Consider the following 230,686-nt stretch of genomic DNA (forward strand, 5'->3'; position numbering starts at 1 on the left):
GAGCGCACGGGATCAGCATCGCGTGTTCGAGAAGGGCCGCGCGCCAGGGGTGCGCCGGCGCGTCGTGCTCGCGACGAACGTCGCGGAGACCTCGCTGACAGTGCCCGGCATCGCATACGTGATCGACACCGGTGAGGCGCGCATCTCGCGGTACTCGACTCGCGCGAAGGTGCAGCGGCTGCCGATCGAGCCGATCTCGCAGGCATCGGCGAACCAGCGCTCGGGTCGGTCGGGTCGTACTCGCGACGGCATCGCGATTCGGCTGTACGGCGAGGATGATTTCAACTCGCGTCCCGAATTCACCGACCCGGAAATTCTGCGCACGAACCTCGCGAGCGTACTGCTGCAGATGCTCGAGCTCGGCCTCGGCGCGATCGAGGACTTCCCATTCCTCACTCCGCCCGACAGCCGGGGTGTGAAGGATGGCGTGGACCTCCTTCGCGAGCTCGGCGCGATTCGTGGCGGCACTCGGGCTTCGCGCGCCGTCCCCAAGCTCACCCGCATCGGCCGCGACCTCGCCCGCCTGCCGATCGACCCGCGCTACGGCCGCATGGTGCTCGCCTCCAAAGAACTCGATGTCGCACGCGAGATTCTCATCATCGTCTCTGGCCTCACGATTCAGGACATCCGCGAGCGCCCGCTCGAGCATCGTCAGCAGGCCGACCAACTCCACGCGCGCTTCCGCGATCCGACGAGCGACTTCTTCACACTGCTGAACCTCTGGAACTACCTCGAGGCGCAGTCGCACGCCCTCGGCTCAAGCGCCTTCCGCCGCCTGTGCAAAAAGGAATTCCTCAACTTCGTGCGCTTCCGCGAGTGGCAGGACCTCTTCCGGCAGCTGCGCGAGGCGACCCGGGGACTCGGGTTGCGCATCCAGAGGCCGAAGCACGAAACCGCCCCCGGCGCCGAGATCGCGCCGAACGCCGAGCCCGGCGCGAACGCAGATGCGGTGCATAAGGCGATGCTGACGGGCCTCCTCAGCCACATTGGTGTCTACGACCAGGTCAAGCGCGACTACAAGGGCGCGCGCAACACGCGCTTCCGCATCTTCCCCGGCTCGGGCCTCGCGAAGTCGAACCCGGATGCGGTCATGGCGGCCGAGCTCGTCGAGACCTCGGCGCTGTTCGCGCGAACGGTCGCAAAGATCGACCCGGCGTGGGCCGAGGAGTTCGCGGGCGATCTCGTAAAGCGCCAGCACGCCGAACCGCACTGGGAGCGAAAGCAGGGCCAGGCCGTCGCGCTCGAGACCGTGACGCTGTACGGCGTACCGCTGGTGAAGGGTCGCCGCGTTGGATTCGCGAAGATCGACCCGGTCTGGAGCCGCGACCTGTTCATCCGCCACGCGCTCGTCGAGGGTGACTGGACCGGACACTATCCGTTCGAGCGGAAGAACCGGCAGCTGCGGCGGGAGCTCGAGGAACTTGAGGAACGGACTCGCCAGCGCGGGCTCATCGAGGACGACGAGGTGCTCATGGAGTTCTTCTCCGAGCGCATCCCCGATGACGTCGTCTCGCAGGCGACGTTCGATAAGTGGTGGCGCGAAGCGCAAAAAACGCAGCCGGACCTGCTCACCCTCACCCGCGCGGACCTCCTCGGCGAGGACGTCGACGAGGCCGACGACGCGCAGTTCCCGCGCGTGTGGAAGCAGGGCGAGCAGCAGCTCAAGCTCCGGTACAAGTTCGACCCGAACTCCGCCGACGACGGCGTGACGGCGACGATTCCCTTGCCGCTACTCGCCATGTTGCAGCCGGATGGCTTCGACTGGCTCGTGCCGGGTTTGCGCGCCGAGCTCGTGACCGCGCTGTTGCGGTCGCTGCCGAAGGTCATCCGCCGCAACTTCGTGGCCGCCGCCGACTGGGCCGCGAAGCTCCTCGAGGAGTCCGCGAACGAACGCTCCCTGAGTGCGGGCGGAGCCCGTGTATCGAAGGGTGCGGACGCATCCAACCGCACGTTGAGTAGTCGCGATAGCGACGTATCGAAACGCACCATCGCGACCGCCCGCCCAGACCTCGCCGAACCTGTCGACGGCACCCTCACCGAGGTCCTGCGTGTTCACATGCAGCGCGCGGCGGGCATCCGCTTCGACGTCGAGGAGTTCGATCTCGCGAAGATCCCCTCGCACCTGCTCATGCGGTTCCGCGTGGTGGATGATTCGGGTCGCGAACTCGGCGCCGGTAGCGACCTCATCGCGCTGCAGCAGCGACTCAAGCGCGCCTCCGAGGCCGCGCTCATCCACGCGACGACCGCGGACGCGGCCCGCTCCCCTCGCCACACCGCCGAGGGTGGTCTTCGAGTAGGTGCCGACGGCACCGTATCGAGAAGCGGCACTCGGGAATCCGACACCGGCCGATCCCCGCGTGCCGGCGAAGCCGGTGTATCGAGGGGAGCAGCCGAAGCCAACTTCGACCAGCGCGAAATCACCGCTTGGCCCGTCGATGAGATTCCCGAGTCCTTCGAGATCCGCCGCAAGCACGGGGTGATCCGCGCGTGGCCAACGCTGCAGCTGCGCAAACCGGCGACCCCCGCATCCTCGCCGATTGACCTGGTGCTCGCGACCACGGCGGACGACCAGCAGCGCGAGCACCAGCGCGCGGTCGCGGCCCTCCTCGCCCGCTCGGTGCCCACACCCGCGAGCTACGTGCAGTCGCACCTGACCTCGCACGAGAAGCTGTCGCTCGCATCCAGCCCGTACCAATCGACGGATGCGCTGCTCGCCGATGTACTGATCGCGCTCGCGAATGCGGCAATGCCCGAAGAGCCAGTAAGTACTCGGGCTCAGTTCGAGGCGCTGCGGGATGCGTTCAACGCGACACTCGTCGACGCGATGTTCGCCGCGGTCAAGCTCGTCGCCGAGATCCTCAAGGCACACCGAGAGGCGCTGGCCGCGATCAAGAATGTGAACGCCCTCGCCTATCTCGGCTCGCTGACCGATGCCAAGGCGCAGCTCGAGGGCCTCATCTTCGACGGCTTTGTGTCGCGCACCGGGATGGATCAGCTGCGTCATCTCCCCCGCTATTTGCGCGCGGTGACGTATCGCCTCGAGCGGCTGCAGTCGGGCGCCGCGACCGAGCGCTCCGGGATGCTCGAAATCGAAAAGGCCACCGAGCTCTACAAGGCTGCTGGCGGCGAGATTCCGACCGGCCCGAACGCGCCGGCAGGTTTCGTGCAGGTTCGCTGGATGCTCGAGGAGTTTCGCGTGAGCCTCTTCGCGCAGCAGCTCGGCACGGCCCAGACCGTGTCACTGAAGCGCATCCGCGCGGCGCTCAGCGCTTAGTGATCGTTGTCGGCCACGTTGGGCACGGCAGCTTCACCGAGACCTTGAATGAACTCATTTAATTCTTCGAGCCTGGCGTCGACGTATCGACCGGCCCTCGCATCTGCCCAGCCTTCATCTGCAGCGCTTCGAAGCGCGGTGAGCGAGTCGCGCAATCGGGCGTAGTGGTCGTCGGCGTCAACCAACTCGACCGAACCATCACGCACCTCGGTAAGGCGTCGGTTGACCTCTTCGTGCCAAGCCTCATCGATTTCACCCGTGTCTGGACCTTCGTGGAGGCTTTCGATCAAGACATTCGCGACCACCGCACGCTGGTCAGCGTCGAGAGTGAGAGCCTCTCGAATGAAGTTTGCGGTGTCTGGTGTCATGCCCCAAGTTTACGACGTGCGACCGACAAACACCGAAGGCAAAAAGTCTCCGCGTGACTTCAGCAGAACTGAGGTCACGCGGAGACGTGATTCCCTATTTAGTTAGGCGGCAACGGAAGCTGCCACCGCGGATCGGAGCTCGAAGCCGCGATAGTCGTTATCGGCGATGTCCTTGAGGATGTCGCGATAGTTCTTCAACCCTCCAACGTAGAACAGCACCGACCGGGTCTTCCCGGCAACATTGGCACCGAAGATCCACGAGTCAACCTTGCCGAAGACGGTCATGTCCGCGATTTCGCTGCAGGTCTTAGTCCACTCGTCGACCGACTCCTGGCTCGGCTCGATCGAAGCAAGGCCGTTGTCCTCGGCGTGCTTGATGAAGTCGGTGAACCACTCGACCTGGGTTTCGATGCTGGGCACCAGGTTGGTGAACGGCCCGTTCGGGCCGAGCACCATGAACCAGTTCGGGAAGTTCGCGGTCGCGACGCCCAGGAAGCTGGTCGGCTGCCCGTCCCAGTACTCGTTGATATGGATCCCGTTCCGACCGCGGATGTTCATCCGACGGTAGTTGCCGTCCACCGCGTCGAACCCGGTGGCGAAGATGATCACGTCAAGCTCGTGCACGGTTCCGTCAGCGGTGCGGATGCCGTTCGGCACGATTTCCTCAATCGGCGTCTCCTTCAGGGCGACGACGTCAACGTTGTCGCGGTTGAAGGTCTCGAAGAATCCTCCGTCGCAGAGCGGGCGGCGGGCGTAAAGGTCGGTCGGAGTGAGCTTGCGGGCCTTTTCCTCATCCTTCACGGTCTCGCGGATTTTCGAGCGGATGAACGCGGCGGCAGTCTCGTTCGCCTCAAGGTCGGTCGCGATGTCACCAAACGTGCCAAACATGAAGCGGAACCCGCCGCCTCGCTCCCAGGCCTCCTGGTACACGCGCTGGCGTTCCTCCTCCGACACCGAGAGCGCGGGGGTCGTCGACTCGTCGAACCCGAACGCAACGGCCGAGTTCTTCACCTGATCCCAAATCGCGTCAAAGTTCTCCCGCGTCTCGAGCACCTCGGCCTCATCGACCGGGCGGAAGCCCGAGGGCACCGAGTACTGCGGGGTGCGGATGAAGTGCGTCAGGTGCTTCACCTTCGGACCGAGCGCGGTGACCACCTGGGTGCCGGTAGAACCGGAACCGATTACGCCGACGCGGAGCCCGGTGAGGTCCTTCCCCTCCGGGTACGCACCGGTATGCAGGATCTCGCCCTCGAAGGTGTCCATACCCTTAATATCGGGCAGGTTCACGGCCGAAAGCAGGCCGAGCGCGTTCACGACGTACTTGGCGCGATACACGTCTCCCTTGCTCGTGGTTACTTCCCACAGCTCGGCGTCTTCGAGGTAGATCGCCGAAGTCACCTCGGTGTTGAACTCGAAGTATTGCCAGAGGTCGTAGCGGTCCATCACGCGCTCGATGTTGGCCAGGATGTCCGCCTGCATGAGGTAGGTGTTCGACCAGGTATCCTCCTGCAGCATCTCCTTGTCGAACGAGAATCGGTAGATGTGGCTTTCCGTGTCCGACATGGCGCCCGGGTAGCGGTTCCAGTACCAGGTACCGCCGGGGCCGGCGGCCTTATCGAAGGCCTTGACGGTCATCCCGAACTCGTTTCCGAGTCGGTGAGTGGCCTGAATGCCGCCGAATCCGGCGCCAATGACGATTGCGTCAACAGTCTGTGTCGTCGTTGTGGTGCTCATTGCATGTCCCATAAATCCAGAAATCGAATGTCGGCTATCGTGCCGAGCCGTACCAGTCGCGGATGCGGGCCAGTTCTTCCGTGACCACGTCCGAGCGACCCGCGAGGAACGGGAAGACATGCTGCTGCCCCTCCGCGATGTTGACGGTGATGTCCACGCCCGCAGCTTCAGTGCGTTCCTGCAGTCGCGTGGCGTTGTCGACGAGCGACTCGACGCTTCCCGCGTTGACGTAGAGGCGGGGGAACCCGGTGAAGTCGGCGTAGAGCGGGTTCGCGAGCGGCGTGCGCGGATCGATCTTGTCGCCGAGCACACCCGCGATCATGCCGGCAAGGAGCTCGGGCGTAATGAGCGCATCCGTGTCGTTGTTCGTCTTGAGGGTCTCGCCCTCGTTCTCCATGTCGAGCCACGGCGAGAAGACGATTACCTGGCCGGGAGTCGGCTTGCCCTGCTCCTTGAGCGCGAGGGGGATCGCGATGGCCAGGTTTCCGCCGGCGGAGTCACCGATGGTCGTGATGTTGTTCGGGTCGATGCCGCGTTCCACCAGCGCATCGAAGACAGCGACGCCGTCTTCGATCTGCGCGGGGTGCGGATGCTCCGGGGCACGGCGGTAGTCGAGGACAAAGCTGGTGACGCCGAGCGTCTTCGCGACGTGTGCCGCGACCTTACGGTGGCTCGAGGCCGAGCCGACCGCGAACCCGCCGCCGTGAGTGAAGAGCATCACCTGCGACTCATCGGCGCCCGCGGGGAGGCACCAGATTCCGGGAACGCCACCCACGACTTCCTCGCGGTAGGTGACGTCTTCCGGCTCGACGGTCGGCTGGTGCCACTCATCGAAGATCGAACGGAAGAGGCGCATCCCCATCGTGGGGTTGTCAGTCATGAGCGTCGTCCACTCGGCGTAGAGATCCCGTAGTGCGTCCGACTTGATAGCAATGTTGCTGGTCATCGCAAACTCCTTTGTTGTCTTCGTTGTCAGCGTGAGTTCGGCGTTCCGTGTTCGCGACTTCGATGTCTGCGATACGGATGGCAACGCCGTGATGACAACACTAGGAATTCGTAGGCGTGTTCCGGTGTTCCGAAACGGAACAGGGCACCTACCAACCACCAATACGTCTCGAGCATCAATCGGCGCAGCATTGGTCTCACCCGGGCCCCGTATCTGGCGCATAATGGCTGATACCAATCTTCACGGTGACAATGAGGTGACCTCGTGCGAAATGGTGATTCACACCCTGCTCAATTGCTGCGATCCGTTCGCGAGCAGCTCCTGACAGTGGGGGTCGAGGTCGCCTCGATCAGTGACGCCAACCTGGATCCCGTCATCGAACGCAGCTGGCGCCGCACCGTCTCGTCAGGCGATGTGGTGCCGGATGCGCATCCCAAGTTTCGGCTCGACGACGTGCGTCAGTCTTCGCCGGAGCGCCTGATGAAGGCCAGCGGCGAGGTCTTTTCGCGATGGCACAGCAGCCTCGTCGGGCAGCCCGTTTCCATCCTGTTGAGCGACCCTGCGGGTCGGATCATTGCTCGCCAGACCGAGGAGTCGAGCGTGCTTCGCCGCCTCGATCGCGCCTACGCCAGCGAGGGCTATGACTTCTCCGAGTCGTCCATCGGCACAAACGGTCTGGGGACCGCGCTGGAAGAGCGAAACGCGATTCTGATCAACGGTGCGGAGCACTTCAGCGACGCGCTGTCCGGCCTCACGTGCGCGGGGATGTCGATCCGCCATCCCGGCACTGGCCGACTACTGGGCTCGATCGCACTTGCCGCTCCCGAGCGGGCCGCGCATCCGATGATGCTGGCGATCGTCAAGCAGGTTGCGAGTGAGCTGGAATCCGCGATCGCGAATCAAGGCATCCCTGAACATATTCGGGCGATGTTGGCGCTTTTCCTTGGCACTTCACCCACGAAGACGGTGCTCGCGCTGAGTCGAGATGGCGTCTACAGCACCACCGGCGGATTGTCGCTCCTGTCTGCCGAGACCCACGTGAAAGTGTGGGAGCACTTGCAGTCGCTCGACTGGAGCAGTAATTCCATTCAACCCGTCACGATCGGCTATTCGACCGGCACCGCGCGTCGGTTGTATGACGCCCGAGAAGACACCGTGTACGGCATCGAACTCGATAACCGCACTCTGGTATCGGGACACTCGAACAACTGGCACGCTCAGCGAATCGCGGAGCTCAACGAGGCGACGGATCTTTCTGCCACAATCGCGGTCACGGGCCCCAACGGTGTGGGCAAAGTACACCTCACGAGGGAGTGGCTCTCGCAGCGACACGGGGTGACCCCCACCGTCGTGAGCCACGCCACCGATCAGGATGCCGACCGGCTGCAACGCGAGCTGGCCTCGGGCAGTTCGATCATTCTTTCCGAACCGGAGCTCCGCTTCGAGCGCGCTGAGGGCTCAGAGCTCCTCAACCTCTTCCGTCACCAGAACAGGCCCGGCCGCGGACACCTCATCATCACCACGAGCGATAGCGCAATGCCTCGGATGCTCGAAAAGCGCAGTGGCCTGCGCATCCCGAACATTGCGCTCCAGCCGCTGATGGGCGACGTCGATCGGATCACGGAAATCGTTGCGGAATACGGCGAGCGTGAGGGACTCGTACTGTCCGCTGCCGCAACGCAGGCCCTATTGCGGTGGAATTGGCCGGGAAACGTCCGCGAGCTCACGTCGCTGCTGACTCACCTCAAGCGGACGCACGGTGGCAACGTCGTTGATGCCGAGGCCCTTCCTGCCGAGATGCGGATGCGCGCTCGATCGCTCTACGGCCTGGCCGCATCCGAGTACCGAAGCATCGAAGAGGCGCTCGAACGCACCGGCGGAAACCGCAGTCGTGCGGCCGAACTGCTCGGGATCGGCCGGACCACGCTCTATCGCAAGATGCGGGAATACGGCATCGGCGCCACCCAGCGTCTCGCCGAGTAGGCGCCACAGCGAACGGCGACTCCCCGGAACGAACGGCGACTCCCCGGAACGAACGGCCGCTCCCCCAGACGCGATTTAGGGCGAACGCGATTGCGGCGAACGCGTATGAGGCGGACGCCACCGGCGTCCGCCTCATACGCGGGATGCGAACCTAGTTCAGGCGTTCGCGCCGCTAGGAACCGGCGCTTCCTGCGTGGCCGAGGACTGCCCTGCCCACGCGAGGATCGCATCCCGGTGCTCGTCGAGCTGCGGCGGGGCGAGCCGATACTGCAGGTCGTATTCGCTGTAGTTTACCGGGTTCCGGACGGTCGCGAACCGACGCTCCCCCTCGCCGACCTGCGTGACCGGATCGAGCCCCAGAGACTCGGCGAATTTCAAACCACCCAGGACGTCATTGATGGGCCCGCACGGAATGCCGGCCGGGCTCAGGAGGTCGAACCACTCTTGCGTGGTTCGCTGCTGCAGGATTTCGGTGAGCAGCGGCTCCAGCTGCGCGCGGTTGTTGCTTCGATCTTTCGCTGCCGCAAACCGCCGATCCGTTGCCAGGTCCGGTCGTTCGAGGAGGTCGCACAGGAGGACGTACTGCCGGTCGTTACCGACCGCCAGAACGATTCGCCCGTCCGAAGTCTCGAACGGTGCGTACGGATAGATGCTCGGATGCTCGTTGCCCATGCGCATGGGCGAGGCACCGGTGAGCGCGGCCGCTCCAGTCTGATTGGCCATGCAGGACAGCGCCGTGGCCATCAGGTTCGTGCTGATGCGTTGCCCATTGCCGTGCCGTTCCCGATCCAGCAGTGCGGAAACGATACCGATCGTCAGGTGAAGTCCCGTCATGACATCGAACATCGCGATGCCCGCGCGGTACGGCTCGGTATCGACGTCACCCGTGATGTGCATGTGGCCGGATGCGGCCTGCACGAGCAAGTCATACCCCGGCAGGTCTTTCCCGCCGGTTTCCCCGAATCCAGTCACCGAAGCCACGATGAGATGCGGAAACTCGCGTCGAACGTCGTCGTGCCCGAGACCGAGTTTCTCCAGCCCACCCGGCTTGAAGTTGTCCACCATGACGTCGGCGCGCGCGAGGATCGCTCGGGCTGTCGCCAGATCCGCGGGATCGCGCAGGTCGAGCTGGATGTTGAACTTATTTCGATTAATCGAAAGGTAGTACGTGGACTCACCCTGATACACCGGGGGTTGCCACCAGCGAGTCTCGTCGCCAGACGGCGCCTCGATCTTGATGATGGTTGCGCCGAGGTCGCCAAGCAGCATGGTCGAGTACGGCGCGGCGAGGACCCGGCCGAAATCGGCGACCACGAATCCGGCAAGCGGTCCGGTCGACGAGGCGATGTATTCATCAATAACGGAGTTCAGTTCGCCTGCGTTGCGCATCATGGCGAGTCCTTTCAAAACAGTTCAACGTGCGCCGACTTCATTGACGTTGCGCATCGAGATCATTTACCTGGCCAGTGGCCTAGCGAACGAGTACCGTTCGCCCGCGGCTACGGCCATCTTCCATTGCGGTTAGTACGCCGTTCAAGGAGTCGAGCGACAGTTCCGCGGTCGCGATCGGGCTCCGCGGCAGCTTTCCTTCCTTGGCGAGATCGACGACGGCACGCAGGTCGTTGAGACCACCGACGTAGCTGCCGATGATGCTCACCTGCTGGATGACGGTGAGCGCGGTTGGCACGCGCAGCTCTCCGCCGAAGAGCCCGACCTGCACGATCGTTCCCGCACGCCGAATCGAATCGAAGGCGAGCTTCGAGGTCTGCGTGCTGTTGACGAAATCGATGATCGCGGCGGGCTTCTCGCCGACGATTTCCCCGATGTCGGAACCGTTGGTCTCATCACCGATGACGGCCGTCTTCGTAGCGCCGAGTTCCTTGGCGTACTGGAAGGTGCCGTCATGACGGTCCACGACAACGATGTTTTCGTGCCCGAGGGCGTGCAGCGTCGCGATGGCGGTGAGTCCAACGCCACCGGCGCCAATCACGAGAATCGGGTGGTCTGCCGGGATGTTCGACACCTTGCGTGCCGCCGAGTACGCGGTGACTCCGGAGCACGCGAGCGTTGCGCCCCACTCGGGATCGATACCGTCCAACGATACGCAGTACTTCGCATCCGGCACCCACACGGCATCCGCGTATCCACCGTGCAGCGCGACACCAAGCCCGCGATTCTTGACGGGGCACTGGTTCTCATTGCCGGTAAGGCAGGTCGCGCATTCTCCGCATCCGAGCCACGGGTAGACGACGACCTGCTGGCCGACTTGCAGGTCGGTCACCTCGTCCCCGACCGCCCGGACGGTCCCGGCGATCTCGTGCCCCATAATGAGTGGGTACTGCACACCTCGGTCAAGCAACGACAGGAACCCCGCGCTCCCCAAGTCGTAGCCACCGCTTCGAAGGTGCAGGTCGGTGTGGCAGACCCCCGCATGGGTGACGTCCACTAGGACTTCCCGGCCGGAAAGCTCCGGCTCTGCGATTTCGATTTCCGAGAGTTCCGGACCATCCGGACTCGTGACGGCGAATGCCTTCATCATTTCTTCTTTCTGTTCCGTCCTAGTTTGCGTCTTCGAAAACCCGGACAAGCTTCTGATTCGCGAATTGCGTGAGCCCAACCTCGCCGAGTTCACGGCCAACCCCGGAACGCTTTACGCCGCCGAAGGGCAGTTCTGCCGAGCTCTTGCTCACCGAGTTCACCCAGACCATCCCGGCCTCAAGCTCTGCGCTAATGCGCTCGGCGCGATCAACATCCGACGTATAGACCGAGCTGGAGAGACCAAAAGGCGAGTCATTTGCGAGCTCGATCGCGGTCTGCTCGTCGGGCACGCGATACACGACTGCCACTGGACCGAAGAGTTCCTCGCGGTATGCGCGGGCCGTCTCCGTCACACCGGTGAGCACAGTCGCCGGGTAGTAGCTGCCCGGGCCTTCGAGTCGCTCGCCACCCGTTTCGACATTCGCACCGTTCGCGACGGCATCGGCGACGAACTCCTCGAGGTCTTTCACGGCCGACTCGCTCGAGAGTGGGCCAAGGACGGTGGCGGGATCGGTCGGGTCGCCGGTCGGCACCTGCGACATGCCACCGACGAACTTCTCGACGAATTCGTCGTACACGTCATCGACCACGATGAAGCGCTTCGAGGCAGTGCAGGTCTGGCCATTGTTCACGAGCCGACCAGCGACCGCATCCTTTGCAGCCTTCTCGATGTCCGCATCCTCGAGGACGATGAATGGGTCCGAGCCCCCGAGCTCCAGCACAACGGGCTTGAGGTGACGACCCGCGAGCTCGCCAGTGCGTGCGCCAGCACCCTCCGAGCCGGTGAGCGACACGCCACGCACGCGATCATCCGCGATCATCTGGGCGACCTGGTCGTGTGAGGCGAAGACGTTGATATACGCGTCCTCGGGTAGCCCCGCGTCGCGCAAAAGCGACTCGAACATGACCGCACTTTGCGGGCAGTTGGATGCGTGCTTGAGGATGATCACGTTACCGAGGAGCAGGTTCGGTGCCGCGAAGCGCGCGACCTGGTAGTACGGGAAGTTCCACGGCATGATGCCGACGAGCGGACCAATCGGGTCGAGTCGAAGACGCGCGCGTCCGGGCCCGGCGACGTCGAGTTCCTCGCCGTCGAGTTGCTTCACCGCCGTCGTGGAGTAGTACCGGAAGATGCCGATCACGGTCTTGATCTCACCCCGCGCTGCCGCGAGGGTCTTTCCGATCTCCTCGGTCAAGACCGCAGCGAGTTCTTCCGTGCGTTCCTCAAAGAGTTCGGCGGCTCGGGCGAGAACGGATGCGCGGCGCTCGACGCTCTCTCGACGCCACCGGTTGTACGCCTGCCCCGACCTGGCAAGGACGCCTTCGACCTCGGAGTCGGCCAGAGCGCCGAACTCGCGAATCAATTCGCCCGTGGCTGGGTTAATCGTTTTGTAGTTACTCATCGAAGAATTGTCCTTTCAAGGATGCGATGGAGAAGTTAGTTGGCGAGCGAGGTGTCGAAACGGATGTTCCGCCCACCGGCGAGGCTCGCATCGGTGACTTTCTGACCGGGCAGCGGCTTGAAGGCGGTTTCCTTGAACCCAAAGAGCGCGGCGACGAACGACAGACCGGAGGCGAGCATCACGAAGAATGCCGGTGACTCGGCGATGCCCGTATTGGCAATGAGCCACTGCGAAATATAGGGAGCCGGACCGCCAGCAAGGATCGAGGACAAGTTGTACCCGATCGCGACGCCGCTGACTCGCAGCGACGCCTTGAACAGCTCCGTGTAGGCGGCGAGCAGGACGCCGAGGTAGGCGCCCTCGATGATTCCGAAGGAGACCTGACCGAGAACTGCGAAGACGAGACCCTGCTTCATCATCACGAAGAGCGGGTATGCCAAGACCACGAGGGCACCGGTGGCAGCCAGGAACACGGGCTTGCGACCGATCTTGTCAGAAAGGCGCCCGGCAAGCGGAATGGTGATGCCCGCAATGAGCAGCGACAGAACCGACGACCACGAGGCCATCGACTGGCTCATGATGTCCTGCGTCACGAAGTACGTGCTCATGTAGGTAAACGCGATGTAGTAGGCCGCGAATGATCCCAGGTTCATCAGCGTCACAAGGAAGACTTCCTTCGGCTGCTCTTTGAAGGTGGTCACCAGAGGCGACTTCTTCACCTGTGCTTGCGACTTCATGCTCTCGAATTCGTTCGACTCTTCCATGTGTCGACGAATAAGGAGAGCAACGACCCCGAGCACAACCGAGATTAGGAACGGAACACGCCAGCCCCATGTCATCATCTGCTCGTCCGAAAGCGCGGCGTAGAGGACACCAACCACGATGGCACCCAGACCGGTACCGATGACGAGGCCGAGATTGACGAAGCTCACGTCAAACCCGCGGCGACCTGTGGTGGACGACTCCGCGGTGTAGGTGGCCGCGCTGGCCATCTCGCCACCTGCAGCCAGTCCCTGCACGGCGCGAAGCAGCACGAGCAGAATCGGCGCAAGGATTCCCACTGCCACGTAGGTGGGCAGCAGACCGATCAGCGTGCTCGTTGCCGCCATGCCGACGACCGATATGACGAGCGACGGACGGCGACCGAACTTGTCGGCAATGTGCCCGAAGATGATGCCACCGAGGGGCCGGAAAAGGAAAGAGACACCGAAGACCGCGAGTGCGGACAGAAGCCCAATTCCAGGGTTGTCTGCGGCGAAGAAGATTGCCGCAATCGTGGTCGCCAGGAATGCGTAGACCATGTAGTCGTACCACTCGATGACGGTGCCCACGCTCGAGGCCAGCACCGCGAGACGTCGCTGCTTCTTCGACGGCGTAGCAATTGTTGATTCAGAAACCATGAGGAGAACTCCTTTGTTCGGGACGAGGTCAATCCTGCTCCTGACATCGATGCCTGTCCAATGCCTATAAAGTGATTATTGATGCTCGTCAATTATCAATAGTCAAACGGTTGGGTTGAGGCCCCGCCGAGAGGCGCGACTCGGCTGAAACTCGGCCGGGATCGCGCCCTTTCACACTTGACTCCGCCGCAGCACACTTCATTGTGCTGCCAGGACTGCCCGTCGTCGATGTTCCGTTGTGGAACAGTCGGACGAGCCATTGCGCATCCCAGCCACGGGTCTTACACTTTCGACTAGCGAAGCTCTTTTCGCTTTACGAAAACACAACGAGTCAGCGCGGACCCCACTTCTCCGTGGCTCGACCGACCTCCGCAGGAGCAGCATTTTGACCAGCACGTTCATTTACGACGCCGTCCGCACCCCGTTCGGGAAGGCCGCGGGCGGGCTCTCCGACGTCCGCCCCGACGACCTCGCCGCCACCGTCATGCGCGCAATCGTCGAGCGCACGCAGCTCGACCCGGCCCGCATCGAAGACGTCATCTTCGGCGACGCGAACCAGGCCGGCGAAGATAACCGAAACGTGGCCCGCTTCGGCGCGCTGCTCGCCGGCTTCCCGACCTCCGTGACCGGCACCACCGTGAACCGCCTGTGCGCATCCTCGGTCGAAGCCGTCATTCAGGGCTCGCGAGCGATCGAGTCGGGTGACGCCGAGATCATCCTCGCCGGTGGCGTCGAGTCGATGAGCCGCGCGCCGTTCGTCGTCGAAAAGTCGAAGAAGCCGTGGCCCGCCGTCGGCAACCAGACCCTGTGGAACACCTCGATCGGCTGGCGCATGACCAACCCCGCGCTCCCCACCCACTGGACGATCTCAAACGGCGAATCGGCCGAAAAGATCGCCGGTGACTGGAACCTCAGCCGCGAGGCACAGGATGAGTTCGCGGTGCGCTCGCACACCCTCGCCGCGAAGGCATGGGCTGACGGCCGCTACGACGCAGAGATCGTTCAGGTCGAGGGCCACGAGCTCGCGCGCGACGAGGGCATCCGCGACACCACGACCGTCGAGAAGCTCGGTGGCCTCAAGGCGCTCTTCGCGAAGGAGGGCACGGTCACGGCCGGTAACTCGTCCTCGATCAACGACGGCGCATCCGCCGTGCTGCTCGGCCGTGAGGGCCTCGACATCGGCGAGCCTCTCGCCCGCGTCATCGGTCGCGGCGTGCACGGCGTCGACCCCGACCAGTTCCCCATTGCCCCGATCGAGGCCGCGAACAAGGCGCTCGCCCGCGCCGGCAAGACCTGGGCGGACGTCGACTTCGTCGAGCTCAACGAGGCCTTCGCCTCGCAGAGCCTCGCGTGCATCGCGGGCTGGCCCGACCTCGACCCCGAGAAGGTCAACATCCACGGCGGCGCGCTCGCGATCGGTCACCCGCTCGGCGCATCCGGCGGCCGCATCATCGGCCACGCCGCCCACGAGCTGAAGCGCCGCGGCGGCGGTGTCGCGGTCGCCGCGATCTGCATCGGCGTCGGCCAGGGTCTCGCGGTCGTCCTCGAGCGCTAAGCCCGAGCGCGCATCCCGAAACCGTAACAAGAAAACCGCAACAAGAAAACCGCGTAGCCTCGATTCAATGAGTGATTCCACCGAGCCCCGTGCGAGCGACTTCGTCCAGTCGCTCGCACGGGGCTTCGCCGTCATCCGCGCATTCGACGCCGAGCATCCAGCCCTTAACCTCAGCGAGGTGGCCAAGCGCGCCGAAATTTCCCCCGCATCCGCCCGGCGTTTCCTCTACACGCTCGAGCAGATGGGATACGTCCGCGCCGACGGCCGGCAGTTCACGCTCGCCCCGCGCGTGCTTGAGCTCGGGTTCAGCTATCTCTCGGCGCTGAGCCTGCCCGAGGTCATGCAGCCGCACCTCGAGCGCCTCTCGCGCGCGGTCGGCGAATCGGTCTCCGGCGCGGTGCTCACCGACGGCGACATCGTCTATATCGCGCGCGTCCCCACACGCCGCATCATGTCGATCGGCATCACGATCGGCACGAGCTTCCCCGCGCACGCGACGAGCATGGGTCGCGTGCTGCTCGCTTCGCTCGACGAGCAGGATGCGCGGGCCCGGGTCGGCGAGGGCCCGTTACGTTCGTTCACCAACGACACGGTGACCGAAGTGGATGCGCTGCTCACGCAGCTCGCACAGGTCCGGCAGCAGGGCTGGGCGATCGTCGACGGCGAGCTCGAGACGGAGCTTAGATCGCTCGCGGTACCCGTCAACGACAAGGACGGCACGGTCGCCGCCGCGATTAACATCTCGACCACGGTCACCCGCCACTCGGTCGAGCGGATGCGCGAGGTGCTCCTCCCCCAGGCGCTCGACACCGCGCGCGACATCGAGGCCGAACTCAAGCTGCTGTAGCTGGGCGGTATCGATCACGGCGGGAGCGATCCCGGCTACGCGGTCACCGCCTCGAAGGTCATCGCGAAGCCGAAGACTCGGCCCTGGGATTCGATATGTCCCAGCCGGGACTCTCTACGCTGGAAGCATGATTGCTGCCAGCACCGACCAGCCCCGCCGCGCATGAACCGCCTCCAGCAGTTCGTGCTGAGCCTGTTCGCCGCGCCCCGGCTCAACATGCGCGAGGACTACGGCAAGGTGCGCCGCGCCCAGCGCTGGGTCGCCTCAATCTCGATGCCGTGGCGCCGCACCCCGTACCGGCAGACCTTGGTTCGGCTCGGCGACCGCTCGATCTCGGTGCGGGTCTTCCAGCCGCAGCAGCGCACCCGCGACGACGTCCTCGTCTTCTTCCACGGCGGCGGCTGGGTCACGGGCGACATCGAGACCTACACGCCCGCGTGCGCGAACATGGCCGAGCTCACCGGATGCGCGGTCGCATCGGTGAACTACCGGCTCGCCCCGGAGCATCCATTCCCCGCCGGACTCAACGACTGTTACGGCGTCGCACAGCAGGTCCTCGCGAACCCCCTCGCGGCCGGTATCGATCGCGCCGAAAACATCGTGCTCATCGGCGACTCGGCCGGCGGCAACTTGGCCGCGGCAACCTCGCTGCTGCTCAAGGAGCGGGGGCAACGGGCATTCAGCCGACAGATCCTCCTCTACCCGGTCACGCACTGGGATCACGATCCGGAGACCTCGCCGTTCGACTCCGTCCGCGAATACGGTGAGGGGCTGCGGCTGACCAATACCGAGATCGACGACTACTTCGACCTCTACGTTCCCGAACCGATGGAGCAGCGCGGGCCGCTCGTCTCGCCGCTCATGGCCGATGACCTGAGCGGCCAACCCACCACGCTCATCCTCACCGCCGAGCAGGACCTACTGCGCGACGAGGGTGAAGCATACGGGCAGGCCATCGCGGCGGCCGACGGCACCGCGGAAGTGCACCGCATCCCGTCGGCCCTCCACGGATTCATCCAGCTGCCGAAGTTCTCGAAGCCGATGCGCGAGGCCTACGAGCACATCAACGCATTCTTGGATGCGCATCCCGCACCGAAAGTCGGGGCATGACGCGGGAAACCCCGACCCGCGACACCTGGGTGCGCCTCGATAACGCATCCAATATCTTCCTGGCCGCGCGGACCGAATCCGACCCGAAGGTCTTCCGGGTCGTAGCCGAGACCGATCATGAGGTCGACCCGCTGATCCTCCAGGATGCGCTCGACCACACTTACGACCGCTACCCGCTCTATCACGCGGTGCTTCGGCGCGGTATTTTTTGGTATTACCTGCAGGACAGCGACCTGCGCCCCGCCGTCTCCCCCGAGAATCAGCACACTTGCGCGCCGATCTATCAGTCCGATCGGCGAAACCTGCTCTTTCGCGTCGTCTATCACCGGCGGCGCATCACGCTCGAGATCTTCCACGCGCTGTCCGATGGCACCGGCGCGCTCTGGTTCCTCACCGATCTCGTGGGCGCGTACATCCGGTTGCGCGAGGCTGGCGAGCAACAGGATGCGCCGACCCAGGTCGATCTCCCGAGCGCGCATCCGACCGACGACGTCGCCGATGCCGCGCTCGGCCTGGTGCCCGACAGCTTCGCGCACTACTTTCGCCGCCGAAATCGCGGCGAGGCGATTCCGGATGAGGTTGAGGCGGCGCGAGAACTCGGCGCCTCGCGGCCGGAAGCTGCCGAGCCACGGCTGCCCGGCGAGCGGCCCGCGGGGCTCGGCAGGCTCCTGCGTCCCCTCGAAAAGCGGGTGTATCGCGTTCAAGGCACGCGCACGCCCGATAACCGCACGCGCGCCGTCGAGCTGACGATGCCCGCGAGCGAGGTGCTCGCCCTCGCCCGAGCCGAGGGCGTCGCTGTCACGATGTACCTGACCGCGATGTTTTTCGAGGCCATCCGCCGATCCGCGGGCGACCTCGGCACCGCCCGGACGCTCTCGGCCTCGGTGCCGGTGAATCTCCGGCAGTTCTTCCCCTCGATGTCACCGCGGAACTTCTTCGCGACGGTTCGCGTCGAGCACACGTACGGCGAAGGCACGGATGATCTCGGCTCGATCAGCAGGGCGCTCGAGGCACAGTTCCGGCCGCTCGCGAGCGCGCCATCACTCGCCCGGAAGCTCGGCCGACTGATCAAGCTCGAGACCATGCCGCTGTTGCGGATCATCCCGCGGCCGCTGAAGGACAGCATCCTGCGGCTCATGAATTGGGGCAACAACCGCGGCCTCACCGTCGCGGTGTCAAACCTCGGACGGGTCGTGTTGCCGGAGCCAGCCGAGTCGCGGGTCGGCCGGATGCTGTTCCACGTGTCCGCTGCCCGCCCGCAGTTTTGCGCGATGAGTCACGGTGGGCTCCTCACTGTGAGCTTCACGTCACCCTTCAGCGAGACCGGACACATCCGGGAGTTCGCACGGCAGCTCACCGAGCGTGGGGTTGACGTTTCCGTCGCTGCGGCGCGGGTGACCGAGGCTGAGCTCACCGAGGCCGCACTCGCGGGGGCCGCCTAATGGCACGGTGCGAGGCCTGCAACGTCGAGATCGAGGGCAGCTGGGCGCACTGCCCGCTCTGCGGCAACGTGGTGACGGGCTCCCCCGCACCGAGCCCGCTCCCCGCGATTCCCCTGAGCTTCTCGCGCCGACGCATCCTGCGCGCGCTCTTTCTCATTTCGCTCGCGATCATCCTCGCGTCGTTCGCCGCGCAGCTGTTCTTCAGCCACGAGTTCGCCAACATCGGCGTGGCTCGTTCCATCTGGCTCGGCCTCACCGCGCTGTGGCTCGTGGTGCTCACGGCGGCGCGCAAGCGTCGCAATCTCGCGAAAAGCACCGTGTACCTCGTGATCCTCGTCAGCCTGATCTGCGTCTACTGGGACTTCCTCACCGGCTGGCACGGCTGGGCGCTGACCTACACCGTGCCGATCCTCTGCGCGTCCGCGATCGTGGCGCTGCTCGTCACGGTGCGGCTCATGCGCATCGAGTCGGGCGAGCACATCGTCTACTCGGGGCTCACCGTCCTGCTCGGCCTGCTTCCAATCGGCTTCGTCGCCTTTGGCTGGGTCACAACGCCCTGGCCCTCGATTATCTGCGGCGCGCTCAGCCTCGTTGCGCTCGTGATCATCCAGGTATTCGGCGGGCGGGCGGTGCGCCGCGAGCTCGGCAAACGGCTGCACCTCTAGCGGCAAGCGTTATTCGTCCTGCGCTACTCGTCCTGTTCAGGCGGCACCGGAATGGCGCCCAGGACGGCGACCATGAAGTCATCGGCGGGTGGATGCAGCTGCCACGTCGAGTAGTGCTGCTCGAGTTCGAGCCCGGCGCGGTACGCATCCGCCGCGAAATCGACGAACTCGTAGCCGCGGCCGGCACCGAAGCCGACGACGAGGCGACCGAACGGGGCGAGGTGGCCGCGCATCCGCTGCAGGGCCGGGAGCCGTTCGCTCTCCGCGAGGAAGGTCAGGACGTTACCCGCGCTGACAATGATGTCGAACTCGCGCAGGTCGCCGGTCTCGTCGTCGAGCGCGAGCCGGGCGAGGTTGCCCACCTCCCACTCAGCCTGCGGGTGGTCCTCGCGCGCCACCGAGATCAGGTGCTCGTCGAGGTCCACGCCGACGACCTGATGCCCGCGCTCGGCGAGCCAGCCGCCGATGCGTCCGGTGCCGCATCCGGCATCCAGGATGCGGCTGCCGCGGTCGGCCATCGCGTCAATGAGGCGCGCCTCGCCGTAGATATCGCGCCCCTGCGCCTCGAAGTTGCGCCAGCGCTGGGCGTAGTTCTTCGCGTGGTCGGGGTTATTGCGAACGGCGGCGAGCCACACGTTTTCCTGCGGTGCTGGAGTGGTCATCCGACCAGTATCGCAGTTCGGCGCGTCAGTTTTCGAAGCTCGGATCGGGATCGGTGATGTCGAGCCGCACCGCGCCGAAGTGGTCGAGCAGATCGCTGCCATTGAGGTAGAACGCCACCGAGTGCGCCCCGCCGCCGATCGAGATCGGGCCTTCCGGGATGCGCTCATCGGCGATGATCGGCAGCGCCGACTTCGTGCCGAACGGGGTGATCGTGCCGCGTGCGAAGCCGGTTATCTCCTCCGCCTCGCCCTGCGGCGGCATCGCCGCCTTGTTGACGCTGAGGAGCTTTCGCAGCTTCGCCCACGCGATCACGCGATCGCCGGGCACGAGTACGACCGAGTACACGCCCCGCGAGTCCTTAATCACCATCGACTTGATGAGCTCGCGCGGGGTGATGCCACGCTGTTCGGCCGCCTCGCGCAGCGAGCTCGCGCGGCCGTGTTCGCGGATGCTGTGCGGGAGCCCCGAGGCCTGGATCGCTGCGACTGCCGGATTGTTATTTGGATCGAGGTCTGGGTTCGTGCTCATTGCTGGATGTAACTCCCCTGGTCGGCAGGATATTCCGCGGTTCTCGGACAGCTTTTCGTTGCCGCGTGTTTGGTCAGATGCAGAAAATGACCCTATGTCCCCGCCTGAGCGGACATAGGGTCATTTCTCGCATTTCTAGCAACCGGTCTTTTCGATACGGCGGGCTCCGCCCGCCTACTCAAAGACCTTGGTGGATTACTCGGCGCTGCGGCGGCGGAGAGTCAGTACGGTTCCGCCAGCGATCGCCGCGGCTGCGACGAGCCCGCCGATCAGCAGGAGCGAACCGTTCGCACCGGTCTGTGCCAGACCATCCTCCGACTTGCCAGCCTCAGACTTGCCGTCTTCATCCGACGCACCCGAAGTCGGACCAGCAGTCTCGGTCGGCGCAGCAGTCTCGGTCGGACCAGCGGTCTCGGTCGGACCAGCAGTCTCGGTCGGTGCCGGGGTCTCGCCAGCCAGGTCGAAGACATCCTTCGCGTCACCGAGACGCAGGAACACGGTCTCACCGGTAGCGTCGTCGAGGCCGTCGTTGTCGGTCACTGCGTAGAGCTGACCGTCAGCAGCGATGGTGAACCCTTCGAGCTTCTCCTGCGTCCAACCGTGGGTCGCCTGCAGCTCGGGCAGGACGTCGATCGCGAGTTCCTTCTCAACCGGGATGACCTCGCCCGCGGCGGCCTCGATGGTCGCGGCATCGGGGATGGTCACGCTGTAGATGCGCTTGATGGCTGCGTTCGGACCGTTCAGCTTGTCGCGCTCGATCACCGCGAGGGTGTTCTCGTCAACGACGGTGACCTCCGAAAGGCCCATCCAGTCGCCAGCAACGTCGGTGGACTCGAGCTCGTAGCCGAACCAAGCCCACTCGCCGGTTTCGACGTTGAGCTGACCAATGCGGGTGGTGTTCGCGCCCTCGAGTGCTTCGAGCGGCTTGGCGTCGGGGTCGACCCACAGCGGACGCTGGATCGCGACGTAGACGATCTCGTTGCCCGAAGCATCCTTCGTCGCCGAGATACCCTCGAGGCCCCACTTGCCGATGTGTGCGGAGACGTCCTCCGGCAGCGCGGTCTCCGAGACGACGTTGTAGTCGGCGTCGACCTCGACGAGGAGGTTTTCGGCGCCAGTCGCACCCTCAGATGCGAGCCAGTAGCCGCCGTCTTCGCGGGCGTAGATGCCCTCGATGTCGTAGCTGGTGACGACGCCGTCCTTCAGCACCGGGTTCGACGCGGTGATCATGGCCGGGGCCGACGAGACGTCGATCGTATAGATGCTGTTCTCGACGAGCGCAGCGTCGGTCGCGGAGTACAGGATGCTCGCATCGGCCGGGTCCGCCGTGAGGGCTCCCAGCGCGCTCCAGCCGATGGGCATGCCGTCGACCGCGTCCGAGATGATGCTCGGCTGGGCGGGCTGCTCGCTACCGAGCTGGAAGATGTTGATCGCCGAGCGAACGCCGGCATCCGCCTCGTCAACCTCGCTCGAGACCAGCAGCAGGCCACGCTCGGTGACGGGGAGGACGCCCTCGGGACCGTTGGTGGTGAAGAGCACCTGCACGAATGCGGGGTTCGAGGGGTCGGTGAGGTCGTAGACTGCGACGAAGTTCGAGCGCTCCGACGCGATGAAGGCGTAGTTCACGCCGTCGAATTCGGCGACCGCGAGGCCCTCGGGCTCCGGGCCCTTGTTGTCGGCACGGTTACTGTTGTGCAGGCCGTGCTGGATTGCGAGGTTCTCGAAGCTGTTACCCGCGTCCCAGACGATTTCGCCCGAGGCCGAGAAGATGGTCCAGCCGCGAGAGCCGCCCTTCCAGTCACCCTCGTTCGCCGTCGCGAGCGTGTTGTTGTCGACCCAGCCGATTGCATCCGGCTCACGCGGGACGGTGACTGACGCGGTCGGGTTGATGATCGAGTCGTCCTCGACGTCAACGTTGTCGACCGTCGTGGTGCCGGTGCTCCACGCGTCGGTGATCTCGCGCGTAGCGAGGTCGATGATCGCGACGCCGTTGTTCTCCTGGAGCGTCACGGCCGCGACGTTGTTGTCGTTGATCGTGATGTACTCGGGCTCCGGGTCTTCGGGGGTGTCGAACCCTGCATCCGCGACGACCGGCAGCGGGGCGCCGGTGCCGTCAACGAAGTCGATGCTCTCGGCGGTCCACATACCCGGGTCACCGGCGAGGTCAATCACCGACACGAAGCCGGCCGGCAGCTGCGGCAGGCCGCCGTCGCCGAGTTCCTCGTCACGCTGGTTCTCGATCGCGATGGCCGCATACTGACCGTCGGCCGAGATGTCGATCGAGTCCGGCTGACCGCCGAGGTCGATGGATGCGACACGCTCGCGGTCGCTCAGGCGCAGCACGTCGACGCGGCCCTTGGGCTCGGTGAAGTTGCCACCGGTCTCGTCAATGACGACGAGCACGTAGTCGCCGTATGCGGCAACCGAGGTCGGCTGGTCGTCCGCGTTGCCGAGGGTCGTCAGCGAGACGGTGCCGAGGCCATTCGGGGCCGACGGGTCGGTGACGTCGACGAAGCCGATGCGCTGACCAGCGGCATCCGTGTAAATCATCGTGTTGCCGTCAGGCGTTATGGTCGAGATTTCGGCGACGGTCTCGGCGAGCGGGTCGACGCCCTCCGGCACGTTCTGGTACACGGGGTAGGTCGCGGTGCGATCAAAGAATGAGTTCGAGTCTGCGGTGGCGGGCCCGGCGGCCACGACACAGCTGAGGGCAAGGCCCGTGGCTGCAAGTGTGGCGACCGGAGCAAAACGACGAGTGCGCATTGTGCTCCTGGGTGAGGGAAACGGGAACCGTTCGTGGTCCGGCCCACAGAGTGCTTGGCGGAAGTTAACAATTGACGCCCAGGAAGTTAACGAAACGTCGTCTGACGGCGCAAAAAAAGTGCCCCCGCGGCTCGCAAATTGCGAGCCGCGGGGGCACTAGTCGGGTAGCCGAGCGCTACAGGACCTTCGAGAGGAAGTCCTGCGTGCGCGATTCCTTGGGGTGGTCGAAGAGGTCGGCAGGTGCCGACGACTCGACGACCTTGCCGCCATCCATGAACACAACGCGGTCGGCGACCTCGCGAGCGAAGCCCATCTCGTGGGTCACGAGCGCCATCGTCATGCCGGATGCGGCAAGGTCACGAATAACCTGCAGCACCTCGCCGACCATCTCGGGGTCGAGCGCCGAGGTCGCCTCGTCGAACAGCATGATCTCCGGGCTCATCGCGAGCGCGCGCGCAATCGCGACACGCTGCTTCTGACCACCGGACAGCTGCGCGGGGCGCTGTTCCTTCTTGTCCCCCAGACCTACCCGGTCGAGGAGCTCCGCGGCGCGCTTGCGCGCATCCGCCTTGCCCAGCTTGCCGGTCTCAACGGGCGCGAGTGCCACGTTCTCGAGCGCGGTCATGTGCGGGAAGAGGTTGAAGTGCTGGAACACCATGCCCACGCGCTGGCGCACCTGGTCGAGTTCCTTGCCCTTCGCGGTGGCGATGTTCTCGCCGAGGATGATCACCTCGCCGCTGGTCACATCCTCGAGCCGGTTAAGGCAACGCAGGAGCGTCGACTTTCCGGAACCCGAGGGGCCGATGATCGCGATCACCTCGCCGTTCTTGACCTTGAGGTCGATCCCCTTGAGCACCTCGTTGCTGCCGAAGCTCTTGTGGAGGTCGTTGACGATGATCGGGTCTTCGTCGCCCACGGTAATGGGCTGGGTGTACACAGGTTCACTGTTCGTCATGAGAATCCCTACTTATTGAACTTGCGGTCGAAATAGTTGGACAGCAGCGTCAGCAGCCAGATCACGATGAAGTAGATCGCACCAACCACGAGCCAGATCTCGAACGAGCGGAACGTGGAGGCGATGACGATGCGGCCCTGGTAGGTGAGCTCGGCGAAACCGAGGACCGACAGGAGCGACGTGTCCTTCAGGGTGATGATGAGCTGGTTGATGAGGTTCGGCGTCATGATCTTGAATGCCTGCGGCATCACGACCTTGCGCATCGACGAACCCCAGCCCATACCGAGCGAGCGTGAGGCTTCCATCTGTCCCGCATCCACCGACTGCACGCCACCGCGAACGATCTCGGTGATGTACGCACCGGCGTTGAGTGACAGCGTGATCACACCGGCCGTCAGCGCATCGAGCGGCTGCCCGGTAATCGCTGGCACACCGAAGTAGAAGAAGAACGCCTGCACCAGGACCGGGGTACCGCGGAAGATGTTGACGTAGGCGCCCGCGAGTCCGCGCAGGAACCAGTTGCCCGAGAGCTTCAGGATGCCGAAGAGGATACCCAGGATCATCGCGAAGATGAGCGAGAGCAGGGTCGCAACCAGCGTCAGCCCGAGACCGTACATCAGCGACGGGAAAGCGTTCGCTACGAGGGCAAAGAACGACGTGCCGCCGGATTCCTGGCTGTCGACCGCGAGGTAGCGGTCAACGATCTGCTGGTAGGCGCCCGAATCCTGCGCATTCTTGAGGCCCTCGTTGAACATCGCGAGGAGCTCGGCGTTTTCGCCCTTGTTCACGGCAAAGCCGTACTCCGAGCCGGGCTCGGGGTCGGTCACCAGCTTAAGCGGAACGTTGCCGGACGCGATGCCGTACTGCAGCACCGGCGAGTCTTCGAACGTCGCGGCCGAGTTGCCCGCCGCGACGTCGTTGTACATGTCGGCCGAGTCCTGGAACGCGTTGATCTCGAAGCCGTATTCCTCCGAGAGTGCCTGCGCGAAGTCGTAGCCGGTCGTTCCGGTCTTCACCGCGACCGTCAGCCCCGCGAGGTCCTCGTAGGAGGTGATGTCGCTATTCTCCGCGACGGCCATCTGCGTGCCCGATTCGAAGTACGGGTTCGAATAATCGAAGACTTGCTTGCGCTCGTCGGTAATACCCATACCGGCGATGACGCCGTCGGCCTGGCCAGACTGAACCGCCTGCAGCGCCGCGTCGAATCCGAGCGACTGAATCTCAATCTCGAAGCCCTGGTTCGCGGCGATCGCGCGGATCAGGTCCATGTCGATGCCGACGTTCTGGCCGCCCTCCTGGAAGACGAATGGTGCGAACGTGGTGTCGGTCGCGATGATGAACGAGCCGTTTTCGACGGGCGTGTCGGTCGCGAAGTTCGGGTTCTCGGGCAGGTCGCCCGGGTTACCGGGGTCAAGCTGTTCGTTACCGAGGGCCGCCTGACCGTTGCCGATCGTTTTGGCGTCCGGCGCATCCCCACCGAGGTAGTCGTCGAGAATGGCCTGGTAGGTGCCGTCCTCGATGAGGTTCTTGAGGCCCTCATTGAACGCCTCGCGAAGCTCGAGGTTCTCGCCCTTCTTGACGCCCATGCCGTAGCTCGACGCCTTCTCCTGCGGAGTGACGATCTGGAGGTCTACGTTGCCGGTGTTGATGCCGTAAGCAAGAATCGGGTAGTCATCGAACACGGCGACGGAACCACCCGACGTGACGTCGCTGTACGCGTCCGACGCATCCTGGAAACCGGTGACCGTGAAGCCGATCTCTTGGCCAAGCGTCTCGGCGTAGGCGTAGCCCTCGGTGCCCGTCTTCGCGGAGACGGTCTTCCCCGCGAGGTCCTCATATGACTTGGTCTCGTTGTCCTTCGTCGACACGGCCATCTGGATACCCGAGTCGAAGTAGGGGTTCGAGAAGTCGAAGATTTCTTTTCGTTCGTCGGTGATCGACATGCCGGCCATGACCGCGTCGGCCTGGCCCGCCTGCACTGCGGCGAGCGCGCCATCGAAGCCAAGGACGTCGATCTCGACGTTGAAGCCTTGGTTCTCGGCGACCGCATTAATCAGGTCAATGTCGATACCGCGCAGTTCACCGTCGCGTTCGAATTCGAACGGCGCCCAGGTCGTGTCGGTTGCGATTGTGAAGGTTTGCCCCTCGACCGCGTTTTGCGAGGCCGGAGACTCACCTGTCGCTGCTTTTGCCATCGAGCTTGCGCCACCAACGGTGAGCAGCAGGATGAGTAAGACGGCGATGCTTGGCAGAATTGTGCCGCGGTTAGCCCGCCACCAATTCGCAGATTGCGTTATATATGCCATTTGATTCCTCTAGTCGTCAGTGACTTCTTTCGGCGTGCAGCTGGGGCACAGACCTCCAACCTACGCGTTCACTGACAATTTCCCGGGGATTTGTCACGAGGGCGCGCAAATTCCCACGCAAATCGTTACTTGGCTAGTTCAGATTGTGAGGTCGGCGGGCGGGAACTCACATGTCGCACGAAGTTCGAAAGTTCTTCACTTTCCCGCACGAAATCCGCATCTGATCGGGCATACCCTCAGATCGTCTCGCGTGATTTCGGTACTAAGTTCACACGCTTGACTTCAATAGGAGTAGATATGAATGCCGTTGACCAGGTTCTAGCAAATCTCGACGACGTGAACTCTTGGCAAGAAGAGCTCTACGTCGCGCTCCACCAGAATCCCGAGCTGTCCATGCAGGAATCGGAAACCGCCGAGGAGATCGCCCGGCGCCTCGAGTCCTTCGGCTACGAGGTTCAGCGCATTGGCGGTGGCGTCGTCGGCCGTCTGCGCAATGGTGAGGGCCCCACCGTCTTGTTCCGCGCCGACATCGACGCACTCCCCGTTGCGGAAGCATCCGGACTGCCGTATGCATCCACGAAGACGATGGTTGACCGCGACGGCGTGACCCAGCCCGTCATGCACGCGTGCGGGCACGACCACCACATCACGGCGGGGCTCGGAGCCGCAGCCCTCCTCGCGCAGTCGCAGGATGCGTGGGCCGGCACCTATATCGCGCTCTTTCAGCCGGGCGAAGAGACTGCCGAGGGCGCGCGCTCGATGGTGAAGGATGGGCTAGTCGAGAAGGTCGGCCCGATCGACGTCGCGTTGGGGCAGCACGTGCTCACCTCCCCCGCGGCGGGCCAGGTCGCGACCCACTCGGGACCGACCCTCTCCGCTGCTGCGTCGCTGCGCATCCACATCGTCGGCAAAGGCTCGCACGGTTCGATGCCACACCTCGGCATTGATCCGGTGCTCATGGCCGCGTCGATCGTCGTGCGACTGCAGGGTATCGTCGCGCGAGAGATCAACCCGAACGACTTCGCCGTCGTCACTGTCGGCTCGATCAAGTCGGGCACGAAGGCAAACGTCATCCCCGGCGACGCCACGATGCTCCTCAATATCCGCGCCTACAGCGAAGACATCAAGGCGAAGCTCATCGATTCGATCACGCGCATCGCGCGCGCCGAGTGCGAGGCTTCGGGTGCCCCGGAAGCGCCCACCATCGAGGTGTTCGACGAGTACCCGCTCACCGATAACGATGCCGGCGCGACCTCGAAGGTCACGGCCGCCTTCACCTCGCACTTCGGCGAAGACCGTGTCCAGCCGCTCGGTCGCGTCACCGCATCCGAAGACTTTTCGGTGATCCCCGACGCCTTTGGCGTGCCCTACAGCTACTGGGGCTTCGGCGGCTTCACGCCCGACCAGGTAGCGCTCCCGAACCACAACCCCGGGTTCGCTCCCGCGATGCAACCAACCCTTCGCACCGGTACCGAAGCGGCAGTTACCGCCATTCTCGCCTTCCTTGGAAAGGGCAACTAAGCATGTCGAACACCACCGACCTCGAAGAACCAACCCCCGCTTCGGGAGAACCAAACGAGCCGATAACCGCCCTCGCGAAAACGGGCTACACCGGCACCGAGAAACTCCTATGGGGTATCGTCCTCGCGGTCGTCACGTTCTGGCTCTTCGCGGGCACGGCTGGCAGCGTCGCCCCCGAGATCATGAACGAGATCAACGCGGGACAAACCTCGCCGCTCATTGATGCCTCGTCGATGAACCTCGCCGTGTCGATCACCGCCCTGTTCTCGGGCCTGTTCATCGTCTTCTTCGGTGGCCTCGCCGACCGCTTCGGACGCGTTCGCCTCGCGCTCATCGGTATCGTGCTCGGCATCATCGGCTCGGCACTCCTCGTGTTCGCGACCGGACCCGCAGCCCTAGCGTTGTTGCTCGCCGGCCGCGCCATTCAGGGGCTTTCTGCCGCGTGCGTCATGCCGTCAACGATGGCGCTGGTGAAGTCGTACTGGGACGGGCCGGCACGCCAGCGCGCGGTCTCGATGTGGTCGATCGGCTCCTGGGGCGGTTCCGGGCTCTCCGCCGTTTTCGGCGGTACCGTGGTGCAGTTCGTGGGCTGGCGAGGAATCTTCGTTGCCTCAATCGTGATCTCGGTCATCGCGTTCTTCATGATTCTCGGCACGCCGGAAGACAAGGCGGCGACGCAAACGAAGCACCGCTTCGACGTCATTGGCTTGCTGCTGTTTGTAGTCGGCACGCTCGGCCTGATGATCGTGCTGCTGTTCGGTTCCTCGCTCGGTTGGCTCTCCATTCCAGTGATCACGTCAGCGGTGATCGCGGTAATCGCGTATGTCATCTTCGTTGTGTGGGAGCGCAGGCAGGCCAACCCATTCATCGACTTCACACTCTTCTCGAACACGACGTTCACCGGCGCGACAATCTCCAACTTCTTGTTGAACGGCACGATCGGCATGCTCATGGTCTCGCAGCAGCTCATCCAGCTCGCGGCGCAAAAGCCGGATGGCACCAACTACACCGCGTTCGAGGCGGGGCTGCTGACAATTGGCTATGCCGTATTCATCATCGCCTTTATCCGAGTCGGCGAGCGGCTGCTGCAGCGGTTCGGCCCACGCAAGCCGATGCTGTGGGGCACGCTGATCGTTTCAGTCGCCGCGATCCTACTGATGGCAACGAACCTGCTCGTGAGCCAGTACTTCGTCTTGGCGGTCATCGCGTACTGCCTCTTTGGCCTCGGCCTCGCGTTCTACGCGACCCCCTCGACGGATGCGGCGCTCTCGAACCTCCCCGCGGACCAGTCTGGTGCAGGATCGGGTATCTACAAGATGGCATCCTCGCTCGGCAGCGCGATCGGCGCCGCCGTGTCGCTCGCGGTGTTCTCGGGTCTCGCAGGTGGCGGAGCGAGTGTGCTCGGAAATGTCATTCAGATGGAGGGCCGCACGGACAATGTGTCGCTTCGCCTCGCCGGGATGATGGGCATCGGCGTAAGCCTCGTGTTCTGTCTTCTTGCCTTGGTCTCGATCGTGACGACCGTCCCGAAGGGTGGTGGTTCGCGCGAACTCGGCAAGTCTGCCGAATCACCGGCCCCGGAGCCGCACGCGACGCTGGATGAGGAGAAGCAGTCGATCCTCGATCGCCTCGCGGATCTACCCCTTGATGAGCTTCGTCAGCTCGAGAAGCAGCACCTTGTCAATGAGCTGGCGGATCTGCCGCCCGAGGTGCTCAAGGACATCGTGGCGAAGCGTCACGACTGACGCGGTCTCCCGAAAAGCACGATGCGGGTACCCGGCCAGACCGGGTACCCGCATCGTGCTTTGGATGCTGTGGTTACGGGCGCAGCGCGCGGCTCGGCACGCGCAGCGCCGCGGTCGCAAGGTCCTCGCGGTGCACGCCCTTCGTGTGGTCGAAGTGGGGGTCCTCACGCAGCTGCTTGATCAGCGAGTAACCGAGCAGCGCGACGATCACCGTGAACGGCAGGGCCGAGAGCATCGCCGCCTGCTGTAGTGCCGCGAGACCGCCGACTACGAGCAGCAGCGCCGCGCAGACACCGGTCAGCACGCCCCAGATCGACAGCACCGTTCGGGTCGGGTTGAGCGTGCCTCGCGTCGAGAGCATTCCGAGCACGAACGTGTTCGCATCGGCGCCCGAGACGAAGAACAACACGACCAGGATGACCGCAATGACCGAAGTGATCTCGACCAGCGGGAGCTGCGCCAGCATCTCAAAGAACGCCGAGTTGATATCGTTCGCGGCCGCCGCACCAATGTTGCTGACGCCCGCCATGTCGAGGCGGATGGCGGTGCCGCCGAAGATCGTGAACCACAGGAAGAACACGATGCTCGGAACGACCATGACGCCGAGCACGAACTCACGGATCGTGCGACCGCGCGAGATCTTCGCGAGGAAGACGCCGACGAAGGCGCCCCAGCTCAGCCACCAGGCCATCATGAAGTAGGTCCACCACTGCATCCACTGGCTGCCCTCATCGGTCAGCGGCGTGATGAGGCTCACCTGCAGGAAGTCGCTCGAGTACTGGCCGATCGAACGCACGAAGAGGTTCGTGATGAAGTTCGACGGGCCGGTAAAGAAGACGTAGATGCCGATACCGATCGACAGCAGCATCGTGAACTGGCTGATGTACTTGATACCGCGGTTCACGCCCGAGAGCGCCGACAGGGTGAAGAGCACCGTGATGACCGCGATAATGACGATCTGCACGAAGAGATCGGTCGGGATGCCCATGATGCGGTTGAGGCCCTCGGAGATCTGCGCGGCACCGAGGCCGAGCGAGGTCGTCGTGCCGAAGAGCGTCGCGATAATCGCGAACACGTCGATGAACTTGCCTACCCAGCCGTCAACGAGCTTGCCGAGCACCGGTCGGAGCATCGGCGAGATGAGGCCGGTGTTGCCCTTGCGGTGCGTCGAGTAGGCGATCGCGAGCCCGAAGACGCCGAAGATCGCCCACGCGTGGGGACCCCAGTCGAAGTACGAGAACTGCATCGCGCGAACCGCGGCTTCGACGGTGCCTGGCTCGGCGAGACCGTGCGGCGGCGCAAAGAAGTGCGTGATCGGCTCGGCCACACCGTAGCTGATGAGGCCGATGCCCATGACCGCCGAGACGATCATCGCGATCCAGGCCCAGGTCGAGTGCTCGGGGCGGTCGTCGTCGCTACCGAGGCGGATGCGTCCGAAGCGGCTCGCGGCGAGATAAATGAGCAGGACGATGCAGCCGAAGCCGACGAGCAGGTAGGCCCAGCCAACCGTCTCGGAGGCCCAGTTCATCGCCGACGTCATGGCTCCGCCGAGAGTCTCGGGCGACAACCCGGCCCACGCGACGAACGCGAGGATGAGCCCGATCGAGATGTAAAACACCGCGCCCGGGCGGTGGCGCAGTGAGTCGGCGAGCTGCTGGGCCTTGCTCGGCCCGCCTTCGCTGGTGAGGCCCGAAATGGCCATAGAGCCGAGCTCGGTGTCGGCGTCGTGGTGATTGTTTTGGGTCATGTTCCGCTCCACTTCATTGTGTTTTGCGAGATTTGGTCGCTAGAGCTCAGCGAGGCCGCGGCCGTCGTAGAACTTCGCAGCCTTGTAAATAATTGGGGCGTCATCGGTCGACTCCGCGTACTGCACGCGGCCGATGAAGATCGTGTGGGTCAAGGCCTGGAAACGTTCCTTGATTTCGACCTCGATTGAGGCCGACGAGCCATCGATGAGCGGGCTGCCGTTCGGGCCCTCGTGCCAGTCGATCTCCGCGAACTTGTCCGCCGACTTCGAGGCGAAGGTCCCGATTGTCTCGCGCTGCTCGCTCGAGAGCGCGTTGATGCCGATGTGTGAGGAGCGGAAGAGCGACGGGTACGTGGACGAAGTCTTCTGCACGCACACGAGCACGAGCGGCGGGTCAAGGGAGACCGAGGAGAACGCGCTGACCGCGAGCCCGCGGGGCTTGCCCTCTTCGTCAGTGGTAGTCACCACGGTGACGCCCGAGATGAACTGTTTGTTGAACGCTTTCAGCCCCTCGCGCGGCGGCAGCGCGTCGCCGATTGGAGTGACCGCGGGCGCCTCCTCGAATGCCGATGCGAGCGACGTGAGGCCGAGGTCGCGCAGCAGCGCGGAATCGTCCCAGGTCACTTCTTCTTCGGCGATCTTGCCGTCGCGGATGCGCGCAAAGTTCGAGCCGTGCGTCTGCAGCTTGGTGCCGGTCGGCGGCACATTGCCGAGCGGCTCGGTAAAGGTACCGTCAGTTCGCCAGAAGATGGCGAGCTCGTCATCGTTCGCCACGATGCGTTCGATCGTCGTGTGCATGTCCGGGAAAGCCGCGCGCATCTCGTCGATCTCATTGATGAAGTCGTCGAGATTCATGACTCGACCCGAGGATGCGCTGGTACGGCGGTAATCACTCGTCACCAGCTCTCGGAGGGCCGTGTACTTGCCCTCGTCCCAGGCCTTCGCCCATGCATGCCTAACAGCATCCTTGATGTCTTGTTGCATGCCAGTAAGCATATGTTCCTCCACTTGCATTCGTCAAATATCAGTCATATCTATGTAATCTACTGGAAACACTCGGGTCGATTGACACGATCTTGTATGCAAGATACGCTCCTTGTATGCAAGCAAAATCCGAGCTTCGCGACGATGCCGTCGCAGCTACCGATCTCCCGCTGCTGGATCGCCTGCGCGATGCCATCATCAGCGGCAAGTACGAGCCTGGCCAGCTCATGCCCGAGCTCGCGCTGGCCGATGAGTTTGAAGTCAGCCGCACCCCCATCCGGGAGGCGTTGAAGCAGCTCCAGAACGAGGGCCTCGTCGAGGTGCGCCCGCGCGTGGGCACCTTCGTGCGCATCCCCACCCGCCGAGAGATCGTCGAGCTGTTCCAGCTCAAGGAGTCGCTCGAGGGGCTTGCCGCCGGGCTCATGGCCCGCCGCGGCCCCACGCCGGAACTCGATATCCTCGAGCGAAACGTGCGCGACGCCGAGCGCCCCGCCGACCGTCACGACAGCGAAGGCTACGCCGGGCTCGTGCACGACTTCCACTGGACGCTCGTGACGGGCGCCGACAACGTGAAGCTCAGCGAGCACTACCGGCTGCTCATGAATCAGCTCGCCTACCACCGCATCGTGCTGCGTACCGTCGCTCGCTCGGGCCGCATCGCCGCATCCAACGACGAGCATCGCGCCGTCGTCGAAGCCATCCGGTCGAAGGATGCGATGGGCGCGGAGCTCGCGATGCGGCACCACGTGCACGCCTCGAGCCAGCTCGCGCTCGCGACGCAGGATTTCCCGCTTACGTTTGACCCCCTTAACGCCGACACCAAGACGCAGGAGCCCCGATGACCACACCTGGAACCGTGCAGCTACCCAAGGCGAGCGAGCTGCACCGCCTCGCGATCGAATGCGGCGTGCGCAAGCTCTACACCGCGGTGGAAGAGACCCGTGCCGAGAACGGCGCCGGCGTCGCGACGCCGATCCTGCAGGCCGCGGCCGTCGCCGTGATCAAGAACCCGTGGGTTGGCACGTCGACCGACACCGACCTCCAGCCCGAGACCAAGCGCATCGCGCCGATCATTTCCAAGCTGCTGAGCGACCGCCTGCTCGCGGCGCTCGGTGGCGAGGATGCATCAGCCGACTCAGTCGAGGCGTTCGGCAAGGCCGCCGTCGTCGGAATCGCGGGCGAGATGGAGCACGCCGGCGCGCTCATCCACACCCCCTACTTCGGGAACCTCCTGCGCGAGTTTCTCGACGGCACGTCGATCATCTGCTTCTCGGATGAGCGTGCCGAGGCTGGCGGCGACCTGCGGGTGCCGATGTGGCACAAGTCGCACGCGTCGACCCGCAGCCACTACCAGAGCATGAGCGTGCACCTGGCGGATGCGCCGCACGCCGACGAGATCGCGATCATTGCGGTCGCTTCCTCCGGCTCCCGACCCTTCCCCCGAATTGGCGACCGCAGCACCGACGGCGTCGTGACCTCCGAAGTCTTGAAAGGACTCCTGTAATGAACCTGCGCAAAGTAGTCACCATCGTTGACGAGACCCTCCTCGAGGGCGGCCGCGAGGTCGACCCAGTCGCCCGCGTCGCCGTGGTCGCCGCAATCATCGACAACCCGTGGGCGGGCCAGGGGTTCGTCGAGAACCTGAACGCCGGCATCGACGAGGTCGCGCCACAGCTCGGCCAGCTCCTCGCACCGCGCGTCATGGAGGCCCTCGGCGTACCGCTCGAGGCGTTCGGCAAGGCCGCGATCGTCGGCCTGAACGGCGAGATCGAACACGGCTCGGGACTCATCCACACCCTCAAGTTCGGCAACTACTTCCGTGACGCGGCGAACGCATCCACCCTGCTGCCGGCCGTCGAGAAGCGCGGCCCCGCGGGCACGACGTTCGACATCCCGCTGAAGCACTTCACCGACGCGACGATCCGCTCGCACCACCAGTCCTACGAGGTTCGCATCGCGGATGCACCGCACCCCGACGAGATCCTCATCGCCCTCGCCGGTGCCTCGCGTGGCCGTCCCCAGCAGCGCCTCGCCGCACTGAACACCGAGCAGTAGGCGCTGATGACTGCATCCCGCGACACCCCCGTCGTGCTGCTGCACGGCGTTGGGCTCGACCGCAGCATGTGGCAGTCGACCACCGCGCGGCTCGCGCAGCGCGGTCGCGACGCCGTGGCCCTAGATCTTCCGGGCCACGGCGCGCAGCCGCCACTCACCTCGAAGACCTCGCTTCGCGAACTGGCGGAGGATGTGCTCGCGCGGATGCCCGAGGGCGAAAGTCACCTGGTCGGCTTCTCCCTTGGCGCATTGATCGCCCAGCACATTGCGCGCTACTTCCCCGAGCGCATCGCTTCGCTCACCTCGGTGAGCAGCGTGTGCCAGCGCACCCCGGAGGAGTCGGCGTCGGTACTCGAGCGCCTCGAGACCGCGCGCTGCGACATCCAGGCGAGCACCGAGCGCTCCATCCACCGCTGGTACCCACAGGGCACCACGGTCAGCGCCGAGGAGATCGCCGAAACCCGCCGCATCCTCGAGGCGAACGACCCGGACTCTTTCCTGTATGCGTACGAGGTCTTCGCGACCGGCGACCAGGAGCTCGCGGACGAGCTGCAGCGCATCCACGCCCCGGCCCTCGCCATCACCGGCGAGCTCGACCCCGGCTCCACGCCGGAGATGACCCGCCGGCTCGCCGCGGCCATCCCCGGCTGCCGCGCGAGCATCGTTCCGGATGCGCGACACATGCTCCCGCTCGAGGCCACCGACACGTTCGTGGCCGAGCTGAACACACTCTTTGACGCCGCCAATTCCGACGACGCCACCACCGACAACTTGGATAAGGAGCTCCGATGACTGAACGACTCGGACACTTCATCAATGGCGAAACGCGTGCCCCCGCGGGTGGCACGTACTTCGAAAGCACGAACCCGGCCACCCTCGAGGTGCTCTACGAGGCCGCGCGCGGCGACGCCGCCGACGTCGAGGCCGCCGTATCTTCCGCGAAGCGTGCGTTCAAGGCACCCTCGTGGGCGGGACTGACCGCGACGCAACGCGGCAAGCTGCTGCGCCGCCTCGGCGACCTCATCGGTCAGAACGCTGAGGAGCTCGCTCACTTCGAGAGCCTCGACAACGGCAAGCTGTTGCGCGAGATGCGCGGCCAGCTCGCGACGCTGCCCGAGTACCTCTACTACTACGGCGGGCTCGCCGACAAGGTGCAGGGGTCGCAGATCCCTACGAACAACCTCGCGGTGCTGAACTACACCCAGCGCGAACCGCTCGGCGTCGTCGGTGCGATCACCCCTTGGAACTCGCCGCTCACGCTCACGACCTCGAAGCTTGCCCCGGCGCTGGCCGCGGGCAACACGATCGTGATCAAGCCGAGCGAGTACACGTCGCGCACCATCCTGCGCTTCGCGGAACTCGCATCCGAGGCAGGCTTCCCCGACGGCGTCGTGAACGTCGTCACGGGTCTCGGTGCCGAGGCTGGCTCCGCGCTCGTCGACCACCCGGACATCGCGAAGATCTCGTTCACCGGCTCGACCGCGACCGGCTCGGCCATCGCATCCAAGACCGCGGCACGCTTCATCGGCTCGACCCTCGAGCTCGGTGGCAAGAGCCCGAACATCGTGTTCGACGACGCCAACGTCGAGAACGCGGCCATGGGCGTCATCGCCGGCATCTACGCTGCGGCGGGTCAGACCTGCATTGCCGGTAGCCGCGTGTTCGCGCAGCGCGGGGTCTACGACGAGCTGCTCGAGCGCGTCGCTGACCGCGCCCGCTCGATCAAGATCGGTGACCCGCTGGATGCCGAGACTGAGCTCGGCCCGCTCGCCTTCGGCAACCAGCTCGAGAAGGTGCAGTACTACGTCGACCTCGGCGTCGACGAGGGCGCGACGCTGTTCGCGGGCGGCAAGCGCCCCGAACTCGAGCTGCCCGGCTACTTCTTCTCGCCGACCGTCCTCACCGACGTCAACAACGACATGCGCGTGGTGCGTGAGGAGATCTTCGGCCCGGTCGCCGCGATCATGCCGTTCGACGACGAAGAAGAGGTCGTCGGCCTCGCGAACGACACCGAGTACGGCCTCGCCGCGGGTGTCTGGACGCGCGACCTCGCACGCGCCCACCGGATGTCACGCCGTCTCGAAGCTGGCACTGTCTGGATCAACATGTACCGCGCGATGTCACCGATGTCGCCGCGCCAGGGCTTCAAGAACTCGGGCGTCGGTATCGAGCACGGCATCGAGTCGATGCACGAGTACACGCGCCTCAAGAGCGTGTGGATCAACACCGACGAGAGCCCGCTCGGCGACCCGTTCGTCATGCGCGGCTAACCGCTAAGGAAAGGTCTGCGACATGCCAATCATCGACATTTCGATTGCCGAGGGCCGCTCCCCCGAGCAGCTCCGCGCCCTGATCGACGGCGTCCACCGTGTCGCCGAAGAGACGGTCGACGCCGCTCCCGAGAACATCACCGTCCTCATCCGCGAGGTCCCGCACGAGCACTGGGCCCGCACCAACGTCACTATCGCCGAACGCAACGCCAGTAAGTAAGCGACCGGTCTAGCAACTGAAGCCTCGGTCACCGGGGCAACGCATCCATCCGGATGCATTAGAGAAAGGAATTGACATGCGCTTCTCGCTCTTCATTCACATGGAACGCTGGGACGACTCGATCAGCCACGAGCAGCACTGGAAGAACCTCGTCGAGCTGACCCTCCTCGCCGAGGCGGGCGGTTTCAAGACCGTCTGGATCGGTGAGCACCACTCGATGGAGTACACCGTTTCGCCGAACCCGATGTCGCAGCTCGCGTACCTCGCGGCACGCACGAGCACGATCCGCCTCGGTGCCGGCACGATCATCGCGCCGTTCTGGAACCCGATCCGCGTCGCCGGCGAGACCGCGCTGCTCGACGTGATTTCGGACGGTCGCGCCGAGGTTGGCCTCGCGCGTGGTGCCTACCAGTTCGAGTTCGACCGCATGATGAACGGGATGCCCGCCGCTGAGGGTGGCGACTACCTCCGCGAGATGGTGCCAGCCGTGCGCGAACTCTGGCAGGGCGACTACGCCCACGACGGCAAGATCTGGCAGTTCCCGACCTCGACGAGCGTGCCGAAGCCAGTGCAGAAGCCGACTCCCCCGATGTGGCTCGCCGCGCGCTCGCCCGAGACGCACGATTTCGCGGTTGCGAACGGCTGCAACGTCATGGTTACCCCGCTCATGAAGGACGACAACGAGGTGGTCGACCTCGTGAACAAGTTCGAGACGGCGATCGCCGCGCACCCCGAGGTCGAGAAGCGCCCCGAGATCATGGTGCTGCGTCACACCTACGTGCACGACGAGTCGGACCCCGAGGGCTGGCGCGTCGGCACCGACGGCATCAACAAGTACTACCGCACGTTCGACGCGGTCTTCGGCAACAAGGAAGAGGCGGTCAACGGCTTCCACGAGCCGAGCCCCGAGTCGAAGTTCGCCGAGCGCGAGGACTTCAAGCCCGAGTCGCTGCACCGCTCCGCGATGGTTGGTACCCCTGACGAGGTAACGGTTCGACTGCGCGAATACGAGAAGCTCGGCGTTGACGAGTTCAGCTACTGGACCGACAACTCGCTCTCGCACGAGGAGAAGAAGCGCTCGCTCGAGCTCTTCATCGAGCACGTCGTGCCGCAGTTCTCGTAGTTTGTGCTGCGTAGGGGGTGCATCCTGGTTTTCAGGATGCACCCCCTACTTGGTGGGCGTCGCTTGAGGTGCAGATTCTGGGGTCATATCGCTCTCAGAAGGGGTATGCGCACATTATCTGCACCTCAAGCAACACGTCTCCGGCTGCACGTGCGGGAAGCATTCGCCACCGCAACGCGTTGCCCAATGCATGAGCGAAGAGCTGCTGGATGTCGTCATCATCGGGGCCGGACAGGCCGGACTCACTGCCGCGTACTGGTTGAAGCACCGCGGCCTCGAGCCGTGGCGCGACTTCGTCGTCCTCGATCGCAATGAGGGCCCCGGCGGGGCATGGCGCCACCGCTGGCCCGAGCTGACGCTGGGCAAGGCCCACGGCATCCACGATCTCCCCGGCATGAAGCTCGGCGAGCCCGACCCCAACGAGCCAGCCGCCGTTGTTGTCACCCGCTACTACGGCGAGTATGAGCAGAAGTTCGGCCTGCCCATCGAACGGCCGGTGAAGGTCGATGAAGTGCGCTCGTTTGACCCGGGTTCGAAGGCAGCGGATGCCGCCAGTTCGAGCGCAGCGGATGCGGCCAGTTCGAACCCGCACACCGCTCAAGACCGCGTGGACTACTCCGCGCCGCTCGAGGTGCGCGCGGGCGATCGCGTCTGGCGCACCAAGCTCGTGATCAACGCGACCGGCACGTGGACGAAGCCGTTCGTGCCCTACGCGCCCGGTGCCGAACAGTTCGAGGGCCTGCAGCTGCGCACCGTCGACTACTGGTGCTCGGACGACTTCACCGGAAAGCACGTGGTCGTCGTCGGCGGCGGCATGTCGGCCGTGCAGTTCATCCTGATGCTCGAGAAGGCGGGCGCGACCACCTCGTGGTCGACGCGCCGCGAGCCCGACTGGGTCGAGGATCCCTTCGACGAGCGCTGGGGCGTCGCGGTCGAAGAGCGGGTGGATGCGCGGGCCAGCCAGGGACTTGTCCCCCACAGCGTGGTGCGCAACACCGGTATCCCGCCATGGCCCGAGTACGTCGCTGCCCGCGACCGCGGTCGGCTCGTCTCGGACGGTCCGATCGATCACATCGAAAAGGATGCGGTTGTGTTCGAGTCGGGTAAGCGCGTCGACACCGACGTCATCCTCTGGGCGACGGGGTTCCGCCCCGATCTCGATCACCTCGCACCGCTCCACCTACGCGAGCCCGGCGGCGGGGTGAAGACCACCGACGTCGTGAAGGTGAATCGCGACCCGCGCATCCTGCTCGTCGGCTACGGAGCATCCGCCTCGACAGTCGGTGCGACGCGGGCCGGGCGCCGCGCCGCCCTCACCGCGATCGAAAGGCTGGAGGCGTAGCGACCTACGAGTCGAAGCCGAGGCCGAGCGCATCCATCAGGTGCAGCCACGCGTTACGCTTCCCGGTGCGATCCTCGGCTGCCATCGACCACCTCGTGAGGTTCACACCGAGCGCCCGAACCGGCTCGGGCGGGAACGGCACCGGCTTCTTCCGAATCATCTCGAGCCGCGTGCGTTCAGTCGCCTCGCCCGCGAGCAGATCGAGCATGACGTCCGCACCAAATCGAGTCGCCGCGACCCCGAGCCCCGTGTACCCGAGCGCGTAGGCGACGCGGCCGCCCCGTGCAAGTCCCGCGGTGAGCGAGAATCGAGTGGATGAGTCAATCATCCCGCCCCATTGATGGGTGAAGCGCACGTCGCGCAGCTGCGGATAGGTCGTTCGGAAGTTGCGTTCGAGCGTCGCGAAAGTGGCCTCCCGCTGGGTCAGCGCCTCGCTGCGTCGGGAGCCATAGTGATAGATCGCGTCGTAGCCTCCCCAGAGGATGCGGCCATCAGCGGTCTTGCGAAAGTAGTGGAACTGGTTGCCGGCATCGGAGAGCCCCTCGTCACCCGTCCAACCGATGGCCGCGAACTGCTCGGCGGTGAGCGGCTCGGTCACGAGCACCATGTCGTAGACGGGAATCGTCAGAAGCGACAGGCGCCGCAGAAGCGTCGGGTAGGCATTGGTCGCGAGCGCGACCTGCGACGCGGTCACAAAGTTTGGCGCGCCGACCGCACCGGGCTGGCTGGTAACGGCCCGGAGCCTGCCGCCGGAGTGATCAGTGGTCGTGCCTGTTCCGCCAGTTCCTGCGCCGCCAGTTCGAGCCCCGCCAGCGCGCGTGCCGCCGGAGCTACCCCCGTCCGGCCTGCCGCCCCCGTCGAGCGCCGCGACCACCGTGCCCTCGTAGATCTCGACGCCGAGCGCGTCACACGCATCCGCCAGGCCGCGGGCAAGTTTCACCGGGTCGATCACGCTCGTGTGCGGCTCGCGCAGCGCGGCCACAAACGCGGGCGACGCAGTCACCTCGTGGATGCGCTCATCACCAAAGAATTCGACGTCGCCTTCCTCGTGTTGCCGCAGAATCTCTGCCATGTCGCGCAGCGCATCCGCCTCCCAGTCGGTACGCGCGAAGGCGATGCCGCCGCCATCGCGCCAGTCGCAGTCGATGCCGTACCGCGCGATGGCCTCGCGCATCCCGCGCACATTTTCGTGGCCGAGGCGCACCAGCTCGGTGATCTCGTTGGGCCAACGGTCGAGCCCGTTGAGCAGCCCGTGGGTGAGGCTCGGCTCGACGAAGCCGCCGTTTCGGCCGCTCGCCGCGTGGCCAACGCGCTTGCCCTCAAGCAGCACGACGCGCCGATCGGGCTCGCGCTCCTTCGCGTGCAGCGCGGTCCACAGCCCCGTGAATCCCCCGCCAATGACGAGCAGGTCGGTCTCTATATCGCGGTCCAGGGCAGGATGCGGCACCCGCCCGGGCGCGTGGTCAAGCCAAAAGGACATCCGAATTCGCTTCGTGGACACCGTTGCCTCCGTCTCGTGGATGCGAGCCTCACTCTCGACAATGCCGCCCCCTGGCCGCAGAATCAAGAATAAGTTCCCGATCAGCACTACTTTTTTACGACATTCGCTCGATCGACCACGACAGCGGGCCTGCAGCAGGGTAACTTCTATGACAAACCGCTTGCCCGAATAGCGGGCATTCCTTCAACGGCGAGGGTCCTCATGAGCGCACCACAAAATGTCACAGACACCGGCCACATCCATGTCGGCAAGGGTCTCAACTCGAACGCGCTCGGCGTCGTGGGCAGCACGGTCATCGGGCTCGCATCCACCGCACCGCTCTATTCGCTCGCGGCGACGCTGGGATACGTGATCCTCGCGATCGGCGCCCAGGCCCCGGTCGCGTTCCTCGCCGCGGCCATCCCGATGGTCTTCGCGGCGCTCGCCTACCAGGAGCTCAACCGCGAGATGCCGGACTGCGGCACGACATTCGTGTGGGGCACAAAAGCGTTCGGGCCCGTCGTCGGCTGGATCGGCGGCTGGGCCGTGGCCGTGTCGGCGGTGATGGTGCTCGCGAATGTGTCGGAGATCGCCGGTAAGTATCTCTGGTACCTCGTCGGCCGAAACGACCTTGCAGATAACCGGGTGGTCGTCGTGATCACCGGCTGTGTGTTCATCGCCGTCATGACCTTCATCTCCACGATCGGCGTGCAGATCGGCGAGAAGCTGCAGATGGTGCTCATGGTGATCCAATACATCGCACTCGCGGCGTTCGGGATCCTCGCGTTCGCCGGCGCGATCAACGGCTCGAGCCCCTCGGCAGTGCCCTTCGACATCGAGTGGTTCAACCCCGCGGCGGTCGAATCCTGGTCTGGGTTTATCGAGGCGGTCCTACTGTGCCTCTTTATCTACTGGGGCTGGGACACGTGCCTCGCGCTCAACGAGGAAACGAAGAACCCACGCAAGACGCCCGGCCGCGCCGCCCTCGCGACCATCGTCATCCTGATCGTCACCTACGTCGGCATCTCGGTTGCCGTGATGATGTACGCGGGTTTCGGCACCACCGGCTTCGGCCTCACGAACGAGGCAAATCTGGATGACGTCTTTACCGTTTTGCGGGATGCGCTCTTCGGCCCCTGGGGTTGGTTCCTGATCCTCGCGATGCTGGTGTCCGGCGCATCCTCGACCCAGACTACGATTCTGCCGACCGCTCGAGGCACGCTCTCAATGGCCGTCTACCGCGCGCTGCCCGCGAAGTTCGCTTCCATTCATCCGAAGTGGAAGACTCCGTGGTTCTCGACCACCGTCATGGGAATCTCCGCAATTGTGTACTACGCGGTGATGTCGCTGATCTCCGAGAACGTCCTCGCCGACTCGCTCACCTCGATGGGTCTCGCCGTCGCGCTCTACTACGCGATCACCGCGTTCGCGTGCGTCTGGTACTACCGCGACACGCTCTTCACGACCACCCGGAACTTCTTCATGCGGGGTCTTCTCCCGTTCCTCGGCGGCGTCATGTTGACGTATGCGTTCGTGCAGTCGGCGATCGACATGATCAGCACCGACTACAGCATGACGGTGCTGCTCGGCATCGGCGGCGCGTTCGTGATCGGCGTCGGCGCGCTCGCCCTCGGGTTCGTGCTCATGGGCATCTGGTGGATGTTCCCAAACTCGAAGCCATTCTTCCGCGGCGAAAGCCTCAACCGGGAGACACCGGTGCTCGTTCCCGACGAGGGATAGTCGCTCGGTCTCGGTAACGCATGTGACGGCCAAATCTGCGGGGCTGCCACGCGAGGGTTCGGCCAATTGTGGCAACGCGCACCCGTTACTGAAAGACTCAAGTAATGACAACTCCGTCTATTTCGACTAAACATCACGTACCCGCTGAAATTTCCCGCTCGTGGCTGCTCTTATCGGCCCGCGAGGAGGACCGCTTCGATAAGGCGCGAGCCTCGCGAAGCGACCAGCTCATCCTCGACCTTGAGGATGGTGTGGATCCTTCCCATAAGGACAGCGCGCGTGCGTCGGTGCTCAAGTGGTTCTCCGACGGCAATGACGCGTGGGTTCGCATCAACGTGCACGGCACGTCGTTCTGGGAGGACGACATCGAACTGCTCCGCGGCAACGAGGGGCTCTCGGGAGTGATGCTCGCGAAGGTCGAGCGGCCCGAGGAAGTCACCGAAACCTTCGAGCGCCTCGGCGGCAAGACGCCGGTGATTCCGCTCATCGAGTCGGCGCTCGGGATCGAGGCTGCCGTCGCGATCGCGCAGGCGAAGGGCGTCTTCCGCCTCGCCTTCGGCAGCGGCGACTACCGCCGCGACACCGGCACGTCTGCTACGGCCCTTGCGATGGCGTACCCGCGCTCCCGCCTCACGGTTGCGAGTGCAATCGCCGGGCTGACCGGCCCGATCGACGGCCCGACGGTGAGCAAGAGCCACCCGATCCTGCGCGAGCAGTCGGAGACCGCGGTGAGCCTCGGGCTAACGGGCAAGCTGTGCCTCGACACGAATCAGCTGCCCGTGATTAACGAGACCTTCAGCCCGCCGGCTTCGGATGTGGGCTGGGCGCGCGACTTTCTCAACGAGTTCAACGAGCGCGGACGCGTCGTGCGCGACGGCAGCGACCTGCCACGTCTGCACCGCGCCGAGCGCATCGACGGCCTCGCCCGCGCCTTCGGCATCGAGCCGGTGTAGGCGGCCTGAGCGGATAGCAGTCGTGGTGCTGCGAAGTGGATCGAGTAGCTACGAAGCGGCGTGTTGAGGTAAATGACCGCCACCGTGGAGAGCCATGGCATCGTTCAAGCTGCTGAGCTAAAATAGTCGAAGCTCGCCCCCGCAGGGGGTTAGAGAAGTGAAGGCCGGGGCCCCGACGTTTAGCGGGACCCGGCCTTCGCGCATCACGCGCCGCCCGGAACCCAGACGATTGTTGAATTGGGCAGGAAAGGATTACCGCCTTCCTCGTGCTGAATAATCGCAGGGCCGAGCGAGCCCAAAACGACATCAGGAATCCACAACAACGGCTCGTTGGCGGGGTCTTCATGTTCGACCCATACATCACGCGGAATTTTCCCTGCCCCTCGAAGAGCATCGATTAGACGTCGATCTCGCTTGTTCAAATTTTCTTCGCGGCGTTCCATCACGAAGTGAGAAACAGTAAGCAAGTTCGCTTCCCAAATGGCGCGTTCAATGCATTTCGCTCGAGCTCGCTCCTGCTTGTTGACGCTTCCGAAGGGCCCAAATGCGACGATCAACTGTTCGAGTCCCAACTGCGCAATCGATTCCGAGACTGCGGTTCTTTCTCTGAAATTGAGATCCCGCCAGTGCAGTTTGATGCCCCGGTGAGGAAGTCGACGAACCAGGGATCTTATACGGTCATCATCTTCGGGACTGATCAAGGTCGCCGCTAGCAAATAGAAGTTCTCACTTGAGTTGTCTCTCGAGGACCGCATACTCTCATCGACCCAAGCATGGAAGTTCGGTTGACGGTCCGCGGTCATTTTGCCCCTTCCATGCACACGTACTCGACAAGGTAGGGCTGGCCTACGACATCGCGAAAAGAACCGCCCCGGCTCGAGACAGAACTAACTGTCTCGAGCCGGGGCGGTCATGGTTTGCGCGGGGGCGCCGCTAGTCGACGACCTTCGCGGCGAGGAGCTCGTCGGTGGTCGTGAGCTCGACCATCGGCGCGAGCATTCCCATGAGGTTCAGCGCCTGGTCGTGCACCTCGGCAGTCGCGCCTGCGCACGCATCCGTCACCACGGTCACGGTACGACCCGCGTCCACTGCCGGGAGTACCGTCGAGAGCACGCAGCAGTCGGTCGCGACGCCGCAGACCACGAGGTCGTGACCCTCGGTGAGTGAGGCGAGCTCGTCGCCCCACTTGCCGAACGTCGGCAAGGTGACCACCGCATCCGACGCCGGGACGGGCAAGGTGATGTCCCAGAGCTCGGAGTCCTCGTCGACGCGGAATTCGCTCCAGCGGTCGTAGTACGGACCCCACGCGCCCTTCTCCTGGGGATCCCGCACGAATTTCGTCCAGATCACATCCCCGGAGTGCGCCTCGGCGAGGCGGGCGACCTGCTCGGCAGCGGCGTCGTAACCCACGCACTGCCAGCCGCCCTCGCGGCGAAACGCCTCCTGCATGTCGATGATGACGAGCTTCACGGTGATGTCCTAACGTCCGGTGGTCTCGTGCAGGCTAACCGCTTCGGTCGCGGTCAGGTGATCCTTCGGCTTCGACAGCGGCGGGAACTGGCGCACGATGAAGTATGCGACTGCCGCACCGATCACACCGGCGACGTATGAGACGTCACCCAACGCCGACGTTGCTTCCGAGAACGGACCAACCCAGAACGACGTGTTCCAGAACAGCGACGAGAAGAGGCAACCGAAGATCCAGGCGAAGAAGCCCCACTCAATCTTGCGGCTCTTGTCGAAGAGCTCGGTCGTCGCCTGTTGCCCGAGGTGTCGCGAGCGCGTGTAGTAGTCGAGCAGCAGCACGGTGCTGAACGGCACGACAAGGTATGCGAGCACGTTGAGGAAGTCGTAGAAGCTGCCGTATGGGTCGCCCGCCATGAGCAGCGCGATGCCGAGGCTGATGACCGCGGTTACGGCAACGCCGACGACTCGGTTAACCGGGATGCCGATCGTCAGCAGCGACAGCGCGCCGCCGTAGAGGTTCATCGCGCTCACGGGCAGGGTCGACAGCACAACGGTGACCATCGCGAGTGGCGCCCACGATCCGGTCAGCTCGCTGAGCGCCTCGATCGCGCCGAGCTCGCCTGCGAAGCTCGACACGAGTACGCCGATGCCGCCGAGCCACATGAGCGAGACGAAGCTACCGCCAGCCGTGTAGGTCGCGACCTTCGTGTGGCTGACCGAGCGCGGCAGGTAGCGCGAGAAGTCGGAGGCGAAGGGCGTCCAGGTCATCACGTACGCGAAGAAGAAGCCGGCGAAGGTGACCCAGCTGCCGAAGCCGCCCTGGAAGATGGTCGCGTCGCGGTTCAGCTCAACGCCGAGGTCGATCTGCGAGAGCGACAGGAAGGTGATGAACGCGAAGAGGATGGCGAGCACGACGCTCGCGATCTTGTTGATGAGGTGGATGAGGTTGTGGCCCCACACCGCGAAGATCGCCTGGACGGCGTAGATCACGACCGCGCCGGTCCAGAAGGGGATGTCGACCAGAGTCTGCAGCGCCAGGACCGCGAAGACGGTGTTGACTGCGGTCCAACCCATCGCGGACACGATCGTGAGCAGGGCGATCGGCACGTAGTTGGCGTAGTAGCCCATCGGGCCACGGCCCTGTACCTGCTGCGGAACACCGAGCTTCGCGCCGATACCGGCGAGCACGCCCATGACGATCGCCCCGAGCAGCGAGCCCGCCGCGACCGCGGTCAGGCCCTCGATCACGGTGAGCCCGAAGGATGCGGAGAAGAAGCCCGAGACCATCACTGCCAGGACCATGTTCGCCGCGAACCACAGCGTGAACTGCTGGCGCGGGTGACCGTGGCGCTCGCTGTCGGGAATCGCTTCGGTTCCGTGTGGCTCGACCTTGGTTAGGGAGCTGCCGTATGCAGACTCGGTGTCTGCAGATGAATTCGACATCAGTGTTGACCTCGCTTGTGCCATGCCACTGCATCGCTGACAGTGGCGTAATGAGACAAGACTAGTCAGCTGTGGCATACATGTCAATCCAGTTACCGGCAGCATCGCACCAATTCACGATAACTAACGAGTGAAAACGGCAATTTCTTGCATACAAGAAAGCGCAACCTCTTGCGTACAAGAAAAGGGCGGAAACTTGCCAGCTCCCGCCCTCGCTCTCGCTCTCGCCTAGGCTACGGCTCGATGATCACCTTGCCGAGGCTGTGGCCACCCTCGACCTCGGCAATCGCCTCGTCCGCGCGCTCGAGACTGAATCGCTTCTCCACGTGCGGATCCACCAGCCCGTATTCGACTACACCGGTAATCTTCTCGAGCGCATCCGCGGTTCGCACGAGCGCGGAACCGCCGAGCTCCTCGACCGTGGCCGCGTCCGACGCCGAAATGACCAATTTCGGGTCTTTCGCGACCGGCGCGACATCGCGCAGCGCCTGACCACCAACAAGGTCGATCACGACATCGGCACCCTCAGGGGCTACGGCCCGGACACGGTCAGCAACGCCCTCTCCACTCAACACAAACGTCGCCCCGGCGGACTCCACAAATTCGCGCTTCGACTCGCTCGCGATGCCGATGACATTGAACTTATGCACCTTGCCGATCTGGGCGGACATATTTCCCACTCCCCCGCCAGCACCGAGAATGACCATCGTCTGCCCCGCCTCGAGTTCGATCTGGTGGGTGGCGATGTACGCGGTTGCTCCGGCGACGGGAAGCGTCGCGGCATCAGCAAACGAAACCTCTTCCGGCTTCAAGACTGATTGCGCCGCATTGAGTAACGTGTGCTGCGCAAACGAGCCGTAGCCGATCGCGGGAGTGCCGAGCACCGCATCCCCCACCGCGAAGCCCGACACGTCGTCGCCGACGGCGGTGACGATTCCCGAGGCTTCCATCCCCATGGGCGAGGGCAACGGATGCGCGTTGCCGAACCAGCCTTCGCGGCGTTTCCAGTCGGCCGGGTTCACGCCCGTTGCCTTCACCGCAATCGCGATCTGCCCCGAACCCGGCTCCGGGATCGGCTGCTCGATGAGCTTTTGAACCTCGGGCCCGCCGTACTCGGTGAACACTAATGTCTGGGTGGTTTCTGACATTTCTGAACCTCTTTCCGAACTGGTGCTGGAGCTTCGACTCCTACACCGCTTACTTACTGAACAATATGATTGGGCGAGTGGCGCATCCTTGACGCGGGTCAAGACGCCACTATTTGCTCTCTATCCGATCGAGATGGGCGCTCAGCGCATCCACCGTCTTGGCCACCCCGGCTAGTTGCTCGGGGGTAAGCGCATCCACGAATAGCTCGCGAATGTCGCGAAGATGCGGGGCCGAACATCGCCGGAATGCATCCGCCCCCTCGGGCGTCAGCAGGATCTCAGAGCCCCGACTGTCGTCGGCACACGCGACCCGCTGGATGAGCCCGCGCTTCTCCATTCGGCCGAGGTGATGCGAGAGCCGACTACGTTCCCAACCCATCTGGCTCGCCAATTCGGAGGAGCGGAAACGCGCCTCCGGAGCCTCAGAGAGCGCCAACATGACCTCATAGTCGGCCACCGATATCGACGACGTGGACTGTAGGCGACTCCCGAGCAACGTCGTCAGCCGCCCCGTCGTTTCCATATACGAGCGCCACACGCGCAGCTCTTCGCGCGTGGGGGTCTTTCGACCCGCCCTGTTTTCCTGCGCCACCACGCGATCACCTCCTAATTGACATGTCAATAATATGGTTACATAATTGACACGTCAACTAAATAGAAAGCGAAGTCTCATGAGCACCAATCCCACTCTCGGAATCCTCGGCGCCGGCAAGGTCGGCACCGCAATCGCTCGTCTCGCAATGGCCGCCGGCTACCCGGTCTTCATCTCCGGCTCCGGCGACCCTGAGCGCATCGCGCTCACGACTCGGGTGCTCACGCCCGGCGCGACGCCGGTTTGGCCGGCGGATGCGCTGCGTGAGGCCGACATCGTCATCCTGGCGCTCCCCCTCGGCAAGTACAAGGCAATCGACCCCGAGGGCGTAGCCGGCAAACTCGTCATTGACACGATGAACTACTGGTGGGAGACCGACGGTATTCGGGATGACCTGAGCGATCCACGTACGACGACCAGCGAACTCGTACGCGAGCACCTCCCCGAGGCTCGACTGGTCAAAGCGCTGAATCACATGGGCTACCACGATCTCGAGGAGGAGGCGCGCCCCGCGGGTGTCGAGGGCCGCAAGGCGATCGCGATTGCTGGCGACGACACCGCGGACGTGGAGTCGGTGGCCGAGTTTGTCGACGACCTCGGCTTCGACGCGCTGAAGATTGGCGGCCTCGCCGAAGGCGGCAGCCTCCAGCCCGGCAACCCCGCGTTCGGTGCCAACCTGCCGAAGGCCGAGCTTGCGGAAGCGATCGAGAACGTCGTCCAGCCGGTCGAGTAGGGCTTCAAGCCCGTATCGAAACGCACGTTGAGTAGGTGCGAAGCACCGTATCGAAACGAGCCAGACCTCGATACGCCTGCGGCTACTCGGCCTACGTAAAGCACACCGAAGCATCGGAGAAGAGAATTGACCAACACCACCATGGAAATCGGGGCATATAGCTTCGGCGACACGCAACGCGGTGCCGACGGCCTGCCCGGCTCGACCGCCGAGGCGATCGCGAACCTGTTCGAGGCAATCAAGCTTGGCGACTCCCTCGGGCTCGACTACTTCGGCATCGGCGAACACCACACCGACACGATGCCCGCATCCTCCCCCGGCGCGCTCATCGCTGCGGCCGCCGCCGCAACGTCACAGATCAAGTTGGGCAGTGCCGCGAGCATCATCAGCACCGATGATCCGGTGCGTGTGTACCAGCAGTTCGCCACGGCGGACGCGATCTCGGGTGGTGGTCGGATCGAAATTACCGCAGGGCGCGGCTCCTCGACCGAGACTTTCCCGCTCTTCGGCTACGACCTCGGCGACTACGACCGCTTGTATGCCGAAAAGCTCGGCCTCCTGATGAAGATCAACGACAGCGATCGCACCAAGGTCTCGTGGTCCGGCAAGACGCGGCCATCGATGAAGAACCTGGATGTGGTGCCGCGTCCCGTAAACGGCTCGCTGCCCATCTGGTTGGCAACCGGCGGCAACCCGGGCTCGTCGGCTCGCGCCGGTCAGCTTGGCCTGCCGATCTCCTACGGCATCATCGGTGGTGCTCCCGCGCGCTTCGCGCCGCTCGCCAACCTCTATCGTGCCGCTGCGGCTGAGGCCGGGGTTAGCGAGGAGCAGACCGCGGTCTCGGTTGCCGCGATCGGCTTCGTCGCGCCGACGAAGCAGGAGGCACTCGACCGCTTTTACCAGGGTTGGTACAACATGAATCTCGAGATGGGACAGCGCCGCGGCTGGCCGGAGCCCGACAAACGGCAGTTTCTCGCCCAGGCCGATTTCCCCGGCGCGTACTACATCGGCGATCCCGATGAGGTCGCCGAGCGGATCGTCGAGCTCCACGGCCACATGGGTCACATGCGCCACTTCCTGCAAATGGATATTGGCGGCATCCCGCAGGAGCATTATCTCGAGTCGGTCTCGCTGCTCGCCACGGAGGTCAAGCCGCGCGTGCAGCGGCTGCTCGCAAAAAAGTAGCTCGCGAATTCCAAATCGTCATGTGTTCCCAATCCGCTCGGCGGTGCGCCCCGTATCGTGCAGACACACGTACCGACAAAGGGGCGCCGCTCGGGCGGTGAACCTCCACGACGGTGCTGGCCCCGCCCATCCCTGGAGGACTGCCATGGCCACCGGTTCCAACAAGATGATTAGCGATTTCGCGAGCAAGCCGAAGACGCAGTCCTTCTACACGGACATTGTCGCGTTCGTCACCAGCTTCGGGCCGGTGACGCAGGATGCGAAAGCACAGGTGAGTTTCTCCGTGAACCGAAAATTCCTCTGGCTCTGGGCGTACGAGAAGACGGCCGACGGCACGCTGTACCTCAATGTCATGTTGGACAAGCGGATCGATGATCCGCACTTCCATGCCGTGAACCAGGTGAGCAAGCACCGCTGGAATCACCACGTCGAGGTCAAATCCCCAGATATGGCCAACAGTGATTGGCTCCGCGACCTCATCCGCGCCGGATACGCGTTCGCGAGTGTCACTTAGTTGCCAGCAGAACCAGAGCGGCCACACGGCCTCGCCGACGGCACGCTTTGCCTCGCGGTCACATTGGGCAAGCGGCTCATTCTTCGATATCGGCGAACACCACACCTACACAGGGCCTGACTAGCGGGAGCGACTGGCGAAGGACTGGGACTATTCGCGGGTGTGTTTCCCGCCGTGGCCCAAATTATTATCGTGATCATGGTGTCCTGGCAGCTCCGGGTCTGCGTCCGGCCCCGATGCCAGCGAGGAGTTCTGCTCGTCTCGCACCCGGTCATTCCGAGCCCGATCGTCTTGCACGCGGTCCGCCTGGATCCGGTCGTCCTGGATCCGGTCGTCCTGCACGCGGTCATCCTGGATCCGGTCGTCTCGCGCCCGGTCCTCCTGCGAATAGGGATCGAGATCTTCGGCTTTGTGGATCGCGGCTTCCTGCTCCGCACGGCTCTGCTGTGCGGCCTCTTCGTAACCGCGAATGTTGTCCTCGGCACGGCGAGCTTCGACATCGGCTTGCGCGGCCTCGGCCCGCGCCTGCTGCGCCGCAGCCTCGGCACCAGCGATATTAGCGCGCTCTTGGGCCGCCTTCGCCTCCTGCTCACGGGCAGCCAGGTCTGACTCTCGCGCTTCGACGCGCAACCGCTCTGCTTGCTCGTGCTGCGCGCGTTTGCGTTCTTCTGTCCGGCGCCGAGAGGTAAGAACCCCGACGAGCACGATGATCGCAACAACGACGACTACTGCGACGATAATCCAAATGAGGAGGGTGGTATCCATGGTGGTTGCTCCTTCTTGGCGGAATAAGGCGCTCCGCGTCTTCTTCGTGAATGCTGTCCGCAGAACTGCGAGCAGATAACGCTCTGCCAATCTCGGTGAGCCCGGCCCGCAGCTGCCCGCAGGATGGTACTTGCGCCCCACATCGCTTGCCACGGAACTGACGCGCCCACCGTGTTTTGGTGGTCAGGCTACCTGACGCGCGTGCGAATCATTCGGCGAACTTCCAGCCTGAACTACGTGAGCAAGCTCCGCTGCAATCACCACGTCGAGGCGAAATCTGTGGAGATCGCCAACAGCGGCTGGCTCCGCGACCTCATCCGCGCCGGATACGCGTTCGCAAGTTTCACTTAGTTGCCAGCAGAACCAAAGCAGCTACACGGCCGCACTGGCCGCATCCCCCGTAAAATTGCCGACAGGATTAACACGACACCCGCAATGAAGGCGGTGATTGAGTTGAACCTGACGCTTCAAATTTCGAGACGCCTGGGTGCGGTCACGCTTTTGGCCTCTGGACTCGTCCACCTCAAGGAATACTTCGACGGCTACGCCGAGCTTCCGGTGATCGGCCTGCTCTTCCTGCTCAATTTTCTCGGGGCCGTGGTTCTCGCGGTCGTCCTCTTATTACCCACCGAGCGCATCCTGCACCGCTACGGTACGATCCTCGTCACGCTTTCCGCAATCGCCGGAATCGGCATGTCGCTCATGTCGTTGGTGATGCTCGCGATCGCCGAGCGGCAGCCCGTCTTCGGGTTCATGGAGCCAGGATTCCATCCCGGGATGATCCTGCTCGCGCGCATTACCGAGGTACTCACCGTCGTTCTGCTTGGCGCGTTCCTCATCACACTTCTCGTTCGGCACCGACGCCGAATCAACGGCCGCGGCACACACGTCGAGACCGCCTAGGGTTCAAAGGAGATCCCATCATGACCCGTATCAATGCGCTGACACGTCGAGTCTTCAGCGCCCTCACGCTCGCAGGCGCCGCGCTCCTGCTCGCCGCCTGTGCCGCCGGCGGAGGTGGTGGCGCCGCACCCACCGACACCACAACATCCAGCAGCGACACCATCTCGGTCGCCGACGTCGGAGGCCAAAGCGTCCTCGTCACTACCGAGGGGCTCCCCGTCTACATCACCGAAGAAGAACAGGCCTCGGGCGACGTGCTGTGTGTCAGCAGCGGCTGCGTCGAGTTCTGGCCACCTGTGGTGGCGCCCAGCGAAGCGCCAACCGGTAACGTCAACGGCCAACTCGGCACCGTGACGAGGCCCGACGGCACCGAGCAGGTCACCCTCGACGGGGTGCCGCTCTATACCTTCGCGAGCGACTCATCCAGCTCGGTCAACGGCGACGGCCTGTCCGACTCATTCGACGGCCAGACCCTCACGTGGCACGTCGTTCCCCAGGATGGGCTGGCCGGCATCGGGAGCGGAGGCGGAGGCACCCAGGACAGTCGCCCCGGCTACTGATTGAAGGGCCAAGTTCGTGAGCAGCGAGGCCTGACCGAGGATCTCGCGCTGTTCATCGAGCAAGTATTCGGCGAGGATGCGCTGCAAGGCTTCTCGCGCGTTCCCCTCGCTGGGTTCCGCGGATTCGACCGCCTTGCTCGCGGTTCGCAGCGCGCCGCCGGCAATTTCTCGCAGGGCGACCAGGGGTGCGAAAGGTTGCACCAGGAAATCCCTCCTCAGCGTTCTTCGCAAGACGGGCCACCACTTCTTCCGTGATTTCAACACCGTCTATCTCTCCGTACGAGCCGTTTACTGGCTGCGCAATCTTGTCGTTCATTCCTCCTCCTCTGTATCTTGGCGATCACCGATTTCCGAACTGGCATCGCATGATTCACGAGATACGCGCGCCGACTTCGCTTGGCCAATTGTCCCTCGTTTAAGTGCGATCGAGGCTGGCGACCCAGATCGTGACCTGTCGACCACTACCCGCACTCTGGGGTCGATGAAGCCGACGACCCCTCCAAGAGCACACAGGGTTTTGTGTGACAAAACTAGTTTTGTGCGACTAAACTGAGACCATGCAGATCCGGTTCTCCCGATCGTCGCGTAAACACAAGGTCGGTCGCGCGTCCGCGATTACGGCAATGACCAACGCCGGTGTGCCACGCGAGATCGACGGACAGAAACTGCTCTGGATAGGTGTCGATGATCGCGATCGCGAACTCGAGATCATCGGGTTTGTCGCCGCCGAAGACCCAAACCTCGTCATCATCATCCACGTCATGCCAATGATCTATCGGAAGGAAGGACACTGGGAATGAACCGCAAGATCAACACCAATCAATACGCCGTCGACGACAATACTGAGTTCGGGCCCGACGTCGACCTCGACGTCGAGTCGTATAGCGACGCCAATGGCGAGCGTATTTCCGAGGCAGCGGCACAGGAATATACGGCCGAACGCGCGGAGGCGGCGCGGCGCGGCGGTCGTCCGCCGCTCGGTAAGAAGGGATCGTCACCGTCCGTGGCATTCCGCATTTCGGCCGAGCTCCGCGAGCGCGCGGAAGAAGTCGCAGCAAAAGAGGGCCGCACGCTCTCGGCGATCGCCCGCGAGCAACTCGAGCGCTACATCAATTCACACGCCGCCTAAAACACGCGTTACGCCCGCTCGCTTCTCGTTGGAAGTAGCGCGGGCGTTTCACTCGAACACCTACCCAATCGCATCCTCGCGGGCCTGACGCGTGCGCTTGTTCGCCGCGAGCTCCCAGGCCAGATCGAGCAGCTCGTCGAGCACCGCCGGGTCGGCGACCAGCGCATCGGCGAGGATGTGCCCCGAGCTCGCGTAGTGCGGTTCGGTGAACAGGCCAGGCTCCCCCGAGGCGAGTCTGGCCTGACGTTCTTCGACAGTCGATTTGAAGACGAGCGCGGTTAGGCCGTTACCGTGACCAGTTCCTCGCGAACGATCCGCGCACCCGCGCTGAGCGCGCTCAGCTTCTCGAGCGCAACATCCCGGGCAAAGGGCGCCATGCCGCAGTTTGTGCTTGGGATGAGCTTGTCGGCGTCGACGAACTGGAGCGCCTTGCGGAGGGTGTCGGCGACCTCTTCCGGGGTCTCGATCGCCTCGTTCGCCACGTCGATAGCCCCGACCATGACCTTCTTGCCGCGGATGAGCTCGATCAGATCCATCGGCACATGGGAGTTGTGGGCTTCCAGCGAGATGATGTCGATCGTGGACTGCTGCAGGAGCGGGAACGATTCTTCGTACTGCCGCCACTCCGACCCGAGGGTCGCCTTCCAATCGTTGTTCGCCTTAATCCCGTAGCCGTAACAAATGTGCACCGCGGTTTCCGCGCGTAGTCCCTCGGCTGCGCGCTCGAGCGCCGCGACGCCCCAGTCCTTGACCTCGTCGAAGAAGACATTGAAGGCCGGCTCATCGAACTGGATGATGTCGACCCCCGCCGCCTCGAGCGCCTTCGCCTCCTGGTTGAGGATCGTCGCGAACTCCCACGCGAGCTTCTCGCGGCTCTTGTAATGACGGTCCGACAGCGTGTCGATCATGGTCATCGGGCCAGGCAGCGCCCACTTGATGGGGCGGTCGGTCTGCTGGCGAAGGAACTTCGCGTCGTCCGCGAACACGGGCCGATCGAGGCTCACTGCGCCCACGACGGTCGGCACGCTCGCGTCATAGCGGTTGCGGATGCGCACCGTCTCGCGGTTCTCGAAATCGACCCCGTTGAGATGCTCGATGAACGTCGTCACGAAGTGCTGGCGAGTCTGCTCCCCGTCGCTGACGATGTCGATGCCCCGCCGAGTCTGCTCGTGCGCCGCGATACGAAGCGCATCCTGCTTACCCTCGGCCAGCGCATCCCCCTCGATGCTCCACGGCGACCAGAGCTGCTCCGGTTCGGCGAGCCAGGATGGTTTGGGCAGGCTCCCGACCGTCGAGGTCGGCAAAAGCGTGTTCATGTTCGAGTGGTCTCCGGTGGTCATTAGGCGAGAACGAGGTCGTTGGCGGCGAATGCTTCGAGCGTCGCCCCGTGGGGGTTCATGAGGTGTTCCTCGGTGTACTTCCCCTGCTTGGTTGCGAGCTCGGTGCGTTCGACGCGGTCGTAGTCAATCAATGTCTTGGAGAAGTTCTGCTCCTCCAGCGAGGGCCGGTACACGCTCGCGGCTTCCGAGTTCGCGTTGTAAATCTCGGGCCGGTAGATCTTCTGGAAGGTCTCCATCGTGCTGATCGTGCCGATGAGTTGCAGCGCGGAATAGTCATTGAGCAAGTCGCCGCGGAAATAGAACGCGAGCGGCGCGACGCTGCCGCGCGGCATAAAATACCGCACCTGCAGCCCCATCTTGCCGAAGTACTCGTCGGTCAGCGAGTAGTCATTCTGCGCATACTCGACGCCGAGAATCGGGTGGTGGTTCTCGGTGCGGCGGTACGTCCGGCTCGTCGAGACGCTAATGCAGATCACCGGCGACGTGCGAAATCGCTCGTGATAGGCCGCCGAGTCGAGGAAGTGCTGGAAGAGCTTGCCGTGCAGGTCGCCGAAGTCCTCGGGGACGGTGAACTCGGTCGCCCCTTCGTTCGCGGCCGGCAGCCGAACGCTGAAGTCGTAGTCGCGGATGAACGAGGAAAAATTGTTCCCCACGATCCCGGGGGTGCGCACGCCGGTAAGCCGGTCGAGGATGCGCACATCGAGGATCTCGAGGAACGGGAACTGCTGCTGCTGGCCGGCCTCGGTGAACTGCAGGTCGGCGGACACGATCTCGAGCTCGACGGTGTAGCGGTCGCGGTTCGGGTTGTCCCAGTGCGCGAGGTCGTTGAAGCGGCGGTCGATCGTCGTCAACGCGTTGCGGAGGTTCTGCTGCCGGTGCTCGCCTCGTGCCAGGTTCGCGAAGTTCGTGGTGATCCGGGAGTTCTCCGACGGCGAGTAGTCCTCATCGAAGGTCGTGGTGGAAAGCCGGAACGTGATTTCGTTCGTCATGTCCGTCCAATCTGGTGGGTGATCGGCCGGGCCCGGCCTTGCGGAAGTCAGTGCATCCATCTTGCGGGCAACGCTTGGCTATCGGGTAACTCGAGGCGTCTATAGCCCTCTATAGTCTTTAGCTATGACCAGTGGCTCGAGAGGCATCACGCTGCAGCAGCTGCAGTACTTCATCGAGGTCGCGGCGGAGGGTTCGATTACCGCCGCCGCCGACCTGCTCTACGTAGCGCAGCCGACCCTGTCCGCCGCAATGAAGGATCTCGAGGGCCGAGTGGGACGTATGCTGCTGCTCCGCTCCCCCCGCGGGGTGACCCTCACGGAGGATGGGGCGGAGTTCCTCGGCTACGCCAAGCAGGTCATGGAGCAGGTCGACCTGCTCGAGCAGCGCTACCTCGGTCGACCCCCGTCGCGACGCCTGCTCGGGGTGTCGACGCAGCACTACTCGTTCGCCGTCGACGCGTTCGTTCGGATGGTCAAGCGCACCGGGGCGCCCGAGTTCGAGTTCTCGCTGCGCGAGACGCGTACCTCGGACATCATCGAGGATGTGCGGACGCTGCGAAGCGAGCTCGGCATCCTGTACCAGAACGACTTCAACCGGAACGTCATCAACAAGCTGCTACGAGACTCGAAGCTCGCATTCCATCCGCTCTTTCTCGCCAAGCCGCACATCTTTATCTCGCGTCGGAACCCGCTCGCATCCCGAGAGCGCGTCACCCTCGCCGATCTCGCCGACCTGCCGCGACTCACCTTCGACCAGGGCGCGAACAACTCGTTCTACTTCGCCGAGGAGATCCTCTCGACACTGTCGAGCAAGCAGGACATCCGCGTCTCCGACCGCGCCACCATCTTCAACCTCATGATCGGCCTCGACGGCTACACGATCTCAACCGGCATCATCAGCGACGACCTCGACCCCGAAATCATCGCCATCCCGCTCGAGAGCGACGAACGCATCGAGATTGGCTGGATCAGCCACTCCGCGATCCCCCTCACCGAGCAGGCGCAGGTTTACTTGGATGAGCTGCGGGCTGTGGTGGCGCAGTTCGGTGTCGAGGTGCTCGGCTAGGCGTTCCGCGGAACCTGCCGCATTATTTCGAGCGGCCTCCGCGTGCAGCGAAGCCGCCACCGCCCATGCCGCCGAAGACGATCGAGAGCCCGAAAAGGAATCCGAAGTCGTACCAGCCGCCGTTGTTGTGGACTTCGTAGATCGAAACATTCGAGTTGAACAGCGACACGATGAACGTGATCGGTGCAATGAGGCCATGCCAGAGCCCGGGCCAGAACCCCGCGACTTCAGTACCGCTCTCGGGTGGGATGCCCGGACCAGCCGTGCACGCGGTCAGCACCAGGAGCATGGCCGCTGCGCCAAGGCCGAGTAGACCAATGCGCAGACGCTGTAGTTGCATAACTTTGTCCCCACTTCGCGCGAGTTGCGTGACAGCAGTGTTTCATGCCAACGGAGCGTTGGTGTTCGCGACAGCGCAAAGTTGCATAAGGCTGGAACGGATGTGAGCGAATCACCAGCCCTCGACCAACGTCGGTAGCGGTCGGCCTTTGAGCCTTGGTGGAACACCACAGACGGGTACGCATCCCGAGCCCGACCGGTGAGACTCGCCACGGGCTCCAGCCCTTCGACGGCGTGGTATCAACCCGAGGCTGCAGTTAGGCGGCCATCTCACGATCGGATTGTTCAAGCGCCTGATATGCCGCTTCGAAACCGCCGCAGACGCCGCGCGGAATCGCATAGTTATTCGTCACCGCACGTAATTCCGCGAATAGTGCAGACGTGCGGGCCGAGTTGTCGGTTTTCTGGAGTTCCTGCGTTATCTCGCGCACACGGGTGAGTTCTGGATGGTGTTCGCCGTGGACGCGCTCGATGATAGGCGCGAGTTGTGCTGCTTTCTTGAGGCTATGGCTGGGCATCTGATATCCCCTTTCATTTGATGTTTTCAAAATATGACTGTTCGGGCGGGATGACCTTGACCCGCATCAATTGCTCTCAAGTTTGATCACCTCGAAGAAACCTCCGCGTCGCGCCAGTTCGCCGATATTGGCAGTGGCGCGCGAAGTCGTTTCCCGTCATGAACGAGACGTTCAGCCTGGCGGCATCGGGGGTGTGACGGGCTTGCCGCTCACCGATTTGGTGGCGCTCACGACCCGAATTCGGGCAGTGCAGCGCTCATCGAATTGCGCCTCGCAGTCGGGTCAGTGAACACAGCACTCGTCGCGGGTCGCGGAATCACGCGGTTCTTGAGTTTGCAGCGGTGCCGTGCCCTCTGCGTGCCACTCTGATCCAGGCTCTGCTTCTGCTGTCTCTCGGACTGTGGCACTTTTTCAAGGGGAATCGCGGGGCGTGGTGGCAGCAATAACAAGCGCCGCTGAACAGTCGGAGTCGGGCTTTAAAGCCATTCAATCCGATCCGCCGACCAGGACTTCCCGTGGACCTCACGCACGAGCGCGGGATCGATGAGCCGAGACGCAAGCGCTGCAGCCAGTGCCACCGTGGGATAGTCGGCGCAATGCTCCACGGGTTTGCTCAGCTTGACGTAGCCGGTTCCCCAAGTCGACGGAACAGCAAATCGTTCGAATGGTTCCATCTTGCGGCGACGACGTTCGGTATCGATCGCGAGACTCAGCGCTGTTCCGTCGATGTCTTGTGTGACAGCGAAGACCACGATGTCGACGAGATCCTTCTCGCGACTAGAGGGTCGTCCGTCATAGTCAGCCATTGTTGCGCAAACCTTATTCGTGTCGAGCGATGAGTCAACTTGCGCCGCTTTCTTCGCGACTTCCTTGATCGCTGCTTCCACACCGCGAGCGGAGGAGTATGGCTCGGGTGACTCCATCACCCTGCCGCTTCTAAGTATTTGGCAACGACGAGCGCACTCAGTTTCGGATCATCCAAGATCCTTCGCGCGACGGAGTCAAGATCGAGGCCAGCAATCTCCATAAGATGCTCTAGCACTGCACCACCGTCATGTCGTTTGAACCCGTTGCGTTCGGCAAGCGGGCTGAACAGGTCTCGCAGGCGATCAAAGTCCAGCGGTTGCTTCCTCACCGCTGAACCCAGCGCATCAGCGACAAGACTCAACTCCCCCATTTCTTCAAGAAGGTCCGCCAGGGTTCGTTCCAATGTCATCACCGGAAGCCCCTTGGCCAGGGTGACGTCGCGGTCTTCGAGGATGCGCTGCCGATAGCGAATCTCAGCGCGTTGTGTCTGACGACGTTGGCGTGTCACAAACTCATGACGATTGGCCCACAGATCTCCGACACCATGCAGCAGCGCCGCCGACGAACTCGCCACCACAACGCCGTCCTTCAGATCACCCAGACGCTCTTCAGCCAGAAGCTTGGGTTCGGCACTGAGCCAGGCTGCTCTAAGATCTTCAAACTCGTCACTAGGGGCACCGGCATCTCGATAGACACCATGCGCGAGCCGCTCCAGATGCCCCGCAGCCGCGAGGCGAGCCAGCGCGAGACGGGGAATCCCGAGCGCGCCCGCCTGCGCCGTCGTCACCATTCCCCACTGCGAGGCGGTGACGTCAGCGATCAATCTCAGCACGTCACTATACTTCATACTTGAATTGTATCTATCTAAGTGAAACAATTCAAGATTTTCCCCGAGGCAGAGGCTCAACGGCCAATCACGCACTGCGCGCCCGGCGGAAAGATTCAACGCAGCTCGCCCACAGCAACTCAAGTTCGCGCAACCGTGGCCAACTAGCCTGATAGGGTAAAAAACACATCCCTCGGCGGAGCAGGATTCGGTCCTGTGAGTCTTGCCTCCGGCCTCATTCGCAGAGTTAGGAGCACTCATGAAAGCTTGGCACTTCACCGGAACCCACCAGCCATTCACCAAGGTCGAGGTCGACCAGCCGACTCCCGGCCCCGGCCAGATCCTGATCCAGACCAAGGCAGCCGGCATCTGCCACTCTGACGTGGGCATCCTTGAAGACGAGAAGTGGCTCGACATCATGGAGCTCCCCGCGATCCCCGGCCACGAGATCGCTGGCACGGTCGTGGCCGTGGGCGACGACAACACCGGCTACGCCGAAGGCGACAATGTCTGCGTCTGGCCGATGGGTACCGCGGGCAAGGCCTACGGATACTCTCGCGGTGGCGGCTGGGGCGAGTACGTCGTCGCCGACATCGAAGACGTCCTGCGCATCCCCGAAGGCGTCTCGTTCGAACTCGCGGCCGCAGCGACCGACGCGGGCATGACCTCGTACGGCGCGGTCGTCGAGGCCGGCAAGCTGCAGAAGGGCGAGAAGGTCGGCATCATCGGCTTCGGTGGTCTCGGACAGATCGGTGCCCGCATCGCGTTCCTCGAGGGCGCCGAGGTCTACGTCGCCGAGGTCAACGAGAACATCTGGGATGCGGCCTACGCCGCCGGTGCGACCAAGGTCGTCAAGGACATCACGGAACTCAGCGACATCGGACTGAATCTGATCGTCGACTTCGCGGGCTTTGGTACGACCACCGCTGGCGCGATCCAGGCGGTCGGTTACGAAGGACGCGTCGTGCAGATCGGCATGGGCAAGCTCGAGTCGACCATCGACACGTACCCGCTGATCATGAAGCACGTGACGCTGGTCGGTAACACGGGCGGCTCGCGCGACGCGATCGCGAATGTGTTGAAGTACATGGCCTCGGGCGATATCACCCCGGCCATCGAGAAGACCGACTTCGACGGCATCGCCGAGGGCGTTGACCGCCTGCACCGAGGCGAGGTCCGCGGCCGCCTCGTCGCGCTCTACTAAACCGATCACCGAATCTCAATAAAGGCGCCGGGCCAGGGCGTGGTACAGCCCTGGCCCGGCGCCCTTACTTTCCCGACAGCAAGCATGCGCTCATAGACTCGGCTCATGACCACGCACTTCTACACCGCCTCTTCCCTCGATGGGTTTATTGCCACCGAAGAGCACTCGCTGCAGTGGCTATTCGAGCAAGACTTCGACAGGGACGGCCCGATGGCCTATCCGAAGTTCATCGAGCGCATCGGTGCACTCGTCATGGGCGCGTCAACCTACGAGTGGCTACTGCGCAACCAGGAGTCGTGGGAGTACACCCAACCCACATGGGTATTCACGCACCGTGACCTCGCCGTCCCGGAGGGCGCCGACGTGCGCTTCACGAGCGGAAAACCGCGCGAGGCGTTTGACGACATCGAAACGTCAGCGCCGGGTAAAGATATTTGGGTAATGGGCGGCGGCGACCTCGCTGGGCAATTCGCCGAAGCGGGACTGCTCGACGAGATCTGGGTGCAGTTCGCATCCGTGACTCTTGGTTCAGGCCAACCGCTGTTCACCCGTCCGCTCAAGCTCGAACTCCTCGAAGTCGCTCGCAACCGCGACTTCGTCTGCGCCCACCATCGCGTGGTGAAGGACCACTAACCAGGCACCGGGACGTGCTACAGTCGCTCCCACGTTCAAGAGTCGTGACGCTAAGTACCTGGCTAGTCACGCGACAACCCGAATCCATCGATTCCCGGGTGTCCCAGGGGAAGAACGGGCTCACGAGTACTCGTGATGCAAGGTTCGATGGGGCGATGCCCCGGAGAGGGGCATTTCTTATGTCCACACAACAGGAATCATTCGGTATCGAGCCTGGATGGTGGAGGCAGCTAGAGCTTCGCCACACAGGCATGATCACGGCCGGTCAACTAGACCCGCGAGCACACCAGGCAGCCCTCGACGTTCTGAGGAGTCATCCGCCAATCGCATTCAGTGGCGACGAGGCGGGCCAGACGTTGAACGCCGAGGACCTAGCGGGGCTTATGGGGCAGGCACGTGAGCAAACTGAGCGCGAGCTCCTCAAAGAGCGGGATGCGGCCGCCAAAGAGCAGCGCAGGCTCGGCTGGCAGCGAGTAGAGGATGCGCTGACCGCGGACGACGCAAACGAAACGATCAGCGAGGGTCGCTGGGCTGGATTCAGCCGAGGCGAAGCGAGAGCGTGGTGCTGGAGCCTCTTCGAGTATGAGCCACACGGCTTCGTGCACCCCGGCTCACAGCTACGCCACGAATCGCTACAGCAGCTACAGTCCGGGGCGTTCCCCGAAGTGTTCGGTTACCCCGAGCGAGCTTGCGCGCTTGCCGATCGGGGGCTCACCCCGCGCGAATATCGCCGCTACAAGGAGTTGTTAGGACGTTCCTGATCTCCTCGGCCGGCACACCAAGCGGGCAGTGCCGCTCGAGCATACTCAGAATGGTTGCCCCGGTGCTCCAAAGCATTCGGGGGCAGCCCCATCGAACGTCACTTGCTAAAGGTCCGAATAGCCGGAACATTTCACGTCCAGTCTTCGTGGCCGTGGCGAGAGTTTGGCCCGGGTCGGGATACCGCAATCTAATTTTCATTGTTCGACTTCTGCTGCGCCATCGCGCGAAGCCTTCGCTGAACTTCAGGTGGCGTCACAGAAACAAGCCTCTGACCATCCAGTTTCGGATAGAGTGGCCGATCCCGACTGAAGATTGTGGAGTGATGCATATCCGGCACACCCTTATTCCAGAGATGCAGCTTCGATTCATGGGTGAACGAGCCCCGAACCGCATCGATTGCGCCACCCGTAATCCATCCAAAATCAGAATGCTCGATGAGCTGATATTCGACCGCCCGGGATACGCAAGCTGCAACCCAATCGGCAAACTGGATATTCGCACTTACGGCACTATCGAGATGCATCGGCGGCTCGACGATCCGCAGCATCTCCTCGAACTCACCCGAACGACTAAACATGTGGGCGTACATCGTGGGCATCCGTTCAATACGCTGTTTCTCGTTTACCTGATCCATCATCACAAGCAGATGATTGTGACGACTCTCAGCGTGGCGCGCAAGACGGTTCAGCGTCTCCTTCATGGCCATGGCCTCACGGGCATCCGTGTCTAGGTGAGTCTGGTTCGGCGTCCCAAGTGGTTTCTCATCGATGTAGTAGAAGAGGTTTCCACCGACCGAGCGGAGCCGCCGCACCAGTGCGCTAAAAACGCGGATCTGCTGAGGATACTTGTCGAGAGTTACCCTACGGAAGATCGCAGAGCCTTTCTTCTCCCATTGTGCGGGTCGGTCGCTGGCGGCGATTTCGGTGGCGTAGACCTTCCGCTTCTCCTCGGCAAACCAACTACCGAAACGTCGAGCTTCGGGAGCTGGCACGACGAATCCCGCATAGCCGAAGGCAGGACTGGTATTAAATCGGGAATGATCCTTCGACACGAACGCGCCGGTCTCGCCAACCTCGTCAAGATACGCCAGAAGCATGCATCCATCTTGTCCGCAGCCTCCGACACGAAAGCCCGCGCTCTCGCGCGGGCTTTCCGAATCGGCGCTCAGAGACCTATTTCATTCTCCGCTACCGGAAACCATGCTAGCCACTTTCGTTGTTAACCGCCAAGCTCCGACAAGACTCACTTCAAGTGCCCGCGAAACACCCTCGATGCCTCACATAAAAAGGCCCGTGAAACGGTGACGCTCAAGGCATGGGAAGTGAGTTGTCAATGGCCGCCCGAATAGAGATCACCCGGAAGTATGCCCGGCAGTACGCCAACGCCTCGAAAAAGGACCGTGGCCGGCTGTTGGACGAGGTCGTCGCGGTCACGGGCTGGTCCCGCGATAACGCCCGACGCCGACTCGCGAAAGCCTCCAAACCAGGACCACGGGCCGTTACGACCGAACGCAAACCACGGCCACGGAAGTATTCCTACGACGCGACCAAGGTACTGCAGCGGGTGTGGGCCGCGACCGGCGGCCAGTGCGGCAAATACCTCGCCGTCTCCATGCCACTACAGCTCGATGCCCTCGAACGCCACCACGAACTCGTTCACGGCCAGCAGCGGTACTCGCCCGACGTACGCGAAGAGTTGCTCGCGATGAGCGCGGCCACGATCGACCGGTACCTCGCCCCGGCCCGCGCCAGCGACCCGCTGCGCGGGATCAGCACCACAAAACCCTCACCCTTGCTGCGTTCCTCGATCCAGATCCGCAAAGCCGGTGACGAAGTCGAGGACGAGCCCGGGTTCTTCGAGGGCGACACCGTCGCGCACTGCGGCCCCACGCTGAAGGGCGAGTTCGCACGGACATTGAACCTGACCGACATGCGCACGGGGTGGGGGTTCACCCGCTCGATCCGGAACAACGCGACTATCCACATCCTCGCCGCGCTCGACGCAGGTGTCACCAGCATCCCGTTCGAAGTCACCGGCTTAGACTTCGATAACGGCAGCGAGTTCATCAACCACGAAGTGATCGGTTGGGCCGCGGACCGGAAGATTTTCTTCACCCGCTCACGCCCGTATAAGAAAAACGATCAGGCCACGATCGAGTCGAAGAACAACCATCTCGTGCGGCACTACGGCTTCTACTGGCGGTATGACACCCCCGAAGCGCTGACGCTACTGAACCAGCTGTGGCCGCTGGTCAATGACCGGTTGAACTATTTCACACCCACGATCAAACCCACCGGCTACAGCACCGACCGCGTCGGCCGCCGCAAACGGGTGTACGACGACCCGCGAACCCCGTTCGATCGGCTCCTGGACGCGGAAGTGCTCGCTCCCGCGCAGATCGCGGAATTGACCGCGTACCGCGACAGCCTGAACCCCGCCGAACTCGCCCGCCGGATCGTGTCCCTCCAACGCCGGTTGACCGGCCTCGCGCAGCGCCCGACGCTGGAGTTGGAAGCCGCGACCGTGAAGCCACTGCCTGACACCAGTCGTGGGGTGCGTCGCAAAGCGAGCTAACCCGTGCCCGCGAAACCCTGGCCCGGGTTGGGCACGATTTCGCGGGCATTCACAAGTGAGGCATGGAGATCATTTCGCGGGCATATTGACATGAGGCATCTCGAGCTCAAGGACCGCCTTTCGACAGACTCAAGGATCGACAGGCTCAAGGATCGAGGCCCCTTAGAAGTCCCAGTTCTCGTCGTTGGTCGCGTGATCATGCGGAATCTCAGGGATTGCAGCGGGGCCGTGCCCTCTGCGTGCCACTTTGAGTTTTCTGAGGTCTTTCCCGCGTGTGGCACGTTTCTAGGGTAGCCATCCACGGCGAGAGCGGCAACGGTGGTGCCCTCACTGCCCATCATCGCCCTCCATTCCCATCGTGAAGGCAACCTCTGCGTTTCCCGGTGCGCCCGCTAGTGGGCCCCGTCGATGCGGAGCACACGGCGTTCGCAACTCGCTACAGGACAGTGGCACCAAAGAGAGAGCCAACCAAGAAGGTCGCGCCGAGCGCCAAAGCGCCACCGATCACCGTGCGAAGTACCGCACGCCACCGTCGTGCGCCGCCGATCCATGCCGCAACATAGCCGGTGATCGCCAACGCGAAAATTGTCGCGGCAAACGTCCAGATGATCCGTTCCGGGTGCGGCAAGAAGAGGATCGTAGCCATTGGCAGTAACGCACCGAGAATGAAGGCGACCGCCGACGCAAGCGCCGCATGCCACGGGCTGACGACGTCGTCCTGATCGATATTCAGCTCGACGGCCAGGTGTGCCGCTAGTGCATCCTTTTCGGTCAGCTCGGATGCCGCGAGCGTCGCCGTCTCCCGACTCAACCCTCGGGCTTCGAACAGACCGACAAGTTCGATGAACTCAGCGTCTGGATCTGTGGCTAACTCTCCGCGTTCCTTCTCGATCAACGCATGCTCAGTATCGCGCTGGCTTGACACAGAGACGTACTCGCCAAGCGCCATCGAGATCGCACCACCCACCAAGGCTGCCGATCCGGCCAGCAAGACCGGGAGTGCTCCCGCCGTCGCGCTAGCGACACCGACGACCACGGCCGCCGTCGAAACGATACCGTCGTTTGCCCCAAGGACACCTGCGCGAAGCCAGTTCAGGCGCTGCGCCAGGCCCGCACGGTGCGGCTCATCCAAATGTTGTGACGAATCGTCGACGGTCATACGGCTACGGTATACGGTGCCTTGAGTCACCTACACCGCGCATCGCGTCGCATGGACGGGGTCCGCCAAGGCGCTCTTGCCGACGCACTGTCGGTAAGATGAGTGCATGGAAATTCTCAAGAATGTTGTCCTTGCAGTGCACATCATCGGTGTCGTCGCACTTCTTGGCGGTGTCGTCTATCAAGTGAAGCCAATGCGGGAGCACACGGCTCGCGTGCTCCCGGCGATGATGCATGGTGCGTGGACGATGCTGGTAACGGGCATCGTGCTTGTCGGATTGCAGTATCCGCTGGGCAACGACGTGAATAACATGAAGATCAGCGCGAAGCTGCTGTTGCTTGTAGCGATCATTGTCATCGCTCTGATGAACAGGAAGAAGGAGTCGGTTGCGGCGTGGGTCTTGCCCACGATCGGCGTGCTCACCGTTGTCAACGTCCTCTTGGCGACGGTTTGGCGGTAGTGAGACCATAGGGCGACTACGCGCCGGATCAGCGTGCAGTCGCGATTCGAACGAAAGAAGATTGGTGACCAATGCCTAAGATCACCGCTCCCACCGTCGCCGAGCACCGCGCCTCGCAACGCGAAGCTCTCATAATTGCCGGCGAAAACATCCTGCGATCCGGTGGCTTGGCGAAGTTCTCGCCGACCAGTGTGAGCGAACGCGCTGGCATCGCACGTTCGAGCTTCTACGACTATTTTCCCTCCAAGGATGACCTCCTGGTCTCGATCGCCATCAGCGCAATGGAGCGCTGGGATGCCGAGATTGAAGAGGAGTTGCATGCCGTTGAGCCCGGGACTGCCAAGCTTCAGGCCTTCGTCGCTGCAACGATGCGCATGACTGCTGACGGCGAGCATGAGATTGCGGCGATCGTGAGAGAGGCCGATCTCACTCCGAGCAAGGTCGACGAGCTCATGGCCCTCCACGACGCGCTATTCAGGCCGGTGATCCGCGTACTCACCGGCCTCGGCATGGACTCCTCGCAAACCTCAATCATCCTCATCCACGGCGTCCTCAACGCTGGGGTCCAACTGGTCGCGCACGGCGTCGACCACGAGCAAGTTGCCGCCGACGTTTTTCGGCTCCTCACACAGGGGCTCATCACCTGAGTTGAGGAACTGCCTGCTGTGTGGTGCCGATTTGGCACAGCGGGATCGAGATGAAATACTTGCGACCGAAAGTTCCGACAGTGTGTCGGTAAAATCCCGATCAAAGGTCTCCCATGTTTCTTGCTCTGCGCGAGCTGCGTTTTGCGCGTGGCCGATTCGCGCTCATGGGTACAGTGATCGCACTGATCTCCGTGCTCGTCGTCCTCCTTTCCGGTCTCTCCTCCGGCCTCGTCAATGACGGTGTTTCCGGCCTCAAGGCCATGCCCGCGACGGCCTTCGCGTTTGACGAAGGCACAATGAAGGACAATGCCTTCAGCCGATCCGTCATCGACGATGAGCAACTCAAAACCTGGCAGAACGCCGACGATGTTGCCGCCGCCGAGCCGATGGGAGTCAACATCGTCAACGGCGTGACTGACGACGGAACTCAGATTGATTTGACGCTGTTCGGTGTCGAACCAGGCGGTTTCCTCTCGCCTGTCGTGTCAACCGGTGAGCAACTTGGTGCAGTGGCGGGGATCATCGTCTCGGAGCCGCTGCGCGATGAGGGTATCGAACTCGGCACGGTGGTGATTCTGGATCGGCTTGATCTTGAATTGACCGTGATCGGATTCACAGAGGGTCAGGCAACCTTCGGGCATGTCGACGTCGCTTACCTCCCGATTGATACCTGGCGCCTCATGGCCGCAGGGCTCGCAGAACCTGGAGCGCCGACTCCGGATCAGATCGACGAGATGGACTTTGGTTACGCGAGTGTCGTCGCGATCCTGGCCGAGGAAGGCGCCAACATCGACTTTGCCACCATCGACGTGACAGCCGAGACGACCACGATGACTCTGACGGAGTCGTTCAATGCCTCCCCGGGGTACGAAGCGGAAACGCTGACATTGAGCATGATTCAGTTCTTCCTGTACGCCATCTGCGCGCTGGTGGTCGGAGCGTTCTTCATGGTCTGGACCATTCAGCGCAGCCACGACATCGCTGTCCTTCGCGCGATGGGGGCCTCCAGCCGCTACCTGGTGCGCGACAGCCTCATCCAGGCGGCGATCCTCCTCGTCGGCTTCACCGTGGCCGGCGTCGCGGCCGGGATCGGAATGGGCGCCGCGATGCCGGATACGATGCCGTTCGATCTCGAGTTCGAGCCCATCGCCATCGCCTCCGGACTGACGATTCTGCTCGGCATGCTCGGTGCAACCATCGCCGTGCTACGCATCACCCGCATCGATCCGCTGCGCGCCCTGGGAGGGCAACGATGAACGACTACACGACTCCGAGCCTAGAAATCACCGACGCCGTCTTGGAACTCGGTGATGGCGAATCTCTGGTCAGGGCACTCGATGAAGTATCCCTCACGGTGATGCCCGGAGAGTTCGCTGCCATCGTCGGCCCCTCCGGCTCGGGCAAGTCCTCGCTGCTGGCGATCGCCGGGGCCATGGCGCGGCCTGACCGCGGCACGGTGCGAGTGCACGGCACCGACGTCAGCAAACTCTCCAAGAGCGCAACGACCCGTTTCCGCCTCCGCAATATCGGCTTCGTCTTCCAGTCCGGAAATCTCATCCCGTCCCTGACCGCAGCAGACCAGTTGCGCCTCGCCGGTCGACTCGCCGGTGACCGGCATGTGGACGTCGAAACACTCCTCGACTCTGTGGGGATGGCCCATCGCGCTAAGCATCGCCCGGGCCAACTGTCCGGCGGTGAGCGTCAGCGGGTCGGCATCGCCCGCGCACTCGTCAACACACCCAGCCTGCTCCTCGTCGACGAACCCACTGCCGCACTTGACCGCCAACGCGGCCACGAGGTCGTGGCGTTACTCGCCGACCGCGCGCACAACGCCAACGTCGCCGTGGTCATGGTCACACACGATCGCGAGGTACTAGAACATTGTGACCGTATCTTCGAGATGGTCGACGGGCGCTTGGGAGCTCACGCTCTCGTGAACTGACGAAGTGACTCCTACGATGGGCTGGAATCCGACCCGATATCCGGGTGTGCGCGGATTCCGTACTTCTGGGTAATCGGGTCGATGAAGACGTCAGGCTCTTGTGGCGGCCGCAAAGTGAACCGAAAAAATGCGGCGATCAGCCCCGCGAGAAACAGCGCTGCCAAAACGATGGTGGCTGACGTCGCCGCCAGTTGCTCGAGCACCAAGACGAAAAGCGTCTGCGCAAGGGCAATGATTACGAAGAACACGCCGATATCCAACCAAAGAACATTGCGCTTCGTGATCATCTTGTAGAGAAACACCAACCCCACCATACTTATCGGCAGTGAATACAGGGCGATAGTCGCTGCCGGAATGAAGGCTGGATACTGATAACCACCGGCCACAAACAAAATCACCTGAAGGAGCATCGTCGGCCAGACCGCAATCTTGATGTGCTCCCAATAGCTTTCATTCACTGCGCTGAAAATCGCAGCCTGAATTGCCCCGGGTTAAATAGAGAGTAGGAAACAGGAAAACGAGGAACTCTCTCTCATGCCCGCGAAATACTCTGACGAGCTGAAGGCCCGCGCGGTCGAACTCGTCCTTCACGCCCAAGCCGATCCCGCGACCGCGTCGGGCGCGGTGCGCCGCATCGCGGAAGAACTCGGGCTCAACAGCGAGACCCTGCGGGGTTGGGTCGGCGCCCACAAACGCTCCGGGAACAAGACTCCCGCCGAAACCGTCGACCTCGCCGCCGAGAACCGTAGGCTTCGGGCAGAGCTTGCGGAAACCAAACGCGCGAACGAGATCCTGAAGAAGGCCTCGGCTTTTTTCGCGGCGGAGCCAGGCCGCCCTTCGAAGTGATCGTCCGTTTCATTGACGAACACCGCCAGGAATATGGTGTCGAGCCAATCGTCCGCGCGCTCCAAACCACGCCCGCACGCATTGCCGCCAGTTCCTACTACGCATTCAAGAAGCGCCCCGAAAGCGCCCGCAAGCACCGTGACGCGCGGTTGAAAGTGATTCTGCGGCGGATCTGGGAAGAGAACTACTCCTGCTACGGCGCCCGCAAGCTCTGGCACGCGATCAATCGCGAACCTGGCGTCGAACCCGTCGCGCGCTGCACCGTGGAACGACTGATGCGCGAGATGGGGATCCGCGGGGTACAGCGGCGCAGGAAACGGCCCGCGACGAAGTCTGCAGACCCGGAAGCGTGTCCCACAGATCTGGTGGAGCGCGAGTTCACGGCGACCGAACCGAATACCCTCTGGGTCGCCGATATTACGTATATTCAGACGAGTGCAGGCTGGGTCTACGCGGCATTCGTTCTGGACGTGTGCACCCGGGAGATCGTGGGCTGGCAAGTCACGAACCACTTACGGGCATCGTTGGCTGCCGATGCGCTGCACATGGCGTTAGCGGCGCGGTTATGTGCCGGAGAATCCGTGACCGGCCTCACCCATCACAGCGATCGTGGAGTGCACTATCGTGCGATTCGCTATGCCGAAACCCTCGCGGAAAACGATGTGGTCGCGTCCGTCGGATCGAAAGGCGATTCCTATCGATAACGCGATGGCCGAGGCACTGAATTCCGAGTTCAAGGCCGAGCTGATCGACCGACAGCAATGGTCGGGTCTGATTGAAGTGATGGCAGCGACCTCGGAATGGGTGGGCTGGTACAACCAGCGCCGCCTCCACTCCGGCATCGGTTATCTCACCCCGAACGAGGTCCACGCACAGCATCAACCAATGGTGCTTGCCGCATAGAAAACCAAGAAAAGGAACTCTCTACCAAACCCGGGGCTTGACAGTCCATCAGTTGGGAATCCCGCTGCGACGTCGACAGTGTCGCTGGGCATCCCAAAGTAGACACCAAATGGTGGTCCAACGACTTGCCGACCTTGTCGATTGGCTGCGTCCATCGTGGCCTCAAAAGCGCGCCCAAAAACGGCTGAAGCGCATTCATTGGCACGTTATCGCGCACAACCGCGCAGTTCAACGCCTCTCGCGAAACCAGCTGGGGAACTGTTGCCGACTCATTCATTCGTGTCCTCCTCGTTGAGAGACCCGCCTCGCTCTCAGTCGAGGCCCTTGGGTCGCGCTCTCTGCATCGTAGTGAGCGACTTCGGGAATGCGCTGCCAAGATTTTTCGGCTCAGCGCTTGACAAGCGATATACCCCGAGGGTATATTTGACACACCAAACGAAATACCCCCTGGGGTATCCATCCGGGGAGCGAAAGAGGTATCAAATGTGTCGAGCGGTTACTTGCCGAACTTGCGGAAAAACGACCTGGGCCGGATGCGGTCAGCACATCGCGTCGGTAAAGGCGAGCGTGCCTTCGTCGCAGTGGTGCAACGGAAAGCACACCCAGGCGGAAATTGACGCAGCAAAGGCCGAAAGCGGCGGTTTTTTCTCACGCCTCTTTGGTCGCTAACCGAAACTCGGAACGGATCGAATTATGGCAACCACGGACTTGAAGCAAGACACGTTCGCAGAGATCGTGAACGCTGAAGGAATCGTCTTCGTCGACTTCTGGGCAGCCTGGTGCGGCCCGTGTCGGGCGTTTGCGCCGATTTTCGAAAGCGCCTCCGAACAGCACCCTGACATTGTCTTCGGCAAAGTGGACACCGAAGCGGAGCGAGGACTCGCGAGCGAGTTCCGCATTACCTCCATCCCGACACTGATGGTATTCCGAGACGGAATCCTGGTGTATGCCCAGCCCGGAGCGCTCGCGCGGCCCCAACTTGATCAGCTCATTCAGGGTGCACGCGACCTCGACATGGATGATGTGCGCATGCAAGTGGCCGAGCGCACGGCAAACCAACCTTCATAAAATCCAACAAATCTCCAGTACATGGCTAGAAATGACCCCCTCATGTGCGCACGAATCACCTGCCCCTCCTGCGGAAAACCAACCTGGGCTGGCTGCGGCCAGCACATTGAAATGGCACTCGAGGGCGTACCCGTTGCTGACCGCTGCAAGTGCCCCTAATCTCGAGGCGCCCAACCCTCTAAATCTCCTCCGACCTTTAAGGAACTGACTATGCTGCTCGAACGCATCTACGATGAAGACCTCGCACACGCGAGCTACTTCATCGGCTGCCAGGCAAAGGGCGAAGCGATTGTCGTGGACCCCCGCCGAGACCTCAAGCCCTACCTCGACCTCGCCGCCAAGAACGGCATGCGGATCGTTGCCGTCACCGAAACCCACATCCACGCCGACTATCTCTCCGGAACCCGGGAGCTCGCAGCCGAGACGGGCGCGCCCATGTACGTCTCGGACGAGGGCGGACCCGACTGGACCTACTCCGACGCATTCGACGGCGCAGTTCGCATGAAGCACGGGCACCAGATCCAGCTCGGCAACATCACCGTCGAGGCTGTCCACACGCCGGGCCACACGCCCGAGCACATGTCGTTCCTCGTCACTGACGGAGCACAGTCGAGCGAACCAGGGTTCATGCTCACGGGTGACTTCGTCTTCGTGGGCGACGTAGGCCGCCCGGACCTGCTCGACGAAGCAGCCGGCTTCGTCGACACCCGATTCCAGGGCGCCAAGGACCTCTTCGCAAGCCTGCGGGACCACTTCCTGACGCTGCCTGACTATGTCCAGGTTCACCCTGCGCACGGTTCCGGGTCCGCCTGCGGTAAGGCACTCGGCGCGATCGCTGCTTCGACAGTCGGCTACGAGCGCAACTTCTCGTGGTGGAGCGCCTACCTCAAGAATGGCGACGAGCAGGGCTTCATTGACGAACTGCTCAGTGGTCAGCCGGATGCTCACGCCTACTTCGGACGCATGAAGCACCAGAACAAGGTCGGCCCCGCCGTTATCGGTGAGGCGCCTGAGCTCGTCGAGTACTCGGCCGAGCAGTTGGCCAGTGAGCTCGCCGACGACCAGGTGATCTTCATCGACACCCGCGGCAACCGCGAGGTCCACGAAGGCACGGTCGAAGACTCGCTCAACGTTCCCGGCGTCGCCAAGGCGGCAAGCTACGGTGCCTGGGTCGTGAACCCGGATGAGGAGCAGCGCCCGCTCGTTCTGCTCGCTGAGTCGCAGGAAGAGGCAGAAGCGTTCCGCGATCACCTCATTCGAGTCGGCATCGACACCGTTCGCGGTTTCATCACGTCGCTCGACGGGCTCGACCTGGTCAAGCCCAAGCTGGTCACGCCTGCGGAACTCGACGGCTTCGAGCGCGTCATGCTGCTGGATGTCCGCAACAAGACCGAGTACTCGGACGGCCACGTTCCCGGTGCCGAGCAGCTCTCCGGCGGCCGCGTGATGTGGCACCTCGACGAGTTGCCGTCGCCCGACGCTGGCACGATCGTGACGTACTGCCAGAGTGGCGTGCGCAACAGCGTTGCCGCGAGCGCGCTGCGTCGCGAAGGCTACGACATCGCCGAGCTCGAGGGCAGCTACCTGGGCTGGCTCTCCCACTCCGGTAACACGCCGGCTCTCGCAACGAAGTAGTCCCCCCCTCACCAACAAATCTAAGGAGTCCGAGTGGAACCTCAGCTGGTCATAATCGCTCTCGCGCTTGCGGCCCTAGTGGGTGTTTCGCTCGGACTTCTTGGCGGTGGGGGCTCGATCCTCACCGTCCCGATCCTCACCTATGTCCTCGGCATGGACCCTCGCGAGGCCATTGCGGCGTCACTCTTCATCGTGGGCGTCACGAGCCTCGTGGGGATGATCAGCCACGCTCGCGCCGGACGAGTCCGGTGGCGAACTGGTCTGATCTTCGGTCTGGCGGGCATGGCCGGGGCGTTTGCCGGCGGTGTCATCGGTGGATACATCCCCGGCGCCATCCTCATGATCCTCTTCGCGGTAATGATGATCGTCACCGCTACGGCGATGATTCGCGGTCGGAAAACGAAGGCCACGCAGCCCGGCGACGAGCCGGCCGAGCACAAGCCTGCGGTCCTGCGAATCCTGCTCGATGGGTTCGGCGTCGGCATCGCCACCGGCCTGGTGGGCGCGGGCGGAGGGTTCCTCGTAGTTCCCGCGCTCAATCTTCTCGGTGGCCTGCCGATGGCCATCGCTATTGGCACATCGCTCCTCGTGATCGCGATGAAATCGTTCGCTGGTCTCGGTGGCTATCTCCTGTCCACCCAAGTCCAGTGGCCGATCGTGCTCGCCTTCACCGGCATCGCCATCCTCGGATCGTTCGTGGGCGTCGCGCTCGCGGGCCGCATTCCAGAGAAGGCCCTCCGCAAGGCATTCGGCATCTTTGTCCTCGTCATGGGCGCGTTCGTCCTCTTCCAAGAACTTCCTCCCCTCATCGCTTCCCTCTTCCCCGCGTAGGCTCCCCTCGCACCGATCGAAAGGTTCGCCGTGCCCGGTCAATCCCCCGTCACCGAGACCGAAACTTCCCCCGAAAGTCCAACGATCGGCCAGTACGTCGCCGGATACGAAATCCCCGTCATCGACGAGAGGGCAGTCCGGGCCGCGGCAGGAATCCTCTTCCTGCTGGGAGGCGCCGCGTTCGCCACGGCGGCGTTCACGGGGTCAACCCAACCCCTGCAGCCATTCGGCATGTTCTTCATGATCGACATGCTCACTCGCGTGGTCGCGGGTGACCGCTGGTCACCGACTATGGCACTCGGGCGGCTCGCCGTGCGTGGACAGCAACCCGAATGGGTCGGGGCGCCGCAGAAGAAATTTGCCTGGTGGCTTGGCTTCGGGCTGGCCGCCGTGTCATGCGGGGGGATGGGCTTCCTCGCGGCTCCACTCGCAGTCACGCTCGCGCTCTGCGGGCTGTGCCTCACCCTCCTCTTCCTCGAAACCGCCTTCGGCATCTGCGTCGGCTGCCTTCTTCAGGCCCGCTTCGGCAAGCAGGCGCCCATGTACTGCCCGGGCGGAAAATGCGCGGTCGGCACCGGCCGCTAATCCCCCACCATCCAACAACCCATCTCATTCACAAGGAATCCACCATGCGCCGAACCATCGCCGCCACCCTTTCCGCTGTCACTCTGTTGTTCGGCCTCGCCGCGTGCGCGACCGCGCCTAATTCGGCCGGTTCCTCCGGCGACGTTGAAGTGGGGCCGGACGCCGTCATCCTCGACGTGCGAACCCCCGAGGAGTACGCGGGCGGTCACCTCGAAGGTGCCCAGCTGCTCGACTTCAACGGTGGCGAGGTTGCCGCGGCCATCCCGAATCTCGACCCTGAAGCCGAGTACTTCGTGTACTGCCGCTCGGGCAACCGCTCCGCCCAGGCTATTGCACTGCTCGAGCAGGCCGGGTTCTCCAACCTGACGAACCTCGGCTCGCTCGACCAGGCCGCGGCAGCGACCGGTATTTCAATCGTTCGATAGTCCAGACTAAAGTCGCGGTGCGTGCGCTCGAGTGTGAGCGAACGCACCGCGATCGCCGTATATCGCAAACTGAATTCTGAACCGGGAAGGCCGAGTCGTGGTCACTTCTGCTCGTCAGGCTCGAGGCGCTGCCGAAAAAGCCGCCGCAACTCCGCGGAATAATCGCGGCGTACTCCTGACTCTCTCGCTCGCGACTGCCGTCTCGGCCCTCGGGACGAGCATCGCGAACGTCGCACTTCCCTCGGTGGCTACCGAGTTCGCCATGTCGATGTCCGCGGTCCAGTGGGCAACGCTCGCGTATCTGCTCAGCACGACCGTTTCGGTCGTCCTGGTCGGCAATGTGTCCGATCGGTACGGCCGCTCCACAGTCTTGGGGCTGGGAATCGCGCTCTTTGTTGCAGCCGCACTCGCATCCGCATTCGCCCCAAATTTCGCCACGCTCGTGATCGCACGCGCCGTGCAGGGTGTCGGCGCCGCGGCAATGGCAGCGCTGCCGATGGCGACGATCCGACAGGTCGTGAGCCCGGAACGCGTGGGACGCGCCATGGGCCTCCTGGGATCGTCGATGGCAACTGGCATGGCACTTGGCCCCGCCGCTGGCGGCTTCATCGTGTCGTTCTTCGGCTGGCGCGGCGTCTTCCTGGTGCTCGCGCTGCTCGGTGGCCTCGTCTTTGTGCTCGCTCGCGCCTTCGTCAGGTTAGAGCCCGTCGTACCGCGCCAGCAAACCCGCTTCGATTACTTCGGCGCGCTGCTACTCGTGTCGGCACTGAGCGTCTTCTCAATAGCGATCACCATGCGCCCAGGTGGCTGGTTGGGCGCGCTCACTCTCGTCGCGTTCGCGGTGCTTCTCTTAGTGCTGTTCGTGGTCGTAGAGCTTCGTCGCACACACCCGCTCGTCAACATCCGGATGCTTCGCGAGGCCCGCGTGCTGCCGTCCTTTGCCGTCGCATTTCTCGCGGCATACATCATGATGACCTTCACGGTCGTTCCCCCGTTCTACCTGACGCGAGACCTCGGTCTCAGCGATGCGTGGATGGGTGTCGCGCTGGCCGTGGGGCCTCTGGCAGCGATCGCGGCTGGCGTTCCCGCCGGGCGAATCGTCGACCGCACGGATGCGAGAGTAGTGACGGTGTTCGGGCTCGCGCTGATGACGGTGTCCGCCGTGTCGTTCGTGCTTCTGCCGGCAGCATTCGGGCTCGTCGGCTTCTTGGTCTCGGCGCTGCTGCTCACCCCGGGCAATCAGCTGTTCATGGCCGGCAACAACACTGCGACGATGATGCGCGCGAAAGAGGGCCAGCAGGGCGTGGTGTCGGGGCTCTTGAACCTCACACGCAACCTGGGATTCGTTACGGGAACCGGCACTGCGGCGCTGCTGTTCGACTCGGCCTCGGTCGTGAACTCAGTCGGAGAAATCGAGATCTCTGGCCTTCAAATGAGCTTCGCCGCCGCCGCTATTGTCGGTCTCACCGCGGTCGCGTTGGCGCTGTCCACGGTGCGAGCAGCGAGAATCGAAACCCCCTCGCGCTAACACGCCCATAGGAGCACTCCGATGACACGACGCACGACCACACCGTCTGCCGCACGGCTCGGGCTGCGTGAGAACGCGGGCCAATTCGCACTGCTGGTCGCCGTGAACGCGCTCGTCGGCGGCATGGTCGGCCAGCAGCAGACGACGCTCCCGCTGCTCGCGACGCAAGAGTTCGGCCTCGACGGCTACGCCTTCATCTTCACGTACATTGCCGCCTTCGGCGTAACCAAGGCGGCCGCAAACTACGTGGCAGGCACCCTGTCGGACCGCATCGGGCGAAAGCGAGTCCTCTTGGCCGGGTGGCTCTTCGCGCTTCCCGTGCCGTTGCTCATCATCTGGGCACCCAACTGGGGCTGGATCATCCTCGCCAACGTGCTGCTGGGCATCAATCAGGGCCTCGCGTGGTCGACGACGGTGACCATGAAGGTCGACCTCGTCGGGCCAAAACAGCGCGGGCTGGCCATGGGGTTCAACGAGGCCGCGGGCTACGGCGCAGTCGCTGTCACGTCGCTTGCCGCGGGGTGGCTCGCGGATCAGTTCGGGCTTCGGCCTGCGCCCTTCTTGCTCGGCGTTGCCTACACCATCCTCGCCCTCGCGCTCGTTCTCTTCTTCGTTCGAGAAACGCGAGGCCACGCGAATCTCGAGGCACAGGCGCATGCAAACCAAGCGGCCGACCTGACCAGTGCGCAGGTCTTCGGCCTCACGACCTGGCGTGACCCGTCGCTCTCCTCCGCGAGCCAGGTTGGCCTCGTCAACAACCTCAATTTCGGTCTCTCATGGGGCGTCTTCCCGCTCCTCTTCGCGAGCCGCGGCCTCGAGATCGCTCAGATCGGCATCCTCATCGCCCTCTACCCGGCCGTGTGGGGTGCCGGGCAGCTCCTCACCGGCTGGCTTTCGGACCGCTGGGGTCGCAAGCGACTCATTACGACCGGGATGCTGACCCAGGCGGTCGGGATGGCCGTGATCGCGCTGTCCGGCGAGTTTCTCGGCTGGGCGTTCGGCGCGATCCTACTCGGCGCGGGCACGGCGATGGTGTATCCCGCGTTGCTTGCGGTGGTCGGGGATGTCGCTCACCCGGCCTGGCGCGGACGGGCAATCGGAATCTATCGGGTGTGGCGCGATCTCGGCTACGCGTTCGGCGCGCTCGTGGGCGGGCTCATCGCGAGCACCCTCGGCCTGACCTTCGCCGTGTGGGGTGCAGCGGCGCTGTCGCTAGTCTCCGCCATCGCCGCCATCGTCAGGCTGCGGGAGACGAATCCTCGCTAGACGGCGGCTAGACCGGGGTTACCCCTGCTCTCCCTGGTACACGTCAGGGATGCCGTCGCGGTTCGCATCCACGCTCTCACGAGCCTGAATGGCGCGGTATTTGCGATTTCGCAAGCTCAGCAGCACGGAGGCGATGATCGCGGCGATGAGCGACGCCGACAGGATCGCGACCTTGGCGATGTCCTGCTCTTCGGCGCCGGGCGCGAAGCTCAGGTCTGCGATGAGCAGCGAGACCGTGAATCCGATGCCTGCGAGCAGGCCGACTCCGATCAGGTCGATCCACTGCAGGCCGGGTGCGAGCCGGGTTCGGGTGACGGTGGTCACGAGCCACGTCGTCGCAACGATGCCGACGGGCTTGCCGAGCACGAGTGCGGCAACAATCGCGAGCGTTAGCGGGTGCGTCGCGGCTTCGACGATGCCCTCGATCCCGCCGATGTTCACCCCTGCCGCGAAGAACGCGAAGATCGGGACCGCGAACCCAGCCGAGAGCGGGCGGAAGCGGTGCTCGAACTCCTGCGCGAGGCCGGCCTTGTCGCGAATTGCCGACGCAGTTTGACTGCTGTGAACGACGGGAATCATGAATCCGAGCAAGACTCCGGCGATCGTCGCGTGCACCCCGGATGCGTGCATGAACGCCCACGCGATGATTCCGATGGGCAGCAGGATCAGCCAGGCCGCGAACGGCTGCAGCCCGAAGAATTTCCGGTAGCGCTGCGCGATGAACCCGTAGACCGCGATGAGCGCGAGCGAAATCAGCAGCGGGATGAAGTCGATCTGGTCGGTGTAGAACACGGCGATGATGGTGATCGCGAGCAGGTCATCGACCACCGCCAGCGTGAGCAGGAAGATGCGCAAGGCTGCGGGCAGGTGGGAGCCGATGATCGCCAGCACGGCGACCGCGAATGCGATGTCGGTCGCGGTGGGAATCGCCCAGCCGTGGCGAAGTTCGGGATGCGACCACGCGACCCACGTGTAGATCAGCGCCGGTACGAGCACGCCGCCGGCAGCGGCCGAGATCGGCACGATTGCGGTGCGGATATTGCGCAGGTCTCCCGCCACGAACTCGCGCTTGAGCTCAAGCCCCACGAGGAAGAAGAAGATCGCCAGCAGGCCGTCTGCAGCCCAGGCGCCGAGGCTCAGCTTGAGGTGCCACGGCTCGTAGCCAATCTCGAAGTCGCGGAGCGCGAAGTAGGAGTCCGACAGCGGCGAGTTCGCCCAGATGATTGCGATTGCGGCGGCGACGACCAGCAGCAAGCCGCCGACCGTCTCTTTGCGAAGCAGCGCACCGACTCGGAGCGCTTCGTTGTAGGTGCCATAACGCGGGAAAATGCGGTTCTTGGACGAGGCCACTGAATTCCTTTGGGGTCGGGTGTGAGGTCTTCGCCGACCAGACTTCCCGGCACACCTTCGCTGGCGGCAAGAATGGCACGCACAGCGGGTATCGAGTCTACAGGGTCATGGCCAACGCACCACGCGCACGCCCTGCCTCTCGCGGCTACGACTCGGATGGACCGAGCCTGGCGTCGTGGGTCGGCTGCGGCGCGGGCTCCTTGAGCTCGACGAAGATCGCGTGTGTCTCGGAGTCACCGGTGTTCTGCCCCGAATGGTCTTGCTCGTCGAGCCACCGAGCCTGAAACGGCTCCAGTTGGACCTCCCGCGCGTTGCCGCCGGAACGGATCGTCCGCCGGAAGGCGCTGAGCGTCACCATGACGCTGTCGGGGCTGCGAACCGTGCGCGCATCTTGTGCGCGTCGCTCTCTTCGCGACACAATGTGAGCGTGAACGACGAAACACGGCAGCAACTGCAGTTGATCGCTTCGACCGGCACCCGGCCGTTTGCTGACACTGCCGATGCGCTTCTGCGTGGCGAACTAGATTGGCCTGCCAAGGAAATCGATCAGTTCATCGACGGGTTCATGAACGACCCCTACCTCACGCGCAACGATTCACCGGAGTGACCGCGAACACGTCGCCGCTAGCCCCGTGACAACGGCGTTAGGCAACGTCGTTAGCTGTACGTCCGTGCCATCATCGTGAACTCTCGAACGACCTCCGGCCGCTCAAGAATTCTGAAGTGTCGGCCGCCCGGCAGCTCGACATTCCGCGCGCCCGGGAGCGCGCTCCCCTCGGGGATATGCGGGTCGAATTTCGAGTAAACCGACACGATTCTGCTGTTCACCGGCAGCTGCCCCGCCAGGGTGATGATCGTGGTGTCGTCGGGAGCGAATATTCGCAGGCTCCGCATCCGCATTGACCGGGCGTACTTCGAGCCGCTGAACGGTGTGGCGATCGCCAGCATCGCCGCGACGCGGTCGCCCGCCTCATCACCCGACATCACGTACTTCCCAACGAGGCCACCTTTGCTGTGGGTGACGAGGAGCACGTTTTTGAGGTCGTGTGCGTTGAGGTACCGCTCGACCTGCGCGCCCACCTCTGGCACGGGTCTGTGGTTGAACCCGAGCGGGTCGAGGACGTGCACGGGATGCCCGCTGGCGTGGATGCTCTCGACCAGCGGGGTCATGAATCGCCAGGGTTCGTAGACCCCGGGCACGATGACGACGGGCGCCTTGGTGCCCTCGAGATACATATCTGACCGGTCTCTGCTCAGCGCGGCTCGAAGCTGCCACCGGGCGGCGTACTCGTAGTCGAGCATCCACCACCTCAGGCGACGAACGAGCTCCCGTTTCATGTCGTCGCGTCCCTGGTGCTGCAACGCGCGACGAAGGCGAGGATGCGCTCGGCGACCTCAACGGGTGCCGTGTGCTGCACGACGTGCGCGTGCCCCGGCACGACCGCGAGCGACCCGTCGTGCGCGTGACCGGTGAGCCGCTGACACCACTGCATGTTGGCGATCGGGTCACGCGCACCGCGCAGGACGAGCACGGGTACGCGCACCTTGGCAAGGCGCTGTTCGATCGGGTAGGACAGCATGTAGCGAGTCTGGCGCAGGTACCAGGGCAGGCCGCAGCGCCAGAAGTCGGTGATGGCGATCCAGTTCGTTTTTGGGGATTCTCGGAGAGCATCCCTGAGCAGCCGGGTCGCTTGGACGAAGAAATTTCGGCGGCGGTCGTTGACGACCGGGCCGATCAACACGAGTGCGGATGCCAGTTCGGGGCGCTTGTTCGCAAGTTCAGTTACCCACTGCGCGCCCATGGAGTGCCCGACGAGTACCACGTTGGTTGCACCCAATTCGTCGATGGTGTCTCCGAGCACCTCGGCCATGTCGCCGATGTTGATCGATCCCTTTGGCTTCGGGGTGCCGCCAAAGCCCGGCAGGTCGACTGTCAGCACGGTTCCCTGGGCGGAGAGGTGCTCGTGCAATCGCTCGACCTGACTTGGACCTCTGTTTAGGAGTCAGGGAGTGACTTCCGCATAAACACGCGGAAGTCACTCCTATTTCTGCGGATTTTGACACACTAAACCGGCGGGTATTCTCGCTGGTATGTCCCCGTTCATCCGGAAAGTGAAGACCGCGTCCGGCGCGACCGCGGTCCAACTCGCTCGCCGCGTGGACGGACGCGACAAAATCATCAAGCACCTCGGGTCCGCTCACACCGACCAAGAACTCGCGGTGCTGTTGGAAATCGCGCGCCAACGACTCGATCCTGGCCAAGGCGAATTCGACCTCGACCTCGCCCCAGAAACCCCACCCGATCAGGGATCTAGTGGATCGCGCGCCGACGGTGCTGTCGTTGCGGGTCATGCCTCACGTTTGCTGTGGGACTGCCTGCAGCAGGCGTACCGGGCCTGCGGATTCGCGCGCATCAAGGACGACGCGTTCGAACAACTCGTCCTCGCCCGGATCGTGGAACCGATGTCGAAAACCGGCACCGGCAGGGTCCTCGACGACCTCGGCATCACCCCAGTACACCTGTCGACGATCAAACGCTGCCTGGCACGGATACAGCAACGTGATTACCGCGACACCGCCTCGGAAGCCTGTTTCGAATACGCTGCAGCCGCCGGTGGGCTCGCGCTAGTGCTCTACGACGTGACGACCTTATATTTTGAAGCGGAATACGAAGACGAGCTGCGCAAAGTCGGGTTCTCCAAAGAACGCCGCGTCGACCCACAAATCGTGGTCGGCCTCCTCGTCGACCAGTACGGGTATCCCCTGGAAATTGGGTGCTTCGAAGGCAATCACGCCGAAACCCGCACCATCGTGCCCATCTTGCGACAGTTCCAAGAACGGCATGAACTCGATGACATTGTCGTGGTCGCCGACGCCGGCATGCTCTCCAACAAGAACCTCCTCGACCTCGAAGACGCCGGCTACAAATTCATCGTCGGATCCCGCTCCGCGAAAGCACCACTCGATCTTGCGGAACGGTTCACCCGTCGTGGTGACGCATTCACCGATGGAGAGATCACTGAAACCATCACCACCCTCGGGCAGCAGCGCACCAAATGGCGGGCGGTGTATCAATGGTCCCGGAAACGGTTCGTGCGCGATAACCAGACCCTGAACCAGCAACGTAACCGTGCCCTTGCGCAGATCGCGGGCGAAAAGCCCGTCCACAAAGCCAGGTTCGTGAAAACCAACGGCGGGAAGAAATCCTTCGATGAGGCCTCGTACGAGCGGGCGCAGCAAGTCGCTGGGCTCAAAGGTTACGTGACGAACATGTCGATCGAACGGCTTGATGGTGCCGGTGTGATCGCTGCTTATCACGATCTCTGGCACGTTGAGCAGTCTTTCCGCATGTCGAAAAGCGACCTACGTGCCCGGCCGATCTTTGCGCACACCCGCGACAGCATCGAAGCGCACCTCACGGTTGTGTATTGTGCCCTCGCGGTCGCTCGGCACATTCAGACCGTGACTGGGGTGTCGATCAAGAAGTTCGTGCAACTGCTACGTCCGCTGCGCGAGGTCACGGTGAATATCAACGGGCATGAGCTCCTCGCGAAACCAGAAATCCCGGCCGAAGTCGCCGAAATACTCGGGGCATTCAAAACACACTAAGAGAGGTCCAAGTCAGGTGGGGCCATTAGTCGCCAGCCTCATCGTTGTGAAAGGCGGGATTCGTGCGGTCCGCAGGCGTTAGGCGTTGGGCTGCTTGGGCAATTCCGACACGTCGGCGGTTGAGCAGAATAGCTGCGGGGGTTGCCCCATCTTCCTCCCCTGTGCCTAGTCCGAATCCACAATCGCCATGTCTGGCTCGTCCTCGCGCCTGACGCCAAACCCGATTCGACCGCGCGGCGCGGACCCGTAGGGCATCGCGAGCGAGATCAGCGTAGCGACGTCCTCGGGTTGGATTTTGTCTGGCCAAGCGGAGCGCTTCAACCGTGACTTTTCGGGACGGCCGTCAGCGGCAGCTTCTTCCTTGGTCACAACCGGGTCAAACGCGAAGGTGAGCAGGAGCGCTCCGCGCGTGCTCGTGGCCGACGCGTCCGCAGCATCACCGGCCTTACGTTCCATGCCTGGCTTACCAGCGACCACTTCAAGGACAGTACGGTGCCTCGGCTCACTACCTGCATAACCCGGCCTATCTTTTCGTCGTTGACGCTCTCCGATCGAGATCTCCGATCCATTAACCGCACGCCGATACGACTCCCCCACTTGGGGAACAATGATCGCCCAATCGTCGAGTGTGCCCTCGCGAATGGCTCTTTCCATCATCGCGACGGTCGGGCTGAGCTGATCCTTCGAAACAAGTTCGATTTGCCGGAGTGCGGTCAATACCTCTTGAGCGCTAGCGACTCGAGTTCGTGCCGTAAAGTCTCTGCCGTTGGCGCCCCAAAAGGTTGCCGGTGCAGAAAGGCCCTGGAGCAGCGGCGCGATAGCTTCCAGGTGCGTCCTGTTGCGCGAACCGTCACCCCTATCGGCAAGCGAATTGAAGTCCTTGGCAACGCCTCCATCCCCTTCATACTGCAGAACAGCGTTATACATCTTGTTAGTTCCCGTCGGCCGAAGCCAGGGGAGCTGTTGAAACACGAGAGGCGGAACATGGATCGGTCTCACAACGGGCCGACCATCTTCCTTCAACTCAGAGAACTTCCGCAGCTGATCCCGAAATTCCTCTTCATCCTCGATGATGGAGGTAAATGCGTCGTAGAGGTCGTACGACTTACCTTTCGAATCCACCACATCTCGAGCGATATACAGCCGCACGAGGTCGCCGTACCCCGGTCGGTAACCGAACCATCGCCCCATCTGCATCAATGTATCTGCTGCCGTCGCACGCCGGCGATAGTACGAAACCGTCAGCCCCTCGACAGTAAAACCCCGGCTCAGCTTCGCACCGCCAACCATCACGCGCCAATACGGACGCAGCTGAAAATCCATTGCGTCATAGTCACTGTCCTTAGTGCCATTGACGACGACCACCGGGTCAGTATCCGCGGTAATGTCGTTTACAGCTTCTCCAATAGCCATCTTCAACTCGTCGAAACGCTCCGGCATTGGAAGGTTCTCCCACTCGGCACGAGAATCGTGCACGCGACGAAAATCACTGTCATACAACGACCTCAACCGAGCCATCCCTGCAGGCGTGCTGTAGCCAGCCTGAGCCCAGACGTCTCGGAAGCGGTCCGCAAGCTCGGAATGTTCCGAAGTCCGGACGGACTCATGGACGAGCATTGTGTGGTGCCGGTATTCAAAGCCCTCGAGGTTCGCTTGTCGCCATTTCTTGATCGCACCACTGAGGACGAACGCATCCAATGCATCTCGAATCTCTTGGTCCTCTGCCTGAGGATCGCTCTCGCCGTCGGCGATCAGATCCCTCACAAATGCGGCTTCGTTAGAACGCCCAGAATCATTCTTTGCATCGTCATCGATAACACCAAGGTCATGGAAATAGCGGCCACCCGCGTACTGGGATGACGGTTCGAGGCTCACGAGGAAGTCCTTCGGGAAGAGGTCTTCCGAGTCGTCCGGAGATATGAACACGTTCGCGAATGGCGTCGCAGTGTATCCGACGTACTGGGCACGAGGGAGCTCTTGCAACAACTGAGCGATGAGCTTATTGATCGTCGAGCGCTTCTTTGCGTCCGCCCGACTCTCCTTCGTCGAGCGCGGATTTACGGTGTTGACGGATGCCTGATCCGCTTCATCGTCGATGATGAGCGCCGGAATCTCCTTGCCATCAGCGCGGATGTTCTTGAGATCGTGGAGGAGGTTCTTCAGCGCGGTCGTGTTCTTCTTCATGACCGCGAGTCGCACATCAACCGAGTGGATGTTCTCTGACGCGTAGACCGGCTTGGCCATGTCCTGGAGTTCGCCGGTTCGGCGGAAATCCAATGTGTCTTTGCCGAGTCTTAGCTTCTTATAGTCCTGCTTCGCGGTCGTTAGCCGCTTAATTGCGGGCACTTCGGGCAGCGAATGTACGTCCTGCCCGTGGCGCAGGAATTTCCCGGAATACCAGTCGGAATCTTGTGTCCCGATGTAGTCAATCTCGCGAATCGAATCCGGATCGTCGACGTCGGCGCCGTCAAGAATGTTTTCTTCACCGACAAGCTCCATATCGAGTCGCCGTTGAGTCTGCCCACGCAACAGCTCGATGGTGCCGGTAAGCACGATGATGAGTCGGTAGCCCGCGTCGATAGCCTTCGCAACGATGCCAGTAAAGTTCGCCGTCTTGCCGCTTTGAACGTGCCCGACGACGAGTCCCTTCGTCTGATAACCGAGGGCTGCGCTTGGGTCCGCCAATCGTTGGACAATCTCAGTGGTCGAGCGATCGAGAGTCGTCAGAGCGTCGACGTCCCAACCCTTTCGCTCAAGGACGCCTCGATACGCACGCCAGTAAAAGTCATGCGAAGCCCTGCGATCTGCGTCATACCACGGCGTCCAGTTGTTCGGGTCGACGATCATCGCATCCATTTGTGAGGCGCTCGGGAATTCCGCATCGAGTCGTTCGCGCACGGTTGGAGAAATCTCGAGAAGGTTGTAAATCAGCTCGCGGCGCTCGGGACTCCCCTGCTTCGTGGAACCGCCCCAATCCGGGTCGGTTGATGCGTCCCAGGCTGCGAGCGCGAGGTGCATGGCACGCCGAGTTGGATCATTGAATTCGGCCACCGTCGTTGAGGCAATGATGTCCGCCTCGGTTGGGTTCACGGAAGACTTGCGTAGATCAAATTCCACAAGTTCGACGAGATTCTCCGGTCCGGTATCGCGGATTTGACCGAGGACTTTCCGGACTGACCTCGAGATCCGATCATCTTCTTCGTGAATCAAGCTGGTGCCTCGCAGAACGTGTCAAGCGGTGAATGAACCGCGCTGTAGTTGAGATTCGAAACATTCACACGGTAAGTCACACCTACGACATTGGCGCGGTTCGGCACGACTTGGTCGAGCCGACCTGACGTGATCGCTGGGAACTGGTCGTCGACGAGATACGCCCTGGGTTCGGAGCGCAGTTGAAATCTTCGCGGATAGAGATCGGCATCGGCTTGTCGCCACCCGATGCATTCCATCGTGGCGTCGAACGAACGTAACCCGAATTCGAGTCGGGATCGAATATCCGCGATCAGCGACGGAAGCGTGATCGCCCTCGATGCGCCGCCAGCCAATGTCAGCTGTATCGATACGAGGAAGAGCGGTCGATCCCTCGACGGTTCGAGCTGTGACTCCGAGCCGATGAGATGTGTACGGGACTCCGACTTTGTCGTTTTTATCTCGGCGTCAAAGTCCGCGAACCCGAAATCGTGCTCCTCGGCACGAGGGCCTAGCCACGACACCAAGGCCTCTTCTTCACCGATTTCTGCGAGCACGTGTTGGAGCACGAGCAGCTCTCCAATGAGCCCGAGCTCCTTCTCATCGGTCAGTCGTTGCCGGTTCGAGAGCAAGTCTTTAAAGGAAGAGAGCGCTTCCGAGACGGAGAGCCGAAATGTCGCGCCCGCCCGCATCTGTTCGACGATGGCTTCGACCAAGACATACGCCTCATAATGCATGCCCGTCGCATCAACAGTGAGCCGAAACCACTCGCGCCCCGATTGGGTGTAACGCCCGATAGTTAGCTTCTCGAAGCGAGTCACCTCAGGTTCAGCCCCCACCGCGGGAACTGTCAGTTCAATCGCTTCCTCGGCCGGAACGATTCGCATTCGAATTTCGGCCGAGGGGAACACCGGAAATGCAGTGCTCTCGCCGAACTTGAAATATTCTTCTATGGTGCTCGGATCAAGGTGAGTTGGGTCTTGGTCAGCGTTCTCCGTCATCCCGCAAGTCTTTCTCTCGACGGCTCGATTCGTCACGCACTGCTGCCAGCAGAAGCTGATCCCATGCCGCAATTTCTGCTTTCTCACGTGGGCCGAGATAAGCGCCTTCAAAATACTTCGAATACACGATGAGGAGAAGCGTCTTGATCACGGATGCGTCGTGATTGTCGCTGGGGTCGACACGCGACAACATTTCCCTGTATACAGTATTCAGCCAAAGCGTTCGCGTTTCGAGGTCTACGCGAACGAGCGATTCGGAATCAGGATCGAATTGCCAGCGAATATCGACCGGACCAGCTTCCGATGGTTCCACCGACTCGGCGAAGGCTTGACGAAGGGATGCGCTCAGTCCTCGGCCTGGGCTCACCAGCGTGACCGGTCGCTTGACGTAGCGTCGGCTCTCGCTTCGCCGCCCTTCAGCCACCGAGAGCATGTCAAAGAATGATGCTCCGTCGGGCCGAATCACCGCATTGCTAAGTGCTTCACGCAGGTCGGAATCGAGCTCGAGCCCCGCCTTTTCCGGGTTGATGGTGATGTGCGGCTGCAGTGCCTCGCCAATATCCATCGCAATCCGCACGTATTCCAGTTCGGGACGTTCTATAGTGAGTGTGTTCCAGCCCCCGATTTGTAGCAATCGATCATTGCGATAAAAATAAAAGCCTTGCGCTCGTGACCCGGGATTACCTCCGAGCCGAAACTCGGGGCGCCCAGATTGATTCGCTGGCCATATGTGCGCCGTGGCAGAACAATCCTTGCCGTCGATCGAAAAACTCATCTCGGCCGGAAACTTGTCATTGGGCAAAGACGTGTACCCGAACGGATCAATTGGTGCCACCTTGCGCGGTGCACCCGACTCTTCATAACCGATGTCAAATACATCGACTGTCACGCGAACTTTCAGTAGTTCGAGGTGCCGGTGGAAGACGATTCCGAGGTGAGTCATCAGTGAGCTGATTCGGTCATCAAGCCAACGCTCACGGTCACTGGTATCGGTGCTGGACAGAAACGTTCGGGGTTTTTTCCATTCCACGACGGTGCCCGTGGAAATTGCGAAATCAACTCGGAGGTTTTTCAGAATCGAGTCGACGTCGGTGTCCGCTAGTGTCCTGATCCGTTAATTCGTTTCAGGTATTTGGCGATGGATTCGAGGATTTCCTCGGCGGTCTTGGTCCAGATGAACGGCTTCGGGTTCTCGTTCCACGCCTTCACCCAACCGCGGAGGTCTCTCTCGAGCGCTTGCACGCTGCGATGATCGGAACGCTGTAAAAGATCACGAGTAACTTCGGCGAAGAGCCGTTCAACCTGGTTGATCCATGACGAGTAAGTCGGCGTGAAGTGCATGTGAAACCGAGGGTGCTTGGCAAGCCACGCCTTAACGGTGGGGTGCTTGTGTGTGGAGTAGTTATCGCAGATCACATGCACGTCGAGGTGTTCGGGGACGTTCTTGTCGATCTTCTGGAGGAACTTCTTGAACTCGATCGAGCGATGCTTACGATGAATTGAGGAGATCACCGTCCCGTCAGCGACGTTCAGCGCGGCAAACAAACTCGTGGTGCCATGCCGGACATAGTCGTGTGAGCGCCGTTCGGGGACTCCCGGCATCATCGGGAACGCCGGTTGCGAGCGGGCCAAAGCCTGCACCTGACTTTTCTCATCCACACTGAGCACCACCGCCGACTCGGGTGGGTTCAGATAGAGGCCAACAATGTCGTAGACCTTCTCAGTAAACAGCGGGTCGTTGGAGAGCTTGAACCCTTCCTCCAGGTGGGGCTTCAACCCGAATGCCTTCCAGATCCGCCCCACTGTCGATTTCGACAGCCCCGACTTTTCCGCCATCTTCGCCCGTGACCAGTGCGTCGCGTTCTGCGGCGTCGATTCCAGCGTGTCGATGACCACCTGTTCCACACGGTCCACACTGATCAGCGCGGGGCGACCCGGCCGCGGATCGTCAACGAGCCCGTCCAGCCGCCGCTCCAGAAACCGCGAACGCCACTTGCGCACCGTCGGTAACGACACCGCCATACGATTGGCCACCTCGGAATTCGAAGCCCCAGTCGCGCATTCCAACACGATCCGAGAACGCAACGCGAGATCCTGCGCTGACTTCCGGCGACGCACCCACCGTTCCAGTTGGTCACGCTCAGTTTCAGAGAGCTTCAGTTCGGGAAGAGAAGGTCCACGTGTTGCCATACTCCATTCTACAAAACTAGCAACGAATTAACGGTGCAACACACTAGTTCATGAATGCTAGTGCGATTTCGATCGTGGATGCTTCGCCCCGCCGGTACCGCTCCGTACCGCTGAGAATAAACATTCAGTATGTTCGCTTGGCTAAGCGATGCTGCTTTCAGGCCGAGCCCAAAGTGACCGAGCTCGGATGCACCGTACTCTCGCTGCCGCGCAAACTCCATCGCGTTGTCGAGGCTCGCACTGTCCATTCCTGATCCGTCATCGATGACCTGCAGCCCGGTTACCGCTCCATCCCGTTGGAGGAATCTGACTAGCACGTGTTCCGCACCCGCATCGATACTGTTGTCAACGATGTCGGCAACAGCAGTTTCGAACGTGTGGTGTCGCCCGACGGCCTCTGCAATTGAGGCGTGGGGCGGCACCTCTCGCGTTCTGACGACTCTCGCAATATTTGACATCAGAGGTCCTCGAACGAATTCGGGTACACGCCGAGTTGGCTACCGTTCTCTCGTACGGTTCGCACCGTGGCGTCGTCAAATCCCGATGACTTGTCTGCATCAATCTCGATACGAATCTCGAGCTTGTCCGGGCCAGCGCGCCGGAGGTGCTCCAGAAGCTCTTCAGCTAGGAGCATCATCTGGTTTCGGAGATCCGTTCCCGGGTTCAGCTCGATCTCACCGTGGTAGCGAGCGTTCTTCACGATTTGACGTTCCCGAACGGAAGTCTCGCCCACCCGAGGTGTTGTCGCGGAGCCAGCGGACGTGCCGCCCGTCGGTCCCGCCGCACCTACAGCGACCGTCGACTGCGCATTCGCTGCAGCGTCGGCGCGTTCACGCGCGACCTGTTCTTCGGCGAGCCGAGGCGCCACGAGCAGCGTTGAGTCGTCAACGGTGCCCGCCGAGCTCGACTCAAACGGGATCCGCAAGCCTATGAAGTCGCCAGTTGCTTCGTCATAGTCGTCCGCGAGCGCAAATCCTCGCTCGGTCCATGTCGCTTCAGCCATGACCGCGTGGATCGCTCCCAGCAGCACGTCTTTGTCTCTGAGCCTCGGCATGTACGGATACTGCAGGTGGTATTGCCACAGCTCACCAACCGAGATGTATCCCCGATTCCATCGGCTGCGAAGGTGTCCGTTCAGCACGAGCCAAAGCGCAAGGGGCGACGTGTTCGTGTAGATAACATCGTCCCGCCCGAGGCGCAGGCCTGCGCGAACCGCGAGCCTGTATTCGTGACCCTCCACCTTCATGGTCGTCAGTGTGGCTGGCTGCGAACCGTCGGCCTGCTCCGGGAACGTCGCCCATATCCACGCAGACGTGAGTCGTTGATCGACAACGGCACGCGTCTCACTTTCGCGCCGCCGAGCATGCTCGGCCTGACTTTGGGTGAGGTCGAGCTCTCGCACGGATGACGCGATGTCGGCCCAGGCGATGTGTTGCCGCAGGGCATCCTCAGCTTCAGCCCAACGGTTTTGATCCGCACCTAGCATGACGATCGTGTTCGCGAATTGTCGCGCCGCACTTCCGCGATGCCGAAGAAGTTCCCCGGCGAATTCTCTCCCCGGGCCGTCCTTACCTTTCGAAGCAAAGCTATGCCTCGGATGCAAGACCACCAGCCGCACGGATTCGGCTTCGGTCACATCAGAGGTCGCTTCGGGAGCAAGGACGACGGATGCGAATTCCGGGGCTGTGCCGGTGGTTCCGCGCAGCAGCGACACGGCTTTGCTATATACATCCTCGACGTCGATTGCCTGAGCACGTTCCGCGACCATCCGGTTCACGGAGGGTTGACGGTCGTACCAATAGCGCGTGCCCTCGGAGTAGAGGTAGGTGGCACGGTCGGCAAGCATCTGCAGTGCGGAGCCAAAGTTGCCAAGGCTGTCACCCGGCATCGCGACGCCCAGGAACACCCGTTGGCGCTCGATGCCCTTGTGCCCACTGTCCAGCGTCGCGGCAGATCCAAGGAACAGTGCTCGCGCGATTCGTCGGGTGAGGGCTCGCCGGCCAAACAATGGCCGCTCTCTATCGATCTGCAGCGGGGCGGCATTCTCCCCATCGATGTCAGTCTCGATAATGCTGCGCCACGCGTCGTCGAGGTAGGCGGTCACCTCGTCGCGCACAGCCAAGTCATCGAGTGGGAGCGATCCCGGCATAATAAGTGGCGAGTCGTCACCGGATGCATGGAGCGAGTGCACCACCGCACTCATCAGCCGCAGCACGCCACGCGTGCGCTGGAATCGCTCAAGCGTCGACCAGTCGCCGTAAAGTCTGTCAAAGAGTTCCGGATGGATCGGGTACGCCGCCCGCAACCGTGCCTCGTATTCCACCTGGCGCGTTTCCGTCGGCAACTCACCGACCTGACCACGGTAGTACTCGGTAAATCGACGCACAGTAGCGTCGATCTTTCTTCTTCCTTCGGCGTCCGGCTCGGTGAACAGTCGACGCCGCACGATTTCGAAAGACTCTCCGCTCGAAGCAGGAGTCCAATTGTGAGCCACTCGAGCAACCACATGCTGCAACCGCTGCAGCGCTGCACGGCCGTTCGCCCCACCAATCTCTAACTCCGAACCCGCTGTCGGTGCATCCGGCTCGTCTAACCGCACGTCGGAAGATGGAATCGAGACGAGCAATAGCGCACCAGGAACAGACTGCACGGCCGCCGTGAGCTGCTGCGCGAACGTGAATTGAGTGTCAAAAGTCCCGCCGACGAGATCATCGCGACCATAGAGCCCACGGGCGTAGGCGACCCATTCGTCGATCAGGATCAGCGCGGGCGAATAGCGCGCAATAAGCGTTCGCAATGCCTCACCCGGGTTCGTACCAGTTCGGTCGGCCTCCGCAACCATCGCAAACCCATCCGTGCCTCCCAGTTGCCAGGCGAGCTCACCCCAAATCGTGTTGACGACGGTGCCATCCGGTTTAATCGTGGGTTGTCCCGGCGCCATCTCGTTGCCGACGATCGCGACGCGATGGACCGCTCGATCGAATGCCGTTGAGTCTTTGTCACTGAACAAATCCTGCAACTGCTGGGGATACGCGTCGAGGCCCTCCTCGCTGAATAGGTGCCACGCTGCGAGCATCGAGTGCGTCTTGCCGCCTCCGAAGGTCGTCTGCAGGTTAACGACCGACTGCGCGTTTGCATCGCCAGCAATACGCTTCGCACTCATCTTGAGCAGTGTCTTCAGTCCCTCAGTGAGGTAGGTGCGTTCGAAGAACTGAATCGGGTCACCGTACTCCGGTGAGGCTTCCCCAACCGCAACCTGGTGAAGGTCGGCCGCGAACTCAGCGCGCGCGAAGTTACCCTCGGCGATGTCGGGATGCGGTGAGAGCACTTCTCGCCACGGAGTCAGCTCGGCGTCTGCGAGCTCGGGCATCGCAGCAGATGCGGCTCGCACGTCGCGCCTTGTCTCCTCGGCGTATGTCGCTCGTTGAGCGTCGACTCGCATGCGTCGCACAACGTCGGCCTGCTTTGGCGCACCGATCGCGCGGAGAAGTCGCTCACACGTGTCGAGCGCTCGATAGGTGTCGTCTGCGCTAAAGGGTCTGTTGTCATGAGCCCAGCGATTGCGCACTTCGCGCATCTCCCCCGCGAGGTTTTGTTCGGCGCGAGACAAGCGATCGTTGAAGACAAACCCAAGCGCCCCGAGGCGTTCCGTCACCGCGCGCAGCTGGATCTGCACGTCGGTGGGGTCGTAGTCACGAGGTGCGCGCGTTTCGCCGTCTTTGACCCGTAGGATCGCAGTCCAGTCAAGCCCTTCGGGAACGTGCGGTCGCAAAGTGTCTTCTACAAAGGGTTCGAGCCCAGCGCTGAGTTGCTCCAGCGCTCGACCCACACGTTCTCTGTTGCTGATGGCCATGGTCAGATCTCCCCGAGCGAGTCAAAATCAAGTTGCGTAGATACCGCGCGGGATGTGCTCGTCTGTTCGTCCGCCCGGGCCGCGGCACGGATTTCCGGCCACGAAGCCGCGACGTCGTTGAAAAGGATCTGCGCGGAAGTGCGACCCTTCTTTTCGCTGATTTGGTGCAGTAAATATGAAAGTTGATGCACTGCTGATCCGTTAATTCCGCGCGCCTCCGCGCGGTTGAGGATGCGCCCGGCAACGTCGAGTCCGCCACTGTCGTCGTTGAGCGCGCGTGCCAGATGCAGCGTGATCTCCCAAAGGCTGATGCGGTAGTCCTTGGCCGGGTCGTATCCCTCGGGCAGCTCGTCCGGGCTGAAGAGCGAAACCTTGCCGCCACCGGACCGCAGAACTCCCGCTCTTCGCAGAGCATCTATCGAGGCATTCTTCGCGTTCGCCAGCGTCTCGGCCTCGCCGTACGGCGCCTCGTCAAAACCGTGCCCTTCGTACCAGGCGATGCACCACCGGGTGTCGGCGTCGAACTCGCCCTCTTGTTCCGACACGACTTCGTCGAGCACCGCGTTAATCTGGCGGAGCGCCTCCCTAACACGCATGCTCGACCCGTCAGACTCGATGACCTCCGAGTACTTCGAAAACACGGCCATGCCCGGGCCAATCGCTGCTTGTGCCAGGTCCACGGGCGCAACACTCCCTTGCTGCAGAGCACGCAATGCGTCCGGCAACGTTGCCCGCAATTCAGCGGAAAAACTCCGTCTATCAATAGGTGGCGCGGTCTCGGGTCGCGGGCGAAGTGCAAGGACGATTGATGAAGCAAGCGCGTTGGTTCCGCTGGCAATCATCCTGTTACCGAGCTCCGATCGAACGGGCCAAGTTGCGGTTATCGACCAGCCAGCACGGATCATGCTTCCGAGTATGGTTTCCCACCCCGTGGAGGCCGTCCCCTCAGCGTCGATCTCCGACTGTTTGAATGCGTAGTAAACGGTGATCGGATAGGCAGAGTTTGCGCTCTCGCGCGCACGTGCGAATACGTCCTCGAATCCGTGTTCGAAAAAATCCCGCGCACCTTCTCTGCCACCGTGGCGGTACGGATTTGCTACAAGCTCTTCTGCCTTCGGAACCAACATAGTGCTAAACAAGTCCTGGTGAATAGCCCGCAGGGATCGGCGGAGCCACACATAGAAATAATCCGAAAGATCCGAATAACCGATGTTGTCGTAATACGGTGGATCTGTCGATAAGACCACATTTTCATAGTCCCTCGAGGCCGCGTCAGCAGATTCCACCACTCCATATCCAGCCGCTGGCAAACGGTCGAGTACCCGAGTAACCCACGCGAGGTCTTCTAAGTAATCTCCACCGGAGCCTCCAAAAGGGTTCGCCTCGGCGAAATCCCAGGCCATCGGGATTGCTTGCCTCGCAAACACTCCCCTCACTGATTCCATTTTCGGACTCGAGTCCCAAGTACATATTGAAGACAGCTTGTTGGTGACTCGACTAATTGCTTGGGCAAGGTAAGTACTAACCGCATCCGCATAAGCCGCAGCACCCGCACCACCTTCTTCGAGTCGCTCGCCTTCTGGTATACCCTTGTCAAGCGCATCATGCATCACCTGTTCCCGCGCTTCACCAACAAGATCACTGAACGTCGTCAATGCCGTCAGCTGCCGGTTCGTGAATAACGACGCGTAGGTTTTCAGTCCATAGGAAGGCGTCCAAATATTCCTAGGGTCTATACCTAGTTTTTGGGTTGGCACGTCTTGCGGCGCTGGTACGGAGGCAGCACTAATGTGCTCAGAATTCGGCTCCATATAAATTCGTTGGCGTCTGCCCTCTGCCACGATGGCAATAAGCGTTGCACCGAGGCCGCCGTGGACTCCTTGATCTTTAATGTAGTCCACAGAGACAGCAGAGGAACAAGACACACAAATTGCCCCCTTCCGTCCTGACATCGTGCCGTCGTTTTCTTTGGTCGGCGCCCCGGCTTTGTCATGCCCAATCGAATACTCAACCCGCCCGTCCACGACCGACGGCACGACGTATGCTTCTTTGCCTTTCTTCTTTCCCAACCACCACGAACGCACAAGCGGCATTTCTATACCACAAGCCGGGTTCGGGCACGTCACGGTGCGAGCCCAGATCCAGGCAATAACGTTCGCCTCGCTGCCGTCCTCAAGCTTCGCTTTCGGGTACAGGTGACCTATCCTGCGTTCCGCCTCATCACGCATCCACGCACCGTAGCGGCGAACATCCTCGGCCAGACCCGTTGCCTTCGGCCAACCAATTCTCTCGCCCGCGGCATCGGGATATACCGGCGGTCGATTCGCAAACTTCGACGGAATCTCGATGAGCGCCTTATTGATCAATACTGCGACGGGGTTGAGGTCAGAAGCATGAGCCTCGAGCCCAAGCCGCTGCGCCTCCAACGGAATCGTGCCGCCACCTGCAAACGGGTCAAGGATTGCGGGCGGTTTGCCGCCCGTCGAATGATCGATTTCCGCGCGCACCTCGTCGAATAGCGCCTCGTCGCCGAGGTTGTCCCAGTCGACCATGCGTGTAATGAGGTCGAAGAGCCGCTCGCGCTCGGATTCCACGCGCTGCTCAGCGAATGCATCCGCATCAGTTTCGCCTCGTGCCGTCCCTTCAGCTCGAAACTCCTCCTCTCGGCAAGATGGGTCGTCCACGAGCTGAGCGAAGAGCACCGCCCTCGCCGTCGCGAGTGGGCGGCGTGCCCACCACAGGTGAAGCGTTGAGGGGTGGCCATGACGAATCGATTTTTCACGCGCCGACTGCGCATTGATCGCGTCGAGCGGCAGAGCCACCTCTATCAGCTTCTTCTTCGACAAGCTCACTCCGTCATACTTTCATCCACCTCACAATCGACGTCTATTCGCCAGTGTGCAGGAAACCTCACCTTGATCGTTGACCCAAGCCTATCGGCCAGCGACATTCTGAACTCGACCCGCAATCGTCGCGGCTGGCGCGCCGACCGCGCATGTCGCTGGCGCCAACTAGGCTTACGACCTATGACCAGCAGCACGATTCGCGTTCTTGATCTCTTTGCGGGCGCGGGAGGGCTGACTGCTGGCTTCCACGAATCATCCGAGCGTTTCGAGACGGTGTCTGCTGTCGAGATGGATCCCGCGGCTGCGGCATCGTTCGAAGCAACGTTTGGACGAGGCATCGTCTATACCGGCTCGATCCAGGACTGGTTGTCTTCAGATCGGATGCCGCGTGACGTCGACGTCGTCGTCGGAGGCCCACCATGCCAGGGCTTTTCGACTCTTGGGAAGCAAGATGTAGAGGATGAGCGCAATTCCCTCTGGGTTCAGTATGCGAAGACGCTCAATCTCGTCAAACCGCGGTACTTCGTGGTGGAGAACGTCGCAGCATTTGCAAAGTCGACGCAGTTCGAGCAATTCGTGGCAGCGACTCAACCTGGTGGTTGGCTTGAGGATTACGCGTTCCGGCACGCTGTCCTGAACGCCGCGGACTACGGGGCTCCGCAAGCTCGGAAGCGGGCCGTACTCATTGGTCATCACAAAGACTTGCCGTTTCCCGGTTTTCCCGGTGCCACGCACTCGGCTACTGGAGAAGATGGCAAGAAGAGGCACAGTACCGTCTCGGAATGGTTTGCCGGTGTTCCCGCGCTTCCAGACCGTGACTCGGTTTTCTCGGCCAGATCTGTAGAGCACCACGGCAAAGTTTTTCCCGGGGAATTTGCACCCCGCGAACTTCACTGGAGCAGAAGCTATCAGGACCTCTCGCTCAAGCGTTTCGCGAGCATCCCTCCCGGCGGGAATCGCTTTGACCTGCCGGACGAGCTGAAAGCACCGTGCTGGCGAAAGCACACATCGGGCTCTGGCGATGTCATGGGCAGGCTTCATGCCGATCGACCATCAGTGACGATTCGGACCGAATTCTTCAAGCCCGAGAAGGGTCGGTACCTCCACCCCACTGAGAACCGAGCGATCACGCACTATGAGGCGGCTCTGCTTCAAGGGTTCCCAGACAACCACCGATTCGTGGGGTCGAAGACTGCGATTGCGCGGCAGATCGGCAACGCCGTACCCATCCCCCTGGGGAAGGCGATAGCGCAGCAGCTCGAACGGCATTTCTAGCGCAATGTGTTTGGCTCAGCTGGAGCCAGCACCTTTTTGAGGCCACGCGAATGGGCCCCAGCGGGCCACTCCCCCAATCGAATACCAAAACGTCAAATTGCCAATCAGACGTTCCTCTCCCTGCTGCGATCAGCAGACCGCAGGGTGTCGGCGTGGAAGAAATATCACCATCGAAAAGCACGGCTCCACTGCTACGGTGAGCCCATGCGCAAAACCTTCTTGGCGTGCCTCGCGGTGATACTCGGAGTGACTGGTTGCAGCACGGTGTCCGTGTCAAACGGCGCTTCGGAGGACGGGGGCCCGCCGGTCGACAGCACGGTCTGTGCGAACGAGGAGATTGCGGTCGGAGAGGACGGGAGCACGGTCGCGGACATCGTGCAGCAGGCGGTGGACGGCTCGGGGCTCACCTCCGCGCTGTATCGCGTGACCCGCGGCGATGAGGTGATCGCCACCGGAGCGATCGGCGACTCGATCCACGGGGTGCCCGCCGAGCTGGACATGCACTTCCGCAACGGGAATGTGGCGTTCGCTTACATGGGGACCCTGCTGCTCTTGATGGCTGAGGATGGCACCCTGACCCTCGACGACACGATCTCGCAATGGCTGCCCGACCTCGACGTTCCCCGCGCGGACGAGGTGACGCTCAAGATGCTTGTGCAGAACACCTCTGGCTACCCCGACTACGTGCGGGACCCCGCCTTCGGCGAGCGCTTCCTGCAGAACCCCTTCCAGCAGTTCGACGCGGACGACCTGCTCGACTACGCGTTCACGACTCCCCCCTTGTACGAACCCGGCACGGCCTGGAACTACGCACACACCAGCTATGTGATCCTGGGCGAGGTGCTCGCGGCCGCTGGCGGGCAACCGCTCGCCGACCTCCTGACGGAACGGGTCATCACCCCGATGGGGCTCGCCTCGACGACGCCGGTGCTCACGAGCGCGGTTCCCGAGCCTGTGCTCCACTCCTTCAGCAGCGAGCGCGAGGTCTTCGAGGACACGACCTACTGGAACCCCTCGTGGCAGACTGCCCCCGGTTCAGTGGTTGCCACGAACATCTGCGACCTCGCCGAGTCCGCGCAGGCCATAGGCACAGGATCGCTGCTCTCGGATGCCTCGTTCGACGCCATGATCGCCCCGGAGACCGCGGAGCTCCCGGCACCTCCGGCATCCTGCACGGCTTGCAGGCAGTTCACCGAGGATCAGTACTACGGAATGGGCGTGATCGTTCGCGCGGGATGGATCCACCAGACCCCGCTCTTCGCGGGCACCGGGGTGGTGCACGCCTATTTGCCTCCAGAGGATCTCACGGTCGCGGTAGTCGCCGTGAGCGGCAAGGAAAGTGATTCGACGCAAAACCATGCGATCGAGATCTGGACTTCGATCGCCGCCGAGCTCTCCCCCGATCACGTGCCCCCGGCCGGGTAGCGGCGCGCGGGTTGACTGGCTACAGGACCCCTAGAAGTCCCAGTCCTCGTCATGGGTGTTCTCGGCGACACCAATCACACACGACGACCCGGACCCCGAGAAAAAGTCGTGGTTCTCGTCTGAGCCCGGCGACAGCGCCGACAGGATCGACGGGTTCACATCCGTCACCGACGACGGGAACATCGGCTCGTAGCCGAGGTTCATCAGCGCCTTGTTCGCGTTGTAGTCGAGGAACTTCTTCACGTCCTCCGATTGGCCATCACAACGACTTACGGATTCCCGGTTTTCCCGGTGCCACGCACTCGGCTACTGGAGAAGATGGCAAGAAGAGGCACAGTACCGTCTCGGAATGGTTTGCCGGTGTTCCCGCGCTTCCAGACCGTGACTCGGTTTTCTCGGCCAGATCTGTAGAGCACCACGGCAAAGTTTTTCCCGGGGAATTTGCACCCCGCGAACTTCACTGGAGCAGAAGCTATCAGGACCTCTCGCTCAAGCGTTTCGCGAGCATCCCTCCCGGCGGGAATCGCTTTGACCTGCCGGACGAGCTGAAAGCACCGTGCTGGCGAAAGCACACATCGGGCTCTGGCGATGTCATGGGCAGGCTTCATGCCGATCGACCATCAGTGACGATTCGGACCGAATTCTTCAAGCCCGAGAAGGGTCGGTACCTCCACCCCACTGAGAACCGAGCGATCACGCACTATGAGGCGGCTCTGCTTCAAGGGTTCCCAGACAACCACCGATTCGTGGGGTCGAAGACTGCGATTGCGCGGCAGATCGGCAACGCCGTACCCATCCCCCTGGGGAAGGCGATAGCGCAGCAGCTCGAACGACAGTTCTAGAGCAATGTGGTGGCGTCAACTGGCGTGTGCAACTTTTTGAAACCGCCAGCTTGTGATCCCGCCAACAGGTTCCCCCTAGAATATCGCGACCTCACATAGCTACTCTGTGCGCTTCGACTTCTGCTGCGCCATCGCGCGAAGCCTTCGCTGAACTTCAGGTGGCGTCACAGAAACAAGCCGCTGACCACCCAGTTTCGGATAGAGCGGCCGATCCCGACTGAAGATTGTGGAGTGATGCATATCCGGCACACCCTTGTTCCAGAGATGCAACTTCGATTCATGGGTGAACGAGCCCCGAACCGCATCGATTGCGCCACCCGTAATCCATCCAAAATCAGAATGCTCGATGAGCTGATATTCGACCGCCCGGGATACGCAAGCTGCAACCCAATCGGCAAACTGGATATTCGCACTTACGGCACTATCTAGATGCATCGGCGGCTCGACGATCCGCCGCATCTCCTCGAACTCACCCGAACGACTAAACATGTGGGCGTACATCGTCGGCATCCGTTCAATGCGCTGTTTCTCGTTTACCTGATCCATCATCACAAGCAGATGATTGTGACGACTCTCAGCGTGGCGCGCAAGACGGTTCAGCGTCTCCTTCATGGCCATGGCCTCGCGGGCATCCGTGTCTAGGTGAGTCTGGTTCGGCGTCCCAAGTGGTTTCTCATCGATGTAGTAGAAGAGGTTTCCACCGACCGAGCGGAGCCGCCGCACCAGTGCGCTAAAAACGCGGATCTGCTGAGGATACTTGTCGAGAGTTACCCTACGGAAGATCGCAGAGCCTTTCTTCTCCCATTGTGCGGGTCGGTCGCTGGCGGCGATTTCGGTGGCGTAGACCTTCCGCTTCTCCTCGGCAAACCAACTACCGAAACGTCGAGCTTCGGGAGCTGGCACGACGAATCCCGCATAGCCGAAGGCAGGACTGGTGTTAAATCGGGAATGATCCTTCGACACGAACGCGCCGGTCTCGCCAACCTCGTCAAGATACGCCAGAAGCATGCATCCATCTTGTCCGCAGCCTCCGACACGAAAGCCCGCGCTCTCGCGCGGGCTTTCCGAATCGGCGCTCAGAGACCTATTTCATTCTCCGCTACCGGAAACCATGCTAGCCACTTTCGTTGTTAACTGCCAAGCTCAAGGACCGCCTTTCGACAAGCTCAAGGACCGCCTTTCGACAAGCTCAAGGACCGCCTTTCGACAGGCTCAAGAACCTTTCGACAGACTCAAGGATCGAGGACCCCTAGAAGTCCCAGTACTCGTCATGGGCCGCGTGATCACGCGGAACTTCGGGGCCCGCAGCGGGGCCGTGCCCTCTGCGTGCCACTCTGAAACAGGCTGTGTGTCCACTGCTGTCCAGCGGTGCGTGGCACACCTCGATTCTACTCGCTGAGCGAAAATCGCGCCGGTCCGCTACTGGTTTGAGAAGCGATCCTTCAGCGCTTGCAGGGAACCTCTCGATGCTGGCACACGCACTGGGTCATAGCAGGTGGTGAAGTTGCCCATGTATCTCGGGTAGAGGTCCTTGCCGCCGCTTTCAGCACGGACTTTGCTGCTGTCACTCGTGACTCGTGCAAGACGATCGCCGAAGTACTTGGGCGCCCACTTGAACTCTTCGAAATCAGGGTCGAACTTGTAGGCAGCGATGCGGCCCAGCAATGCACAGATCCAATCTGCGCACTGCACTGTTTGGTAGAGGTGGCTCTCAACCTCCATCGGGGGCTCCAGCAACCGTGTGGCGTTCTCGTGGGAGAACATGAACGAGGCCGCACCCGCGAACACTTCGAGACGTTCCCGGTCACCCTGCTTATCGAGGATCATCATGAGATTCTCTCCATCGGGGAGATTCCAGTGGATCCGCTGGATGAGCTGCTTCATGGCGTGGTCGTACCGTTTAGCATTGGTCTCTGAGATCGCCTCGGGGCCTCCGCGCGGCTTCTCCTGACCGTAGAAGACGACCTTTGCGTCCAACTGTTCGAGCTTCGTGAGTACACGTCCAATGATGCGGCGTACCTCGCGGTACTTCTCAACGTTCTGCGTGGTGAGGAGGGCCGATCCCTTCTTCTCCCAGTGCTCAACCTTCTTCCCTTGCGAGATCACCTTGACGTCGATCTCTTCTTTGAGTCCGGACTCTTTGATGTATCGGAACGCGCCGGAGAGTTCACGCACGTTGTCCACCGGGATGATGAAGCCCCCGAGACCGAATACTGGATGGGTCTTGTACGACTCGTGCTCCCTGCTGACGTAGAGGCCGTTGTGACCGAACTCGTCGAAGTAGCCGATGTACAATCATTCCTCCAGGAAACACGAAGGCCCGTGTCAGAAACACGGGCCTCGGAAGTGGAGCGCAAATGCGCGTCCAGGCCCAATCCTACGCGTACTCCGCAGACCGAGCAAGCGATCGGAGTTCGAGAAGGTTACGCCCAGGATACTGGGCAGCACCGACATCGAGACGGTCTCGGGGTCAAAGCCTCGGGACCTCAGCCGGTCTGGCGCTTGATCGTGACCCCTCCCACGACGATCGTGCCAGTCCTTCGATCGAGCGAAGCGCACCCTCAGCGCGTGCACGGTCAACCTTCTGGGTTGTGGCATCGGGAGTGGGCCCGAGAGGTGTCGCTGCCGTGACTCCGTACCGATCGCGATAAGCGGCGACCACGCGAGCGTTGCGGCGCCAGACGTTGAGGCTGCGCAGATCGCCAGGCTCGGCGGTGACTGCCGTCAACCATGGCGCTGAATCAGTAATTGCCGCGCTGAGGAGTGCGTCTGCCCGCTCTTCGATCAGCTCCGCACGCTCCGTGAGTGAGCGTTGCATCTCCTCGTTCATCGCACCGGTCGCTTCGGGAATGAGCCCAGCGATGAGCCTCGCGGGCTTCTTGATGCGCCCCGATCCGGCGGGTCGTGTGGTTGCAGTAGCCACACGGTGACGCAGCACCGCGGCGATGTCGTCGGCGTCACCGAAGTCACGCGCAGGCACGAGACGAGGCAGCAGTCGCTCGACGTCGTGGTTGTTAGCCTCAGCCCGGCGTAGCTCAGCGGTAAGCGGCCCGAACGCATCAGAATCGACCACACTCTCCGCTTGCTCGGCGCTCAGCCCGGAGGACCTGATCAGCGACGCCCACCGGTCGCGCTGCGCGGCAGCGGCGATCGTCTCGTACTCGGCGGCGAGCTGGGCGATGGTTCCCCAGAGCTCTTGCTCGGCGGCGAGGGTTTCGTGCGCAGACAGCTCGGCGCCCACGTGCTGGAGCACACCACTCAGAACGCTCTGTGCGGTGGCCTCCCCATGGTCGCCGGGGTGCGGACCTACGTGGGAGTCATCGGGCTTGTCGACTGCGACGTAGGCGATGTTCGCGTCGCGACCCCGGGTCGTTGCGACGTACAGGCTCTCGCGCGTCAGCGAAGCATCCACAAGTACATGCGCTGTGTCAGTGGTCAGGCCTTGGGCGCGGAAGGAGGTGACAGCGTAGCCGAGATCGACGTGCTCGGCGACGTAGTCTGCCGGGAGCAGCAGGTTGGCTCCTCGTGAGCGTCCTTCCCGTCGAATGAGCATCGAACCATCCGTGCGAACATCGAGAACGTGCCACCGGTCACCATTGCGTACCCAGCTTCCAGCTGCCCGAAGTCGCCGATCGTTCTTACGCGTGATCACGACGTCGCCGTTCGCCGCTTGGGTGCCGTCGTGCAGGTCAACTTCGCGCGGGCCGCGCACGACACCATCGAGGATCAGGGCTGTACGTGCACGAGTGTTGAGCGCAGTGACCGATTTGTTCGAGTCAGAGACGAGCACGGTCGCCCGCCCGACGAGTTGGTCGGTCCGCCATGCAGCGTACGCGGCCTCGATCATGGCTTCGGTGTCACCCTCAACGATGCGGCCGCGCTCCGCGTAGGTGTCGAGCACTTCGGCGCGACCGTGGCGGAGGTCGAGGGAGGCGCGCTTCTCCCAGTCGTGTGTGAAACGGTGCACGTCGACGAGTTCGGCGACGTCGTCACGGTCGTGAGCGAGAAGCCCGAACGCACCGCCCGCGTCCACAGCTTGGAGCTGCGCGTAGTCACCAACGAGCAACACCTTCGCTCCAGTGTCCGCCGCGAGCCCGACGATGCGGTCAAGTGACAGCGTTCCGGCAAGGGATGCCTCGTCGATGATGACGAGCTGATTCGCGGTGAACGTCTCACCGGTTTGGAGGTGTGTCTGCCACCACTTCGCGGTGTTCTCAGTCACGATCCCGAGGTCTTCGCCGAGCACCTCGGCCGCGCCCGACGAGGGCGCGAGTCCGACAACAGAGCCTGGGCCGTGCTCCTTCTCCCACGCCCGGCGGAGCGCGCTCATCGCTGTCGTCTTTCCTGCTCCGGCGGGGCCGACCAGCACGTCGACCACGCGTCCAGACACGGCGATCGCCGCCAGCGCGGATGCTTGATCAACGCCGAGCATCCGTCGCTCACCGTCCGGCTTCCGCGAAACTCGTTCGATGGTCGCCAGCGGAATTGTGGGGCCCGACGTCGTCCGTGAGAGCTGCAGCAATCGGTCCTCGGCGTCGAGCAGTTCCCCTGATGAGAAGACGGTGGAATGCTTCGGGCGGAACACCGACGACTCATCGGCACGTCGGAAGACTGCGGGACTGGATGCCAGCTCGGGCGGCGTCAACCGGAATGATGCACTCTCGGCAGCATCCACGACCATGCCGATCACCGCCTCGCGGTCGCGCGTGCTCGCAAAGCGATACCCCATTGTCTGGCGGGCCGCCTCGGCGGTGAGGTTCCAGCGTCGCCAGGTGGAGCGCTTCTCCCCTACAGTCGCGACCACGCTCGAACCGAGGTTCGCGATGACGTCCACTGGCATATCGTCTGTACGTAACAACATTGGCGCATCGTTGGCGACAACCGTTCGCGCCCAGCTCGTCGCGCCTTCCTCCAGGATCGCCCCAGCGCGTTGCCGCCAGCGGTCAGTGAGGTCAGCGAGCGAATGGATCTCCTTCTCCGGCCGCGTCGCGAGTGTCGCCTGAGCACGCAGCTTGATGATCCTCGCACTGGATGGCTGCCTGCCGTGCTTATCGACGTACGCCGCGATGAGACGATCCTTCTCCTCATCAATGTGTCTCGAACGCGATGAAAACGCATCGACCAGGGCCTGCGGAACTGAGGCAATGCTCCACGCCGGGTTTCGGTCGCGACCTCGCTCGCGGGCTTCCCATTCGACGCCCAGTGTGCGTGTGAGGTGGTCGGCGAACACGGCTTCATGAAGCTCGGAGAGCGCGACCGTTGCGGCGTGCATCGGGCGGCTGTCGAGGCTGCGCCATTTGTTGTCGAGCACGGTCTGGACCTTGTTGCTGATGACGACGTGGGTGTGTAGGTGTGGGTCACCAGCCCGTGAGTCGTAGTGGTCGTATGCCGTCGCGATCAACCCGCGTACGTCGACCTGCGCAACGGCACCGTCGCCGGGGGTTGCACCGGCGCGAGTGGCTGCAACTTCGCGCTCCATGAACGCAACCACCTCTGCAACCGCCGCATGGTGGGCATCAACGATGAGCGATTGCGTCCCAGCGTCGGCGACCCCCCAGAGCACGGAGGCGGACTTCGGGATCGAGAACGTGTAGTCATATCCTGCGACCGCTCGACGGGTGCCCCGCGCTGACTCTTCAGCTTCGATCGCAGCCACCTCGCGACCGCGCGCCGCAGCGCTTAGATCGGGCGCGAGCGCAGCGACTCGCTCGGCGATCCGATCGGCTCTGGGCTTGTATTGCGGATACGCCCGCCCGAGTGGTTCGCCCGTGATGGGGTCGCGGCCCATACCGATGAGCAGCTGGAGCTGGGCCTCGGAGACCTCTTCGCCCACGAGGAGTCGTCCGCCTCCAAGCGCAGCCACGCCATCACCCATCCACCTGCCGGGTGGCGTGCCGTCGGCGCCGTAGTAGCGCGTCAGCGGCGTCGAGAGGTCGCGGTCACCGTCCCCGGCTGCGACGGTGCGCAACAGGTACTTGTACCCATCGCCCGCCGACATCAGCCTCATCGACACCGTCATTCGTGCCCACCTATCCTCCGTTACGGAGGAGGTGAACATGTGGCATCTGAGGCGTCACGAACTCGTCGCGGAAGGCGACGTTCCTCGATCTGCCAGACGCGTGGGGCTACAGACGAAGGTCTGGCCTGTGTCAACGACCGGCGTGATCGATCAAGTCCAGGCGACAAGAACCTCCACGGCATACCTTGGTTCAGTGCGCAGGTCAACGCCGCGAGTGCCGACCTCGGGCAGCTGCTCGTTCCGTCCTTTGGCACATGCCACTCAGAAACCACACTCCCGCTGAATACCCCGGGGAGGTATCATGCGGAGTGGTATTGAAATAGAATGGGTGAGGCAATTTGAGTCTTACCGGCCCGGGAGGTGGAGGTATGTCGATAGCGAATACCGCCCCTTCGCGTCCGGTCAGCCCGCACCCACCCCGGTTCCTCGTTGCGCTATTCGCACTCGGCGCTCTCCTCCTGTGCGCCGTACTCATGCACGCCTTCGGGCATGGTGGGCGCCACGAGGCCGCACCTGCAACGGCGTCGGTAATGCACGCTGAAGCCGCGCCCGGAAGCCCCACGACGGCGGTCACCTCCGGGCATGGCGAGCACCCAACGGCCGCGCACGCAGATGGACTTTCGGATCCCGGTGTCGCCTGCGGAGCGGGCTGCGGCGAACATGACATGGTCCAGGTCATCTGCATGCTCGTGTTCCTGACCGCGGGTGTGTTCTTCCTCTTCGTTCTCTCCCGGCGATTGGCCACCGATCGCTGGTTCGGTGCGCACGAATTGAAGATGGCTGTTCATGCCCGGGGTGCGCCCCGTCCGATGACGCCGTCGCCGCAAGAACTCTCCATTAGTCGAACTTGATCGGTCTACCGGGGCCGCGCCATGTGCGCATGGCCTCGCTTTGCCGATCCCAAATTCTTCGACGTATTGGAATAACTCATGAAACTCCGAACCTTGTTTATTGTTCCGGGCATTCTCGCCGCCGGACTGGTCCTTGCCGGTTGCACGACTGGCCCAGCGGAACCCGCACCTGCTACTTCGACAGCACCATCATCAGTGTCGGAGGACTTCAACTCTGCTGACGTGATGTTCGCGCAGATGATGGTCCCTCACCATGTGCAGGCCGTCGATATGTCCGACCTGATTCTCGCGAAGGATGACATCGACCCTCGTGTTGTCACCCTCGCCGAAGAAATCAAAGCCGCACAACAGCCTGAGATCGACACGCTCAACACCATGCTCGAAGCCTGGGGCATGCCCCAGGCCGCAACCGATGGTATGGGCATGGGCCACGGCGGCCACATGGACGGCATGATGACCGAGGAAGACATGCAGGCACTCGAAGCCGCAACTGGACCCGACGCGAGCCGACTGTTCCTGGAGCAGATGATCGTGCATCACGAGGGTGCCGTGGAGATGGCGCAAGCTCAGGTCGATTCCGGGGTGAATCCGGATGCCGTCTCGATGGCACAGTCGATCATCGACACCCAGAACGGTGAGATCGAGACCATGCGCGACATCTTGCTGCGCCTCTAACCACCCATCCCCCTGGGGTCGGCGCGAAACTACTTGCGCGCCGACCCCAGCAACACCAACACACAGCACCGGTTGCGCACCCTTGGCTACCCAGGGCCACAGCCGGGCCTCGACTGAAAGACGACGACGCTATGAAGCGATTCACAACCCTTGCCGCGGCAGCTGCGGCAATCCTCTCCCTTACGCTGGCTGGGTGCTCCGCCCCGGATGCTGCGGTGCCCAACACACCCAGTGCCGACCTGCTCGCCTCTCACAACCTGACCGACATGTCGGCGAGGGAGATCGTCGACACGCTCGACCGGATGAACGTGAGCGACCGGCCTACCGACTTGATCGCATCCGTACAGCCCAATGCCCTCGTCCTGACCGACAACGTCACCGAAGTCTCCCTGGACATGCCGGATGACGTGACCTATGTCTCTGTTGCCCCCTTCGTTTCGCAAACACACGAGTGCTTTTACCACAGCCTCACGACCTGCCGAGGAGAACTCTCTGCGCAGCAAATCGAGGTGCGGTTCATCGACGATGCGACCGGTGACGTGATTCTCGAAGAAACCACGACCACGTTCGACAACGGGTTCGCTGGGTTCTGGCTCCCCCGCAACCTGAGCGGGACGATCGAGGTGACCTACGACGGGAAGACCGGCGAAACCCCGTTCTCGACCGCGAACGACGCGGCGACCTGCATCACCACGCTCCAACTCACGTGATTTTCGGGAGCCGCCCGATGAGACACGGCGACTCCCACCCGACAACAGCGGGGCATCGAGCCCGATGCACCCGCCGATAGAAAGGACTTCACCATGCATCGAGATCCAGCCCATGAGCACCACGACCACTCGGGAGGTCACGGTGATCACCCGCCGGAGGCGCTAACTAGGGACAACGCATCCGGCCACCACAACCATCATCAGGCACAGGCGCATCCTGATCACCACGCGCACGCTGAAACCGCTACCGACGCGCGTCTGGATCAGCCTGCCGCCCACGACGCTCATGCGGGCCATGCCCACGGGGCAGCGAACCACGACGCCCACGCGGATCATGACACGGGTGCGCATGCCGGACACAGCGTCGCGATGTTCCGCAACCGGTTCTGGGTGACGCTTGTGCTGTCGATTCCGGTGGTCATCTTTAGTCCGATGGTCGCGATGATTTTCGGCTACCACATACCTGAAACCGGCTGGACGACATGGATCGCCCCGGTCCTTGGCACGGTTATCTTCTTCTACGGCGGCATGCCGTTCTTGAAGGGCGCGCTCCGGGAGATCCGGCTTCGGCAACCAGGCATGATGCTGCTGATCGCGATGGCCATCACCGTCGCGTTCCTCGCGTCCTGGGCCACGTCGCTGGGCGCTGGGCTTGACCTCGACTTCTGGTGGGAACTCGCCTTGCTCGTGGTCATCATGCTCCTCGGGCACTGGCTGGAAATGCGCGCGCTCGGTGGGGCATCAAGCGCTCTTGATGCCCTTGCTGCATTGCTGCCCGATACCGCCGAGCTGGTCCGCGAAGACGGAACCGTGGAGCAAGTGCCGAGCACCGATGTCGCAACGGGTGACCTCGTCCTCGTGCGAGCCGGAGGGCGCGTGCCAGCCGACGGCACTGTAGAAACAGGGTTCGCCGACATGGATGAGTCCATGGTCACCGGTGAATCAACGACCGTTACCCGCACCGCTGGAGACGCGGTCACAGCGGGCACCATCGCCACTGACTCCGCAATCCAAGTTCGTGTGACCGCCGTTGGCGAGAACACCGCGCTGGCTGGCATTCGTCGACTGGTTGCTGATGCGCAAGCATCGTCCACCCGTGCGCAGGCACTCGCCGACCGTGCAGCGGCCTTGCTGTTCTACTTCGCAGTCACCGCGGCCATCATCACGGTGATCGTGTGGCTCATTGTCGGTAGCCCCGCCGATGCCATCACCCGCGCCGTGACGGTGCTGATCATCGCGTGCCCGCATGCTCTGGGTCTTGCCATCCCGCTCGTGATCTCCATCGCAACCGAGCGCGCCGCTAGCGCTGGCGTTCTCGTCAAGGACCGTCTGGCGCTTGAGCGCATGCGCAGCGTCGACGTCGTCATGTTCGACAAGACCGGAACCCTCACCGAAGGTCGCCACGCGGTCACGGCGGCAACCATCGTCCCGGGCGCCGACCCGGAGCGCGCGTTCCTGCTGGCTGCCGCCGCAGAATCCCCCAGCGAGCACCCGGTCGCCCGCGCCATCGGCGCATGGGCGCAGGAACACGCTGCCGGATCGGCAATGCCATCGGTGGACGCGTTCCGTTCCGAGCCGGGCGTAGGGGTCACAGCAACTGTGGATGGCGTCGAAGTGCGGGTCGGTGGACCGCGCCTGCTCGATTCACTTGGTCTGTCCATCCCCGAGGGCATTCAAGCGAAGGTCTCCGAATGGGAGTCGCTTGGATCGAGCGTCCTCTTCGCGGTTATCGACGGTCGCATCGAAGGTGCATTCGCCCTGCAAGATGTGATTCGTCCCGAGTCTCGGGCTGCCATCGATGAACTGCATCGACGAGGCATACGCGTGGGCATGATCACCGGCGACGCCCAGCAGGTGGCGGACGCGGTTGCAGCTGACCTCGGCATCGATGAGGTCTTCGCTGGGGTTCTGCCCGGTGACAAGTCTGACAAAGTTGCCGCGTTGCAGAACCGCGGTTACAAGGTCGCGATGGTTGGCGACGGCGTGAATGACGCACCTGCTCTTGCCCGCGCGGACGTGGGTATCGCGATCGGTGCGGGTACCGACGTCGCGATCGAGTCGGCAGGCATCGTTCTGGTATCGAGCGACCCGCGCGCCGTGTTGAGTGCGATCGAGCTTTCACATGCCTCCTACCGGAAGATGGTGCAGAACCTGGTGTGGGCAACCGCCTACAACGTGATCTCTGTGCCGCTGGCCGCGGGTGTGCTCGCGCCGATCGGATTCACGCTCCCACCGGCCGCAGCCGCCGTGCTGATGTCGCTCTCCACGATCATGGTCGCTCTGAACGCTCAACTGCTCCGTCGTCATGAGCTGGACCCAGAGAAGCTGGCACCACTCCAACCGACGAAACGCGAATCCGCCCTGACCCATTGAGTCAGAAGACGAATCGAATCAACCCGGGCCGCGCGCGATAACGCGACGGTCCTGTTGCCGCGGCCGAGTACACCCGAACGACGGGCAGATCATCAGTACTCGGTCGCGGCATGAGTAAGTGGATGAACATCGACATACCGAACGGGGCGACGCCGGGTTGTCATCGTTCGTGCTGGATTTCGTCGTGCCACCCGGGCGGATGCTGCCGCGATGCATGGCTGCGACCGAAAGGCCGTACTCATTCCGAGATAACTGGCCTGTAGCGGATAAGATCCGGTTTAGTACCAATACCGTTCAGTTAGGGTTACAGCGGTGTAGTTTGGTGGTATGCCAAGAGCTGGGTGGAAGAAGTCGGAGTCCGAACGTCGGTTGTCGGATTTGGTGTCGGTCGGTGTGCTGACGCGGGTGTTCCCGCCCGGCGTGGTCGATGACGTGATCGCCGAGACAGGTCGTACCGAGCAACGTCATCGCTCGCTACCGGCGCGGGTGATGGCGTATTTCTCCATCGGAATGGCGCTGTACTCGGAGGGGTCGTACGAGGACATCTGGTCGCAATTGACCGATGGCCTGTCCTGGGCCTCTGGCTGGACCGAAACCTACACACCACCGAGCAAGTCTGCGATCTTCCAAGCTCGGGCCCGGTTGGGGTTCGAACCGTTGGCTGCGCTGTTCGAGCGAGTCGCGAACCCGATCGGTGACGCGAGCACGCCGGGTGTCTGGTTGGCGGGCCGTCGGCTGGTCGCGATCGATGGAATGTGCCTCGATGTTGCCGACACTGCGGTGAACCACGCGCACTTCGGTCGACCTGCGACCAGCAAGGGCGAGCAGTCCGCGTTCCCCCAAGCCCGGGTCGTGGCGTTGGCGGAGTGTGGCACCCACGCCATCTTCGCTGCTGAGATCGGCCCCTACCGCGAATCCGAAGCGACCCTCGCTGCGCGGCTTGTGCCGAAGCTGCAACGGGGGATGGTGCTCACCGCCGACCGCGGGTTCTTCTCCTACGCCCTGTGGCGGAAGGCTACCGCGACCGGCGCGGACTTGTTGTGGCGGATCCGCACCGACAAGAGCGCACCGAAGCCGGTCCACGTCGCGGATCTACCCGACGGGTCGTGGCTGGCTGACCTGCGCCAGACGCACTCGGCCGCAGCCCGGCGGGCCGAGCCGATGCGCGTGCGCGTGATCGACTACACGATCGATGACGGCCGCGAACATCCCGAGCGATACCGTCTGTTCACAACCCTGCTTGATCCGGATGAGGTGTCTGCCACGCAGCTGGCCGCCGGTTATTCCCAGCGGTGGGAGATCGAGCTGGCCTTCGACGAGCTCAAGACCCACCAACGAGGGCCGCGTACGGTGCTGCGTTCCAAGTCTCCGGATCTGGTGTTGCAGGAGATCTGGGGACACTTGTGCTGCCACTTCGCGATCCGGTCCTTGATGGGCGAGGCTGCCGCCCATCAAGGGCATGATCCGGACCGGGTGAGTTTTGTTGCTGCGTTGCGGATCACTCGTCAAACCCTCGCCCATCCGGGCGCTTTTTTCCCCTGACCAGCATGACCGCGACGGTCCCGGCTGGCTCGGGTTCCTTCGCCGGCTCCTTGCGCGGCTCAATCCCGTGCGTCGACGCCGTTCTGCTCCCCGGGTGGTGAAACGGAAGTACGTGAAGTGGCACGTCAAACGTGCCGAGCACGCCGACTGGCCCCAGCCTGCTAAGCAGACGACGATCAGCGTCAGTCGCTGCTAACTGAACGGTATTGGGTTTAGTACCGTCTGTTCCACCGAAACGCCGCGGAGGCGATATGACTGAGCCATGGATCTCTGCCGATGAGATTGCCTCCCATCTCGGCGTCTCCAAAGACACAGTGTACGCATGGATCAGCACCCAGAACATGCCCACCCACAAGGTCGGACGCCTCTGGAAGTTTCAGGCAAGCGAAGTTGACGAGTGGGTGCGCCAAGGCGGCGCCTCGACACAGGAGAACGAATAGCCGATGTCACGCCTCACGGATCTACTCCGTCAACTCCGCAGTGCTGACCCCCAGCTTGGGGCGGATCTCGAAAAGGAGATCACCGCTCTGACGAAGCGACGCAGCTTCGGTCTGGTCTTCGAACGCCACCAGCCTGAAGCGGTCGAGCTGCCTGGCCAGCCGGTGCGCCGCGGCTCGAAAGTGCAGGTGCTTCCACCACGCGGCGAGACTGCAAAGGGCGACGCACGGAATCCGGGAACCACAGTCGTTCTGTATTCAAGTTCCCCTGAGAAAGCGGTCCTCGGCACCGTGCGTCTTCGGCGAACGATCAAGGTGAACCCTGATTGCGTGTGGGGATTGCATGGATCGGACATTGGTATTAGCGAGAGCGACCTCAACGCGTACCTCGAAGGCGCCGACGAATCGACGCTCTTGGAGGTTGACTGCCCAGACTCCTGGGAACAACCGGTGCCGCTCAATTCACTCAGGACGGTACTCGGTATCGAACCCTCGCAAAGTTTCCGCTATCTGGCCACCGAGCAGGTCGAGCAGGCGAAGCAGCTCAGCGCTCCGGACGTCTGATTCCGGCCAGTGGCCCCTCGGACAACCAAGTCGAGACAGAAGATTTCCATCGCTGAGAGTCCGAGTTCCAGGCCAGCGTGTGCCCGGCGTCGAATACTTCCAACTGCACCAGGTCCTTACGACGTTCTGCGAGCACCGACGACAATCTGATCGGTACCGAGTCATCGTGACTGCCGTGAAGGATGAGTTTCGGCACGGCGAGTTCCTCGGCGCGGGTCACCCAGTCGAATTCTCGTAGCGGGATGCGAACAGGCAACCCCAGTAGTCGGGCGAGCGTGCCGAGGGTGAGCCACGGAACGGCAAGCAGACCAGCGCCACCCGGGAGCCCAGCGCGCTTGCAGTTTGCCTTGATGACCTCCACCCAGTCGAGCACCGGCGAATCGAGGACAAGTCCCACTACCAGTGGTGCATAGTCAGACCGATGCGCAACCTGCAGTGCGATCGCAGCTCCCATAGACCAGCCGAACAGCACGATCCGTTCTGCTCCACGGCGAACCGCGTATCCGATCGCTGCCTCAATGTCTTCGACTTCGGTGGCGCCAAGTGTGGACCGACCACGTCCCGCGGTGGGCCCTTCCCCATCGTTGTGGTAACTCACCACGAGTGACGTGAGTCCTAGTTCCGTCGCGACCTGTACGCCACGGAGTGTGCCCGCTCGGGGGCTGCCAAGTCCGTGGACGTGAATCGCCCAGGTGGACAGATCACCGTCGACGCGCCATGCAGGCGCCGAGCCCACCGGCGTCACGATCGAGATGTCGCGGGCATCGAGCCCGGCATCGGCGGGTGTGGCGTAGTAGATGCCGCTCCACGAGACTCGATCACCAGCTCGCGGCGTGAGCCCTGGTGACACTCCCACGAGGGCGCGCGCGACTTGGTTCTGACCACGATCCTCGACTTCGTTGCCGAGTTGCGCCCATCCGCCGCGTTCAAACCAGAGATTGTAGGTGCCGGGCGCTTCGGTATCGCAAGTACGGTCGAGCAGAAGAAGTTGGCGATCACCATTGACCTCAACGCTGCGCAAGGTCAGCTTGAAACGGCGTGGCCCGACTGGTGTTGTTAGCTTCCGCGCGATCGTCCATCCCAGGGCTGCACCAGCAGCACCGACCATAGCACCGCCGATCGCGAGCCGCCGCTTCATGCGTGCTCCCTGCTGCTGTCGCCACGATCCGCGCGCAAACCTGTGCGCGCCACGCCCGAGTCGAGCCCCAGAAGTTGCGCCTCAGCCCGCTCTAGGAGACTGCTGATTTATCTTGGCGGTTTAAGGCGCGCCTCTGTCGTTCCTGGCGCCGGTGTTTAAGACTGGATTTATGCAGGGTCGTGATGATGGTCAGCGTCAGTTGTTGGATGTCGGTGCGTTCGCCGGTCACATGTTGCCGGTTGGGTCGGTGTTCGCGTTCCTGGCCGAGCACCGGCACGAGTTGTTCCCCGATGACGCGTTCGCGGACTTGTTTCCCTCGGGCCGTGGACGCCCGTCGACGCCGGCGGACGTGATCGCTTCGGTGATGGTGTTGCAGACGTTGCACTCGTTGTCGGACCGGGAGACAGCGGAAGCAGTGACGTTTGATTTGCGTTGGAAAGCGGCGTGTGGTTTCGGATTGACGGAAACGTCGTTCCATCCGACGGTGTTGACCTATTGGCGCCGCCGCCTGGCCGCGAGCACACGCCCGCACCGTATTTTCGAGGCGGTGGCTGAGGTCATTGCGCGGTCTGGGGCGCTCTCTGGTCGTAAGCGTCGGGCGTTGGACTCGACGATTCTGGATGATGCCGTTGCCCGCCAGGACACGGTGACGCAGTTGGTTGCGCAGATCCGGCGGGTCGGTCGGGAGATCCCGGGAGCCGATACGATCGTGGCCGGTCTGCCTGGCCATGACTATGCCCAGCCGGGGAAACCCGACATCGCTTGGGATGACAAAGCGGCCAGGGACGACCTTGTCTCCCGACTCGTAACCGACGCGCTGGCATTGCTCGCGGCGATCGACACGACCATGCTGACGGAGCCGCAGCAGGAGACGGTCGCGCTCCTCGCTCTCGTCGCAGGTCAAGACGTTGAACCGGCCGAGGGATCGGACGGCACGGACGGGCGCTGGCGGATCGCCCGGAAGGTCGCACCCGACAGGGTGATCTCGACCGTTGACCCCGACACTCGCCACGCACACAAGAGCCGGGAGAAGAAACAAGACGGCTTCAAAGCCCACATTGCGATCGAGCCCGACACCGGCCTGGTGACCGCGGCCGCGTTGACGAAAGCATCGGGGGCGCAGAACAGTGACGCGGTCCGCGGCGTCGAGCTCGTGGCCGCGGACACCAGCATTGGATCTGACATGGTGGAGGTCCTCGGCGATTCTGCTTATGGCAGTGGTGACCTCCTCGCGCAGGTCACCGCTGCTGGGCATGTTCCGATCATCAAGCCGATGCCGTTGAGCAGAGCCGTCCCGGGCGGGTTCACCATTGATGACTTCACCATCGACGAGGCCAACCGCGCCGTCATTTGCCCGGCGGGAATCACTCGATCGATCACCTCAAAACGCACGGTCACTTTCGGGGCGGCTTGCGCGGGTTGCCCGCTGAGAGCCCAGTGCACGACCGCCGCCCGCGGCCGCAAAATGGTGTTGCATCCACAGCAAGAAATTCAACGTGAACACCGGGCGCGCGCCCTGCATCCTGACTTTCAATCCGTCTATCGACAACACAGGCCCATGGTTGAACGCTCGATCGCGTGGATGACACGCGGGGCCCGCCGGGTTCCTTACCGGGGTGTTGTGAAGAACAACGCCTGGTGGCTGAACCGGGCGGCTGGTATCAACCTCAAACGGCTCCTCACTCTCGGCTTGAGTAGTCAGAACGGGGTCTGGGTTCTTGGATAACACCGCGAAGGGAGGGCTGCTGCCTCCCACCGGCCACGGCCGGGCACGGGTGGCCTGGGCGGACCATCGGGCCGGAACCGAGATCCGATTCCGGCAGTTCAGCAGTCGACAAGACGCCCCGTCGCAGAGCAAAAAATCGCCCTCAGCGACTCGCGGGGACTCCTGAACCCCCAATAATCAGCAGCGTCCTAGGAGAGTTTCTTCAGCAGGCGTCACCTCGAATGTCACGCGTGGATCGATCATGGCGTCACGAATCTCAACCACTTCGCGATGCAATCGTCCTTCAGGATCGTCAAGACTGGCGCCGAGGGCATCGGTACTGCTGAGCCCGGGGCGAACGCTCGTGGCCCGCTGCCAGAGCGGTTCCAGCTCCCCCGTGATCTGCGCTATCTGCGCGCGCCGGGTGCGTTCACGCAACGACCTGACCACTGGTTGCCCCGCGAACCCGGCGCACAAGAACAGGAAAGTGAGCAGCGAGAGCGGCCCGTATGCTTCGCCGAACGTGCGCATCAGTTCCAGGTGACCCGCGACGTGTGCGACATCCATTACGAGGACCACGACGGCCAAGCCCACGCCGCACGTCGAGCCAAGGAGTAGGAGAAGTGCGGGGATGCGCTGGATCCCGGTAGCGACGCGGAACTGACGGCTCGCCAACGCGAGCATGGCAGCAAGAACGATGCCGCAGTACGTGAAGCCGATCATTGAGTAGGCAGCCGTCACCGGTTGCTCACCGAGGTCAAGCATGAATGTCGCGGTCGACGCGCCTCGGTCAATGAAGAAGAACAACACCGTCGTCGTGACCAGGGCAAGGATCAGCGCGGGGCGCCCAACGGCGGCTCGCACCAGCCGGGGACGATACTCACCTGCCTTCATTGCCGCGCGGCCCAGGAAGAACAGCCCAATCATCAAGAGCGCATCGGAAAGCAGAGTCGTGATGTTCGTTCCTCCGAAGACCGGATCGACGGCCAGGTAGATCGCATCCACGTTGAGCGTCATTGCGATCGCGATCGTCAGGGATGCGTAGGTAATACTGCGATCAGGGCGCCCGCGTCGCAAGACCAGCAGGCTCGCTACGAGAACCCACATGAGGATCGCAACGAGCGTCTGGATCATCCGAAGACCTCGAAGTAGCGCGACTCCGCAGAAGCGGACCCTCGGATCCCTGCGGCAAGCCGGTCCGCGAGGGACTCCGCAGCGATCTCGGTGTCGGAATCAAGATCCTGCCGCCTGAGCAGGCGGGCGCGAGTGTGCGGAGGGATGTCCCCTACGTGCCAGGGTTGAGTGAGTCCACCGGTTCATAGCAAATCCGCCTCGTAGGGCGTGTTGAAGGATCCACCAACCTGATGAGTAGCAATGCCCCAATCACCACGATCGATGTGGACAATGGAAGAGTGTCCGCTCCCTCGAATCCAACTGGCCCGACCCGTCGTCGGTCGTTCACCCCTGCCCAGAAACTCCAGTACCTGTCCGAGTACGAGACCGCTTGCGAAACCGGGCAAGGCGGCGCGTTCCTGCGTCGGCATGGCCTCTACTCGTCATTGATGTCGGAATGGCGACGTCAACGTGACGCGGGCCTCCTCGAGGGCAAACAGCCCGGCGACACGGTCGGGGCACCCTCGCGGGAGCAAGCCGAGATCGCGCGGTTACGGCGAGAACTCGCCAAAGCCGAGCGGAAGCTTGCGACCACGGAAACGGCGTTAGACATCATGGGAAAAGCACACGCGCTCTTGGAACAACTCTCCGAGAGCGCGGACCCCGACCCGAAGCACAAGAAGCGCTCATGAACACCTACCTCGAACTCACCGATGCCGGGATCCCGACCCGGCAGGCTGCGACCTTGACTGGTGTGTCGCGGGCGACCGCGGCGCGGGCGATCGCCCGCGCGAGGCGTCCTGACCCGGCGCCTGCTGGCCCGCGCCCGGTCCCGGTGAACAAGCTCTCGCTCGCGGAACGAGCCCGGATCTTGGCGGTGTTGAATAGCGAGGAGTTCGTGGATAAGCCGCCGTTACAGGTGTACGCGATCCTGCTGGAGCGGGGCGAGTATGTCGGGTCGGTGTCCACGATGTATCGCGTGCTGGGCGAGAACTCCTTGGTGCGGGAACGTCGCCGGCTTGCGACGCATCCGCCACGGAAGGTGCCGGAGTTGATCGCGACCGCGCCTGGGGAAGTTTTCTCGTGGGATATTACGAAGCTCCCGGGGCCGGTGAAGGGCACGTATTACGACGCGTACGTGATGATCGATATTTTCTCCCGCTATATCGTGGGCGCGATCGTGCATTCCTGCGAGGACGGGGTCCTCGCCAAAGAGATGATGCTGGACGCGTTCGGGATCCACGGCACCCCGCAGGTCGTGCATTCTGATGGTGGCCCATCGATGACTTCGAAAACGGTGCAGACGCTGCTGGCCGATCTTGGGGTGGTGCGGTCGCGTTCCCGCCCGCACGTGTCGAATGATAATCCGTATTCGGAAGCGCTCTTCAAGACGATGAAATACCTGCCGGAGTTCCCTGACCGGTTCTCGTCACTGGTCCATGCGCGGCAGTTCCTGGACGAGTTCGTGCATGCCTATAACCATCATCACCGGCATTCCGGGATCGGGATGCATACGCCTGCGGATGTGCATTACGGGCTTGCTGACATGGTTGATCGAGACCGTGACGCGACCCTGGACGCTGCTCGTCGAGCGCATCCGGAACGCTTCGGTACCCGAGCACAGGCCCGTCCGAAGATTCTTGAGCGGGAACCGGCGGCGTGGATCAACCCGCCATCTGTCGACGAGATCGAATTAGCTGCCTAACACCCACCGGCCTCATTCACCTTGACAAATACCGGGGAGCCCGCGCCTGGAAACACGACCGCGTAGCCGCTGAACTCGCCACGTTCGCTGCCGAGAAATACGCCGCGCTCGCTCGCAAACACGGCCTCGACCCGTGGGAGGCCGCGTCCGCAGCCTTCGACGTGATGCGAACTCGTTCGGCGCGCGAGGCTGACGACCCCTGGGCCGTCGTCACTCGCGGCGTGCAGATCACGTGCATCGCCGAAGAGCGCGGGCAGGGGCTGCTGTGCGCGACGCACCAAGCTCGCCGCCCGCACGTCTCCGCCTTCCATGACCCTGAACGATTCGCCGACCGCGAGAATCCACTGGCCGACTACCATCCCGCGTTCCATGTGGTCGACAAGTACCTCGAAACTGAGGCTGACGCCGTCGACAAGAATGACGAGGTAGGCACCGCGGAACAGGCGATCGAGGTCTCAATCGCGTTGTTCGCGACGTTGGGTTGGCCGGAGAGCACAACCCGCGCAGCGGTCGAGCACGTGTGTGGCGCGATCGCACGGGCAGGGTCTCGGCAGAGCGCCTACGAAGTGTTGCGCCGCGACAAGCATGCTCGCGCTCTGCTCGATCTGCCCGGCGATGCGTGGTCGGCCCTGCTGCACGCACTTCTCGGACACCCAAACCCCGCGTATCGCGCAACGAGCACCGGCCGCGGCATCCTCCTTCGCATCCTTGTCGGCGAGACTCTTCCTGACCTGCTGCTCGATGACGACCTCGTGTCGATCATCGTGACGTCTGCGCCCAAACACGGGAGCGGACGATGAGTACGCACGACGGGCACATTGAGCTGGAGCGAGCTGTCGACTCAATCCACGTTGGCCATCGTCACCGCAGAGATCTCGGGGAACTCGCTCTCCTCGCCGCGTCGATCGAACGGGATGGATTGCTGCAACCGATCACTGTGACGCCGGAGGGCAATCTCGTGTGCGGTGCCCGTCGTCTGGCCGCGATCAAGCGACTGGGGTGGATGCACGTCAAGGTCTGGGTGCGCTCGGGGATCTCGGGAGAACTTGCGCACCTGCTTGCTGAGCAGGATGACAACGCGCTGCACAAGTCGCTCACCCAACTGGAGAATGCCGCGCTGTACCGGGAGATCAAGACGTTGATGGCTGAGGATGCCGCCCGTCGCCAAGAAGCAACCCGATTCAGCACCGAGAATCAGCCGGGAAATGACGGTGCCGCAAATTTTGCGGCACCGTCAGACTCTGTCGGAGACACACGCGAGCAGGCTGCCGCCATGATCCCGGAGGGCGCCTCTCACACGACGCTGGAGAAGATCAACTACCTGCAGCAGATGGCGGACGACGAAAGTCAGCCCGACTCCGTGCGAGAAGGCATCGGAGCCGAGCTGGAACTCATCGGATCGGGCGCTCCCGTGCACCCGGGCTTCCAGCGTGCTCGGCAGCTCGTGACCGCGGCACAACCCGATGGTGACGCTGTGGATGTGGCGAAGCTGGCTGAAGAAGCACTCGCGCGCATCAAGAACGCTCCGAAGCCCAAACGCCGACCTTCGCCAAGCGCGCTGACCTCGCGCGTCGACGGCGACGAGCCGTGGCCGATTCGCGCATTCGTCGTCACGTGGACGGAACTCGACGGCTGGTGGCGCCACTTCGACGTCGACGAACTGGCTCGCCAACTGAGTGACGCCGAGATCGAGATGTTCCTGCACGTTGTTGAAGCCACCGTTCAGGTTGCGGAGCGACTCCGTGCCGCGCGAGACATTGATCGGGCGGACGCCGAGTCCCCGACCCAGGTGGGGAACCTTCGCGCCCTCTGATCCGAGACTAATGCGGCGCACCTGTCCCGCATGAAGCTTCCTACCGCTCCCCGCGCACGCCGCACTCTGATCGTCCTCATCGCGGCTCTGTCGCTGGCGATCCTTGTCGCCGGAATCGGCGTCTACGGACTCGTCATCGGATCCGAGCAACCCACCGAGTCAACTGATCCTCCATTGTCGAGTGCTGCTCCGAGCGCAGAACCCTCTCGTGAGCCGACCTCACCACCTCGGATCCCGTCGATCCCACCGACCACCGACGCCGAGGCGTTCGCGCGCAGCGTCGCCGCGGCACTGTTCACCTGGGACACCGGCAGTGGGTTCCTGCCGCTCGACTACACCGCAGTCATGCTCGACGTCGCCGACCCGACCGGCTTCGAACAGTCGGGACTCGCAGCCGACATCGCCACTTACCTGCCCACGTCGAGCGCGTGGGCGCAGCTGCGACCGTACGCAACGACGCAGCGGTTGGAGATCACCTCAGTGTTCGTGCCGGATGCCTGGGCTGATGCGCTCGCGCAGGCTCGCCCGGGGCAGCTCCCCGACGGCGCCGCGGCATACACGATCGAGGGCATCCGCCAGCGATCCGGCGTGTGGAACGGCGACCCGGTCGCCGCAGAGCATCCGGTCGCGTTCACGATCTTCATCGCGTGCCCAGCCGAGGACCCTTGCTACGTCCTGCGGCTCTCGCAATTGAACAATCCGCTGCGTTAGGACGACTGGCTCATGATGAAGAAACTCGCCATCGCAGTGGTCGCCTTGATGTTGCTCGCACCGACCCTCGGACTCGTCACTGTCGGACTGGTGGTGAACCCCACCGCCGTCGCGTGCCTTGCCTCGTCGGGACTCACCGTCGGAAACGTGCCGGACTCTCTCGTGGTCACGACCGCAAACGGTGAGACATTCACCCTGAACAAGCAACAGCTCACGCACGCTGCGACGATCATCACCGTCGGATCGAGCATCGACGGTGTGACGAGGGACGCCATCCAGATTGCACTGATGGCAGCGCTGACCGAGTCAACGCTTCGACAGCTCGCGAACACCGGCACCTACCCCGAGTCCGGCAGCTATCCGAACGATGGGAACGGCTCCGATCACGACTCACTCGGCCTGTTCCAGATGCGACCACAATCGGGCTGGGGCTCGGTCGCCGAGCTGATGGATCCCGAATACCAAGCCAAAGCATTTTTCGGCGGCCCGACCGGCCCCAACTACCCCTCGCCCCGTGGTCTTCTGGACATCCCCGGCTGGCAGAGCATGGGCAAGGGCGAAGTCGCGCAAGCCGTCGAAGTGTCGGCGTATCCCGACCGATACAACAACTACGAGCCCGTCGCCGCGACGATCCTCGCGACGCTCACTCGCGGCACATCGGCCGCAACAGCACCGACGACGACCCCTGCATCGCCTGTCGTCGACGTTGCGGAGGCCTCGCGCGTCGTGTTCCCGTTGCCGGAGGGAACCTGGGTGCACACCAGTGACTTCGGCCCACGAACCGATCCCCTCACCGGCGAGAGCGCCTTCCACAGCGGCACAGACTTCGCAGCGCCGGATGGGACGCCGATCCTCGCCGCGGCTGACGGTGTCGTGACGGTTGCCGAGTTCTCTGGAGGCTACGGCGGCCTAATCGTAATCGAGCACCGCCTCGGTGGCGTGACGGTCGCGACCGGCTATGCGCACATGTGGCAGCACGGCATCCACGTCATCGTCGGCGAGCGCGTTGTCGCCGGGCAACACATCGGCGATGTGGGGTCATCCGGGCGCTCAACGGGCCCACATCTGCACTTCGAGGTTCGACCAGGTGGAACGAACGGCGAAGCAGTGGATGCTGCGAAATGGCTCAATGATCACAATGCAGCAGATCTCCCCGAAGCCACGGCAGCAGCCGGATGTTCCGCGCTTGGAGGCGGCCTCTGATGAACGTGTTTCCTGACTTCGGCAGCCTCAGCGGTATCGGTGACCTCAGAGTCGTGATCGGCGCGATGCTCACCATCATCCTAATCGTCGCGGTACTCATGATCATCATCAGCGCGATCACCTGGGCCATCGCCACGTCGACGGGCAACCCTGGTGTCGCCGCGAAGGCGCGCGCCGGGGTCTTCGTCGCACTCGGCGCCGCGATCCTCGCCGGTGGTGGCGTTACCTGGGTGAACTGGCTCATCGACGTCGGTGGGCAGCTGTAGCAGTGCTGCTGGCCTTGACCATGACATGGTGTTGTCGCGATCTTTTCGCTTTGGCCGTTTGCGTTTGAGTTGTTGATGCGAAGTCCATCAAGACGTTTTGGCAGCCGAGACCAGCGTCAAGTTACCGGGTACGCTGAAGTACATCAGATGATGTATAGTCATTGGATGCTGACTCTTACGGATCGAATCGACGTGATGAACCGGCTCGGTCGGGCGATGGCCGACCCGACCCGCTCTCGCATCCTCCTGACCCTCCTGGCTGGCCCGAGCTACCCGGCGGTGCTGTCTCGCGATTTGGGGCTTTCACGCTCGAACGTGTCAAACCACCTGACGTGTCTGCGCGGGTGCGGGATCGTGGTGGCCGAGCCCGAGGGTCGGCAGACCCGCTACGAGGTCGCAGACCCGCACCTCGCCCGTGCGCTGACAGCGCTGGTGGACGTGACGCTTGCGGTCGACGAGAGCGTGCCGTGCATGGACCCCGACTGCGGAGTCGAGGGCTGCGTGGCGGGGGAGGCTCGGGCGTGAGCGCCTTCACGGGTTCGCAGGTCGAGCACGTCGACCTCGACGACGATGATGACGATGATCGGCCGTGGTATCGGAGCCCCAGCGTTCTGATCCCGATCGCTTCGGGTGTCGCGTTCGCCGCCGGTCTGGTGTGCGAGTGGACCGGCGCCGAGACCGCGGGTCTGGTGCTGTTTTGGATTGGCTTGCTGCTGGGCGCGTCCACGTTTGTACCGGGTGCGCTGCGCAAGCTGTTCACGAAGGGCAAGCTCGGCATCGGGCTGCTGATGACGATCAGCGCCACCGGTGCGGTGATCCTCGGCTACGTCGAGGAGGCCGCCGCGCTGGCGTTCTTGTACTCCATCGCGGAGGCGCTGGAAGACAAGGCGATGGACCGTGCCCGCGCCGGGTTGCGGGCACTGTTGAAGCTCGTGCCCGACACCGCACTCGTCAAACGCGGCGACGCCACGGCCGAGGTCGAGGCGAAGGAGCTGCGCGTCGGGGATTTCCTCGTGGTCCGGCCGGGCGAACGGATCGCCACCGACGGCACCGTGCGCGCCGGGCGGAGCAGCCTGGACACGTCCGCGATCACGGGCGAGTCGATCCCGGTCGAGGTCGAACCGGGCACCGACGTGTCGGCCGGGTCGATCAACACCACCGGCGTTCTCGAGGTCGAGGCTACCGCCGCAGGCACCGACAACTCGCTCACCACCATCGTGGAGCTGGTCGAACAGGCGCAGGCTGAGAAGGGCGACCGTGCCCGCCTGGCCGACCGGATCGCCCGACCGCTGGTGCCCGGCGTGATGATCCTCGCCGTGCTAGTCGGCGTGCTCGGGTCGCTGCTGACCGGCGACTGGGAGCTGTGGATCACCCGCGCCCTGGTGGTGCTGGTCGCCGCGTCGCCGTGCGCGTTGGCGATCGCCGTCCCGGTTACGGTCGTCTCTGCGATCGGCGCTGCTTCGAAGTTCGGGGTGGTCGTGAAGTCCGGGGCTGCGTTCGAACGGTTCGGCGGCATACGTCACCTTGCCGTCGACAAGACTGGCACCCTGACCCGCAACGAGCCCACCGTGACTCGCGTCGTGACCGCCGCGGGCGTGACCGAAGAAGACGCGCTAGCTTGGGCGGCGAGCCTGGAAGGCAACAGTACGCATCCGCTGGCCGCCGCAATCACGAATGCCGTATTCGATGCCCCGATCGCTGAAGGCGTCACCGAGACCGCCGGACATGGCATCACCGGCACCCTCGACGGTGCCCGTCTCGCCGTGGGGAGCCCCCGCTGGCTCGACGCGGGCACGCTGACCGACCAGGCGCAAGCGATGGAATCCGAGGGGATGACCGTCGTCATCGTCCACCGCAACGATCAGCCAGCCGGGGCGATCGGGGTGCGGGACGAGCTACGCCCCGAGGTTCCCGAGGTCATCGCCACGCTGAACCGCCGCGGGATCGGGGTGACGATGCTCACCGGCGATAACGCGCGGACCGCCGCTGCCTTGGCCGACCAGTCCGGCATCAAGGACGTGCGCGCCGAGCTGCGCCCCGAGGACAAGGCCACGGCCGTGGCGGAGTTGTCGAAGTCTCAGCCCACGGCCATGATCGGCGACGGCATCAACGATGCTCCCGCTCTCGCGGCCGCGGATGTTGGGATCGCGATGGGGGCCAAGGGCGCGGATGCCGCGATCGAGTCGGCCGACGTCGCATTTACCGGCCACGACCTGCGCCTCATCCCGCAGGCCCTTGCCCACGCCCGCCGCGGCCGCAACATCATCAACCAGAACGTCGTGCTGTCGATCGCGATCATCGTCGTCCTTCTGCCGTTGGCAATCACTGGAGTCCTCGGACTTGCCGCGGTGGTGCTCGTGCACGAGGTCGCGGAAGTCGTCGTCATCCTCAACGGGCTCCGTGCTGCGCGGCGCACGAAGGCATGACCGATCCCCTTGACGGCTCCGCTCCCTCCCCGGGATCAGCGGAAGCCGTGGAAGCGAGTTCTGCCCGCACGGTGGCGCGCGTCCGGTTCCGCTGGTTCCTGCTCGCGTGCGCCGTCGCCGCCGGCGCAGTGCTGATCGACCAAGGCAGCAAGGCACTCGCCCTCGCACAGCTCAGTGAGGATGACCGCATCCCGCTGTTGGGAGACTGGCTCGGCTTGCAGCTCGCCTTCAACCCCGGCACCGTCATGTCCTTAGGGTCCGATTCAACGTGGCTGCTCACCGTCATCGCGACCGCGGCATCCATCGCCCTACTCATCGCGGCCGCGCGCACTCGATCGGCCGGGTGGGCGGTCGCGATCGGCCTAGTGTGGGGCGGCGCAGTCGGCAACCTCCTGGACCGGCTGTTCGCCCCACCCGGGTTCGGCCGCGGTCACGTCACCGACTTCCTCGCTTACGGCAACCTGTTCATCGGAAACCTTGCCGACGTCATCCTCGGCGTCGGCGTCGCCCTCGGCCTCCTGCTCTACCTCCGAGGCCCACACCACACCAGGAACGAACAATGATGGTCGCAGAGCATCAACGGCACGCGGCTGCCGGAAGCGCTGGGTCGCCGGGCTACTGGAACGCGGCGGTGGGCGCATGATCCTGTCCTCCGTCCTGCAGGCGATCGGCCTATTCATCGCCACGAACATCGATGACATCATCGTGCTCTCACTGTTCTTCGCCCGAGGCGCGGGCCAGCGCGGGACCACCGCCCGAATCCTGGTCGGACAGTACCTCGGGTTCATCGGCATCCTGGGCGCCTCCGTGCTGGTGACGCTCGGGGCAGGGGCGTTCCTGCCGCCAGAGGTCATCCCCTACTTCGGACTCATTCCGCTGGGGCTGGGACTTTGGGCTGCGTGGCAAGCCTGGCGCAACCGCGGTGCGGACGATGACGATGAGGCAAAGGTCGAGGGTAAAAAGGTTGGGGTGTGGACGGTGGCCGGGGTGACCTTCGCCAACGGCGGGGACAACATCGGCGTTTACGTCCCGGTCTTCCTCAGCGTGGGCCCAGCGGCCGTGGTGGCGTACTGCATCGTGTTCCTCGCCCTGGTCGCCGCCCTCGTCGGCCTGGGTAAGTTCGTCGCCACCCGCCGACCGATCGCCGAACTCCTGGAACGCTGGGAACACATCCTGTTTCCGATCGTGCTCATCGGCCTGGGCATCTTCATCCTCGTGAGCGGCGGTGCCTTCGGCCTCTGACCTCGTAGCCGACTACGTACATGGCAGCGTGCTGTGATTGCTACCTGGCGGCTGAGTGTCCTGGTGTGCTCCGCGTGTCAGCGGCCCAGACGACGCGCTCGGCGCCGCTGCCTCAACTGAGCCCACGCTGACCGCGTAGGCATCGATCACGCGGTCGGTGCCGGTGCTGAAGGCGTCGCGGATACCACTTGGACCACCACATCGCTGAGCCCGGCTCTTGTGTCAGGCGCAGCAGGAGGTGGGGAGTTCGTTGCGGAAGAGGTTCGCTGTGAGGCGAATGCCTTCCGCCATGGTGAGGTACGGAGCCCACGTGTCGGCGAGTTGCGTGACGGTGAATCCGGCTTTGATCGCGTAGGTCGCGGCGAGCATCATCTCCCCAGCGGTGTCGGCGAGGGCGTGGACGCCGAGAACTTTGCCGGTGTCAGCATCGGCGACAATCTTGATGCCACCGCGGGTGTCATGGTTGGCGATCGCTCGGGGCACATCGGACAGTCGCAGGTAGCGGCAAGCGCACCGGTATCCGGCGGCGATGGCGTCTGCTTCGGTGATCCCGGCGGAAGCAAGCTGAGGCGAGGTGAACAGCACGGAGGGGAGCCCGGTGTAGTCAACATGCTCAGCGCTACCGAGTGCGTTCCGCGCAGCGATCTTTCCTGCCATCGCGGCGACGTACACGTACTGGGGTGCATCGGCGACGTCACCGGCGGCGAACACGGCCGGGTTGGTTGTCCGCTGCAGTTCGTCGACGATGACGAAACCGCGCGCGTCGGTCGCAATGCCCGCCGCGGCAAGGTCGAGTCTCTCGGTGCGCGGCGTGCGGCCGGTGGCTACGAGTACCCGTTCACCCACAGCCACAGTCCCCCGGGCCGTCGTCACGTGCGCCAAACCGTCGATACGTGCGATGCTCGCGGCACGGTCACCAATGACAGTAATTCCGTCATCCAGGAAGGCCTTGCGGAGTTCCGAGGAAAGTTCGGGTTCGGTGTGCGAGGCGAGCCGTCCGATGACGGTGACGTCGACCCCGAGCCGGGCGAAGAGTTGCGCTTGTTCCAGACCAACGAAACCCCCGCCGATCACGACCAGCGAATCGGGCAGCTCAGTCAGTTCCATCGCTGTGGTCGACGTCAGGTACTCAATTTGTTCGATGCCGGGGACTGCCGGGATGAGTGGTTCTGCACCGGTAGCGATGAGATACGACTTGGCACGCACCGGTTGGCCATCTACGAGCAGCGTGGATGGACTGGCGAACGTGGCTGTGCCGGGAAGGATCTCGAATCCGTACGCGGTGGCGATGTCTGCGTACTTGGTTTGGCGGAGCATGCCGACCAGCTCGTCTTTTTGTTGCATGAGCGCGGCGAGGTCAACGTTGCCAGCAATCGTGGAGACGCTCGGGAACGGACTCGAGATCGCGGCGTGGCGTATGTGAGCGGCCGCGAGGAGCGTCTTCGAAGGCACACAGCCCACGTTCACGCAGGTACCGCCGAGGGTGCCGGACTCGATGGCGACGACGCTCGCACCCTCCAAGCGAGCGTGGATTGCTGCGGACATTGCCGCGCCGCCAGTGCCGATCACCGCAAGGTCGAACTCGCTGTGTTGTGTCATGGTACTTCCCCCTATCGAACCGGGCCGTACGTTCGACCACTCGTAATAGGATGAACCTTCAAGTACGGTTGAAGGTCAAGCTGACTCCGGAGGTGTCACGATGCGGATCGGGGAACTCGCCGAAAAGGCAAGGACTACTACGTCGACCCTCCGGTACTACGAAGAGCGCGGGCTACTGCCGCAGCCAGAACGAACCCCGACTGGGTACCGCAGCTATGGGGACGAGTCAATTCAGAGGCTTGAATTCATTGACCGGGCACGTGCCGCCGGGCTCACCCTGGCACAAACCGCAGAGATTCTGGATGTTCGTGACTCGGGCCATTCGCCCTGCGATCACGTGCGAGGCCTCCTTGACCGTCAGCTCGTAGACATCGACGCGCAGATCGAAAAGTTGCAGGCCTTGCGCTCCAACATCGTCGAGCTTCGCGCAAACGCCACGGCAACCGCATCCGAACCCTGCGCTCCAGAGTCCATCTGCCGCTACCTCTGAAGGACGTTCGCGACACATCGTCGCTGACGGCATGAGGTTGAGGTAGTACGACCGAGTGCCCGCGTTCGTGGCTCGGCGAGTGGACTTGGCGGATCGGGCTATGCCCCGCGGGAGATGATCTGCGCACCTGGCTCTCGACCCTGTTCCGTCACCGCCGCGGGCGGTGTTCACGCCAAGGAGCCACCGTGTTCGAACTCATCACGACCCTCACCGCAGTCCTGCCAATGAATATCGACGTGACTCCCAACGACTCGGGGTTGCCCGGAATCGGGCAGCTGCGCGTCATCGTCGGCGCCGTCATGACGATCGGGCTGATCCTGTCCGTGCTCGCACTGATCGTGTCGGCGATCGTGTGGGGATTCGGCGCGAACTCATCCAATCCCCACCTCGCCTCCCGCGGCAAGTTCGGCGTACTCGTCTCCTGTGGCGCCGCCATCATCTGCGGTGCCTCCGTAACTCTGATCAACTTCTTCTGGAACGTCGGGCAGCAGGTGTGAGCTTCGCGAAATCCACCGACTTCGAGAGCAATGCCATGAGTGTCTGCGATATCCCCGTCATCTCCAGTGTGTGCGATGCGGTCGGTGAGGGCGCCGCATCGCTGGTGTCTGCCCCATTCGACTGGCTGGCCGCGACGATGGGACAAGCCGCCGGATGGCTCATCGAAGCCATGTGGACCGTCTTCGACAGCACCACCCTCGTCGACGTCCAGTCGCAGGGCTACCTCGACGTCTACAACCTGCTGTTCGGTATCGGTGTCTTCATCGTGCTGCTCTTCTTCTGTTTCCAACTCAGTCTAGGTTTGATCCGGCGCGAACCCGCTGCGCTCTCACGCGCAGCGCTCGGGGCGGCCAAAGCTGTGCTCGGTTCGTTTGTCGTCATTACGCTGACGGCAACGGCGCTGGAGATGGTCGACCAGCTCTCCATCGGCATCGTCCAGGCTGCGGGAGAGACCACCGAGACGATGGGCGACAAGATCGCGCTGCTCACTGCGGGCCTCACCACGATCAATATTGCTGCGCCCGGCGTCGGAGCGATCATCACGATCTTCCTCGCCGGGCTCATGATCTGTGCGGTCGCGATTGTCTGGTTCTCACTCCTCATTCGCAAAGCTCTGCTGCTCGTGGCGATTGTGCTTGCGCCGATCGCCTTCGCAGGTGCGGCCTGGGATGTCACCCGCGGATGGGTCGGCAAATGGGTGGCGTTCGTGGTCGCACTGATCGTGTCCAAGCTCGTGCTCGTCGTCGTGTTCCTCATCGCCATCACCCAGGTCTCGACGCCGATCGAAGCTGACCTTGCCTCCGTGACCGAACCGATCTCAGGCATTGTGCTGCTATTCATCGCCGCGTTCGCGCCTTACATGGTCTACCGATTCATCTCGTTCCTCGGCTTCGACCTCTACCAGGCGATGGGAAGCGAGCAGGAAGCGAAGAACGCCGTCAACCGCCCCGTTCCTGTTCCGTCGAAGCCGCAAGGAGACGGCGTGAAGAAAGTCCTCGATGGCGGCTCCGGCGGTAGTTCCGGCGCAACTCCCGCATCGAGCGGTGCGCGAGGCACAACGACCAGACCTGGAGCGAGTACCAGCGGAGCCGCAGCAGGAGCCAAGGCGGGAACCGGCGCGAGCGGAGGCGCTGGAGCCAGTGCTGGTGCCGGTGCCGGTGCCGGAGCGGGCGCTGGTGCTGGAGCTGCCGCGGCGGTCGGGCCTGCAGCAGCCGTGATCATCGGAGCCGAAGTCGTCAAGGGAGCAGCGACCGCTGGGCCGAAGGTTGGGCAAGCGATCGGTGGCACCGCCGAAACAGCGATGACTGGCGCAGGTGAAATCGGGGCTGCCCCGGCTACGACGCCGACTGCAACAGCGGCTCCCTCTGTTCCGCAACCGCCAGCACCACGATCAGATCCCGCACCGCCTAGCACCCCGCGGCCCCGGCCAAACGGCAAGGAGTGACCGATCATGCCGAAGAATCACGACGCGCAACGCGCCGGTGACCTCGTCCCGGTGAAGTTCTCCCGGCTTACTCGCCGAGGTGTCCTACTCGGGCTGTCGCTGTCGCAACTGGTTGCTCTCGGTCTCGGGGTCGGCACGCTCGTATGGGCGTTCTACGCTGGTGGCGGCATTCTCATCGCATTCTCTGCACCCGTGTGGCTTGCCGCGGCGGCCGTGGTGTGGATCCGGATCGCTGGACGCGCGATCGTCGAATGGATCCCTGTGGTCTTCTGGTGGATGTGGAAGACAACGGGTGGGCAACTTCTCTACCGTCGACGAGTTGTGAAACCTCGCCCAGCGGGGACTCTTGCGCTTCCTGGCGATATGGCGCGGCTCCGCGAGTACGACGACCCCACCAGGGCGCAGGGATGGTGCATGATCCGACCGCTGAAACGCTGACGGCGATCGTCGCAGTCTCGCATCCCGCATTCGTGCTTCTCGACCCAGGCGAACAGGAACGTCGAGTCAGCTCGTGGGGCCGCGTGCTCGCAACCGTATGCCGATCAGGACGCATCTCGATGCTCCAGGTGCTGGAACGAACGCTGCCCGACTCTGGGACAGGGCTTGCCGAATGGTGGGCGTCGCATGGCAACGCCGACGCCTCCTGGGCCTCAACCACGTACGCTGAGCTGATCGACCGCGCCGGGCCCGCCGGAGAACGTCACGCGACCACGCTGTCTCTCTCCCTCGACATGCGCTCAGCATCACGCCAGATCCGCACTGCCGGTGGCGGCATCCGCGGCGCGGCGGCAGTGCTCCGTCAAGAGATGTCCACGCTCGTTGCCGCGTTGCGATCCGCTGACCTCTCACCATCGTCCTGGCTGACGTGCGGTGAGATCGCGGTGATCCTGCGATCGGCTTACGACCCTGCCGTCGCCGCAACGCTCGAACGGCACGGTGAACTTGGGCAGTCCCTCGCGACGGCCGGGCCGGTCGCCGTCAACGAGTCTTGGTCGAGGCTGCGCACCGACTCGACATTCCACGCGGTGCTGTGGATCTCGGAATGGCCGCGGTCGATGGTCTACCCAGTCTTCCTCGCACCACTGCTCCTCTCGACGGGGATCCAGCGGTCATTCTCGCTTCTGTGCACCCCGATGCGCTCTGATCAGGCGGCGCGCGACATCCGCAAGAAGAAGACAGAGTACATCTCGGATGCTGCCCAGCGTCAGCGGATCGGTCAGATCGAGGATGCATCGCAGACGGCGGAATTTCACGATGTGCTCCAGCAAGAAGCTGACCTCACTGCCGGGCACGGTGTGCTCCGCTACACGGGTCTCATCTCGGTCTCAGCACGCACCGCCGACGATCTCGACGCCGCAGTCGCTGCTATCGAGCAAGCCGCCATCCAAGCCTCCTGCGAGACCCGTCTCCTGGTTGGTCAGCAGGCGCAGGCATTCACCGCAGCTGCGTTGCCACTGTGCCGGGTGGTTTGAATTTGCAGTAGGAGTCATATTCCGATCGATTTCGGACGCTCATCAGTTTCATTCAGCCTTCGAATCACAACTTGCATGAGGTCCGCGATTGCCTTGTCGTCCGCAAGGTCGGGGGCATCAGCGAGGATTTCCTGCACGATCCCAGCGACTTCGTTGGGCTGTAATTCGCGCATCTGACGCTGCCAACTGAGCACCTTGGCATCGCCGCCCTCGATGGCTGCATGCGAGAGCAAGAGCCATATCTGCTCTTCCCAGGAATTGAGGGTCACGGCGCTCTGGAAGAGCTGCCTCCATTGTTCGGGCGTCAAGCTGACCACGGTCGTACCCTCAGAGGTCTCGACTTCTGTCGAGATCTCGACCGATTCAATCTCCGTCGAAACTTCTTGGATATCGATCTCCACTGCGTCGATGTCGGATGTCTTCGAAACAACGGCTTTCCTGGAACGGAGCTTGCCTAGCGTGCTCGTTCCCCAGCTCTTGATCGATTCCCAGTTCTTTCCGACAGCGATAGCACCACCGACCACGACAAAAGCACCCGCCATGAGGATGACTTTCGTCCCTGGTGGCAAGTCCTTGATCGCGTCCATGACCTTCTTTATCCCCTCCTCGGAGGGGTCCTTCAAGAAGATCGGAGCATGCGTTTCGAGGGAATTGGAAAGAGGGTCTCGCAGGAGCGAACTAACTGCTGCCTCGGAGTAACTGGAATTCGAGAGCTTCGTCCCGTCAAACACCCGGATGATCGCGTCGTAATCGGTATAGCCCTCCCCAGACACGGTCTCCCCCATCCCATTACCAAACTCAACCTCTTTCAGCTTACTCAGCGCCGCCGGGCGGGTCGGCTCGTACACCTGTCAAGCATTGACTCAGTTGAGGAGGTCACGATGCCTACGTTCTACGATCCCGGCGCCGATGCCGGTGAAGCATCCGAGGCGCTGCGCGGGCTCGCGCATGCATCACGCAACTTCGAGAACCCCCAGGATCTTTACGGTGTGCTCGGCGACCTGCTGTCGGGAGTCCGTTCGCTGAGGCAGGTGCTCGATCAGCTCGCTACTGCCCACATAAGCAATCGTGCCCATGCGTTCGACGATCACGGCGACCATGCCGTTGGATCAGCGGACGCGGTCGCTGCCGCCGATGAGCTGCACCAGGCGGCAACATGCATCGACCAAGCCGAGGATCGACTGAACGCCGCAGCATCTGCAGCGAGTCGTGTCGCCTGGTACGACGCGCCCGCGACAGAAGACACCCCGGCAACTCGGTGGGTCAACGTCGTCTTCATCCAAGGTGAAGAAACCGACGAGGTGCTCGACATGATCGACACCGACGGCCCTACCGCCGGACTCGACCACCTGAAGAGCTGGGATTACGGAGACGAGACCACGAGCGCGGCGATGGAGAACGGGTATGTCTACGACGAGCCGCCCAGCGGACCGTTGGAGCACGAGCTGCGAGAGGGTGACTACCACCTCACCTACAGTCACAGCTTCGACCACGTCGCCCTTTATCGACTCCACACCATCGAAGCCGAAGACGGACTTCCGAACGATTCGCGCGGCCTTGGTGCACGCCGAGCGGCGCCGCGTCAGCAGCGAGCATCTTGGTTCGAGCCTGCGAACATCACGGCACTCAAGCAACAGCGAGGACTGGGTCTATGAACCGGGATGAAGCCGAGCGGCTCCATACGGCGGTCCTCGTTGCTCCAGCGTCTGAGAAGCGTCGAGTGCGCAAGCAACGTCAAAAGGCGGCAGCAAACCTACAGATCGAGCAGCAGCACTCGGAACGCGAAGAAACCCGCGCGAAGTATCTGGCCGAGTTGGCTGAGCGTCGGGGCACATCGTATCTCCCCGCCGCCGGGGAGCAGGGCCCCACTCAGCTGCGTTCATCAGGCAGGTTCCGCCTGCCCCGACATCAGGACACCTCTGCCACCCTCGCAGGGGCGTACCCATTCCTCGCGGAGGGCGGCCTCGGATCCGACGGCGTCTTCGTAGGCCAAGATCTGTACTCCGGCGGCTCCTTCGTCTACGACCCGTGGGTGCTCTACGCCCGCGGTATTATTACCGCCCCGAACCTCGTGCTCGCGGGCATCGTAGGCTCCGGGAAGTCCAGCCTTGCAAAGAGCCTCTACACACGGTCCCTCCCATTCGGGCGCCGCGTCTACGTGCCAGGTGACCCGAAGGGCGAACACACGGCCGTCGCCGAAGCCGTCGGCGGACGGGCAATCGTGCTCGGGCACGGACTCGCCACACGACTCAACCCGCTCGACGAGGGCTACCGCCCCTCAGGCATGAGCGACGAGAGCTGGGCGTCCACCGTCGCGTCTCGGCGCCGCGACCTGATCGGCGCACTCGCTGAGACCGTTCTTACTCGACCCCTCACCCCGCTGGAACACACAGCCATCGACACCGCACTGACCGAGGTCGTGCGCAGCAACGATGTACCAATCTTGCCAATGGTCGTCGAACACATCCTCGCCCCTGCTCAGGACGCCGACCCCGAGGGGAGACTCGCCGAAGACGGGAGGCTGGTCGGGCATGCACTCCGAAGGCTTGTGGCTGGAGACCTCGCCGGGCTCTTCGACGGCCCGTCAACGGTGACCTTCGATCCGACGTTGCCCATGATCTCACTCGACCTTTCACGCGTGACCGAGAACTCCACGCTGATCTCGGTACTCATGACCTGCTCCTCAGCGTGGATGGAGTCCGCCCTGCTCGATCCCAACGGCGGCCAACGCTGGTGCATCTACGACGAAGCCTGGCGACTCATGTCCCACCCAGCATTGCTGCGAAGGATGGATGCCCATTGGCGACTCGCACGTCACTACGGGATCGCGAACATGCTGATCTTCCATAAGCTGACCGACCTGGAAAACGTCGGTGACGAAGGTTCCGCCATGCGCGCGCTCGCCAACAGTTTGTTGGCCAACGCCGAGACGCGGATCATCTACCGGCAGGAATCCGACCAACTCGGTGTCACTGCCGGAGCACTCGGGCTCACCGGTACGGAACAGAAGCTACTGCCCGGTCTCGGCATTGGCCAGGGCCTCTGGCGCATCAAGGATCGCTCGTTCGTCTGCCAGCACCAACTGCATCCTGACGAGCTGGAACTCTTCGACACGACGGGCCGCATGGTTTCGAATCGCCACTGATTCGCAACCCATAACCCAAGAGCGAGCGCACCCCAACATGAACAGTTGATGACGGGGGCCAACCAGACTTGATAGTCATTTCGATTTCTATCAATATAGAAGTATGTCGAATCAAGAAGTTGAGTTGGTCATCGTCGGTTCTGGGCCTGCCGGATACACAGCCGCCGTGTACGCGGCGCGCGCCGGTCTGGAGCCGGTGGTGATTGCGGGAGCGGTGACCGCGGGCGGCGCACTGATGACGACTACCGAGGTAGAGAACTTTCCCGGCTTCCTGGATGGTGTTCAAGGCCCCGCCCTGATGGAGAGGATGCGGGCACAGGCCGAACGTTTCGGCGCCAGCATCGTGTATGACACCGCGACCAACCTGAAACTCACTGGTGACGTGAAGACCATCGAGACGGGGAATGGCGTGACCTATCGCGCCCGCGCGGTGATCCTTGCGATGGGTTCGGCGTATCGCAAGCTTGGGCTCCCCGAGGAAGAGCGCCTGTCTGGGCACGGCGTGTCATGGTGTGCAACCTGTGATGGGTTCTTCTTCCGCGAGCAGAAGATCGCCGTGATCGGCGGTGGCGACTCGGCCATGGAAGAGGCGTTATTCTTGACTCGGTTTGCATCACAGGTGATCTTGGTTCATCGGCGCGGTGAGTTTCGCGCATCGAAGATCATGGCGCAACGTGTACTTTCTGACCCGAAGATCGAGGTCGCTTGGAACAGTGAAGTGATGCAGATCCTTGGAGAGGATCAAGTCACCGGGCTTCGGCTACGCGATACCGTGACTGGCGCCGAACGGGATCTCGATGTCTCCGGGGTGTTTGTCGCGATTGGGCATGACCCTCGATCCGAACTTGTGAACGACCAAATCGCGACAGACGACGATGGGTATGTTCTTGTGGACCACCCTTCGACGCGCACGAACCTTCCCGGCGTGTTCGCCGCGGGCGACCTTGTGGATCACACCTACCGGCAAGCGATTACTGCTGCAGGGACCGGGTGCGCAGCCGCCCAGGATGCGCAGCACTATCTCGCTCAGCTGGCACCAGACGGCGCTGCCGACGCACGGGTTCTGGCGGTCTCCGCATGAGCATCACCCATGTCACCGATGCCACCTTCCACGCTGAAGTCATCGAATCCGAGTTACCAGTGCTCGTGGATATCTGGGCAGCATGGTGCGGCCCATGTAAGGCGATTGCGCCGATCCTCGACACGCTCGCGGAAGAGTATGCGGGCCGGGTGAAAGTTGTGAAGGTTGATGCCGACGCCAACCCGGAAACGGTGACTGCTGCGGGAGTGACGTCGATACCCACCATCGGATTCTACCGCGCAGGCGAACGTGTAGATGTGCTGATCGGCGCGCATCCGAAGCCCGTGATCGCGGCAAAGATTGAAGACGTGATCGCATGAGGACGACGATCACCCCTGCATCCCTCATCACACCGAAGCGGATGTCGACGCTCGACAAGTGGCTACCACTGTGGATCGGGCTCTCCATGGTCGCTGGCCTGCTGCTGGGCCGATTCGTGCCAGCGTTATCTGGGCTACTGGCGCGCCTGGAAGTTGGCGGCATCTCGGTTCCCATCGCACTCGGGCTGCTCGTGATGATGTACCCGGTGCTCGCGAAAGTCCGGTACGACAAGGTTGCCGCGGTCACCGGCGACAAGAAGTTGCTGGTCTCCTCGCTGCTGCTGAACTGGTTGGTCGGCCCGGCAGTCATGTTCGCGCTCGCCTGGGTTTTCTTACCAGGCCTCCCCGAATACCGCACGGGCCTCATCATCGTGGGCCTCGCACGCTGTATCGCGATGGTGGTGATATGGAACGATCTCGCCTGCGGTGACCGCGAGGCGGCCGCGGTACTCGTCGCGATCAACTCCGTGTTTCAGGTGGTCATGTTCTCGGTGCTCGGTTGGTTCTACCTGACCGTGCTACCTGGGTGGCTCGGTCTCGACACACAAGGGCTTGAGGTGTCGCTGTGGCAGATCGCGTTGAACGTGCTTGTGTTCCTCGGCGTGCCACTCATGGCCGGGTTCGCCTCTCGCTGGATCGGTGAGAAGCGCCGCGGCCGCGTCTGGTATGAACAGAAGTTTCTCCCAGTCATTGGGCCCTGGGCGCTCTACGGGCTGCTGTTCACGATCGTGCTGCTCTTCGCGTTGCAGGGTGAGGCTATCGCCGAGAACCCGTTCGATGTTGCCCGGATTGCGTTGCCGCTGTTCATCTACTTTCTGGTGATGTGGTTCGCAGGAATCCTCCTCGGGAAGGGCCTCGGGCTCGGATACGCGCGATCCACGACGTTGGCGTTTACTGCGGCAGGCAACAATTTCGAACTCGCGATCGCGGTTGCGATCGGCACGTTCGGCGCTGCGTCAGGTCAAGCCCTCGCAGGAGTGGTCGGGCCCCTCATCGAGGTGCCCGTGCTCGTCGGGCTGGTCTATGTTTCGCTGTGGGTGGCACGTGCCTGGTTCCATACCGACCCGTACAGCTCCGTCGCAGTTCCAGTGACGGAAGCCGCAACCGACCCGGCAATTGAGACGAGGACATCATGACAGACACCTGCACTCCGTCCATGGCGCATGCGATCGGCGAGAGCGCAGCGACCACCGTCGCGAGCACTTTGAAGGCCCTCGCTGACCCGTTCCGACTGCGCGTGCTGTCGGCCATTGCGACCGACCCGCGCGGTGAATCGTGTGTGTGCGACCTTGCAGAACTCGCCGACGTCTCCCAGCCCACTGTCTCCCATCACCTGAAAGTGCTCAAGGACACCGGACTGTTGGCCTCCGAGCGGCGAGGTACCTGGGTCTGGTACCGCATCGCACCCGAGAAGCAGCACGCGGTCAGCTCCCTGCTTGACGCGTTCGCCCCCGCAGCGCTGGCGAACCAAACTAGCGAGACGAGCGATGCGGCCCTCGCGAAGGCCGACGCACTGGTCGAAATGGATGCCCGGGTGACACGTCTCGCCGAGGAACTCGCAGACGAACACGCGGACCAAAGCCGCGACCTCGTGATTGCGATGGTGAGGGAGTCGTTTGCGGGTCTTGCCCGCGCCGCCCGTGTCCCCCAGCACCTGATTCCCCTGACAGAGCGGTTCGCTCGGCAACGCCTGACAGACCTCGCCCGTGAACGGAAAACCGGCGTGCCGCAGGTGCTGTTCGTGTGCGTCCAGAACGCGGGCCGTTCGCAACTAGCAGCCGCACTCGTGAACCAACTCTCCGATGGCCGGGTCGTCGCCCGCTCAGCCGGATCCGCACCCGCGGCCGACGTGCACCCGCACGTGCGCTCTCTCCTCACCGAGATCGAAGGCGGCCAGCGCACCGACGCCGCATTCCCGAAGCCCCTCACCGACGATGCGGTGCGCGCCGCCGATGTCGTCGTGACGATGGGGTGCGGGGATGTGTGCCCGATCATCCCCGGGGTGCGCTACGAGGACTGGGCCGTGGGCGACCCGGCCCTCGCCTCACCCGAGGGTGTTGCCGCGATTCGCGACGACATCGCCGGGCGCGTGCGCACCCTCATCGACTCCCTCACCAACGACTGAAACGGAAAGCTTCCATACTCATGACCGATCAGAAGCCGTCAGTATTGTTCGTCTGCGTGCACAACGCCGGGCGCTCGCAAATGGCCGCAGGCTACCTACGTCACCTCGCGGGCAACGCCATCGAGGTGCGTTCGGCCGGGTCGATGCCCGCCGAGCAGATCAACCCTGTAGCGGTCGCAGCGATGCGCGAAGAGGGCATCGATATCACCGCGGAAGCCCCGAAGGTACTCACCACCGAGGCTGTACAGGCCTCCGATGTGGTGATCACGATGGGGTGCGGCGACGCCTGCCCCTTCTTCCCCGGCAAACGCTACGAGGATTGGAAGCTCGATGACCCCGCCGGTCAGGGTATCGATTCCGTCCGGCCCATCCGCGACGACATCAAGGGCAGAATCGAAACCCTCGTCGGCGAACTGCTCGGAAAGCAGTGACCAAGCCTACGCAGAGCCCCTCTGCCATCCCGCTGGCGGATCGGGACCTAGATGTAGTCGTCATCGGTGGCGGCCAGGCCGGACTAGCCGCCGGATACTACCTACGCCGCGCGGGTGTGCGCTTCGTAATCCTCGATGCGTCCGCCGATCCTGGCGGCGCATGGCAGCATGGCTGGAACTCGCTCCGTCTCTTCTCCCCGGCCGAGTACAGCCCACTGCCGGGATGGCCGATGCCAAGGCAGGAAGGCGAGGAGTATCCGACCGCTTCGCACGTCGTCGACTATCTTCGCGCGTACGAGCACCGCTACGACCTCCCCACCCATCGCCCGGTCCGGGTGAGCGCGGTTCGACGTGATGGGGAACAGCTAGCAGTGGACACCGACCACGGCACCTGGCAGGCCGCTCACGTGATCAGCGCGACCGGCACTTGGGGGAACCCCTATGTACCGACGTACCCTGGCGAATCCTCCTATACCGGGAAGCAGCTCCACACTGTCGATTATTCGTCACCCGACTCCTTCCAGGGGAAACGGGTCGCTGTCGTCGGCGGTGGCAACTCTGCGGCGCAGATCCTCGCGGATGTGTCCATGGTCGCTGCGACCCGGTGGTATGCGCAGCGGCCACCCCGGTTCATGCCGGACGACGTCGACGGCCGCGTACTGTTCGACGTCGCAAGCCGTCGAGAAGCCGCGCAACGACACGGAAAACAGACGGCCGGTGTGTCAGCGCTGGGTGATGTCGTCATGGTGGAAAGTGTCCGCGAGGCACGTGATCGCGGTGTCCTCCACACACTCCCGATGTTTCATCAGCTCACCGCCCACGGGGTTATCGAGTCGGACGGCAGCGAGTGGGAGTGCGATGCGGTCATCTGGTGTACCGGGTTTCGGCCCACCCTCGACCACCTCGCACCGCTTCATCTCACGACTCGGGCAGGCGAGCCGCTCACGAACGGGACACGCTCAGCAGATGAACCACGGCTGGACCTACTCGGTTATGGGGATTGGACGGGTATCGCATCGGCGACCATCGTCGGCGCGAGCCGCACAGCCAAGCTCGCCGTCGCAGATATCGTCAATAGCTGACTGGGCGGAAGCCGACGTTATCGCACGTGCGCCAAGGGCGATCGGGTTTCAACACGAGCGCTGGCGATCAGGAGGAGCGTTGCGATACCCGCGATAACAGCCAGCGCGCCGAAGGCGGCCGCGTAGCTGCCGAACGCTCCGGCGAGTACCACGCCGATCCACGGCGCCATCGCTGTTACCAACATGGTGGGTGTTCCGACTATCCCCGAGAGTTGCCCATAGGCGCGCGGCCCCCAACGATCCGTCACAGCGGTGGCCTGGAGAAGGGTCCCGATGCCACGACCGACCCCGGCTGCCATGGAGATTCCCACGAGCACCGCGAACGGGCCGGAAAGGATCGCGAATGCCGCAGCGCTCACGGCGACGATCGCAAACGCTGCCCCGGTGTGCATGGTGAGCGACGCTCGCCGCGCGAAGGCGGTGTAGAAGACACGCCCCGCGACCTGCCCGATCCCGCCGAGTCCGAGCACCCACGCAGCTTCGGACGTCGTCAGTCCACGTTCGAGCATCAACGCCATCATCGCGATCAACACCGTATGTATCGCGGCGGATGCGATCGTGAGCCCGGCCGTCAAGAGCCAGAACTGGCCACGGCGGAGAACTCCTGACACGTACCCCCGCTCATCGAGAGACCGAGCTGTGTGGTCAGCGTGCTGTTGGGGTCGCGAATGTCGCAAGAGGATCCAGTGCGCTGGTGCGGTGACTAGTGCCAGAGCGACGGCAGACCACAGGTAAGTGCCACGCCAACCGACAGCCGCCCCAACGTGCGCGACGAGCGGAGCGAACACTGTTGCGGACAGGCCAGCGACCAGCGTGAGCGTGGTCAGTGGCCCGAGGCTGCGCGCGCCGTACCATGAGGTGATGGCCGCGAACGCGGGCTGGTACAGCACGCCCGACATTCCGAATCCCGCAAGGATCCACGCGGCAGCGAACACGATCGAATTGTCAGATGCGGCAACGAGAGCCAGCGCCGCCGCGCTGAGCAAGGACCCGAGGGCCATTACCCAGCGCGGGCCGTGTCGGTCGATGAGCTTCCCGACCGGCACCCCGAGGAGCGCGGACACCACGAGCGACCCTGAGAACGCGAGCGTCACGAACTGGGCAGACCAGCCCGTGTCGCTCACGATTTGCGGTGCAAGAACGGGAAACGCGTAGTACAGCAACCCCCACGACACGGTGACCGTGACGCTGAGCGTGGCGAGCATCACACCCAGCCGCGGCGGGCGTTCTCGCACGTCACACAGTGAGCGTCAGCGATACCGGCTTGGGAGCACAACACGAGCCCGCGCCGCTCACCGCGTCTGGGGCGTCGAAGTCGCCAGCGCCTCCGCACACGCCCGTGTCGGGGAGCACGAGATCGACTCGTGCGGCAGCCTCGTGATCGCCCGCGATCTCCGCCACCACGCTACGCACCTGCTCGAACCCGGTCAGTGCGAGGAAGTTCGGCGCACGACCATAAGACTTCGCGCCGACAATATAGAAGCCTTGCTCGGGGTGTGCGAGATCCGCCGCGCCGGTCGCACGAATCGACCCGCAGGAGTGGAGATTCGGGTCAACCTCCTCCGCGACACGCACCGGGGCCTCAAGACGCACATCGAGATCGAGTCGAATCTCAGACAAGAACGACAGGTCGGGACGCAACCCGGTCGCAACGAACACGCGTGCAGCAGGATCGAGTCTCCGCCCGTCTTCTGCGACCAGGACCACCCGGCCGTCCTCGTGCAGAATCTGTTCGGTGCGGAACCCGGTGACCAGGTCGACAAGCCCATCGTCGACGGCCTGCTTCGCGCGCTGCCCGAGCGCTCCGCGCTCCGGCAACTCATCAGCTGTGCCCCCGCCGAAGGTGTTGCCGACCAGGCCGCGACGTAGCACCCACGACACCCGTGTGCCCGGCGCCTCGCGTACCACGGGCGCGAGCAGAGTAATGGCGGTCGCCGCAGAGTGGCCATTGCCGACCACGACCACGTGCTCACCGCCGAATGCCGCTGCCGACTCGCTGGTCGGGATGCCGTAGCTGAGCGCCCCGGCTTCAACCGCCGCCAGCTCACCGAGGGCAGGCAACCCGTCGGCGCCCGCCGGGTTTGGGGTCTGCCACGTGCCCGAGGCGTCGATCACGGCACGAGCATCGATGCGACCCTCGCCCCCATCCGCAAACTGCACGTGCACGACGAAGGGCTGTTCGTCGCGGCCCGCGTCGACCGTGCGGTCACGACCCTTGCGACTGACTCCGACCACGCGCGAGCCGTACCGGACGCGATTGCCCAGCGCCTCAGCGAGCGGGGCGAGGTACCCGTCGATCCACTCCGCTCCGGTCGGAAATCCGCTCTCGGGCTGCACCCAGCCCGTGGACTCTAACAGCCGGGCACTGGCCGCATCGACCAGCTCGGCCCAGTCCGAGAACAAGCGCACGTGGCCCCACTCCGCAACGCCGGAAGCCGCACCCGGTCCCGCTTCCAGCACGAGCGGTTCGATTCCGCGCTCCACAAGATGGGCCGCGGCGACAAGTCCCTGTGGGCCTGCACCAATTACGACGACAGGATTCATTTCATACCTTCTCTTATCGACATTCTTCGATGGGTCAAGCATGTCGAATGCATCGACAAATGTCAATACGTGCGAGAGAATGGATCTATGGCAACCCCGGGAAGTACCACCGAAGAGATCACGGCACGCACGTGCTGCGCGCCCGCAAACGATGCGGCACTCGATGACTCACGTTCGCAGCACCTCGCACAGGTGTTCAAAGCGCTCGGCGACCCCGCCAGAGTAAAGTTGTTCTCACTAATCGTCGCGAGTGCCGACGGTGAGATGTGCGTCTGCGATCTCACCGAGCCCGTGGGGCTCTCACAATCGACTGTCTCACATCACATGAAACTGCTCGTCGAGGCGGGCCTTGTCACTCGTGAACAGCGTGGGCGTTGGGCGTACTACCGGACGGTTGACGGCGCTGTCGAAAAGGCCGCCCGCTCGGTCCTCACCGTCTAGGCCTTCATGCCACCACAAGTTCTCGGTCAGGTGTGGCTGATTGGGGACGTCTGAGATCGATCGCGCGCGACTGAGCACCTTCTTTGCATGAGCAAGCGCAACACTCGAAGTTCATTACCCGATCCCTCCGTCGACCTTCCAATCGCCAGCATCAGCGTCGATGAGCGTGGCGCGATGCACGTCACGTACGACGGACATGAGTTCCCACCTTCGACGCCAGATACAGAATGGAGTCGGGGTCGGTTCGGTGATCTGCTCGACGCACTCTCCGCGCACCGCACGCGCACACTCCGCGTCGAGGTGCACGAGTACGACGGCTCGGTATTCACTGACATCATCCACGCCACTCGCAGCGAGCGCATCGAAGACGAGGTGCCGCTGCCCAGTGCCACGCGGCGAGCGCGCCATCGAACGACTCATCAACTGATCGAGATACGCGGCTCCGGGTTCATCCCCGGTGAGGACGTGACGATTGCGCTCATGCTATCGAGCGCGGAAGGCGCCGCAGACGGCACAGCTCGCGCAGTTGTCGATCTCAGCCACATTGCGGGTCAGAACGCAGAACTCCTGCTCATCGGGCGCATCTCAGGTGTGATTGTCGTCGAGCGGTTGCAGTCATGACGAGCGCCCAGTCTCACAGCCGAGGTCTTGGAGAGGAGCTGACCAACGCCCTCATGATTGGCCTCTTCGCACTGTTCGGTTTCGCCGCCGTACTCCGCGGGGCCGGATCGGTCGCAGCGTTTCTTACTGGTGCTAAGCAGCCTGAAATCGGCTTCGCTGGGGGTGTCAACGTGCTCTTTGCCCCCGCTGACCCCGCCACGGCACTTGGTGCGCACGGCCTCAATGCAGTTGTGTACTGGGTCGTAGCAGTTCTTCTTCTCGGTTTGCTCACCACCGCGATTGTGTGGGCCTGGGCTCGGATACGACGCCATACTCGGGCCCTCACTATCGACCCCCGCAAGCTCCAAGGAACCGCGAGTGGGCACGACGTCGCATCCAGCGCTTCCTCGAAGTCACTCCTTCGTCGGGCTGCGACGCTACGTCCTTCGCTTGAGCATCCGAAGCCGGAGGATGTGGGTTTCTTGCTTGGTCGCTCGCACGGCAAACAGATCTGGGCGAGCGTCGAAGATTCGATCTTGCTGATCGGTCCTCCGCGCTCAGGCAAGGGTCTCCATTTCGTGATCCCGGCCATCCTCGACGCCCCAGGCGCAGTCGTCACAACGTCCACCCGCCCAGACAACCTCACCGTGACGCTCAAGGCACGAGAACGCATGGGCCCTGTCGCGGTCTTCGATCCACAACACCTGGCCGAAGGCATTCCTGCCGGGCTGCGATGGTCACCGATCAGAGGCTGCGAGGATCCGCTCACTGCGATGATCCGAGCGACCGGTCTCGCGGCAGCAACCGAACTCTCCTCTGGTGGTGTCGAAGGTGGCGGCTTCTGGGAGGGCAAGACCCGGGTCGCGCTACAAGCGCTCCTCCACGCCGCAGCCCTCGATCACAGGACCCCTGCGGAACTATTCCGATGGACGCTCGACCCCGCGGCCGCCGCCGAGGCCGTTGCGATCCTCACCGGTTCACCGCTCGCCGCAACCGGATGGGCCGAATCATTGGAAGCAATGCTCGACGCTGACCCGCGCACTCGCGACAGTATCTGGCAGGGAGTGTCGCTCGCACTGGCGTCACTCGCCGACCCCAGGGTGTTGGACGCGGTAAGCCCCACTGAGGGCGAGCACTTCGACCCGGAGCAGTTCATTCGCAGCCGGGGCACGCTATACCTGCTCGCGACCGGAGCTGGTGCCGGAAACAGCGCCGCGCTGGTCGCTGCCTTCGTCGAAGACCTCGTCGAAACCGCGCGCCGCATGGCCGCACGATCACCCGGCGCGAGGCTGGATCCACCGCTACTGCTCGCGCTCGATGAGATCGGGAACCTCGCCCCGCTCCCTTCATTGCCAACCCTCATGGCCGAGGGTGGCGGCACGGGCATCACGACGATGCCGGTGCTCCAATCGCTCGCTCAAGCACGCGACAAGTGGTCAGAAAATCAGGCCGCTGCGATCTGGGACGCAAGCATCGCGAAGATCATCCTCGGCGGTGCATCGAACTCTCGCGACCTCCAAGACCTCTCCACCCTCATCGGCGAACGCGACGAATTCACCGATTCCGTTACGTTCGGCGACTACGGCTCACGCTCCAGTCAGCGCTCCGTCCGCAGAGTCCCCATTCTGCCGCCGGATCGCATTCGGACGCTCCCCTTCGGGTCCGGCGTGATTCTGCTCCGATCGACGGCACCAATCATCACCGATCTACACCCATGGCCGAAACGTGCTGACGGAGAGAAGCTCCGCCTCGATCGTTCGGCGACCGAGGCTCTGCTGGAGCACCCCAAGCATTAGCAAGCACGGGTGACGATCGCGCACCTACCTGTCGCAGCGGCTGAACAAAGGCGGCCGCCTGACCAGACAGGAAGAACATCATCATGTCGATCCACACACAAGAATCCGTCTCGGGCTTTGTCACCTCAGAACCGCAGCTGACCGTCTCGGCTAATGGCAACCCGCGCCTCTACTTTCGCTTCGGGCAAGAACACTTCCGCCGCGAGGAAGACGGCACATTCACGCAACTGGAGTCGAGCTTTCACCACCTCGTCATGTTCGGGCGTTCCGCCGAACGCGCTTCAGAACGATTTTCCAAGGGCGACAACTTCATAGCTGAGGGATATCAACGACCCGTAAGCTACGAGCGCGAAGGTCAAAGCGTCGAGAGCGAGGAGTTCGTCGCAAAGCGGATCGGCCACGACGCGGCCCGCACCCGGTACGAAGTCGACCGCTCACCCCGCAAGACCGCCTCGCGGAGCAGCGCCGACAAAGAGCAGCGCCGTGCATTTGCACCCCGAACCTCGGGAGCCGTGAATGGTGCTCCGTCTCTCGGGTACTGAGCCGGATCGGAGCAGCACATGAACGAGCACAGCATCCCCGGCGAAGACAACGAGAACATCCAGGCTGAGCGGTTTGAGCCGGATCTCGTCGCAGAGCCGCCACATCCCATCAACTGGAACCTCCTCACATCGCAAGACCTCGAAGAAGAACTCCTCGAACTCAATCGCTGGGTGAACTGGCTCCGCACGGAGTACGGCCTACCCGCCGCGGTGATTCCACCGGTCTGGCATCGTCACCCCGAGTTGTTCTGGGAGCTTTCCGCACTCCACCTGCATTGGCTGTGCGCCTACGACGCCAACCAAGACGGCTCAGCACCGTTCGGTTGGCATCGCGACTTCGCAGAGGCCCGTCAGCGTCTGCGCGACTGGGTGACGGCCAGCGGCACGCGACTTGACCGAGATCGCCCGACGCGGCAAACCGTCTGGCCGGGCGAGGAACGCACCGTCGACATCGTGGAGCAGACCATCACGGATCGGGATGCAGATTTCGTACAGTTCGTTCTCGAACAGGTTGAGGCGCGCAGGGCCGCAGAGGATGCGTTCTACGCAAGTATCGACGATCGGCCCGGGGAGGTGTCTGGTCAGGAGTAGTCCAGCCTTCATGTGCCGACGAGTTCCCCGTGATGTTCGTGGCGCGCTTGCTCGCGACGTGCCACGGCTTCGTCGTGTCGCGCACGGATGAGAAGTGCCACGGAGATCGGGCCGATCACGACGTATTTCAACGCGTTCCACAGGCACAGCAGGATGACGAGGTTGAGCCAACCTGGGGCGCCATCGCCGACCCCAGATGAGCACCAATACGCGAGCACGATGTACGGCGCAGCCAAGAGCATCGCGGGAACGCCCCATTTCAGGCCACGGCGTCGCCGGATCCGGCCCAGCACAATGTTCGTGGGTGCGTATCGCTGCAGAACTGCATAGATGAAGCTGCTGACCGTCAATATCAAACGGATCATGATGGGGCCTATCGTCACACGTCGATCTCCGTCGAGGAAGCAGCATGTGAATCGAACGCCCGAGAGGGCCGCCCCGAAGGGCCCGCAGAGTTGGGAACCTGCTTCGTCTCCCAGGGTACGCCTACTCCGTATGAGTCGAAAGGGGCAGCATTCGAACACCTTCTCAGTGAGATCTCACCTCGAAGGAGGCCATCATGCCCACGCTCTCGAATCTCGCGAAAGATGAGCGAACTGCCCGCCAGGTGCTGTCATTGATCGGCACCCCGAACGACGCCGCAACGGGCGCACTCCTCGAACGAGTCGGTGGGGTCGAACTCATCGCACTGGTCGAGCGCGACACCGCGATTCCCGGGATGGATCGAATCGAAGCGGCAATCTGGCGAGATCGATTGCAATCACGCGCGAATCCCAATCAGGTCGCCTCGCGGTTGCTCACTGAGAACGACTATCGGGTGCTCGTACCCGAGGACTCAGAGTGGCCCGCCGCCCTCAATGACCTCCGCGAGCGAGCCCCGTACGCGCTCTGGGCTGCGGGACGTGCAGAACTTCTCAGCGCGCAGCCCTCTCAACTGATCACGATCACTGGCGCCCGGGCGGCGACCGCTTACGGCGTGCACGTTGCCGAGGACATCTCCAGCGAGCTGGCCCGGAACGGCAAGACTCTCGTCGCCGGTGCTGCCTACGGTATCGAAGGCTCCGTACACAGGTCTGCGCTCATCGAGAGCGGCAACACGATCGCGGTACTTGCCTCGGGCGTCGACCGCCCCTATCCCGCAGGTCATGCTGACCTCATTGCGAGCGTTTCACGCCAAGGGCTGGTGCTCTCTGAGTTACCGCCAGGGGTCAGCCCAACCCGTCAGCGTTTTCTGGATCGTTCCCGTATCCTTGCAGCGCTGTCTGGCGCCACCATCGTCGTTGAAGCGGGGTTTCGGTCTGGAACGCTGTACACAGCTCGGGAGGCTGGGCACTTGGATCGCATCGTTGGCGCTGTCCCCGGGCCCGTTACCTCCGCCGCCAGCGCCGGAACGAATCATCTGCTTCAGGAGGGGAGCGCACGCGTCGTCACCAACGCATCGGACGTCACGCGGATGCTTGACACTGCGAACGCCCCCAGGCGGAGCGTCATCCACCTGGGGGCGTCGCGTGCCGTTCTGCCGAACAACCGCGCGCTGTAACCGCTATCTCATCGTTGGGATCTCCACGACGAGACTCTTTCGCAGTTCATCCATGTCAACCCGGATGAGGCGCCCGACCCGGTACCCGCGAACCGTGCCGTCGGAGATTCGACGCCGGATCGTCTTGACTGAGACGCCCAGGCTTTCGGCCGCGACGGTAAGAGAGACCAGGTCGGGTTCGTGCTCCTCGCTGCGAGTTCGAGAGTTCATGGCAGTGCCTTCCTGTGAATGGATTGGTGTTACCTCACAGGTGTCCGCGGCTGTCCGCTTACGACTCCTTCCCTACGTTCTTCTTCCGGTCGAGGGTCGCTGCGACACGTGCACTCATCCGGTCCGCCAGCTCTCGGTCGCGATTCATGGTGGCGTGCTGATATCGCAGCACAATGTGAATGTCAGCGTGCCCGCCCCTGCGCATCAGCTCAGCGAGCGTCGCGCCCTCCTGAGCGAAGATCGTCAGCCCGGTGTGACGCAGATCGTGGAAGCGAAAACGGTGCGGCAACCCGTCAACGCTGTCACGCACATCGGCCCAGATATAACCCCAGCGGGTATTCGAGAGCGGCATGCTGCCGCGAATGCTTGCCGGGACAAGCGGCGCCCTGTCTTCGGTCGCGACGTGATCTTTGAGGTGCTGCTTCAATCGAGCAGTCATGAGCTTCGGGATGCTCAGCGACCGCTTGCCCGCTTCGCTCTTCAGGTCGGTGTAGTCGCCGGTGTTGGCGTTCAACTGACGTCGCACGTGCAGAGTCGCACTACCGTCATCATGCCACTCGACATCACGCCGTTGCGCGCCCAGACATTCCCCACGTCGCAACTGACACCAGGCGGCGAGCTGCACCATGATCGCCCACTGATCCGGAACCGCCTCATACAGCGCCTCCACCTGCTTCGGCGTGATGATGTCCTCACTTTCATCATGGTCGGCATCATGACGAACCGATTCCTGACGAGGAATCGAGACGCTCGGCGCCGAAGGAATGATGCCGTCGCGAGCCGCTTGCCGCAGGATCATCATGAGCACGATCAGCACCGGCCTTGTGATGCCGTTGAACTTCGATTTCGGGTTCAGCGGCGCCGGGATCTGGTCGAGTCGATCTGTCATCATGCGGATGCGGTTGACGTCGATGTCCCGGATTGGGGTGTCTCCGAACTCAGGGACGAGATAGCCAGAGACCTTGCCTTGATACGAGCGGACGGTCCCGACGGCACGTATCTTGCCGCTTCGGTTCGGCTCAGTCTTGATCATCTGCAACCAGCGCTTCGAGTACTCCTCGAAGCCCATGGATCGCGACTGCTCAGCGGCAGTCTCGGCGCGGCGTCGCTCCGCAATGACCTCTGGTGGCTCCCACAAGCCGAGCGAGATCTTCGAGTGCATCGACGCGAGCCACTTCCGCGCATCGGTCTTCGTGACGAACGTCAGCGCCTTGTCGTCCTCGGTTCGTGCCGGGTACATCTCGCCATCTGGCGCGGGATAGCGGGCCTGCCAGCGACCCGACGGGAGCTTGCGCAACCGACCCCAGGCCTCGCGTTTCACCGTGCTCATGATGACCTCCCGTGGACTCGAACAGCCGCTCGTGGACCGTCGTGCCCCTCCGTGCCCCTCACGTTGCGCAGGCCCAGAGATCCGCAGCATTCCGCGGAAGTTGAGCCTTTGCGTTCACATCGAGGGGCACGATGGGGCACGGCGTTGGGCGTCAGCCGAACCCCGATTCGGTTCGGATCGCACCTCCTTGCCCACGTCGAAGGTGCACGCGTGCCCCCTGCGTGCCCCACTGAATGGATATTCCTGGTCATCTCTGTTCTCCTCTGTCGTCGAACAGAGGGCATAAAAACGGCCCGAACCCGCGAGATTTCGCGGATCCGGGCCGTTGACCAGGCTTTTCAGCCGGGGCTTCTCAGAAAACTTCTAGAAGTCCCAATCCTCATCCTCGGTGTTCTCGGCCACACCGATCACGTACGAAGACCCCGACCCCGAGAAAAAGTCATGGTTCTCATCCGACCCCGGCGACAGCGCCGACAGAATCGACGGGTTCACGTCGGTCACCGACGACGGGAACATCGGCTCGTAGCCGAGGTTCATGAGCGCCTTGTTCGCGTTGTAGTGGAGGAACTTCTTCACGTCTTCCGACCAGCCGACGCCGTCGTACAGGTCGTGCGTGAACGCCACCTCGTTCTCGTAGAGGTCGTAGAGCAGCCCGAACGTCCAGTCCTTGAGCTCCTGCTTGCGCGCTTCATCCGTAATCTTCGCAAGCTCGCGCTGGTACTTGTAGCCGATGTAGTACCCGTGCACCGCCTCGTCACGAATGATCAAACGAATCAGGTCCGCCGTGTTCGTCAGCTTCGCGTGCGCCGACCAGTACATCGGCAGGTAGAAACCCGAGTAAAAGAGGAACGACTCGAGGATGGTCGACGCCACCTTGCGCTTCAACGGGTCATCACCGTTGTAGTAGTCGAGGATGATCTTCGCCTTCTGCTGCAGGTTCGGGTGCTCCCGAGCCCAACGGAAAACGTCGTCGATCTGCGTCGTGCTCGCCAGCGTCGAGAAGATCGACGAGTAGCTCTTCGCGTGCACCGACTCCATGAACGCGATGTTCGTGAGCACGGCCTCCTCGTGGAGGGTCTTCGCATCCGGAATCATCGTCACCGCACCCACGGTGCCCTGAATCGTGTCGAGCAGCGTCAGCCCCGCGAACACGCGCATCGTGAGGGTCTGCTCCTCCTCGGTCAGCGTGTTCCACGAGGGGATGTCGTTCGATAGCGGCACCTTTTCGGGCAGCCAGAAGTTGTTCGTCAGCCGGTTCCAGATCTCGAGGTCCTTCTCGTCCTCGATCCGGTTCCAGTTGATCGCCTCGACGTGGTCGATGTGCGGATCGCGCGCGGACTGCTCGGTCATCATGAGCGGTGGGGTTCCCTTCAGAGCCTGGATTTTCTCAATACTTCATTACGCACAACCGCGGCGCCGCAATTGCGACGCCGCGAGTGGTGGAGCTACAGCATGCAGCTGACGCAACCCTCGATCTCGGTTCCCTCGAGCGCGAGCTGACGAAGACGAATGTAGTACAGCGTCTTGATGCCCTTACGCCACGCGTAGATCTGCGCCTTGTTAATGTCACGCGTCGTCGCGGTGTCCTTGAAGAACAGCGTGAGCGACAGGCCCTGGTCGACGTGCTGCGTCGCCTCGGCGTACGTGTCGATGATCTTCTCGTAGCCGATCTCGTACGCATCCTCGAAGTACTCGAGGTTGTCGTTGTTCATGAACGGCGCCGGGTAGTAGACGCGGCCGATCTTGCCTTCCTTGCGAATCTCAACCTTCGACGCGATCGGGTGAATCGACGACGTCGAGTTATTGATGTACGAGATCGAACCGGTCGGCGGCACAGCCTGCAGGTTGCGGTTGTACATGCCGTACTGCTGCACGTCGGCCTTCAGCGCCCGCCAGTCGTCCTGGGTCGGGATGTGGTGCTCGGCAAAGAGTTCGCGCACGCGTTCCGTCTTCGGTGCCCATTCCTGCTCGGTGTACTTGTCGAAGAATTCGCCGGATGCGTACTTCGAGTTCTCGAAGCCACCGAAGCGCTGGCCACGCTCGCGGGCGATGCTCATGGATGCGCGAATCGCGTGGTAGACGACGGTGTAGAAGTAGATGTTCGTGAAGTCGAGGCCCTCTTCGGAACCGTAGAAGACCCGCTCGCGGCCGAGGTAGCCGTGCAGGTTCATCTGCCCGAGGCCGATCGCGTGAGATGCGCTGTTGCCCTGGCGGATCGACGGCACCGAGTCGATGCTCGACATGTCGCTCACGGCAGTGAGGCCGCGGATCGCGGTCTCGATCGCCTTGCCGAGGTCGTCCGAATCCATCGCAAGCGCGATGTTCATCGAGCCGAGGTTGCACGAGATGTCGTCGCCGATCTCGTCGTACGAGAGGTCGGCGTTGTAGGTCGACGGGCTGTTGACCTGCAGGATCTCCGAGCACAGGTTCGACATGTTAATGCGGCCCTCGATCGGGTTCGCACGGTTCACGGTGTCCTCGTACATGATGTACGGGTAGCCCGACTCAAACTGGATCTCGGCGAGGGTCTGGAAGAACTCGCGCGCGTCGATCTTCGTCTTGCGGATGCGCGCGTCGTCAACCATCTCGTGGTACTTCTCCGAGACGGAGATGTCGCCGAACGGCTTGCCGTAGACACGCTCGACGTCGTACGGCGAGAAGAGGTACATCGGCTGCTTGTTCTTCGCGAGTTCGAAGGTGATGTCCGGAATGACCACGCCGAGCGAGAGCGTCTTGATGCGGATCTTCTCGTCCGCGTTCTCACGCTTCGTGTCGAGGAAGCGCATGATGTCGGGGTGGTGCGCGTTGAGGTACACGGCGCCAGCACCCTGGCGGGCACCGAGCTGGTTCGCGTAGCTGAAGGAGTCCTCGAGGAGCTTCATGATCGGGATGATGCCCGAGGACTGGTTCTCGATGTGCTTGATCGGGGCGCCGGATTCGCGCACGTTCGAAAGGCTGAAGGCCACGCCGCCGCCGCGCTTCGACAGCTGCAGGGCAGAGTTGATCGAGCGGCCGATCGACTCCATGTTGTCTTCGATGCGCAGCAGGAAGCACGAGACGTACTCGCCGCGCTGCTTCTTGCCGACGTTGAGGAAGGTCGGCGTCGCGGGCTGGAAGCGACCGGAGACCATCTCGTCGACGAGCGCGGTGGCGAGCTGCTCATCCCCCTGCGCGAGGCCGAGCGCGACCATGAGCACGCGATCCTCGAAGCGCTCGAGGTAGCGCTTGCCGTCGAAGGTCTTGAGCGCATAGGACGTGTAGAACTTGAACGCGCCGAGGAAGGTCGGGAAGCGGAACTTCGCCTTGTAGGCGCGGTCGCGCAGCTGGCCGATGAAGTCGTACGAGTACTGCTCGATGACCTCGCGCTCGTAGTACTCGTTGTCGATGAGGTACGTGAGGCGCTCTTCGAGGTCGTGGAAGAAGACGGTGTTCTGGTTCACGTGCTGGAGGAAGTACTCGCGAGCAGCCTCGCGGTCCTTCTCGAACTGGATGCGGCCCTCAGCGTCGTAGAGGTTGAGCATCGCGTTGAGCGCGTGGTAATCGAGGCCCAAACTCTGGCCCTTCTTGTGCTCCACAATCACGCTGCCCTGGGCTGCGCTGCCTTCGGCAGTCACGCCGCTTTGTGCGTCGGTTGCTGTTGCCAAAACTGGTCCAATCCCTTGTCTACTTTGGTCACGTCGTCGGGCGTGCCGAAAAGTTCAAATTTGTATAGAACGGGGACGTTGCACTTTTTCGCAACGATGTCCCCCGCGAGTCCGTATGCGACACCGAAGTTGGTATTCCCGCTCACGATGACACCGCGAATCAACGCGCGATTCTCAGGCACGTTCAGAAACTTGATGACCTGTTTGGGAACGGCCCCTTGCCCATTCCCCCCGCCGTAGGTGGGGAGGACCAGGACAAAGGGCTCGTCCGCGAGCACGGTGTCGTCGTTCGTGTGGAGCGGGAGCCGCTTGGCCTCACGGCCAAGCTTCTCCATAAAGCGGTGAGTGTTCCCGGACACGCTCGAGAAATAAATGAGCTGCGTCACATCCCCCACCCCGCCTAGACAGCTAGGCGCTGCGCGCCTGCGAGAGTTCGGTGATCTTGTCTGGGCGGAAGCCCGACCAGTGGTCGTCGTCGGTCACGACGACGGGAGCCTGCATGTAGCCAAGCTCCTTGACGGCGGCGAGCGCCTTCTCGTCGGCCGAAACGTCGAAGACCTCGTACTCGATGCCCTGCTTGTCGAGTGCGCGGTAGGTGGCGGTGCACTGTACACAAGAGGGCTTGCTGTAGACGGCGATAGACATGCGATTCGCACCCTTCCGAACGAAAAATTGATGATGACTCAAGCAACTTCTTGTGGTGCCCGATTCGGGCGAGAGCCACTAGATGTTGTGTCTGATGAGGCTAGCAGGACTAGATGGAGTATTACAACCGTGTAGTTCTCCACATGTGAGTCCACAGAAATGCGGCGTTTCACAACTGTTTTCCACTACATTTCACAAATACTCCACAGGTTGTCCCCCGTCTCCTGTGGATGAGGCCCTCGCGGGCCACTCCGGAAAACGAAAGCCCTACACGGAACTCACGGACGTACGGAACTGAGAAAGAATTTCACCCCCATGACAGAAAACCTCGCGGAGCCGATCAACCCAACCGGCATCACTCTTACTGACCTCGCCCACAAGCTCGGGGTCCAGTACGAGGGCCCCGAAGTGCGCGTCACGAGCGTAACGAGTGCCTCCGACATCGCGACCGACGGCGCCCTGTTCGTCGCGCTCCCCGGCGCGAAGACCCACGGCGCCGAGTACGCCGACCGCGCCGCAAAGGCCGGCGCCACGGCGGCCCTGACCGACGAAACCGGTGCCGAGCGGACTCGTGCGGCCGGGCTCGCGACGCTCGTGCATCCTGCGCCCCGTGAGATCATGGGCGAGGCATCGCGGGCCGTCTATCACACGGATGCGGCCGCGACGAAGCTCATCGGCGTGACCGGCACGAACGGCAAGACCACCACGACCTACCTCCTGCAAGCGCTCTTCAACGCCCTCGAGCTGCGCAGCGGCCTGTCGGGCACCGTCGAGCGTCGCGTGGGCGACGAGGGTGTCGAGACCCGGGAGAGCGGCCGCCTCACGACCCCCGAGGCCGACTACCTCCACGGCCTCGTCGCTCGCATGGGCGAGGAGGAGGTCGAAGTTGCCGCCATTGAGGTCTCGGCTCAAGCAATCACCCACCACCGTATCGACGGGCTCCTGTTCGACGTGGCGATCTTCACGAACCTCTCGCAGGATCACCTTGACGATTACGGAACACTCGACAATTACTTCAACGCGAAGCTCCCCCTCTTTACTCCCGAACACGCCGCCCGCGGCATCACGCTGATCGACGACGAGTGGGGCCAGAAGCTCGCACGCGAGGCGACCATCCCCATGACCACGGTGTCGGGAAACGCCGAGGCGGATGCGGACTGGCACCTCAAAACCGAGGAGCTCGACCTCGAGCACACCGCGTTCGACCTCGTACACCGCGACGGCCGCACGTTCCACGCGACGGTGAACCAGCCGGGCTGGTTCGTGGCCCTCGACGCCGCGCTCTCGGTCATCGCCCTCACCGAACTCGGCCACGACCTCGAGCGCATCGAGAAGGCGCTCGGCCAGAGCGGCGAGATCGATGCGAACCTGCCGGGCCGCCTCGACCTCGTCAACCCCGACGGCAACGGCCCGCGCGTCTACGTCGACTACGGCCACACCCCCGAGTCCTTCCGCGTCGTGCTGAGCACCCTGCGCGGCTTCACCGAGGGCCGACTGTTCATGATCTTCGGTGCCGACGGCGATCGGGATGCGACCAAGCGCCCCGACATGGCGCGCTCGGCGGCGCTTGCGGATGTCGTGGTCGTCACCGACTACAACCCGCGGTTCGAAGACCCGGATGCGATCCGCGCGACGCTCATGCAGACCCTGCGCGAGGAGTTCCCCGACGTCGAGTCCTACGAGATCGCCGACTCTGCCGAGGGCATCGACAAGGCGGTCTCGCTCGCGACCTCGCAGGACATCATCTTTGTCGGTGGCCACGGCCACCGTAAGGACGTCGAGGTGGCGGGAAAGCTCATCCCCTACTCGGTGAAGGATGCGGTGCGCCAAGCGCTGAAACGCCACGGTTTCCGGTGCTAATTCCGGCGGTAGAGTAGCCACACAATCATTAGTCCTGCCTCGACAACCGCGTCGGGGCAGGACTCATCTTAAGGGTGGTGAAGTGTGAGTCAGGTCTTCGCGGTGATCCGCAAGCCCAACGTTGCTCGCCTGCTGTTCTCGCAGCTGCTCGCGCGATTCCCGGCGGGGATGCTCGCAGTCGGCCTGCTCGTGCACGTGCAGCAGACGCAGGGAAATTACACGTCCGCCGGCGCCGTCATCGCGGCCTACGGCATCGGCCAGGGCATCTCCGGCCCGCTCGGCGGTCGCCTCATGAGCCGGTTCGGGATGCGCGGGGTCCTCATCCCGACGATGCTCGTATGTTCGCTCGCCCTCATCGGCATCGCGCTGCTGCGGATGCCGCTCGCACCCACCGCGGCGCTCGCCTTCGTGGCGGGCCTGACCGTGCCCGCGATTCCGCCCGCGGTGCGCACGATCTACCCCAAGGTCGCCAAGGGCCGCGACCTCCAGGCACTATTCACGTTCGACGCGACGGTCCAGGAAATTATCTGGATCCTCGGGCCGCTGTCGATCGTCGCGATCTCTGCGTTCTGGGACACGACGGCGGGCATCCTGATCGCCGCGATCGTGCTCTTCATCGGCAGCCTCTGGTTCGTGACCGCGCCCGAGGTGGGGTCGACGCGCATCCCGCCCGCGAGGCGCGCGATGGGCACCGTGCTGCGCAACCCCGTCCTGCTCATCATGGCGATCGTGTCGCTGCTCGTGATCGGCTCGTGGGGCGCGCTTGATGCGGCGATCGTCGCGCAGTACGGCCACGACAGCCCGTACACCGCGTTCTTGCTCGGCTTCTCGGCGCTCGGGTCGCTACTCGGCGGCGTCTTCACGAGCCACCTGCCGATGCGCAAGCGTTCCCTTTCCATGCGCAGCATCGCGGCCGTGATCGGCGCGGGCTCGGCACTGCTGTGGGTCGATAACCCGTGGCTGCTCGGCGTCTCGGTGTTCATCGCGGGTGCCTCGTGCGCGCCGATCATCGCCGTCGCGAACGCCGCAGTCAGCGCATCCGTGCGTCAGAGCGAGAGCGCCGAGGCGTTCGGCTGGCTCGGCACCGCACAACTCGTCGGCTCCTCGATCGCGAGCGCCCTCGCCGGTATCGCGATCGACCGCCTCGGCGCGACCGCGGGCATGAGCGTCGGGGCAACCTTCGTCGTGCTCGCCACGGTCGTCGCAATCGTCACGATTCGCTGGCAACCTGACCTCCGGGGCGCATCCCTCGAGCCCCGACCCGATACCGTGACAATCCCCGTCGTGCGTATGGGCATGTCGACCGACGCGCAGACGAGTACCGACACGGAGCCGCGCGGCGACGCGGATTGCAAAACAAATTCGGAAGAGTAGGGTGAAGCGTCGTGAACGATCAAATCCCTTCGATTGAGCTCCGCGACGGACGCGCCATCCCACAATTGGGCCTCGGACTGTACAAGGTCCCGAACGATGAGACATCGGACCTCGTGCAGCAAGCGATCGAGATTGGCTACCGTCACTTCGATACCGCGTCCCTCTACGGGAACGAGGTTGGTCTTGGCGAGGGGCTGCGCGCATCCGGACTCCCCCGCGAGGATGCGTACGTCACCACCAAGGTCTGGCAGGACTGCCACGGCTACGACGAGACGCTGCGCGCGTTCGACGACTCGCTCGAGCGGCTCGGCCTGGAGGAAGTCGACCTCTATCTGATCCACTGGCCCGCGCCCGCGCAGGATCGCTACGTCGAGACGTGGGAGGCACTGCAGCGGCTCCACGACGAGGGCCGCGCGCACTCGATCGGCGTCGCGAACTTCAAGGAGCACCACCTCACGCGCCTCATCGAAGAATCGGGCGAGACGCCCGCATGCAACCAGGTCGAGCTCCACCCCTCGTTCGCCCAGCCCGAGCTGCGCCGCTTCCACGCCCAGCATCACATCGCGACCGTCGCGTGGTCGCCCCTCGCGCGCGGCGCCGACCTCGACAACACGGTGCTCACCGACATCGCCGCGGCGCACGAGTGCACACCCGCGCAGGTCGTCCTCGCGTGGCACATGAAGCTCGGCAACGTCGCGATCCCGAAGACCGTCCACCCCGGCCGCCTGCGCGAAAACCTCGCCGCTGCGAACATCCAGCTCACGGCCGAGGAGTGCGCGAGCATCCTCACCCTCGACACCGGCGCGCGCCGGGGCAAGGATCCGGACCTCTTCGACTAGTCCCGTTCATCCGGCGGGATGAGATTCCCGCGCCCTCGCGTGGATGCACGGTTTAGCCCGGGCTGCGACAGTGGTAGCCATGAGCACCACGATTTCGAAGCGTCTCCTCGGCAGCGTCGTCGCTGGCCTCACCGCCCTCGCGCTCCTGGCCGGCTGTGCTGGCGGCAGCGCGCAGGTTGATTCGGATGCCCCATCTGGCGCCGTCACCGAGGAGTACTCGGGCCAGGCGCCGCAGGACGGCGCAGCCGGGGACTCGAGCCAGGCCGAGCCCGCGCCGCAGGCTCCGGGCGACGAGTCGCAGGTCGCCGAGCGCGATGTCATCACGACCACCTCGGCCGATATTCGGGTCGAGGATGTGCCGGGCAGCGTCGGAAAGCTCGAGCAACTCGTCACGAAGCACGACGGTCGCATCGAGGCCCGCACCGAGCGCGTCAATGACGCCGTGCCCGAGGCGTATCTCACGGTGCGCATCCCCGCAGACCAGAACGACGCGTTCCTCACCGAGCTGAAGGAGCTCGGCGAGGTGATGCAGATCGAGACGCAGGCGCTCGACGTCACACTCGAGCGCGTGGACCTCGAGTCGCGCATCAGCAGCCTCAAGTCCTCCATCGCATCCCTCGAGGCCATGCTCGAAAAGGCCACGAACGTCGAGGACATGCTCGACATCGAACAGGAACTCGGCGACCGCCAGGCCGAGCTGCAGAGCCTCGAGGCCCAGCTCGAGGTGCTCTCGGAAGACGTCGCGATGTCGACCGTGTACGTGAACCTCTCGAGCAGCGCCTCGCCGCAGCCGATCGATGAGCCGTCCGGCTTCTGGGGCGGCCTCGTCAAAGGCTGGAACGACTTCGTCGCCTCGCTCAACGAGTTCGTAACCGACTTCGGCTACGCGATCCCGGGCCTCGTGCTCCTGCTTGTCATCCTGGGGCTGCTGTGGCTCTTCGTGGGGCGCCCGATCGTGCGCCGCGCCCGTAAGCGCGCTGCGGTACGCGGCGAGCAGTTGGATGCGCGGCCAGAGTGGCCGGGTCCCGGTGCGGCTGGTGCTGGTGCGGCGGCTCAGGCGACGCCCGATCGTCAGCAGCGGCCCGAGCCGGAGCACGCTGAAGCTGCGACCGCGGGCGAACCCTCGGACGCTCCGGATGCATCCGACGCATCCGATGCATCCACAAACCGCGACTCGGGCATGCCGCCGCTGCCCAAGGTCGACTAGCTCCGGCGCGGATTGAGCCTGTGCCCAAAGGCGGCGTATATGCTCGCGACAGCGAAACCGCATCAACCCCAGAGGAAATGCAGCAATGGCAGACGCAACCGAACGCAATGAAGACCTGAACGGCGACGACTCGCTCGAGTCCGCCGCGTCATCGGCGGATGCACCCGAGGCCGAGTCTGTCCCCGACGCAGACTCGATTCCGCAGGCCGACTCGACGCCCGAGGTGGTCGGCGAGGAACAGGTAGTAGAGACCGAGGAGGAACGCATCGCGCGCGAAACCGAGGAGGAGCTGCTCTGGATCTTTCAGTCGACCGTCTTCGACAACGCCGGCCAGAAGATCGGCCGCGTCGGCCAGGTCTACCTCGACGACCAGACGCAGAATCCGAACTGGGTCACCGTCAAGACGGGCCTGTTCGGGATGAAGGAGTACTTCATTCCGCTCGACGGTTCGGAACGCGCCGACAAGCGCATCACCGTGCCGTTCGCAAAGGCAACCGTGCTCGCCGCGCCCCGCACTGAGGTCGATCAGAACCTCTCTCCTTCGGAAGAGGACGCGCTCTACAACCACTACCAGGTTGAGGGCAAGATGACCGAGGCCGCATCGGAGGACGAGATCACGAACCTCGTCGAAGGCGATGGCACCGACACGACTTCGGCAGACACCGCCGACGGCGGTATGGCAGCGGTCGGTACCGATTTCAGCGCAGAGACTGACACCGAGACCGGAACCGACACCGCGGCAAGCACTCAAGAAAACACCGAGCAGTCCGCATCCGCGGCGCCGTGGGAGATCTCCGGCGACGACGAGACTGCCACCACCGAAACCGTCGCACCGTGGCACCGTGGTGACGAGGAGCCCAGCGAGGCTAAGTCGGAGTTCGACGCGCTGATCAGCGACGAGCAGCCCGCGAATACCTCGACCCATGTTCCGAACGAAGTGTTTGCCCGTCCCGAAGACACCGACACCGCGACCGAAGAAACGACCGACCCCGACCAGCGTCAGTAGCCTTGCGCATCCGATCAGCTGGCTATCAGTGTGATCGGAATACTGCCGCGCCCGATGCTGTTGTACCCCGTATCGAGCGCGACTCGAGGAATCGTCCAACTAATCAAGAGGAGTCAGCAGTGGCAACCGTTAACCTCAACCAAGACAACTTCGTCGAAACCGTTACCGGCGAGGGCATCCACTTTGTCGACTTCTGGGCTGACTGGTGTGGCCCTTGCAAGCAGTTCGGGCCTGTCTACGAAGAGGCGAGCAACGAGCACACCGACGTGAACTTCACGAAGGTAGACACCGAGGCGAACCAGCAGCTCTCGGCAAGCCTGGGCATCCAGTCGATCCCGACCCTCATGGCGTTCCGTGACGGCGTCCTCCTCTTCCAGCAGGCGGGCGCACTGCCCGCACGCGCACTCGAGGACGTCATCAAGGCAGTCAAGGAAGTCGACATGGACGACGTCCGCAAGAAGATCGCCGAGCAGGAACAGCAGGCGAACCAGGATGGCGCACAGGTCTAACGGCAAGACGAAGCACTAACCAGAACGCACCCGCTGAGATTCTCAGCGGGTGCGTTCTGCTTTTCCGAGTCGGGGCTAGCCCTTTTCGAGCACGACCTTCGACTTCCCGCCCGTACGTGCGCGCAGCGCGTACAGGATGGCGGCGAGGTCCACGAGCTCCTGCAGGAGCGCGCCGATCACGGGGATGATGTAGCCGAAGGCGGCCACAAGCATCAGGCCGACCGACAGGATCATACCGAGCCAGATCGCCGAGAGCGCGACGCGGTAGGTGTGGCCACCAATCTCGACCGCGCGGGCGACGAGGCCGATGTCGTCGCGGCGAATCACCGCATCCGCCGACTCGCTTGCGGCGGTCGCGCCCTTCGCGCCCATCGCGATGCCGACCTCGGCGATCGCGAGCACGGGTGCGTCGTTCACGCCGTCGCCGACCATCGTCACCGGGCGCTTCTCGAGCTCGCGCACGATATCGACCTTGTCCTGCGGGCGCAGGTTCGCGTGCACCTCGGTGATGTTCGCCTGCTCGGCGAGCGCGTGAGCCGTCTGCTCGTTGTCGCCCGTCAGCATCAGCACATCCTCAACGCCAAGCTCCCGGAGCCGATCGACCGTCGGGCGCGCGTTCTCGCGCAGCGCATCCGCGAGGATGAGCATCCCGGCGCCGCGGCCGTCGATCGAGACCGCGACGGAGGTCTGCCCTGCTTCGAGGTCGACCGGTTGGACGCTCGGGTCGATTTCCTGGATGAACGCGAGCTTCCCGACACGAACCACGTGGCCGTCGACGGTCGCCTCGACGCCCTGCGTGGCGTACTCGGATGCATCCGTCGTCGGCAGCTGCTCGAGGCCCTGCTCGCGGGCGGCGGTGATGACACCCTCCGCGAGGACGTGCGAGGAGTAGTTCTCGGCGGAGGCCGCGTACTGCAGCAGCTGGCGCGATTCAGCGGAGTCGAGCGCGCTACCCTCCCGCTGTCCGGCGGTCACGGTGGACCGGATCGCGACGAGCTCGGGGTGGCCGTGCGAGAGGGTGCCGGTCTTATCGAAGGTGACGGAGCGCGTCTTCGCGAGCGCCTCGAGCGTCGCGCCACCCTTCACGATGATGCCGTCTCGGGCGGCGGCGCTCATGCCGCCGATAAACGCCACGGGCGCCGCGATCAGCAGCGGACACGGGGTCGCGAGCACGAGCACCGCGGCGAACCGCACCGGGTCGCCCGAGAACCACCAGGCGAGCCCGGCGATGATGAGCGAAACGATCGTGAACGGCACCGCGTAGCGGTCGGCGAGGCGCACGGTCGGCGCCTTCTGCTCCTGCGCGTCGCTCACGAGCGCCATGATCTGCTGGTACTGCGAGTTCGCGGCGCTTGCCGTGGCCCGCATCCTTACCGCGCGGGTCGCGTTGACCGTGCCCGAGTAGATTTCGTCGCCGGTTTCGCGCAGCACGGGCAGGCTCTCGCCGGTCATCGTGGACTCATCGAACTCCGCCTCGCCGCTCTCGAGCGTGCCGTCGACTGGCACGATCTCAGCGGGGCGAAGCAGCAGCAGGTCTCCTGGCCGCACCTCGCTTGCCGGTACGTCGACCGGCGGCGCATCCGGGTTGTCCGGATCGAGTCGGTGCGCGGTCTGCGGGGCCCGCTTGAGCAGCGCATTCAGGTCGCTCTGCGCTCGCATCGCGGCGTAGTCCTCGAGGGCCTCACCACCGGTGAGCATGAGCACCACGATTAGCGCGGCGAGGTACTCCCCCGTCGCAACGGCTGCCGCCATCGCAACTACAGCAAGGATGTCAAGACCGAAGTGGCCCCGCATCATGTCCCGGATCATGTCGATCGTGGTGTACACGATGATGCCGATGACGTAGAGCGAACCGAGCCACTGGGCGGTGACGTGGTACCCCTCGGGCCCACCCGACCAAGTCACAATGTCGAGCGCAAGAACCACCAGGAGCATCACTAATGTGACTACCACCAGGGGGTATTTCTTTAAGACTTCGACAATTCTTCTCATGCCCCTATTTTCGCACTTTGATCAGCGCTTTTCTAGGATGCGCAGCCTCACCTAACTTCTGCGCGCGCTCGGTCAGAAGCGCTCGTTGAGCAGTGTCGCGAGGTGCTTGCCCTGGGTGTCTCCGAGCTGATCGGCCTGCGTGCGGCACGAGTAGCCATCCGCGAGGAAGATCGCATCATCGCTCGCCTCGCGCAGCGCGGGCAGCAGCGAGTTCTCGGCCACGGCGACCGAGGTCTCGTAGTGCCCCGCCTCGAGGCCGAAGTTCCCCGCGAGACCACAGCAGCCCGAGAGCTGGTTGATCCTCGCGCCGAGCGAGTTCAGCAGCTTCCGGTCGGGCGCGAAACCCATCACCGCGTGCTGGTGGCAGTGCGGCTGCACGATGAGCTCGACGCCGTCGAGGCTCGGCAGCGAAACGTCCGGATCCGGCTTTACAGGCGCCATGCCGTTCAGCACCTCGGCGAGCGTGTAGGTCGAGTCCGCGATCTTCCGCGCGCGCGGGTCATCCGGGAAGAGCTCGAGCAGGTCGCTCTTAAGCACCGCGGTACAGCTCGGCTCGACCCCCACGATCGGGATGCCCGCATCCACAACCGGCCCAAACTCATCCATCAGCTTCGAAAGCCGCGCGCGGGCGCCGTCGAGTTGGCCGGTCGAGATCCACGTGAGGCCGCAGCACACCTGATTGTTCGGGGTGACGACCTCGAGGCCGACCTTCTGCAGCACCTGCACGACGTCGTGGTCGATCTCGGGGTTGAAGCCGTTCGAGAACGAGTCGGCCCACACCATGATGCGATCACGGTCGGTGCGCGGCGACTCGGGCCGGATAGCCTTACCTTCCTTCATTGCCTTGGCGCGATCCTGCTTGAACGTGCGCCCCGAGATCTTTGGGATCGTGCGACGCTTGTCGACGCCGGCGATCGGCAGGATGAACTTGCGCAGCCAGTCGACCTTGAACATCCCGTTCACGATCGGCGCGAACGCCGACATGAGCGGCTCCCAGCGCGGCAGCTGGCCGAGCACGTAGTGGTTTATCGGGCGCAGTCGGCCCTTGTACTTGCGGTAGAGCGTCTCGGACTTGTAGGCCGCGACGTCGACACCCGCGGGGCAGTCGCTCGAGCACGCCTTGCACGACAGGCACAGGTCGAGCGAGTCGGCGACCTCCTGCGATTGCCAGCCGTCCTTCACGAGCTTGCCGTTCGTCATCTCCTGCAACACGCGTGCGCGGCCGCGGGTCGAGTGCGTCTCGTCCTTCGTCGCCATGTAGCTCGGGCACATGAAGCCGCCCGCGTCGCGATTGTCGGCACGGCACTTACCCATGCCGACGCAGCGGTGCACGGCCTTCGTGAAGTCCCCCGAGTCCTCGGCGAACGCAAAGCCACCACGGATGCGCGGGGTCGGCAGCGCCTGCGGCCGACGAAGGTCCGCGTCGAGCGGGGCCGGATTCACGAGCACGTCGGGGTTCAGGATGTTCTTCGGATCGAACAGCGCCTTGAGGTCGCCAAACGCGCCGATCGCCTTCTCGGAGTACATGAGCGGCAGCAGCTCGCCGCGGGCGCGGCCGTCGCCGTGCTCGCCCGACATCGAGCCGCCGAACTCCGCCACGAGACGGCCCGCATCCAGCATGAACGCGCGCAGCGCCGAGCCGTCGCGCTCGAGCGGGATCGACAGGCGCACGTGGATGCAGCCGTCGCCGAAGTGGCCATAGGGCATGCCCTCGATGCCGTGCTTCTCGGTGAGCTTGTCGAACTCGCGCAGGTACGAGCCGAGCTTCTCGGGCGGCACCGCGGCATCCTCAAAGCCGGGCCAGGCCTGCTCGCCCGAAAGCGTGCGGCTCGCGAGGCCGACGCCGTCCTCGCGCACCCTCCACAGGCGGCGCGCCTCGGCAGCGTCGGGGATGATGGTGGAAGAAATTGCGCTGGATGCGGCGACGAGCTTGTGCGCGCGGTCGAGCGCGTCGATCTCGTCCTCGCCCGGCATCTCGATGAGCAGCCAGCCCGCGCCCTCGGGCAGGGCCGCGACGGCCTCGGCACCGTGGTGACGGCGAACGGCGTCGGCGAGGCGCGCATCCAGGCCCTCGATCGCGCCGGGGCGCTGGTCGAGGAGCGCCGGGACGTCGTCGGCCGCGGCGACCATCGACGGGTAGCCGAGCGCGATCGTCACGGGCGACGAGGGAATGTCGACAAGGTTGACCGTCGCGCCGAGCACGATGCCGAGCGTGCCCTCGGAGCCGACCATGACCTTCGCGAGCGAGTGACCGTTCTCGGGCAGCAGCGCCTCGAGCCCGTAGCCGGAGACCTGGCGGCCGAAGCGGCCGAACTCGAGCCGGATCGTCGCGAGGTTCTCGCGCACGAACTCGTCGAGGCCCGGCACGACCGAGAGGTCATCGGATGCGGTGTAGCGGCGGCCGAGGCCGTCGATGACGTCGAGGTCGACGACGTTGTCAGCGGTGCGCCCGAAGCGCAGCGAGTGCGAGCCGCACGCGTTGTTGCCGATCATGCCCCCGATCGTGCAGCGAGTCCAGGTCGAGGGGTCGGGGCCGAAGCGCAGCCCGTGCGGTTTCGCGGCCTTCTGCAGCTGGGCGACGATGACGCCCGGGTCGACCTTCGCGGTCTTCGCCTCGGGGTCGATCGAGTGGATGCGGTTGAGGTACCGCGACGTGTCGACGACGATGCCGCGGCCGATCGCGTTGCCCGCGATGGATGTGCCCGCCCCGCGCATGTGAACGGGCTTGCCGGTGACGCGCGCGACGTCGGCGATCGCGATGAGATCCTCCGTGGACTTCGGGAACGCGACCACCTCGGGGGTGATGCGGTAATTACCCGCGTCGGAGGAGTATTCGGCGCGGCGCAGCGAGGAGGTTGCGACCTCGCCGTCGATGCGCTCGCGAATCATGGATGCGACCTCGCGCGTTTCAGGCGTGATCGGGGCATCGGGCCTTACGGCTTCGCTAATCGTCACGGCACGATGTCCTTCCTCGGGGGCTTGTCGCTAAGTTTCAATGGTAACTACCGCGGGCCGTTGTCGAGGCGAAGCATCGCTCGCGCGCCCGTAAGCGATACGAGCTCTAACCAGGCTGCTGCGTGTTCTGGCAGTTCCGCGCGTGCGGTTGTTGCCAGGTTCCCCCGCGCGTTGCGCCATGCTCCGGCGATTCGGGATGCTGTCTGTTGCGTCGGCTCCCCCGCCCACACGTGCCAGCCCGCCAGCGCGCCGAGGCCAGAGCCTGCGGCCGCGCGCGCCGCGGTGTCTTGCGGCTGACCGCGCGCCGGGCCGAGTTCCTCGACGAGCCACGACGCGTTCGGGATGGATTGGAGGGTGAACATGCCATCCGCCCAGTTGAAGTCGGAGGTGAGTTGATGCGCAGACGCTTGCCGCTGCGTGAGGCCGGCTGATGCTTTGGGCTGGTTCGACGCGTTGTCCGATGCGGGTTGTTCGACCTGACCGCGATCCGCGAGCACCGCCGGCACCGTCGCGTCCGCGAGCCGATAGGTCGCCCCGAGCCCGTCGAGTCGCGCCCGCGACACGAGGATCGAGCGGGCGCTCGCATCCGCGCTCACCCAGCGGCGACCGAGCCGCTGCGCGACCACCGCGGTCGTGCCCGAGCCACCGAACGGGTCGACGACGAGATCACCCGGGGCGGTCATCCATCTGAGGAGCAGCTCGAGCAGCCCCTCCGGTTTCTGCGTCGCGTAGCCGGTGCGCTCCGCCGAGAGGTTCAGGACGGGACGGACGCTCACCTCGTGCACGCCCGCGTCGTCGCTCGCCGCGTTGCCCGGGTGATCGTCGCTGACCTCGTGATCGTGGTTGACCTCGCGAACGTCGCTGACCTTCTCGCCGCCTCGATCGTCGACCAGCGTGATCACGCCCTCGAGCACGTCGCGAAGGATCGTGTCGACGTAAAAGCGACCCCGCGCATCCACCTTGCTGCCCATAAAGGACTTCGCGAGGTACTGGCGCTCGTAGAGCGGCGCGACGCGGAAGCGATCGCTGCGGCGATACACGAGCAGATCGTCGTGCTTACGCGGCACGGCGCTCGTGCGCGACGCTCCCCCGGTCCGGTAGCTCCACACGAGCGAGTTCACGAAGTGCTCGCGGCCGAACACCTCGTCGAGGGCGACACGCACGTAGTGGGACGAGTGCCAGTCGAGATGCACGCAGATCGCGCCGTCCTCGGTGAGCAGCTCCCGCGCGAGCACGAGCCGGGGCACGAGCATCCGCAGGTAGTCGGCGGTGCCGCCCGCCCAGCGATCGGTGTAGGTGTGCATCTCGAGCGCGAGGTCGGCACCGCTATCGTCGCGCGTGTGGATGCGGCTGCGATAGTCGGCCTTGGAGTCGAACGGCGGGTCGAGGTAAACGAGCTTCGCTCGCTCGCCGGATGCGTAGAGTCGCGCAAGTGCGTCGAGGTTATCGCCGTGAACGAGCGCGTTGGGAGCGACTTCGTTGGCCACACTACTAGCCGTGCCGGCCGAACTCCGGGCCTTGACCACCGCATCCTGAGCCGCCTGGCGCCCCTGCGCGATGAGCGCGGGAAGCTCGGTGAGCAGCGAAGGCGAGGAGTGCATCCGCCCAGTGTATTTCCTCGTATTTCCTTCCCGAAATCTTCAGGAAAATACCAGCGTGCTAACCTAAGTCACTGTCGTTCACTTTCGACACCGCCGAGGCATCCCGTCCGTTGCCCGTGAGTTCCGCGCAAAGCGTGAACCCGAACGGAAGATCTCGCTCCCTCTGGTCATTTCCATGACCCGCTCGATTCGCGTTCCCTCGGCTCTCACGAAGGTGAACGACGTCGAGACCTGTATTCGTGAATGGAGTGAACTGAATGACGCTAAGCCCTGGCCGCAGAAACCTCGGAGACCGAGCCCCGCTTTCGAGCGATGAGATGCGCCAGGGAACGGCAGTATTGGCCCCTCCAAGCGAGACCCGACCTCGCGTCAACTGGCGGGTGTTCATCATCTCGGCCGTCGTGATCATCGCGTTCTCGATGTGGGCGATCTTCGCGCCAGCGAACGCCGAGTCGACGCTGCAGCAGGTTGTCGGGTGGATCGGCGAGAACCTCGGCTGGTGGTACGTGCTCACGATCACCGTCGTCATCGGCTTTGTGATCTGGGTCGCCGTCTCCAAGGAGGGCAAGGTTCGCCTCGGTCCCGACCACTCGCGGCCGCAGTACAAGTTGTTCACGTGGGTCGCGATGCTGTTCGCCGCGGGCGTCGGCATCGACATGCTGTTCTATTCGGTCACCGGGCCGATCCAGCACTACATGACGCCGCCGAACGCGACGCCCGAATCCGCGGCGGCCGCCGAGGAAGCCGTTGTCTGGACGATGTTCCACTACGGCGTCGGCGGTTGGTCGGTGTACTCGCTGCTCGGCATGGCCATGGGCTACTTCGCGTATCGCTGGGGCATGCCGCTGTCGATCCGCGCGGCGATCTATCCCCTGTTCGGCAAGCGTGTGAAGGGCGCGGTCGGCGACACGATCGACATCTTCGCGCTGATCGGCACCGTGTTCGGCGTCGCGACCTCGATGGGGATCGGCGTCGTGCTGCTCAACATCGGCTTCGCGTGGCTCTTCGGCCTCGAGGAGGGCCTCGCGCTGCAGATCGCGCTGATCATCGTGGCCGTCGTCCTCACCATCGCGGCGTGTACGTCGGGAGTCGACAAAGGAATCCGCTGGATCTCCGAACTCAATCTCTGGAGCGCGGGCGCGATGATCGTGTACATCCTCGTGACCGGCCAGACCGGCTACCTGCTCAACGCGCTCGTCGCGAACATCGGCAAGTTCATCGCGACCTTCCCCGGCCGCACCCTCGAGACCATGGTCTATCAGGATGGTGGCTCCGCGTGGATGTCCGGGCAGACCCTATTCTTCTGGGCATTCTGGCTCGCGTGGGGTCCCTTCGTCGGCTTGTTCCTCGCCCGCATCTCGCGCGGCCGGACGCTGCGCGAATTCGTCATCGCGGCGATCACGGCGCCCGTGCTCTGTGACTTCCTCATCGTCTCGATCTTCGGCAACAGCGCACTCTTCGAGGTGCGCGAGAACGGAAACATGGAGTTCGCCCAGCTCGCGATGGAAAGCCCCGAGCACGGCTGGTACGCGCTGCTTGAGATGTTCCCCGGTGCCGCATTCCTCATCGGCCTCGGCACCCTCTCCGGATTGCTCTTCTACCTCACAAGCGCGAACTCGGGCGCGATGGTGATGTCCAACTTCTCGTCCTCGATCGCCGATCCGAGCCAGGACGGTCCCAAGTGGCTGCGCATCTTCTGGGCGATTCTCACGGCTGTGCTCACGATCGCGATGCTCGTCGCGGGTGGCGTCACGACCATGGAGTACGCGACCCTGATCTTCGGCCTACCCGTCACGATCGTGGCGTACCTCGTCATGGCCTCGTTCTCGAAGGTGCTGCGCATGGAGCGCGCGGAACGCGAAGGCCGCGCGCTGCGGCGCCGCACGGTGTCCGCGAGCGGCGGCAGCGTGCCCGAAAAGACGTGGCGCCAGCGGCTCGCGAACATGCGGTCGTACCCGTCGAAAAATGCCGTGGCGCAGTTTGTCACGCGAGTCGCGCATCCTGCACTCGAAGAGGTGAGCCGCGAGTTCGCGAAGCAGGGCTATGCGAGCGAGCTGACGGCAACGCCTGGTGGGGAGACTGGAGTGACCGGCTACACGCTCGTCATCGACATGGCTGCGCAGCAGAATTTCCACTACGAGGTGGAGGCGGTTGAGGCGCCGGTGCCGATGTTCGGCGGCCGCATGTCGCGCGAGACGGACGTGTACTACCGCCTGGAAGTGTTCACGCGGACCGGTTCGGAAGGATACGACCTCATGGGTCTGTCGAAGCAGCAGGTGATCAACGACGTCATCGACCGGTTCGAGTCACACCTCAGCTTCCTGCAACACTCGAACGACGTGGATGCGGCGTCTGTGCTTACCCCGCCGGTCACGACGGGGCAGCACGCTGCGGTGGCCGCTTCGACTGCGGATGCGGATGCCCCGACGATCGAGCGCGAGCCGGGGCAGGCCGCGGACTAGGGTGCGCCGCGGCCGACGCGATGCGCCGCGGCCGTTTAGGCGAGCATTGCAAGTATCGCCTGACCGGGTCGGAGTACGGGCAAGGGTGAGCCCTACCGCCAGGGGTTGGATGTGCGGCGGATGCGCGCGGCGCTATTTCGCGGCTGGTGCGTGCTCCACGATGTAATCGCGCAGCTCATCGGCCGAGTTCGTCATCTCGACGGTGTGCTGCGGCAGCGCGAGCAGCGCCTGCAGCTCCGGCGACGGCGCGGGCGTCTCGTCGCCGAGCGCCTCCTCGATCGTCTCGCCAAACTTCTCGGGCTTCGCGGTCTCAAGCACAAGGATGCGACCCTCAACCTCGTTGAGTCGGCGCGCGACGGTGAGGCCATCAGCCGTGTGTGGGTCGACGATCACGCCGGTCGCCTCGAACTCGCTGCGGATGGTCTCGATGCGGTCCTCGTGCGTGCTCGAGTCGGTGATGATGCCGAACTCCTCGATGAAGCGCGGCAGGAACGCGGTGAGGTTCAACGTGCCCTCCGAGTCAAGCTGGGTCCACGACTCGACGAACGCATCCACGTCTTCGCCGAAGAGCTCGCGCACGAAGCGTTCGAGGTTCGACGCCTTCGAGATGTCCATCGACGGGCTGCTCGTGACGAGCGTGTTCTCGCGGGTGCGCGGCGTGTAGATGCCGGTGCGGAAGAACTCGTCGAGCACGTTGTTCTCGTTGGTCGCAAGGATGAGTCGGTGGATGGGCAGGCCCATCTGGCGTGCGAGGTGGCCGGCGAAGATGTTGCCGAAGTTACCCGAGGGCACCGCGATCGAGATGAGGCTCGTCTCGCGCTCCGCCGTCGTGACGGTGGCCTCGCGCTGCTCGGGGGTCAACGCATCCGTTGCCCGCAGCCACGCCCAGAAGTAGTAGACGATCTGCGCGCAAATGCGGCCGAAGTTGATTGAGTTGACCGCGCCGATCGCGTGCTTGGCCTTGAACTCCGCGTCGTTGTTGATGACCTTGACGAGGTTCTGGCAGTCATCGAAGTTGCCGTCGATCGCGATGTTGTGGATGTTCTCGTCGTCGAGGCTGTACATCTGCGCGCGTTGCACGGCGCTCATGCGACCCTGCGGCGAGAGCATGAACACGCTGATGTTCGGCTTGCCGCGGAACGCGTGCTCGGCAGCGGACCCGGTGTCGCCCGAAGTCGCACCGAGAATATTGAGGGTGCGGTCGCGCTTCTGCAGCACGTACGGCATGACCTCGCCGAGGAACTGCATCGCAAGATCCTTGAACGCCATCGTCGGACCTTCGGAGAGGCCGACGAGCGTGATGCGGGCGTCGAGCTTCGTGAGTGGCACCGTCTCGGGTGCGGCGAAGCGCTCGGCCGAGTATGCGGCGCGGATGATCTTCTCGAGATCCTCGCGCGGGATGTCCGTCGCGTAGAGGCTCACGATCTCGATCGCGAGGTCGGGGTAGCTCAGCTCTCGCCAGGACTCGCGCTGCTCCGCTGAAATCGTCGGGATCTCGGCCGGCACGACGAGGCCGCCATCCGATGCGAGTCCGTCCAGAAGAACATCCGAGAAACTTGCCGGTGCCATCTGGCCACGGGTCGAGACGTATTTCATGTGTTGCCTAGTCCAATCGACGAGAGTACTGCCCTAGCCATGCTACGGGAGTCGGCGGCCGGGTTTCCGCGCGTGGCGCGTCGGCCGCGGCCGCGTCGCTCGGCCGCGCATCCGGCCATTGCCGATAACACTCGCCGTTGCCCGCCGCGCATCCACCCCTGCCGATAACGCCAACCCTTGCCCCGCGTGCATCCACCCCCTGCCGATGACGCTCCCCCATGCCCCGCGCGCATCTGACCCCTGTCGATAACGCTCACCCCTGCCCGTACTTCGACCCGGGCAAGCGCTACCGGCAATGCTCGCCGCTCGAGTCCAACTCGGAACCCGCCGTTTGCACCGTGCCGCGCATCCACCCCCTGCCGATAACGCCCACCCCTGCCGCACTTCAACCCGGGCAAGCGCTACCGGCAATGCTCGCCGCTCGAGTCCAACTCGGAACCCGCCGTTTGCACCGTGCCGCGCATCCACCCCCTGCCGATAACGCCCACCCCTGCCGCACTTCAACCCGGGCAAGCGCTACCCGCAATGCTGGCCTGTCTAAGGCGGCTCGAAACTCGGCGGTCGTATGCTGTTGCGCATGTCGAACGAGCACGAAGACGCTGTCGCCGCCGCCAAAGCCGCCCTCGCCAAAGCTGAAGCAGATCTCGCCGCCGCACAGGCAGCCGAGTCCGCGAAAACTGCGGAAGGTACCGAGCCTGCCACGGAGGCGGCCGACGCTCCTGCGGCCGAAGCCAAAGGATCGGCCGACGCAGCGAACGCACCCGAGTCCGCTGACGCATCCGGAGCCGACGAAGCCGTAGCCAAGCCCGAAGCGCCGGCCGAAGCCAAACCCGAAGAAGCGAAACCAGCCGAGGACGCCCCAGCGGGCCCGCTCAACGCAGAGCAGGTCGAAACCATCCGCGCGGGCTACGCCTTTGAGCAGCAAGCGCTCGAACTCGGCGCGCTCGTCAACGGCGACGTGCTCTCGGAAGTGCCGGTGCGCATCCCGATCTCGATGACGAACCGACACGGCCTCGTCGCCGGTGCAACGGGTACCGGTAAGACGAAGACGCTGCAGGTCATGCTCGAGCAGCTCTCGGCCGCGGGCGTGCCCGTGTTCGCCGCCGACATCAAGGGCGACCTCTCCGGCGTCGCGACCCCTGGCGCATCCAACGAGAAGCTGCTCGAACGCACCCAAAAGATCGGCCAGGACTGGCAGCCGCAGTCGGCGCCAACCGAGTTCTACAGCCTCGGCGGCCGCGGCCAGGGTGTGCCGATCCGCGCGACCGTCACGAGCTTCGGCCCGCTGATGCTCTCGAAGGTGCTCGGCCTCAACGCGACGCAAGAATCCGTGCTCGGCCTCGTCTTCCACTACGCCGACCAGGCCGGACTCCCCCTCGTCAACCTCGAGGACCTCCGCTCGGTCCTCCTTTTCCTCACCTCGGACGAGGGCAAGCCCGAGCTCGAGAGCATCGGCGGGGTCTCGAAGCAGTCGGCCGGCGTCATCCTGCGCGAGCTCACCACGTTCGCCGCCGAGGGCGCGGACGTGTTCTTCGGCGAGCCCGAGATCGACACGAACGAGTTCCTCCGCCTGGCACCCGACGGCCGCGGCATCGTCTCGATGCTCGAGCTCCCCGGCGTCGCCCAGCAGCCCGCGCTGTTCTCGACCTTCCTCATGTGGCTGCTCGCCGATCTCTTCGCGTCGCTCCCCGAGGTCGGCGACCTCGACAAGCCGAAGCTCGTGTTCTTCTTCGACGAGGCGCACCTGCTGTTCAACGGCGCCTCGAAGGAGTTTGTCTCGCAGATCGTGCAGACGGTCCGCCTGATCCGCTCGAAGGGCGTCGGTATTTTCTTCGTCACCCAGACGCCGAAGGATGTGCCCAACGACGTGCTCGCGCAGCTCGGCTCGCGCGTCCAGCACCAGCTGCGCGCCCACACCCGGACGACGCGAAGTCGCTGCGCGCCACCGTGCGCACCTACCCCGAGTCGGGCTACGACCTCGAGGAGACGCTGACCCAGCTCGCGACCGGTGAGGCCATCGTCACGGTAATGAATGAGAAGGGCGCGCCGACGCCGGTGGCCTGGGTTCGGATGCGCGCCCCACAGGGTTCGATGGACCCGACTCCCGCGGCCGACATCGAGAAGTCCGTCAAGGCATCCCCGCTGCTCGCCAAGTACGGCACGGCGGTCGACCCGGAATCGGCCCACGAGATCCTCGCGAAGCGGATGAACGCATCCGCCGAAGCCGCGAAGAAGGAAGCCGAGCAGGCCGAGGCCGAGAAGCGCGCGAAGAAGCCCAGCACCACCACGCGCCGCAAGGAGAAGTCGGTCGTCGACGAGGTGCTCGGCTCGGGCGCCGCCAAGACCGTCGTGCGCGAGGTCACGCGCGGGCTCTTCGGGATGCTGTTCAAGAAGTAGCCGCGCCTCGAAGCGCGCTACTTCTTGCCGGACACATCCTGAGCCCGCGAAATCTCCGCGAGGCGGGCGAGGTCGTTCGACACCGCGGTGCCTGAGGAGCCGTTGATCGACCGCCCGGCAGGTGCCCGCCAGGTGGTGCCTGACGGCTCGGCGACTGCGCCCTCAGCGACCCCGTCCGACGCAGGTTCGGCAACCCCGTCGAGCATCGTTTCCTCCTTGAGGATGCGCATCGATTCGCCGAGGCTCTTGGCAAGCTTCGGCAGTCGGCTCGCGCCGAACACCAAGAGGATGACCGCGAGAACGATCAGGGCGTGCCATCCGGTGAAACCTTGAAGCATGGTGGATTCCTTTCGCTGAGTGCTGTTGTCGGTTATCCGGAGAACCCGCCACCGGGTGCGTTCCCCGCGGTGGGCGTGGTGGATGCGTCGATGCGGACTGCGAGCGCGACCGCATACCCCCTGCTGGTATCGCCGCTCGTCGTGGCGAGCTGGAGCGCTCCCCCGTCGTCGCCGAATACGTTGTCGCTCGTGAGCGTCACCTGCGACATGTTCTCTGCAGAGCCGCTGTATTCCGAAAGGGCGTAGACCGCGTTGCAGTCGGCCTCCGGCAGCGCGACTTGCGAGGTGGCGATCGCGTTGGCCGAGTCGACGATGTCGTCGACCGTCGGGTACACCTCGAAGTGGATGTGCGGCCATCGGCCCGAGTAGCAGGCCGGGAATATCGAGGTGAAGGTGACCTGCCCGTTCGCGTCAGAGACCTGCACGCCACGAAGGTAGGTCTCGTTCTCGATGCCATTCGAGTACATCGAATAGCCGCCCTGGGCATCGCAGTGCCACACGTACACGGCGACGCTTTCAAACGGCGCATCCCCGTTCTGCATGTCCAGGATCGTGAGCGTGAGCGTCATAGGGACGCCTGTGGCGGTCGTGCCCCCGTCAAGCGACGAGCGAATGTCGGATCGGATTATGCCCGACTCTTCAAGCGCATCCGGGCCGTTCGAGCCATCGCCGGGGTACGGCCCCGCGGTCTCGTCGGGGATCTCTGCCCCGGGTACTGCTACTTCCGACGCCGTTGCCTTCGTCGTCGCCGGTGCAGTCTGTGTGCTCGAGCCGGTCGATGCCGTGCCGGTAGCGGTGCAGGCGGCCAGGACCGCGCCGGCGATGCTGATGCCAGCAACGCCGAGCACCTGTCGCCGGGACACGAGCGTGCGGATATCGAATCCCGCGCCTTGGTCGACGACTTCTTCGTCCGTGCGGACAAGCGGGCGGCCCTCCCAAGTGGGGCCCTCCGGGCTCTGGTCGGGTTCTGGGATGCGGCTTTCGGTCATGTCGTTCTCCTCTTCTCGATCTATTGAGCGCGTTTCGAAAGAAGAGCCTCTGAGACACGTCATTGCTCGCACTTTGCGTGAGCTATGCGGCTGCTATGTGCCGGCGCTCGTTGTGCAGCAGCGCGAGGTTCCTAAAACCGCGACTCCCCCACGAACGCAAAGAGGATCCCGAGCAAGTAGGCGATCGCGGTGGCGCCCAACGCGATGTATTGCAGCACGGCCCGCGGCGTCCCCGCAGCCGCCAGGGATGCGAGCGCGCTCACCGCGGCCACGACGATCACCACGATGATCGCGATGAATACGAACCTCGCGGCCGGTCGCATCCTGAGCTTTGCCATGCCCTAATGGTCGCGCCGCCCCGATAAAGCGGCCTGAGCATCCGCCGCCGATTACCCAGGCACGACCTGGCCGCGTGTGGTTGTCTCGAGCAATGAAACACACGCCGCACTTCCTGCTGACCGACCCCGACGAGGTCAAGCGCCTCATCCGCGAGAATCCGTGGGCCACGTTCGTCTCCAACACGTCGAAGGGCCTCGTCGCCTCGCACTACCCTGTCATGGTCGACGAGGATGCGGATGAGCTCACGATCGTCTCGCACTTCGGGCGGCCGGATGAGCGAAACCATGAGGTCGGCGAACACGAGATGCTGGTGATCATTCAGGGCCCGCACGACTACGTGTCGGCGAGTTGGTACGACCCGGGTCAGCTCGCGGCGACGTGGAATCACGTCACCGCGCACCTCTACGGAGTGCCCGAGGTACTCTCCGAAGCCGAGACCTACGAGGCGCTGTCGGCCCTCACCGACTACCTCGAGCATCCTTACCCCGAAGGGCGCAGCCTCGACGAGGACGAGGCCTGGAGCGGCGACCTCGCGAAAGGCGCGGTCGGGGTCAGGATGCGCGTGACCCGCTTCGATGCGCGGGCGAAGGTCAGCCAGAACAAGCCGCAGCACGTTTACGAGCGCGTCGTCACTGAGTTCGACAAGTCGAACCCGCGCCTCGCCGCCGAGATGCGGCACTTCAACGAGTAGCGGGCGCGGCTATTCGGCGGGATGCGCGTCGTCATACGCCCGCTGGGCCTCGACGACCTGGGGCAGTTCGTCCTCGAGCATGCCGATGAGCGCGAGCATGGGGGCCGCGATCTTCTTGCCGAGGTCGGTGAGCGCGTAGTCGACGTTCGGCGGGATGCTGCTGTGCACGGTGCGCACGACCATCCCGTCGCGCTCGAGCTGCCCGAGCGTCTGCGAGAGCATCCGGTCGCTAATGCCGTCGATGCGGCGGCGGATCTCGCCGAACCGCATTGGCGCATCGTCGAGTTGAAGCGCCGCGACGGTCAGTGCGCCCCAGCGACCGGTGAGGTGCTGCAGCGCCGCCCGCGAATCACACGCGCTCGAAAAGACATCTGCCTTAGGCAGGTCGGTGGTGTTCTCGTGCGTGTTCATGTCACCAGTGTACTCTCTGAAAGTGCTTCCGAAAAGGTTGTGCTTATTTTTCGTAAGTGCTTTACTGTGTTCACACACACCTTCCGAATCGAAATGGGGAACCATGCGTATTGCAGTCACTGGAGCAGCCGGACACTTCGGCGGCCACGTCGTCGACCACCTCCTGTCCCGCGGCGTTGCCGCCAACGACATCGTCGCGATCGTCCGTAACGAGGCCAAGGCCGCAGACCTCGCCGCCAAGGGCGTCACTGTCGGCGTTGCCGCATACGAAGACGAAGCCGCGCTCACCGCCGCACTGCAGGGTGTCGAGCGACTCGTGCTCGTCTCGGGTAGCGAGGTGGGGCAGCGCCTCACCCAGCACACCAACATCATCAACGCCGCGAAGGCCGCCGGCGTGAAGTTCATCGCATACACGAGCCTCCTGAACGCCCCAACCTCCGAGCTCGGTCTCGCGCCCGAACACGTCGCCACCGAGCAGCTCCTTGCCGAAAGCGGCATCGAGTACGCACTGCTGCGCAACGGTTGGTACTGGGAGAACTACGCCTCGGCGATCGACACCGGCAAGGCCATGGGCAAGTTCTTCGGCGCCGCGGGCGACGCGAAGGTGTCGGGTGCCGCGCGCCGCGACTACGCCGAGGCCGCAGCGGTGGTCGTCACGGGCGAGGACCAGGCCGGCAAGGTCTACGAGCTCGCCGGTGCACCGGCGCTGTCGTACCAGGGCATCGCGGATGAGGTGGCCAAGGTAATCGGCACGCCCGTCACCTATGTCAACCAGACGGTCGAGGAGTACACCGCAGCGCTCGAGGCTGCCGGTCTCCCGGCGGAGGTTGCTGCGATGTTCGCGGGCATGGACCCGATCATCGAGCAGGGCGCGCTCTACTCGGAGAGCACCGACCTGCAGGACCTCCTCGGTCGCCCGTCGACCTCGGCGTCGGAGACCTTCTCCGCGTAAGGGTTTGTGACACTAGTGGGGTTCGTCGAATTTCAACGAACCCCACTTTTGCGTGTCAGGTCATTGAGTAGCCGCGAAGCGGCGTATCGAAATGCGGTCCGTTCGATACGTGGCTTCGCCACTACTCACGGAACTGGTTGCGCGCGCTTCGATACGCTTCGATAGTCAGGGAGCAAGAACGTCGACGACCGTGCGGCCGCGGATGCGACCGGCGAGAATCTCCTCGGCGTACGGAATTGTGTCGGCCAGCGAGATCGTCGTCGAGAGCTCGTCAAGCTTGCCGAAGTCGACTCGCTCGGCCAGCGCATCCCATGCCCGCTGGCGCGCAGCGCGAGGCGCATTCACCGAATTCGCGCCGGTCAGGGTCACGCCACGCAGGATGTACGGCAGGACCGTTCCCGGTAGGTCTGCGCCCTGCGCGAGCCCGCACGCGGCAACGGTGCCGCCGTACTTCGTTTGCGCCAACACGTTCACGAGGGTCGTGCTGCCGACCGAGTCGACCGCGCCCGCCCATCGCTCCGACTGCAGGGGCTTGCCCACTGCATCCGAGAGCTCGTGGCGGTCGATGATGTCGGATGCGCCGAGCCAGCGCAGGTACTCGCCCTGTTCATCCTTTCGACCGCTCGACGCGACGACGCGATAGCCCGCCCGCGCCAGCAGCAGGATCGCGATCGAGCCGACTCCCCCGGCGGCACCGGTCACCAGCACGTTCCCGTCCTCGGGACGAATCCCCGCATCCTCGAGCTTCAACACCGACAGCATCGCGGTGAATCCCGCCGTTCCGATCGCCGCGGCACGCACCGGCGAGACGGCCTCGGGAAGGCGCACCAGCGCATCCGGCCGCACGCGCGCGCGAGTCGCGAACCCGCCGGGCAGCAGCTCGCCGATGCCGTCGCCGTTGAGCACGACCTCGTCGCCAACCGACCACTCGGGCAAACCGGAGCTGGTCACGGTGCCGACGATGTCAATGCCGGGGATGCCCGGGTACTGGCGAAGGATCCCGCGGCCGGCGATCGCCATGCCGTCTTTGTAGTTGTAGCTCGAGTAGCGCACGTCGATGTCGACGGTCGCATCCTCGCCCGCTCCGGCGAGGAGCTCGTCTTCGTTCGTCTCCAGGATGCGCGCCTCCGCGCCCTTCGATTCGACCACTACTGCGCGCATCCGCGTTTCCCTTCGTTGGCTGTGGCTTTACTCATGGCGTGCCCCTCTCGATTCGCGGCTTCGCCGCTACTCAAGGTGCGATAGGCGGCTTCGCGGCCCCTCAAGGAACGATACGCGGCCATTCCACGAGCGACCGTCATTGCGGGAAAGCATAACGAGGCCGATCCACTGAGTGCTCAGTGGTTCGGCCTCGAATGATGCGAGCGGGCTCTGCCTAGTTGCAGGTGCCGTCCGCCGAGCAGCTTGCGACCGTCGACGGGTCGAGCGTGCCGAAAATGGAGCCGAGGACGTCGCCAGCGTTGACCAGCGTCACCGGCTCAGTTGCGGTGGTTTCTTGTTCGTTAGTCATTCGTCTTTCCTTCCTCTTCGTTCATGTTGGCGAGCGTGCGGAGCGCGCTGCGGTAGGCATCGAGCGGCAGTGCGCCCGGCGCGGCGTACTGGTGGTTGAACAGCATGAACGGCACTCCGGTCACCCCGAGCTGACGGGCGCGGCCGATGTCCTGACGGACGGCTTCCTCGTGCTCGCTCGTCTCCTTGAGTGCGTCGCGAGCCTCCTCATCGGAAAGCCCGACCTTCGCGGCCTCCGCGACCAGCACATCCTCGTCGAACACGTTGATTTCGCCGGAGAAGTAGCCGCCCTGGAGCGTGCGGAAGAGCTCGTTGCCCTGGCCCTTCGTCGCCGCAGCCTGCACGAGACGGTGAATCGCGCGGGTGTTCGCCATGGGACGGTCGATCACGTAGGGCATGTCGATCTCGGCCGCGAGACCCTTGATCTGTTCCTCCATGCCGCGGACTTCGTCCTCGGAGCGACCGATCTTCTTCACGAGGTGCTGGATGTTGTCCTCGGCGCCAGCCATCGCGGGCGCGCTCGGGTCGAGCTCGAACGAGTGCGCCTGAATCTGCACGACGTCTTCGAGTCCCTCCGCCTTGATCGCTTCCTGGAGTCGAGCTTCGCCAACGTAGCACCACGGGCAGACGACGTCCGTCCAGATGTCAACGGTGATCGGGGCGGGAGTGTTTGCCGTTTCGGCCATGTTGCCTCGCTTGGTAGGGATGGGAGTCTGCTGAGATCTATTACAAATCAACACGCCTCGGCTGAGATTATTCCCGCGTTCGTGCCGGAATGCGTCGCGATGACGGCTCACACGGGTTCCTGGATCGTGTCGGGATGCTCGGGGTCGTAAAGTGCGTTGCTCCAGAACGCGGTGATGAGGTCTTCGTCGCCGAGGTTCTCGATGCTGTGGGCCCACATCGTCGGCATGTCGAGGGCGACCGGCTCGTCACCGGATACCCCGAAATCGACGACGTAGCTCTCGAAGAGCCGCCGCGTGCGCACGAGTGCCGATCCCCGCAGCACGACGAGCCGTTCGACCTTGCGCCGGTGGAAATGCTGGCCGCGCACCGCACCGGGAACCGTCGTCGAAACCGAGGTCTGTCCGGTTCCCCCGTGGGCCCGAAGCACTTCGACGTACGAACCCCGTGCATCCTCGTTCTTCGTGAGCGAGAGCGGGGCCCAGCCCGGGAACGTGAATGAGCGATAGGTATTAAAGAGGTCGCGATCGAAGGGCGTCAGCAACGGCGGAATCTCGCCGCGCCGGTAGACGCTCGACATGGCGCGCAGCCGATCGAGCAGCCCCGAGACCGTTTCGCGCTGTTCGAGATCGTGCTGGCTATCCGGTGGGATGAAGCCCAGGAGCAACTCGGCGGCATTCTGGGCGTGCAGCAGCGTCAGGTCGCGATCGCGCTGTAGCACGGGTTCGGCACCGACGACGAGCTGGTGCGCGAACGTCGCAGTCACCGAGTTATAGAACGGTTTGCCGTGTTCCCCGAAGACATTCGGCAAGCGGATGTCGACGAATCCGGCCCCGATCTGCGCCGCTGCCGTCGCGAGAAGCTCGCCCGCGTGCGCCTTCGCTTCCCCGTAAACGGTGCCGTTACCCGCCTGGATCGAGTTGGCGTAGACCACGGTTCGCGGTGGATGCGCGGCCGAGGTAATGGCGCTCGCGAGCTGTCGCGCGAAATACGCGTTGCCCTCGCGAATCTCCTCGTCCGTCGAGCGATTCACCCCGGCGAGGTGGATGCACCGATCAGCTCCCGAAACAGCTCGCGCGGCTGCCTCGTGATCAAACGATCGGCCAAGGATGATCCTTCTCGCGGCGATGTCGCGCTCGCGGAGCGCGACTCTCGTGTGCCAGCCGAGAAAGCCCTTCGCCCCCGTCAGCGCAATCGTGGCCATGCGGACAATTATCCGCCATGATCCGGGAAAAGTCCCGGTCAGTTCCTGGGGCTCGGGGGCTCGGTTGGCTGGCGGCTGGCGGCTGGCGGCTGGCGGCTGGCGGCTGGCGGCTGGCGGCTGGCGGCTGGCGGCTGGCGGCTGGCGGCTGGCGGCTGGCGGCTGGCGGCTGGTCGACCTTGCTCGAGAGGCGCTCCGAACTCCAAACGTCAAGCCTTGCCCAGATTTCGGTTAGAAATTTCAAGCCGAGCCCGGCATCCGACTTGAAAGCTCAGCCCCAGCCCCATATCCGGCATAAAAATTCAAGCCCAGCCCCACATCCGGCGTAAAAGCTCAGCCCCAGCCCCATATCCGGCATAAAAATTCAAGCCAAGCCCCACATCCGACCGCAAAATTCAAGTCGAGTCCCGCATCCGGCGTGAAAGTTCAAGCCAAGCCCAGATTCCGGCTTGAAAATTGAAGCCAGTCCCCGAATCTGGTTTGAAAATTCAAGCCGGGAAAACTGCGGTTGAAGAATCCTGCCAAATAGTTCTCACCGGGGGTATATCCCCTTGCTGGAGACTCCTCGGCATAAATTTTTAAGCCATCAAATGGACGGCTTGAAGATTTAAGCCATGCCCGTCCTCCGGCTTGAAAATTCAAGCCAGCGCCTCGTATCGGGGTGAGCATTAAAGCCGCAATCGCCTACGGCTCGAGAACTCAGGCCAAGACCGGCAACCGGCTCGACAACTCACGTCATGCCACACCTCCGGCCTAGAGCCCGACGCCAAACCCCACAACTTCAAGAGAAACTAAGGCCGTGACTCGCAGCTAGCCCACGAACTCAGGCTGTGACCTGCAGCTGGCACAAGACCTCAGGCCACGACCTGCAGCCAGGACAAGAACCCAGGCCGTGACCTTCAACCGGCTCAACAACTCAAACTAAACTCTGCAACCAGCACAAGAGCTCAGACCAAACCCCGCAACCGGCTTGAACTTTAAGAGCTAGTACGCGCGCACATTCGAAATTTGCGGGTAGCCGTCGACGATCTCGATGTCGCCGTACACGTTGAACTTCGACGTGCGCTCGCTCGGGTTCGGGTTGCTCGAGGTGGAGCTGTCAATCACGCCGATTTCGCCGCGGCTCGAAATGAACGACGTGCTCGAGAGGCTGTCGAACCCGGAGGGCTGCTGGGTCACGGTCAGGACCTCGAGCTTCGTGTTCCGCGTAATCGACGGGCACTCGTCATCCATATTGCCCGGCACCTGGGTGCAGAGGTCGACGCGCTCCTGCACCTGCGCGAGCACCGCATCTTCAAACGCCTGGTTCGGGGATGCGGAAAAGCTTGCCGTCTCGGGGTCGGCCGAGGGAGCCGTGACGCGCAGCGTCTGGTTGCTGCCGCTCACGGTGAAATACTCGCCTGCATCCGCAGACACCTCGTAGGTGCCCGGGTACAGGTAGATCCGCTGAGTGCCGGTCGTCGCATCCACGCCCACCTCGACGTCGCCGACGAGCACGCTCGGCATGCCACTCGTCGAAACCTCGATGGGTGCCACGAGGGGTGCATCGATGCTCCACGTCTTTTCGGGTGATCCGTCGACGGTCGTTTCGATCAACTCGAGCGCAAACACGTGCTCGAATTGCTCCCCGTCGAGCGACATCGTCGCGCGAACGCTCGCGGTCCCCTCGCCTTGGTCCACCAACTCGACCGCGACGACGCTCGGCCGCGAAAGGGCGCTCGCCAGCGCATCCACCGCCAGGGCATCGCCGCTCGCGAGCGGCGCGCCCGGGTCGACGAAGGCGCCCGCGTTCGTTGCATCTCCGGCCTCGATATACGACAGGTACTCGCGAACCGTTTCGGCGGGATCGCCCACGACCGGGATTTGGATGCCGCTGCTCTCCGTCGATTGCGGTCCGCGCTGCTGGCTATCAAAGTTGAAAACGGTGTCTGCGGTGGTCTTCGTGTTATTGATGAGGAAGAAGCCACCGACCACTGCGATGACTAGTGCAATTGCGAGAATGACGACCACCCAGACCCAGGGGCGTCGCTTCCGCGAGGAGTCCTCCGGCGGGAATTGCTCGGGCGGGAACTGGCCCTGCTGCGGCTCCTCGTGGAACTGCTGATCCTGGAGCTGCTCCTGCTGGAACGGCTGGTCTTGGTACGGCCGGTCCTGGAACTGGCCCGCCGGATACTGCTCCTGCTGCGGATCGTGCCGGAACTCCTGGTACTGCTGCCCCGGAACCTGCTGCTCCGGATACGTATCACGCCGCGGCGGTTCTTGCTCGGGGTCGCCCCAATTCGTGTTCGTCATGACGTAACAGCCCTCTACTTATCCTCGAATGCTCGAACCACCGCACCGTTCAGCACATTACCGGTTGATAGTTCAGCCTGGAGCGGGTGCGGGGTCAGCCTCGAGTCGGAATAGGATGGGGATCCACGGTTTTCGAAGATTGGTAAGGCAACAGCAGTGGATGCACATCGGAGTGAGAGCGCGGACGTCAAGCTCGAGCGTGAGAACGTCCTACAGGTTTTGCGCGGCGACTGGGTCGCCGCTGTCCGCGGCATCACCCTCGTTTCGGTCGATGACAATGAGCTCGTAATCGCGCAAGACATCGACCAGAGCGACGTGAATGGCGTGGGCGCGGCCCACAGCGGCGTGCTCTACACGATCGCCGACACCGCCGCCGGCATTACCGCGAACGCGCTCGAGCCTGGCACCCAGTGGCTCACCGACACCGCGACGATTCACCACCAGGCGCTCGCGCACCGCGGCGATCGCCTCACCGCGACATCCAAGCTCGTCGCCGACGGCGACGGCACCCGCCGCTTCGAGACGACCCTGCGAAGCTCCGCCGGGGACGTCATCGCAATCCTCGACTCGGTGCAAGTGCGCATCGAGTCTGAGGATGCTGAGGATCCGGCCTAGGAGTTTTCTTCCGTCGGGTCCTGGTCACGGCGTCGCTGCAAGATGAACGCCGCGGCGCCTGCCCCGAGCAGGAGCACTGCCATGGCAATGGTGCCGAACGGCACCGTGATTCCCGTCGCACCCATCGGCGAGCCCAGCGCATCCGGACTCGTGGTCGCGAGGATCGGCAGCTTCACCGACACAGGGTCCCAGCCGAGGACCTCTCCCCCGCCGTCGTATACCGCGAGCCGGTGATCGCCCGCGGCGAGGTCGTCCGGCACCGTGACGAGGATTGTTCCGTTCGCGGCCACGAGGAACTGCCCGAGGTCGCGCGGTGTCGAGAACATGACGACGTTGACGTATTCGCCTGCGTGCGCATCCCCGACGGTGACGAGGATGGATTCGCCCGCCGTTGCCTGCGCCGGGGTTTGCGTCTTCCCGCGGTTCTGCGCACTGAGGTCTTCGGCCACCGGGACCGACATTGCGGGGGTCGTCGCCGCAGGCGTGGGCGTCGACTCCGGAACGAACTTGAACTCCCACGACGAGGTCGCGCCCGTCGCAATCGTCACGTCCTTCTTTGGCTGCGCTGTGACGACCAAGTCCTCGGTGAGCGGCAGGTTTCCCGCTTCCAGGGTTTTTCCGTCTGCCGCGACATACGTGAAGGCATCGGATGCGGGAATCACGACGCTATTGCCATCCTGCGTCGGCGCTGGCGGAGTTTGCGGGACCTTGAGGTTGGCGTCGTAATCGAAGTTCCACGACGAAGCGGATTCCCGCTCGGAGTCGAATTCGATCTTCGTGCCGAACTGCCCCGTGGCGATCACCTGCAGCCCCGATTCGGGGATGGCGACATCGCCAGCCACCTCAACCGAGGCCGAGTCAAGCCGCTCACTGCCGACGTAGAAACCATAGAAGCTCGCGGGCCCCCATTTTGCCTCGACTGACTGACCATCCAGAGTCTTTGGCGCGGCGAAGTACTGGAGGTCTTCCGCCTCAGGAATCGAGACCGTGTTGCCGGTCTGTACGGGCGCGATCGGCTCGGATTGGCACATTGCGGCGATGTTGCCCTGGTAGCTCAGGCCGTCTTCCGAGACCCAGATTCGGATACCGCGATCGTCGACCGGCACCGTGAGGGTCTCATCCATGCCCGGCTCGGCCGCGACCGTCTTGCTCCAGATCACCTGATCCGTCGCCGCGGTGTTGGCGTCGAAGGATGTGGCGGCCACGTCGATCTCCGCGTCGCCAGCCCAGTCATCGCCGAGGCTGATGTGGAGGGTCGCCTTGCCCTTTCCCGAGGCGTCACACAGTACGTGCGGCGGCATCGCCACCGTGCTGTCCTCGGCCGGGCCCGCGGATGATTCGGACGGCGTGGTCGTCGCCGAGGCGGCGAGGCCCCCGGTCGCGATGAGCGCTCCGCCAAGAATTGCGGACAGCAATGTACCAACGAACTTGCGCACCGCCACCCCCAAACCAGGAACTCTATTACCGCTCTTTGCGACAAATCTATCAAGGCGTCGTATACGACCGCACCTTCACTGCGAAGAATGACGCCGAGACGTCATATTTTTACTAGTGACTGCAGCCCACGACGATTCGGTCACCGTCGTGGCACTAGGGTCGCTGTGCTCCTGGCATGATCTCGCGCAGTTCGATCCACGTGTCGAGCTTCCCGGCGAGCTCCGCGGCGAGCTCGACCGCACGTTCTCGCGAGGGGACTCGCACGGCCCAGAGTCGCGCGGAGGGCTTGCCTTCCGAGTTGTAGAAGCCTTCGCGGGACTCTCCCCCGGGCCCAATAACGACGGCCTGCTTCTCGGTATCGAGTACTTCGACCCAGTCGAGCTCGGAATTCGAGAAAAGTCGGTCCTCGAACTCTGCCAGAAACGCGGTCGCCTCCTCGCGCCACTCGGGACTGCGGTCAACCAGCTCAGCTTCGCGAACATGCCATGACATCAGGTAACGCATTTGGGCCTCCTCGACGCGGTCTGTCCATCGTGCCACTCCTATGCCGGTGGCTCAAGGATGCGGTGGGTCACCTGATCAGCGTGTCTTGCCCCAAGTTGCGTCCGCGGCTCCCTTTCTGAGGCAACCGTGTGGCTACGGATGCGATCAGTCATGGCGTTGTCGACGCGCGCCAGAGTATTGGCCCGACGAGTCGGGGTGCTGCCCGCACGAGCCGGGTCGTTGTCGAAGCTCACCAGGGTTTTCGTGACAATCCAGGGTGTCCGGTCACAATGGCTCATCAGCGTCACCCTGGTTCGCGGACACAGCAACCTGGTTCGCGGACACAACAACCCAGCTCGCGGACGCAACAACCCGACCGCAACCGCAACCGCAACCGCAAGGGTCGTGGATGTGGCGGTACGGCCGTCCAACTCAACGGTGCGGCAGCCCAGTTCAGCGGTGCGGCAGCCCGGCTCGGCGCCAAGCGAAAGACCCCGACTTCCGCACCGTAGTGCCGAAGTCGGGGGCTTTCAGATTGTGGAGCTACTGGGACTTTATTCTAATCGGGCCGCAAGACAGACGGTGATCGAAGAAATACTGACGTGTGAATGACGCAGCACTCTTTGTGTCGCGGCTTGCACAGCGCACGCGAGTTGGGATCTAACTACATCGTGAACAGTCCCGCCCGCTGACCATTAAAACCTCGATAGCCCCAAAGAAGCAAGTGTTTACCGCAAGAACGTGGTGTCGCACTCGACATAGTTAGTTGCTCTACCGAATGACGCTGATCCCCCGCCTGGCCTTTAAAAGTCCTATGTCCTTGGAGTTCCCGACGACTGGCAGCACGAGACGATCAATAATCGCTTTCTGTGTCTCGGGCGTCCAAAACACTTTGAGCCGTTCACGCGCACGAGTGATTGCCGTGTAGAAGATGCTATGGCTGAAGTCTTCTTCGTTCGCATCTGTGACGACCACCTTGACTGAGTCGTACTCGAGACCCTGCGCTTTATGAATTGATACAGCGTAGGCCACCTGAAACGGCACCGTAGTATTATCTGAATCGTCATCATCATCCGTGTTTCCCGTTTGATAAACATCAAAGCGAACAGTCGAATCATCGACAAAGCGAAGGTCCTCCCCGTCCACATCGATGGCAGTTACGCTTCGATCAAGCCAGACATCAAACTGGATGTGATCCTGGAACATAACGATATCGACGATGCGCCCCTTCAGATTGTTAAAGATAACCGGCTTGAATCTCTCGATCTCGTTGAACAGAATTGGGTCGTCTACCTTGTAGGTATTCACACCCCAGGTCGCAGCTTTGCCGGGATTACTACTCTGAAGGAATCGGTTGACATTGTTAATTCCATATAAGCCGTCATAGTTCAAGCACAGAACGATCTCATCTTCACGCTGAGCTTCAAAGAGCGACTGATCAAGCACTGTTGAGAATTGATTCTGCGCAATTGATTCTTCGATACCTTGATCCATCAATCGCACCTTGGACCAGAAATCAAGTAGTTCGGGATTCTTGGTGCGGTAAGGAGTTTCAAGCTCGAAAACTGATTCCTTCGGAATGAGCGACCGAATGATACTAAACCAATTGCCGAACTGGATCGACTCGATCTGGTAGACGTCACCTACAAGAACAAGCAGCTTAAATGAAGTGTTCTCGAGAACTCTGAGAAGGTCTGAATTGCTGACGGTGCTGCACTCGTCAATAATTAGGACGTCGTACTCTCGTTGGACCCCAGTCCGGTATATCTGGCTACTTATCGTCCTGAATTCCGCGTGCTGTACTGAAACGCGACGCTGCAAATTGTCTTTTGCCGGGTTGGTGTGGGCAAGAAGGAGTTTTTCGTTCCCGGCGAAGTAGTTTGCGATGTAATTAATCATCGTTGACTTGCCTGTCCCCGCCGCACCATAGATGAGCGCCACGCTTGACCGAGCAAAGAGACTCTTCATCGCTTCGACTTTGGCATCATCGTCAATGTCCAGTTGGGTTTCCTCGAGCCATCGAGTTACCGCGGCTTGATATCCGTCAACACCGACTTTCGCATGCTCTTGAATTTTCTCTATGATCCTGACAGTGTCATCTTCGTATTCGCGCTGAAAGATATGACCCTTGTCTTGCACAAGCTTGCGGCCTGTGTGCTTGTAATAAAGCTTCTTGTCATACGAGGCCAAAAGCTCGTCTAAATTACCCAAAGACTCAAGCTCATCTAGAGGGGTGTAGAGCCTGCCGTACCGCTCGACGTTTGTCTTGACCCGTCGAGCCAAGAACTCATGAGTTCTGCCGCTTGCATCAATACTTTCAAGTAGGTCACCGATCCGCGGGTTATGGCCGGGCAGCGAGGTACAGAAGGGCATGTCATCGAACGGTTTGCAGCCGTAAGGCAGATTCAGATTCGAAAGTAGCCCGCAGCCTCCGTATTCATACTGAGACTTGAGCAGTTGATTGTTCATGCGCAGCATCAAGTAGCGTAAGACATTCGTTCCTGCGCCGTTGATTGAGATGATTGCCCGGGCCGAATCGAGCGCGGGGAAAATTTGAGGCCTTTTTGCGCGCTGAACGACAACGGCTCGAATGTGCCGGTAACGGGCGTCCGGCATATCCATTAAGTCAAGGAGATTTGAAGATGTGTCAGTAAGGAACTGCATCAGCATTCGATACTCACTGCTTCCCGAGTTCACCTTGATGTCATGCCCCAGGAGACGCGCAAAGTTATCCATCTCACAAGGTCGAATTGAGACCTCCCACTTTTGAACAACCAAAATGGGCATCGTCTGGTCCAGCACCTGGATTGCGTCACTAATAAGCGTCAGATTCGCAGCGTACTTGCCCGTCATATCGATCTCTGTGAACGCGATGATTCGGTCAAACTTGCTCGTCTTATTCACCGCGTTCGAGAACGTTACTTCATACAAGATGCGACCGTCCACGAAGAAGGGACGCACTCTGTGGATGTAGTAACGATTTCTGACCCCGTCAGAACCCTGAAAATTCCTTACAGCATCAATGCGCTCAGCAATTTTTTGATGGTATTCCTTCAGCGAATCATCAAGATCCACGGGGAATCGCTCAAGATTTTCCAACGTATTAATGCCGCAGCGGGACTGCAATAGAGCACGTGTCCGAAGGAGGTATTCGTAGTACTTGAGCATCAACCGCTCGGAAGCATCTCCTTCGAAAGTGTAATGCGACGCGCTCTTCTGAAGGAGTTTGTGGAAGCGATAGAGGAAGCTGATGTCTTTGGACTGAGAACCGAGCCACTCAACTGCGCCGCCTGTCGCGTCGTAGTGGAACTCCGTATCCCCACTTTTGCTTTGCAGCCGAACAGCCACCGCCTCGACAAGATTGCGCAGCTGAGCAAGTAAGTTCTGTGCAAGGAGCGCTCTGTTGTGGCTCAACTCATCTATGTTTTGAGAGATGTTCTGCGTCACGCTTGAGATTTGCGCATCAACAGAGGCCATTTGCTAGTTCCGTTCTTTGTCCGTGACATAGCCGCTCACATCTGGAGTCTCGAAGAAGTAGAACGACATTGTTCGCATGTGGTGCGGATTTTGCTTCTGGAAGAAGTTTGAGGCTGCGTTGATCACGCCGACCATTCCTCCTCCGCGAGTGGGGCACCATTCAATTCATTGCGTCGTAATTCCCAGTCTGGGAGCCTCTGATCCATGAGCCTGGCGAATCGTTCGCCATGCTTTTGCTCGATGTAGTGAGTCATCTCGTGAACAACGATGTACTCCAGACAATTCGGATGTTTCTTCGCAAGCTCGAGGTTGAACCAGATATGCCTTGACTCGCGGTTGCACGACCCCCACTTGGTCTTCATGCGGCGAATCGTCCACTTTGGCACAGTGACTTGAAGCTCCCGCTCCCACTTGTTGATCAGGGGCGGAAGTGCCTGCTTCAACTGCTCCCGGTACCAGCGCTCCAGCACCGACCGACGAGACTCCACCGAAGAGTCAGCTGCTGTGTATAGGACGAGTCGGTCTCCATCGATTTCTACATGCGCTCTGCCCGGCCGTTCAACGACTTTCAGCCGAAGGCGGTTTCCCCAAACATAATGAGACTCGCCAGTGACCATCTCGCGCTCTGTCTGCCGTGGGGCATTCTGGAGCTGCTTCTGCTGCTTCCGAATCCAGGAGAGCCGCTGCACGATTGCGAGACGGATCTGCTCCTCATCAAATCGTTTCGGGGCCGCAACACGCACCCGCCCAAGCGGTGGATAGACCCCAACGTGTAGGTGCTTAATATCCTTATGAACGACATCGATATCGATACCGCTGACTCTGAGGTACGCGCTAGCTGTACTCATTGCTGCCTTCTATTAGCTCTAAGATCCGCTTCATGCGAGGGTCGTCGGCCGGAAGGTGCCTCTCGATTGCGAGCCTCACCTTCTTCTTCTTAAATCTATTGGTCTTCCATCCATGTTGTTTGCTGTTGCGTACCGCTGAATCGACGGCAAATGCAAGGTCGACGTCGTCATCTAGGTTGTCCACTAGCGAGCGCTGGGCCTCATTCTTGACCCACGTCGGGTAGCTCTTCCCTGTCTCTTTGTTGCCGAGTCGCTGGGCAGCTTCGAGGATCCTTGCTAAGTACTCTTCATACTCAATCGCCTGCTTCCGGCGCTCTTCAAGTAAAGCGTCGAGGAGCTCGCTCATGCGGTCGTAGAACTTCGGGTTCAATGCGTGCTCGTCGATAATGACTTTGCGCATGTTGTTGACGATGGTTTCGGCTACTGCCTCGCGACTCTTTTTGATCCCGGGCGGCAACTTATCGATTGCTCCGCGACCCAGCTTGACGATCAGATCTATAAGCCCCGCATCCTCAAAGTTGGAAACAACCTCAGACGCACCCGCCTTGATGTAGGTATCGAGGAGGAAGCGCATGTCAGCCTCGTATGCCTTGAAGTCAACGTCTTCACCGGCTGCGAGCTTCACCTCAGCGCGCACATCACTGTAGTGGGCGATCTCGCGTCTAATTTTTTCGGTGTCCGTTGGGCTGTAGCCTGCTTCAGTCATATCATTCGCGATGTTTGCAAATGCGCGAGTGACGGCCGCCACGGCCTTGTAAAGCTCGACGCGCTTCGGTTCGTTCGCTTTGATCTGCTCGGCATTACCCGCGTCCTTCGCGACGAAGAAGGCGCGATATTCGTCGGTGCCGCGGGGCGCAAGCACCGGTTCACAAAGCGCCCGAATACGCTCGAGCGCGTCATCGAGATCCTCACGAGCTGACTCGATCCGGTCTGATAGAAGTCCCTCGATGTCTTGCTCTTCATAGTTCTCGAAGGCTCCAGAGGTGTAATCCTCAATTGCCTTTTCGAGCGAGTTAAATAGGTCGCGGTAATCAACAATGTAGCCGTAATCTTTGTCATCGCCGTCGAGACGGTTCACCCGACAGATCGCCTGGAACAGACCGTGGTCTTGCATCTTCTTGTCGATGTAGAGGTACGTCGCACTCGGGGCGTCGAAGCCGGTGAGGAGCTTGTCGACCACTATGAGGAGCCGCATCTGACCAGGCTCTTCGATGAACTGCTTCTTGACCGCTGCCTCGAACTCCTCGACGCGCTTCATCGCCGAGTCTTCATCTTCATCGAAGTAGTCAGCGAGCATACGACGGTACGTGTCGTACTGGGCAAGCTTTTCTGTCTTGCCTGCGCCCGCGTCTTCCTTGGAAATCTCGCTGACATTAGGCTCGTAGCTCGTGACAATCGCACATTTGCCCTTGAACCCAGCTGCGACAAAAAGGTCGTAGAACTTACAGGCCTGATAAATGCTTGCTCCCACGAGCATCGCGTTGCCCCGCCGATCCATCAGACGAGGCTTCGTCTCCATGTCGAGAAGAATGTCAGCAACAATCTGCTCCGCACGAGACTTACTCGATACGACCTTCTGCATCGTGCCCCAGCGCTTCTTCAACTCAGCGCGGGTCAAATCCGTCATACCCTTGGTCTTGGCCTCAAACCACCGGTCAACGTGCGCAGGCGAGGTGAGTTCCTGATCGATATCTCGCGCTTCGTACTTCAAGTCCAAGACGACACCGTCAGCAACGGCCTCGTTGAACTTATAGGTGTGAATGAAAGAACCGAAGGTTTCGATACTCGTCGCTTTGTCAGCTTTGAGTAGAGGTGTTCCGGTGAAGCCAATGAACATCGCGTCCGGGAGGAGCTGCTTCATCGACTTATGCATCTTGCCCGACTGCGTGCGGTGCGCTTCGTCAACGAAGACAAAGAAGTTGCCCTTAGCGCGGAAATCCTTCGGCAGCGCTGCGTTGAGTTCTTTGATGAAGTCGTCAGTGTCAGCATCCGCATCATCTTCTTCGACACTACGGAACTTATGGACGAGTGAGCCGATCAGCCACTCCTCCGAGCTATTCAGGGTCGCAATCAAGTCCGCGCCACTCTTGGTTCGGTAGATGTTCTCGTTGACGCCCTTGAACACCCTCTCGATCTGATCGTCGAGTTCAGTACGGTCAGTGATGATAAGGACTCGGGGATCAGTACCCTTCTGGGACTCGCGGATCCGCTTGGCAAGCCACACCATTGTGAGGCTCTTGCCGGAGCCTTGCGTGTGCCAGATGATGCCGCCTTCACGCTTGGCGATACGTTCTTGGGCCGCCTTTATACCGAAGAATTGGTTGTGGCGAGGGCCTTTCTTGACACCGTTGTCAAAGACGATGAAGTCGTGGATTAGCTCGAGGAAGCGTGGCTTCGAACACATTTGCAGCAAGCCACGATCGAGAAGCGAAACGACGTCGGAGTCTTCTTTCCACTCAAGCCAGTACTTCTCTGGAGTATCGATTACACCGTAGCGCAGTCCCTCAGCATCATTGCCTGCGAAGAGGAACTGAACTGTCGAGAAGAACGGACGGATGAAGTCTTTGCTCTGATTACCGATTGATTGACGGATACCCTCGGTCACCGATACCTTTGAGCGCTTCAGCTCAATGATGCCAAGCGCCAGGCCATTCACGTAGAGCACGATGTCCGGGCGCTTTGTGTGCTGCCCAAGCACGGTTACCTCTTCGGCGAATGCGAAATGGTTCGCGGTCGGAGTCGCCCAGTCAATAAGCCAAACCGTCTGCGTTTGCTCGCCGACACCGGCCCTGACCTTCACGCCATAGCGAAGCAGTTGATAGACGTCGCGGTTTGCCTCAAACAGAGCATGTCCCGTGCCGACAGCGGCTGCCTTCTGAAGCTTGTCGAGCGCACGATTGATGAGCGTGTCATCATAGCCACGCGCGCGCAGATTCTGCGTGAGTAGATCAACTTCGATACCACTCGTGCGGTTCCCGTCAGACCAGTCGCCGAGGTAGTCGTAGTCCAGCTTGTCGCGGTCGGAAAGTAGTTGGACTACTCGCTCCTGCGTCTTACGTTCAATTTGACCTACAGTGCTCATGAAGATTCTCCTGCGCGCTCCACAGTTGATTCATCTACCCACCGAGCGAGCACGCTTAATGCGGCGAGGTATTCCAATGCGACTTGTTCTGACAGTTCTTGATCGGCCTCATGGGAGAGTGGGTTGCGAATTCCAGCAAACACTCCTTCAGCAAAGCTCATCGCTCCGCGTTGCACTGACCGATAAGTGTCACTGTCTTCTGGAGTCACACGGCGGAGTTTCGCCTTACCAGGCTTGGGGGTGTCCGTTGAGAACGACTCCTTGAAGAGGGCGGTCTCGCTCACATCACGCCGTCCAACCTTGTTCTGCGTCTCCGCATTGAGTTTGGTAACAGCGTCGCGTACCGCCTGAACAAAGTGACTTGATTGCCAGAGGGATGTTGCGCCCTCCCAAATCCAAGGATGCAAGTGGGCCGCTGAAATTCTTGGAGCGTCGTCGCCGAGTTTTTCCTGCAGCTCCTGCTCGCGTTGAAGCTGAGTTCTTCCGCGGCTTGCTGCTTCTCTAACCCCATCCCACCGGCGAGAGGATTCCCGTAGTTGGCCTCGCCAACCAGAGGTCACACGGTCGAGAATCTGCTCAACCACCTGGGCCTGACCCGCGATCTCTTCCTGATTCCCTCGGATAAACGACCCCATTACATTGGGGCGCGTCGAGGGCACATATTCAGTGAGATGAATGAAACTACCTAGTTGCTCAATTGCCCAGCTTCTATCCATGCCACTCATGCTGGAGCCCCCAGAGCAAGCCGAGTACGACCGGTGAGGAGTTGTTGCATCATGCCCGACTTGACTGCCCGAGTCTTCGTAAGGCGACTCTCCAATGTTGCAATTTCACGCCCGAAGTCATCTAGCGCGTCGGCAATGGCGTTTTGTTCTGTCAGCTCTGGTACGGGCAGCAATTTCTCCTGCAGGAACTTGAAATGGCGGTTGTAGCCGGTGCTAGCGACTGGGTTTGCCTGCAGTGCATGTGCGAAGAACCTCGTTGAATTACCTGGGACAGCCTTCAACAGTTGGGTGCCATCTGCCCCAACGGCAAACTCGAAGTCGACGAACTTCGTGATGCAGGTATGGTCTCCGAACACGATCACACCTTCACTGCCCGGGTCGAACGCGGTGCTCATCTGATCGGTGTAGCCAATGATCGATTTCTGCCCCTGATCAACAACTGGGAGGCGGCCTACACTGTTATAGGAGGATGCTGGCACTTGGTGCTTCTTGGCGTTGAGCCGGAACATCACCTCAGGAAATGGTCGCCATGTCCACTCTTCGGTAAACCCAGGCAGTCGTGTCTTTCCGGTGAGCAACTGCCTCATCATGCCAGTCTTGATGTCTTGTTTCTTGGTGATAAGACGTTCAAGCGTAGTAATTAATCCTTCAATATCCGATACTGCACCCGCAATGGAATCCTGTACGTCAATAGCCGGCACCGAAATTGGGAACGCCGCGAGTTCGCGCCCGTTAATGCCGGGCTGGCCGCTCCGCACTGAGGTGCGCGCTATCCAGTCCCAATAATGCCTGGATTGAAGCACTAAAGCCAGGAACTTTGGGTTAAGTACGTCAGGATCTGGTGCGATGTTGATTAGGAACCCCGCGTATACGAGCTCCCCATCCCGACGGTCGTAGAGATAAGATTTACCAACACTCGCACCTGTACGAGCAACAACAAGTTCGTCGTCTTGAAGTAGATACTGCAACGCCGACGGATGGTCAACTCCTACCTTTGGACTTGGAGAGAAACGGCCATACGCATCAATATCTGTGATGCGTATATATGCTGAGATCCCTGGAGTAAGAGTCACCGCGGCAGCGTTGAGTCCATAACGGGGCGGTCTCTTCAGGAAACGCCCTAATGAGTGAGGCGCGGTCGTCGTCATGATTCGATTCCCATATCCACTAGATTTCTGGAGACTGTTGATTGCAAACTCGCACAAATCTGCTCCAGGTTGCTGACGGTATCCGCGTAGCGCTCGCCAAGTTCGTTGATCCGAGCAACGAGACGAAGCGTCAGTTCAGCAACCTCGTCGTTGAGGTTTCGGGCGATTATGCCATGCCACTTATCATCAATTACTAAAGTCTGCACATCGGACTCGGTCAGACTTCCATACTTACGCAACGTGTGCTCGTCAAGTGCCAGCTGGGCATCCTTAGCTGCTTTCTTCGCAGCCGTCTCTGAGTCAAATAGCCTTAGCGCGTCAGCTGCACGTTCGAGCGTCTCGTTATCCTGTGTTGCCTTTGCTTCTCTAATTGCAGCCGTGAGTAGTTGCTTTGTGTAGGCGCCTTTGTCGTTACTGGCGTCCGCCAACAAGCCCCCGTCAACTCCATGCTCTTCAGAGTGCTCAGTCAGTGCGCCTGTCGCAGATTCCAAATTGGAGTTCAACTCGTCAAGATGTGCCTGTTCTTCTGAGAAGTAGTGCGCCACGATAAGTGCAGGTGGCACAAGGTCCATTTTGTACTTTGCTTTCTTGCGTCCTGCACCGATGACAAGGTCGGGTTCTTCAGAGAGCTTTCGTTCCTTATCCTCAATCGTTGCCCTAGGCTTGGACGCTTCCAGCCACCCGTCGTTCATCACGAGGAATACATCGTCATTCATGACGTCGTTCCAGTAGGTCATCAGCTGCTGGTATGCGTCGTACTCACTGAGGAGTGGCACGTCTTTGAAACGAGCCAAGAAGTCTTCACTCAGTTCAGTGATCAGTTCTGATGGATTCGTCGAGGAGTTGATTCCAACGAGCTTGTCTCGGTGGTCTGTGAACCATTCGCGGACGATCTCACGCACCTGACCTTGGAGCTCGACAAACCCCGGAGCATCAAGGATCGCCTGCTGCACTTCACTCACATCGACAGCAAGGTCACTGTAACCGGGGCGGTTCGGCCTGAACAGCTGACCCCGTAGCTCCGGGAAGGACTCCCAGTATTCTGCAAGTGCGTCGAGGTCACGGTTCGGAATTCCACCATGAATATGGGCATGGAGATCTTGCAGATCTTCTGGTTCAGTCGAGTCGATATAGCGCGGGATATTGAGGTTGTAGTCGTTCTTCGCGTCGGCAATCTCACTCAGCGGCACCATGCGAGAGTAGCGCTCGGTTTCAATCTGCTTATTGAAAGTGTCGACGATCTTGTGGATGTCTTGATGACGCAAACGGTTCTTGTTGCCGTCCTTCACGAACCCCCTGGAAGCGTCGATCATGAAGACTCCACTACGTGCGACCGCATTCTCCTTATCGAGAATTACGATGCATGCGGGAATACCGGTGCCGTAGAACAAGTTCGCAGGCAGGCCGATGATGCCCTTGATGAAGCCACGCTTCAGAAGCTCCTTGCGAATATTGGCCTCGGCATTTCCGCGGAAGAGTACGCCGTGTGGAAGGATAACCGCTGCTTTACCCTCTGATTTGAGTGAAGTGAGTGCGTGAAGCAGGAAGGCGTAGTCACCGTTCTTTTCAGGTGGCATGCCGTACTCGAAACGTCCGAAGTCATTCTCGAGGCCGTTCGACCACGACTTGACTGAGAACGGCGGGTTCATGACGACGTAGTCGAATGTCTTGAGGCGAGTGCCGTCAGTGAGCTTCGGGCTCGTAATGGTGTCGCCCTTGTGAATCTCCGCAGTTTCGTTGCCATGGAGAATCATGTTCATACGGGACAACGCCCAGGTTGCATTGTCTTTCTCCTGGCCATAAATTGTCATGCCGCGAGGTGCTTGGGCGGCAGCCTTCAGCAGTAACGATCCTGAGCCACAGGCCGCGTCGTACACCGTCTCGTCTTGGCGAGTCTGGCTGTTGATGCCGACGACCTGCGCAACGACGCGCGACACTTCGGCAGGCGTATAGAACTGCCCTTTGCTCTTGCCTGACTCTGTGGCGAAGTGTCGCATCAGGTACTCGTAGGCATCACCGAGGAGATCGTCGCCCTCTGCGCGAGAGCCGCGGAAGTCCAGCTCGTTGAATATCGTCACCAGCTTGGAGAGACGGTCCTGCATCTCCTTACCGTTACCGAGCTTCTCAGCATCGTTAAAGTCGGCTTGGTCGATGACGTTGCGTAGATCGTTGGCTTCGGCAAGCTTGCCAATTATCTTGTTGAAGCGGTCACCGATTTCTTTGTCGCCCTTCGCAGCGAGCATGTCGTCGAACGAGCCACCCTCCGGCACCTCGATCAAGCTGTCAGGATCAGACTTCGCTTTGTCCGTGACGTACTTCATGAAGAGGAGTGTCAGCACATAGTCCTTGTACTGACTAGCGTCCATGCCGCCACGCAGCTCGTTCGCGCCCGCCCAGAGAGAGCTGTACAGATCAGACTTCCCTACGTGCCAGGGTTGAGTGAGTCCACCGGTTCATAGCAAATCCGCCTCGTAGGGCGTGTTGAAGGATCCACCAACCTGATGAGTAGCAATGCCCCAATCACCACGATCGATGTGGACAATGGAAGAGTGTCCGCTCCCTCGAATCCAACTGGCCCGACCCGTCGTCGGTCGTTCACCCCTGCCCAGAAACTCCAGTACCTGTCCGAGTACGAGACCGCTTGCGAAACCGGGCAAGGCGGCGCGTTCCTGCGTCGGCATGGCCTCTACTCGTCATTGATGTCGGAATGGCGACGTCAACGTGACGCGGGCCTCCTCGAGGGCAAACAGCCCGGCGACACGGTCGGGGCACCCTCGCGGGAGCAAGCCGAGATCGCGCGGTTACGGCGAGAACTCGCCAAAGCCGAGCGGAAGCTTGCGACCACGGAAACGGCGTTAGACATCATGGGAAAAGCACACGCGCTCTTGGAACAACTCTCCGAGAGCGCGGACCCCGACCCGAAGCACAAGAAGCGCTCATGAACACCTACCTCGAACTCACCGATGCCGGGGTCCCGACCCGGCAGGCTGCGACCTTGACTGGTGTGTCGCGGGCGACCGCGGCGCGGGCGATCGCCCGCGCGAGGCGTCCTGACCCGGCGCCTGCTGGCCCGCGCCCGGTCCCGGTGAACAAGCTCTCGCTCGCGGAACGAGCCCGGATCTTGGCGGTGTTGAATAGCGAGGAGTTCGTGGATAAGCCGCCGTTACAGGTGTACGCGATCCTGCTGGAGCGGGGCGAGTATGTCGGGTCGGTGTCCACGATGTATCGCGTGCTGGGCGAGAACTCCTTGGTGCGGGAACGTCGCCGGCTTGCGACGCATCCGCCACGGAAGGTGCCGGAGTTGATCGCGACCGCGCCTGGGGAAGTTTTCTCGTGGGATATTACGAAGCTCCCGGGGCCGGTGAAGGGCACGTATTACGACGCGTACGTGATGATCGATATTTTCTCCCGCTATATCGTGGGCGCGATCGTGCATTCCTGCGAGGACGGGGTCCTCGCCAAAGAGATGATGCTGGACGCGTTCGGGATCCACGGCACCCCGCAGGTCGTGCATTCTGATGGTGGCCCATCGATGACTTCGAAAACGGTGCAGACGCTGCTGGCCGATCTTGGGGTGGTGCGGTCGCGTTCCCGCCCGCACGTGTCGAATGATAATCCGTATTCGGAAGCGCTCTTCAAGACGATGAAATACCTGCCGGAGTTCCCTGACCGGTTCTCGTCACTGGTCCATGCGCGGCAGTTCCTGGACGAGTTCGTGCATGCCTATAACCATCATCACCGGCATTCCGGGATCGGGATGCATACGCCTGCGGATGTGCATTACGGGCTTGCTGACATGGTTGATCGAGACCGTGACGCGACCCTGGACGCTGCTCGTCGAGCGCATCCGGAACGCTTCGGTACCCGAGCACAGGTGGGCCGCCCCCGTTGTTAGGTCCGCTCAGTATGCGAGTCGATTTCTTCTAACTGGTGGGTGCAAGATCGAGCGTACTCGACCGGCGACCGGTATCCGAGCGAGGAATGCCGACGCTCATGGTTGTACTCGTGTTTCCAGTCGCTGATCACGACCCGAGCATGAAGCAGCGAGTAGAAACTGTTGATGTTCAAGCACTCGTCACGGAGCCTCGAGTTGAACGACTCTACATATCCGTTGCGCCAGGGCTGGCCCGGTGGAATGTACGACAATCCGGTTCTTGTGCCTGCCCACTCTGCTACGGCGTCGGAGATGAACTCCGGCCCGTTGTCACTGCGCAGCACCATTGGTGCCCCGTGTACGGCGACGAGTTCCTCGAGATGCCGGATGAATCGCTCGGCGGTGATCGACCGCTCCACGAGACCGCCCAAACATTCGCGGGTGTGTTCGTCTACGATCGAGCAGATCTTGATCGCTTTGCCGCGCTCATCGACATCGAACTGGAAATCGACCGCCCAGACAACGCCCGGCGCAGTCGCGGCAGGCGCTTCGATAGTTGAAGCCCCGATGCGCTTGCGCCTGCGCTTCTGTGGCACGCGGAGCCCTTCTTCACGCCATAAACGCTGCACCTTCTTGTGGTTCACGTCCCAGCCCTCGCCGCGGGCATCGTGATACGCGCGACGGTACCCCCACCTCGGGTGATTCTTCGCAAACATCCGCAGCCAGTCGCGAAGCGCCCGGTCGGGATCTGCTGGAGTATCACCTTTGAGTGGCCGCCGCCAGGCGGAGCGGGAAAGCCCGGCCAGACGGCACGCCCTACGCTCACTGATCTGCAGGGTGCGAATCAGGTGCGCGATCGCGGCACGCCGTCTACCCGGGCCTAAAAGTTTCCCTCAGCCAACTCCTTGAGCGCGGCCTTCTCGAGCTCAGCCTCAGCGAGCAACCGTTTCAAGGTCGCATTCTGCTTCTCGAGTTCTTTCAACCGTTTCGCGTCTTCGGCTTTCATGCCGCCGTACTGGTTTCGCCACCGAAAATAGGTTTGCTCCGTGACGCCGAGCTCGCGGCAGGCATCGGCGACGGTATTGCCCTCGCCAAGGAGCCGGTCGGCTTGCCCCAGTTTCCGGACGATTTGCTCCGGGGTGTGACGTTTTCTTTGCTTGCTCATCGTGTGATCCATTCTCCCCATGATCGCGGGGTGTTGGACTCACATAACGAATGGACCTAGAAAGAGGGGTCAGCCCACAGGCCCGTCCGAAGATTCTTGAGCGGGAACCGGCGGCGTGGATCAACCCGCCATCTGTCGACGAGATCGAATTAGCTGCCTAACACCCACCGGCCTCATTCACCTTGACAAATACCGCTTTTTCAAAGCCACCTTCACGCCACCACCCTCGCGTGATTAATCATCTTGTCTGACGGGGCTGCGTTGATCATGTTTCGATGTTCTCCTTGCCCGAGGGCAAATTTAAGTGGGTAATTCTTGGCTCAGTATCCAACGTACCGGTGGCCACCGACACTAGGCGGATCACTTGATGCAGCGGGGAGCGTACGTGCTGCGACCAAGCGCTGCCATCTACCTTTGATTATCCCATGAACAGGGGTTTTATTAAAGAGCGAACCAGCGAACCGTAAACGACGCACTCGACTCTAGGACCAATACCGTTCAGTTAGCAGCGACTGACGCTGATCGTCGTCTGCTTAGCAGGCTGGGGCCAGTCGGCGTGCTCGGCACGTTTGACGTGCCACTTCACGTACTTCCGTTTCACCACCCGGGGAGCAGAACGGCGTCGACGCACGGGATTGAGCCGCGCAAGGAGCCGGCGAAGGAACCCGAGCCAGCCGGGACCGTCGCGGTCATGCTGGTCAGGGGAAAAAAGCGCCCGGATGGGCGAGGGTTTGACGAGTGATCCGCAACGCAGCAACAAAACTCACCCGGTCCGGATCATGCCCTTGATGGGCGGCAGCCTCGCCCATCAAGGACCGGATCGCGAAGTGGCAGCACAAGTGTCCCCAGATCTCCTGCAACACCAGATCCGGAGACTTGGAACGCAGCACCGTACGCGGCCCTCGTTGGTGGGTCTTGAGCTCGTCGAAGGCCAGCTCGATCTCCCACCGCTGGGAATAACCGGCGGCCAGCTGCGTGGCAGACACCTCATCCGGATCAAGCAGGGTTGTGAACAGACGGTATCGCTCGGGATGTTCGCGGCCGTCATCGATCGTGTAGTCGATCACGCGCACGCGCATCGGCTCGGCCCGCCGGGCTGCGGCCGAGTGCGTCTGGCGCAGGTCAGCCAGCCACGACCCGTCGGGTAGATCCGCGACGTGGACCGGCTTCGGTGCGCTCTTGTCGGTGCGGATCCGCCACAACAAGTCCGCGCCGGTCGCGGTAGCCTTCCGCCACAGGGCGTAGGAGAAGAACCCGCGGTCGGCGGTGAGCACCATCCCCCGTTGCAGCTTCGGCACAAGCCGCGCAGCGAGGGTCGCTTCGGATTCGCGGTAGGGGCCGATCTCAGCAGCGAAGATGGCGTGGGTGCCACACTCCGCCAACGCCACGACCCGGGCTTGGGGGAACGCGGACTGCTCGCCCTTGCTGGTCGCAGGTCGACCGAAGTGCGCGTGGTTCACCGCAGTGTCGGCAACATCGAGGCACATTCCATCGATCGCGACCAGCCGACGGCCCGCCAACCAGACACCCGGCGTGCTCGCGTCACCGATCGGGTTCGCGACTCGCTCGAACAGCGCAGCCAACGGTTCGAACCCCAACCGGGCCCGAGCTTGGAAGATCGCAGACTTGCTCGGTGGTGTGTAGGTTTCGGTCCAGCCAGAGGCCCAGGACAGGCCATCGGTCAATTGCGACCAGATGTCCTCGTACGACCCCTCCGAGTACAGCGCCATTCCGATGGAGAAATACGCCATCACCCGCGCCGGTAGCGAGCGATGACGTTGCTCGGTACGACCTGTCTCGGCGATCACGTCATCGACCACGCCGGGCGGGAACACCCGCGTCAGCACACCGACCGACACCAAATCCGACAACCGACGTTCGGACTCCGACTTCTTCCACCCAGCTCTTGGCATACCACCAAACTACACCGCTGTAACCCTAACTGAACGGTATTGACTCTAGGACTCTTCTTTCACGTGCCCGAGAGGTAGAGGCTTTGTCAGGTCAGTGAACCTCCCCCCAACGGCAACAGCAGATGGGCGCTTCCCTCTTGGCAACTAACAGCTGCACTTCACGATTCGTTCACGCGCTCTCCGTAACTTCCCTGCCATGGACGAATCATTCGACCTTCCGCTCTGCCCCGACTGCCTTGGTCGGCTCGAGCCTCTGCCGCTCGGTGACACCGTGGTCATGAGTTGCCCGCTGTGCGGGTTCGAGGGTGAGTCCTTTCAAGCAGAGATACGACCGTATCCCACGATCGATGAGTCGTTGCCGGAAATTGGATAAACCTCGATATCTCGCGCATTGGTGCGCTAGATAGATAGTTGCCGCTGCCACCTCCTAATACATGAGATTCTACTCTCGCAGCAACACAGTAAATACAGCGCTACTTACCGGCTAAAAACAGAAGAATGCTGTTAAATAGTTCGCTATTGACCTTCAATTATTAATAGATATGAATCAAGACGAATTCACTAAATTATTTAAATACATGCAAGAGATGCGGAGCGAAATTCGTGCTGCACTTGAGCAAAAAGCCGACAAGCGAGATGTTGATCGTATTTTGAGCGGGCTAGACCGACTGGCTGCACAGGCAGATACGGACGACACCGAGCGCCTCGCCCTCAGTAGTCAGGTGAACCGACATGAGGAATGGATTGAGCAGGCAGCACCGAAGCTAGGTGTATCGTTCGAACCCGGCACTTAACACCGCGCCTTTCGAAGCCAGGCGTTCAGGAAATTTTGGCTGCGTCTGGACTCCTACCGTGCCCCGCGTATCATTCACGCTATGGACGAAGCGTTCGATCTTCCGCTCAGCCCCGACTGTCTTGGTCGGCTCGAGCCTCTACCGCTCGGTGACGTGGTGGTCATGAGCTGTCCACTGTGCGGGTTCGAGGGTGAGTCATTTCAAGCAGAGATACGACCGTATCCCGAGATCGATGAGTCGTTACCGGAAATTAGATAAGTTTCGAGACATACCAACTCGACTCAACCCTTAGGATATCCACCACTACGATATCGGTAAGTGAATTCCCACCGTCAGCAAGATGACCATTTACTAACTCTTGCATTTATTTCCAAAACCCTTATACTAAACGTCGTTAACAGGTGAGAGAAATAAACCATTGCTATTGAGTCGAGCAACGACGCCACTCAGGCTATAAACATATAACTAAATAGGGAATAAACACGTCTATGGCACTCGCAGTCAAACGAACAACTAAGTGGATATCAAGCCTAAGTATTGCAGCTGCCGTGCTGCTGGCTGGGATCGTAGCTATCCTGCAAGTAAACCGCAATGTCGACCCCGCTCACGCCGCTGGCCCCATGACCTTCGAGCTCTTTGCCACGCACCCGTACGCCAGTAAGTCCGGCTACGATAACACCTCCACCAACTACTACACCGGCGCCGAGCTCTGCCCAGCGAGTGGCGGCCAGACGTTCTGTCCAGCCGGACAAACCATCACCGACATGGAAGTCACCGAAGATGGCGAACTAATCGCAGGCTATGGCGATTGGAACAGCAATGTCGATTCCTTCGGCGTGGCGGATGGCCGTGTTGGGGTTGTGCCACTCAATCTTGCCACCGGCACCTGGGGCGATATGTTCTACGCCGGAAGCGAAGCAATTGATAAGGTCCGCAAGATCAACGGCAAACTATACATCCCGACCACCGACCCTTCAGACAGAGCTGCAACTGGCAATGCCGGCGGCAACATCAGCGGCTATATCACGAACGAAACGGGTGATTGGAGTTTTGTACGCAATGGATCACCAAGTAATGAACATACCTTTGACATTGCCTTTCTGGGGGAAGATGACATCTTCACTGCAGGCGCACGACCAATGAGCGGCGGAGATATCTCTAGCGTCCGCCATTCTGCTGACGGCGGTATAGCATGGCAGGATTCTCTAGCTGGAACCAATTATGCAGGGTATGACAGATTTTACTGGATCCACGAGATTAACGACAAGATCTATACTCGATCAAGCCATAGTGGTATCGCACGGTCGTTTGACGGCAGCACTTGGGTGGATGAGCCAGGAATAACCTGCACGGGCTACACGATTTCATCTATCACGGTAGTTTTTGAGGACAAGCTGATCTGTGGTGCAGGCTTCGGTCGAATCAAGGTATCGAACACGACAAGCACGTGGCAGGTGAGGTATCACCCTGAGTCAGATTCTTCAATTCTGGATACGTATGTTTCAGAAGATGGATTTCTCTACATACTCAGCACCTCTGGGCTAAGCCGCACGAACTCTCTGGCGAGCGGAGAGTGGGAGCTCTTAGAGGTCGAAATCCCATCGAACGCAAGCGCTTTGACGGTCCATGGCGACAGCATTTACCTAGGTAACAATCAAGGTCAGATCCTCAAGTCAACGATGAGCCTCTCGGAAACATCAACCACAGTTTTCGATAACGGCCACTCCGGGACCAATGCTTGCTTTATTGTCGGCACTGGCGGCCTTGCGAGTCAAATCACTGGGTTCGACAAGACGATCGAAGGCTGTGACGTCACCGAACTTGTGATACCGAGTGAAATCGACGGAACCACCATTACATCCGTTTCCAATACTGCTTTCCAGAACAAGGGGTTCGAGAGCGTATATATACCTAGTTCAATAACATCATTTCCCAAGCAGTCACTTGAAGGGAACTCAATATCTCAGCTTGAGGTCGACATGAAGTCAATACCGGCAAATGGGTTTTCTGGAATGGGAATCCGTAGTCTCGTCATTGGCGAGGAGGTTGAGTCCATCGGCAACAACGCATTCCAGAACAATGAACTAGGCTCCGTCACCATCCCAAGCTCCATTACTTCTATCGGCGCTTATACCTTTGCCAGCAATCGGCTAGCATCCGTCACCATGCCGGATAATATCACTTCAATAGGCGGCTATGCATTTCAAAACAACGAACTCACTTCAGTCACAATTCCCAATTCCGTCACCTCAATCAGCGGCGAAGCTTTCTATAACAACCAGCTCGCTTCCGTCACCATACCGGATTCTGTTACTTCTATTGGATTCCAAGCCTTCGCCAGTAATCAGCTCACCTCAGTCACCATCCCCAGCTCCGTCACCTCAATCGCTGGCCTTGCCTTCGCCAGCAACCAACTCACCTCCGTTACCATCCCAGACTCCGTCACCTCAATCGGTAACGCTGCCTTCGAGAACAACCAACTCACTTCTATAGCTATCCCAAGCTCAGTTGTGTCGATTGCAGCTCACGCATTTGACTCAAATCCTTTGCTATCAGCGTCCATTCCAAACTCTGTTACTACGCTTGGCAATCTTGCTTTTGGCTACAAAGTTTCAGAACTATTCATTGACATGACGGTCATACCCTCTAGTGTCTTCGCTAATGGAGGAATAAAAAAACTAACCATAGGTGAAAATGTGCAAGAAATTACTGGGGATTCTTTCGGATCCAATCCGCTTGAAGGTGTACATCTAAAAGGGAAAGCAGGTCTTGATCCCGATGCTTTTGCGAGCATGGCTCCACAGTCTGCCACTTCTGCTTTCTACTCTTGCATAAGTGAAATCACGCCGTATCCTTCTGACTACTCTGCATTCATCCCTTGCTACAACCAAGTATTCTCTTCGACTCAGGGTGCCTTTGTTCGCATCTACACACCATTCCCAGAGTTCTATGCATCAACAATATCGGAGCGGTTTACCTATGAATCGCACTTTGCACTAATGATTGGGGCCGAGAACCCACCTATCGTCGGTGGCTACTTGATCAATCCCGCCGCCGTCTCCATCGAATACCGCGACATCAACGGCAATACCATTCAGCAGGGTCGTAAGACTACTGGCGATGGGCTTTATGACTACAGTCTTCAATCTCTCTTCGCTGCTCACCCAGATGCCACCGACGAAGATCTCGCAAGTATTTACTACCGCATCGGTCAAACCGTCACCCTCGATGCGCCAGCTATCCCCGGTTTCGTCACCCCAGTCGCCTTTGCCATGACATTGAATGACGAAACCAATACTCACACCTTCATTTATCTAACGCAGGCTCAGGTAGACGAGGGCTACACCATTAGCCCTGACGGTAAAGTTATTGCTCCAAATGGCGAGCCGTTTGTACCGGGAGCACCGAACACTGGGCTACCCAGGATCGCTCGCAACGCCTCTGGATCCGTACTTGTTCTAGTCTCTGCAATCGCAATTGGTTTCATCGGCTGGCGTCGACTTCGTTACAGTCGCTCTCGGAGCTAACTTGCGATGGCAGACAAGGTTCCCTCACACCCGGAGCCACAATTGAGTTGTCAACAGATTGCTACGATCCCGGCATGAGCAACGCGTTTACCCGTGAGGAAGCGGCTGCAGCAGTCCACTGGTATATACCGCTCCCCGAAGCAATCCGCCCTCCTAATGATCAGATACGGAACACTCGCTACGAGGATCTACCAATTGAAGGCACCGAAACACTCACCGTTTCGCTCTATCCGCGATTTGTTGAAACTACGATGCCATCGCCAAATGAGTTTGACATCGCCATGCAAGCACTCCGGCAAAGCATTCCGAACAATCTGCAACCGCCTGTCGACCGGAGCCATGACGAGCCACGCGTTCCGTGGCATTCAACGGTGATCGAAGCCGTAGCCATATTTCACGACACGCTGGCGCCCTCGGAGAAGGCAATCAGCGACGCCTTCGACCACGCACTGGAGCAAATTCGCCAGCTTCAGCGAGCGTTCTACGTGGCCACCAAGTATCCGACGCCGCTCGTGACGCGCGAGCAACTACCGAGTTTCGTGCCGCAGCTCCGGCGAATCGTCCGCGCCTCGAACTCTGGATTTCCAGGGCAGGAAGGGATCTTCCTTGTGCATTTCAACACGGCTCGCGGCTCCACTTTCACCGAACCGCTCACTGACACCGAAGAGCGCTCATTCCGCGCCGTCCTCCAAGCTCCGGACCGACCCTTCTTCGACTACGCCGACCTCCGCCGAGATGCGGTAGTCGCACTGGAGTACTACGGCAACTACCGGGATGCCGTCCTCACGGCAGCCACCGCTTCTGAGGTTCTCCTCGACACGCTTTTGATCTGCCTGGACTGGGAAGACCAACGCACACCCGAAGAAGCCGCCCAACAGTTCCAAGACGCTCGCATGATCTCCTCGCGCGTGAAGGCGCTCTATGACCGTCGTCTCAAGGGGCGATGGGAGATTGGGGGAAGCGGCCCCATTGCGACTTGGTACAAGGACACGATGCTGCTGCGTAACCGAATCGTGCATGGCGGCTTCTCCCCCAGCTCAGAATTGGCGCAGAAGGCGATCGACGGCGTTGCGCTCCTTGAGTCTTTCGTGACTGATCAGCTCACCAAGCCCCAGATATTGAGTTCCTATCTCCATACTGCCTATTCATTAGTGGGCTATCCAGGTCTCGAGCGCCGCAACCTTCTTTCTAAGCGACGCTTGGAAGTGTTGGAACCGATTATCGAAGACAGCGACTGGTCCGACCGGCTGACCCGATATCGCACGGCGGTGGCGATGGATCGTGAGCGGCGCGACGACGCACTTCCAGCCCCTGATGTGGCGAGTGCCAGACTCCAGCTGATCGTGAACCCAGACGCCAACAGATCATGGGCATTGTGGAGCAAAGAAACCGGCTTGGCAGCCGAGGTATTAGAGGCGGAAGCCTTGAGCACGCTCAGTGATGAATCAAGAGAAAATCTTGATAGTCACCGGGAGCAGTTCGAGCGCGAAGCCAAAGAACAGGCAATCGTCGTTGACGTCAAACGCAACAGCGGTCCAGTGGTCCAAGGTGAGTGGGTGCTTGAATACCATCTGATCCCTACGCTTTCGGTCATGCGTGCTTACGAAGGTGACTCGACGCTGAAAGGTTAGCTATCTTCCTGTATCCCGAAACCCTACGTGCCAGGGTTGAGTGAGTCCACCGGTTCATAGCAAATCCGCCTCGTAGGGCGTGTTGAAGGATCCACCAACCTGATGAGTAGCAATGCCCCAATCACCACGATCGATGTGGACAATGGAAGAGTGTCCGCTCCCTCGAATCCAACTGGCCCGACCCGTCGTCGGTCGTTCACCCCTGCCCAGAAACTCCAGTACCTGTCCGAGTACGAGACCGCTTGCGAAACCGGGCAAGGCGGCGCGTTCCTGCGTCGGCATGGCCTCTACTCGTCATTGATGTCGGAATGGCGACGTCAACGTGACGCGGGCCTCCTCGAGGGCAAACAGCCCGGCGACACGGTCGGGGCACCCTCGCGGGAGCAAGCCGAGATCGCGCGGTTACGGCGAGAACTCGCCAAAGCCGAGCGGAAGCTTGCGACCACGGAAACGGCGTTAGACATCATGGGAAAAGCACACGCGCTCTTGGAACAACTCTCCGAGAGCGCGGACCCCGACCCGAAGCACAAGAAGCGCTCATGAACACCTACCTCGAACTCACCGATGCCGGGGTCCCGACCCGGCAGGCTGCGACCTTGACTGGTGTGTCGCGGGCGACCGCGGCGCGGGCGATCGCCCGCGCGAGGCGTCCTGACCCGGCGCCTGCTGGCCCGCGCCCGGTCCCGGTGAACAAGCTCTCGCTCGCGGAACGAGCCCGGATCTTGGCGGTGTTGAATAGCGAGGAGTTCGTGGATAAGCCGCCGTTACAGGTGTACGCGATCCTGCTGGAGCGGGGCGAGTATGTCGGGTCGGTGTCCACGATGTATCGCGTGCTGGGCGAGAACTCCTTGGTGCGGGAACGTCGCCGGCTTGCGACGCATCCGCCACGGAAGGTGCCGGAGTTGATCGCGACCGCGCCTGGGGAAGTTTTCTCGTGGGATATTACGAAGCTCCCGGGGCCGGTGAAGGGCACGTATTACGACGCGTACGTGATGATCGATATTTTCTCCCGCTATATCGTGGGCGCGATCGTGCATTCCTGCGAGGACGGGGTCCTCGCCAAAGAGATGATGCTGGACGCGTTCGGGATCCACGGCACCCCGCAGGTCGTGCATTCTGATGGTGGCCCATCGATGACTTCGAAAACGGTGCAGACGCTGCTGGCCGATCTTGGGGTGGTGCGGTCGCGTTCCCGCCCGCACGTGTCGAATGATAATCCGTATTCGGAAGCGCTCTTCAAGACGATGAAATACCTGCCGGAGTTCCCTGACCGGTTCTCGTCACTGGTCCATGCGCGGCAGTTCCTGGACGAGTTCGTGCATGCCTATAACCATCATCACCGGCATTCCGGGATCGGGATGCATACGCCTGCGGATGTGCATTACGGGCTTGCTGACATGGTTGATCGAGACCGTGACGCGACCCTGGACGCTGCTCGTCGAGCGCATCCGGAACGCTTCGGTACCCGAGCACAGGCCCGTCCGAAGATTCTTGAGCGGGAACCGGCGGCGTGGATCAACCCGCCATCTGTCGACGAGATCGAATTAGCTGCCTAACACCCACCGGCCTCATTCACCTTGACAAATACCGAAACGACGCTTGCATCTGAATTCTGCGTGCGTATAACTAATCTCACGCTCCCAGATCTTCACGGAGCCGATCAGTTCGTTAGTGCGCTGCGGCCTTTCAGACAATCTCATCCCGAGATTGCCGGCCGCTTGCACCAAGGAGGTGTGTCATGACAGATAGCAGTGGCGCGGTTGGTCCTACCTATCGCGTGCTTTCCGTCCGGATGGATGAGGACACCCGAGCCCAGCTCGAAGTTCTTGCCCAGCTCAATGAGCGCAGCGTTACCGAGGAGACTCGCGTTGCGCTCGAACACTGGGTTGAAATAGCCAAGTCCGATGTAGCCATCCACAAGCGAGCCGAAGAAGTTCGCCTCGCAATCGAGCGGGAAGCCGAAGCCAAACGCAACGCCATATCTGCCATCTTTGGCAGTGAGGCGAAAGCGCATGCAAAGGCCTCCCCTCCTACCCGATCTACTGGTGGCAAACCAGCCGCCAATTGATCACCTTGCTCCCCTGCCGTGCAGCCTCATGCACGCAGGAGAGCCCACGCCTCGTCAGGGTGACTTCGGTCACCTGACGAGGCATTTTTCATTCTCTCTACCAGCTCCAGGCGAGGCCGCTAAACAACCCTCCGTGGACATCACGCATTCGCAAGCTCGCGACACCACGCTCATCCATCTCGACGGCGGTGTACTCGTTACCGGATTCTGGAATAGCAAATGGACTGACCTGATCGAACTTCCAAATTGACTTCGGCCGGTCCCCGATAAACCCAACTTGAATCGACGCGAGCAACGACCGCTGATGAAACGCACGAGCAGCCAGCCGGTGTGAGCGTGGTTCCACGACGTCAGTCGGACGCAGCGAGAATCGAATGTCATAGCCCTCGCCGCGACGCATCGGCTCCACTTCCGTACGCTCAGCATTCAAATGCCAGAAATGATCGTTCCACCCCGCGCCCTCCACCGCGCGGGTATTTATCTTGAACGCACCACCAGGATATGGAATGGCTTCCGCTGGATACGAACGCGAAATGGTCAGATAGTCCATCTCCTCAAAGGTGGCCACAAACCGGTAGTGCTCGCGGGTTTCCTTCCACTTACGGTTCTCGATCACGATCAAGGTTGAGGTCTGCTCGTAGATGATGCCGTTATGCATATCCGGCACCTCCAGCGTGTACGGCGATTGCGCATACCGGCCAGTCACGAGCCGTGACAGGAGATGTTCGAGCGCTGGCAATTCCCGGGACGCCACGGTTTCAGTGCCGCGATCAATCTTCGTCCCGTGAATCTTTCGCCGTTCCAGGAGACGGGCCACACCTTCGGTCTCCGGACTCAGTGCAAAGACATCGAGCAGCAGCGCTGCCTCATCGTCATCGAGCGTGTGAATCGCCGAGATGAAGCGGTGACGGAGCCGCTCAAAGGAATCACCTCCGCCATCCAGCACCGCAAGAAGTATCGAGCGGGGCTGTACTCGTCGAGCAACGAAACCTTCGTTTTTCCGGAGCAGCGAGATCTCTGCCAGCAAGTCGTCGCTCTGGATATCTGTCAGCGCCATCGACACTGTCTCCTCGGTAGATCGAGGAACATCCCTGTTCCAACTTTTTTCCAACTTTTCAGCAGACTAGCCCGAATTCCTACGGTGGAATCACCACCACAACAGCGGTGGGACACAGAAACCACCCGACAGAAACGAGCTACTCGTGAACCCCGAATTTCGTACCCGCGGCGCTCGCACGCGGCTCGCCCCATTGGCACTACTTGCCCTGACCGCAACCGGACTGACAGGCTGCACTCTCGCCCACGCACCCGCCTCCGTAGAGTGCCCCGGCCAGCCACTGGTGTCGTTCGTCGCGATCGATGGCAGCGGCTCGAGCCGAACATCGACGATCTACGAAGAACGCTTGGCGGTCATTGAGGACATCGCTCATCGCACGGCGCTCTGTAACGGTCGACTCACCGTGACCGGGTTTTCCGTCAGTTCCAGCGCCACCGTCACGCTCCTCGATCACACCTTCGCGGTGAAGGGCTCTACCGATCGCGCTCGAGCCCGCAAGGCACCTGAAGCAGTGGAACCCGTCATGGAAGACATTCGTGCCAGCTATGACGCAAGTCTGGCAAGCCTGTCGAACTCGGGCACCGATGTGCTCGGCGCCTACCAACAGGTGGCCGATTATAAGCACCAGCTCCCCACCGAAGCCGCGCTCGAAGCCACCATCCTGACCGACGGGCTACAAAACATGGATGCCCTGGCTCTGGATCCCGCGAATCTCGACAGGGAAACCACCGAGTCGCTCGTCGAAGACCTGGATCTTCCCGACCTTGCGGGAGTCACCATCACTCTCTCGGGCGTGGGACAGGTATCGGGGACGCCACTAACTTCCACCGAAACCGCCGGGCTTATCGAGTTCTACGACCTTGTGTGTCAGAACACCAATGCAGCCAGTTGCCTCACCGTGACGGACTGGAGGTAGACATCATGACGATCCTTCCGTTCCCCCGTAATAAGCCCGTTAGCAGCGAGGTCGAGACCACTGCAGAACACATCGTCCTGCAACCGATCGTCGAAGCTCAGGCCACGCCACGACCCACCACGGTCGATGACACGTGGCTATCCCGCGAGTATGACCAGCTCGCCGAAGAGCAACTCCCCCTCTGGAAAGCCGAAGGCCTGAGTCAAAGTAGGACGTTGCTCGCGGAAGCCGACAGTCTTGAACCCCACGCCAGCACCGAGCGACGAATCCGGGACGTGCAAAGCCAGGCCCTTGATTCGGCTTGCCATGCATTCACGGCCACGAATGCCCTCGCACCCTATCGAAGACGAAAGGGCGGAGCGCCAGTGATGCACTGGGCGACCAAGGGAACGCTGCTGTTTGCTGATTCGGTGGGTATCTCATCGGCCCTCATTTGGCTGGGTGAAGAACCGATGCTCGCCGTCATGACCTCGATGGGCGCCGCGACAGCAACCGTGGTTGCCGGGTCAATCGGGGCCGATCTCCGGCACCAGCACGACAAAGCACGTCGAGTGGTCGAAAACCCCGAGGACCTTGACCCGCCGCTCCGCCCGTTCGCCCATCTCTTCCGTCCCGAACCCCAACGGAATCGACTCATGAAGCTGGCGGGTGGTATCGCTTCTGCCATCGCAGTGACTGTCGCCACGGGCATCTTTGCCCTACGCAGCGTCGTCGATGAACCGATGGTCGGAATGGTGTTCGGGGGTATCGCCGCGGCCATCGCAGCAGCGTCCTTCATCGAAAGCTGGGCGCACGCCGACGACATCGCGGATCATATCGACGCGGCCCGATCGAGCTACCAACGAGAACAACGCAGCCTGCAAAAACTCTCCCGGAATGGTGCTCTGCGCCGCCACCGCCACGCCGCCAGTGAAGCAGCCTCCATTCAGGCGGAATACGAGGCACGCGGCGAGGCGGCAGCCCGGCGCATGACAGCCCTCAAGTGGGGCATCTACCGCCGCAACCCGGCCGTCCTCGGCCACGGCGAAGCAAGCCCCACGATCACCCCAAAGCAGGTCGGCCGCGTCCAACGCAGCAGTTCGGAATCCCGAATGAACGCTTGACACGTCACCCCGAACTCGCCATAACTACGTCGCAATAAACGCAAAGGAGCACAGCCCCATGAATACCACCGCCCGCAGCCCCACATAACGCGGTCAACCGACCTTTGAATCTTCCTAAACCGGTGTTCCGATAATCACCCACCAGTGACTGTCGGCCCGGAGTCAACTAACTCATCCCGAAAGGAGGGAACAACATGAAGTACACAAACGAGGAACTCGAGGAGCAAATCGCAACGCTCACGAGCAACGCGGGATACCTCTTGTCGATGATTCTGGAGAACGAGGATTGGTCGGAAGCACTCGTGGACGGTCATCGAGAACGCGGCGACACTTTCCTACGCTTTTTGCTGGTGCCGCGCGTACTCGGCAGGGCACCAGAAGACTGGATCAAAGTCTTTGATGCCTCCTACTGTATGTCGGCACCAACCTCAAAAGAGTTGAAAGAGAAGCTGCTGGAGGCCCTTCATTGGAGCGAAATTCTCGACAATGCGAATCGCCAGATTGGGTACGACGACGTTCTCTCTTGGGACGACGAGGCACTCCAGGTAGCCCTCGAAGACCGGTACCACTTCATTCGTACGTACGAGCAAATCTCAGCGTTCGATAAAGAAGCGATTCACAAAGGTTTCATCGGCTAGCACCATCCGCGGGGCGATCCTCGAACGAGTACCCACTCGCCTGGGCTCGCCCCGCACCCTCATTTCGCCGCAGCTGCGTCACACGACGGGCTGTTGGTACCAAGGCCGGTGTTCAACCAGTTGCCCAACAGGTCATCGGTTGCCCGGAGTCAAGTAACTATCCCGAAAGGAGGGAAGAAACTATGTCAATAGAAATTACGAGCGTGACAGGATTCGTACCCGACGACATCGTCAGAATACTGCCGCTTCAACGAGCACTCACGGATCCGTGTTGGCTCCGAGAAATCCAATACGGTTTTGCGAAACACGGCCATGCGTTCCTCGGTTTCCTGCACAACCCGACGGTCACCGAGTTGCCCTATGAAGAACTACTAAGTGTCTTCGAACGGGCACATCTGCTGACTGAAAAGGACGAGCAGAGTGCAATCGACGCCATGGTCGTGAGACAGGGCTGGAACAGTATTCGGGAAAATGCCGACGTGATGCTCGGACACGAGGGTCTCCTCCGATGGGATCGAGAACGACTTCGCGAAGTGCTCCGCGAACGGTATATCTTCACCACCTTCCAAGGTGAGTGTTCAGTCTTCGACTGGCAAGAGATCATGCCGCACGAAGAGTCCTAACACCATCCGGCGCGGTCGTCGGCTCAATCAATAGCTGACGACCGCGCCACCCCAAGCGTCAATCTCTTACGCCACAACACGGGAGACTGCTATGAAATCCACGTTCCTCACCCCGCAAATCCATCCCTCAAGCTTGCTCACCCACAACAGCCAGGACACCAGCCCGAACCTTGCGCCGCTACCGAACCCAGGGGCCGACGCGCCCTCCCCCAGCGTCGACGTATTCATCTTCGATGACTCGTACTCAGTTATGGGACACGGCGGTGCCGATCCAATCGACCGACGCTACGACGAAGCTCGGTTCGCCCTCCGAAGCGTCGCCCGCCACTGCCGCACAAGCAAGGCGATGGCTGCAGTCTGGCACTTCGATCAGCCAACCTCCGGCGATAGCGCTATCCTGCCACTCAAACAGTGGCGCAACCTCCAGGCCTTCGAAGCCGCGCTCCGTGTCCCAACCGGCTCACAGGGCAGCAGCAGCCTCGGACCAGCGCTCAAGAAAGCCACGCAACTCGCCAAGTCGATGCCCAGCCACGAGATCCGCTTGACGATCCTGTCCGACTTCTGTCTCACCGACCACAACCCTGCGGAAATCTGGGCTCGACTCGAGCACTTCCCCGGCAACGTTCACGCGGTCGTACTTGGCGTGGACGATCCGCCTCGGGAGCTACATGACCTGGGCATCACGGTCAGTCGAATCGCTCCCGGGGACGAACCGGGCGTCGTGGCTGCCACGTTGCACCACTCACTGACCGAAGGCCGTCCGGGCCGCCAGCTCGCCCATCGACTGCTGCGCATTAGCGAACCTATGAGCCTCGAAACGAATAGCCAATAACCCAGCAGCAAATTATTTGTCACTTCGGCTCGTTTCGCTCTCGCCGATTAGGTAATTCCCTAACAAAGCACCTCTAACCAACACCGTCTAATCGGGCGGCGCAGTGATGCCAAAAACAGCCACGTCACCTTATTGACAATAAATACAACCTCATTCATAACTCATCAGCATTATGCGGCCCACTCCTAACCAAGCCGCAGAGTGAAAGGGCCATTCGCCATGCCAACGACTTCCATTACGACGATCAATACATCTCCCGAATACCCGCAGAAGCGGTATAAGACGCTGGTGATGGACCCGCCTTGGGACGTGCACCAGAAAGGCAAATTCGGTGCCGAACGGCATTACTCGCTCATGACGCTTGACCACATCGCCAAGCTGCCCGTCCCGGATCTCCTCGAAGAAAACGCCCACGTCTGGGTCTGGTGCACGGTCGCCACCCGCTTCGCTGCCCAACAAATCGCCGAACAAGTATGGGGCCTGAAGTTCCGAAGTGAAGGTATCTGGGACAAACGAAAAACCGGGCTCGGCCAGTACCTCCGCGGATCCCACGAAACCCTGCTGCTCTTAACCCGGGGCAAAGCGCCGATCCTATACCGCAGCCAACGCGACGTCTTCGACTTCCCCGTCCAAGACCACAGCCACAAACCAGAAGAAGCCATGGTCATGATCACCCGCTGTAGCCCCGGCCCCTACCTGGAGCTATTTGCCCGGCGACGCTTCCCTGGATTCGACCACTGGGGTTTTGAGGCGCCAGGCGGCTCCGATGTCCATATCCCAGGTTTCCCAGTTCCCGGCTACTCAGCGCGCGCCCTGGACCCACGCCCAGGCTCCAACGATGACTGGCACGACGGCATCGTCCGAGGAGCAGGCTCATGAACCATGGCCGCGACAACAACAAAAAGGATGAGTCGAGCATGGCACACAAATTCTTTACCGCATGCTTACTCTTTCTCGGCGGAGCACTCATTCTCACCCTCGCTATCGAAGTATTGACACAGATATGGGTCTGGTTAGTAGTTATCGGTATACTCACGCTCGCTCTTTGGGTGACATATCGACTGCGTAAATCCAGACGGGATAGGTGGTGAAATGTCAAGCACTAACCCCATAAAAGTGTTGTGGAATGAACAATTCTCCTTGACAAATGAAAACACTTGTTTCATAAACAACGCCAGAAGGCAATATTCTGCCCTTGCTGTCAAGCGGCCTTCAGTAAACGGAGAACGTAATGACTAAGCCACAACACATCCCGCGACAACCGCGGGCTAATCATCAAGACCCTCTCAAAGTCTGGTCAGAAGATTACGAACCAGCCCGCGCCGACCAACTCGCGGAACTGCTGCTCTGGGACGCCAACCGGCAAGCCGCCGAAAATGCCGGTCTCTCCCGCCCGCACTTCGTCGGCTTCGACAAGCTCGTATCCCCGCGCCCGACTTCTGGCGCTAAACGGAAGGAGTCTTAGTCATGAAACACCAAATCATGTTCTCGCGACTTATCCTCCCGACCCCGCTTCCCCCTGAGCAGGTAGTGGATTTCCTCACCCGATTGGCGGCCGACAGCACCAGGCCAACCATCGTTCTCGAGACCCGGGCCACGGCGGACGGCATTACCCAGCTCATCGGCTGCCCGCCAGCGCAGGTCGAAGCACTGCGACGACTAGTCACCACCCTGATCCCCGGCAGCCTCATCGTGGAACTCGGCAGCTATCGCCGCCGCGCGGTCTATTCCAGCGGCACGCTAACGGCCAAGCCGCCGGGGCTGCCGCTCCGCAGCGATACGCCAGAGTCGGTCACGCAGGCGCTCTTCAGTGCATTGTCTCGCCCGTTGGCCGACGACGACACCATCGTCGTCCAGCTCGTACTCGGACCGTCGCTGATGCCAGAACGCACTGCCGACCAGATCTCTGATCCAATACCGTTGAGCGTCGCCGCGGCGCTCTTGACCGGGAAGACACCAGCCGATCGGGAGACTCGCAATCGAGTCAGCAAGCGCATCGCCCAGTATGGATTCCGCTGCGCAATCCGGATCGGAGTGCTTGCCTCAACCGAAAAGCGTCGCCATCGCATGGCGCTAGACATCACCGCAAGCATGGCAGTCGCCCAAGCACCAGGTGTCAAGATCCGACTCAAGCGCGACGACCCCAACGCGCTCAACAATGGCACTACTCCACGGTGGTGGCACAACTCACTCTCGGTCAGTGAACTTGTGCCCTTCACTGCCTGGCCGATTGGCAAGGACCAACTCCCAAGCATGCCACCGCTCCATCCACGGATGTTGCGCGCCGCAGAAAACGTGCACTCCGCGTCGCGAGTATTCGCTACGTCACTAGTACCTGGTGATGATCGGGAACTTGGCATCAGACAAGCGGACTCCCTCTTCCACGGCTTCGCTCTCGGGCCGACCGGCGTTGGCAAGACCACCATGATGCAGCACCTCATCGAGGCCGATATCGCCTCCGGCGCACCGGTACTCGTCGTCGATCCCAAGCACCAGATCCCGGACTACCTCCTAGCTCGCATCCCCCGCGAACGGTGGGACGACGTCGTGATTCTGGATGCCAGCGACCCGAACCCGATCGGATTCAATCCACTCGATGCCACGGGGCGCGATCCCGATGTCGTCGCAGATGGCATCCTGGCCGTCTTCAAAAAAACCTTTTCGGACGGCTGGGGACCACGGACCGCAGACATCTTCTCCGCGTCGCTTAGAACCCTCGCCAGAACCTCCACCGAGGAACGTCCCAACACCCTTGTTGACATCCAACGGCTCTGGCTTGATGCCGGGTTCCGACAACAACAAGTCGCCGCCATCCAGGACGACATCACCTTGGTCGGGTTCTGGGCCTGGTTTGACTCAATGAAACCGGCAACGCTGGCCAGCGTTATCGCGGCCCCGATGAACAAACTTCGCCAAGTCTTGCTGCGGCCAGCGGCGGTGCGGATGCTCGGAGCCAGGAACACCCGCTTTCGACTGCGCGACATGTTCCGCGACGGCAAAATTGTGCTGGTTCCTCTTAACGAAGGGCTCATCGGCCCACTCACCGCCGAACTCATCGGCTCCCTCGTCATCGCAGACGCGTGGCAAGCAGTCCAGGAACGCGCCAGCGAACCCGGCCATGAGCAACGCCCTGGATTCGTGTACGTGGATGAAGCGGACCGGCTCTTCAACTTGCCGGTATCCCTCGCAGATGCGTTGGCTCGTTCCCGGTCGCTCTCGGTGAGCTGGTTCCTGGCAACTCAATTCTGGGATCAGTTGCCGCACGAGATGAAGTCAGCCGTCAAGACCAACGCACGGAACAAGATCGTCTTCCGGCTGGAATCTGACGAGGACGCTCGCACCATCGCGAAGCTCGCCCCAGGACTCACCGACCTCGATTTCATGTCACTCGGTAAGCACGAAATCTACGTCCGGCTCGTCGCCGACGGCATCACCACCGATTGGGCGCTGGCGCGCACCCTACCGCCGACTCCCGAGCAGCAACCTGCCGACCGAGTTCGTCGCTATATCGAAGCCAAGCGTCCGCCCACCGAACCACCTCCACCGGTCGTGCACGAGGCTCCGCCACCACCATCCGCCGAAGCGCACGAGCCACCCATAGCAGCAGCGGCAAATCAACCTGTGCCACGGATCCCTGGAGCCGTCGGCCGCAAGAAACGGAGCCACCCATGAACCACTGCACCGACCTTGTCATCCGACTTCTCACCCGGGTTGTCACGACCTCAACAATCCACCGGCCACCCGCCCGTTCAGCGCCAAACGCGCCCGGCCTGGATTGGACTGACCGCTCTTCCAGCGGCCACCGGAGGTCGCCATGAACTACGTCCAGATCCCAAAACTCATCACACAGCTCTCGCAGCGCGACCTCGCTGTCCTGACCGACTTACGCGAACTACGACTACTCTCCACCCCGCTCGTCCAGAGGCTCCACTTCCCCATTGGTTCCGGCGGACACCAATCTCAAGCCGCAGCAAGCAAAGCCACTATGCGCTCGCTCCGTCGGCTCAAAGGACTCGAGCTACTCACCCACCTTGAACGACGGATCGGCGGCGTCCGGCACGGCAGCTCAAGCTACATCTGGCAACTCACATCCCAAGGCGACCGCGTCCTACGACACCGAAACGCTGAAACCGGACGCAGCCGCTACATGGAACCGTCACTGCAATTCGTGCAACACACCCTCGCGATCGCAACCGCCGTAGTCGATGCACGAACCGCTGCCCGAGATGGCCAGTTCGACCTCATCGCGCTCACTCCCGAACCTGGCTGTTGGCGCGAATTCATCGGCCCGAACGGGACCACCATGCATCTCAAACCCGATCTCCACCTCATTACCGCGACGGGCGACTACGAAGACCACTGGTTCGTTGAGGTCGATCGCGCCACCGAAAACCTCCAACGAATCCTCGCCAAATGCAGTGTCTATGCGCGCTACGCCGCCTCTGGACGCGAACAAGCCGAGACGGGGGTGTTCCCGGCTGTGCTGTGGCTCGTTCCAGACGAGGCCAGGGCGAGTGCCATTCGGGGCGCGATCACCGGGGATTCATCGCTACCTCACGGACTGTTCAGCGTTGTTCCAAGCCATCATTTCGTTGCCTCGCTGACCGCCTCTGGCGAACCGCCTGGCGGTGTACCGGAGAGCCCAGTTGGACGCAATAACTAAGCCCCTTTGAAAGGAGGCGAATATGACCACAACCAGCAACCACTCCACGGCGGATCGAATCCGCGCCCTACAGCGCCACCAGGCGCAGCTCATCCGGCGCAATGTCGAAGCTGCCGCAAGCAACGGCCAGCCAATCGACAACACCACCGCCCGCTTGATCGCAGCCCGCATCACGCCCGACAGAAACAGCGCCCTTGCCAGGTTCAGCGCGGGAGACGACAGCACGCGAATGGCCGCACTCAATGAGCTGGAATACGACGACCTAGAACTCGCTCGATCCCCCGTGCCGTGGGTCGTTGCGTTGTGGGAGTACCTCCTCGATGACAGCCCAGCCCCAGATCACAGCAACGAACCAGCAGAAAGGAGCCAGTGACATGGAACGGCCCTTCATCGCGCAACCGAGCGAAACATCGCCCGACGAGGCCGCCGATGCAACTACACCAAACGGGCAGATCGCTCCGATGTGGCTCAGCCAACGAATCGACCATGCCACCACCGAAGCACTCACGCGACACCGCGAAATCAGCCATGAAGAAGCACGAGATATTGCCGGTGCCCTGGCAATCGGGCTCCCCGAAGATAGTCGAGTGGCTGAGTTCGCGGTCTCCGGTATCGGCGTCAACGAATCGCTTCGCGACGAGTACCTGTCGCTGTACCACGACCCCGCAACGAACCATGATGTTCGCCGCTGGATCAACTGGCTCGGGAGCTGGTTGGTAAGCGAAGACAACACTGCCGTTGGATATCCCAGCGAACGCGAACTTGGGCGGCCGCCTGATCTCCACGACCTTCTTTGGACAACCACGTTGAACGTCGATCAGACCATCGTGCAAGCCAACGTCCGCGCCGACCTCCCGACCGAGCAAATCCACCAGCTCGAAAACTCCCTCACACCGCTGCTGATGGAGCACGGTGACGCGTTCGCCGCCTATCTCAGCCTCGCCGATGTTGATGCCGGGTCACCAGATTGCCACGCAGGTTTCGACAGCGTCTATGAAGGCTCGTTCACCACCAAAGAAGAGGCCATGCACGCGCTCACGGAATTGACGGACTGGGAATCCGAACTCCGGCGTCTTGTCCAACGATCCGGCGTCGACGGCCTCGTAACCATGAACTACGACGTGCTCTGGGACTACCTCGAATTATTCGCATGCGATGCCGTCGCCTTGGGCGGGCGACTGCACATATTTGCAAAATAACCGGAAGGAACAAAGTAATGGAACATTTCCAACAACATTCAACAGCATCAGAGTCAGAGAGTTTTCACGAACGCAATGTAGCGGCAACGTCTGCTATCAACCTCGATATTGAAGACGCCTTCCAACAACAGCGAGAAGTGCAGCGAACTACCGCGCATGCAATTGCCAGTATTCTCGCCCAGGCCATACCGAACAATGAAGCGCTATTAAAATTCAGCGGTAACGAACCTGTCCGCAACCATGAGCTGCGCGCAGAGTACTTACCGATCTACACCGACCCCAGCACACCGCCGGAAGTCCGAACATGGATTGACTGGCTCGGCAGCAACGTTATCGCTTCCGAAAACATGCGCTTCACCCGCACAGCCCACCGCAATCACGCGATGCCGCCACAACTGAAAGACATCAACTGGGTGGCCGAGGTGAAGACCACCGATAATCGTTTCCTACTCAACGTCCAGGCGGACATTCCTGAAGACAAGCTAGAGGACACGGCAGCTCGAGCCGATCGGCTAGTCACCAAACACGGGGCGCCGTTCAAGGCATTCTTGTCACTCTTCAACACGGACCCGACCTCACCAACCCTTGAGGACGATTACATCGCCGCGTATCTTGGCACGTTCGAATCACGTCGAGCCGCCATGCTGCACCTCACCAACCTTGCCCAATGGGAACAAGAGATTACGCGAATCGAGCAGGAAATGGGCTTTCCGGGAATTGCGTCTATCGATTTCGAGCCATTCTGGGACGTCATGAGCAGCAAGTTTGATCATGTTTACGACGAGAAGAAATTCCACATGTTTACCAAATCTGGGAACGAGGACAAGTAATAGTAATTGTTTGATCTATTTGCGTCAATTGATAGTACATTGGACATGGCCTAAGCGGTAAACCGTGATCTGGTCAGTAACAACACCTCAAGGACAGTCGCTCGCAATTCGACAAAGGCGTCGTATTGCGGGCTGCAGATTACCTTGAGCACGCCTCATCGTGAAAGGAGGAAAAGACTCATGAATAGTGAGCATCTACACACCAACCGTCGCCCGGTCGACACCAAGCCCAGTGCCAGCGATGCGTTGCTGACCCTGCAGGAAGTCGCCGAGCGGCTCCGTTCAAGCCGAAGCACAGTGTACGAATACATCAACGCAGGCGAACTACCCACCATTGTGCTGGGGAACCGCCGTCGAGTCCGGCCCTCCGATCTCGAGTCGTTTATCTACGCACACCGCGACGGAGGGCCACGCCATGAGTAACAAACGAACGAACGGCGAAGGCTCGATCTACCAGCGCAAAGACGGACGATTCGGTGCATCTGCCACCGTGACCACCCTGACCGGCAAACGTAAACGTGTCCATGCCTACGCAAAAACGGCAGCCGAAGCCCGCCGCAAACTCACGCTCATGTTGTCGCGAGAAGATAGCGGCATCCTGTCGCCCGACTCGCCGTGGACGGTGGGGCGCTACCTCAACTATTGGATCAAAGAGGTCGTTCCGGTCGTGAACCGACCGCTCACCGCCGAACGGTACGAAACACTAGTCAGGCGCTATCTCGTGCCGCAGCTCGGCTCACTGCCGCTCGCGACACTCGGTGTACGCGATGTTCAAGTGCATCTGGACACCCTCACACAGCAAGGTGTCAGCCCGCGCGTCGTGCAACAAGTACGAACGACCCTGTCATCTGCCCTCACCCGAGCCCAGCGTGAAGAACTCGTGCAACGCAACGTCGCCCGCCTGACACTCAAGCCAAAGTGGGAGCGCAAAGAAATCACGCCCTGGACTGTCGAGCAACTCACCACATTCCTCAACGCCACCGAGGGCCACATGTGGCATGGAGCCTTCCTGATGCTCGCCAACTACGGCTTACGCCGCGGTGAGGTACTTGGCCTCGGCTGGGAGCACATCGACTTCGACGCAGGCGTGATCCGGATCCGGCAGCAGTTGCAACGGGTCAATGGCACGCTACGACTCGGGGACGTCAAAACGAGCGCCGGACGGCGCGATTTGCCGCTCCTTCCGCCTATTCGGGCCGAGTTACTGGCCCTGCGCGCCAAGGCCCCGCACAGCGCCTCACACGGCCCCGTTGAGGCCAGTTCGGGCCTCAGTTCGCTGGTATTCCGAGGCAAGACCGGGCAGCCCGTCGATCCACACGGGCTCACACGCACATTCCTTCGGATTTCGAAGCAGGTCGGGCTGCCACGCATCACAGTCCACCACCTACGCCACACCACTGCGACACTGCTCAAGAACCTAGGAGTTCCACCACGCGATGCGCAGCTCATCCTGGGCCATTCCAGCGTGCTCACAACCCAGCAGCTTTACCAGCACGGTGATCTAACGGCGCAGCGAGACGCCCTCATGGGCATCAGTGAAGTGCTGGCCAACCAAAGTGGTGTCGATTCGGCAACTGTTCCGCGCAGTGCAGCAACGTTCGGGGCTGACAGCGACAGCAGCTGTCAGAATCTGCTGTCACATGTCGCTTCGGAGGTGCAGTATGCGTGATAGCCGACCAAAGAAAAGCGCCGATCAACGGGGGTCGAATCGGCGGTTTTCTATGGAGGAGCCACTGGGACTTGAACCCAGGACACCCTGCTTAAAAGGGACATCTAACAGAGGTGAAAGTGCCCCACGAACCCCGTATGACGGTCACCCACGAACCACACCGAACACGGGCGAAACTGCGGCAGAAGCTGTCAATCGTGCTGTCACACCGTCGCATCGGCTGCCGCGCAATTCTCGGCCAATTGAGGCATTCGCCATCTGGCCTTACTTAGCGCGAGTCACCTGCCCGCAGCCAATTACGCACGTTGAAGGGAGAGGAGAATAGGCATGTTCAACACACCTGATTTATCGGTATCGCCATACGAGTGGGAATCAAGTGGTGCAGAGCAAACTGAGCTTGGGGTTATTCGCCAAGAGACGATCGATACAGACATTGTGCCGCCAGGTAAGCGGGCCGTGATTTATGTACGAGTCTCGAGCATGGGCCAAGTCAAAACCGACTATGACCCAGAAGGTAATTCCCTGCCCGCCCAGCGCAAGGCGTGTCTGCGTAAGGCCGAACAAATGGGTCTAACGGTCGTGGACGAATACGTCGAGCCGGGTAAGTCAGCGACCGAGATGACCAAGCGAGTGGCCTTTCGGCAGATGCTGCAGCGCATCCACACTGACCGCGATGTCGATTACGTCATCGTGTACAAGCTCTCGCGCATGGCGCGTAACCGCTACGACGAAGCCCTTGTGGGTGTGGACCTCAAGAAGCGTGGCGTCACGCTCATCTCTGCCACTGAAGCGATCGACGAATCCCCTGTCGGGCAGCTCATGCAGGGAATGTTGGCGGTGTTTAACGAATACCAGTCTCGTGAGTCGGGCGCAGATATCGCGTACAAGATGGGCGAGAAGGCCAAGCGCGGTGGCACGCTGGGCCGGGCCAAGCTTGGCTACTTGAACGTGATGGACACCTCCGAAGGCAGGCAGATCCGCACGATCGAGGTCGACCCAGAGAGAGCACCATTCGTGCGGCTGGCGTTCGAGCTGTACGCCACTAACGACTACACGCTGGCAGACATTGTCGAGGAACTGGCAGATCGCGGACTCCGAACCCGACCTACTGGGCCGCCCCCGTTGTTAGGTCCGCTCAGTATGCGAGTCGATTTCTTCTAACTGGTGGGTGCAAGATCGAGCGTACTCGACCGGCGACCGGTATCCGAGCGAGGAATGCCGACGCTCATGGTTGTACTCGTGTTTCCAGTCGCTGATCACGACCCGAGCATGAAGCAGCGAGTAGAAACTGTTGATGTTCAAGCACTCGTCACGGAGCCTCGAGTTGAACGACTCTACATATCCGTTGCGCCAGGGCTGGCCCGGTGGAATGTACGACAATCCGGTTCTTGTGCCTGCCCACTCTGCTACGGCGTCGGAGATGAACTCCGGCCCGTTGTCACTGCGCAGCACCATTGGTGCCCCGTGTACGGCGACGAGTTCCTCGAGATGCCGGATGAATCGCTCGGCGGTGATCGACCGCTCCACGAGACCGCCCAAACATTCGCGGGTGTGTTCGTCTACGATCGAGCAGATCTTGATCGCTTTGCCGCGCTCATCGACATCGAACTGGAAATCGACCGCCCAGACAACGCCCGGCGCAGTCGCGGCAGGCGCTTCGATAGTTGAAGCCCCGATGCGCTTGCGCCTGCGCTTCTGTGGCACGCGGAGCCCTTCTTCACGCCATAAACGCTGCACCTTCTTGTGGTTCACGTCCCAGCCCTCGCCGCGGGCATCGTGATACGCGCGACGGTACCCCCACCTCGGGTGATTCTTCGCAAACATCCGCAGCCAGTCGCGAAGCGCCCGGTCGGGATCTGCTGGAGTATCACCTTTGAGTGGCCGCCGCCAGGCGGAGCGGGAAAGCCCGGCCAGACGGCACGCCCTACGCTCACTGATCTGCAGGGTGCGAATCAGGTGCGCGATCGCGGCACGCCGTCTACCCGGGCCTAAAAGTTTCCCTCAGCCAACTCCTTGAGCGCGGCCTTCTCGAGCTCAGCCTCAGCGAGCAACCGTTTCAAGGTCGCATTCTGCTTCTCGAGTTCTTTCAACCGTTTCGCGTCTTCGGCTTTCATGCCGCCGTACTGGTTTCGCCACCGAAAATAGGTTTGCTCCGTGACGCCGAGCTCGCGGCAGGCATCGGCGACGGTATTGCCCTCGCCAAGGAGCCGGTCGGCTTGCCCCAGTTTCCGGACGATTTGCTCCGGGGTGTGACGTTTTCTTTGCTTGCTCATCGTGTGATCCATTCTCCCCATGATCGCGGGGTGTTGGACTCACATAACGAATGGACCTAGAAAGAGGGGTCAGCCCACTACCCCCAAACGGGCCGCCGTTCCGATCTCCAAGAACAAAGTGCACAGCATGCTGCAGGATCGCTACTACCTCGGCTACGTGATGTACCAGGGAGTGGAATACGCCGGGCGGCATGAGCCACTGGTGGATGAAGATCTGTTTGAAGAGGTTCAAAAGATCATCCGCTCTCGCGGGCGTTCAGGCGAACGACGTCGCCTCCATGACCACTACCTCAAAGGCACCGTCTACTGCGGGGCCTGTCGCAGGGAGCGTGGCGTCAACCGACGGCTAGTGATCCAGCGCTCGGTTGGCAGACATGGTGGTGAGTACTTCTACTACTTCTGTACGGGCACCAAGGACGGCAGCTGCACGCAACCGCACCATCCACTGCACTTGGTCGAGGCAGCGGTTGAACGCCACTACAAAACCAAGTCCTTCTCCGCAGACTTCATTGCCGAGATGCGCTCCCTGATGAATCAGGTGTTGGAAGACCAGACCGGCGCACAGCGACTGCTCCACCAGCAACTGGGCAACCAACTGAAAGGGATCGATGTCAAGGAGACCAACCTGATCGAACTGGCCGCCGACGGCGATCTGCCACAAGCCAAGATTCGCAGCCGCCTGATCGAGCTGCAGCAAGAGCGCGACCGACTGACCGCCCAGCTTGAAGAGGTTGATACCGACCTGACTGGCGGTGTCGAGTTCGTGGAGGCCAATCTGAAACTGCTAGAGCAGCCGCACCGGATGTACATGAAAGCCGAAGACGAGATCCGACGCCGACTCAACCAGGCAATCTTCGAGCATGTCTATATCGAGCATGACGAAGTGGTTGGCGAGGACATGGTGGAGCCGCTGGGCGAGCTGTTTGCCACTGAAGCCGCCTTCCAGGCTGCCAGGGCTGGAGCACCGGCTACCGCGGTAGCGGAGTCGTTCGCGGTGACGTATGCCGCCAACAAGGGCGACCCGGCTACGCTGTCGGCTGGAATACGAAAGAGGACCGTCCGTGTGGGCGGTCCTCTTTCGTATGTAGCTGATTCGTCTTGGATCGGCCTCGCGAAAAGTGATTTTTCCGCGGGCGTTTCGAATAAGACTTCTATGGTGGAGCTAAGGGGATTCGAACCCCTGACCTTCTCATTGCGAACGAGACGCGCTACCAACTGCGCCATAGCCCCAGTTGCGGGAACAAGCAGTTACTCTACCACTGGTTGTTACCCGAAACCCAATCCGCGTTACCCGGCGCCCAGTCCGCTCGTGGGACCGGTCGAGTCGCTACTGCCGTCATTACCGGAGCCGCTCCCGCCGCCGTTGTTTCCGCCGGGGGTCCCGTTACCGTTACCCCCACTGCCGGAGTTGTCGCCACCCGAATTGTCGGATGAGCTGTCTCCGTTGGGGGTTCCGCCATTACCCGAGTCACTGCTGCCGTCGGTCGCACCGCCGGTGCCCGGCGTGGGCTCGGGCGCTGGCTCTTGGGTCGGCTCGGGCTCGGGCTCATTGGTCGGCTCCGGCTCTTTCGTCTCCTTCGGCGCCTCGGGCGCCTTGGTCTCCTTCGGCGCCTCCGGCTGCGGGTCCTGCACAACGGGCGGCGGCACGTACGTCGAGAGGCTCGCGTAGTGCTCTTCACGCAGGATGCCTAGCGCATTCGCAAGCTCGATCACAGCGGCGCCCAGATCGTCGATGCGATCGTCGCTGAGGTTATCCGTCACCTTTTGCTTCGCGGCGTCGACGTCCGCGAACGCCTCGTACGACGCTCCGTACCATTCGTCCTCAAGCGTCTGGGCGTTCTCGGCCAGTGCCGGGGCATAGGTGTCGACGAAGTACTCGCGAGACTTCTTGGCGGCCTGTTCGGCCTTGCCCTCGTCGTTCTCGGTGACCGCCGCGCTCATGTCGGCGAGTCGATCGCGAAGCTCGTCGCGCTCCTTGGTGGGCGTAAACGTCGACGACATCGCGTAAGCACCGAGCACGACCGAGACGGAATCCTCCGCATCGCGCATCCGCTCGGACACGACCACCATGTTGATCTGGGAGTCCTGCTCGGCTTCGGCGGCCAGCGCCTCTCGGCGACCGATGCCGATCACCGAGATCACCGTGGGAAGGATGAGCACCAAGACGAGAACAGCCGCAACCGCGGTGATCAGATTGACCTTCCGCTCGCGCGAAAGGCCTTGCCAGCCTGCAGCGAGGCCACCCTTCACGGCGCGGGCGTTGGTCGCCCCACCACGCGCCTGCACGGGACCGGACGAGTCGAACGCCCCAGGCTCAACACTGAGCAACGAGTCATCAGTCTCGTCAAACGGGTTATCGAACTCGTCGTTCTTGGCCATCAATTCTCCTGGAAAATTCTCGACCGCGGGCGCAGTCGATGTTCCATGCTAGTTCAACGGATCGAACGCAACTACCCTGCACGCCGACGACGCAGCACGCTGTCAAGGTTGGCGAGCTCGCCTTCACCGTATTGCCCGACCAGCGCATCCAAGTCGCCGACCTCAGACCAGGAGCTGCTCGAGTTCACCGTGATGGGCTGGAGACGCTCCGCGGCGGGCCCCTCCGCAACCGCGCGATTCGGCAGCGCGGGCACCCCGGACTGTGCCGTGCGCAGGGCGTTGGCGGACTTCCGGGCTTCCTCACGGAGGAGCTCCATGATGTCGGCGTCGGTCACCTTGGGGCCGCCGCCGTCCGGGCCCTCCGGCGGGGTCGGCTCGGCGACGTCGCGGTCGAGGTACAGCGGGCGCGGGACGGGCACGGGCGTCCACGCATCGTCCGGGGCCGCGGTGCGGGCAACATGCTCGGGCTCAACGTCGTAGATGACAAGCTCCTGCGGCGCGGGCGCCACCCGTGCCTCGGGAATGGCCGACGAAACCGATGGAACGACGCTCTGGTCAGCCTTCGCATCCCGCGCTGCCTGCGCCTGAGCCTGAGCCTGCCAGACGCCGTTGATCCGAACGAGCATCCAAACCGAAATACCAAGCGCCGCAATTCCGACGATCAGGAGCGGAAGACCAAAGCCAGCGCCGATACCGATGGCCCCGACCACGATGGCGGCGATCGCGACAAGCCCGACGAGAGTGGAGGCGAGGCGGCCACGACGGCGGCGCGCGGCCGCCTCAGATTCACGCTTACCGCTCAGCGCCGGCTGTTCTCCGGTGAGGCGTCGCTCGACGGCGCGTTCCGAACCGGATGCGCCATTCGCCCACCGGTCAGCCGCACACGTTCCCTCGGCGCGAACCTTCGCCTCGCGGGCCTCCGCGGCTGCGGCGGCAGCACGCGCCCGTGCCGCAGCTTCCCGTCGTGCGTTCGCGTCTGCCATGGCTTCCTCCGCTACCCTTCGTTCTTCCTCAAGTCTCGCCTCGCGCGCCTCGGACGCAAGTCGCCACGCCTCAGCTCGCAAGGATGATTCGCGAAGCGCCTGCTCCGCCTGATCGCGGCCAAGACGCGCCTCGACTTCGCGACGCTCGGCTTCCGCGCGGGCCGCGGCGCGTTCGGCCTCGGCCTCGATCTTGCGCACCTGCTTCAGCTCGCGCTGCTTGACGCGAACGGTGCGGGCTCGCGCCTCCAGCTCGACAACCTCGGGAACCTCGCTGGTCGATGCCATGGCGCGAAGGGTCTGCTGGAGTCGAATGGCATTTCGCTGGGCCGAGCGGGCGTTGTGCTCGCGCACCCAGCCCGGGGCGAGCAAGCCCACCCAAAGCAACGCCAACAGCACAAGTGCTATGGCGCTCGCTCCCCCGAATTCCTGCATGCGCTCAACCGTAAGAGCGAATGTGATTATTGTGACGATTGTGATTGGAGTGTCCGTCGTTCTGAGCAAAATTTCAGCTTGACCGGCGATTAATCGAAACTCATTTCGAAGCTTGCCTGGCTCCCGAAATCGACCGCGATCGACTGAGACCGAGATCGCGATCGGATGCGCGGACCCGCCAACTGCGTCGGAAGCGCGTTCGCTACATTGGCTCCATGTCACCATCCGAACAACTCAGTGCTGAAGAGCTCGCGGATCTCATCGATTGGCTGCGCCAGCAGTCGCATGTCGCGTTCATGACGGATGCGCGACCCGCCGACGTCGTGGCCGCCGGCCTCATACAACTTGGGGTGGAAGAAGGCACCCCCGCCGACCGCGCCGAACAGATTGTCTTCGGAGCACGCGACCGCCGCGCACGCTGGTCGAGGCGCTTCGCCGAGATCGACATGTCGGGCAAGCTGCTGGGGGCCTTCGCATCCTTGGAGCAGCAGGGCTATCTCGCTCGCCCGAACCTCGGGTACAGCAGCGGTGAGGGCCACGACCTCGCCGTCGAACTCGCTCGGCGGATGCGCGAGCGACCGGTCGGCTACGTCTTTTTCCACACTCAGGATGCGCAGCGCCTGGTGAACGGACCAGAAACGCTCTACCTCCGGTTCGGCGCGGTCGACTACGCCTCGGCCGACAACGCGGGTAAGGATGCTGAGGACGAGGCGATTGGGCAGGTCGTGATGACGGCGCTGCGGGCCGCGGGGCTCGAGCCCGGATGGAATGGCACGGCTGCGACTACGATCGAGATCCCCGACATGGCCTGGTATTCGGCGCCGAGATAACTCGCCCTATGTCAGCGCGGTGTCGATTCTCGCGTGCAGCTGCTCGATTGCGCCCACCGCGTCGGTGTGCTCGGCCGCGTCGACGGCCTGTGTGACTCGCGATGGGTTCAGCACGATCATGTGCTCGCGAAGATGCCGGAGCACCCACGACCGCAGCACCATCGACAGGTGCT

204 protein-coding genes, 1 tRNA gene, 6 pseudogenes, 1 riboswitch and 1 other annotated feature (2 of these 213 only partly in view) are annotated in these 230,686 nt (G+C 62.4%); of the genes and pseudogenes, 122 read left to right on the forward strand and 89 right to left on the reverse strand.

What is annotated here, in order from left to right:
- Positions 1-3,274: the 3' portion of an ATP-dependent RNA helicase HrpA gene (gene hrpA / locus GMOLON4_RS07365; protein WP_026936287.1), read on the forward strand. The gene continues 797 nt to the left of window position 1, outside the view; only the last 3,274 of its 4,071 coding nucleotides appear in the window; the start codon falls outside the window, past its left edge; it ends in the stop codon at positions 3,272-3,274.
- On the opposite strand, the gene GMOLON4_RS07370 is transcribed toward hrpA, so the two are convergent.
- The 3 genes from GMOLON4_RS07370 to GMOLON4_RS07380 all read right to left on the reverse strand — a co-directional run bounded on the left by GMOLON4_RS07370 (position 3,271) and on the right by GMOLON4_RS07380 (position 6,322).
- A complete protein-coding gene (locus GMOLON4_RS07370; protein ID WP_084147367.1) occupies positions 3,271-3,642 on the reverse strand; it encodes an addiction module protein in 372 nt (123 codons plus the stop codon). The two genes, hrpA and GMOLON4_RS07370, sit on opposite strands and share 4 nt — an antisense overlap.
- 102 nt (positions 3,643-3,744) lie before the next feature.
- A complete protein-coding gene (locus tag GMOLON4_RS07375) occupies positions 3,745-5,376 on the reverse strand; it encodes a flavin-containing monooxygenase (RefSeq protein WP_026936286.1) in 1,632 nt (543 codons plus the stop codon).
- 34 nt (positions 5,377-5,410) lie between these two features.
- Positions 5,411-6,322, reverse strand: a complete 912-nt coding sequence (locus GMOLON4_RS07380) for an alpha/beta hydrolase (protein ID WP_026936285.1) — start codon at positions 6,320-6,322, stop codon at positions 5,411-5,413.
- A gap of 294 nt (positions 6,323-6,616) precedes the next feature.
- On the opposite strand from GMOLON4_RS07380, the gene GMOLON4_RS07385 reads away from it, so the two are divergent.
- On the forward strand, positions 6,617-8,305 hold the full coding sequence (locus GMOLON4_RS07385) for a helix-turn-helix domain-containing protein (protein ID WP_026936284.1): 1,689 nt from the start codon (positions 6,617-6,619) through the stop codon (positions 8,303-8,305).
- Between the two features lie 156 nt (positions 8,306-8,461).
- On the opposite strand, the gene GMOLON4_RS07390 is transcribed toward GMOLON4_RS07385, so the two are convergent.
- The 4 genes from GMOLON4_RS07390 to GMOLON4_RS07405 form a co-directional block, all read right to left on the reverse strand.
- On the reverse strand, positions 8,462-9,697 hold the full coding sequence (locus tag GMOLON4_RS07390; protein ID WP_245575379.1) for a CaiB/BaiF CoA transferase family protein: 1,236 nt from the start codon (positions 9,695-9,697) through the stop codon (positions 8,462-8,464).
- 79 nt (positions 9,698-9,776) lie between these two features.
- Positions 9,777-10,844 carry an alcohol dehydrogenase gene (locus GMOLON4_RS07395; RefSeq protein WP_211222681.1) on the reverse strand — a complete coding sequence of 356 codons (1,068 nt, stop codon included), beginning with the start codon at positions 10,842-10,844 and terminating at the stop codon, positions 9,777-9,779.
- Between the two features lie 19 nt (positions 10,845-10,863).
- Entirely contained in the window at positions 10,864-12,246 is a 1,383-nt protein-coding gene (locus GMOLON4_RS07400; protein WP_026936282.1) for an NAD-dependent succinate-semialdehyde dehydrogenase, read from the reverse strand.
- A gap of 35 nt (positions 12,247-12,281) precedes the next feature.
- The gene (locus GMOLON4_RS07405; protein ID WP_051266395.1) at positions 12,282-13,646 is read right to left on the reverse strand and encodes an MFS transporter; all 1,365 of its coding nucleotides are present in this window, start codon (positions 13,644-13,646) and stop codon (positions 12,282-12,284) included.
- Between the two features lie 385 nt (positions 13,647-14,031).
- Between GMOLON4_RS07405 and GMOLON4_RS07410 the strand changes: the two genes are divergently transcribed.
- From GMOLON4_RS07410 to GMOLON4_RS07430, 5 genes are all read left to right on the forward strand, one after another.
- A complete protein-coding gene (locus GMOLON4_RS07410; RefSeq protein WP_026936281.1) occupies positions 14,032-15,201 on the forward strand; it encodes a thiolase family protein in 1,170 nt (389 codons plus the stop codon).
- Positions 15,202-15,268: 67 nt separating this feature from the next.
- Positions 15,269-16,048, forward strand: a complete 780-nt coding sequence (locus GMOLON4_RS07415; RefSeq protein ID WP_026936280.1) for an IclR family transcriptional regulator domain-containing protein — start codon at positions 15,269-15,271, stop codon at positions 16,046-16,048.
- Positions 16,049-16,210: 162 nt separating this feature from the next.
- The gene (locus GMOLON4_RS07420; protein ID WP_026936279.1) at positions 16,211-17,158 is read left to right on the forward strand and encodes an alpha/beta hydrolase; all 948 of its coding nucleotides are present in this window, start codon (positions 16,211-16,213) and stop codon (positions 17,156-17,158) included.
- Complete coding sequence (locus GMOLON4_RS07425) at positions 17,155-18,600, forward strand: hypothetical protein (RefSeq protein WP_026936278.1); 1,446 nt, start codon at positions 17,155-17,157, stop codon at positions 18,598-18,600. Before GMOLON4_RS07420 ends, GMOLON4_RS07425 begins: the two co-directional genes overlap by 4 nt.
- Positions 18,600-19,265 (forward strand): DUF6320 domain-containing protein, encoded by a 666-nt coding sequence (locus GMOLON4_RS07430; RefSeq protein WP_026936277.1) that lies wholly within the window; start codon positions 18,600-18,602, stop codon positions 19,263-19,265. Before GMOLON4_RS07425 ends, GMOLON4_RS07430 begins: the two co-directional genes overlap by 1 nt.
- A gap of 23 nt (positions 19,266-19,288) precedes the next feature.
- Here GMOLON4_RS07430 and GMOLON4_RS07435 read toward each other — a convergent pair whose 3' ends face one another.
- From GMOLON4_RS07435 to GMOLON4_RS07455, 5 genes are all read right to left on the reverse strand, one after another.
- Positions 19,289-19,927 (reverse strand): class I SAM-dependent methyltransferase, encoded by a 639-nt coding sequence (locus GMOLON4_RS07435; RefSeq protein WP_051266392.1) that lies wholly within the window; start codon positions 19,925-19,927, stop codon positions 19,289-19,291.
- Positions 19,928-19,952: 25 nt separating this feature from the next.
- Positions 19,953-20,456 (reverse strand): aminoacyl-tRNA deacylase, encoded by a 504-nt coding sequence (locus tag GMOLON4_RS07440; RefSeq protein ID WP_026936276.1) that lies wholly within the window; start codon positions 20,454-20,456, stop codon positions 19,953-19,955.
- A gap of 195 nt (positions 20,457-20,651) precedes the next feature.
- A complete protein-coding gene (locus tag GMOLON4_RS07445) occupies positions 20,652-23,219 on the reverse strand; it encodes an esterase-like activity of phytase family protein (protein WP_026936275.1) in 2,568 nt (855 codons plus the stop codon).
- 175 nt (positions 23,220-23,394) lie between these two features.
- Complete coding sequence (locus GMOLON4_RS07450; protein ID WP_051266389.1) at positions 23,395-24,174, reverse strand: amino acid ABC transporter ATP-binding protein; 780 nt, start codon at positions 24,172-24,174, stop codon at positions 23,395-23,397.
- Positions 24,175-24,182: 8 nt separating this feature from the next.
- Complete coding sequence (locus tag GMOLON4_RS07455) at positions 24,183-26,480, reverse strand: ABC transporter substrate-binding protein/permease (protein WP_051266387.1); 2,298 nt, start codon at positions 26,478-26,480, stop codon at positions 24,183-24,185.
- Positions 26,481-26,777: 297 nt separating this feature from the next.
- Here GMOLON4_RS07455 and GMOLON4_RS07460 point away from each other — a divergent pair, with 297 nt between their 5' ends.
- Together GMOLON4_RS07460 and GMOLON4_RS07465 are read left to right on the forward strand one after the other, a co-directional pair.
- Positions 26,778-28,001, forward strand: coding sequence for an amidohydrolase (locus GMOLON4_RS07460; protein ID WP_026936272.1), 1,224 nt, complete (start codon positions 26,778-26,780; stop codon positions 27,999-28,001).
- A gap of 2 nt (positions 28,002-28,003) precedes the next feature.
- Positions 28,004-29,746 carry an MFS transporter gene (locus GMOLON4_RS07465; protein ID WP_084147366.1) on the forward strand — a complete coding sequence of 581 codons (1,743 nt, stop codon included), beginning with the start codon at positions 28,004-28,006 and terminating at the stop codon, positions 29,744-29,746.
- A 73-nt stretch (positions 29,747-29,819) separates the two neighbouring features.
- Here GMOLON4_RS07465 and GMOLON4_RS07470 read toward each other — a convergent pair whose 3' ends face one another.
- Together GMOLON4_RS07470 and GMOLON4_RS07475 are read right to left on the reverse strand one after the other, a co-directional pair.
- Entirely contained in the window at positions 29,820-31,493 is a 1,674-nt protein-coding gene (locus GMOLON4_RS07470; RefSeq protein WP_169516463.1) for a BCCT family transporter, read from the reverse strand.
- A 39-nt stretch (positions 31,494-31,532) separates the two neighbouring features.
- Positions 31,533-32,477 (reverse strand): flavin reductase, encoded by a 945-nt coding sequence (locus GMOLON4_RS07475; protein ID WP_026936270.1) that lies wholly within the window; start codon positions 32,475-32,477, stop codon positions 31,533-31,535.
- 116 nt (positions 32,478-32,593) lie between these two features.
- Between GMOLON4_RS07475 and GMOLON4_RS07480 the strand changes: the two genes are divergently transcribed.
- The 8 genes from GMOLON4_RS07480 to GMOLON4_RS07515 all read left to right on the forward strand — a co-directional run bounded on the left by GMOLON4_RS07480 (position 32,594) and on the right by GMOLON4_RS07515 (position 39,487).
- Positions 32,594-33,319, forward strand: coding sequence for a GntR family transcriptional regulator (locus tag GMOLON4_RS07480; protein ID WP_051266385.1), 726 nt, complete (start codon positions 32,594-32,596; stop codon positions 33,317-33,319).
- Positions 33,316-33,981, forward strand: a complete 666-nt coding sequence (locus GMOLON4_RS07485) for an amino acid synthesis family protein (RefSeq protein ID WP_084147365.1) — start codon at positions 33,316-33,318, stop codon at positions 33,979-33,981. Before GMOLON4_RS07480 ends, GMOLON4_RS07485 begins: the two co-directional genes overlap by 4 nt.
- The gene (locus tag GMOLON4_RS07490) at positions 33,981-34,532 is read left to right on the forward strand and encodes an amino acid synthesis family protein (protein ID WP_026936267.1); all 552 of its coding nucleotides are present in this window, start codon (positions 33,981-33,983) and stop codon (positions 34,530-34,532) included. The genes GMOLON4_RS07485 and GMOLON4_RS07490 overlap by 1 nt, the downstream gene beginning before the upstream one ends.
- 6 nt (positions 34,533-34,538) lie before the next feature.
- Positions 34,539-35,324 carry an alpha/beta fold hydrolase gene (locus GMOLON4_RS07495; RefSeq protein WP_051266383.1) on the forward strand — a complete coding sequence of 262 codons (786 nt, stop codon included), beginning with the start codon at positions 34,539-34,541 and terminating at the stop codon, positions 35,322-35,324.
- The gene (locus tag GMOLON4_RS07500; RefSeq protein ID WP_026936266.1) at positions 35,321-36,802 is read left to right on the forward strand and encodes an aldehyde dehydrogenase; all 1,482 of its coding nucleotides are present in this window, start codon (positions 35,321-35,323) and stop codon (positions 36,800-36,802) included. The genes GMOLON4_RS07495 and GMOLON4_RS07500 overlap by 4 nt, the downstream gene beginning before the upstream one ends.
- A gap of 22 nt (positions 36,803-36,824) precedes the next feature.
- Complete coding sequence (locus tag GMOLON4_RS07505; protein WP_026936265.1) at positions 36,825-37,022, forward strand: tautomerase family protein; 198 nt, start codon at positions 36,825-36,827, stop codon at positions 37,020-37,022.
- Between the two features lie 76 nt (positions 37,023-37,098).
- Positions 37,099-38,145, forward strand: coding sequence for an LLM class flavin-dependent oxidoreductase (locus GMOLON4_RS07510; protein ID WP_026936264.1), 1,047 nt, complete (start codon positions 37,099-37,101; stop codon positions 38,143-38,145).
- A 190-nt stretch (positions 38,146-38,335) separates the two neighbouring features.
- Entirely contained in the window at positions 38,336-39,487 is a 1,152-nt protein-coding gene (locus GMOLON4_RS07515; protein ID WP_026936263.1) for a flavin-containing monooxygenase, read from the forward strand.
- 4 nt (positions 39,488-39,491) lie between these two features.
- Here the strand turns inward: GMOLON4_RS07515 and GMOLON4_RS07520 are convergent, their stop codons facing one another.
- On the reverse strand, positions 39,492-40,988 hold the full coding sequence (locus tag GMOLON4_RS07520; RefSeq protein WP_026936262.1) for an NAD(P)/FAD-dependent oxidoreductase: 1,497 nt from the start codon (positions 40,986-40,988) through the stop codon (positions 39,492-39,494).
- A 201-nt stretch (positions 40,989-41,189) separates the two neighbouring features.
- Here GMOLON4_RS07520 and GMOLON4_RS07525 point away from each other — a divergent pair, with 201 nt between their 5' ends.
- Together GMOLON4_RS07525 and GMOLON4_RS07530 are read left to right on the forward strand one after the other, a co-directional pair.
- The gene (locus tag GMOLON4_RS07525; RefSeq protein WP_026936261.1) at positions 41,190-42,707 is read left to right on the forward strand and encodes an APC family permease; all 1,518 of its coding nucleotides are present in this window, start codon (positions 41,190-41,192) and stop codon (positions 42,705-42,707) included.
- 104 nt (positions 42,708-42,811) lie between these two features.
- Positions 42,812-43,660 carry an HpcH/HpaI aldolase/citrate lyase family protein gene (locus GMOLON4_RS07530; RefSeq protein WP_035732169.1) on the forward strand — a complete coding sequence of 283 codons (849 nt, stop codon included), beginning with the start codon at positions 42,812-42,814 and terminating at the stop codon, positions 43,658-43,660.
- A gap of 203 nt (positions 43,661-43,863) precedes the next feature.
- On the opposite strand, the gene GMOLON4_RS07535 is transcribed toward GMOLON4_RS07530, so the two are convergent.
- From GMOLON4_RS07535 to GMOLON4_RS07555, 5 genes are all read right to left on the reverse strand, one after another.
- Complete coding sequence (locus GMOLON4_RS07535) at positions 43,864-44,463, reverse strand: hypothetical protein (protein ID WP_051266381.1); 600 nt, start codon at positions 44,461-44,463, stop codon at positions 43,864-43,866.
- Positions 44,464-44,593: 130 nt separating this feature from the next.
- A complete protein-coding gene (locus GMOLON4_RS07540) occupies positions 44,594-45,130 on the reverse strand; it encodes a cysteine hydrolase family protein (protein WP_211222680.1) in 537 nt (178 codons plus the stop codon).
- Positions 45,131-45,139: 9 nt separating this feature from the next.
- On the reverse strand, positions 45,140-46,570 hold the full coding sequence (locus tag GMOLON4_RS07545) for a purine-cytosine permease family protein (RefSeq protein WP_051266377.1): 1,431 nt from the start codon (positions 46,568-46,570) through the stop codon (positions 45,140-45,142).
- A gap of 233 nt (positions 46,571-46,803) precedes the next feature.
- On the reverse strand, positions 46,804-47,718 hold the full coding sequence (locus GMOLON4_RS07550; RefSeq protein ID WP_026936259.1) for an NADP-dependent oxidoreductase: 915 nt from the start codon (positions 47,716-47,718) through the stop codon (positions 46,804-46,806).
- A gap of 109 nt (positions 47,719-47,827) precedes the next feature.
- Entirely contained in the window at positions 47,828-48,313 is a 486-nt protein-coding gene (locus GMOLON4_RS07555) for a MarR family winged helix-turn-helix transcriptional regulator (RefSeq protein ID WP_051266376.1), read from the reverse strand.
- 76 nt (positions 48,314-48,389) lie between these two features.
- Here GMOLON4_RS07555 and GMOLON4_RS07560 point away from each other — a divergent pair, with 76 nt between their 5' ends.
- The 3 genes from GMOLON4_RS07560 to GMOLON4_RS07570 all read left to right on the forward strand — a co-directional run bounded on the left by GMOLON4_RS07560 (position 48,390) and on the right by GMOLON4_RS07570 (position 50,742).
- A complete protein-coding gene (locus GMOLON4_RS07560; RefSeq protein WP_026936257.1) occupies positions 48,390-49,043 on the forward strand; it encodes an NADPH-dependent F420 reductase in 654 nt (217 codons plus the stop codon).
- A 126-nt stretch (positions 49,044-49,169) separates the two neighbouring features.
- On the forward strand, positions 49,170-50,228 hold the full coding sequence (locus GMOLON4_RS07565; protein WP_245575378.1) for an LLM class flavin-dependent oxidoreductase: 1,059 nt from the start codon (positions 49,170-49,172) through the stop codon (positions 50,226-50,228).
- A gap of 145 nt (positions 50,229-50,373) precedes the next feature.
- The gene (locus tag GMOLON4_RS07570; protein ID WP_026936255.1) at positions 50,374-50,742 is read left to right on the forward strand and encodes a DUF5655 domain-containing protein; all 369 of its coding nucleotides are present in this window, start codon (positions 50,374-50,376) and stop codon (positions 50,740-50,742) included.
- Between the two features lie 150 nt (positions 50,743-50,892).
- Here the strand turns inward: GMOLON4_RS07570 and GMOLON4_RS07575 are convergent, their stop codons facing one another.
- Positions 50,893-51,507: a hypothetical protein gene (locus GMOLON4_RS07575; protein WP_051266374.1), complete on the reverse strand. Its 615-nt coding sequence runs from the start codon at positions 51,505-51,507 to the stop codon at positions 50,893-50,895.
- Positions 51,508-51,951: 444 nt separating this feature from the next.
- On the opposite strand from GMOLON4_RS07575, the gene GMOLON4_RS07580 reads away from it, so the two are divergent.
- The 5 genes from GMOLON4_RS07580 (at position 51,952) to GMOLON4_RS07600 (ending at position 54,099) form a co-directional block, all read left to right on the forward strand.
- Positions 51,952-52,410, forward strand: a complete 459-nt coding sequence (locus tag GMOLON4_RS07580) for a hypothetical protein (RefSeq protein ID WP_146137529.1) — start codon at positions 51,952-51,954, stop codon at positions 52,408-52,410.
- 20 nt (positions 52,411-52,430) lie between these two features.
- Positions 52,431-52,970 (forward strand): COG4315 family predicted lipoprotein, encoded by a 540-nt coding sequence (locus tag GMOLON4_RS07585; RefSeq protein WP_026936252.1) that lies wholly within the window; start codon positions 52,431-52,433, stop codon positions 52,968-52,970.
- Positions 52,971-53,225, forward strand: a complete 255-nt coding sequence (locus GMOLON4_RS07590; protein ID WP_026936251.1) for a hypothetical protein — start codon at positions 52,971-52,973, stop codon at positions 53,223-53,225.
- A 302-nt stretch (positions 53,226-53,527) separates the two neighbouring features.
- Complete coding sequence (locus GMOLON4_RS07595) at positions 53,528-53,770, forward strand: hypothetical protein (RefSeq protein WP_026936250.1); 243 nt, start codon at positions 53,528-53,530, stop codon at positions 53,768-53,770.
- Positions 53,767-54,099 carry a hypothetical protein gene (locus GMOLON4_RS07600; RefSeq protein WP_026936249.1) on the forward strand — a complete coding sequence of 111 codons (333 nt, stop codon included), beginning with the start codon at positions 53,767-53,769 and terminating at the stop codon, positions 54,097-54,099. Before GMOLON4_RS07595 ends, GMOLON4_RS07600 begins: the two co-directional genes overlap by 4 nt.
- 278 nt (positions 54,100-54,377) lie before the next feature.
- Here the strand turns inward: GMOLON4_RS07600 and GMOLON4_RS07605 are convergent, their stop codons facing one another.
- A complete protein-coding gene (locus tag GMOLON4_RS07605) occupies positions 54,378-55,415 on the reverse strand; it encodes a methionine synthase (RefSeq protein ID WP_026936248.1) in 1,038 nt (345 codons plus the stop codon).
- Between the two features lie 23 nt (positions 55,416-55,438).
- Positions 55,439-56,428 carry a putative oxygenase MesX gene (locus GMOLON4_RS07610; RefSeq protein WP_026936247.1) on the reverse strand — a complete coding sequence of 330 codons (990 nt, stop codon included), beginning with the start codon at positions 56,426-56,428 and terminating at the stop codon, positions 55,439-55,441.
- A 124-nt stretch (positions 56,429-56,552) separates the two neighbouring features.
- Here GMOLON4_RS07610 and GMOLON4_RS07615 point away from each other — a divergent pair, with 124 nt between their 5' ends.
- Positions 56,553-57,494, forward strand: coding sequence for a LysR family transcriptional regulator (locus tag GMOLON4_RS07615; RefSeq protein ID WP_026936246.1), 942 nt, complete (start codon positions 56,553-56,555; stop codon positions 57,492-57,494).
- Between the two features lie 22 nt (positions 57,495-57,516).
- On the opposite strand, the gene GMOLON4_RS07620 is transcribed toward GMOLON4_RS07615, so the two are convergent.
- From GMOLON4_RS07620 to GMOLON4_RS07635, 4 genes are all read right to left on the reverse strand, one after another.
- On the reverse strand, positions 57,517-57,834 hold the full coding sequence (locus GMOLON4_RS07620) for a hypothetical protein (RefSeq protein ID WP_026936245.1): 318 nt from the start codon (positions 57,832-57,834) through the stop codon (positions 57,517-57,519).
- Positions 57,835-58,090: 256 nt separating this feature from the next.
- Positions 58,091-58,381 (reverse strand): hypothetical protein, encoded by a 291-nt coding sequence (locus GMOLON4_RS07625; protein WP_146137574.1) that lies wholly within the window; start codon positions 58,379-58,381, stop codon positions 58,091-58,093.
- Between the two features lie 446 nt (positions 58,382-58,827).
- Positions 58,828-59,238, reverse strand: coding sequence for a hypothetical protein (locus GMOLON4_RS07630; RefSeq protein WP_026936243.1), 411 nt, complete (start codon positions 59,236-59,238; stop codon positions 58,828-58,830).
- A gap of 35 nt (positions 59,239-59,273) precedes the next feature.
- Positions 59,274-60,005 carry a type IV toxin-antitoxin system AbiEi family antitoxin domain-containing protein gene (locus GMOLON4_RS07635; RefSeq protein WP_051266371.1) on the reverse strand — a complete coding sequence of 244 codons (732 nt, stop codon included), beginning with the start codon at positions 60,003-60,005 and terminating at the stop codon, positions 59,274-59,276.
- Between the two features lie 238 nt (positions 60,006-60,243).
- On the opposite strand from GMOLON4_RS07635, the gene GMOLON4_RS07640 reads away from it, so the two are divergent.
- The 3 genes from GMOLON4_RS07640 to GMOLON4_RS07650 all read left to right on the forward strand — a co-directional run bounded on the left by GMOLON4_RS07640 (position 60,244) and on the right by GMOLON4_RS07650 (position 62,582).
- Positions 60,244-61,188, forward strand: coding sequence for a zinc-binding dehydrogenase (locus GMOLON4_RS07640; protein ID WP_026936242.1), 945 nt, complete (start codon positions 60,244-60,246; stop codon positions 61,186-61,188).
- Positions 61,189-61,293: 105 nt separating this feature from the next.
- Complete coding sequence (locus GMOLON4_RS07645; RefSeq protein ID WP_026936241.1) at positions 61,294-61,821, forward strand: dihydrofolate reductase family protein; 528 nt, start codon at positions 61,294-61,296, stop codon at positions 61,819-61,821.
- Between the two features lie 33 nt (positions 61,822-61,854).
- Positions 61,855-61,971, forward strand: a riboswitch (SAM riboswitch).
- A 29-nt stretch (positions 61,972-62,000) separates the two neighbouring features.
- Positions 62,001-62,582 carry a hypothetical protein gene (locus GMOLON4_RS07650; RefSeq protein ID WP_146137573.1) on the forward strand — a complete coding sequence of 194 codons (582 nt, stop codon included), beginning with the start codon at positions 62,001-62,003 and terminating at the stop codon, positions 62,580-62,582.
- A 188-nt stretch (positions 62,583-62,770) separates the two neighbouring features.
- Here GMOLON4_RS07650 and GMOLON4_RS07655 read toward each other — a convergent pair whose 3' ends face one another.
- Positions 62,771-63,679 (reverse strand): DUF3800 domain-containing protein, encoded by a 909-nt coding sequence (locus GMOLON4_RS07655; protein ID WP_106486720.1) that lies wholly within the window; start codon positions 63,677-63,679, stop codon positions 62,771-62,773.
- Positions 63,680-63,915: 236 nt separating this feature from the next.
- Between GMOLON4_RS07655 and GMOLON4_RS07660 the strand changes: the two genes are divergently transcribed.
- Positions 63,916-65,157, forward strand: coding sequence for a DDE-type integrase/transposase/recombinase (locus GMOLON4_RS07660; protein ID WP_181244158.1), 1,242 nt, complete (start codon positions 63,916-63,918; stop codon positions 65,155-65,157).
- Between the two features lie 436 nt (positions 65,158-65,593).
- Here GMOLON4_RS07660 and GMOLON4_RS07665 read toward each other — a convergent pair whose 3' ends face one another.
- Positions 65,594-66,316, reverse strand: coding sequence for a VIT1/CCC1 transporter family protein (locus tag GMOLON4_RS07665; protein WP_026937730.1), 723 nt, complete (start codon positions 66,314-66,316; stop codon positions 65,594-65,596).
- A gap of 106 nt (positions 66,317-66,422) precedes the next feature.
- Between GMOLON4_RS07665 and GMOLON4_RS07670 the strand changes: the two genes are divergently transcribed.
- From GMOLON4_RS07670 to GMOLON4_RS07685, 4 genes are all read left to right on the forward strand, one after another.
- Complete coding sequence (locus GMOLON4_RS07670) at positions 66,423-66,776, forward strand: hypothetical protein (RefSeq protein ID WP_015772015.1); 354 nt, start codon at positions 66,423-66,425, stop codon at positions 66,774-66,776.
- Between the two features lie 71 nt (positions 66,777-66,847).
- On the forward strand, positions 66,848-67,423 hold the full coding sequence (locus tag GMOLON4_RS07675) for a TetR/AcrR family transcriptional regulator (RefSeq protein WP_051267339.1): 576 nt from the start codon (positions 66,848-66,850) through the stop codon (positions 67,421-67,423).
- Positions 67,424-67,536: 113 nt separating this feature from the next.
- Complete coding sequence (locus tag GMOLON4_RS07680; RefSeq protein ID WP_026937731.1) at positions 67,537-68,679, forward strand: ABC transporter permease; 1,143 nt, start codon at positions 67,537-67,539, stop codon at positions 68,677-68,679.
- Positions 68,676-69,365, forward strand: coding sequence for an ABC transporter ATP-binding protein (locus GMOLON4_RS07685; protein WP_026937732.1), 690 nt, complete (start codon positions 68,676-68,678; stop codon positions 69,363-69,365). The genes GMOLON4_RS07680 and GMOLON4_RS07685 overlap by 4 nt, the downstream gene beginning before the upstream one ends.
- A gap of 11 nt (positions 69,366-69,376) precedes the next feature.
- Here GMOLON4_RS07685 and GMOLON4_RS07690 read toward each other — a convergent pair whose 3' ends face one another.
- Positions 69,377-69,823 (reverse strand): DUF6512 family protein, encoded by a 447-nt coding sequence (locus GMOLON4_RS07690; RefSeq protein ID WP_181244137.1) that lies wholly within the window; start codon positions 69,821-69,823, stop codon positions 69,377-69,379.
- Positions 69,824-69,899: 76 nt separating this feature from the next.
- Between GMOLON4_RS07690 and GMOLON4_RS07695 the strand changes: the two genes are divergently transcribed.
- The 11 genes from GMOLON4_RS07695 (at position 69,900) to GMOLON4_RS07745 (ending at position 78,452) form a co-directional block, all read left to right on the forward strand.
- A complete protein-coding gene (locus GMOLON4_RS07695) occupies positions 69,900-70,211 on the forward strand; it encodes a transposase (RefSeq protein ID WP_026937733.1) in 312 nt (103 codons plus the stop codon).
- Positions 70,172-70,275, forward strand: a sequence feature (AL1L pseudoknot). Its footprint overlaps the gene before it by 40 nt.
- Positions 70,208-70,915 carry an IS3 family transposase gene (locus GMOLON4_RS07700; RefSeq protein ID WP_084147674.1) on the forward strand — a complete coding sequence of 236 codons (708 nt, stop codon included), beginning with the start codon at positions 70,208-70,210 and terminating at the stop codon, positions 70,913-70,915. (Overlaps the previous feature by 68 nt.) The genes GMOLON4_RS07695 and GMOLON4_RS07700 overlap by 4 nt, the downstream gene beginning before the upstream one ends.
- 4 nt (positions 70,916-70,919) lie before the next feature.
- On the forward strand, positions 70,920-71,114 hold the full coding sequence (locus GMOLON4_RS07705; RefSeq protein WP_169516544.1) for an integrase core domain-containing protein: 195 nt from the start codon (positions 70,920-70,922) through the stop codon (positions 71,112-71,114).
- Between the two features lie 483 nt (positions 71,115-71,597).
- Positions 71,598-71,783, forward strand: a complete 186-nt coding sequence (locus tag GMOLON4_RS16485; protein ID WP_084147678.1) for a hypothetical protein — start codon at positions 71,598-71,600, stop codon at positions 71,781-71,783.
- Positions 71,784-71,807: 24 nt separating this feature from the next.
- Positions 71,808-72,182 (forward strand): thioredoxin, encoded by a 375-nt coding sequence (gene trxA, locus GMOLON4_RS07715; protein WP_026937734.1) that lies wholly within the window; start codon positions 71,808-71,810, stop codon positions 72,180-72,182.
- A 210-nt stretch (positions 72,183-72,392) separates the two neighbouring features.
- Complete coding sequence (locus GMOLON4_RS07720; protein ID WP_026937735.1) at positions 72,393-73,817, forward strand: MBL fold metallo-hydrolase; 1,425 nt, start codon at positions 72,393-72,395, stop codon at positions 73,815-73,817.
- A gap of 33 nt (positions 73,818-73,850) precedes the next feature.
- Positions 73,851-74,648 (forward strand): sulfite exporter TauE/SafE family protein, encoded by a 798-nt coding sequence (locus tag GMOLON4_RS07725; protein WP_026937736.1) that lies wholly within the window; start codon positions 73,851-73,853, stop codon positions 74,646-74,648.
- A gap of 30 nt (positions 74,649-74,678) precedes the next feature.
- Positions 74,679-75,233 carry a DUF4395 domain-containing protein gene (locus GMOLON4_RS07730; protein WP_051267341.1) on the forward strand — a complete coding sequence of 185 codons (555 nt, stop codon included), beginning with the start codon at positions 74,679-74,681 and terminating at the stop codon, positions 75,231-75,233.
- Between the two features lie 44 nt (positions 75,234-75,277).
- On the forward strand, positions 75,278-75,658 hold the full coding sequence (locus tag GMOLON4_RS07735) for a rhodanese-like domain-containing protein (protein WP_026937737.1): 381 nt from the start codon (positions 75,278-75,280) through the stop codon (positions 75,656-75,658).
- A gap of 97 nt (positions 75,659-75,755) precedes the next feature.
- Positions 75,756-77,186 carry an MFS transporter gene (locus GMOLON4_RS07740; protein ID WP_051267343.1) on the forward strand — a complete coding sequence of 477 codons (1,431 nt, stop codon included), beginning with the start codon at positions 75,756-75,758 and terminating at the stop codon, positions 77,184-77,186.
- A gap of 21 nt (positions 77,187-77,207) precedes the next feature.
- Complete coding sequence (locus GMOLON4_RS07745) at positions 77,208-78,452, forward strand: MFS transporter (protein ID WP_026937738.1); 1,245 nt, start codon at positions 77,208-77,210, stop codon at positions 78,450-78,452.
- A gap of 18 nt (positions 78,453-78,470) precedes the next feature.
- On the opposite strand, the gene nhaA is transcribed toward GMOLON4_RS07745, so the two are convergent.
- Positions 78,471-79,802, reverse strand: coding sequence for a Na+/H+ antiporter NhaA (gene nhaA, locus GMOLON4_RS07750; protein ID WP_026937739.1), 1,332 nt, complete (start codon positions 79,800-79,802; stop codon positions 78,471-78,473).
- 145 nt (positions 79,803-79,947) lie between these two features.
- Complete coding sequence (locus GMOLON4_RS07755; protein ID WP_181244136.1) at positions 79,948-80,220, reverse strand: cytoplasmic protein; 273 nt, start codon at positions 80,218-80,220, stop codon at positions 79,948-79,950.
- 9 nt (positions 80,221-80,229) lie between these two features.
- Here GMOLON4_RS07755 and GMOLON4_RS07760 point away from each other — a divergent pair, with 9 nt between their 5' ends.
- Positions 80,230-80,409, forward strand: coding sequence for a hypothetical protein (locus tag GMOLON4_RS07760; protein ID WP_146137556.1), 180 nt, complete (start codon positions 80,230-80,232; stop codon positions 80,407-80,409).
- 50 nt (positions 80,410-80,459) lie between these two features.
- Here the strand turns inward: GMOLON4_RS07760 and GMOLON4_RS07765 are convergent, their stop codons facing one another.
- Together GMOLON4_RS07765 and GMOLON4_RS07770 are read right to left on the reverse strand one after the other, a co-directional pair.
- Positions 80,460-81,140: an esterase/lipase family protein gene (locus tag GMOLON4_RS07765; RefSeq protein ID WP_026937740.1), complete on the reverse strand. Its 681-nt coding sequence runs from the start codon at positions 81,138-81,140 to the stop codon at positions 80,460-80,462.
- A complete protein-coding gene (locus GMOLON4_RS07770) occupies positions 81,137-81,742 on the reverse strand; it encodes an alpha/beta fold hydrolase (RefSeq protein ID WP_181244135.1) in 606 nt (201 codons plus the stop codon). The genes GMOLON4_RS07765 and GMOLON4_RS07770 overlap by 4 nt, the downstream gene beginning before the upstream one ends.
- Before the next feature lie 151 nt (positions 81,743-81,893).
- On the opposite strand from GMOLON4_RS07770, the gene GMOLON4_RS07775 reads away from it, so the two are divergent.
- Positions 81,894-83,411, forward strand: a complete 1,518-nt coding sequence (locus GMOLON4_RS07775) for an IS1634 family transposase (protein WP_026937741.1) — start codon at positions 81,894-81,896, stop codon at positions 83,409-83,411.
- A gap of 165 nt (positions 83,412-83,576) precedes the next feature.
- On the opposite strand, the gene GMOLON4_RS07780 is transcribed toward GMOLON4_RS07775, so the two are convergent.
- The 7 genes from GMOLON4_RS07780 to GMOLON4_RS07805 all read right to left on the reverse strand — a co-directional run bounded on the left by GMOLON4_RS07780 (position 83,577) and on the right by GMOLON4_RS07805 (position 96,490).
- A complete protein-coding gene (locus tag GMOLON4_RS07780; RefSeq protein WP_169516545.1) occupies positions 83,577-85,964 on the reverse strand; it encodes a Z1 domain-containing protein in 2,388 nt (795 codons plus the stop codon).
- Between the two features lie 653 nt (positions 85,965-86,617).
- A complete protein-coding gene (locus GMOLON4_RS07785) occupies positions 86,618-87,601 on the reverse strand; it encodes a PD-(D/E)XK motif protein (RefSeq protein WP_051267350.1) in 984 nt (327 codons plus the stop codon).
- Positions 87,585-88,631 carry a hypothetical protein gene (locus GMOLON4_RS07790; protein WP_245575547.1) on the reverse strand — a complete coding sequence of 349 codons (1,047 nt, stop codon included), beginning with the start codon at positions 88,629-88,631 and terminating at the stop codon, positions 87,585-87,587. Before GMOLON4_RS07790 ends, GMOLON4_RS07785 begins: the two co-directional genes overlap by 17 nt.
- 68 nt (positions 88,632-88,699) lie before the next feature.
- The gene (locus tag GMOLON4_RS07795; RefSeq protein ID WP_265415367.1) at positions 88,700-89,791 is read right to left on the reverse strand and encodes an IS630 family transposase; all 1,092 of its coding nucleotides are present in this window, start codon (positions 89,789-89,791) and stop codon (positions 88,700-88,702) included.
- A gap of 8 nt (positions 89,792-89,799) precedes the next feature.
- Positions 89,800-90,249, reverse strand: coding sequence for an ATP-binding protein (locus GMOLON4_RS16395; protein WP_026937807.1), 450 nt, complete (start codon positions 90,247-90,249; stop codon positions 89,800-89,802).
- A complete protein-coding gene (locus GMOLON4_RS07800) occupies positions 90,249-93,644 on the reverse strand; it encodes a Swt1 family HEPN domain-containing protein (RefSeq protein WP_026937806.1) in 3,396 nt (1,131 codons plus the stop codon). Before GMOLON4_RS07800 ends, GMOLON4_RS16395 begins: the two co-directional genes overlap by 1 nt.
- 2 nt (positions 93,645-93,646) lie before the next feature.
- Positions 93,647-96,490, reverse strand: coding sequence for a DUF1156 domain-containing protein (locus tag GMOLON4_RS07805; protein ID WP_211222714.1), 2,844 nt, complete (start codon positions 96,488-96,490; stop codon positions 93,647-93,649).
- On the opposite strand from GMOLON4_RS07805, the gene GMOLON4_RS07810 reads away from it, so the two are divergent.
- Together GMOLON4_RS07810 and GMOLON4_RS07815 are read left to right on the forward strand one after the other, a co-directional pair.
- A complete protein-coding gene (locus GMOLON4_RS07810) occupies positions 96,407-97,765 on the forward strand; it encodes a DNA cytosine methyltransferase (RefSeq protein ID WP_265576779.1) in 1,359 nt (452 codons plus the stop codon). The two genes, GMOLON4_RS07805 and GMOLON4_RS07810, sit on opposite strands and share 84 nt — an antisense overlap.
- Before the next feature lie 204 nt (positions 97,766-97,969).
- Entirely contained in the window at positions 97,970-99,190 is a 1,221-nt protein-coding gene (locus GMOLON4_RS07815) for a serine hydrolase domain-containing protein (protein ID WP_051267434.1), read from the forward strand.
- Positions 99,191-99,220: 30 nt separating this feature from the next.
- Here the strand turns inward: GMOLON4_RS07815 and GMOLON4_RS07820 are convergent.
- A pseudogene (locus tag GMOLON4_RS07820) lies at positions 99,221-99,448 on the reverse strand (class 1b ribonucleoside-diphosphate reductase subunit beta); the annotation flags it as partial.
- 365 nt (positions 99,449-99,813) lie between these two features.
- Between GMOLON4_RS07820 and GMOLON4_RS07825 the strand changes: the two are divergent.
- Complete coding sequence (locus GMOLON4_RS07825) at positions 99,814-100,032, forward strand: DNA cytosine methyltransferase (protein ID WP_347277554.1); 219 nt, start codon at positions 99,814-99,816, stop codon at positions 100,030-100,032.
- Between the two features lie 99 nt (positions 100,033-100,131).
- Here the strand turns inward: GMOLON4_RS07825 and GMOLON4_RS07830 are convergent, their stop codons facing one another.
- From GMOLON4_RS07830 to GMOLON4_RS07845, 4 genes are all read right to left on the reverse strand, one after another.
- Positions 100,132-101,040, reverse strand: coding sequence for a DUF3800 domain-containing protein (locus tag GMOLON4_RS07830; RefSeq protein ID WP_106486716.1), 909 nt, complete (start codon positions 101,038-101,040; stop codon positions 100,132-100,134).
- Between the two features lie 411 nt (positions 101,041-101,451).
- Positions 101,452-102,327 carry a DUF3800 domain-containing protein gene (locus GMOLON4_RS07835; protein ID WP_084147700.1) on the reverse strand — a complete coding sequence of 292 codons (876 nt, stop codon included), beginning with the start codon at positions 102,325-102,327 and terminating at the stop codon, positions 101,452-101,454.
- Between the two features lie 175 nt (positions 102,328-102,502).
- A complete protein-coding gene (gene mobF / locus GMOLON4_RS07840; RefSeq protein WP_051267386.1) occupies positions 102,503-106,051 on the reverse strand; it encodes a MobF family relaxase in 3,549 nt (1,182 codons plus the stop codon).
- Positions 106,052-106,485: 434 nt separating this feature from the next.
- Positions 106,486-106,818 (reverse strand): hypothetical protein, encoded by a 333-nt coding sequence (locus tag GMOLON4_RS07845; RefSeq protein ID WP_026937803.1) that lies wholly within the window; start codon positions 106,816-106,818, stop codon positions 106,486-106,488.
- Between the two features lie 162 nt (positions 106,819-106,980).
- On the opposite strand from GMOLON4_RS07845, the gene GMOLON4_RS07850 reads away from it, so the two are divergent.
- From GMOLON4_RS07850 to GMOLON4_RS07875, 6 genes are all read left to right on the forward strand, one after another.
- Positions 106,981-107,577 (forward strand): DUF305 domain-containing protein, encoded by a 597-nt coding sequence (locus GMOLON4_RS07850; RefSeq protein WP_026937802.1) that lies wholly within the window; start codon positions 106,981-106,983, stop codon positions 107,575-107,577.
- A gap of 131 nt (positions 107,578-107,708) precedes the next feature.
- Positions 107,709-108,287: a CueP family metal-binding protein gene (locus GMOLON4_RS07855; protein ID WP_026937801.1), complete on the forward strand. Its 579-nt coding sequence runs from the start codon at positions 107,709-107,711 to the stop codon at positions 108,285-108,287.
- Between the two features lie 93 nt (positions 108,288-108,380).
- On the forward strand, positions 108,381-110,660 hold the full coding sequence (locus tag GMOLON4_RS07860) for a heavy metal translocating P-type ATPase (protein WP_084147698.1): 2,280 nt from the start codon (positions 108,381-108,383) through the stop codon (positions 110,658-110,660).
- Positions 110,661-110,987: 327 nt separating this feature from the next.
- The gene (locus tag GMOLON4_RS07865) at positions 110,988-112,202 is read left to right on the forward strand and encodes an IS4 family transposase (RefSeq protein ID WP_026937887.1); all 1,215 of its coding nucleotides are present in this window, start codon (positions 110,988-110,990) and stop codon (positions 112,200-112,202) included.
- 251 nt (positions 112,203-112,453) lie between these two features.
- Complete coding sequence (locus tag GMOLON4_RS07870; protein WP_026937853.1) at positions 112,454-112,642, forward strand: helix-turn-helix domain-containing protein; 189 nt, start codon at positions 112,454-112,456, stop codon at positions 112,640-112,642.
- Positions 112,643-112,645: 3 nt separating this feature from the next.
- Positions 112,646-113,203 carry a hypothetical protein gene (locus tag GMOLON4_RS07875; protein WP_245575567.1) on the forward strand — a complete coding sequence of 186 codons (558 nt, stop codon included), beginning with the start codon at positions 112,646-112,648 and terminating at the stop codon, positions 113,201-113,203.
- Here GMOLON4_RS07875 and GMOLON4_RS07880 read toward each other — a convergent pair.
- Positions 113,184-114,341 (reverse strand): alpha/beta hydrolase, encoded by a 1,158-nt coding sequence (locus GMOLON4_RS07880; protein WP_051267424.1) that lies wholly within the window; start codon positions 114,339-114,341, stop codon positions 113,184-113,186. The genes GMOLON4_RS07875 and GMOLON4_RS07880 overlap by 20 nt on opposite strands.
- 169 nt (positions 114,342-114,510) lie before the next feature.
- Between GMOLON4_RS07880 and GMOLON4_RS07885 the strand changes: the two genes are divergently transcribed.
- Positions 114,511-116,067, forward strand: a complete 1,557-nt coding sequence (locus tag GMOLON4_RS07885; protein WP_106486782.1) for an IS1182 family transposase — start codon at positions 114,511-114,513, stop codon at positions 116,065-116,067.
- 177 nt (positions 116,068-116,244) lie between these two features.
- Here GMOLON4_RS07885 and GMOLON4_RS07890 read toward each other — a convergent pair whose 3' ends face one another.
- Positions 116,245-117,180 (reverse strand): DUF6545 domain-containing protein, encoded by a 936-nt coding sequence (locus tag GMOLON4_RS07890; protein WP_035734009.1) that lies wholly within the window; start codon positions 117,178-117,180, stop codon positions 116,245-116,247.
- A 278-nt stretch (positions 117,181-117,458) separates the two neighbouring features.
- Between GMOLON4_RS07890 and GMOLON4_RS07895 the strand changes: the two genes are divergently transcribed.
- From GMOLON4_RS07895 to GMOLON4_RS07940, 10 genes and pseudogenes are all read left to right on the forward strand, one after another.
- A protein-coding gene (locus GMOLON4_RS07895) for an IS3 family transposase (protein ID WP_265415416.1) occupies positions 117,459-118,864 on the forward strand; the annotation gives its coding sequence in 2 pieces (ribosomal slippage) (positions 117,459-117,816 and positions 117,816-118,864; 1,407 coding nt in all).
- The gene (locus GMOLON4_RS07900; protein ID WP_035733160.1) at positions 118,852-119,664 is read left to right on the forward strand and encodes a hypothetical protein; all 813 of its coding nucleotides are present in this window, start codon (positions 118,852-118,854) and stop codon (positions 119,662-119,664) included. Before GMOLON4_RS07895 ends, GMOLON4_RS07900 begins: the two co-directional genes overlap by 13 nt.
- Entirely contained in the window at positions 119,661-120,677 is a 1,017-nt protein-coding gene (locus tag GMOLON4_RS07905; RefSeq protein ID WP_026937356.1) for a ParB N-terminal domain-containing protein, read from the forward strand. Before GMOLON4_RS07900 ends, GMOLON4_RS07905 begins: the two co-directional genes overlap by 4 nt.
- Before the next feature lie 30 nt (positions 120,678-120,707).
- A complete protein-coding gene (locus tag GMOLON4_RS07910) occupies positions 120,708-121,388 on the forward strand; it encodes a hypothetical protein (protein ID WP_025102586.1) in 681 nt (226 codons plus the stop codon).
- 12 nt (positions 121,389-121,400) lie between these two features.
- A pseudogene (locus GMOLON4_RS07915) lies at positions 121,401-122,567 on the forward strand (M23 family metallopeptidase); the annotation flags it as partial.
- A gap of 23 nt (positions 122,568-122,590) precedes the next feature.
- Positions 122,591-122,857: a DUF6112 family protein gene (locus tag GMOLON4_RS07920; RefSeq protein ID WP_025102588.1), complete on the forward strand. Its 267-nt coding sequence runs from the start codon at positions 122,591-122,593 to the stop codon at positions 122,855-122,857.
- 165 nt (positions 122,858-123,022) lie between these two features.
- Entirely contained in the window at positions 123,023-123,382 is a 360-nt protein-coding gene (gene cmtR / locus GMOLON4_RS07925) for a Cd(II)/Pb(II)-sensing metalloregulatory transcriptional regulator CmtR (RefSeq protein WP_025102589.1), read from the forward strand.
- Complete coding sequence (locus GMOLON4_RS07930) at positions 123,379-125,283, forward strand: heavy metal translocating P-type ATPase (RefSeq protein ID WP_025102590.1); 1,905 nt, start codon at positions 123,379-123,381, stop codon at positions 125,281-125,283. Before cmtR ends, GMOLON4_RS07930 begins: the two co-directional genes overlap by 4 nt.
- A complete protein-coding gene (locus GMOLON4_RS07935) occupies positions 125,280-125,846 on the forward strand; it encodes a signal peptidase II (RefSeq protein WP_084147573.1) in 567 nt (188 codons plus the stop codon). The genes GMOLON4_RS07930 and GMOLON4_RS07935 overlap by 4 nt, the downstream gene beginning before the upstream one ends.
- 76 nt (positions 125,847-125,922) lie before the next feature.
- Positions 125,923-126,525, forward strand: coding sequence for a cadmium resistance transporter (locus GMOLON4_RS07940; protein WP_025102592.1), 603 nt, complete (start codon positions 125,923-125,925; stop codon positions 126,523-126,525).
- A 222-nt stretch (positions 126,526-126,747) separates the two neighbouring features.
- On the opposite strand, the gene merA is transcribed toward GMOLON4_RS07940, so the two are convergent.
- Complete coding sequence (gene merA / locus GMOLON4_RS07945) at positions 126,748-128,124, reverse strand: mercury(II) reductase (protein WP_026937355.1); 1,377 nt, start codon at positions 128,122-128,124, stop codon at positions 126,748-126,750.
- Between the two features lie 100 nt (positions 128,125-128,224).
- On the opposite strand from merA, the gene GMOLON4_RS07950 reads away from it, so the two are divergent.
- The 4 genes and pseudogenes from GMOLON4_RS07950 to GMOLON4_RS07965 all read left to right on the forward strand — a co-directional run bounded on the left by GMOLON4_RS07950 (position 128,225) and on the right by GMOLON4_RS07965 (position 132,028).
- The gene (locus tag GMOLON4_RS07950) at positions 128,225-128,614 is read left to right on the forward strand and encodes a heavy metal-responsive transcriptional regulator (RefSeq protein WP_026937354.1); all 390 of its coding nucleotides are present in this window, start codon (positions 128,225-128,227) and stop codon (positions 128,612-128,614) included.
- Between the two features lie 185 nt (positions 128,615-128,799).
- Positions 128,800-129,111 (forward strand): DUF6112 family protein, encoded by a 312-nt coding sequence (locus GMOLON4_RS07955; RefSeq protein WP_026937353.1) that lies wholly within the window; start codon positions 128,800-128,802, stop codon positions 129,109-129,111.
- Positions 129,112-129,146: 35 nt separating this feature from the next.
- The gene (locus GMOLON4_RS07960; RefSeq protein WP_026937352.1) at positions 129,147-130,556 is read left to right on the forward strand and encodes a conjugal transfer protein TrbL; all 1,410 of its coding nucleotides are present in this window, start codon (positions 129,147-129,149) and stop codon (positions 130,554-130,556) included.
- Between the two features lie 6 nt (positions 130,557-130,562).
- A pseudogene (locus GMOLON4_RS07965) lies at positions 130,563-132,028 on the forward strand (SCO6880 family protein).
- A gap of 14 nt (positions 132,029-132,042) precedes the next feature.
- Here GMOLON4_RS07965 and GMOLON4_RS07970 read toward each other — a convergent pair.
- Positions 132,043-132,876 (reverse strand): hypothetical protein, encoded by an 834-nt coding sequence (locus tag GMOLON4_RS07970; protein ID WP_026937351.1) that lies wholly within the window; start codon positions 132,874-132,876, stop codon positions 132,043-132,045.
- 33 nt (positions 132,877-132,909) lie between these two features.
- On the opposite strand from GMOLON4_RS07970, the gene GMOLON4_RS07975 reads away from it, so the two are divergent.
- The 8 genes from GMOLON4_RS07975 to GMOLON4_RS08010 all read left to right on the forward strand — a co-directional run bounded on the left by GMOLON4_RS07975 (position 132,910) and on the right by GMOLON4_RS08010 (position 140,212).
- Complete coding sequence (locus tag GMOLON4_RS07975; RefSeq protein WP_026937350.1) at positions 132,910-133,683, forward strand: hypothetical protein; 774 nt, start codon at positions 132,910-132,912, stop codon at positions 133,681-133,683.
- The gene (locus GMOLON4_RS07980) at positions 133,680-135,173 is read left to right on the forward strand and encodes an ATP-binding protein (protein WP_026937349.1); all 1,494 of its coding nucleotides are present in this window, start codon (positions 133,680-133,682) and stop codon (positions 135,171-135,173) included. Before GMOLON4_RS07975 ends, GMOLON4_RS07980 begins: the two co-directional genes overlap by 4 nt.
- Positions 135,174-135,276: 103 nt before the next feature.
- Positions 135,277-136,254, forward strand: coding sequence for a thioredoxin-disulfide reductase (gene trxB / locus GMOLON4_RS07985; RefSeq protein WP_026937348.1), 978 nt, complete (start codon positions 135,277-135,279; stop codon positions 136,252-136,254).
- Positions 136,251-136,574 (forward strand): thioredoxin, encoded by a 324-nt coding sequence (gene trxA, locus GMOLON4_RS07990; RefSeq protein ID WP_026937347.1) that lies wholly within the window; start codon positions 136,251-136,253, stop codon positions 136,572-136,574. The genes trxB and trxA (GMOLON4_RS07990) overlap by 4 nt, the downstream gene beginning before the upstream one ends.
- Positions 136,575-136,615: 41 nt before the next feature.
- Complete coding sequence (gene arsB / locus GMOLON4_RS07995) at positions 136,616-137,710, forward strand: ACR3 family arsenite efflux transporter (protein WP_051267060.1); 1,095 nt, start codon at positions 136,616-136,618, stop codon at positions 137,708-137,710.
- Positions 137,707-138,699: a metalloregulator ArsR/SmtB family transcription factor gene (locus GMOLON4_RS08000; RefSeq protein ID WP_026937345.1), complete on the forward strand. Its 993-nt coding sequence runs from the start codon at positions 137,707-137,709 to the stop codon at positions 138,697-138,699. Before arsB ends, GMOLON4_RS08000 begins: the two co-directional genes overlap by 4 nt.
- Positions 138,700-138,719: 20 nt before the next feature.
- Entirely contained in the window at positions 138,720-139,130 is a 411-nt protein-coding gene (locus GMOLON4_RS08005) for an arsenate reductase ArsC (RefSeq protein ID WP_026937344.1), read from the forward strand.
- Entirely contained in the window at positions 139,127-140,212 is a 1,086-nt protein-coding gene (locus tag GMOLON4_RS08010; RefSeq protein ID WP_245575488.1) for an ArsO family NAD(P)H-dependent flavin-containing monooxygenase, read from the forward strand. Before GMOLON4_RS08005 ends, GMOLON4_RS08010 begins: the two co-directional genes overlap by 4 nt.
- A gap of 17 nt (positions 140,213-140,229) precedes the next feature.
- Here GMOLON4_RS08010 and GMOLON4_RS08015 read toward each other — a convergent pair whose 3' ends face one another.
- Positions 140,230-141,447, reverse strand: coding sequence for an MFS transporter (locus GMOLON4_RS08015; RefSeq protein WP_026937342.1), 1,218 nt, complete (start codon positions 141,445-141,447; stop codon positions 140,230-140,232).
- Position 141,448: 1 nt separating this feature from the next.
- On the reverse strand, positions 141,449-142,756 hold the full coding sequence (locus GMOLON4_RS08020; protein WP_026937341.1) for an NAD(P)-binding domain-containing protein: 1,308 nt from the start codon (positions 142,754-142,756) through the stop codon (positions 141,449-141,451).
- A gap of 87 nt (positions 142,757-142,843) precedes the next feature.
- On the opposite strand from GMOLON4_RS08020, the gene GMOLON4_RS08025 reads away from it, so the two are divergent.
- From GMOLON4_RS08025 to GMOLON4_RS08045, 5 genes are all read left to right on the forward strand, one after another.
- Positions 142,844-143,197 carry an ArsR/SmtB family transcription factor gene (locus tag GMOLON4_RS08025; protein WP_026937340.1) on the forward strand — a complete coding sequence of 118 codons (354 nt, stop codon included), beginning with the start codon at positions 142,844-142,846 and terminating at the stop codon, positions 143,195-143,197.
- Positions 143,198-143,284: 87 nt separating this feature from the next.
- The gene (locus GMOLON4_RS08030; protein ID WP_026937339.1) at positions 143,285-143,818 is read left to right on the forward strand and encodes a hypothetical protein; all 534 of its coding nucleotides are present in this window, start codon (positions 143,285-143,287) and stop codon (positions 143,816-143,818) included.
- Positions 143,815-145,593, forward strand: coding sequence for a type IV secretory system conjugative DNA transfer family protein (locus GMOLON4_RS08035; protein ID WP_026937338.1), 1,779 nt, complete (start codon positions 143,815-143,817; stop codon positions 145,591-145,593). Before GMOLON4_RS08030 ends, GMOLON4_RS08035 begins: the two co-directional genes overlap by 4 nt.
- Positions 145,594-145,676: 83 nt before the next feature.
- Positions 145,677-146,135, forward strand: a complete 459-nt coding sequence (locus tag GMOLON4_RS08040; protein ID WP_026937337.1) for a single-stranded DNA-binding protein — start codon at positions 145,677-145,679, stop codon at positions 146,133-146,135.
- An 18-nt stretch (positions 146,136-146,153) separates the two neighbouring features.
- Positions 146,154-146,726: a hypothetical protein gene (locus GMOLON4_RS08045; protein WP_026937336.1), complete on the forward strand. Its 573-nt coding sequence runs from the start codon at positions 146,154-146,156 to the stop codon at positions 146,724-146,726.
- Between the two features lie 8 nt (positions 146,727-146,734).
- On the opposite strand, the gene GMOLON4_RS08050 is transcribed toward GMOLON4_RS08045, so the two are convergent.
- Positions 146,735-147,091 carry a hypothetical protein gene (locus GMOLON4_RS08050; protein ID WP_035733135.1) on the reverse strand — a complete coding sequence of 119 codons (357 nt, stop codon included), beginning with the start codon at positions 147,089-147,091 and terminating at the stop codon, positions 146,735-146,737.
- Positions 147,092-147,285: 194 nt separating this feature from the next.
- Between GMOLON4_RS08050 and GMOLON4_RS08055 the strand changes: the two genes are divergently transcribed.
- Positions 147,286-148,266, forward strand: coding sequence for a DNA-processing protein DprA (locus GMOLON4_RS08055; protein ID WP_026937335.1), 981 nt, complete (start codon positions 147,286-147,288; stop codon positions 148,264-148,266).
- A gap of 3 nt (positions 148,267-148,269) precedes the next feature.
- On the opposite strand, the gene GMOLON4_RS08060 is transcribed toward GMOLON4_RS08055, so the two are convergent.
- The 6 genes from GMOLON4_RS08060 to nrdH all read right to left on the reverse strand — a co-directional run bounded on the left by GMOLON4_RS08060 (position 148,270) and on the right by nrdH (position 154,095).
- Positions 148,270-148,476, reverse strand: a complete 207-nt coding sequence (locus GMOLON4_RS08060; protein WP_026937334.1) for a helix-turn-helix domain-containing protein — start codon at positions 148,474-148,476, stop codon at positions 148,270-148,272.
- Between the two features lie 58 nt (positions 148,477-148,534).
- Positions 148,535-149,806 carry a tyrosine-type recombinase/integrase gene (locus tag GMOLON4_RS08065; RefSeq protein ID WP_026937333.1) on the reverse strand — a complete coding sequence of 424 codons (1,272 nt, stop codon included), beginning with the start codon at positions 149,804-149,806 and terminating at the stop codon, positions 148,535-148,537.
- A 363-nt stretch (positions 149,807-150,169) separates the two neighbouring features.
- The gene (gene nrdF, locus GMOLON4_RS08070) at positions 150,170-151,156 is read right to left on the reverse strand and encodes a class 1b ribonucleoside-diphosphate reductase subunit beta (RefSeq protein ID WP_026937332.1); all 987 of its coding nucleotides are present in this window, start codon (positions 151,154-151,156) and stop codon (positions 150,170-150,172) included.
- A gap of 95 nt (positions 151,157-151,251) precedes the next feature.
- Positions 151,252-153,327 carry a class 1b ribonucleoside-diphosphate reductase subunit alpha gene (gene nrdE / locus GMOLON4_RS08075; RefSeq protein ID WP_245575493.1) on the reverse strand — a complete coding sequence of 692 codons (2,076 nt, stop codon included), beginning with the start codon at positions 153,325-153,327 and terminating at the stop codon, positions 151,252-151,254.
- 89 nt (positions 153,328-153,416) lie between these two features.
- Positions 153,417-153,836, reverse strand: coding sequence for a class Ib ribonucleoside-diphosphate reductase assembly flavoprotein NrdI (gene nrdI / locus GMOLON4_RS08080; RefSeq protein ID WP_026937330.1), 420 nt, complete (start codon positions 153,834-153,836; stop codon positions 153,417-153,419).
- 22 nt (positions 153,837-153,858) lie between these two features.
- A complete protein-coding gene (nrdH, locus tag GMOLON4_RS08085; RefSeq protein ID WP_026937329.1) occupies positions 153,859-154,095 on the reverse strand; it encodes a glutaredoxin-like protein NrdH in 237 nt (78 codons plus the stop codon).
- Between the two features lie 315 nt (positions 154,096-154,410).
- Here nrdH and GMOLON4_RS08090 point away from each other — a divergent pair, with 315 nt between their 5' ends.
- From GMOLON4_RS08090 to trxA (GMOLON4_RS08115), 6 genes are all read left to right on the forward strand, one after another.
- Positions 154,411-155,955, forward strand: coding sequence for a Mur ligase family protein (locus tag GMOLON4_RS08090; RefSeq protein ID WP_035733133.1), 1,545 nt, complete (start codon positions 154,411-154,413; stop codon positions 155,953-155,955).
- Positions 155,956-156,039: 84 nt separating this feature from the next.
- Positions 156,040-157,329 carry an MFS transporter gene (locus GMOLON4_RS08095; RefSeq protein WP_051267042.1) on the forward strand — a complete coding sequence of 430 codons (1,290 nt, stop codon included), beginning with the start codon at positions 156,040-156,042 and terminating at the stop codon, positions 157,327-157,329.
- Positions 157,330-157,340: 11 nt separating this feature from the next.
- The gene (locus tag GMOLON4_RS08100; protein WP_026937327.1) at positions 157,341-158,168 is read left to right on the forward strand and encodes an aldo/keto reductase; all 828 of its coding nucleotides are present in this window, start codon (positions 157,341-157,343) and stop codon (positions 158,166-158,168) included.
- Between the two features lie 79 nt (positions 158,169-158,247).
- Positions 158,248-159,375, forward strand: a complete 1,128-nt coding sequence (locus GMOLON4_RS08105) for a DUF4349 domain-containing protein (RefSeq protein ID WP_026937326.1) — start codon at positions 158,248-158,250, stop codon at positions 159,373-159,375.
- A gap of 85 nt (positions 159,376-159,460) precedes the next feature.
- Positions 159,461-160,381 (forward strand): PRC-barrel domain-containing protein, encoded by a 921-nt coding sequence (locus tag GMOLON4_RS08110; protein WP_051267040.1) that lies wholly within the window; start codon positions 159,461-159,463, stop codon positions 160,379-160,381.
- 119 nt (positions 160,382-160,500) lie between these two features.
- Entirely contained in the window at positions 160,501-160,890 is a 390-nt protein-coding gene (trxA, locus tag GMOLON4_RS08115) for a thioredoxin (RefSeq protein ID WP_026937325.1), read from the forward strand.
- Positions 160,891-160,965: 75 nt separating this feature from the next.
- Here trxA (GMOLON4_RS08115) and GMOLON4_RS08120 read toward each other — a convergent pair whose 3' ends face one another.
- The 3 genes from GMOLON4_RS08120 to GMOLON4_RS08130 all read right to left on the reverse strand — a co-directional run bounded on the left by GMOLON4_RS08120 (position 160,966) and on the right by GMOLON4_RS08130 (position 167,438).
- The gene (locus tag GMOLON4_RS08120) at positions 160,966-162,843 is read right to left on the reverse strand and encodes a heavy metal translocating P-type ATPase (protein WP_245575485.1); all 1,878 of its coding nucleotides are present in this window, start codon (positions 162,841-162,843) and stop codon (positions 160,966-160,968) included.
- A gap of 111 nt (positions 162,844-162,954) precedes the next feature.
- Positions 162,955-165,837 carry an FAD-binding and (Fe-S)-binding domain-containing protein gene (locus GMOLON4_RS08125; RefSeq protein ID WP_026937323.1) on the reverse strand — a complete coding sequence of 961 codons (2,883 nt, stop codon included), beginning with the start codon at positions 165,835-165,837 and terminating at the stop codon, positions 162,955-162,957.
- Positions 165,838-165,884: 47 nt separating this feature from the next.
- A complete protein-coding gene (locus tag GMOLON4_RS08130; RefSeq protein ID WP_026937322.1) occupies positions 165,885-167,438 on the reverse strand; it encodes a DNA methyltransferase in 1,554 nt (517 codons plus the stop codon).
- A 257-nt stretch (positions 167,439-167,695) separates the two neighbouring features.
- Between GMOLON4_RS08130 and betT the strand changes: the two genes are divergently transcribed.
- Positions 167,696-169,900: a choline BCCT transporter BetT gene (gene betT / locus GMOLON4_RS08135; protein ID WP_051267039.1), complete on the forward strand. Its 2,205-nt coding sequence runs from the start codon at positions 167,696-167,698 to the stop codon at positions 169,898-169,900.
- A gap of 132 nt (positions 169,901-170,032) precedes the next feature.
- Here the strand turns inward: betT and thrC are convergent, their stop codons facing one another.
- Positions 170,033-171,496: a threonine synthase gene (thrC, locus tag GMOLON4_RS08140; RefSeq protein ID WP_035733131.1), complete on the reverse strand. Its 1,464-nt coding sequence runs from the start codon at positions 171,494-171,496 to the stop codon at positions 170,033-170,035.
- Between the two features lie 577 nt (positions 171,497-172,073).
- Here thrC and GMOLON4_RS08145 point away from each other — a divergent pair.
- Positions 172,074-173,893 (forward strand): annotated as a pseudogene (locus tag GMOLON4_RS08145) (helicase HerA-like domain-containing protein).
- A 17-nt stretch (positions 173,894-173,910) separates the two neighbouring features.
- Here GMOLON4_RS08145 and GMOLON4_RS08150 read toward each other — a convergent pair.
- The 3 genes from GMOLON4_RS08150 to GMOLON4_RS08160 form a co-directional block, all read right to left on the reverse strand.
- Entirely contained in the window at positions 173,911-174,231 is a 321-nt protein-coding gene (locus GMOLON4_RS08150) for a twin-arginine translocase TatA/TatE family subunit (protein ID WP_084147570.1), read from the reverse strand.
- A gap of 32 nt (positions 174,232-174,263) precedes the next feature.
- Positions 174,264-175,220, reverse strand: a complete 957-nt coding sequence (locus GMOLON4_RS08155; RefSeq protein ID WP_035733128.1) for an intradiol ring-cleavage dioxygenase — start codon at positions 175,218-175,220, stop codon at positions 174,264-174,266.
- A 131-nt stretch (positions 175,221-175,351) separates the two neighbouring features.
- Positions 175,352-175,558: a hypothetical protein gene (locus tag GMOLON4_RS08160; protein ID WP_146137516.1), complete on the reverse strand. Its 207-nt coding sequence runs from the start codon at positions 175,556-175,558 to the stop codon at positions 175,352-175,354.
- Positions 175,559-175,650: 92 nt separating this feature from the next.
- Here GMOLON4_RS08160 and GMOLON4_RS08165 point away from each other — a divergent pair, with 92 nt between their 5' ends.
- Positions 175,651-176,250, forward strand: coding sequence for an FMN-binding negative transcriptional regulator (locus tag GMOLON4_RS08165; RefSeq protein WP_026937318.1), 600 nt, complete (start codon positions 175,651-175,653; stop codon positions 176,248-176,250).
- 9 nt (positions 176,251-176,259) lie between these two features.
- On the opposite strand, the gene GMOLON4_RS08170 is transcribed toward GMOLON4_RS08165, so the two are convergent.
- Positions 176,260-176,661 (reverse strand): winged helix-turn-helix transcriptional regulator, encoded by a 402-nt coding sequence (locus GMOLON4_RS08170; protein WP_051267038.1) that lies wholly within the window; start codon positions 176,659-176,661, stop codon positions 176,260-176,262.
- A gap of 103 nt (positions 176,662-176,764) precedes the next feature.
- Here GMOLON4_RS08170 and GMOLON4_RS08175 point away from each other — a divergent pair, with 103 nt between their 5' ends.
- Complete coding sequence (locus GMOLON4_RS08175; protein ID WP_026937316.1) at positions 176,765-177,613, forward strand: SDR family oxidoreductase; 849 nt, start codon at positions 176,765-176,767, stop codon at positions 177,611-177,613.
- A 165-nt stretch (positions 177,614-177,778) separates the two neighbouring features.
- Here the strand turns inward: GMOLON4_RS08175 and GMOLON4_RS08180 are convergent, their stop codons facing one another.
- The 4 genes from GMOLON4_RS08180 to GMOLON4_RS08195 form a co-directional block, all read right to left on the reverse strand.
- Positions 177,779-178,774: an MDR family oxidoreductase gene (locus GMOLON4_RS08180; protein ID WP_026937315.1), complete on the reverse strand. Its 996-nt coding sequence runs from the start codon at positions 178,772-178,774 to the stop codon at positions 177,779-177,781.
- Between the two features lie 214 nt (positions 178,775-178,988).
- Positions 178,989-179,123 carry a hypothetical protein gene (locus tag GMOLON4_RS08185; RefSeq protein WP_265576777.1) on the reverse strand — a complete coding sequence of 45 codons (135 nt, stop codon included), beginning with the start codon at positions 179,121-179,123 and terminating at the stop codon, positions 178,989-178,991.
- On the reverse strand, positions 179,116-179,808 hold the full coding sequence (locus GMOLON4_RS08190) for a DsbA family oxidoreductase (protein ID WP_026937314.1): 693 nt from the start codon (positions 179,806-179,808) through the stop codon (positions 179,116-179,118). The genes GMOLON4_RS08185 and GMOLON4_RS08190 overlap by 8 nt, the downstream gene beginning before the upstream one ends.
- Before the next feature lie 107 nt (positions 179,809-179,915).
- Positions 179,916-181,010, reverse strand: a complete 1,095-nt coding sequence (locus tag GMOLON4_RS08195; RefSeq protein WP_026937313.1) for a polysaccharide biosynthesis C-terminal domain-containing protein — start codon at positions 181,008-181,010, stop codon at positions 179,916-179,918.
- On the opposite strand from GMOLON4_RS08195, the gene GMOLON4_RS08200 reads away from it, so the two are divergent.
- The gene (locus tag GMOLON4_RS08200; protein WP_181244117.1) at positions 181,009-181,242 is read left to right on the forward strand and encodes a hypothetical protein; all 234 of its coding nucleotides are present in this window, start codon (positions 181,009-181,011) and stop codon (positions 181,240-181,242) included. The two genes, GMOLON4_RS08195 and GMOLON4_RS08200, sit on opposite strands and share 2 nt — an antisense overlap.
- Positions 181,243-181,991: 749 nt before the next feature.
- Here GMOLON4_RS08200 and GMOLON4_RS08205 read toward each other — a convergent pair.
- Positions 181,992-183,299, reverse strand: a complete 1,308-nt coding sequence (locus GMOLON4_RS08205) for a hypothetical protein (protein ID WP_026937366.1) — start codon at positions 183,297-183,299, stop codon at positions 181,992-181,994.
- Between the two features lie 156 nt (positions 183,300-183,455).
- On the opposite strand from GMOLON4_RS08205, the gene GMOLON4_RS08210 reads away from it, so the two are divergent.
- Positions 183,456-183,914: a PaaI family thioesterase gene (locus GMOLON4_RS08210; protein WP_026937365.1), complete on the forward strand. Its 459-nt coding sequence runs from the start codon at positions 183,456-183,458 to the stop codon at positions 183,912-183,914.
- Here GMOLON4_RS08210 and GMOLON4_RS08215 read toward each other — a convergent pair.
- The 8 genes from GMOLON4_RS08215 to GMOLON4_RS08250 all read right to left on the reverse strand — a co-directional run bounded on the left by GMOLON4_RS08215 (position 183,911) and on the right by GMOLON4_RS08250 (position 197,525).
- Positions 183,911-185,362, reverse strand: coding sequence for a hypothetical protein (locus tag GMOLON4_RS08215; protein WP_156892051.1), 1,452 nt, complete (start codon positions 185,360-185,362; stop codon positions 183,911-183,913). The two genes, GMOLON4_RS08210 and GMOLON4_RS08215, sit on opposite strands and share 4 nt — an antisense overlap.
- Before the next feature lie 142 nt (positions 185,363-185,504).
- A complete protein-coding gene (locus GMOLON4_RS08220) occupies positions 185,505-185,855 on the reverse strand; it encodes a YciI family protein (RefSeq protein WP_026937363.1) in 351 nt (116 codons plus the stop codon).
- A 750-nt stretch (positions 185,856-186,605) separates the two neighbouring features.
- Entirely contained in the window at positions 186,606-189,311 is a 2,706-nt protein-coding gene (locus GMOLON4_RS08225) for an ATP-dependent DNA helicase (protein WP_026937362.1), read from the reverse strand.
- A 122-nt stretch (positions 189,312-189,433) separates the two neighbouring features.
- Positions 189,434-190,159, reverse strand: coding sequence for a M48 family metallopeptidase (locus GMOLON4_RS08230; RefSeq protein WP_026937361.1), 726 nt, complete (start codon positions 190,157-190,159; stop codon positions 189,434-189,436).
- Positions 190,146-193,241 (reverse strand): type I restriction endonuclease subunit R, encoded by a 3,096-nt coding sequence (locus tag GMOLON4_RS08235; RefSeq protein ID WP_026937360.1) that lies wholly within the window; start codon positions 193,239-193,241, stop codon positions 190,146-190,148. The genes GMOLON4_RS08230 and GMOLON4_RS08235 overlap by 14 nt, the downstream gene beginning before the upstream one ends.
- Positions 193,238-193,957 (reverse strand): TIGR02391 family protein, encoded by a 720-nt coding sequence (locus tag GMOLON4_RS08240; protein ID WP_245575491.1) that lies wholly within the window; start codon positions 193,955-193,957, stop codon positions 193,238-193,240. Before GMOLON4_RS08240 ends, GMOLON4_RS08235 begins: the two co-directional genes overlap by 4 nt.
- A gap of 5 nt (positions 193,958-193,962) precedes the next feature.
- Positions 193,963-195,114 (reverse strand): restriction endonuclease subunit S, encoded by a 1,152-nt coding sequence (locus tag GMOLON4_RS08245; protein WP_084147574.1) that lies wholly within the window; start codon positions 195,112-195,114, stop codon positions 193,963-193,965.
- Entirely contained in the window at positions 195,111-197,525 is a 2,415-nt protein-coding gene (locus GMOLON4_RS08250; protein WP_265576780.1) for a type I restriction-modification system subunit M, read from the reverse strand. The genes GMOLON4_RS08245 and GMOLON4_RS08250 overlap by 4 nt, the downstream gene beginning before the upstream one ends.
- Before the next feature lie 138 nt (positions 197,526-197,663).
- Between GMOLON4_RS08250 and GMOLON4_RS08255 the strand changes: the two are divergent.
- A pseudogene (locus GMOLON4_RS08255) lies at positions 197,664-198,979 on the forward strand (IS3 family transposase); the annotation flags it as partial.
- A 26-nt stretch (positions 198,980-199,005) separates the two neighbouring features.
- Here GMOLON4_RS08255 and GMOLON4_RS08260 read toward each other — a convergent pair.
- Together GMOLON4_RS08260 and GMOLON4_RS08265 are read right to left on the reverse strand one after the other, a co-directional pair.
- A protein-coding gene (locus GMOLON4_RS08260; protein ID WP_106486790.1) for an IS3 family transposase occupies positions 199,006-200,153 on the reverse strand; the annotation gives its coding sequence in 2 pieces (ribosomal slippage) (positions 199,006-199,883 and positions 199,883-200,153; 1,149 coding nt in all).
- Between the two features lie 698 nt (positions 200,154-200,851).
- Positions 200,852-202,066 carry an IS4 family transposase gene (locus tag GMOLON4_RS08265; RefSeq protein ID WP_026937887.1) on the reverse strand — a complete coding sequence of 405 codons (1,215 nt, stop codon included), beginning with the start codon at positions 202,064-202,066 and terminating at the stop codon, positions 200,852-200,854.
- 542 nt (positions 202,067-202,608) lie between these two features.
- On the opposite strand from GMOLON4_RS08265, the gene GMOLON4_RS08270 reads away from it, so the two are divergent.
- The 5 genes from GMOLON4_RS08270 to GMOLON4_RS08290 all read left to right on the forward strand — a co-directional run bounded on the left by GMOLON4_RS08270 (position 202,609) and on the right by GMOLON4_RS08290 (position 210,086).
- A complete protein-coding gene (locus tag GMOLON4_RS08270; protein ID WP_146137582.1) occupies positions 202,609-202,860 on the forward strand; it encodes a hypothetical protein in 252 nt (83 codons plus the stop codon).
- Between the two features lie 620 nt (positions 202,861-203,480).
- Positions 203,481-206,387, forward strand: a complete 2,907-nt coding sequence (locus GMOLON4_RS08275; RefSeq protein WP_265415357.1) for a leucine-rich repeat domain-containing protein — start codon at positions 203,481-203,483, stop codon at positions 206,385-206,387.
- Between the two features lie 74 nt (positions 206,388-206,461).
- Complete coding sequence (locus GMOLON4_RS08280; RefSeq protein WP_146137581.1) at positions 206,462-208,018, forward strand: hypothetical protein; 1,557 nt, start codon at positions 206,462-206,464, stop codon at positions 208,016-208,018.
- A gap of 150 nt (positions 208,019-208,168) precedes the next feature.
- A protein-coding gene (locus tag GMOLON4_RS08285) for an IS3 family transposase (protein ID WP_156892050.1) occupies positions 208,169-209,574 on the forward strand; the annotation gives its coding sequence in 2 pieces (ribosomal slippage) (positions 208,169-208,526 and positions 208,526-209,574; 1,407 coding nt in all).
- Positions 209,575-209,756: 182 nt separating this feature from the next.
- Entirely contained in the window at positions 209,757-210,086 is a 330-nt protein-coding gene (locus tag GMOLON4_RS08290) for a ribbon-helix-helix domain-containing protein (protein WP_146137568.1), read from the forward strand.
- Between the two features lie 97 nt (positions 210,087-210,183).
- Here GMOLON4_RS08290 and GMOLON4_RS08295 read toward each other — a convergent pair whose 3' ends face one another.
- Positions 210,184-211,143, reverse strand: coding sequence for a hypothetical protein (locus GMOLON4_RS08295; RefSeq protein ID WP_026936701.1), 960 nt, complete (start codon positions 211,141-211,143; stop codon positions 210,184-210,186).
- A 283-nt stretch (positions 211,144-211,426) separates the two neighbouring features.
- Here GMOLON4_RS08295 and GMOLON4_RS08300 point away from each other — a divergent pair, with 283 nt between their 5' ends.
- The 15 genes from GMOLON4_RS08300 to GMOLON4_RS08370 all read left to right on the forward strand — a co-directional run bounded on the left by GMOLON4_RS08300 (position 211,427) and on the right by GMOLON4_RS08370 (position 224,777).
- Complete coding sequence (locus GMOLON4_RS08300; RefSeq protein WP_026936702.1) at positions 211,427-212,059, forward strand: hypothetical protein; 633 nt, start codon at positions 211,427-211,429, stop codon at positions 212,057-212,059.
- A 5-nt stretch (positions 212,060-212,064) separates the two neighbouring features.
- Complete coding sequence (locus GMOLON4_RS08305) at positions 212,065-213,162, forward strand: hypothetical protein (RefSeq protein WP_265415358.1); 1,098 nt, start codon at positions 212,065-212,067, stop codon at positions 213,160-213,162.
- Between the two features lie 194 nt (positions 213,163-213,356).
- Entirely contained in the window at positions 213,357-213,800 is a 444-nt protein-coding gene (locus GMOLON4_RS08310) for a hypothetical protein (protein ID WP_035732597.1), read from the forward strand.
- A 182-nt stretch (positions 213,801-213,982) separates the two neighbouring features.
- Entirely contained in the window at positions 213,983-214,423 is a 441-nt protein-coding gene (locus GMOLON4_RS08315; protein ID WP_026936704.1) for a hypothetical protein, read from the forward strand.
- 91 nt (positions 214,424-214,514) lie between these two features.
- Positions 214,515-215,255, forward strand: a complete 741-nt coding sequence (locus GMOLON4_RS08320; RefSeq protein WP_146137565.1) for a vWA domain-containing protein — start codon at positions 214,515-214,517, stop codon at positions 215,253-215,255.
- Positions 215,256-215,474: 219 nt separating this feature from the next.
- Positions 215,475-216,134 carry an MT-A70 family methyltransferase gene (locus GMOLON4_RS08325; protein WP_051266688.1) on the forward strand — a complete coding sequence of 220 codons (660 nt, stop codon included), beginning with the start codon at positions 215,475-215,477 and terminating at the stop codon, positions 216,132-216,134.
- 352 nt (positions 216,135-216,486) lie between these two features.
- Positions 216,487-216,720, forward strand: coding sequence for a hypothetical protein (locus tag GMOLON4_RS08330; protein ID WP_146137564.1), 234 nt, complete (start codon positions 216,487-216,489; stop codon positions 216,718-216,720).
- 2 nt (positions 216,721-216,722) lie between these two features.
- Positions 216,723-218,927, forward strand: a complete 2,205-nt coding sequence (locus GMOLON4_RS08335; RefSeq protein WP_051266690.1) for a type IV secretory system conjugative DNA transfer family protein — start codon at positions 216,723-216,725, stop codon at positions 218,925-218,927.
- 142 nt (positions 218,928-219,069) lie between these two features.
- Positions 219,070-219,918 carry a replication-relaxation family protein gene (locus tag GMOLON4_RS08340; protein ID WP_051266692.1) on the forward strand — a complete coding sequence of 283 codons (849 nt, stop codon included), beginning with the start codon at positions 219,070-219,072 and terminating at the stop codon, positions 219,916-219,918.
- Between the two features lie 22 nt (positions 219,919-219,940).
- Positions 219,941-220,291 carry a hypothetical protein gene (locus tag GMOLON4_RS08345; RefSeq protein ID WP_026936706.1) on the forward strand — a complete coding sequence of 117 codons (351 nt, stop codon included), beginning with the start codon at positions 219,941-219,943 and terminating at the stop codon, positions 220,289-220,291.
- A gap of 1 nt (position 220,292) precedes the next feature.
- Positions 220,293-221,117, forward strand: a complete 825-nt coding sequence (locus GMOLON4_RS08350; RefSeq protein WP_026936707.1) for a hypothetical protein — start codon at positions 220,293-220,295, stop codon at positions 221,115-221,117.
- Between the two features lie 17 nt (positions 221,118-221,134).
- Positions 221,135-221,947, forward strand: coding sequence for a hypothetical protein (locus GMOLON4_RS08355; protein WP_026936708.1), 813 nt, complete (start codon positions 221,135-221,137; stop codon positions 221,945-221,947).
- Between the two features lie 180 nt (positions 221,948-222,127).
- Positions 222,128-222,370, forward strand: a complete 243-nt coding sequence (locus GMOLON4_RS08360; protein WP_084147454.1) for a helix-turn-helix domain-containing protein — start codon at positions 222,128-222,130, stop codon at positions 222,368-222,370.
- Positions 222,363-223,616 (forward strand): tyrosine-type recombinase/integrase, encoded by a 1,254-nt coding sequence (locus GMOLON4_RS08365; protein WP_026936709.1) that lies wholly within the window; start codon positions 222,363-222,365, stop codon positions 223,614-223,616. Before GMOLON4_RS08360 ends, GMOLON4_RS08365 begins: the two co-directional genes overlap by 8 nt.
- A 327-nt stretch (positions 223,617-223,943) precedes the next feature.
- Positions 223,944-224,777, forward strand: a complete 834-nt coding sequence (locus GMOLON4_RS08370) for a recombinase family protein (protein WP_265415359.1) — start codon at positions 223,944-223,946, stop codon at positions 224,775-224,777.
- Here the strand turns inward: GMOLON4_RS08370 and GMOLON4_RS08375 are convergent.
- A protein-coding gene (locus GMOLON4_RS08375) for an IS3 family transposase (RefSeq protein ID WP_106486790.1) occupies positions 224,742-225,889 on the reverse strand; the annotation gives its coding sequence in 2 pieces (ribosomal slippage) (positions 224,742-225,619 and positions 225,619-225,889; 1,149 coding nt in all). The two genes, GMOLON4_RS08370 and GMOLON4_RS08375, sit on opposite strands and share 36 nt — an antisense overlap.
- A 127-nt stretch (positions 225,890-226,016) precedes the next feature.
- Here GMOLON4_RS08375 and GMOLON4_RS16400 point away from each other — a divergent pair.
- A pseudogene (locus GMOLON4_RS16400) lies at positions 226,017-226,079 on the forward strand (hypothetical protein); the annotation flags it as partial.
- Between the two features lie 156 nt (positions 226,080-226,235).
- On the opposite strand, the gene GMOLON4_RS08380 reads toward GMOLON4_RS16400, so the two are convergent.
- The 4 genes from GMOLON4_RS08380 to GMOLON4_RS08395 all read right to left on the reverse strand — a co-directional run bounded on the left by GMOLON4_RS08380 (position 226,236) and on the right by GMOLON4_RS08395 (position 229,683).
- A complete protein-coding gene (locus tag GMOLON4_RS08380) occupies positions 226,236-226,586 on the reverse strand; it encodes a hypothetical protein (RefSeq protein WP_026936711.1) in 351 nt (116 codons plus the stop codon).
- A gap of 457 nt (positions 226,587-227,043) precedes the next feature.
- A tRNA-Ala gene (locus GMOLON4_RS08385) sits at positions 227,044-227,119 on the reverse strand.
- Positions 227,120-227,176: 57 nt separating this feature from the next.
- Positions 227,177-228,268: a hypothetical protein gene (locus tag GMOLON4_RS08390; RefSeq protein WP_026936712.1), complete on the reverse strand. Its 1,092-nt coding sequence runs from the start codon at positions 228,266-228,268 to the stop codon at positions 227,177-227,179.
- Between the two features lie 71 nt (positions 228,269-228,339).
- Positions 228,340-229,683, reverse strand: a complete 1,344-nt coding sequence (locus tag GMOLON4_RS08395) for a hypothetical protein (RefSeq protein WP_146137576.1) — start codon at positions 229,681-229,683, stop codon at positions 228,340-228,342.
- A gap of 215 nt (positions 229,684-229,898) precedes the next feature.
- Between GMOLON4_RS08395 and GMOLON4_RS08400 the strand changes: the two genes are divergently transcribed.
- Positions 229,899-230,513, forward strand: coding sequence for a DUF6891 domain-containing protein (locus GMOLON4_RS08400; RefSeq protein ID WP_026936714.1), 615 nt, complete (start codon positions 229,899-229,901; stop codon positions 230,511-230,513).
- A gap of 6 nt (positions 230,514-230,519) precedes the next feature.
- Here the strand turns inward: GMOLON4_RS08400 and GMOLON4_RS08405 are convergent, their stop codons facing one another.
- On the reverse strand, positions 230,520-230,686 hold the end of the coding sequence (locus GMOLON4_RS08405; protein WP_146137577.1) for a hypothetical protein. Its footprint extends 217 nt past the window's final position; 167 of the gene's 384 nt are visible here — the last part of the coding sequence; its start codon lies beyond the right edge, outside the window; it ends in the stop codon at positions 230,520-230,522.

The organism is Gulosibacter molinativorax, from assembly GCF_003010915.2.
Classification (GTDB): Bacteria; Actinomycetota; Actinomycetes; order Actinomycetales; family Microbacteriaceae; genus Gulosibacter; species Gulosibacter molinativorax.

Excerpts from the sequence above, each read along its gene's own strand:
- GMOLON4_RS07890 (WP_035734009.1), bottom strand. The coding sequence starts at position 117,180 with ATGATCCAGACGCTCGTTGCGATCCTCATGTGGGTTCTCGTAGCGAGC.
- GMOLON4_RS07605 (WP_026936248.1), bottom strand. The coding sequence starts at position 55,415 with ATGAACACGCTTTTGCCGACCTCGACGGTCGGGAGCCTGCCCAAACCA.
- GMOLON4_RS08065 (WP_026937333.1), bottom strand. The coding sequence starts at position 149,806 with ATGAGCACGGTGAAACGCGAGGCCTGGGGTCGGTTGCGCAAGCTCCCG.
- GMOLON4_RS08350 (WP_026936707.1), top strand. The coding sequence starts at position 220,293 with ATGGAACGGCCCTTCATCGCGCAACCGAGCGAAACATCGCCCGACGAG.
- GMOLON4_RS07735 (WP_026937737.1), top strand. The coding sequence starts at position 75,278 with ATGCGCCGAACCATCGCCGCCACCCTTTCCGCTGTCACTCTGTTGTTC.
- GMOLON4_RS08235 (WP_026937360.1), bottom strand. The coding sequence starts at position 193,241 with ATGAGCACTGTAGGTCAAATTGAACGTAAGACGCAGGAGCGAGTAGTC.
- GMOLON4_RS07460 (WP_026936272.1), top strand. The coding sequence starts at position 26,778 with ATGAATGCCGTTGACCAGGTTCTAGCAAATCTCGACGACGTGAACTCT.
- nrdE (WP_245575493.1), bottom strand. The coding sequence starts at position 153,327 with ATGCTCAACCTCTACGACGCTGAGGGCCGCATCCAGTTCGAGAAGGAC.
- GMOLON4_RS07855 (WP_026937801.1), top strand. The coding sequence starts at position 107,709 with ATGAAGCGATTCACAACCCTTGCCGCGGCAGCTGCGGCAATCCTCTCC.
- GMOLON4_RS07960 (WP_026937352.1), top strand. The coding sequence starts at position 129,147 with ATGAGTGTCTGCGATATCCCCGTCATCTCCAGTGTGTGCGATGCGGTC.
- GMOLON4_RS07665 (WP_026937730.1), bottom strand. The coding sequence starts at position 66,316 with ATGACCGTCGACGATTCGTCACAACATTTGGATGAGCCGCACCGTGCG.
- GMOLON4_RS08160 (WP_146137516.1), bottom strand. The coding sequence starts at position 175,558 with ATGGCAAAGCTCAGGATGCGACCGGCCGCGAGGTTCGTATTCATCGCG.
- GMOLON4_RS07670 (WP_015772015.1), top strand. The coding sequence starts at position 66,423 with ATGGAAATTCTCAAGAATGTTGTCCTTGCAGTGCACATCATCGGTGTC.
- GMOLON4_RS08205 (WP_026937366.1), bottom strand. The coding sequence starts at position 183,299 with ATGACGAACACGAATTGGGGCGACCCCGAGCAAGAACCGCCGCGGCGT.
- GMOLON4_RS07560 (WP_026936257.1), top strand. The coding sequence starts at position 48,390 with ATGAGCACCAATCCCACTCTCGGAATCCTCGGCGCCGGCAAGGTCGGC.
- GMOLON4_RS07980 (WP_026937349.1), top strand. The coding sequence starts at position 133,680 with ATGAACCGGGATGAAGCCGAGCGGCTCCATACGGCGGTCCTCGTTGCT.
- cmtR (WP_025102589.1), top strand. The coding sequence starts at position 123,023 with ATGCTGACTCTTACGGATCGAATCGACGTGATGAACCGGCTCGGTCGG.
- GMOLON4_RS07570 (WP_026936255.1), top strand. The coding sequence starts at position 50,374 with ATGGCCACCGGTTCCAACAAGATGATTAGCGATTTCGCGAGCAAGCCG.
- GMOLON4_RS07705 (WP_169516544.1), top strand. The coding sequence starts at position 70,920 with ATGGCCGAGGCACTGAATTCCGAGTTCAAGGCCGAGCTGATCGACCGA.
- GMOLON4_RS07470 (WP_169516463.1), bottom strand. The coding sequence starts at position 31,493 with ATGACCCAAAACAATCACCACGACGCCGACACCGAGCTCGGCTCTATG.
- GMOLON4_RS07830 (WP_106486716.1), bottom strand. The coding sequence starts at position 101,040 with ATGCTTCTGGCGTATCTTGACGAGGTTGGCGAGACCGGCGCGTTCGTG.
- GMOLON4_RS08045 (WP_026937336.1), top strand. The coding sequence starts at position 146,154 with ATGAACGAGCACAGCATCCCCGGCGAAGACAACGAGAACATCCAGGCT.
- GMOLON4_RS08230 (WP_026937361.1), bottom strand. The coding sequence starts at position 190,159 with ATGAGTACAGCTAGCGCGTACCTCAGAGTCAGCGGTATCGATATCGAT.
- GMOLON4_RS08330 (WP_146137564.1), top strand. The coding sequence starts at position 216,487 with ATGACTAAGCCACAACACATCCCGCGACAACCGCGGGCTAATCATCAA.
- mobF (WP_051267386.1), bottom strand. The coding sequence starts at position 106,051 with ATGACGGTGTCGATGAGGCTGATGTCGGCGGGCGATGGGTACAAGTAC.
- GMOLON4_RS07685 (WP_026937732.1), top strand. The coding sequence starts at position 68,676 with ATGAACGACTACACGACTCCGAGCCTAGAAATCACCGACGCCGTCTTG.
- GMOLON4_RS08335 (WP_051266690.1), top strand. The coding sequence starts at position 216,723 with ATGAAACACCAAATCATGTTCTCGCGACTTATCCTCCCGACCCCGCTT.
- GMOLON4_RS08355 (WP_026936708.1), top strand. The coding sequence starts at position 221,135 with ATGGAACATTTCCAACAACATTCAACAGCATCAGAGTCAGAGAGTTTT.
- GMOLON4_RS08200 (WP_181244117.1), top strand. The coding sequence starts at position 181,009 with ATGCGGACAATTATCCGCCATGATCCGGGAAAAGTCCCGGTCAGTTCC.
- GMOLON4_RS07860 (WP_084147698.1), top strand. The coding sequence starts at position 108,381 with ATGCATCGAGATCCAGCCCATGAGCACCACGACCACTCGGGAGGTCAC.
- GMOLON4_RS07530 (WP_035732169.1), top strand. The coding sequence starts at position 42,812 with ATGACAACTCCGTCTATTTCGACTAAACATCACGTACCCGCTGAAATT.
- GMOLON4_RS08150 (WP_084147570.1), bottom strand. The coding sequence starts at position 174,231 with ATGCTTCAAGGTTTCACCGGATGGCACGCCCTGATCGTTCTCGCGGTC.
- GMOLON4_RS07660 (WP_181244158.1), top strand. The coding sequence starts at position 63,916 with ATGGCCGCCCGAATAGAGATCACCCGGAAGTATGCCCGGCAGTACGCC.
- GMOLON4_RS08315 (WP_026936704.1), top strand. The coding sequence starts at position 213,983 with ATGTCAATAGAAATTACGAGCGTGACAGGATTCGTACCCGACGACATC.
- GMOLON4_RS07480 (WP_051266385.1), top strand. The coding sequence starts at position 32,594 with ATGCAAGCAAAATCCGAGCTTCGCGACGATGCCGTCGCAGCTACCGAT.
- GMOLON4_RS07475 (WP_026936270.1), bottom strand. The coding sequence starts at position 32,477 with ATGCAACAAGACATCAAGGATGCTGTTAGGCATGCATGGGCGAAGGCC.
- GMOLON4_RS07485 (WP_084147365.1), top strand. The coding sequence starts at position 33,316 with ATGACCACACCTGGAACCGTGCAGCTACCCAAGGCGAGCGAGCTGCAC.
- GMOLON4_RS07905 (WP_026937356.1), top strand. The coding sequence starts at position 119,661 with ATGAGTACGCACGACGGGCACATTGAGCTGGAGCGAGCTGTCGACTCA.
- GMOLON4_RS07510 (WP_026936264.1), top strand. The coding sequence starts at position 37,099 with ATGCGCTTCTCGCTCTTCATTCACATGGAACGCTGGGACGACTCGATC.
- GMOLON4_RS08155 (WP_035733128.1), bottom strand. The coding sequence starts at position 175,220 with ATGACCGAAAGCCGCATCCCAGAACCCGACCAGAGCCCGGAGGGCCCC.
- GMOLON4_RS08130 (WP_026937322.1), bottom strand. The coding sequence starts at position 167,438 with ATGCACTCCTCGCCTTCGCTGCTCACCGAGCTTCCCGCGCTCATCGCG.
- GMOLON4_RS07440 (WP_026936276.1), bottom strand. The coding sequence starts at position 20,456 with ATGAGCACGAACCCAGACCTCGATCCAAATAACAATCCGGCAGTCGCA.
- GMOLON4_RS16395 (WP_026937807.1), bottom strand. The coding sequence starts at position 90,249 with ATGTCAAATATTGCGAGAGTCGTCAGAACGCGAGAGGTGCCGCCCCAC.
- GMOLON4_RS07415 (WP_026936280.1), top strand. The coding sequence starts at position 15,269 with ATGAGTGATTCCACCGAGCCCCGTGCGAGCGACTTCGTCCAGTCGCTC.
- GMOLON4_RS08325 (WP_051266688.1), top strand. The coding sequence starts at position 215,475 with ATGCCAACGACTTCCATTACGACGATCAATACATCTCCCGAATACCCG.
- GMOLON4_RS08340 (WP_051266692.1), top strand. The coding sequence starts at position 219,070 with ATGAACTACGTCCAGATCCCAAAACTCATCACACAGCTCTCGCAGCGC.
- GMOLON4_RS07500 (WP_026936266.1), top strand. The coding sequence starts at position 35,321 with ATGACTGAACGACTCGGACACTTCATCAATGGCGAAACGCGTGCCCCC.
- GMOLON4_RS07635 (WP_051266371.1), bottom strand. The coding sequence starts at position 60,005 with ATGAAGTATAGTGACGTGCTGAGATTGATCGCTGACGTCACCGCCTCG.
- GMOLON4_RS07445 (WP_026936275.1), bottom strand. The coding sequence starts at position 23,219 with ATGCGCACTCGTCGTTTTGCTCCGGTCGCCACACTTGCAGCCACGGGC.
- GMOLON4_RS07595 (WP_026936250.1), top strand. The coding sequence starts at position 53,528 with ATGCAGATCCGGTTCTCCCGATCGTCGCGTAAACACAAGGTCGGTCGC.
- GMOLON4_RS07400 (WP_026936282.1), bottom strand. The coding sequence starts at position 12,246 with ATGAGTAACTACAAAACGATTAACCCAGCCACGGGCGAATTGATTCGC.
- GMOLON4_RS07370 (WP_084147367.1), bottom strand. The coding sequence starts at position 3,642 with ATGACACCAGACACCGCAAACTTCATTCGAGAGGCTCTCACTCTCGAC.
- GMOLON4_RS07525 (WP_026936261.1), top strand. The coding sequence starts at position 41,190 with ATGAGCGCACCACAAAATGTCACAGACACCGGCCACATCCATGTCGGC.
- GMOLON4_RS08295 (WP_026936701.1), bottom strand. The coding sequence starts at position 211,143 with ATGGCGCTGACAGATATCCAGAGCGACGACTTGCTGGCAGAGATCTCG.
- GMOLON4_RS07515 (WP_026936263.1), top strand. The coding sequence starts at position 38,336 with ATGAGCGAAGAGCTGCTGGATGTCGTCATCATCGGGGCCGGACAGGCC.
- GMOLON4_RS08020 (WP_026937341.1), bottom strand. The coding sequence starts at position 142,756 with ATGAATCCTGTCGTCGTAATTGGTGCAGGCCCACAGGGACTTGTCGCC.
- GMOLON4_RS07720 (WP_026937735.1), top strand. The coding sequence starts at position 72,393 with ATGCTGCTCGAACGCATCTACGATGAAGACCTCGCACACGCGAGCTAC.
- GMOLON4_RS08360 (WP_084147454.1), top strand. The coding sequence starts at position 222,128 with ATGAATAGTGAGCATCTACACACCAACCGTCGCCCGGTCGACACCAAG.
- GMOLON4_RS07655 (WP_106486720.1), bottom strand. The coding sequence starts at position 63,679 with ATGCTTCTGGCGTATCTTGACGAGGTTGGCGAGACCGGCGCGTTCGTG.
- GMOLON4_RS07620 (WP_026936245.1), bottom strand. The coding sequence starts at position 57,834 with ATGCAACTACAGCGTCTGCGCATTGGTCTACTCGGCCTTGGCGCAGCG.
- GMOLON4_RS16485 (WP_084147678.1), top strand. The coding sequence starts at position 71,598 with ATGTGTCGAGCGGTTACTTGCCGAACTTGCGGAAAAACGACCTGGGCC.
- GMOLON4_RS08110 (WP_051267040.1), top strand. The coding sequence starts at position 159,461 with ATGGCAGACGCAACCGAACGCAATGAAGACCTGAACGGCGACGACTCG.
- GMOLON4_RS07545 (WP_051266377.1), bottom strand. The coding sequence starts at position 46,570 with ATGTCGAATTCATCTGCAGACACCGAGTCTGCATACGGCAGCTCCCTA.
- GMOLON4_RS07880 (WP_051267424.1), bottom strand. The coding sequence starts at position 114,341 with ATGAAGCGGCGGCTCGCGATCGGCGGTGCTATGGTCGGTGCTGCTGGT.
- GMOLON4_RS08275 (WP_265415357.1), top strand. The coding sequence starts at position 203,481 with ATGACCTTCGAGCTCTTTGCCACGCACCCGTACGCCAGTAAGTCCGGC.
- GMOLON4_RS07615 (WP_026936246.1), top strand. The coding sequence starts at position 56,553 with ATGACCAGTGGCTCGAGAGGCATCACGCTGCAGCAGCTGCAGTACTTC.
- GMOLON4_RS07745 (WP_026937738.1), top strand. The coding sequence starts at position 77,208 with ATGACACGACGCACGACCACACCGTCTGCCGCACGGCTCGGGCTGCGT.
- GMOLON4_RS08005 (WP_026937344.1), top strand. The coding sequence starts at position 138,720 with ATGACCGATCAGAAGCCGTCAGTATTGTTCGTCTGCGTGCACAACGCC.
- GMOLON4_RS07680 (WP_026937731.1), top strand. The coding sequence starts at position 67,537 with ATGTTTCTTGCTCTGCGCGAGCTGCGTTTTGCGCGTGGCCGATTCGCG.
- GMOLON4_RS08000 (WP_026937345.1), top strand. The coding sequence starts at position 137,707 with ATGACAGACACCTGCACTCCGTCCATGGCGCATGCGATCGGCGAGAGC.
- GMOLON4_RS08040 (WP_026937337.1), top strand. The coding sequence starts at position 145,677 with ATGTCGATCCACACACAAGAATCCGTCTCGGGCTTTGTCACCTCAGAA.
- GMOLON4_RS07785 (WP_051267350.1), bottom strand. The coding sequence starts at position 87,601 with ATGACGGAGAACGCTGACCAAGACCCAACTCACCTTGATCCGAGCACC.
- GMOLON4_RS07380 (WP_026936285.1), bottom strand. The coding sequence starts at position 6,322 with ATGACCAGCAACATTGCTATCAAGTCGGACGCACTACGGGATCTCTAC.
- GMOLON4_RS07535 (WP_051266381.1), bottom strand. The coding sequence starts at position 44,463 with ATGACCGCGGACCGTCAACCGAACTTCCATGCTTGGGTCGATGAGAGT.
- GMOLON4_RS08035 (WP_026937338.1), top strand. The coding sequence starts at position 143,815 with ATGACGAGCGCCCAGTCTCACAGCCGAGGTCTTGGAGAGGAGCTGACC.
- GMOLON4_RS07940 (WP_025102592.1), top strand. The coding sequence starts at position 125,923 with ATGATCCTGTCCTCCGTCCTGCAGGCGATCGGCCTATTCATCGCCACG.
- GMOLON4_RS07640 (WP_026936242.1), top strand. The coding sequence starts at position 60,244 with ATGAAAGCTTGGCACTTCACCGGAACCCACCAGCCATTCACCAAGGTC.
- GMOLON4_RS07420 (WP_026936279.1), top strand. The coding sequence starts at position 16,211 with ATGAACCGCCTCCAGCAGTTCGTGCTGAGCCTGTTCGCCGCGCCCCGG.
- GMOLON4_RS07910 (WP_025102586.1), top strand. The coding sequence starts at position 120,708 with ATGAAGCTTCCTACCGCTCCCCGCGCACGCCGCACTCTGATCGTCCTC.
- GMOLON4_RS08180 (WP_026937315.1), bottom strand. The coding sequence starts at position 178,774 with ATGCGCGCAGTAGTGGTCGAATCGAAGGGCGCGGAGGCGCGCATCCTG.
- GMOLON4_RS08395 (WP_146137576.1), bottom strand. The coding sequence starts at position 229,683 with ATGCAGGAATTCGGGGGAGCGAGCGCCATAGCACTTGTGCTGTTGGCG.
- GMOLON4_RS08190 (WP_026937314.1), bottom strand. The coding sequence starts at position 179,808 with ATGGCCGAAACGGCAAACACTCCCGCCCCGATCACCGTTGACATCTGG.
- nrdH (WP_026937329.1), bottom strand. The coding sequence starts at position 154,095 with ATGTCTATCGCCGTCTACAGCAAGCCCTCTTGTGTACAGTGCACCGCC.
- GMOLON4_RS07495 (WP_051266383.1), top strand. The coding sequence starts at position 34,539 with ATGACTGCATCCCGCGACACCCCCGTCGTGCTGCTGCACGGCGTTGGG.
- GMOLON4_RS07800 (WP_026937806.1), bottom strand. The coding sequence starts at position 93,644 with ATGGCCATCAGCAACAGAGAACGTGTGGGTCGAGCGCTGGAGCAACTC.
- trxB (WP_026937348.1), top strand. The coding sequence starts at position 135,277 with ATGTCGAATCAAGAAGTTGAGTTGGTCATCGTCGGTTCTGGGCCTGCC.
- trxA (WP_026937734.1), top strand. The coding sequence starts at position 71,808 with ATGGCAACCACGGACTTGAAGCAAGACACGTTCGCAGAGATCGTGAAC.
- GMOLON4_RS08280 (WP_146137581.1), top strand. The coding sequence starts at position 206,462 with ATGAGCAACGCGTTTACCCGTGAGGAAGCGGCTGCAGCAGTCCACTGG.
- GMOLON4_RS07390 (WP_245575379.1), bottom strand. The coding sequence starts at position 9,697 with ATGATGCGCAACGCAGGCGAACTGAACTCCGTTATTGATGAATACATC.
- GMOLON4_RS08225 (WP_026937362.1), bottom strand. The coding sequence starts at position 189,311 with ATGGCCTCTGTTGATGCGCAAATCTCAAGCGTGACGCAGAACATCTCT.
- GMOLON4_RS07450 (WP_051266389.1), bottom strand. The coding sequence starts at position 24,174 with ATGACGAACAGTGAACCTGTGTACACCCAGCCCATTACCGTGGGCGAC.
- GMOLON4_RS07575 (WP_051266374.1), bottom strand. The coding sequence starts at position 51,507 with ATGGATACCACCCTCCTCATTTGGATTATCGTCGCAGTAGTCGTCGTT.
- GMOLON4_RS07375 (WP_026936286.1), bottom strand. The coding sequence starts at position 5,376 with ATGAGCACCACAACGACGACACAGACTGTTGACGCAATCGTCATTGGC.
- GMOLON4_RS07810 (WP_265576779.1), top strand. The coding sequence starts at position 96,407 with ATGACGAATCGATTTTTCACGCGCCGACTGCGCATTGATCGCGTCGAG.
- GMOLON4_RS08050 (WP_035733135.1), bottom strand. The coding sequence starts at position 147,091 with ATGATCCGTTTGATATTGACGGTCAGCAGCTTCATCTATGCAGTTCTG.
- GMOLON4_RS08270 (WP_146137582.1), top strand. The coding sequence starts at position 202,609 with ATGAATCAAGACGAATTCACTAAATTATTTAAATACATGCAAGAGATG.
- GMOLON4_RS08305 (WP_265415358.1), top strand. The coding sequence starts at position 212,065 with ATGACGATCCTTCCGTTCCCCCGTAATAAGCCCGTTAGCAGCGAGGTC.
- GMOLON4_RS07815 (WP_051267434.1), top strand. The coding sequence starts at position 97,970 with ATGCGCAAAACCTTCTTGGCGTGCCTCGCGGTGATACTCGGAGTGACT.
- merA (WP_026937355.1), bottom strand. The coding sequence starts at position 128,124 with ATGACACAACACAGCGAGTTCGACCTTGCGGTGATCGGCACTGGCGGC.
- GMOLON4_RS08170 (WP_051267038.1), bottom strand. The coding sequence starts at position 176,661 with ATGAACACGCACGAGAACACCACCGACCTGCCTAAGGCAGATGTCTTT.
- GMOLON4_RS07975 (WP_026937350.1), top strand. The coding sequence starts at position 132,910 with ATGCCTACGTTCTACGATCCCGGCGCCGATGCCGGTGAAGCATCCGAG.
- GMOLON4_RS07765 (WP_026937740.1), bottom strand. The coding sequence starts at position 81,140 with ATGAAACGGGAGCTCGTTCGTCGCCTGAGGTGGTGGATGCTCGACTAC.
- GMOLON4_RS08310 (WP_035732597.1), top strand. The coding sequence starts at position 213,357 with ATGAAGTACACAAACGAGGAACTCGAGGAGCAAATCGCAACGCTCACG.
- nrdF (WP_026937332.1), bottom strand. The coding sequence starts at position 151,156 with ATGACCGAGCAGTCCGCGCGCGATCCGCACATCGACCACGTCGAGGCG.
- GMOLON4_RS07950 (WP_026937354.1), top strand. The coding sequence starts at position 128,225 with ATGCGGATCGGGGAACTCGCCGAAAAGGCAAGGACTACTACGTCGACC.
- GMOLON4_RS08245 (WP_084147574.1), bottom strand. The coding sequence starts at position 195,114 with ATGACGACGACCGCGCCTCACTCATTAGGGCGTTTCCTGAAGAGACCG.
- GMOLON4_RS08290 (WP_146137568.1), top strand. The coding sequence starts at position 209,757 with ATGACAGATAGCAGTGGCGCGGTTGGTCCTACCTATCGCGTGCTTTCC.
- GMOLON4_RS07465 (WP_084147366.1), top strand. The coding sequence starts at position 28,004 with ATGTCGAACACCACCGACCTCGAAGAACCAACCCCCGCTTCGGGAGAA.
- GMOLON4_RS07675 (WP_051267339.1), top strand. The coding sequence starts at position 66,848 with ATGCCTAAGATCACCGCTCCCACCGTCGCCGAGCACCGCGCCTCGCAA.
- GMOLON4_RS08240 (WP_245575491.1), bottom strand. The coding sequence starts at position 193,957 with ATGGATAGAAGCTGGGCAATTGAGCAACTAGGTAGTTTCATTCATCTC.
- GMOLON4_RS08055 (WP_026937335.1), top strand. The coding sequence starts at position 147,286 with ATGCCCACGCTCTCGAATCTCGCGAAAGATGAGCGAACTGCCCGCCAG.
- betT (WP_051267039.1), top strand. The coding sequence starts at position 167,696 with ATGACGCTAAGCCCTGGCCGCAGAAACCTCGGAGACCGAGCCCCGCTT.
- GMOLON4_RS08175 (WP_026937316.1), top strand. The coding sequence starts at position 176,765 with ATGCGTATTGCAGTCACTGGAGCAGCCGGACACTTCGGCGGCCACGTC.
- GMOLON4_RS08105 (WP_026937326.1), top strand. The coding sequence starts at position 158,248 with ATGAGCACCACGATTTCGAAGCGTCTCCTCGGCAGCGTCGTCGCTGGC.
- GMOLON4_RS07870 (WP_026937853.1), top strand. The coding sequence starts at position 112,454 with ATGACTGAGCCATGGATCTCTGCCGATGAGATTGCCTCCCATCTCGGC.
- GMOLON4_RS07395 (WP_211222681.1), bottom strand. The coding sequence starts at position 10,844 with ATGATGAAGGCATTCGCCGTCACGAGTCCGGATGGTCCGGAACTCTCG.
- GMOLON4_RS08025 (WP_026937340.1), top strand. The coding sequence starts at position 142,844 with ATGGCAACCCCGGGAAGTACCACCGAAGAGATCACGGCACGCACGTGC.
- GMOLON4_RS07610 (WP_026936247.1), bottom strand. The coding sequence starts at position 56,428 with ATGACGAACGAAATCACGTTCCGGCTTTCCACCACGACCTTCGATGAG.
- thrC (WP_035733131.1), bottom strand. The coding sequence starts at position 171,496 with ATGAAATACGTCTCGACCCGTGGCCAGATGGCACCGGCAAGTTTCTCG.
- GMOLON4_RS08265 (WP_026937887.1), bottom strand. The coding sequence starts at position 202,066 with ATGCCAAGAGCTGGGTGGAAGAAGTCGGAGTCCGAACGTCGGTTGTCG.
- GMOLON4_RS07935 (WP_084147573.1), top strand. The coding sequence starts at position 125,280 with ATGACCGATCCCCTTGACGGCTCCGCTCCCTCCCCGGGATCAGCGGAA.
- GMOLON4_RS08320 (WP_146137565.1), top strand. The coding sequence starts at position 214,515 with ATGAAATCCACGTTCCTCACCCCGCAAATCCATCCCTCAAGCTTGCTC.
- GMOLON4_RS07775 (WP_026937741.1), top strand. The coding sequence starts at position 81,894 with ATGTCCCCGTTCATCCGGAAAGTGAAGACCGCGTCCGGCGCGACCGCG.
- GMOLON4_RS08060 (WP_026937334.1), bottom strand. The coding sequence starts at position 148,476 with ATGAACTCTCGAACTCGCAGCGAGGAGCACGAACCCGACCTGGTCTCT.
- GMOLON4_RS07550 (WP_026936259.1), bottom strand. The coding sequence starts at position 47,718 with ATGTCAGAAACCACCCAGACATTAGTGTTCACCGAGTACGGCGGGCCC.
- GMOLON4_RS08185 (WP_265576777.1), bottom strand. The coding sequence starts at position 179,123 with ATGACTAACGAACAAGAAACCACCGCAACTGAGCCGGTGACGCTGGTC.
- GMOLON4_RS07600 (WP_026936249.1), top strand. The coding sequence starts at position 53,767 with ATGAACCGCAAGATCAACACCAATCAATACGCCGTCGACGACAATACT.
- GMOLON4_RS08030 (WP_026937339.1), top strand. The coding sequence starts at position 143,285 with ATGAGCAAGCGCAACACTCGAAGTTCATTACCCGATCCCTCCGTCGAC.
- GMOLON4_RS07650 (WP_146137573.1), top strand. The coding sequence starts at position 62,001 with ATGTCCACACAACAGGAATCATTCGGTATCGAGCCTGGATGGTGGAGG.
- GMOLON4_RS07505 (WP_026936265.1), top strand. The coding sequence starts at position 36,825 with ATGCCAATCATCGACATTTCGATTGCCGAGGGCCGCTCCCCCGAGCAG.
- GMOLON4_RS07645 (WP_026936241.1), top strand. The coding sequence starts at position 61,294 with ATGACCACGCACTTCTACACCGCCTCTTCCCTCGATGGGTTTATTGCC.
- GMOLON4_RS07585 (WP_026936252.1), top strand. The coding sequence starts at position 52,431 with ATGACCCGTATCAATGCGCTGACACGTCGAGTCTTCAGCGCCCTCACG.
- GMOLON4_RS08400 (WP_026936714.1), top strand. The coding sequence starts at position 229,899 with ATGTCACCATCCGAACAACTCAGTGCTGAAGAGCTCGCGGATCTCATC.
- GMOLON4_RS07405 (WP_051266395.1), bottom strand. The coding sequence starts at position 13,646 with ATGGTTTCTGAATCAACAATTGCTACGCCGTCGAAGAAGCAGCGACGT.
- GMOLON4_RS07920 (WP_025102588.1), top strand. The coding sequence starts at position 122,591 with ATGAACGTGTTTCCTGACTTCGGCAGCCTCAGCGGTATCGGTGACCTC.
- GMOLON4_RS07850 (WP_026937802.1), top strand. The coding sequence starts at position 106,981 with ATGAAACTCCGAACCTTGTTTATTGTTCCGGGCATTCTCGCCGCCGGA.
- GMOLON4_RS07865 (WP_026937887.1), top strand. The coding sequence starts at position 110,988 with ATGCCAAGAGCTGGGTGGAAGAAGTCGGAGTCCGAACGTCGGTTGTCG.
- GMOLON4_RS07875 (WP_245575567.1), top strand. The coding sequence starts at position 112,646 with ATGTCACGCCTCACGGATCTACTCCGTCAACTCCGCAGTGCTGACCCC.
- GMOLON4_RS08220 (WP_026937363.1), bottom strand. The coding sequence starts at position 185,855 with ATGCGTTACCTGATGTCATGGCATGTTCGCGAAGCTGAGCTGGTTGAC.
- GMOLON4_RS08165 (WP_026937318.1), top strand. The coding sequence starts at position 175,651 with ATGAAACACACGCCGCACTTCCTGCTGACCGACCCCGACGAGGTCAAG.
- GMOLON4_RS08365 (WP_026936709.1), top strand. The coding sequence starts at position 222,363 with ATGAGTAACAAACGAACGAACGGCGAAGGCTCGATCTACCAGCGCAAA.
- GMOLON4_RS07885 (WP_106486782.1), top strand. The coding sequence starts at position 114,511 with ATGCAGGGTCGTGATGATGGTCAGCGTCAGTTGTTGGATGTCGGTGCG.
- GMOLON4_RS07695 (WP_026937733.1), top strand. The coding sequence starts at position 69,900 with ATGCCCGCGAAATACTCTGACGAGCTGAAGGCCCGCGCGGTCGAACTC.
- arsB (WP_051267060.1), top strand. The coding sequence starts at position 136,616 with ATGTCGACGCTCGACAAGTGGCTACCACTGTGGATCGGGCTCTCCATG.
- GMOLON4_RS08390 (WP_026936712.1), bottom strand. The coding sequence starts at position 228,268 with ATGGCCAAGAACGACGAGTTCGATAACCCGTTTGACGAGACTGATGAC.
- GMOLON4_RS07490 (WP_026936267.1), top strand. The coding sequence starts at position 33,981 with ATGAACCTGCGCAAAGTAGTCACCATCGTTGACGAGACCCTCCTCGAG.
- GMOLON4_RS08195 (WP_026937313.1), bottom strand. The coding sequence starts at position 181,010 with ATGGCCACGATTGCGCTGACGGGGGCGAAGGGCTTTCTCGGCTGGCAC.
- GMOLON4_RS08345 (WP_026936706.1), top strand. The coding sequence starts at position 219,941 with ATGACCACAACCAGCAACCACTCCACGGCGGATCGAATCCGCGCCCTA.
- GMOLON4_RS08090 (WP_035733133.1), top strand. The coding sequence starts at position 154,411 with ATGACAGAAAACCTCGCGGAGCCGATCAACCCAACCGGCATCACTCTT.
- GMOLON4_RS07430 (WP_026936277.1), top strand. The coding sequence starts at position 18,600 with ATGGCACGGTGCGAGGCCTGCAACGTCGAGATCGAGGGCAGCTGGGCG.
- GMOLON4_RS07795 (WP_265415367.1), bottom strand. The coding sequence starts at position 89,791 with ATGGCAACACGTGGACCTTCTCTTCCCGAACTGAAGCTCTCTGAAACT.
- GMOLON4_RS07425 (WP_026936278.1), top strand. The coding sequence starts at position 17,155 with ATGACGCGGGAAACCCCGACCCGCGACACCTGGGTGCGCCTCGATAAC.
- GMOLON4_RS07455 (WP_051266387.1), bottom strand. The coding sequence starts at position 26,480 with ATGGCATATATAACGCAATCTGCGAATTGGTGGCGGGCTAACCGCGGC.
- GMOLON4_RS07435 (WP_051266392.1), bottom strand. The coding sequence starts at position 19,927 with ATGACCACTCCAGCACCGCAGGAAAACGTGTGGCTCGCCGCCGTTCGC.
- trxA (WP_026937347.1), top strand. The coding sequence starts at position 136,251 with ATGAGCATCACCCATGTCACCGATGCCACCTTCCACGCTGAAGTCATC.
- GMOLON4_RS08370 (WP_265415359.1), top strand. The coding sequence starts at position 223,944 with ATGTTCAACACACCTGATTTATCGGTATCGCCATACGAGTGGGAATCA.